General features: G+C 71.1%; 202 protein-coding genes, 4 tRNA genes, 6 rRNA genes, 1 pseudogene and 1 riboswitch (2 of these 214 only partly in view). Of the genes and pseudogenes, 75 read left to right on the top strand and 138 right to left on the bottom strand.

The features are described 5' to 3' along the window. From recN to infC, 28 genes are all read right to left on the bottom strand, one after another. On the bottom strand, positions 1-227 hold the beginning of the coding sequence (gene recN / locus C1N91_RS14040) for a DNA repair protein RecN (RefSeq protein ID WP_137768230.1). 1,468 nt of this gene lie to the left of the window's left edge; only the first 227 of its 1,695 coding nucleotides appear in the window; its start codon is at positions 225-227; its stop codon lies off the left edge, out of view. Then, entirely contained in the window at positions 224-1,147 is a 924-nt protein-coding gene (locus tag C1N91_RS14045) for an NAD kinase (RefSeq protein ID WP_137768231.1), read from the bottom strand. Before C1N91_RS14045 ends, recN begins: the two co-directional genes overlap by 4 nt. Beyond that, positions 1,144-1,983, bottom strand: coding sequence for a TlyA family RNA methyltransferase (locus C1N91_RS14050; protein WP_254678266.1), 840 nt, complete (start codon positions 1,981-1,983; stop codon positions 1,144-1,146). Before C1N91_RS14050 ends, C1N91_RS14045 begins: the two co-directional genes overlap by 4 nt. Further along, positions 1,976-2,194 (bottom strand): hypothetical protein, encoded by a 219-nt coding sequence (locus C1N91_RS16775; protein ID WP_175416038.1) that lies wholly within the window; start codon positions 2,192-2,194, stop codon positions 1,976-1,978. The genes C1N91_RS14050 and C1N91_RS16775 overlap by 8 nt, the downstream gene beginning before the upstream one ends. A gap of 10 nt (positions 2,195-2,204) precedes the next feature. Beyond that, positions 2,205-3,182 carry an HAD-IIA family hydrolase gene (locus tag C1N91_RS14055; RefSeq protein WP_137768233.1) on the bottom strand — a complete coding sequence of 326 codons (978 nt, stop codon included), beginning with the start codon at positions 3,180-3,182 and terminating at the stop codon, positions 2,205-2,207. 25 nt (positions 3,183-3,207) lie between these two features. Further along, complete coding sequence (locus C1N91_RS17040) at positions 3,208-5,106, bottom strand: primosomal protein (RefSeq protein ID WP_254678267.1); 1,899 nt, start codon at positions 5,104-5,106, stop codon at positions 3,208-3,210. A 232-nt stretch (positions 5,107-5,338) separates the two neighbouring features. Next, positions 5,339-5,455, bottom strand: a 5S ribosomal RNA gene (rrf, locus tag C1N91_RS14065). A gap of 138 nt (positions 5,456-5,593) precedes the next feature. Then, a 23S ribosomal RNA gene (locus C1N91_RS14070) occupies positions 5,594-8,724 on the bottom strand. Between the two features lie 425 nt (positions 8,725-9,149). Further along, positions 9,150-10,671, bottom strand: a 16S ribosomal RNA gene (locus tag C1N91_RS14075). A gap of 492 nt (positions 10,672-11,163) precedes the next feature. Then, positions 11,164-12,003 (bottom strand): GNAT family N-acetyltransferase, encoded by an 840-nt coding sequence (locus C1N91_RS16780; protein WP_175416039.1) that lies wholly within the window; start codon positions 12,001-12,003, stop codon positions 11,164-11,166. Positions 12,004-12,221: 218 nt separating this feature from the next. Further along, positions 12,222-12,338, bottom strand: a 5S ribosomal RNA gene (rrf, locus tag C1N91_RS14085). Between the two features lie 142 nt (positions 12,339-12,480). Then, positions 12,481-15,611, bottom strand: a 23S ribosomal RNA gene (locus C1N91_RS14090). Positions 15,612-16,035: 424 nt separating this feature from the next. Continuing rightward, positions 16,036-17,557: ribosomal RNA gene (locus tag C1N91_RS14095) — 16S ribosomal RNA — on the bottom strand. The 16S, 23S and 5S rRNA genes sit together here, the layout of an rRNA operon. A gap of 584 nt (positions 17,558-18,141) precedes the next feature. Beyond that, positions 18,142-19,455, bottom strand: coding sequence for a tyrosine--tRNA ligase (gene tyrS, locus C1N91_RS14100; protein WP_137768234.1), 1,314 nt, complete (start codon positions 19,453-19,455; stop codon positions 18,142-18,144). A 59-nt stretch (positions 19,456-19,514) separates the two neighbouring features. Continuing rightward, positions 19,515-20,210, bottom strand: coding sequence for a DNA-3-methyladenine glycosylase (locus tag C1N91_RS14105; protein WP_137768235.1), 696 nt, complete (start codon positions 20,208-20,210; stop codon positions 19,515-19,517). Beyond that, positions 20,207-21,655, bottom strand: a complete 1,449-nt coding sequence (gene argH, locus C1N91_RS14110) for an argininosuccinate lyase (protein WP_137768236.1) — start codon at positions 21,653-21,655, stop codon at positions 20,207-20,209. The genes C1N91_RS14105 and argH overlap by 4 nt, the downstream gene beginning before the upstream one ends. 108 nt (positions 21,656-21,763) lie before the next feature. Further along, the gene (locus C1N91_RS14115; protein WP_137768237.1) at positions 21,764-22,867 is read right to left on the bottom strand and encodes an argininosuccinate synthase domain-containing protein; all 1,104 of its coding nucleotides are present in this window, start codon (positions 22,865-22,867) and stop codon (positions 21,764-21,766) included. A 20-nt stretch (positions 22,868-22,887) separates the two neighbouring features. Further along, positions 22,888-23,913, bottom strand: a complete 1,026-nt coding sequence (argF, locus tag C1N91_RS14120) for an ornithine carbamoyltransferase (protein ID WP_137768238.1) — start codon at positions 23,911-23,913, stop codon at positions 22,888-22,890. After that, the gene (locus C1N91_RS14125) at positions 23,910-25,133 is read right to left on the bottom strand and encodes an acetylornithine transaminase (protein ID WP_137768239.1); all 1,224 of its coding nucleotides are present in this window, start codon (positions 25,131-25,133) and stop codon (positions 23,910-23,912) included. Before C1N91_RS14125 ends, argF begins: the two co-directional genes overlap by 4 nt. After that, positions 25,130-26,167 (bottom strand): acetylglutamate kinase, encoded by a 1,038-nt coding sequence (gene argB, locus C1N91_RS14130; RefSeq protein WP_175416040.1) that lies wholly within the window; start codon positions 26,165-26,167, stop codon positions 25,130-25,132. Before argB ends, C1N91_RS14125 begins: the two co-directional genes overlap by 4 nt. Then, positions 26,167-27,366: a bifunctional glutamate N-acetyltransferase/amino-acid acetyltransferase ArgJ gene (gene argJ / locus C1N91_RS14135; RefSeq protein WP_175416041.1), complete on the bottom strand. Its 1,200-nt coding sequence runs from the start codon at positions 27,364-27,366 to the stop codon at positions 26,167-26,169. Before argJ ends, argB begins: the two co-directional genes overlap by 1 nt. Then, entirely contained in the window at positions 27,363-28,460 is a 1,098-nt protein-coding gene (locus C1N91_RS14140) for an N-acetyl-gamma-glutamyl-phosphate reductase (protein ID WP_137768240.1), read from the bottom strand. The genes argJ and C1N91_RS14140 overlap by 4 nt, the downstream gene beginning before the upstream one ends. A 71-nt stretch (positions 28,461-28,531) precedes the next feature. Beyond that, entirely contained in the window at positions 28,532-31,024 is a 2,493-nt protein-coding gene (pheT, locus tag C1N91_RS14145; protein ID WP_137768241.1) for a phenylalanine--tRNA ligase subunit beta, read from the bottom strand. Then, positions 31,024-32,064: a phenylalanine--tRNA ligase subunit alpha gene (pheS, locus tag C1N91_RS14150; RefSeq protein ID WP_137768242.1), complete on the bottom strand. Its 1,041-nt coding sequence runs from the start codon at positions 32,062-32,064 to the stop codon at positions 31,024-31,026. Before pheS ends, pheT begins: the two co-directional genes overlap by 1 nt. 71 nt (positions 32,065-32,135) lie before the next feature. Beyond that, positions 32,136-32,999, bottom strand: a complete 864-nt coding sequence (locus C1N91_RS14155) for a TrmH family RNA methyltransferase (RefSeq protein WP_137768243.1) — start codon at positions 32,997-32,999, stop codon at positions 32,136-32,138. Positions 33,000-33,070: 71 nt separating this feature from the next. Then, entirely contained in the window at positions 33,071-33,454 is a 384-nt protein-coding gene (rplT, locus tag C1N91_RS14160) for a 50S ribosomal protein L20 (protein ID WP_058730008.1), read from the bottom strand. A 28-nt stretch (positions 33,455-33,482) separates the two neighbouring features. Further along, positions 33,483-33,677 (bottom strand): 50S ribosomal protein L35, encoded by a 195-nt coding sequence (rpmI, locus tag C1N91_RS14165; RefSeq protein ID WP_022903519.1) that lies wholly within the window; start codon positions 33,675-33,677, stop codon positions 33,483-33,485. 78 nt (positions 33,678-33,755) lie between these two features. Beyond that, the gene (gene infC, locus C1N91_RS14170) at positions 33,756-34,415 is read right to left on the bottom strand and encodes a translation initiation factor IF-3 (protein WP_082687698.1); all 660 of its coding nucleotides are present in this window, start codon (positions 34,413-34,415) and stop codon (positions 33,756-33,758) included. 276 nt (positions 34,416-34,691) lie between these two features. On the opposite strand from infC, the gene C1N91_RS14175 reads away from it, so the two are divergent. Further along, positions 34,692-35,060: a DUF1844 domain-containing protein gene (locus tag C1N91_RS14175; RefSeq protein WP_137768244.1), complete on the top strand. Its 369-nt coding sequence runs from the start codon at positions 34,692-34,694 to the stop codon at positions 35,058-35,060. Positions 35,061-35,152: 92 nt separating this feature from the next. Here the strand turns inward: C1N91_RS14175 and C1N91_RS14180 are convergent, their stop codons facing one another. Beyond that, positions 35,153-36,415, bottom strand: coding sequence for a phosphotransferase (locus C1N91_RS14180; protein WP_137768245.1), 1,263 nt, complete (start codon positions 36,413-36,415; stop codon positions 35,153-35,155). A 103-nt stretch (positions 36,416-36,518) separates the two neighbouring features. Here C1N91_RS14180 and C1N91_RS14185 point away from each other — a divergent pair, with 103 nt between their 5' ends. Continuing rightward, complete coding sequence (locus tag C1N91_RS14185; RefSeq protein WP_137768246.1) at positions 36,519-38,387, top strand: glycoside hydrolase family 2 protein; 1,869 nt, start codon at positions 36,519-36,521, stop codon at positions 38,385-38,387. A 131-nt stretch (positions 38,388-38,518) separates the two neighbouring features. Here the strand turns inward: C1N91_RS14185 and C1N91_RS14190 are convergent, their stop codons facing one another. Next, positions 38,519-39,358 carry an alpha/beta fold hydrolase gene (locus C1N91_RS14190; protein WP_137768247.1) on the bottom strand — a complete coding sequence of 280 codons (840 nt, stop codon included), beginning with the start codon at positions 39,356-39,358 and terminating at the stop codon, positions 38,519-38,521. Between the two features lie 145 nt (positions 39,359-39,503). Here C1N91_RS14190 and C1N91_RS14195 point away from each other — a divergent pair, with 145 nt between their 5' ends. Then, a complete protein-coding gene (locus tag C1N91_RS14195) occupies positions 39,504-40,739 on the top strand; it encodes a hypothetical protein (protein WP_175416042.1) in 1,236 nt (411 codons plus the stop codon). 12 nt (positions 40,740-40,751) lie between these two features. Here the strand turns inward: C1N91_RS14195 and C1N91_RS14200 are convergent, their stop codons facing one another. Continuing rightward, positions 40,752-41,804, bottom strand: coding sequence for an amidase domain-containing protein (locus tag C1N91_RS14200; protein WP_175416043.1), 1,053 nt, complete (start codon positions 41,802-41,804; stop codon positions 40,752-40,754). A 74-nt stretch (positions 41,805-41,878) separates the two neighbouring features. Between C1N91_RS14200 and C1N91_RS14205 the strand changes: the two genes are divergently transcribed. Beyond that, on the top strand, positions 41,879-42,262 hold the full coding sequence (locus C1N91_RS14205; protein ID WP_137768249.1) for a cytochrome c biogenesis protein ResB: 384 nt from the start codon (positions 41,879-41,881) through the stop codon (positions 42,260-42,262). A 59-nt stretch (positions 42,263-42,321) separates the two neighbouring features. On the opposite strand, the gene C1N91_RS14210 is transcribed toward C1N91_RS14205, so the two are convergent. The 4 genes from C1N91_RS14210 to galU all read right to left on the bottom strand — a co-directional run bounded on the left by C1N91_RS14210 (position 42,322) and on the right by galU (position 45,400). Further along, positions 42,322-42,397: transfer RNA gene (locus tag C1N91_RS14210), tRNA-Ala, on the bottom strand. Positions 42,398-42,491: 94 nt separating this feature from the next. Next, positions 42,492-43,631, bottom strand: coding sequence for a DUF3040 domain-containing protein (locus C1N91_RS14215; protein WP_137768250.1), 1,140 nt, complete (start codon positions 43,629-43,631; stop codon positions 42,492-42,494). A gap of 129 nt (positions 43,632-43,760) precedes the next feature. Beyond that, positions 43,761-44,420, bottom strand: a complete 660-nt coding sequence (locus C1N91_RS14220) for a GNAT family N-acetyltransferase (RefSeq protein WP_137768251.1) — start codon at positions 44,418-44,420, stop codon at positions 43,761-43,763. An 89-nt stretch (positions 44,421-44,509) separates the two neighbouring features. Further along, the gene (gene galU, locus C1N91_RS14225; RefSeq protein WP_058729914.1) at positions 44,510-45,400 is read right to left on the bottom strand and encodes a UTP--glucose-1-phosphate uridylyltransferase GalU; all 891 of its coding nucleotides are present in this window, start codon (positions 45,398-45,400) and stop codon (positions 44,510-44,512) included. 113 nt (positions 45,401-45,513) lie between these two features. Between galU and C1N91_RS14230 the strand changes: the two genes are divergently transcribed. From C1N91_RS14230 to mscL, 3 genes are read left to right on the top strand one after another with little or no spacing between them, the layout of a single operon-like run. Continuing rightward, on the top strand, positions 45,514-46,098 hold the full coding sequence (locus C1N91_RS14230; protein ID WP_137768252.1) for a 5-formyltetrahydrofolate cyclo-ligase: 585 nt from the start codon (positions 45,514-45,516) through the stop codon (positions 46,096-46,098). A 1-nt stretch (position 46,099) separates the two neighbouring features. Further along, on the top strand, positions 46,100-46,396 hold the full coding sequence (locus C1N91_RS14235; RefSeq protein ID WP_137768253.1) for an FmdB family zinc ribbon protein: 297 nt from the start codon (positions 46,100-46,102) through the stop codon (positions 46,394-46,396). Between the two features lie 56 nt (positions 46,397-46,452). Beyond that, complete coding sequence (gene mscL, locus C1N91_RS14240; RefSeq protein WP_137768254.1) at positions 46,453-46,953, top strand: large conductance mechanosensitive channel protein MscL; 501 nt, start codon at positions 46,453-46,455, stop codon at positions 46,951-46,953. Between the two features lie 121 nt (positions 46,954-47,074). On the opposite strand, the gene C1N91_RS14245 is transcribed toward mscL, so the two are convergent. After that, the gene (locus C1N91_RS14245; RefSeq protein WP_137768255.1) at positions 47,075-47,659 is read right to left on the bottom strand and encodes a CDP-alcohol phosphatidyltransferase family protein; all 585 of its coding nucleotides are present in this window, start codon (positions 47,657-47,659) and stop codon (positions 47,075-47,077) included. 349 nt (positions 47,660-48,008) lie between these two features. Continuing rightward, positions 48,009-51,821 (bottom strand): ATP-binding protein, encoded by a 3,813-nt coding sequence (locus C1N91_RS14250; RefSeq protein ID WP_137768256.1) that lies wholly within the window; start codon positions 51,819-51,821, stop codon positions 48,009-48,011. 128 nt (positions 51,822-51,949) lie between these two features. On the opposite strand from C1N91_RS14250, the gene C1N91_RS14255 reads away from it, so the two are divergent. The 3 genes from C1N91_RS14255 (at position 51,950) to C1N91_RS14265 (ending at position 54,335) form a co-directional block, all read left to right on the top strand. Next, positions 51,950-52,837 (top strand): HpcH/HpaI aldolase/citrate lyase family protein, encoded by an 888-nt coding sequence (locus C1N91_RS14255; protein WP_175416044.1) that lies wholly within the window; start codon positions 51,950-51,952, stop codon positions 52,835-52,837. Between the two features lie 9 nt (positions 52,838-52,846). Then, positions 52,847-53,335: a DUF6264 family protein gene (locus C1N91_RS14260; RefSeq protein WP_137768257.1), complete on the top strand. Its 489-nt coding sequence runs from the start codon at positions 52,847-52,849 to the stop codon at positions 53,333-53,335. A 124-nt stretch (positions 53,336-53,459) separates the two neighbouring features. Continuing rightward, positions 53,460-54,335: an aldo/keto reductase gene (locus C1N91_RS14265; protein WP_137768258.1), complete on the top strand. Its 876-nt coding sequence runs from the start codon at positions 53,460-53,462 to the stop codon at positions 54,333-54,335. A gap of 61 nt (positions 54,336-54,396) precedes the next feature. Here C1N91_RS14265 and C1N91_RS14270 read toward each other — a convergent pair whose 3' ends face one another. Then, on the bottom strand, positions 54,397-54,891 hold the full coding sequence (locus C1N91_RS14270) for a hypothetical protein (RefSeq protein ID WP_137768259.1): 495 nt from the start codon (positions 54,889-54,891) through the stop codon (positions 54,397-54,399). A gap of 106 nt (positions 54,892-54,997) precedes the next feature. Here C1N91_RS14270 and C1N91_RS14275 point away from each other — a divergent pair, with 106 nt between their 5' ends. Next, complete coding sequence (locus C1N91_RS14275; RefSeq protein WP_137768260.1) at positions 54,998-55,963, top strand: NAD(P)H-quinone oxidoreductase; 966 nt, start codon at positions 54,998-55,000, stop codon at positions 55,961-55,963. A 23-nt stretch (positions 55,964-55,986) separates the two neighbouring features. Here C1N91_RS14275 and C1N91_RS14280 read toward each other — a convergent pair whose 3' ends face one another. The 7 genes from C1N91_RS14280 to C1N91_RS14310 all read right to left on the bottom strand — a co-directional run bounded on the left by C1N91_RS14280 (position 55,987) and on the right by C1N91_RS14310 (position 63,246). After that, positions 55,987-56,727, bottom strand: a complete 741-nt coding sequence (locus tag C1N91_RS14280) for an amino acid ABC transporter ATP-binding protein (RefSeq protein ID WP_137768261.1) — start codon at positions 56,725-56,727, stop codon at positions 55,987-55,989. Then, on the bottom strand, positions 56,724-57,602 hold the full coding sequence (locus C1N91_RS14285) for an amino acid ABC transporter permease (protein WP_137768262.1): 879 nt from the start codon (positions 57,600-57,602) through the stop codon (positions 56,724-56,726). Before C1N91_RS14285 ends, C1N91_RS14280 begins: the two co-directional genes overlap by 4 nt. A 4-nt stretch (positions 57,603-57,606) precedes the next feature. After that, positions 57,607-58,431, bottom strand: coding sequence for an ABC transporter substrate-binding protein (locus C1N91_RS14290; protein ID WP_137768263.1), 825 nt, complete (start codon positions 58,429-58,431; stop codon positions 57,607-57,609). Positions 58,432-58,537: 106 nt separating this feature from the next. Then, positions 58,538-59,032: a cupin domain-containing protein gene (locus C1N91_RS14295; protein WP_254678268.1), complete on the bottom strand. Its 495-nt coding sequence runs from the start codon at positions 59,030-59,032 to the stop codon at positions 58,538-58,540. Then, entirely contained in the window at positions 59,029-60,492 is a 1,464-nt protein-coding gene (locus tag C1N91_RS14300) for an amidohydrolase family protein (protein ID WP_368074202.1), read from the bottom strand. The genes C1N91_RS14295 and C1N91_RS14300 overlap by 4 nt, the downstream gene beginning before the upstream one ends. After that, a complete protein-coding gene (locus C1N91_RS14305) occupies positions 60,489-62,174 on the bottom strand; it encodes an adenosylhomocysteinase (protein WP_137768264.1) in 1,686 nt (561 codons plus the stop codon). Before C1N91_RS14305 ends, C1N91_RS14300 begins: the two co-directional genes overlap by 4 nt. A 121-nt stretch (positions 62,175-62,295) precedes the next feature. After that, a complete protein-coding gene (locus tag C1N91_RS14310; RefSeq protein ID WP_137768265.1) occupies positions 62,296-63,246 on the bottom strand; it encodes a PrsW family intramembrane metalloprotease in 951 nt (316 codons plus the stop codon). 73 nt (positions 63,247-63,319) lie between these two features. Here C1N91_RS14310 and C1N91_RS14315 point away from each other — a divergent pair, with 73 nt between their 5' ends. The 3 genes from C1N91_RS14315 to C1N91_RS14325 all read left to right on the top strand — a co-directional run bounded on the left by C1N91_RS14315 (position 63,320) and on the right by C1N91_RS14325 (position 64,755). Then, on the top strand, positions 63,320-63,583 hold the full coding sequence (locus tag C1N91_RS14315; RefSeq protein WP_058749273.1) for a glutaredoxin family protein: 264 nt from the start codon (positions 63,320-63,322) through the stop codon (positions 63,581-63,583). Between the two features lie 125 nt (positions 63,584-63,708). Beyond that, positions 63,709-63,984 carry a GlsB/YeaQ/YmgE family stress response membrane protein gene (locus C1N91_RS14320; RefSeq protein ID WP_058730098.1) on the top strand — a complete coding sequence of 92 codons (276 nt, stop codon included), beginning with the start codon at positions 63,709-63,711 and terminating at the stop codon, positions 63,982-63,984. Between the two features lie 303 nt (positions 63,985-64,287). Then, complete coding sequence (locus C1N91_RS14325; protein WP_137768266.1) at positions 64,288-64,755, top strand: hypothetical protein; 468 nt, start codon at positions 64,288-64,290, stop codon at positions 64,753-64,755. Between the two features lie 33 nt (positions 64,756-64,788). Here C1N91_RS14325 and C1N91_RS14330 read toward each other — a convergent pair whose 3' ends face one another. From C1N91_RS14330 to C1N91_RS17135, 4 genes are all read right to left on the bottom strand, one after another. Then, complete coding sequence (locus C1N91_RS14330) at positions 64,789-66,237, bottom strand: SPFH domain-containing protein (protein ID WP_137768267.1); 1,449 nt, start codon at positions 66,235-66,237, stop codon at positions 64,789-64,791. Positions 66,238-66,457: 220 nt separating this feature from the next. After that, on the bottom strand, positions 66,458-67,285 hold the full coding sequence (gene nadE, locus C1N91_RS14335) for an ammonia-dependent NAD(+) synthetase (protein WP_137768268.1): 828 nt from the start codon (positions 67,283-67,285) through the stop codon (positions 66,458-66,460). Positions 67,286-67,361: 76 nt separating this feature from the next. Then, complete coding sequence (locus C1N91_RS16785; protein ID WP_175416045.1) at positions 67,362-67,529, bottom strand: hypothetical protein; 168 nt, start codon at positions 67,527-67,529, stop codon at positions 67,362-67,364. 148 nt (positions 67,530-67,677) lie between these two features. Further along, entirely contained in the window at positions 67,678-67,806 is a 129-nt protein-coding gene (locus C1N91_RS17135; RefSeq protein WP_263480165.1) for a hypothetical protein, read from the bottom strand. Positions 67,807-68,193: 387 nt separating this feature from the next. On the opposite strand from C1N91_RS17135, the gene C1N91_RS14340 reads away from it, so the two are divergent. Continuing rightward, positions 68,194-69,330: an AI-2E family transporter gene (locus C1N91_RS14340; protein ID WP_137768269.1), complete on the top strand. Its 1,137-nt coding sequence runs from the start codon at positions 68,194-68,196 to the stop codon at positions 69,328-69,330. Between the two features lie 258 nt (positions 69,331-69,588). Here C1N91_RS14340 and argG read toward each other — a convergent pair whose 3' ends face one another. From argG to C1N91_RS14370, 6 genes are all read right to left on the bottom strand, one after another. Beyond that, positions 69,589-71,031: an argininosuccinate synthase gene (argG, locus tag C1N91_RS14345; RefSeq protein WP_137768270.1), complete on the bottom strand. Its 1,443-nt coding sequence runs from the start codon at positions 71,029-71,031 to the stop codon at positions 69,589-69,591. Positions 71,032-71,214: 183 nt separating this feature from the next. Continuing rightward, positions 71,215-71,289: transfer RNA gene (locus tag C1N91_RS14350), tRNA-Arg, on the bottom strand. A 13-nt stretch (positions 71,290-71,302) separates the two neighbouring features. Further along, positions 71,303-72,406 (bottom strand): epoxide hydrolase family protein, encoded by a 1,104-nt coding sequence (locus tag C1N91_RS14355; RefSeq protein WP_137768271.1) that lies wholly within the window; start codon positions 72,404-72,406, stop codon positions 71,303-71,305. Between the two features lie 276 nt (positions 72,407-72,682). Then, positions 72,683-73,177, bottom strand: a complete 495-nt coding sequence (locus tag C1N91_RS14360) for an HNH endonuclease (protein ID WP_137768272.1) — start codon at positions 73,175-73,177, stop codon at positions 72,683-72,685. 378 nt (positions 73,178-73,555) lie between these two features. Continuing rightward, positions 73,556-74,503 (bottom strand): C40 family peptidase, encoded by a 948-nt coding sequence (locus C1N91_RS14365; protein WP_137768273.1) that lies wholly within the window; start codon positions 74,501-74,503, stop codon positions 73,556-73,558. 291 nt (positions 74,504-74,794) lie between these two features. Next, positions 74,795-75,490 carry a metal-dependent transcriptional regulator gene (locus C1N91_RS14370; RefSeq protein ID WP_137768274.1) on the bottom strand — a complete coding sequence of 232 codons (696 nt, stop codon included), beginning with the start codon at positions 75,488-75,490 and terminating at the stop codon, positions 74,795-74,797. 165 nt (positions 75,491-75,655) lie between these two features. Here C1N91_RS14370 and serC point away from each other — a divergent pair, with 165 nt between their 5' ends. Next, on the top strand, positions 75,656-76,774 hold the full coding sequence (gene serC, locus C1N91_RS14375) for a phosphoserine transaminase (protein ID WP_137768275.1): 1,119 nt from the start codon (positions 75,656-75,658) through the stop codon (positions 76,772-76,774). Between the two features lie 100 nt (positions 76,775-76,874). On the opposite strand, the gene C1N91_RS14380 is transcribed toward serC, so the two are convergent. Both C1N91_RS14380 and C1N91_RS14385 read right to left on the bottom strand, forming a co-directional pair. Continuing rightward, positions 76,875-77,567, bottom strand: coding sequence for a DUF3027 domain-containing protein (locus C1N91_RS14380; protein ID WP_137768276.1), 693 nt, complete (start codon positions 77,565-77,567; stop codon positions 76,875-76,877). Further along, positions 77,567-77,944: a cold-shock protein gene (locus tag C1N91_RS14385; RefSeq protein WP_058729979.1), complete on the bottom strand. Its 378-nt coding sequence runs from the start codon at positions 77,942-77,944 to the stop codon at positions 77,567-77,569. Before C1N91_RS14385 ends, C1N91_RS14380 begins: the two co-directional genes overlap by 1 nt. Before the next feature lie 53 nt (positions 77,945-77,997). Between C1N91_RS14385 and C1N91_RS14390 the strand changes: the two genes are divergently transcribed. The 5 genes from C1N91_RS14390 to C1N91_RS14410 all read left to right on the top strand — a co-directional run bounded on the left by C1N91_RS14390 (position 77,998) and on the right by C1N91_RS14410 (position 84,383). Beyond that, the gene (locus C1N91_RS14390; protein ID WP_137768277.1) at positions 77,998-78,297 is read left to right on the top strand and encodes a hypothetical protein; all 300 of its coding nucleotides are present in this window, start codon (positions 77,998-78,000) and stop codon (positions 78,295-78,297) included. Between the two features lie 19 nt (positions 78,298-78,316). After that, complete coding sequence (locus C1N91_RS17140; RefSeq protein ID WP_137768278.1) at positions 78,317-80,080, top strand: helicase-associated domain-containing protein; 1,764 nt, start codon at positions 78,317-78,319, stop codon at positions 80,078-80,080. Positions 80,081-80,178: 98 nt separating this feature from the next. Further along, positions 80,179-81,873 (top strand): DNA repair helicase XPB, encoded by a 1,695-nt coding sequence (locus C1N91_RS14400; RefSeq protein ID WP_058750589.1) that lies wholly within the window; start codon positions 80,179-80,181, stop codon positions 81,871-81,873. 55 nt (positions 81,874-81,928) lie between these two features. Then, positions 81,929-82,624: a response regulator transcription factor gene (locus C1N91_RS14405; RefSeq protein ID WP_056120555.1), complete on the top strand. Its 696-nt coding sequence runs from the start codon at positions 81,929-81,931 to the stop codon at positions 82,622-82,624. A gap of 61 nt (positions 82,625-82,685) precedes the next feature. Next, positions 82,686-84,383: a sensor histidine kinase gene (locus tag C1N91_RS14410; RefSeq protein ID WP_137768279.1), complete on the top strand. Its 1,698-nt coding sequence runs from the start codon at positions 82,686-82,688 to the stop codon at positions 84,381-84,383. A 190-nt stretch (positions 84,384-84,573) separates the two neighbouring features. On the opposite strand, the gene C1N91_RS14415 is transcribed toward C1N91_RS14410, so the two are convergent. The 7 genes from C1N91_RS14415 to C1N91_RS14450 form a co-directional block, all read right to left on the bottom strand. Continuing rightward, positions 84,574-85,449: a hypothetical protein gene (locus C1N91_RS14415; protein WP_137768280.1), complete on the bottom strand. Its 876-nt coding sequence runs from the start codon at positions 85,447-85,449 to the stop codon at positions 84,574-84,576. 333 nt (positions 85,450-85,782) lie between these two features. Next, entirely contained in the window at positions 85,783-87,402 is a 1,620-nt protein-coding gene (groL, locus tag C1N91_RS14425; RefSeq protein ID WP_058729929.1) for a chaperonin GroEL, read from the bottom strand. 298 nt (positions 87,403-87,700) lie between these two features. Then, entirely contained in the window at positions 87,701-87,904 is a 204-nt protein-coding gene (locus C1N91_RS14430) for a cold-shock protein (protein ID WP_058726184.1), read from the bottom strand. A 182-nt stretch (positions 87,905-88,086) separates the two neighbouring features. Then, the gene (locus C1N91_RS14435) at positions 88,087-88,677 is read right to left on the bottom strand and encodes a LytR C-terminal domain-containing protein (RefSeq protein ID WP_137768282.1); all 591 of its coding nucleotides are present in this window, start codon (positions 88,675-88,677) and stop codon (positions 88,087-88,089) included. Next, a complete protein-coding gene (locus tag C1N91_RS14440; protein ID WP_224441782.1) occupies positions 88,674-88,967 on the bottom strand; it encodes a DUF3263 domain-containing protein in 294 nt (97 codons plus the stop codon). Before C1N91_RS14440 ends, C1N91_RS14435 begins: the two co-directional genes overlap by 4 nt. A gap of 97 nt (positions 88,968-89,064) precedes the next feature. Further along, positions 89,065-90,078, bottom strand: a complete 1,014-nt coding sequence (locus C1N91_RS14445; protein ID WP_137768283.1) for a DUF2332 family protein — start codon at positions 90,076-90,078, stop codon at positions 89,065-89,067. Next, a complete protein-coding gene (locus C1N91_RS14450; RefSeq protein WP_137768284.1) occupies positions 90,075-90,542 on the bottom strand; it encodes a GNAT family N-acetyltransferase in 468 nt (155 codons plus the stop codon). The genes C1N91_RS14445 and C1N91_RS14450 overlap by 4 nt, the downstream gene beginning before the upstream one ends. Before the next feature lie 65 nt (positions 90,543-90,607). Here C1N91_RS14450 and msrB point away from each other — a divergent pair, with 65 nt between their 5' ends. From msrB to C1N91_RS14465, 3 genes are all read left to right on the top strand, one after another. Next, a complete protein-coding gene (gene msrB, locus C1N91_RS14455; protein WP_058750676.1) occupies positions 90,608-91,015 on the top strand; it encodes a peptide-methionine (R)-S-oxide reductase MsrB in 408 nt (135 codons plus the stop codon). A gap of 36 nt (positions 91,016-91,051) precedes the next feature. Beyond that, positions 91,052-91,124 (top strand) — tRNA-Thr (locus C1N91_RS14460). 28 nt (positions 91,125-91,152) lie between these two features. Beyond that, positions 91,153-92,697, top strand: a complete 1,545-nt coding sequence (locus C1N91_RS14465; RefSeq protein WP_137768285.1) for a DUF2142 domain-containing protein — start codon at positions 91,153-91,155, stop codon at positions 92,695-92,697. 221 nt (positions 92,698-92,918) lie between these two features. Here C1N91_RS14465 and C1N91_RS14470 read toward each other — a convergent pair whose 3' ends face one another. Both C1N91_RS14470 and C1N91_RS14475 read right to left on the bottom strand, forming a co-directional pair. Further along, positions 92,919-93,950, bottom strand: a complete 1,032-nt coding sequence (locus C1N91_RS14470; RefSeq protein WP_137768286.1) for an aldo/keto reductase — start codon at positions 93,948-93,950, stop codon at positions 92,919-92,921. Between the two features lie 53 nt (positions 93,951-94,003). Further along, positions 94,004-94,789: an alpha/beta fold hydrolase gene (locus tag C1N91_RS14475; RefSeq protein ID WP_137768287.1), complete on the bottom strand. Its 786-nt coding sequence runs from the start codon at positions 94,787-94,789 to the stop codon at positions 94,004-94,006. Positions 94,790-94,823: 34 nt separating this feature from the next. Between C1N91_RS14475 and C1N91_RS14480 the strand changes: the two genes are divergently transcribed. Next, positions 94,824-95,594, top strand: a complete 771-nt coding sequence (locus C1N91_RS14480) for an NAD(P)H-hydrate epimerase (protein WP_137768288.1) — start codon at positions 94,824-94,826, stop codon at positions 95,592-95,594. Between the two features lie 24 nt (positions 95,595-95,618). Here C1N91_RS14480 and C1N91_RS14485 read toward each other — a convergent pair whose 3' ends face one another. Further along, positions 95,619-96,560, bottom strand: coding sequence for a 2-deoxy-5-keto-D-gluconate 6-phosphate aldolase domain-containing protein (locus C1N91_RS14485; protein WP_137768289.1), 942 nt, complete (start codon positions 96,558-96,560; stop codon positions 95,619-95,621). Positions 96,561-96,638: 78 nt separating this feature from the next. On the opposite strand from C1N91_RS14485, the gene ypfJ reads away from it, so the two are divergent. Next, positions 96,639-97,532, top strand: a complete 894-nt coding sequence (gene ypfJ / locus C1N91_RS14490) for a KPN_02809 family neutral zinc metallopeptidase (RefSeq protein ID WP_137768290.1) — start codon at positions 96,639-96,641, stop codon at positions 97,530-97,532. A 159-nt stretch (positions 97,533-97,691) separates the two neighbouring features. Here the strand turns inward: ypfJ and C1N91_RS14495 are convergent, their stop codons facing one another. Further along, on the bottom strand, positions 97,692-98,606 hold the full coding sequence (locus C1N91_RS14495; protein ID WP_175416046.1) for a DsbA family protein: 915 nt from the start codon (positions 98,604-98,606) through the stop codon (positions 97,692-97,694). 254 nt (positions 98,607-98,860) lie between these two features. Here C1N91_RS14495 and C1N91_RS14500 point away from each other — a divergent pair, with 254 nt between their 5' ends. Beyond that, positions 98,861-99,961: an ABC transporter ATP-binding protein gene (locus C1N91_RS14500; protein ID WP_137768292.1), complete on the top strand. Its 1,101-nt coding sequence runs from the start codon at positions 98,861-98,863 to the stop codon at positions 99,959-99,961. Positions 99,962-100,064: 103 nt separating this feature from the next. After that, a complete protein-coding gene (locus tag C1N91_RS14505; RefSeq protein WP_137768293.1) occupies positions 100,065-101,378 on the top strand; it encodes a DUF4032 domain-containing protein in 1,314 nt (437 codons plus the stop codon). A gap of 284 nt (positions 101,379-101,662) precedes the next feature. Here the strand turns inward: C1N91_RS14505 and rlmB are convergent, their stop codons facing one another. From rlmB to C1N91_RS14525, 4 genes are all read right to left on the bottom strand, one after another. Further along, positions 101,663-102,673, bottom strand: a complete 1,011-nt coding sequence (gene rlmB / locus C1N91_RS14510; RefSeq protein ID WP_137768294.1) for a 23S rRNA (guanosine(2251)-2'-O)-methyltransferase RlmB — start codon at positions 102,671-102,673, stop codon at positions 101,663-101,665. A 28-nt stretch (positions 102,674-102,701) separates the two neighbouring features. Beyond that, the gene (gene cysS, locus C1N91_RS14515; RefSeq protein ID WP_137768295.1) at positions 102,702-104,111 is read right to left on the bottom strand and encodes a cysteine--tRNA ligase; all 1,410 of its coding nucleotides are present in this window, start codon (positions 104,109-104,111) and stop codon (positions 102,702-102,704) included. Between the two features lie 89 nt (positions 104,112-104,200). Beyond that, positions 104,201-105,370 (bottom strand): 2-C-methyl-D-erythritol 4-phosphate cytidylyltransferase, encoded by a 1,170-nt coding sequence (ispD, locus tag C1N91_RS14520; RefSeq protein WP_137768296.1) that lies wholly within the window; start codon positions 105,368-105,370, stop codon positions 104,201-104,203. Positions 105,371-105,421: 51 nt separating this feature from the next. Continuing rightward, the gene (locus C1N91_RS14525) at positions 105,422-105,904 is read right to left on the bottom strand and encodes a CarD family transcriptional regulator (protein WP_137768297.1); all 483 of its coding nucleotides are present in this window, start codon (positions 105,902-105,904) and stop codon (positions 105,422-105,424) included. A 139-nt stretch (positions 105,905-106,043) separates the two neighbouring features. Here C1N91_RS14525 and C1N91_RS14530 point away from each other — a divergent pair, with 139 nt between their 5' ends. Next, positions 106,044-106,715 (top strand): hypothetical protein, encoded by a 672-nt coding sequence (locus C1N91_RS14530; protein WP_175416047.1) that lies wholly within the window; start codon positions 106,044-106,046, stop codon positions 106,713-106,715. 126 nt (positions 106,716-106,841) lie between these two features. Here C1N91_RS14530 and C1N91_RS14535 read toward each other — a convergent pair whose 3' ends face one another. Together C1N91_RS14535 and C1N91_RS14540 are read right to left on the bottom strand one after the other, a co-directional pair. Then, positions 106,842-107,522: a response regulator transcription factor gene (locus tag C1N91_RS14535; RefSeq protein ID WP_137768299.1), complete on the bottom strand. Its 681-nt coding sequence runs from the start codon at positions 107,520-107,522 to the stop codon at positions 106,842-106,844. Next, positions 107,519-108,685, bottom strand: a complete 1,167-nt coding sequence (locus C1N91_RS14540) for a sensor histidine kinase (RefSeq protein ID WP_137768300.1) — start codon at positions 108,683-108,685, stop codon at positions 107,519-107,521. The genes C1N91_RS14535 and C1N91_RS14540 overlap by 4 nt, the downstream gene beginning before the upstream one ends. 158 nt (positions 108,686-108,843) lie before the next feature. Between C1N91_RS14540 and phoU the strand changes: the two genes are divergently transcribed. Together phoU and C1N91_RS14550 are read left to right on the top strand one after the other, a co-directional pair. Beyond that, positions 108,844-109,515, top strand: coding sequence for a phosphate signaling complex protein PhoU (gene phoU, locus C1N91_RS14545; protein ID WP_058729302.1), 672 nt, complete (start codon positions 108,844-108,846; stop codon positions 109,513-109,515). A gap of 22 nt (positions 109,516-109,537) precedes the next feature. Continuing rightward, a complete protein-coding gene (locus C1N91_RS14550) occupies positions 109,538-110,086 on the top strand; it encodes an AAA family ATPase (protein ID WP_137768301.1) in 549 nt (182 codons plus the stop codon). 122 nt (positions 110,087-110,208) lie between these two features. Here the strand turns inward: C1N91_RS14550 and C1N91_RS14555 are convergent, their stop codons facing one another. Next, positions 110,209-110,955 (bottom strand): phosphoglyceromutase, encoded by a 747-nt coding sequence (locus tag C1N91_RS14555; RefSeq protein WP_058729300.1) that lies wholly within the window; start codon positions 110,953-110,955, stop codon positions 110,209-110,211. Positions 110,956-111,000: 45 nt separating this feature from the next. Here C1N91_RS14555 and C1N91_RS14560 point away from each other — a divergent pair, with 45 nt between their 5' ends. After that, the gene (locus C1N91_RS14560) at positions 111,001-111,774 is read left to right on the top strand and encodes a class I SAM-dependent methyltransferase (protein WP_175416048.1); all 774 of its coding nucleotides are present in this window, start codon (positions 111,001-111,003) and stop codon (positions 111,772-111,774) included. Between the two features lie 96 nt (positions 111,775-111,870). Here C1N91_RS14560 and ygfZ read toward each other — a convergent pair whose 3' ends face one another. The 3 genes from ygfZ to C1N91_RS14575 form a co-directional block, all read right to left on the bottom strand. Then, a complete protein-coding gene (gene ygfZ, locus C1N91_RS14565; protein WP_137768302.1) occupies positions 111,871-112,938 on the bottom strand; it encodes a CAF17-like 4Fe-4S cluster assembly/insertion protein YgfZ in 1,068 nt (355 codons plus the stop codon). Continuing rightward, positions 112,938-113,540, bottom strand: a complete 603-nt coding sequence (locus tag C1N91_RS14570) for an FABP family protein (protein WP_137768303.1) — start codon at positions 113,538-113,540, stop codon at positions 112,938-112,940. Before C1N91_RS14570 ends, ygfZ begins: the two co-directional genes overlap by 1 nt. A gap of 167 nt (positions 113,541-113,707) precedes the next feature. After that, positions 113,708-113,989, bottom strand: coding sequence for a hypothetical protein (locus C1N91_RS14575; RefSeq protein WP_137768304.1), 282 nt, complete (start codon positions 113,987-113,989; stop codon positions 113,708-113,710). 122 nt (positions 113,990-114,111) lie between these two features. Here C1N91_RS14575 and C1N91_RS14580 point away from each other — a divergent pair, with 122 nt between their 5' ends. The 3 genes from C1N91_RS14580 to C1N91_RS14590 are packed head-to-tail and all read left to right on the top strand — an operon-like array spanning position 114,112 to position 117,716. Beyond that, complete coding sequence (locus C1N91_RS14580) at positions 114,112-114,795, top strand: winged helix-turn-helix domain-containing protein (protein WP_137768305.1); 684 nt, start codon at positions 114,112-114,114, stop codon at positions 114,793-114,795. Beyond that, a complete protein-coding gene (gene mshD / locus C1N91_RS14585) occupies positions 114,795-115,637 on the top strand; it encodes a mycothiol synthase (protein ID WP_137768306.1) in 843 nt (280 codons plus the stop codon). The genes C1N91_RS14580 and mshD overlap by 1 nt, the downstream gene beginning before the upstream one ends. Positions 115,638-115,685: 48 nt before the next feature. Next, a complete protein-coding gene (locus C1N91_RS14590) occupies positions 115,686-117,716 on the top strand; it encodes a protein kinase domain-containing protein (protein WP_137768307.1) in 2,031 nt (676 codons plus the stop codon). Positions 117,717-117,919: 203 nt separating this feature from the next. Here the strand turns inward: C1N91_RS14590 and C1N91_RS14595 are convergent, their stop codons facing one another. Genes C1N91_RS14595 through C1N91_RS14605 form a run of 3 tightly spaced genes read right to left on the bottom strand, consistent with a single transcriptional unit; the run spans position 117,920 to position 126,571 of the window. Next, positions 117,920-122,251: an FtsK/SpoIIIE domain-containing protein gene (locus C1N91_RS14595; RefSeq protein ID WP_137768308.1), complete on the bottom strand. Its 4,332-nt coding sequence runs from the start codon at positions 122,249-122,251 to the stop codon at positions 117,920-117,922. A 55-nt stretch (positions 122,252-122,306) separates the two neighbouring features. Then, positions 122,307-123,800 carry a hypothetical protein gene (locus C1N91_RS14600; RefSeq protein WP_137768309.1) on the bottom strand — a complete coding sequence of 498 codons (1,494 nt, stop codon included), beginning with the start codon at positions 123,798-123,800 and terminating at the stop codon, positions 122,307-122,309. Next, on the bottom strand, positions 123,797-126,571 hold the full coding sequence (locus C1N91_RS14605; protein ID WP_137768310.1) for a hypothetical protein: 2,775 nt from the start codon (positions 126,569-126,571) through the stop codon (positions 123,797-123,799). Before C1N91_RS14605 ends, C1N91_RS14600 begins: the two co-directional genes overlap by 4 nt. 276 nt (positions 126,572-126,847) lie before the next feature. On the opposite strand from C1N91_RS14605, the gene C1N91_RS14610 reads away from it, so the two are divergent. Then, positions 126,848-127,813, top strand: a complete 966-nt coding sequence (locus tag C1N91_RS14610; RefSeq protein WP_137768311.1) for a hypothetical protein — start codon at positions 126,848-126,850, stop codon at positions 127,811-127,813. Between the two features lie 121 nt (positions 127,814-127,934). Here the strand turns inward: C1N91_RS14610 and C1N91_RS14615 are convergent, their stop codons facing one another. From C1N91_RS14615 to C1N91_RS14660, 10 genes are all read right to left on the bottom strand, one after another. Then, a complete protein-coding gene (locus tag C1N91_RS14615; protein WP_137768312.1) occupies positions 127,935-128,936 on the bottom strand; it encodes a DUF3592 domain-containing protein in 1,002 nt (333 codons plus the stop codon). A 22-nt stretch (positions 128,937-128,958) separates the two neighbouring features. Continuing rightward, positions 128,959-129,576 carry a hypothetical protein gene (locus tag C1N91_RS14620; RefSeq protein ID WP_137768313.1) on the bottom strand — a complete coding sequence of 206 codons (618 nt, stop codon included), beginning with the start codon at positions 129,574-129,576 and terminating at the stop codon, positions 128,959-128,961. Positions 129,577-130,205: 629 nt separating this feature from the next. Further along, positions 130,206-130,667 carry a hypothetical protein gene (locus tag C1N91_RS14625; RefSeq protein WP_137768314.1) on the bottom strand — a complete coding sequence of 154 codons (462 nt, stop codon included), beginning with the start codon at positions 130,665-130,667 and terminating at the stop codon, positions 130,206-130,208. Then, positions 130,664-131,056, bottom strand: coding sequence for a hypothetical protein (locus C1N91_RS14630; RefSeq protein WP_137768315.1), 393 nt, complete (start codon positions 131,054-131,056; stop codon positions 130,664-130,666). Before C1N91_RS14630 ends, C1N91_RS14625 begins: the two co-directional genes overlap by 4 nt. Before the next feature lie 240 nt (positions 131,057-131,296). Then, complete coding sequence (locus C1N91_RS14635) at positions 131,297-131,644, bottom strand: hypothetical protein (RefSeq protein ID WP_137768316.1); 348 nt, start codon at positions 131,642-131,644, stop codon at positions 131,297-131,299. 59 nt (positions 131,645-131,703) lie between these two features. Further along, positions 131,704-132,138 carry a hypothetical protein gene (locus C1N91_RS14640; protein ID WP_137768317.1) on the bottom strand — a complete coding sequence of 145 codons (435 nt, stop codon included), beginning with the start codon at positions 132,136-132,138 and terminating at the stop codon, positions 131,704-131,706. A 16-nt stretch (positions 132,139-132,154) separates the two neighbouring features. Beyond that, positions 132,155-132,484: a hypothetical protein gene (locus C1N91_RS14645; RefSeq protein ID WP_137768318.1), complete on the bottom strand. Its 330-nt coding sequence runs from the start codon at positions 132,482-132,484 to the stop codon at positions 132,155-132,157. 356 nt (positions 132,485-132,840) lie between these two features. Next, entirely contained in the window at positions 132,841-133,632 is a 792-nt protein-coding gene (locus C1N91_RS14650; RefSeq protein WP_137768319.1) for a hypothetical protein, read from the bottom strand. Between the two features lie 30 nt (positions 133,633-133,662). Continuing rightward, on the bottom strand, positions 133,663-139,146 hold the full coding sequence (locus C1N91_RS14655; RefSeq protein ID WP_137768320.1) for a DUF6531 domain-containing protein: 5,484 nt from the start codon (positions 139,144-139,146) through the stop codon (positions 133,663-133,665). 114 nt (positions 139,147-139,260) lie between these two features. After that, on the bottom strand, positions 139,261-139,542 hold the full coding sequence (locus tag C1N91_RS14660; protein WP_058729289.1) for a hypothetical protein: 282 nt from the start codon (positions 139,540-139,542) through the stop codon (positions 139,261-139,263). A 251-nt stretch (positions 139,543-139,793) separates the two neighbouring features. Between C1N91_RS14660 and C1N91_RS14665 the strand changes: the two genes are divergently transcribed. The 6 genes from C1N91_RS14665 to pstB all read left to right on the top strand — a co-directional run bounded on the left by C1N91_RS14665 (position 139,794) and on the right by pstB (position 147,774). Then, complete coding sequence (locus C1N91_RS14665; protein ID WP_137768321.1) at positions 139,794-141,959, top strand: RNA degradosome polyphosphate kinase; 2,166 nt, start codon at positions 139,794-139,796, stop codon at positions 141,957-141,959. Then, positions 141,956-142,909: an NUDIX hydrolase gene (locus tag C1N91_RS14670; RefSeq protein ID WP_137768322.1), complete on the top strand. Its 954-nt coding sequence runs from the start codon at positions 141,956-141,958 to the stop codon at positions 142,907-142,909. Before C1N91_RS14665 ends, C1N91_RS14670 begins: the two co-directional genes overlap by 4 nt. 608 nt (positions 142,910-143,517) lie before the next feature. After that, the gene (locus C1N91_RS14675; RefSeq protein ID WP_058730112.1) at positions 143,518-144,624 is read left to right on the top strand and encodes a phosphate ABC transporter substrate-binding protein PstS; all 1,107 of its coding nucleotides are present in this window, start codon (positions 143,518-143,520) and stop codon (positions 144,622-144,624) included. A 271-nt stretch (positions 144,625-144,895) separates the two neighbouring features. Beyond that, a complete protein-coding gene (gene pstC, locus C1N91_RS14680; protein WP_058729268.1) occupies positions 144,896-145,846 on the top strand; it encodes a phosphate ABC transporter permease subunit PstC in 951 nt (316 codons plus the stop codon). Positions 145,847-145,859: 13 nt separating this feature from the next. Continuing rightward, positions 145,860-146,945, top strand: a complete 1,086-nt coding sequence (gene pstA, locus C1N91_RS14685) for a phosphate ABC transporter permease PstA (protein ID WP_058729267.1) — start codon at positions 145,860-145,862, stop codon at positions 146,943-146,945. Positions 146,946-146,994: 49 nt separating this feature from the next. Continuing rightward, a complete protein-coding gene (gene pstB / locus C1N91_RS14690; RefSeq protein WP_058750201.1) occupies positions 146,995-147,774 on the top strand; it encodes a phosphate ABC transporter ATP-binding protein PstB in 780 nt (259 codons plus the stop codon). Positions 147,775-147,961: 187 nt separating this feature from the next. Here the strand turns inward: pstB and C1N91_RS14695 are convergent, their stop codons facing one another. The 3 genes from C1N91_RS14695 to C1N91_RS14705 all read right to left on the bottom strand — a co-directional run bounded on the left by C1N91_RS14695 (position 147,962) and on the right by C1N91_RS14705 (position 150,723). Further along, positions 147,962-148,879 (bottom strand): anti-sigma factor, encoded by a 918-nt coding sequence (locus C1N91_RS14695; RefSeq protein ID WP_137768323.1) that lies wholly within the window; start codon positions 148,877-148,879, stop codon positions 147,962-147,964. Next, the gene (locus C1N91_RS14700; protein WP_058728600.1) at positions 148,876-149,475 is read right to left on the bottom strand and encodes a sigma-70 family RNA polymerase sigma factor; all 600 of its coding nucleotides are present in this window, start codon (positions 149,473-149,475) and stop codon (positions 148,876-148,878) included. The genes C1N91_RS14695 and C1N91_RS14700 overlap by 4 nt, the downstream gene beginning before the upstream one ends. A gap of 618 nt (positions 149,476-150,093) precedes the next feature. Further along, on the bottom strand, positions 150,094-150,723 hold the full coding sequence (locus C1N91_RS14705; protein WP_137768324.1) for a DNA-directed RNA polymerase subunit beta: 630 nt from the start codon (positions 150,721-150,723) through the stop codon (positions 150,094-150,096). A gap of 126 nt (positions 150,724-150,849) precedes the next feature. On the opposite strand from C1N91_RS14705, the gene C1N91_RS14710 reads away from it, so the two are divergent. From C1N91_RS14710 to C1N91_RS14720, 3 genes are all read left to right on the top strand, one after another. Further along, on the top strand, positions 150,850-151,011 hold the full coding sequence (locus C1N91_RS14710) for a DUF2207 domain-containing protein (protein WP_137768325.1): 162 nt from the start codon (positions 150,850-150,852) through the stop codon (positions 151,009-151,011). A gap of 53 nt (positions 151,012-151,064) precedes the next feature. Further along, positions 151,065-151,137: transfer RNA gene (locus C1N91_RS14715), tRNA-Lys, on the top strand. A 181-nt stretch (positions 151,138-151,318) separates the two neighbouring features. After that, a complete protein-coding gene (locus C1N91_RS14720) occupies positions 151,319-151,639 on the top strand; it encodes a hypothetical protein (RefSeq protein ID WP_137768326.1) in 321 nt (106 codons plus the stop codon). A gap of 285 nt (positions 151,640-151,924) precedes the next feature. Here the strand turns inward: C1N91_RS14720 and C1N91_RS14725 are convergent, their stop codons facing one another. Together C1N91_RS14725 and C1N91_RS14730 are read right to left on the bottom strand one after the other, a co-directional pair. Next, entirely contained in the window at positions 151,925-152,860 is a 936-nt protein-coding gene (locus C1N91_RS14725) for an aldose 1-epimerase family protein (protein ID WP_137768327.1), read from the bottom strand. Then, positions 152,857-153,708 (bottom strand): DeoR/GlpR family DNA-binding transcription regulator, encoded by an 852-nt coding sequence (locus C1N91_RS14730; protein WP_137768328.1) that lies wholly within the window; start codon positions 153,706-153,708, stop codon positions 152,857-152,859. Before C1N91_RS14730 ends, C1N91_RS14725 begins: the two co-directional genes overlap by 4 nt. Positions 153,709-153,772: 64 nt before the next feature. Between C1N91_RS14730 and galT the strand changes: the two genes are divergently transcribed. Both galT and galK read left to right on the top strand, forming a co-directional pair. Further along, positions 153,773-154,870: a galactose-1-phosphate uridylyltransferase gene (gene galT, locus C1N91_RS14735; RefSeq protein WP_058728596.1), complete on the top strand. Its 1,098-nt coding sequence runs from the start codon at positions 153,773-153,775 to the stop codon at positions 154,868-154,870. Then, positions 154,867-156,003: a galactokinase gene (gene galK, locus C1N91_RS14740; RefSeq protein WP_137768329.1), complete on the top strand. Its 1,137-nt coding sequence runs from the start codon at positions 154,867-154,869 to the stop codon at positions 156,001-156,003. Before galT ends, galK begins: the two co-directional genes overlap by 4 nt. 208 nt (positions 156,004-156,211) lie before the next feature. On the opposite strand, the gene C1N91_RS14745 is transcribed toward galK, so the two are convergent. The 3 genes from C1N91_RS14745 to glyA form a co-directional block, all read right to left on the bottom strand. Then, on the bottom strand, positions 156,212-156,661 hold the full coding sequence (locus C1N91_RS14745) for a hypothetical protein (protein ID WP_137768330.1): 450 nt from the start codon (positions 156,659-156,661) through the stop codon (positions 156,212-156,214). A 165-nt stretch (positions 156,662-156,826) separates the two neighbouring features. Then, positions 156,827-157,750: a tetrahydrofolate dehydrogenase/cyclohydrolase catalytic domain-containing protein gene (locus C1N91_RS14750; protein ID WP_137768331.1), complete on the bottom strand. Its 924-nt coding sequence runs from the start codon at positions 157,748-157,750 to the stop codon at positions 156,827-156,829. Then, the gene (glyA, locus tag C1N91_RS14755; protein ID WP_394586838.1) at positions 157,747-159,036 is read right to left on the bottom strand and encodes a serine hydroxymethyltransferase; all 1,290 of its coding nucleotides are present in this window, start codon (positions 159,034-159,036) and stop codon (positions 157,747-157,749) included. The genes C1N91_RS14750 and glyA overlap by 4 nt, the downstream gene beginning before the upstream one ends. A 50-nt stretch (positions 159,037-159,086) precedes the next feature. Continuing rightward, positions 159,087-159,172: riboswitch (ZMP/ZTP riboswitch) on the bottom strand. Between the two features lie 78 nt (positions 159,173-159,250). On the opposite strand from glyA, the gene clpS reads away from it, so the two are divergent. Both clpS and C1N91_RS14765 read left to right on the top strand, forming a co-directional pair. Further along, on the top strand, positions 159,251-159,550 hold the full coding sequence (gene clpS / locus C1N91_RS14760; RefSeq protein ID WP_058728592.1) for an ATP-dependent Clp protease adapter ClpS: 300 nt from the start codon (positions 159,251-159,253) through the stop codon (positions 159,548-159,550). Further along, the gene (locus C1N91_RS14765; RefSeq protein WP_137768332.1) at positions 159,547-160,023 is read left to right on the top strand and encodes a DUF2017 family protein; all 477 of its coding nucleotides are present in this window, start codon (positions 159,547-159,549) and stop codon (positions 160,021-160,023) included. Before clpS ends, C1N91_RS14765 begins: the two co-directional genes overlap by 4 nt. A gap of 36 nt (positions 160,024-160,059) precedes the next feature. Here the strand turns inward: C1N91_RS14765 and C1N91_RS14770 are convergent, their stop codons facing one another. Continuing rightward, on the bottom strand, positions 160,060-160,938 hold the full coding sequence (locus tag C1N91_RS14770; RefSeq protein WP_137768333.1) for an SDR family oxidoreductase: 879 nt from the start codon (positions 160,936-160,938) through the stop codon (positions 160,060-160,062). A 60-nt stretch (positions 160,939-160,998) separates the two neighbouring features. Between C1N91_RS14770 and C1N91_RS14775 the strand changes: the two genes are divergently transcribed. From C1N91_RS14775 to C1N91_RS14805, 7 genes are all read left to right on the top strand, one after another. Beyond that, on the top strand, positions 160,999-161,457 hold the full coding sequence (locus tag C1N91_RS14775) for a MarR family winged helix-turn-helix transcriptional regulator (protein ID WP_137768334.1): 459 nt from the start codon (positions 160,999-161,001) through the stop codon (positions 161,455-161,457). Positions 161,458-161,505: 48 nt separating this feature from the next. Then, positions 161,506-161,925 carry a MarR family winged helix-turn-helix transcriptional regulator gene (locus C1N91_RS14780; protein ID WP_137768335.1) on the top strand — a complete coding sequence of 140 codons (420 nt, stop codon included), beginning with the start codon at positions 161,506-161,508 and terminating at the stop codon, positions 161,923-161,925. Beyond that, the gene (locus C1N91_RS14785; RefSeq protein ID WP_302641003.1) at positions 161,814-163,358 is read left to right on the top strand and encodes an MFS transporter; all 1,545 of its coding nucleotides are present in this window, start codon (positions 161,814-161,816) and stop codon (positions 163,356-163,358) included. Before C1N91_RS14780 ends, C1N91_RS14785 begins: the two co-directional genes overlap by 112 nt. 100 nt (positions 163,359-163,458) lie before the next feature. Beyond that, entirely contained in the window at positions 163,459-164,319 is an 861-nt protein-coding gene (gene purU, locus C1N91_RS14790) for a formyltetrahydrofolate deformylase (RefSeq protein WP_137768336.1), read from the top strand. 7 nt (positions 164,320-164,326) lie between these two features. Then, the gene (locus tag C1N91_RS14795; RefSeq protein WP_137768337.1) at positions 164,327-164,740 is read left to right on the top strand and encodes a YrdB family protein; all 414 of its coding nucleotides are present in this window, start codon (positions 164,327-164,329) and stop codon (positions 164,738-164,740) included. A gap of 107 nt (positions 164,741-164,847) precedes the next feature. Continuing rightward, positions 164,848-166,008 (top strand): N-acetylglucosamine-6-phosphate deacetylase, encoded by a 1,161-nt coding sequence (gene nagA, locus C1N91_RS14800; RefSeq protein WP_175416113.1) that lies wholly within the window; start codon positions 164,848-164,850, stop codon positions 166,006-166,008. Positions 166,009-166,039: 31 nt separating this feature from the next. Next, positions 166,040-166,441: a VOC family protein gene (locus C1N91_RS14805; RefSeq protein ID WP_137768338.1), complete on the top strand. Its 402-nt coding sequence runs from the start codon at positions 166,040-166,042 to the stop codon at positions 166,439-166,441. A 27-nt stretch (positions 166,442-166,468) separates the two neighbouring features. On the opposite strand, the gene C1N91_RS14810 is transcribed toward C1N91_RS14805, so the two are convergent. The 4 genes and pseudogenes from C1N91_RS14810 to C1N91_RS17260 all read right to left on the bottom strand — a co-directional run. Continuing rightward, positions 166,469-168,028: an alpha-L-fucosidase gene (locus tag C1N91_RS14810; protein WP_137768339.1), complete on the bottom strand. Its 1,560-nt coding sequence runs from the start codon at positions 168,026-168,028 to the stop codon at positions 166,469-166,471. A 321-nt stretch (positions 168,029-168,349) separates the two neighbouring features. Continuing rightward, complete coding sequence (locus tag C1N91_RS14815; RefSeq protein WP_137768340.1) at positions 168,350-169,024, bottom strand: HNH endonuclease; 675 nt, start codon at positions 169,022-169,024, stop codon at positions 168,350-168,352. 14 nt (positions 169,025-169,038) lie between these two features. Beyond that, positions 169,039-169,806, bottom strand: a complete 768-nt coding sequence (locus tag C1N91_RS17045; RefSeq protein ID WP_254678270.1) for an AAA family ATPase — start codon at positions 169,804-169,806, stop codon at positions 169,039-169,041. A gap of 396 nt (positions 169,807-170,202) precedes the next feature. Continuing rightward, a pseudogene (locus C1N91_RS17260) lies at positions 170,203-170,523 on the bottom strand (AAA family ATPase); the annotation flags it as partial. On the opposite strand from C1N91_RS17260, the gene C1N91_RS14825 reads away from it, so the two are divergent. Continuing rightward, entirely contained in the window at positions 170,513-171,682 is a 1,170-nt protein-coding gene (locus C1N91_RS14825; protein ID WP_137768342.1) for a MalY/PatB family protein, read from the top strand. The pseudogene C1N91_RS17260 and the gene C1N91_RS14825 overlap by 11 nt on opposite strands. Before the next feature lie 19 nt (positions 171,683-171,701). On the opposite strand, the gene nagB is transcribed toward C1N91_RS14825, so the two are convergent. After that, a complete protein-coding gene (gene nagB, locus C1N91_RS14830) occupies positions 171,702-172,487 on the bottom strand; it encodes a glucosamine-6-phosphate deaminase (RefSeq protein WP_137768343.1) in 786 nt (261 codons plus the stop codon). A gap of 70 nt (positions 172,488-172,557) precedes the next feature. On the opposite strand from nagB, the gene C1N91_RS14835 reads away from it, so the two are divergent. Further along, a complete protein-coding gene (locus C1N91_RS14835; protein ID WP_137768344.1) occupies positions 172,558-173,037 on the top strand; it encodes an NUDIX hydrolase in 480 nt (159 codons plus the stop codon). 174 nt (positions 173,038-173,211) lie between these two features. On the opposite strand, the gene C1N91_RS14840 is transcribed toward C1N91_RS14835, so the two are convergent. Genes C1N91_RS14840 through C1N91_RS14855 form a run of 4 tightly spaced genes read right to left on the bottom strand, consistent with a single transcriptional unit; the run spans position 173,212 to position 177,390 of the window. Next, positions 173,212-174,282, bottom strand: a complete 1,071-nt coding sequence (locus tag C1N91_RS14840; protein ID WP_137768345.1) for an ABC transporter ATP-binding protein — start codon at positions 174,280-174,282, stop codon at positions 173,212-173,214. After that, positions 174,279-175,127, bottom strand: a complete 849-nt coding sequence (locus tag C1N91_RS14845) for an ABC transporter permease (protein ID WP_137768346.1) — start codon at positions 175,125-175,127, stop codon at positions 174,279-174,281. Before C1N91_RS14845 ends, C1N91_RS14840 begins: the two co-directional genes overlap by 4 nt. Positions 175,128-175,150: 23 nt before the next feature. Further along, positions 175,151-176,236, bottom strand: a complete 1,086-nt coding sequence (locus C1N91_RS14850; RefSeq protein WP_368074204.1) for an ABC transporter permease — start codon at positions 176,234-176,236, stop codon at positions 175,151-175,153. Positions 176,237-176,241: 5 nt separating this feature from the next. Continuing rightward, complete coding sequence (locus C1N91_RS14855) at positions 176,242-177,390, bottom strand: ABC transporter substrate-binding protein (RefSeq protein WP_137768347.1); 1,149 nt, start codon at positions 177,388-177,390, stop codon at positions 176,242-176,244. Between the two features lie 184 nt (positions 177,391-177,574). On the opposite strand from C1N91_RS14855, the gene C1N91_RS14860 reads away from it, so the two are divergent. Continuing rightward, a complete protein-coding gene (locus C1N91_RS14860) occupies positions 177,575-178,012 on the top strand; it encodes a YdeI/OmpD-associated family protein (RefSeq protein WP_137768348.1) in 438 nt (145 codons plus the stop codon). A 184-nt stretch (positions 178,013-178,196) separates the two neighbouring features. Here C1N91_RS14860 and C1N91_RS14865 read toward each other — a convergent pair whose 3' ends face one another. From C1N91_RS14865 to C1N91_RS16790, 9 genes are all read right to left on the bottom strand, one after another. After that, positions 178,197-179,078 carry an NAD(P)H-hydrate dehydratase gene (locus tag C1N91_RS14865; RefSeq protein WP_137768349.1) on the bottom strand — a complete coding sequence of 294 codons (882 nt, stop codon included), beginning with the start codon at positions 179,076-179,078 and terminating at the stop codon, positions 178,197-178,199. Further along, positions 179,068-179,808, bottom strand: a complete 741-nt coding sequence (locus C1N91_RS14870) for a histidine phosphatase family protein (protein ID WP_137768350.1) — start codon at positions 179,806-179,808, stop codon at positions 179,068-179,070. Before C1N91_RS14870 ends, C1N91_RS14865 begins: the two co-directional genes overlap by 11 nt. 70 nt (positions 179,809-179,878) lie before the next feature. Next, positions 179,879-180,664 (bottom strand): hypothetical protein, encoded by a 786-nt coding sequence (locus C1N91_RS14875; RefSeq protein WP_137768351.1) that lies wholly within the window; start codon positions 180,662-180,664, stop codon positions 179,879-179,881. A gap of 509 nt (positions 180,665-181,173) precedes the next feature. Then, positions 181,174-184,308 carry an alpha-mannosidase gene (locus C1N91_RS14880; protein ID WP_137768352.1) on the bottom strand — a complete coding sequence of 1,045 codons (3,135 nt, stop codon included), beginning with the start codon at positions 184,306-184,308 and terminating at the stop codon, positions 181,174-181,176. A 79-nt stretch (positions 184,309-184,387) separates the two neighbouring features. Then, complete coding sequence (locus C1N91_RS14885) at positions 184,388-185,287, bottom strand: carbohydrate ABC transporter permease (RefSeq protein WP_082687741.1); 900 nt, start codon at positions 185,285-185,287, stop codon at positions 184,388-184,390. Positions 185,288-185,289: 2 nt separating this feature from the next. Continuing rightward, a complete protein-coding gene (locus C1N91_RS14890) occupies positions 185,290-186,240 on the bottom strand; it encodes a carbohydrate ABC transporter permease (RefSeq protein ID WP_082688404.1) in 951 nt (316 codons plus the stop codon). Between the two features lie 109 nt (positions 186,241-186,349). Next, complete coding sequence (locus C1N91_RS14895; protein WP_058728831.1) at positions 186,350-187,711, bottom strand: extracellular solute-binding protein; 1,362 nt, start codon at positions 187,709-187,711, stop codon at positions 186,350-186,352. 297 nt (positions 187,712-188,008) lie between these two features. Further along, the gene (locus C1N91_RS14900; RefSeq protein WP_137768353.1) at positions 188,009-188,851 is read right to left on the bottom strand and encodes a PhzF family phenazine biosynthesis protein; all 843 of its coding nucleotides are present in this window, start codon (positions 188,849-188,851) and stop codon (positions 188,009-188,011) included. A gap of 186 nt (positions 188,852-189,037) precedes the next feature. Continuing rightward, positions 189,038-191,524: a lamin tail domain-containing protein gene (locus C1N91_RS16790; protein ID WP_175416050.1), complete on the bottom strand. Its 2,487-nt coding sequence runs from the start codon at positions 191,522-191,524 to the stop codon at positions 189,038-189,040. 246 nt (positions 191,525-191,770) lie between these two features. Between C1N91_RS16790 and C1N91_RS14910 the strand changes: the two genes are divergently transcribed. Then, positions 191,771-192,199 carry a hypothetical protein gene (locus C1N91_RS14910; RefSeq protein ID WP_137768354.1) on the top strand — a complete coding sequence of 143 codons (429 nt, stop codon included), beginning with the start codon at positions 191,771-191,773 and terminating at the stop codon, positions 192,197-192,199. A 31-nt stretch (positions 192,200-192,230) separates the two neighbouring features. On the opposite strand, the gene C1N91_RS16795 is transcribed toward C1N91_RS14910, so the two are convergent. Together C1N91_RS16795 and C1N91_RS14920 are read right to left on the bottom strand one after the other, a co-directional pair. Then, positions 192,231-193,316 (bottom strand): hypothetical protein, encoded by a 1,086-nt coding sequence (locus tag C1N91_RS16795; protein WP_175416051.1) that lies wholly within the window; start codon positions 193,314-193,316, stop codon positions 192,231-192,233. A gap of 130 nt (positions 193,317-193,446) precedes the next feature. After that, the gene (locus tag C1N91_RS14920) at positions 193,447-194,697 is read right to left on the bottom strand and encodes an ROK family transcriptional regulator (protein ID WP_137768355.1); all 1,251 of its coding nucleotides are present in this window, start codon (positions 194,695-194,697) and stop codon (positions 193,447-193,449) included. 122 nt (positions 194,698-194,819) lie between these two features. Between C1N91_RS14920 and C1N91_RS14925 the strand changes: the two genes are divergently transcribed. Beyond that, positions 194,820-195,275: a GNAT family N-acetyltransferase gene (locus C1N91_RS14925; protein WP_137768356.1), complete on the top strand. Its 456-nt coding sequence runs from the start codon at positions 194,820-194,822 to the stop codon at positions 195,273-195,275. An 8-nt stretch (positions 195,276-195,283) separates the two neighbouring features. Next, on the top strand, positions 195,284-195,664 hold the full coding sequence (locus tag C1N91_RS14930) for an MGMT family protein (RefSeq protein WP_137768357.1): 381 nt from the start codon (positions 195,284-195,286) through the stop codon (positions 195,662-195,664). 19 nt (positions 195,665-195,683) lie between these two features. Here C1N91_RS14930 and C1N91_RS14935 read toward each other — a convergent pair whose 3' ends face one another. The 8 genes from C1N91_RS14935 to sucC form a co-directional block, all read right to left on the bottom strand. Continuing rightward, a complete protein-coding gene (locus tag C1N91_RS14935) occupies positions 195,684-196,109 on the bottom strand; it encodes a DUF805 domain-containing protein (RefSeq protein WP_137768358.1) in 426 nt (141 codons plus the stop codon). A gap of 32 nt (positions 196,110-196,141) precedes the next feature. After that, positions 196,142-197,950 (bottom strand): ABC transporter ATP-binding protein, encoded by a 1,809-nt coding sequence (locus tag C1N91_RS14940; protein WP_137768860.1) that lies wholly within the window; start codon positions 197,948-197,950, stop codon positions 196,142-196,144. A gap of 110 nt (positions 197,951-198,060) precedes the next feature. Next, entirely contained in the window at positions 198,061-199,884 is a 1,824-nt protein-coding gene (locus tag C1N91_RS14945; RefSeq protein ID WP_137768359.1) for an ABC transporter ATP-binding protein, read from the bottom strand. A 646-nt stretch (positions 199,885-200,530) separates the two neighbouring features. Continuing rightward, positions 200,531-202,189, bottom strand: a complete 1,659-nt coding sequence (gene purH, locus C1N91_RS14950; RefSeq protein WP_137768360.1) for a bifunctional phosphoribosylaminoimidazolecarboxamide formyltransferase/IMP cyclohydrolase — start codon at positions 202,187-202,189, stop codon at positions 200,531-200,533. Continuing rightward, positions 202,186-202,779, bottom strand: a complete 594-nt coding sequence (gene purN / locus C1N91_RS14955) for a phosphoribosylglycinamide formyltransferase (RefSeq protein WP_137768361.1) — start codon at positions 202,777-202,779, stop codon at positions 202,186-202,188. Before purN ends, purH begins: the two co-directional genes overlap by 4 nt. A 31-nt stretch (positions 202,780-202,810) precedes the next feature. Next, on the bottom strand, positions 202,811-204,916 hold the full coding sequence (locus tag C1N91_RS14960; RefSeq protein WP_137768362.1) for a cell division protein PerM: 2,106 nt from the start codon (positions 204,914-204,916) through the stop codon (positions 202,811-202,813). Between the two features lie 140 nt (positions 204,917-205,056). Continuing rightward, entirely contained in the window at positions 205,057-205,950 is an 894-nt protein-coding gene (gene sucD, locus C1N91_RS14965; protein WP_058728843.1) for a succinate--CoA ligase subunit alpha, read from the bottom strand. A gap of 14 nt (positions 205,951-205,964) precedes the next feature. After that, positions 205,965-207,134, bottom strand: coding sequence for an ADP-forming succinate--CoA ligase subunit beta (gene sucC, locus C1N91_RS14970; RefSeq protein WP_058728844.1), 1,170 nt, complete (start codon positions 207,132-207,134; stop codon positions 205,965-205,967). Positions 207,135-207,463: 329 nt separating this feature from the next. Between sucC and C1N91_RS14975 the strand changes: the two genes are divergently transcribed. The 9 genes from C1N91_RS14975 (at position 207,464) to C1N91_RS15015 (ending at position 215,417) form a co-directional block, all read left to right on the top strand. After that, a complete protein-coding gene (locus tag C1N91_RS14975) occupies positions 207,464-209,095 on the top strand; it encodes a RecQ family ATP-dependent DNA helicase (protein ID WP_137768363.1) in 1,632 nt (543 codons plus the stop codon). Between the two features lie 273 nt (positions 209,096-209,368). Beyond that, entirely contained in the window at positions 209,369-209,662 is a 294-nt protein-coding gene (locus C1N91_RS14980; RefSeq protein WP_058728846.1) for a hypothetical protein, read from the top strand. Positions 209,663-209,712: 50 nt separating this feature from the next. Beyond that, positions 209,713-210,075, top strand: a complete 363-nt coding sequence (locus C1N91_RS14985; protein ID WP_058748720.1) for a hypothetical protein — start codon at positions 209,713-209,715, stop codon at positions 210,073-210,075. Further along, entirely contained in the window at positions 210,072-210,998 is a 927-nt protein-coding gene (locus tag C1N91_RS14990; RefSeq protein WP_175416052.1) for an oxygenase MpaB family protein, read from the top strand. The genes C1N91_RS14985 and C1N91_RS14990 overlap by 4 nt, the downstream gene beginning before the upstream one ends. A gap of 49 nt (positions 210,999-211,047) precedes the next feature. Continuing rightward, complete coding sequence (locus C1N91_RS14995) at positions 211,048-211,878, top strand: ribose-phosphate pyrophosphokinase (protein ID WP_137768365.1); 831 nt, start codon at positions 211,048-211,050, stop codon at positions 211,876-211,878. After that, positions 211,875-213,446: a nicotinate phosphoribosyltransferase gene (locus C1N91_RS15000; protein ID WP_137768366.1), complete on the top strand. Its 1,572-nt coding sequence runs from the start codon at positions 211,875-211,877 to the stop codon at positions 213,444-213,446. Before C1N91_RS14995 ends, C1N91_RS15000 begins: the two co-directional genes overlap by 4 nt. Next, a complete protein-coding gene (locus tag C1N91_RS15005) occupies positions 213,443-214,105 on the top strand; it encodes an NUDIX domain-containing protein (protein WP_137768367.1) in 663 nt (220 codons plus the stop codon). The genes C1N91_RS15000 and C1N91_RS15005 overlap by 4 nt, the downstream gene beginning before the upstream one ends. An 18-nt stretch (positions 214,106-214,123) precedes the next feature. Next, on the top strand, positions 214,124-214,759 hold the full coding sequence (locus C1N91_RS15010; protein WP_137768368.1) for a pyridoxal 5'-phosphate synthase: 636 nt from the start codon (positions 214,124-214,126) through the stop codon (positions 214,757-214,759). Positions 214,760-214,913: 154 nt separating this feature from the next. Further along, positions 214,914-215,417: a GNAT family N-acetyltransferase gene (locus C1N91_RS15015; RefSeq protein WP_137768369.1), complete on the top strand. Its 504-nt coding sequence runs from the start codon at positions 214,914-214,916 to the stop codon at positions 215,415-215,417. 21 nt (positions 215,418-215,438) lie between these two features. Here C1N91_RS15015 and C1N91_RS15020 read toward each other — a convergent pair whose 3' ends face one another. Further along, positions 215,439-217,889 carry an ATP-dependent helicase gene (locus C1N91_RS15020; protein ID WP_137768370.1) on the bottom strand — a complete coding sequence of 817 codons (2,451 nt, stop codon included), beginning with the start codon at positions 217,887-217,889 and terminating at the stop codon, positions 215,439-215,441. Positions 217,890-218,008: 119 nt separating this feature from the next. Between C1N91_RS15020 and C1N91_RS15025 the strand changes: the two genes are divergently transcribed. Then, on the top strand, positions 218,009-218,512 hold the full coding sequence (locus C1N91_RS15025) for a hypothetical protein (protein ID WP_137768371.1): 504 nt from the start codon (positions 218,009-218,011) through the stop codon (positions 218,510-218,512). 4 nt (positions 218,513-218,516) lie between these two features. On the opposite strand, the gene C1N91_RS15030 is transcribed toward C1N91_RS15025, so the two are convergent. Then, complete coding sequence (locus C1N91_RS15030; RefSeq protein ID WP_137768372.1) at positions 218,517-219,533, bottom strand: glycerophosphodiester phosphodiesterase family protein; 1,017 nt, start codon at positions 219,531-219,533, stop codon at positions 218,517-218,519. Positions 219,534-219,646: 113 nt separating this feature from the next. Between C1N91_RS15030 and C1N91_RS15035 the strand changes: the two genes are divergently transcribed. Together C1N91_RS15035 and C1N91_RS15040 are read left to right on the top strand one after the other, a co-directional pair. Next, positions 219,647-220,708, top strand: coding sequence for a DUF817 domain-containing protein (locus tag C1N91_RS15035; protein ID WP_217496443.1), 1,062 nt, complete (start codon positions 219,647-219,649; stop codon positions 220,706-220,708). Between the two features lie 36 nt (positions 220,709-220,744). Beyond that, positions 220,745-221,614, top strand: coding sequence for a Bax inhibitor-1/YccA family protein (locus C1N91_RS15040; protein WP_137768373.1), 870 nt, complete (start codon positions 220,745-220,747; stop codon positions 221,612-221,614). 265 nt (positions 221,615-221,879) lie between these two features. On the opposite strand, the gene guaA is transcribed toward C1N91_RS15040, so the two are convergent. From guaA to C1N91_RS15065, 5 genes are read right to left on the bottom strand one after another with little or no spacing between them, the layout of a single operon-like run. Then, positions 221,880-223,475: a glutamine-hydrolyzing GMP synthase gene (gene guaA / locus C1N91_RS15045; RefSeq protein ID WP_137768374.1), complete on the bottom strand. Its 1,596-nt coding sequence runs from the start codon at positions 223,473-223,475 to the stop codon at positions 221,880-221,882. Continuing rightward, positions 223,472-223,918 carry a DUF3817 domain-containing protein gene (locus C1N91_RS15050; RefSeq protein WP_058728931.1) on the bottom strand — a complete coding sequence of 149 codons (447 nt, stop codon included), beginning with the start codon at positions 223,916-223,918 and terminating at the stop codon, positions 223,472-223,474. The genes guaA and C1N91_RS15050 overlap by 4 nt, the downstream gene beginning before the upstream one ends. Before the next feature lie 10 nt (positions 223,919-223,928). Continuing rightward, positions 223,929-224,705 (bottom strand): SURF1 family cytochrome oxidase biogenesis protein, encoded by a 777-nt coding sequence (locus C1N91_RS15055; RefSeq protein WP_137768375.1) that lies wholly within the window; start codon positions 224,703-224,705, stop codon positions 223,929-223,931. A 5-nt stretch (positions 224,706-224,710) separates the two neighbouring features. Further along, positions 224,711-226,210, bottom strand: a complete 1,500-nt coding sequence (locus C1N91_RS15060) for a cation:proton antiporter (RefSeq protein ID WP_137768376.1) — start codon at positions 226,208-226,210, stop codon at positions 224,711-224,713. A gap of 3 nt (positions 226,211-226,213) precedes the next feature. Further along, positions 226,214-226,744 (bottom strand): cation:proton antiporter regulatory subunit, encoded by a 531-nt coding sequence (locus C1N91_RS15065; protein ID WP_058728934.1) that lies wholly within the window; start codon positions 226,742-226,744, stop codon positions 226,214-226,216. A 74-nt stretch (positions 226,745-226,818) separates the two neighbouring features. Between C1N91_RS15065 and C1N91_RS15070 the strand changes: the two genes are divergently transcribed. Next, positions 226,819-227,337, top strand: a complete 519-nt coding sequence (locus tag C1N91_RS15070) for a hypothetical protein (RefSeq protein WP_137768377.1) — start codon at positions 226,819-226,821, stop codon at positions 227,335-227,337. A gap of 112 nt (positions 227,338-227,449) precedes the next feature. On the opposite strand, the gene C1N91_RS15075 is transcribed toward C1N91_RS15070, so the two are convergent. The 3 genes from C1N91_RS15075 to C1N91_RS15085 form a co-directional block, all read right to left on the bottom strand. Next, positions 227,450-229,378 (bottom strand): glycerol-3-phosphate dehydrogenase/oxidase, encoded by a 1,929-nt coding sequence (locus C1N91_RS15075; protein ID WP_137768378.1) that lies wholly within the window; start codon positions 229,376-229,378, stop codon positions 227,450-227,452. A gap of 90 nt (positions 229,379-229,468) precedes the next feature. Then, the gene (locus tag C1N91_RS15080; RefSeq protein WP_137768379.1) at positions 229,469-230,590 is read right to left on the bottom strand and encodes a GuaB3 family IMP dehydrogenase-related protein; all 1,122 of its coding nucleotides are present in this window, start codon (positions 230,588-230,590) and stop codon (positions 229,469-229,471) included. A 91-nt stretch (positions 230,591-230,681) separates the two neighbouring features. Next, on the bottom strand, positions 230,682-230,686 hold the 3' portion of the coding sequence (locus tag C1N91_RS15085; RefSeq protein WP_137768380.1) for a hypothetical protein. It continues 181 nt past the right edge of the window; 5 of the gene's 186 nt are visible here — the last part of the coding sequence; its start codon lies off the right edge, out of view; its stop codon occupies positions 230,682-230,684.

Consider the following 230,686-nt stretch of genomic DNA (forward strand, 5'->3'; position numbering starts at 1 on the left):
ACGGCAGCGTGGTCCGGTACATGCCAGCGCCCCTCGACCACCGCGCTCGACGCACCACGGCGCACCGAGCCGGCGTCCGCCCGGGCACCGAGCAGCAGCCCGAGCGCCGTCACGATCATGGTCTTGCCCGCGCCGGTCTCCCCGGTGACGACGGTGAAGCCGGGCCCGAGCTCGAGCGTGGTCTCACCGATGACGCCGAGGTCGGAGATGACGATCTCCTCGATCATGCGTCGTCCTCGGTCGCCGGGCCGCGCCACCCGGCGACGGGGAGCTGGAACTTGGCGACGAGCCGGTCGGTGAACGGGGCGTCCTTCAACCGTGCGACCCGGACGGGGTCGGCCGAACGACGGACCTCGACCCGGGCGCCCGGCGGGAGGTCGTGCGTGCGGCGGCCGTCGCACCAGAGGACCCCGACGCCGCTCGTCCGGCGCAGGACCTCGATCGCGAGCGTGCAGTCCGGACCCACGACGATCGGTCGGGCGAACAGGGCGTGCGCGCTGAGCGGCACCATGAGCAGGGCGTCGACGTCCGGCCAGACGATCGGGCCGCCGCCCGAGAACGAGTACGCGGTGGAACCGGTCGGGGTGGCCACGACGACACCGTCGCAGCCGAAGGACGACAGCGGACGACCGTCGACCTCGGTCACGACCTCGAGCATGCGCTCGCGGGAGGCCTTCTCGATCGTCGCCTCGTTCAGCGCCCACGACGAGTAGACGACCTCGTGCCCGACGACCACGTCGACCTGGAGCGTCACGCGTTCCTCGACCTTGTAGTCACCGGTCAGGGCGCGCTCCACCGTGGCGCGCAGCCCGTCGCGCTCGCTCTCGGCCAGGAACCCGACGTGCCCCAGGTTCACGCCCACGATCGGGGCACCCGTGCCGCGCACCAGTTCGGCGGCGCGGAGGATCGTGCCGTCGCCACCGAGGACGATGACGATCTCGAGCTGGTCGGCCTGCACGTCGACGCCGAGGATGTCGACCTGGCCGACCGACGCCTCGGCCCGCCGCACGTCGGCGTACTCGTCGAACGGCATCACCGGGGTGAGTCCGGCGGCGTGGAGCAGGTCGCAGACCTCGACGGCGGCGTCGATGGAGTCCTGTCGGCCCGTGTGGGAGACGAGCAGGATGTGCCGGTCGTCGTCGCTCATGCAGCCCCTTCGGTGAGTTCGGTGGCCCGACCGATCCACGCTGTCGGGTTCCCCCATCCTGCCGGATCACCCCCGACACCACGCTGGAAGTGCGCGAGGTACTCGTGGTTGCCGTGCGTCCCGACGATCGGCGAGGCGTCGAGACCGACGGTGCCGAGTCCCGCGTCCCACGCCGACCACAGCACGTTCATCAGCGCGTCGTTCCGCAGTCCGGCGTCGCGCACGATGCCCTCGCGCACACCGCCGCGGCCGACCTCGAACTGCGGCTTCACGAGCAGCACGAACTCGTCGGCGGGCACCGCCTCGGCCAGCACGGGCAGGACGATGCGCAGCGAGATGAAGGACAGGTCGCCCACGACCAGGCTCGTGCGGGACGCCTCGTCGTCGAGGGCCGCGTAGGTGTCGGCGGTGAGGTCACGGGCGTTGCAGCCCTCGACCACGCGCACACGCTCGTCGATCGCGATCACCGGGTCGAGCTGTCCGTGGCCGACGTCCAGCGCGACCACGCGGGCGGCCCCGTGGTGGAGCAGCACCTGTGTGAACCCGCCGGTGCTGGCGCCCACGTCGAGCACCACACGCCCGCCCGGGTCGACGTCGAAGACCTCGAGGGCACGGACGAGCTTCCGCGCCGCGCGTGACACCCACTCGTCCTCGGTGTCCACGACGAGTTCGGCGTCCGGGGCGACCGGAGCCGAGGGCTTCACGACGGCCGACCCGTCCACCGTCACCCGTCCGGCCTGGACCAGCTTCGTCGCGGCGGTCCGAGAGCGCACGAGCCCACGGGCGGCGAGCAGTGCGTCCAGCCGGACCGGGCGGCGCTCGTCGTGCTCAGACACCCGTACCGCCGTCGCCTCGTCCGCTCCCCCACACCTGCGAGGCGCCGGCAGCGCGGCCCGAGCTGTGCCCATGCGGGGCCTGGCCGCTCTCGAGCCGCGTGCGCAGGTCGTCGTGCAGGGCGGAGAAGGCGTCGGCACGCTCGGGCAGGGGCAGGGCCTCGGCGGCGGCGGTCCGGGCCGCGAAGTCGTCGGGCTGCTGCGGGTCGTGCACGTCCGACAACCTACTCGCCGCCGTACAGCTTCGGGTCGACGTCGAGGCCGTAGATGGCCAGCCCGGACTCCCAGATGAGCGCTGATCCGGCGCGGAGCAGGTCGATCGGGGTGCCGGCGTCGAGCACCCGCACGACGTGCCCGTGCATCGCGACGGTGGCGTCGCCGACCGTGACGTACCGGGTGCCGTCCGGGTCCTGCCGCCGCACCGTCACCGGGTAGGGCTCGGACAGCCCGCGGAGGTCCTGCAGCACGTAGGTCGGACGCGAGCGCTGGTCCGCAGCGAGCACCTGCTTCGCCTGGTCGATGCCCGTCAACACGAGCACGCTGGGGATGCCCGCGTCGTTCGCGCCCTTGATGTCCGTGTCGAGACGGTCACCGATGAACAGCGGGTGCTCACCGCCGAACCGGGCGACCGCCGCGTCGAAGATCGGCCGTTCCGGCTTGCCCGCGACGACCGGCATCCGACCGACGGCCTGGTGCACCGCGGACACGAGCGTGCCGTTGCCGGGCGCGATCCCCCGCTCGACCGGGATCGACCAGTCCATGTTCGTCGCAACCCACGGCACGTCCGGATCGGCGAGGGCGAACGAGGCTTCGGCCAGGTGCGTCCACCCCAGGTCCGGGGAGAACCCCTGGATGACCGCTGCCGGCGCGTCGTCGGCGCTCGTGGTCACGGTGAAGCCCGCCTGCTCGACGATGCTCGTCAGCCCGACACCGCCCGTCACCAGCACGGTGGACCCGGCCGGCACGAGCGTCTCGAGCAGCCGGACACCCGCCTGCGACGAGGTCACGACGTCGTCGGCCGAGACCTCGAGCCCGTAGCCCTGCAGGTGCTCGGCCACGTCGGACGGCCGGCGCGAGGCGTTGTTCGTGATGTACCCGACGCGCGCCGTCAGCGACGCCCGGGTGAGCGCTTCGACCGCGTGCGGGATCGCGTTCCGCCCGCGGTACACGACGCCGTCGAGGTCGGTGAGGACGACGTCCACCCCGTCCGTCGGCGGCCTCGGGACGTCAGTCGGCTGCGGACCCGTCGACGTCGCGGGGGTTGTCGTCGTCGATCTCGCCGAGGTCGTCGTCGGGGTCGACGTCGCCGCCGAGTTGGTCGGTGTCGTCGAGCGCTCCGGCTCCGTGCTCGTCCCCGGCGACGGGCTCGTCACCGACGACGGCGTCGTGCTCGTCGTGTCCTTCGACTTCTTCCTCGACCACATCGACAGTCTCCCATGCGTTCTCGTCGGCGATCTCAGCCAGGGCGGCGGCGGCCCGGTCGACCCGCGCCCACCACTCGTCGGCCTCGTCCTGACGGCCGAGCTCCTCGAGCGTGGCCGCGTAAGCACTGTAGAGGGCCGGCGACCAGCTGTAGGCCGTGCTCGGGTCGAGCTGCGGGATCTCGAGCTCGCCGAGAGCAGCCGTCGGGTTGCCCAGGTCGAGCCGGGCGCCCGACATCGCGATCGCCAGTTCGACCTGCACCGCCGTGTCCAGCGCGGCGCGGTCGATCGACCGTCCGAGCTCGAGTGCACGCTCGGGCCGACCGAGGCCCCGCTCGCAGTCCACCATCATCGGCAGCTGGTCGTTCTTCCCGGAGATCCGACGGTAGGTACGGAGCTCACGGAGCGCGGTGGCGAAGTCGCCCGTGCGGTACGCGGTGATCGCCGCCGTCTCACGGACGACGGCGACACGGCCGGCCCGACGAGCGGCGCTCAGGGCGTGGAGGTTCGCCGTCTCGGGGTCCTCGTCGACGAGCAGCGCCGCCATGACGAGGTGCTTCGCGACCCATTCCGCGTTGTCCTTGCTGAGCGTCTTGAGCTCCGCGCGGGCGGCCGGGTCCAGGTCGCGCGCCGAGACGCTCTCGTCGATCTCGGGGTCGTCGTGGCGCGGGCGGACGGAACGGGTGCCGTACGGGTCCCGGTCCTCCCAGTCGTCCCGCGCGGCCTCGCCGAAGCGGGCACCGGCGTGCCGGGAGCCGTCACCGAAGCGAGGGCGGTCGCCGCGGTCGTCGCGGCGGGGGCGGTCGTCGCCACGGCCGAACGATCGGCGGTCGCCGTCCCGCTGCGGACGACGGTCGTCACCGCCGCGGTACGGACGGCGCTCGTCACCGTCGCGCTGCGGACGACGGTCATCGGCCCCGCGGTACGGACGACGCTCGTCACCATCACGCTGCGGACGACGGTCATCGCCCCCGCGGTACGGACGGCGCTCGTCACCGTCGCGCTGCGGACGACGGTCATCGGCCCCGCGGTACGGACGACGCTCACCCCCATCACGCTGCGGACGACGGTCATCGCCCCCGCGGAACGGAGCGCGCTCACCGCGATCGCGGTACGGACGACGCTCGTCACCATCACGCTGCGGACGACGGTCATCGCCCCCGCGGAACGGAGCGCGCTCACCGCGATCGCGGTACGGACCACGCTCGTCACCATCACGCTGCGGACGACGGTCCTCACCACCACGGAACCGACGGCGCTCGTCACCGTCGCGCTGCGGACGACGGTCGTCGCTGCCACGGAACGGCCGACGGTCGTCACCGTCGCGCTGCGGGCGACGCTCGCCGGCGTCGCGGTAGGGCCGACGGTCGCCGCCCTCACGCTGCGGACGACGGTCGTCACCACCACGGAACGGACGATCACTGCCACGAGGACCATCGCCCCGCGGCGGACGACCGGCACCGTCACGATCGCCCTGCCGGGCCGGGCGACGGCCACCGTCGGCGAACGGCCGGTCACCGTCACGGAAGGACCGACGGTCATCACGGCCACCCCGCTCGACGTCGCGGCCGGCACGGCCACCGTCCCGGCGCGCACGATCACCCTCGCGACGCTCGAAGTCACGCGGTCCGGACGCCCAGCGGCCGCCCTCGCGCCGCGCTCCGCGATCCCGGTCGTTGCGCTGCTGCTCGTCGTCGTTCGCCACCGTTGCTCCTCATCGCGTGCCCTCGCCGAAGGGCGCCGGGCTGTCGTCCGCTGTGTCGTTGTGTTGGTGCCGCACGGTCGTCCGTGCTCGCTGCGGGACCAGTCCATCACGAACCGGACCCCGAGTCGAGCGACCGAGGGCGGAAACAGATGTGGCCACCGGCCTCCGCGAGAACGAGGGTCTCCCCTACGAGTTCTCGATGGAGGGCCGATGGCCACATCACTTACGTTGAGTCCGGCGGCGTCCTACTCTCCCACAAGGTCCCCCTTGCAGTACCATCGGCGCTGAGAGGCTTAGCTTCCGGGTTCGGAATGTGACCGGGCGTTTCCCTCTCGCTATGACCACCGGAACACTGTCGACCCAGATCCTGGATCAAACCATTGTTCCTTCAGAGCATTGCTGAAGTATTCAGTTTGATTCCCGATCGTCTGTCGGGAACCACAAAGTGGACGCGAGCCCCACACCCGAAAGTGTGGGTAATAGTTGTGTTGTCAAGTCTTCGGCTTATTAGTACCGGTCAGCTCCACGGGTCGTTGGTCCCCGCTTCCACATCCGGCCTATCAACCCAGTAGTCTGCTGGGAGCCTCTCACACTCAAGGTGCATGGAAATCTCATCTCGAAGACGGCTTCCCGCTTAGATGCTTTCAGCGGTTATCCGGTCCGAACGTAGCTAATCAGCGGTGCCCTTGGCAGAACAACTGACACACCAGAGGTTCGTCCATCCCGGTCCTCTCGTACTAGGGATAGATCTTCTCAAATTTCCAACGCGCGCAGCGGATAGGGACCGAACTGTCTCACGACGTTCTAAACCCAGCTCGCGTACCGCTTTAATGGGCGAACAGCCCAACCCTTGGGACCTACTCCAGCCCCAGGATGCGACGAGCCGACATCGAGGTGCCAAACCATGCCGTCGATATGGACTCTTGGGCAAGATCAGCCTGTTATCCCCGAGGTACCTTTTATCCGTTGAGCGACAGCGCTTCCACAAGCCACTGCCGGATCACTAGTCCCGACTTTCGTCCCTGCTCGACCTGTCAGTCTCACAGTCAAGCTCCCTTGTGCACTTACACTCGCCACCTGATTGCCAACCAGGTTGAGGGAACCTTTGGGCGCCTCCGTTACTCTTTGGGAGGCAACCGCCCCAGTTAAACTACCCATCAGGCACTGTCCATGAACCCGATCAGGGTCCTACGTTAGACATCCAAAGTGACCAGAGTGGTATTTCAACAATGACTCCACGAACACTAGCGTGCCCGCTTCACAGTCTCCCACCTATCCTACACAAGCCACTCCGAACACCAATACCAAACTGTAGTAAAGGTCACGGGGTCTTTCCGTCCTGCTGCGCGTAACGAGCATCTTTACTCGTAGTGCAATTTCGCCGAGTTCGCGGTTGAGACAGCTGGGAAGTCGTTACGCCATTCGTGCAGGTCGGAACTTACCCGACAAGGAATTTCGCTACCTTAGGATGGTTATAGTTACCACCGCCGTTTACTGGGGCTTAAATTCAGAGCTTCGCCGTAAGGGCTAACCCTTCCTCTTAACCTTCCAGCACCGGGCAGGCGTCAGTCCGTATACATCGTCTTGCGACTTCGCACGGACCTGTGTTTTTAGTAAACAGTCGCTTCCCACTGGTCTCTGCGGCCTTCAACGCTCAACAACGAGAAGTCGTATCACGTGTCCGGCCCCCCTTCTCCCGAAGTTACGGGGGCATTTTGCCGAGTTCCTTAACCACGATTCTCTCGATCTCCTTGGTATTCTCTACCTGACCACCTGAGTCGGTTTCGGGTACGGGCGGCTGCAACCTCGCGTCGATGCTTTTCTCGGCAGCATAGGATCACTGATTTCCCCTTGACGGGTACGCGTCGGATCTCAGGCACACAGACGACGGATTTGCCTATCGTCAGCCCTACATCCTTACACCAGGTTCACCTTACGGATACCATCGCCTGGCTCAGCTACCTTCCTGCGTCACACCTGTTCATACGCTAGCCGCACCAGCATGGGGTCGAGCGTTAGACCGGACACCATCACCCCGAAGGGATCCGGATGCACCGGGTTAGGACTCTTAGCACCACTGGATTAGCTTGGGCGGTTGTTCGCCGGTACGGGAATATCAACCCGTTGTCCATCGACTACGCCTGTCGGCCTCGCCTTAGGTCCCGACTTACCCAGGGCGGATTAACCTGGCCCTGGAACCCTTGGTCTTTCGGAGGACGGGTTTCTCACCCGTCTTTCGCTACTCATGCCTGCATTCTCACTCGTGTGGCGTCCACGGCTGGATTCCTCCGCCGCTTCACTCGCCACACGACGCTCTCCTACCACTCCGCACGACTGAACCACGAAGGCTTGTCTGTGTGCGAAATCTACAACTTCGGCGGTGTGCTTGAGCCCCGTTACATTGTCGGCGCGGAATCACTTGACCAGTGAGCTATTACGCACTCTTTCAAGGGTGGCTGCTTCTAAGCCAACCTCCTGGTTGTCTGTGCAACTCCACATCCTTTCCCACTTAGCACACGCTTAGGGGCCTTAGTTGGTAGTCTGGGTTGTTTCCCTCTCGACGATGAAGCTTATCCCCCACCGTCTCACTGCTGCGCTCTCACTCACCGGCATTCGGAGTTTGGCTGACGTCAGTAACCTGTTGAGGCCCATCGGCCATCCAGTAGCTCTACCTCCGGCGAGAAACACGCAACGCTGCACCTAAATGCATTTCGGAGAGAACCAGCTATCACGAAGTTTGATTGGCCTTTCACCCCTATCCACAGCTCATCCCCTCCATTTTCAACTGAAGTGGGTTCGGTCCTCCACGACGTCTTACCGTCGCTTCAACCTGGCCATGGATAGATCACTTCGCTTCGGGTCTAGGACATGCGACTGTATCGCCCTATTCAGACTCGCTTTCGCTACGGCTGCCCCACACGGGTTAACCTCGCCACATATCACTAACTCGCAGGCTCATTCTTCAAAAGGCACGCCGTCACCCCTACAAGGAGGCTCCGACGGTTTGTAAGCAAACGGTTTCAGGTACTATTTCACTCCCCTCCCGGGGTACTTTTCACCTTTCCCTCACGGTACTTGTCCGCTATCGGTCATCTGGGAGTATTTAGGCTTATCAGGTGGTCCTGACAGATTCACACGGGATTTCTCGGGCCCCGTGCTACTTGGGATACACATCCGGCCATGACACCATTTCGTCTACGGGGCTGGCACCCACTACGGCCCGGCTTTCAAACCGGTTCGACTATGATGCGCTGTAACCGCCCCAGTCCGGCAGAACTGAGCGACGTGTCCCACAACCCCGACCATGCAACGCCCGCCGGCTATCACACATGATCGGTTTAGCCTCATCCGCTTTCGCTCGCCACTACTCACGGAATCACATGTTGTTTTCTCTTCCTGTGGGTACTGAGATGTTTCACTTCCCCACGTTCCCTCTACCCGCCCTATATATTCAGGCGGGAGTCACCAGGTCGACAAGTCGCCTGGCGGGGTTTCCCCATTCGGAAATCCTCGGCTCACAGCTCGATTATCAGCTCCCCGAGGCTTATCGCAGATTTCTACGTCCTTCTTCGGCTCCAGATGCCAAGGCATCCACCGTTTGCTCTTAGAAACTTGACCACAAAGATTAAAATTGCGATCGACTCGACACCCGACCACCCCCGAAAAGAGATGATCACCGTCTCGAGCGATCTAAGATGCTCGCGTCCACTGTGTAGTTCTCAACATACGATCGGCACCACACTCCCCGAACCAACCGGTTCGCTTCATGCAGCCCACTCGAAGAACCAAGCAGACTTCCGTCCGCCGGCTCAACCCCCGATCATCACGACCGGGAAGCCTGGTCCCTCAGGACCCAACAACGTGCACCAGCCGACCCGCTCACCCCGACCCCTTCCAACCAGCAAGCTGGCGTACTCAGGCCGGAAGCTACGCTCCCGACTGCACTGTCAATGTTCCACCCATGAGCTACCGGCAACCACACTCGGGTTGCATCGGCGCCTGAACCGATCACCTGCAAGCAGGGCCGGTCAGATGCTCCTTAGAAAGGAGGTGATCCAGCCGCACCTTCCGGTACGGCTACCTTGTTACGACTTAGTCCTAATCACCGATCCCACCTTCGACGGCTCCTTCCACAAGGGTTAGGCCACCGGCTTCGGGTGTTACCGACTTTCATGACTTGACGGGCGGTGTGTACAAGGCCCGGGAACGTATTCACCGCAGCGTTGCTGATCTGCGATTACTAGCGACTCCGACTTCATGAGGTCGAGTTGCAGACCTCAATCCGAACTGAGACCGGCTTTTTGGGATTCGCTCCACCTTACGGTATCGCAGCCCTTTGTACCGGCCATTGTAGCATGCGTGAAGCCCAAGACATAAGGGGCATGATGATTTGACGTCATCCCCACCTTCCTCCGAGTTGACCCCGGCAGTCTCCTATGAGTCCCCGCCATAACGCGCTGGCAACATAGAACGAGGGTTGCGCTCGTTGCGGGACTTAACCCAACATCTCACGACACGAGCTGACGACAACCATGCACCACCTGTACACCGACCACAAGGGGGCAACCATCTCTGGCCGTTTCCGGTGTATGTCAAGCCTTGGTAAGGTTCTTCGCGTTGCATCGAATTAATCCGCATGCTCCGCCGCTTGTGCGGGCCCCCGTCAATTCCTTTGAGTTTTAGCCTTGCGGCCGTACTCCCCAGGCGGGGCGCTTAATGCGTTAGCTACGACACAGAAACCGTGGAAAGGTCCCTACATCTAGCGCCCAACGTTTACGGCGTGGACTACCAGGGTATCTAATCCTGTTCGCTCCCCACGCTTTCGCTCCTCAGCGTCAGTTACGGCCCAGAGATCTGCCTTCGCCATCGGTGTTCCTCCTGATATCTGCGCATTCCACCGCTACACCAGGAATTCCAATCTCCCCTACCGCACTCTAGTCTGCCCGTACCCACTGCAAGCCCGAGGTTGAGCCTCGGGATTTCACAGCAGACGCGACAAACCGCCTACGAGCTCTTTACGCCCAATAATTCCGGACAACGCTTGCACCCTACGTATTACCGCGGCTGCTGGCACGTAGTTAGCCGGTGCTTTTTCTGCAGGTACCGTCACTTTCGCTTCTTCCCTACTAAAAGAGGTTTACAACCCGAAGGCCGTCATCCCTCACGCGGCGTTGCTGCATCAGGCTTTCGCCCATTGTGCAATATTCCCCACTGCTGCCTCCCGTAGGAGTCTGGGCCGTGTCTCAGTCCCAGTGTGGCCGGTCACCCTCTCAGGCCGGCTACCCGTCGTCGCCTTGGTGAGCCATTACCTCACCAACAAGCTGATAGGCCGCGAGTCCATCCCCAACCAAAAAATCTTTCCACCACCAGACCATGCGGCCGGCAGTCGTATCCAGTATTAGACGTCGTTTCCAACGCTTATCCCAGAGTCAGGGGCAGGTTACTCACGTGTTACTCACCCGTTCGCCACTAATCCACCCAGCAAGCTGGGCATCATCGTTCGACTTGCATGTGTTAAGCACGCCGCCAGCGTTCGTCCTGAGCCAGGATCAAACTCTCCGTAAAAAATTACCAACCCACCACCAAAAGCAGCAGGCCGAGTTGATCTTGACTGTAAAGACTGTCCACTGGACAATCAATCCAATCCAAAAGGAATTGTCTCCGACCCGGTCAGCAAGCCGACCAGGCACGGGGTCAAAATAATTGGCATTGACAATGTGCACGCTGTTGAGTTCTCAAGGACCAGACGCACCCCCCACTCGACTCCCAGAAGGAGCTCCGCCAGAGGGGCTTGGAATCTCGACACCACACGCCGAGCCGTTCAGCTCGACATCGTGGTGGTTGGTTGCCGAGCGGGACCCCGTCCGGACTGCATCTCCAGGTCATCGACCCGGTGACCGTCTCGGCCGTTCCGTTCTCCGCCTCAGCGGCAACGAGGTACAACCTTACGCGGAGGTGAACGCGCTGCCAAGTAGGGCCGCATCCCGGGCGTGTCGCAGAGGGCAGGCTCGAAGCCGGCGCTGGTCCGTGCCGAGGGGCGAGCGCAGCGGCATGCGCTCAGGGCTGGTCGGGAAGCTCGAGCGCGGCCGTCATCTCCTCGATCTCCGCGTCCGGGAATCCGGCTGCCGGGCGCCGCCGTCCTGTCGGTCGGAAGCCGTGACGCGCGTAGAACCGTCGTGCAGGAGCGCCGGCCGGTGCTCGGTCGACCCAGAGGTGGATCGACGGGGCGTGGAGCACCGCCCACGCGAGGACCTCCGCCAGGAGTGCATCTGCGACGCCGTGCGTCCTCCCCCGGGCCGCGGCACGGACGAAGACTCCGGTGAGCAGCGCCTGCGGAACGCCATCACCGCACAACTGCGCTGCCATGATCCCGAGCCAAGGACCGTCGTCCGCCACGGCCACCACGTTGGTGGTGTCGCTCCCGGTACCGCGTCGCGCCCGGGTTCGCCAGTCGTCCTCGGTCATCGCGAGCGTCGTCCGCAGATCTGCCCCGTACGACACGGGGTTCTCCTCCGCGTTCTCAAGTCTGATCTCCCGGACCGATAGCCAGTCCTGCTCCGATGTCCTCCGGATCGAGAACAGCGCGCCGGGGAGGGCCGCTCGACACAGCAGCAACGGAATGCCCGTCGTCGACCACCACGTCAGCGAGACGTACCCGGACGACATCCCACCGTGGGCGAACCGCTCGACGTACACACCGACCCCGACGAGGTCCGACACCGCGTGCCCGACCTCCGCGGCGAAGGCCCTCCGCAACAACGCCTCTAGCCCGCCCTGGGTACTCGGGAGCGGCACGTCCGCGAATCGCGTGCGCAACGCGCGCCACAACCAGGGATCGCCACGACCACCCCACTGGTCCGGCTCGTCGCGGAAGAGGTCACCGATGCGTCCAGCCACCCAGTGATCATCCCGGACCCGTCCGGAGGGCGCCACCACAGTCCGGGTGACCGCGCAGGCCGGTCCCCCGTGCCGGGCGGGCGTCACCCCGTACGCAGGAATCCCGGAGTTCTGGAGGCTCTCAGAACGCGGATGCCCACGAAACGCAGCATGCCCCGGAACGCAGGAAACCCCTGACCGTGAACGGTCAGGGGTTTCCTGGTGTTGCTGAACGTTGAGTCCGGCGGCGTCCTACTCTCCCACAAGGTCCCCCTTGCAGTACCATCGGCGCTGAGAGGCTTAGCTTCCGGGTTCGGAATGTGACCGGGCGTTTCCCTCTCGCTATGACCACCGGAACACTGTCGACCCAGATCCTGGATCAAACCATTGTTCCTTCAGAGCATTGCTGAAGTATTCAGTTTGATTCCCGATCGTCTGTCGGGAACCACAAAGTGGACGCGAGCCCCACACCCGAAAAGGGGTGACGGTAATAGTTGTGTTGTCAAGTCTTCGGCTTATTAGTACCGGTCAGCTCCACGGGTCGTCAGTCCCCGCTTCCACATCCGGCCTATCAACCCAGTAGTCTGCTGGGAGCCTCTCACACTCAAGGTGCATGGAAATCTCATCTCGAAGACGGCTTCCCGCTTAGATGCTTTCAGCGGTTATCCGGTCCGAACGTAGCTAATCAGCGGTGCCCTTGGCAGAACAACTGACACACCAGAGGTTCGTCCATCCCGGTCCTCTCGTACTAGGGATAGATCTTCTCAAATTTCCAACGCGCGCAGCGGATAGGGACCGAACTGTCTCACGACGTTCTAAACCCAGCTCGCGTACCGCTTTAATGGGCGAACAGCCCAACCCTTGGGACCTACTCCAGCCCCAGGATGCGACGAGCCGACATCGAGGTGCCAAACCATGCCGTCGATATGGACTCTTGGGCAAGATCAGCCTGTTATCCCCGAGGTACCTTTTATCCGTTGAGCGACAGCGCTTCCACAAGCCACTGCCGGATCACTAGTCCCGACTTTCGTCCCTGCTCGACCTGTCAGTCTCACAGTCAAGCTCCCTTGTGCACTTACACTCGCCACCTGATTGCCAACCAGGTTGAGGGAACCTTTGGGCGCCTCCGTTACTCTTTGGGAGGCAACCGCCCCAGTTAAACTACCCATCAGGCACTGTCCATGAACCCGATCAGGGTCCTACGTTAGACATCCAAAGTGACCAGAGTGGTATTTCAACAATGACTCCACGAACACTAGCGTGCCCGCTTCACAGTCTCCCACCTATCCTACACAAGCCACTCCGAACACCAATACCAAACTGTAGTAAAGGTCACGGGGTCTTTCCGTCCTGCTGCGCGTAACGAGCATCTTTACTCGTAGTGCAATTTCGCCGAGTTCGCGGTTGAGACAGCTGGGAAGTCGTTACGCCATTCGTGCAGGTCGGAACTTACCCGACAAGGAATTTCGCTACCTTAGGATGGTTATAGTTACCACCGCCGTTTACTGGGGCTTAAATTCAGAGCTTCGCCGTAAGGGCTAACCCTTCCTCTTAACCTTCCAGCACCGGGCAGGCGTCAGTCCGTATACATCGTCTTGCGACTTCGCACGGACCTGTGTTTTTAGTAAACAGTCGCTTCCCACTGGTCTCTGCGGCCTTCAACGCTCAACAACGAGAAGTCGTATCACGTGTCCGGCCCCCCTTCTCCCGAAGTTACGGGGGCATTTTGCCGAGTTCCTTAACCACGATTCTCTCGATCTCCTTGGTATTCTCTACCTGACCACCTGAGTCGGTTTCGGGTACGGGCGGCTGCAACCTCGCGTCGATGCTTTTCTCGGCAGCATAGGATCACTGATTTCCCCTTGACGGGTACGCGTCGGATCTCAGGCACACAGACGACGGATTTGCCTATCGTCAGCCCTACATCCTTACACCAGGTTCACCTTACGGATACCATCGCCTGGCTCAGCTACCTTCCTGCGTCACACCTGTTCATACGCTAGCCGCACCAGCATGGGGTCGAGCGTTAGACCGGACACCATCACCCCGAAGGGATCCGGATGCACCGGGTTAGGACTCTTAGCACCACTGGATTAGCTTGGGCGGTTGTTCGCCGGTACGGGAATATCAACCCGTTGTCCATCGACTACGCCTGTCGGCCTCGCCTTAGGTCCCGACTTACCCAGGGCGGATTAACCTGGCCCTGGAACCCTTGGTCTTTCGGAGGACGGGTTTCTCACCCGTCTTTCGCTACTCATGCCTGCATTCTCACTCGTGTGGCGTCCACGGCTGGATTCCTCCGCCGCTTCACTCGCCACACGACGCTCTCCTACCACTCCGCACGACTGAACCACGAAGGCTTGTCTGTGTGCGAAATCTACAACTTCGGCGGTGTGCTTGAGCCCCGTTACATTGTCGGCGCGGAATCACTTGACCAGTGAGCTATTACGCACTCTTTCAAGGGTGGCTGCTTCTAAGCCAACCTCCTGGTTGTCTGTGCAACTCCACATCCTTTCCCACTTAGCACACGCTTAGGGGCCTTAGTTGGTAGTCTGGGTTGTTTCCCTCTCGACGATGAAGCTTATCCCCCACCGTCTCACTGCTGCGCTCTCACTCACCGGCATTCGGAGTTTGGCTGACGTCAGTAACCTGTTGAGGCCCATCGGCCATCCAGTAGCTCTACCTCCGGCGAGAAACACGCAACGCTGCACCTAAATGCATTTCGGAGAGAACCAGCTATCACGAAGTTTGATTGGCCTTTCACCCCTATCCACAGCTCATCCCCTCCATTTTCAACTGAAGTGGGTTCGGTCCTCCACGACGTCTTACCGTCGCTTCAACCTGGCCATGGATAGATCACTTCGCTTCGGGTCTAGGACATGCGACTGTATCGCCCTATTCAGACTCGCTTTCGCTACGGCTGCCCCACACGGGTTAACCTCGCCACATATCACTAACTCGCAGGCTCATTCTTCAAAAGGCACGCCGTCACCCCTACAAGGAGGCTCCGACGGTTTGTAAGCAAACGGTTTCAGGTACTATTTCACTCCCCTCCCGGGGTACTTTTCACCTTTCCCTCACGGTACTTGTCCGCTATCGGTCATCTGGGAGTATTTAGGCTTATCAGGTGGTCCTGACAGATTCACACGGGATTTCTCGGGCCCCGTGCTACTTGGGATACACATCCGGCCATGACACCATTTCGTCTACGGGGCTGGCACCCACTACGGCCCGGCTTTCAAACCGGTTCGACTATGATGCGCTGTAACCGCCCCAGTCCGGCAGAACTGAGCGACGTGTCCCACAACCCCGACCATGCAACGCCCGCCGGCTATCACACATGATCGGTTTAGCCTCATCCGCTTTCGCTCGCCACTACTCACGGAATCACATGTTGTTTTCTCTTCCTGTGGGTACTGAGATGTTTCACTTCCCCACGTTCCCTCTACCCGCCCTATATATTCAGGCGGGAGTCACCAGGTCGACAAGTCGCCTGGCGGGGTTTCCCCATTCGGAAATCCTCGGCTCACAGCTCGATTATCAGCTCCCCGAGGCTTATCGCAGATTTCTACGTCCTTCTTCGGCTCCAGATGCCAAGGCATCCACCGTTTGCTCTTAGAAACTTGACCACAAAGATTAAAATTGCGATCGACTCGACACCCGACCACCCCCGAAAAGAGATGATCACCGTCTCGAGCGATCTAAGATGCTCGCGTCCACTGTGTAGTTCTCAACATACGATCGGCACCACACTCCCCGAACCAACCGGTTCGCTTCATGCAGCCCACTCGAAGAACCAAGCAGACTTCCGTCCGCCGGCTCAACCCCCGATCATCACGACCGGGAAGCCTGGTCCCTCAGGACCCAACAACGTGCACCAGCCGACCCGCTCACCCCGACCCCTTCCAACCAGCAAGCTGGCGTACTCAGGCCGGAAGCTACGCTCCCGACTGCACTGTCAATGTTCCACCCATGAGCTACCGGCAACCACACTCGGGTTGCATCGGCGCCTGAACCGATCACCTGCAAGAGGGCCGGTCAGATGCTCCTTAGAAAGGAGGTGATCCAGCCGCACCTTCCGGTACGGCTACCTTGTTACGACTTAGTCCTAATCACCGATCCCACCTTCGACGGCTCCTTCCACAAGGGTTAGGCCACCGGCTTCGGGTGTTACCGACTTTCATGACTTGACGGGCGGTGTGTACAAGGCCCGGGAACGTATTCACCGCAGCGTTGCTGATCTGCGATTACTAGCGACTCCGACTTCATGAGGTCGAGTTGCAGACCTCAATCCGAACTGAGACCGGCTTTTTGGGATTCGCTCCACCTTACGGTATCGCAGCCCTTTGTACCGGCCATTGTAGCATGCGTGAAGCCCAAGACATAAGGGGCATGATGATTTGACGTCATCCCCACCTTCCTCCGAGTTGACCCCGGCAGTCTCCTATGAGTCCCCGCCATAACGCGCTGGCAACATAGAACGAGGGTTGCGCTCGTTGCGGGACTTAACCCAACATCTCACGACACGAGCTGACGACAACCATGCACCACCTGTACACCGACCACAAGGGGGCAACCATCTCTGGCTGTTTCCGGTGTATGTCAAGCCTTGGTAAGGTTCTTCGCGTTGCATCGAATTAATCCGCATGCTCCGCCGCTTGTGCGGGCCCCCGTCAATTCCTTTGAGTTTTAGCCTTGCGGCCGTACTCCCCAGGCGGGGCGCTTAATGCGTTAGCTACGACACAGAAACCGTGGAAAGGTCCCTACATCTAGCGCCCAACGTTTACGGCGTGGACTACCAGGGTATCTAATCCTGTTCGCTCCCCACGCTTTCGCTCCTCAGCGTCAGTTACGGCCCAGAGATCTGCCTTCGCCATCGGTGTTCCTCCTGATATCTGCGCATTCCACCGCTACACCAGGAATTCCAATCTCCCCTACCGCACTCTAGTCTGCCCGTACCCACTGCAAGCCCGAGGTTGAGCCTCGGGATTTCACAGCAGACGCGACAAACCGCCTACGAGCTCTTTACGCCCAATAATTCCGGACAACGCTTGCACCCTACGTATTACCGCGGCTGCTGGCACGTAGTTAGCCGGTGCTTTTTCTGCAGGTACCGTCACTTTCGCTTCTTCCCTACTAAAAGAGGTTTACAACCCGAAGGCCGTCATCCCTCACGCGGCGTTGCTGCATCAGGCTTTCGCCCATTGTGCAATATTCCCCACTGCTGCCTCCCGTAGGAGTCTGGGCCGTGTCTCAGTCCCAGTGTGGCCGGTCACCCTCTCAGGCCGGCTACCCGTCGTCGCCTTGGTGAGCCATTACCTCACCAACAAGCTGATAGGCCGCGAGTCCATCCCCAACCAAAAAATCTTTCCACCACCAGACCATGCGGCCGGCAGTCGTATCCAGTATTAGACGTCGTTTCCAACGCTTATCCCAGAGTCAGGGGCAGGTTACTCACGTGTTACTCACCCGTTCGCCACTAATCCACCCAGCAAGCTGGGCATCATCGTTCGACTTGCATGTGTTAAGCACGCCGCCAGCGTTCGTCCTGAGCCAGGATCAAACTCTCCGTAAAAAATTACCAACCCACCACCAAAAGCAGCAGGCCGAGTTGATCTTGACTGTAAAGACTGTCCACTGGACAATCAATCCAATCCAAAAGGAATTGTCTCCGACCCGGTCAGCAAGCCGACCAGGCACGGGGTCAAAATAATTGGCATTGACAATGTGCACGCTGTTGAGTTCTCAAGGACCAGACGCACCCCCCACTCGACTCCCAGAAGGAGCTCCGCCAGAGGGGCTTGGTGTTCTTGGTGTCACCGGCAACTCGTCGGACCGAGGTCCTGTGGCTCATCCCGTGGGAGAGGGCCGGTGGAGTAGTCATCCTAAGCGTCGAAGCGATCGAGCACAAGGCTTGATCTGAACTTCGGTGGAGGATGGTCCCGCTTGAGGCCGGCAGGCTCTGGGCTCTCGCTCCAGCCGCTCCGCCGCACCTTTGGGGTGACGAGTAAGAACTCTACGCAGCGACGGCGGGGAGCGCCAACCGGGCTGTCGTCCGGGCGTGTCGCACTCTGCAACTCCAGCCGGTACCTCGCCGGACGCAACGGTGCCCGGCCTCCGTCGGGAGACCGGGCACCGTGTGCACGACGGGTGGACGGGTCAGCCGAGCGTGACGCCGGCCAGGGTCTTCTTGCCGCGGCGGAGGACGACGACTCCCCCGGGCAGCGCGAGGCCCGCGAGCTGCGCGGTCGTGTCGTCGGCGCGGACGTTGTTCACGTACACACCGCCCTGGTCGACCGCACGGCGCGCTTCGCCGAGCGACTTCACGAGGCCGGTGTCGACGAGGGCGCGAGCGACGTCGGCGTCGCCGGGGAGCGAGACCGTCCCGGGGAGCTCGGCGACCGCGGCACGCAGTGTCGCCGCATCGAGCGCGGCCAGGTCGCCGTTGCCGAACAGCGCCGCCGACGCGTCGATCGCCGCACGGGTCGCCGCCGCCCCGTGCACCAGCGAGGTGACTTCGGACGCCAGGGTGCGCTGGGCCTCGCGACGGAAGGGCTCGTCGGCCACCGCCTGCTCGAGCCGCCCGATCTCCGCGCGGTCGAGGAACGTGAACTCCCGCAACCGGGCGATCACGTCTGCGTCCGCCGTGTTGAGCCAGAACTGGTAGAAGGCGTACGGCGAGGTCATCTCGGCGTCGAGCCAGATCGCGTTGCCCTCGCTCTTGCCGAACTTCGTGCCGTCCGAATTCGTGATGAGCGGGGTGCCGAGCGCGTGCACGGCGACACCCTCGGTGCGCCGGATGAGTTCCGTGCCCGAGGTCAGGTTTCCCCACTGGTCGGAACCACCGGTCTGCAGCGTGCAGCCGTACTGCCGGTACAGCTCGCGGTAGTCGAGACCCTGCAGGATCTGGTAGCTGAACTCCGTGTAGCTGATCCCCGCGTCCGAGTTCAGCCGTGCGGCGACGGCGTCCTTCTTCAGCATCGTGTTCACGCGGAAGTACTTGCCGATGTCACGCAGGAAGTCGATGGCGGACAGCGGCGCCGTCCAGTCGAGGTTGTTGACGAGCCGGACGCCGTTCTCGCCGTCGGGGCTGAGGAACCGGGACACCTGCGCCTGCAGCCGGCTCACCCACTCGGCAACGGTCTCCGGGGTGTTCAGGGTGCGCTCCGCGGTCGGTCGCGGGTCGCCGATGAGCCCGGTGGAGCCACCGACGAGCGCGAGCGGCTTGTGCCCGGCGAGCTGCAGCCGTCGCATCGTGAGGAGCTGCAGCAGGTTGCCGCAGTGCAGCGACGGTGCGGTCGGGTCGAACCCGCAGTAGTACGTGACCGTCCCGCCGTCGAGGGCCTCCTGGAGTGCCGTCTCGTCGGTGGAGACGTGCACCAGACCGCGCCAGCGCAGTTCGTCCCACACCGAGGCGAAGGTGGGGTCGTTCTGCTGGCGTGTCAGGACATCGGGATCGGTTGCGCTGGACACCGGACCATCGTAGCGACCGGCGGGCCGGTGGCGACGGCCGGGAGGCGCGGCCCACCCCGTCAGTCGACCACGCGCTGGTGCCGTCGGTACGCCGAGACCGTCGGGTCACCGGTCGACCAGGAGCGCCAGGGGAACGTCGCCCCACCGGCGACACCGGCGACGCCGGTGCGCGGTCCGACGGAGATCCGCCGGACCGGAGCCGCGCCCGCGGGACCGGCCACCGTCTCGCGGAGCAGCTCCGCGACCACGTCGGCCGGGCCGGCGGTGGTGAGCCGCGCCTCCAGGCCGGGTGCGAGCGTGAGCCGGAACGGTCCGGACCCGTCGAGGAGCGAGGTCCCGTCGTCCTCGCCGAGCACGGCGCCGAGGGCCTGCCCGAGGTTGCCGGGGCCCCGGGCCAGGGCGAGGTCCGTGACGGACGGGCCGCGGCGCGCCCGGGCCACCTCGATGCCGTCGACCACCTCGGCGGCGCGCAGCAGCGAGCCGGACGAGGTGCCCGCCGGCCCGCTCACCACGTTGACGCAGGTGTGGATGCCGTACGAGCGGTACGCGTAGAGCGTTCCCGGCGGCCCGAAGAGGTGCCGGTTGCGTGGTGTCGGGCCGCGGTGGCCGTGCGAGCCCGGGTCGGTCGGGCCCCAGTACGCCTCGACCTCGGTGATGCGCAGCGTCACGCCGCGCCCCGCGATCGTCGCACCGAGCAGTGCCGGGGCGCAGACCGGGGCGGGCTCGGCCAGGAGCGCACGCAGCCCGTCGGTCATCGGGTGAAGGGTGCGCCCTCGGCCAGGTCGTGGACGCGGCGGGTCAGGGCGGCGAGCTGCTCCGCGACGCGGTCCGGCGCCGTGCCGCCGACACCGGCACGGGACGCGACGCTGCCCTCGATCGTGAGGACCCCGCGGACCTCGGGGGTGAGGTGCTCGGACACGGCGCGGTACTCGTCGTCGCCTGGCTCGTCGAGCTCGAGGTCGTGTTCCTCGCAGTACCGGACCAGCGCGCCCGAGATCTCGTGGGCGTCGCGGAAGGGCACGCCCTGCCGGACCAGCCACTCGGCGACGTCGGTCGCGAGCGAGAAGCCCTGCGGTGCGAGCTCGGCCATCCGCTCGGTGTCGAAGGTCAGCGTCGCGACCATCCCGGTGAAGGCCGGGAGCAGCACCTCGAGCTGGGCGACCGAGTCGAAGACCGGTTCCTTGTCCTCCTGCAGGTCGCGGTTGTACGCGAGCGGGAGGCCCTTGAGCGTCGTGAGGAGGCCCGTGAGGTTGCCGACGAGTCGACCCGACTTGCCGCGCGCGAGCTCGGCGATGTCCGGGTTCTTCTTCTGCGGCATGATGCTCGACCCGGTCGAGAAGGCGTCGTGGAGCCGGACGAAGCCGAACTCCTTCGTGTTCCAGAGGATGACCTCCTCGGCCAGACGGGAGACGTCGATGCCGATCTGCGCGAGGACGAACGCGAACTCGGCGACGACGTCACGGGCGGCCGTGGCGTCGATCGAGTTGTCCGCGGGCCGCGCGAAGCCGAGCTCGCGGGCGATCGTCGCCGGGTCGAGTCCGAGCGAGCTGCCCGCCAGGGCTCCGGCGCCGTAGGGGCTGACGCTCGCACGGTCGGCCCAGTCGCGGAGCCGCTCGAGGTCGCGGACGAGCGGCCAGGCGTGCGCGAGGAGGTGGTGAGCGAGGAGCACCGGCTGGGCGTGCTGCAGGTGGGTGCGACCGGGCATGATCGCCGCGGGGTGCTCGCTGGCCTGCTGGGAGATCGCGTCGACGAGGTCGATGACGAGCCGCCCGATCCGCCGACCGTGGTCGAGCATGTGCATGCGGCCCAGGGTGGCGATCTGGTCGTTGCGGCTCCGACCGGCCCGGAGCTTCCCGCCGAGTTCCGGTCCGAGGTCGGCGATGAGCAGGCGCTCGAGGGCACCGTGGACGTCCTCGTCGGAGTCGTCCGGCTGCAACGCGCCCGTCGCGTGCGCGTCGGCCAGGCGGTCGAGGCCGGCGGTCATGCGCTCCAGCTCGTCCTCGGTCAGGTAGCCCGCGGCCTGCAGGGCCCGGGCGTGGGCACGCGACCCGGCGATGTCGTACGGGGCGAGCTGCCAGTCGAACTGCGTCGACCGGGACAGCGCGGCGAGTTCGGCGCTGGGGCCGTCGGCGAAGCGGCCACCCCAGAGGGCGCCCGTGTTCGTGGCGTCGGTCTTGCTGGGCTGCGTCGCGTCGGTCATGTCGTCCTGCCTGGGAGGGGGTGCTGGTCGGTGGTGCGGCATCGGCGGGGCGGTGCTCCGTGGTGCCGGTGCGTCGTGGAGCTCGTGCGTCGTGGTGCTGGTGCGGAGTCAGTTCGCGCGGTCTCGGCGCAGGGCCGTCCGCGTCGGTCGTGCCCGGGCGTCCGCGAACGACGGGCTCCCGGAGGTCGGGCCGCTCGCGAGCTCGAAGTCGAGCAGGCTCTGCTCCGACCGGCGCCCGGTGACGGCGGCGACCCCGCCGTGCAGCCGGAGCCGCACGTCGCCCGAGACGTGCCGCTGCGTCTGCTCGACGAAGGCGTCGAGCGCGCGGCGGAGCCCGCTCGCCCACCGACCGCCCTCGACCAGGTCCGCCCACTCGCGGTCCACGCCGTCCTTGACGCGTAGCACCTCGCGTTCGAGGGTGATGCGTTCGAGGTCCCGGTGTGCCGCCACGAGCGCGGTTGCCCCAGGGGTCTCGGCGAGGCGCCTGGCCTTGCGGCCGTCGAGCAGGTCGACGACGAGGTCGTGGCGACCGATGCCGTGGCGGCCGGCGAGGGCGTCGAGCTCGCGCAGGAGGCGCAGGACCGGGAAGCGCTGCCCGTCGAGGGCGACCGGGACACCGTGCTCGAAGGTCACGGTGACCTCGTCGGGTTCGGGGTCCGGCTGCGCGGCCGGGTCCGCGGTCCGCGCCCAGGCCGCCGCGTCGACCGCAGCCCACGGGTCCTCGGGATCGGGTTCGGCGACCAGGCGGCCCCAGACGTCGTGCTCGGTACCGCCGACCGGCACGACCCTGGTCGGCACCGGGAGGACCCGGAGGTCGGGGTCGTACCCGGCGACCGTCGTCGTGAGGGCCACCTCGTCCGGCGCGGACGTCAGGTGCGCGACCGCGACGGCACCGAGCTGCCGCGCCGTCCGGGCCAGGTGGTCGGCGACGACCGGCAGACGCAGCGCCGGCACCAGCGGTCGACCGGGACCGCCGGCGTTCGCCTGCACGGCGCCGACGACGTACCGGTCGGCGTACTCGGTCTTCGCGTCGACCACCAGGGCGTCCACGGCGCCGGCGACCCGCGCGCGGTCGCGCACCGCGTCGACCTCGCGCGAGCGACCGCCGAGGTCGACCACGAGGGCCAGGACCTCGTGGTCGACGGCGAAGTGCTCGACGGCCGCCGCCGGGTCCACACCGGCGGAGCAGGCGACGACGATGCGGTCGGTCACGGGACTCCTGTCGAGCGGGGTCAGGCGGTCGGGCTGGTCGCTGCGGTCGCGGTGGCCGGAGCGCTGGCGGTGGCCGGAGCGCTGGCGGTGGCCGGAGCGCTGGCGGTGGCCGGTCCGCCCGTCGCATTCGTGGCCAGGAGCCAGGCGAGCAGGGCCTTCTGCGCGTGCAGGCGGTTCTCTGCCTCGTCCCAGATGATGCTCCGCGGCCCGTCGATGACCTCGGCGGTCACCTCGAACCCGCGGTCCGCCGGCAGGCAGTGCATGAACACGGCGTCGTCGGCGGCGTGCCCCATCAGCTCGTCGTCGACGCGGTACCCCGCGAAGGTGTCGAGTCGCGCCTGCTTCTCGTCCTCCTTGCCCATCGACACCCACGTGTCCGTGACCACGACGTCAGCCCCGGCGACGGCGGCGACCGGATCGGTGACGACCAGGACGGACCCACCGGTCTCGGCGGCACGACGCTCGGCGTCGGCGACGACCCGGGGCTCGGGACTGAACGCAGCCGGCGCGGCGACCCGGACGTGCATGCCCGCGGTGGCGCCGGCCAGCAGGTACGAGTGCGCCATGTTGCACGCGCCGTCGCCGACGAAGGCGACGGTCTGCCCGGCGAGCGTGCCGCGGTGCTCACGGATGGTGAGCAGGTCCGCCAGGAGCTGGCACGGGTGGAAGTCGTCCGACAGCGCGTTGACGACCGGCACGCGGGTGCCCGCCGCCATCTCCTCGAGCCCGGACTGGGCGTAGGTGCGCCAGACGATCGCGGACACCATGCGCTCGAGTACCCGGGCGGTGTCGGACGGGGTCTCCTTGCCGCCGAGCTGGCTGTTCGCCGTCGTGATCACGAGGGGGCTCCCGCCGAGGTCGGAGATCCCGACGTGGAAGGACACCCGCGTGCGGGTCGACGACTTGTCGAAGATCACCGCGACGGTCTGCGGGCCGGCCAGCGGCTTCTCGCCCCAGCGGTCACCCTTCATCCGAGCGGCCAGGTCGAGGATCGCGGACTGTTCGGCCTGGGTCAGGTCGTCGTCGCGGAGGAAGTGGCGGGTCATGCGGAGGTCTCCTGCTCGGCGGCGACGGCCGCGAGGCTCTGGCCGAGGATCGACACGAACTCGTCGATCTCGGCGTCGGTCACGATGAGCGGCGGTGCGATGCGCAGGCTCGACTCGTTCGGGGCGTTGATGATGAGGCCGCGCTCGAGGGCGGCGGCGTTGACGGCCGGGCCGACCGGGGCGGTCAGGCCGACGCCGACGAGCAGGCCCGTGCCGCGGACCTCGTGCACCAGCGGAGAGCCGAGGGCGGCGATGCCGGCACGGATCCGCTCGCCCTTGGTGACCGCGCCGGCGACCAGGTCGGCGCGTTCGATCTCCTCGAGCACCGCGTTCGCGACGCGGGTGCCGAGCGGGTTGCCGCCGAAGGTCGAGCCGTGCTGGCCGGCCGAGAACAGCTCGGATGCCCAGCCGAAGGTCACGAGGGCACCGATCGGGAACCCACCCGCGATGCCCTTCGCGATCGTCACGGCGTCCGGGGTGAAGCCGTGGCCCTGGAAGGTGAACCAGTTGCCGGTCCGACCGACACCGGTCTGGATCTCGTCGAGGATGAACAGCGCACCGTGCTCCTCGGTCAGGCGCCGCGCGGCGAGCAGGAAGCCCTCGGGCAGGTCGACCACGCCGGCCTCGCCCTTGATCGGTTCGAGGATCAGTGCGGCGACGGTGTCGTCGATCGCCGCCTCGAGCGACTCGACGGTCGAGTCGATGTGCTCGACACCGGGGACCATCGGCAGGAAGTCCTCCTGCAGCGCGGGCTTGCCGGTGAGTGCGAGCGCGCCCATCGTCCGGCCGTGGAAGCCCTGCTTGAGCGCGAGGATGCGGGTCTTCCGACCGTCCGCGCCCTTGTTCAGCCGCGCGAGCTTGAACGCGGCCTCGTTCGCCTCGGCGCCCGAGTTGCCGAAGTACACGCGGCCCGCGTCGCCGGCCCCGGTGATGCGCTTCAGGCGCTCGGCGAGCTCGAGCTGCGGCGGCGTCGCGAAGTAGTTCGACACGTGCACGAGCTTCGCGGCCTGGTCGGCGACGGCCTCGACGAGTGCCGGGTGGGCGTGCCCGAGGGAGTTCACGGCGATGCCCGCGAGGAAGTCGAGGTACTCGTTGCCGTCGACGTCCCACACCCGGCAGCCCTGGCCGTGGTCGAGCATGATCTTCGGCGGGGTCAGGGATCGCATGAGCGACGCCCCGAACCGGTCGTTCCAGGTCTGGGTCTGCGTCTCGGTGCTCACTGCTCGTTCCCCTTCTGCGTCGTGCTCGTGGCGTGGACCGCTTCGTGTCGGCCTGGGTCCGCTGCGGACTCGGGCACCCGTCGGCCGACCTCGGCGTGGGTGTTCTGGTTCTCGGTGCGGCGGCTCGGGTCCGGGATCACCTCGGTGCCAGCGCCCCGCAGGGTGAACACCTCGAGCAGGATCGAGTGCGGGATGCGGCCGTCGATGATGGTCGCGCCGCCCACCCCGCCGACCACGGCGTCGAGGCACGCGGTCATCTTCGGGATCATCCCCGACTCGAGGCTCGGCAGCAGCTCGCGCAGCTCGTCGACCGCGATGAGGTCGATGATCGAGTCGCGGTCGGGCCAGTTGCGGTACAGGCCGGGCACGTCGGTCAGCATCATGAGCTTCGCGGCGCCGAGTGCGATGGCCAGCGCACCGGCCGCGGCATCGGCGTTGACGTTCAGCGCCTGGTCCGGGTGGGCGTCGTCGATCGCGATGCTCGAGACGATCGGGATGCGTCCGGCCTCGATCGCGGCCAGGACACCGGACGGGTCGACGTGCGTGATGTCGCCGACGTGCCCGAGGTCGAAGTGCTCGCCGTCGACGACGACGCCCTTCTTCTCACCGGTGAACAGCGAGCCCCCGTCGCCGAAGACGCCCACGGCCAGGCCGTCGCCGTGCTCGTTGACGAGGTCGACGATCTCGCGGTTGACCTCGCCGGCGAGCACGTCGCGCACGACCGTGATCGCCTCGGTCGTCGTCACGCGGTAGCCGCCGCGGAACTCGGACGCGATGCCCTGTTCCTTCAGCGCTGCCGAGATCTGCGGGCCGCCGCCGTGCACGACGACCGGGTGGAGCCCGGCGTAGCGCAGGTAGACCATGTCCTCGGCGAACGCGCGCTTCAGGTCGTCGTTCACCATCGCGTTGCCGCCGAACTTCACGACGACGGTCTTGCCCGAGAACCGCTTCAGCCACGGCAGGGACTCGATGAGCGTCGCGGCCTTGACGGCGGCCAGCTCGTGCTCTTCTTCCTTGGTCAGGTCGTCACTCATCAGCTGGAGTACGCGCTGTTCTCGTGGACGTAGTCGTGCGTCAGGTCGTTGGTCAGGATCGTCGCCGCGTGCACGCCGACCCCGAGCTCGATCAGGACGTGGGTGTCGCGCGGGGTCAGGTCGACCTCGTCGATCGGCCGGTCCGGGGCGCCGGCGTGGCAGACACGGACGCCGTTCATGCTGACGTCGACCGCGTACGGGTCGAACTCGGCGTCGGTGGTCCCGATCGCCGCGAGCACCCTGCCCCAGTTCGGGTCGTTGCCGAACACGGCGGCCTTGAACAGGTTGTTCCGGGCGACGCTGCGCCCCACCGTGACGGCCTCGTCCTCGGACACCGCGCCGGTGACCTCGATCGTGATGTCGTGGCTCGCGCCCTCGGCGTCCTGCTGGAGCTGGCGGGCGAGGTCGGCGCAGACCGCGGTCAGCGCCTCCTGGAAGTCGCCGACCTCGGGCGTGACCCCGCTGGCACCGGACGACAGCAGCACGACCGTGTCGTTCGTCGACATGCAGCCGTCCGAGTCGACGCGGTCGAACGTCACCCGGGTCGCGGCGCGGAGTGCCTGGTCGAGCTGGTCGGGGGTCTGCACGGCGTCGGTCGTGATCACCACGAGCATCGTCGCGAGCCCCGGTGCCAGCATGCCGGCGCCCTTCGCCATGCCGCCGACCGTCCAGCCGTCCTCGGTCACGACGGACTGCTTCGGCGTCGTGTCCGTCGTCATGATCGCGGTCGCTGCGTCCGGGCCGCCGTCCGCCGACAGCGCAGCGCTCGCGAGGTCGACGCCGCGCAGGACGCCGTCGCGGAACGTCTGGTCACCGCGGCCGATCAGCCCGGTCGAGCAGACGACGACGTCACCGGCACCGATGCTGAGTGCATCGGCGACGGCCTCGGCCGTCATGTGCGTGGTCTGGAAGCCGAACGGTCCGGTGAAGCAGTTCGCGCCGCCGGAGTTGAGCACCACGGCACGGGCGACGCCGTCGCCGACGACCTGGCGCGACCAGATCACCGGGTGCGCCTGCGCGCGGTTGCTCGTGAAGACCGCCGCCACCGCGGCGTCCGGTCCGTCGTTCACCACGAGGGCGACGTCGGGCTTCCCGCTCGCCTTGAGTCCGGCGGTCACCCCGGCTGCGCGGAACCCCGCGGCCGCGGTCACGCCCTGGAGGCCCGCTGCGGCCTGGTCCGTCGAGGTCACGTCGGTCACGGTGCGACTCCGTCCACGCTCAGGCCGAGGGTCTCCGGGAAGCCCAGGGCGATGTTGGCCGACTGCACGGCCGCGCCGGCGGTGCCCTTGGCCAGGTTGTCGAGGGCACTCACGGCCACCACGCGGCCGGCGGCCTCGTCGACGGCGATGCCGACGAGCGCCGTGTTCGCGCCGACGGTGTCCGCGGTGCGCGGGAACTCGCCCTCCGGGAGCAGGTGCACGAAGGGCTCGTCGGCGTAGGCCTGTTCCCAGGCGAGCCGCACGTCGCGGGCGCTGACCCCGGGCGAGAGTCGTGCCGTGGTGGTCGCGAGGATGCCGCGTGCCATCGGGACGAGGACGGGCGTGAACGAGATCCGGACGTCACCGGCCCCCGCAGCGACGAGGTTCTGCTGGATCTCCGGGATGTGCCGGTGCGTGCCCCCGACCGCGTAGGCGCTGGCGGACCCCATGATCTCCGACGCCAGGTAGGTGGTCGCGAGCTTCTTGCCGGCGCCGCTCGGTCCGACGCTCAGCACCGCGACGAGGTCGTCCGTCTCGACGAGTCCGGCCTGGACCCCGGGCTGGATGCCGAGGGTCACGGCGGTCACGTTGCATCCCGGCACAGCGATGCGCTTCGTCGCGGCGAGCTCCGTGCGCTGCCGGCCGAGCCCCGTGATGTCGTCGACGTCACGCCACTCGTCGGCGGTGCCGGGAGTAGGAGCCGCGTGGAGCAGCTCGGGCAGCCCGTACGTCCACGCGCCGTGGTACTCGCCGCCGTAGAACGCGTCCCACGCCGCCGGGTCGGTGAGCCGGTGGTCCGCGCCGCAGTCGACGACCAGGGTGTCGTCGTCGAGCTCGGCCGTGATCGCGCCCGACTGTCCGTGCGGCAGCGCGAGGAACACCACGTCGTGCCCGCGCAGGTTCGCCGCCGTCGTCTCCACCAGCGTCAGGTGCGCCAGCGACCGCAGGTGCGGCTGCGTGGCGATGAGCGGCTGCCCGGCGTTCGAGAAGGCCGTCACCGTCCTGACGTCGAACTCTGGGTGGGCGGCGAGCACGCGCAGGAGCTCACCGCCCGCGTAGCCGGAGGCTCCCGCCACGGCGACGGATACGGACATGGGTTCCACCTTTGGTCGGACTGGTCGTCGAGAGAGTCGGAGGCGGCGGCCCCGGGCGGTGATCCGGTGGATCAGTCGCGCAGGGTCGCCCCGAATCGCTCGCCGGCACGTCGGACGGCGCCGTCACGGGCCTCGGAGGCCTCGGCAGCGGTCAGCGTGCGGTCCGTGGCACGGAAGCGCAGGGCGAACGTCAGGGACTTCTGTCCCTCGTCCACGCCCGTGCCCCGGTAGTCGTCCACGAGCCGAGCATACTCCAGCAGCTCGCCGGCGCCAGCGCGGACGGCGTCGAGCACGTCGCCCGCCGGGACGTCGACCGCGACCACGAGGGACAGGTCCTGCGTCGCCGCCGGGTAGGACACGATCGGGGCGACCGCGACGAGCTCCGGTGCCGCTGCGACCAGCGCGTCGAGGTCGAGCTCGACGACGGCGACCACGCGCGGGAGCACCGCGGCCTCGGTCAGGACGGGGAGCAGCTCCCCGGCGACGCCGACGACGGTGTCGCCCACGAGCAGCGAAGCCGCACGCCCCGGGTGCAGGGACGGGTGGCCCGTCTGGGTGACCCGGAGCTCGACACCGACCGCCCATGCGACCTCGCGGGCGACGTCGAGCGCGTCCGCGATGCCGTACTGCTCCGGCTGCACCCCGGGCTGCTTCACGACCCGGTTGCCGGTCAGCAGCGCCGACACGTGGAACGGCTGGGGCGGGAGCGACGCGTCGAGGGCGGCGAGGGTCTCCTGGTCGGGACGAGCCGCGCCCGCCGGCACGGAGTCGGTCCCGAGCTGCGCGTCCGTCGTCGGCAGGAACACGCGCGACGTCTCGTACAGGGCGACGTCGACGAGCCCGCGCGACACGTTGCGACGCGCGGCGTCGACCAGGGCGGGGATCCCGCTGCGACGGAGCAGCGACTGCTCGCTGTCCAGCGCGTTCGCCAGCACCACGCTGGGGCCGCCGTCGCCGTCGATGCCCGGGTACGCGTCCTGCGTCGACTGCGAGACGAACGGCGCGGTGACGACCTCGACCAGGCCCTGCGCCGCGAGGGCGGCGGACACGCGACGACGGGCCTGCTGGTGCCGGGTCAGCCCGCGCCCGGGCGGGGCGATCGGCAGGACGCTCGGGATGCGGTCGTACCCGACGATGCGGGCGACCTCTTCCACCAGCGTGGTGTCGTCGGTCAGGTCCGGCCGCCAGGACGGCGGCGTGACGACGAGCAGCTCGCCGTCGACGTCGACCGTCGCACCGATCGCGCGGAGGGTGTCGATGACCTCGGCGTCGGTGTACTCGACACCGACGAGCTCGGCGGGTCGGGACGCACGCATCGTGATCGTCGGTCGGGGCTCGGAGTCGACGAGCGTCGACCCGAGGGCGTCGGCCGTCCCGCCCGCGAGCTCGACGAGGAGCTCGACGGCACGGTTCGCGGCGGCCTCGGCCACGAGCGGGTCGACCCCGCGTTCGAAGCGCTTCGATGCCTCGCTCGGCAGCTTGTGCCGACGAGCGGTCCGGGCGATCGAGACCTGGTCGAACCCGGCGGCCTCGATCAGCACGTCGGTCGTCGTGGCGGAGATCTCCGTGCGGGCACCGCCCATCACGCCGGCGAGACCGACCGGGCCGTCGTCGTCGGTGATGACGAGGTCCTCGGGGTCGAGCGTGCGGGTGGCGTCGTCGAGCGTGTTCAGCGTCTCCCCCGCCGCCGCGCGACGCACACCGAGGCCGCCGCGGACCTTCGCGAGGTCGTAGCCGTGCAGCGGCTGGCCGAGCTCGAACATGACGTAGTTCGTGATGTCGACGGGCAGCGAGATCGACCGGACACCCGCCAACGCGAGGCGCGACACCATCCACGCCGGTGTCTTCTGCGTCGGGTCGATGCCGCGGACGACGCGGGTGACGAACGTGTGTGCGCCGACGCGACCGCGGACGGGCGCCCGGTCGTCGATCGTGACGCGGAAGCCCTCGCCCGAGCGGGGCGTCACGCGCTCGACCGGGTCGTGGAAGCTCGCGCCGGTGGCGTGCGCGTACTCGCGGGCGACACCGCGCATGCTCATCACGTAGCCGCGGTCCGGGGTCACGTTGATCTCGACCGCGGCGTCGTCGAGGCCGAGCAGTGCGATGGCGTCCGCCCCGACCTCGGGCTCCATGCCGAGGTCGGCGAAGCGCAGGATGCCGTCGTGCTCGTCGCCGAGCCCGAGCTCGCGTGCCGAGGCGATCATGCCGTCGGACACGTGGCCGTAGGTCTTGCGCGCCGCGATCGGGAACGGGCCGGGCAGCACGGCACCGGGCAGCGTGACGACGACGAGGTCACCGACGTCGAAGTTGTGCGCGCCGCAGACGATGCCGCGGGGCTCGCCCTCGCCGACGTCGACCTGGCACCAGTTGATCGTCTTGCCGTTCTTCTGCGGCTCGGGCTCACGCTCGAGCACGCGGCCGACGACGATCGGTCCGGTCAGGTCGTAGGTGTGGACGTCCTCTTCCTCGAAGCCCACCGACACGAGTGCCGCGTGGACGTGCTCGAGGGAGACGTCGTCGGGCAGGTCGACGGACTCGCCGAGCCAGCGGAGTGGGACGCGCATCAGACCACCGTTCCGAACTGCTGCGAGAAGCGGATGTCGCCCTCGAGGAAGTCACGCATGTCGTTCAGGCCGTTGCGGAACTGCAGGGTCCGCTCGATGCCCATCCCGAACGCGAAGCCCTGGTACTCGTCCGGGTCGATGCCGGCCGCACGCAGGACGTTGGGGTTCACCATGCCGCAGCCGCCCCACTCGACCCACCGCGGGCCGCCCTTGGCGTTCGGCTGCCAGACGTCCATCTCGGCGCTGGGCTCGGTGAACGGGAAGTAGTTGGGGCGGAGGCGGATCTGCGCCTCGGCGCCGAACACCTGGCGCGCGAAGTGCTCGAGCGTGCCGCGCAGGTGCGCCATCGTCAGGCCCTTGTCGATCGCGATGCCCTCGACCTGGGTGAAGACCGGCAGGTGCGTGGCGTCGAGCTCGTCTGCTCGGTACACGCGGCCCGGGGCGATCACGTAGAGCGGCAGCTCGCGGGACAGCAGGGAGCGCACCTGCACCGGGGAGGTGTGCGTGCGCATGACCAGGTGCCGGTCGACCGGCTCGACGAAGATCGTGTCGGCCATCGCCCGCGCGGGGTGGTCCGGGTCGAAGTTCAGCGCGTCGAAGTTGAACCACTCGTGCTCGAGCTCGGGGCCCTCTGCCACCTCCCACCCCATGCCGACGAAGATGTCGGCGACGGTCTCGTTGAGGACCGAGAGCGGGTGACGGGAGCCCGGCGCACGGCGGACCGGCAGCGCGGTGACGTCGACCCGCTCGGCCTCGAGCCGGGCGCGCTCCTCGGCCTCGGCCAGGACGGACTCGTGCTCGGCGATCGCGGCGTTCACCTGACCGCGCGCCTGGCCGACGAGCTTGCCAGCCGCTGCCTTCTGCTCCTTCGGCACGCTGCGCATCGACGCGTTCATCCGCGCGAGCGCCGACTGCTCGCCGGTGTGCTCGGCCCGGGCCTGCTTCAGCTCGGCCACGGTCGTCGTCGCGCGGACCGCGGCGAGGGCCCGGTCGACCGCGTCGGCGACGGCCGCTTCGCTGATCTCGAGGTGTTCTGACACGAGGCCCAAGCCTACCGGCCCCCGGGATACCGCCGTCCTGCACTGCGCGGACGGTGGAGGAGCAGGACGGTTCAGGGCGCTGTGGAGGAGGAAGCCACCCGCTGCGCGAACGCCGACTCGTAGAGGCAGACCGAGGCGGCCGTCGCCAGGTTCATCGACTCCGCCCGGCCGTAGATCGGGACCTTCACGGCGCGGTCGACCAGCTCGAGGTCCTCCGTCGTCAGTCCGCGGGCCTCGTTGCCGAACACCCAGGCGGTCGGGCCGTCGAGCATGCCGTCGGCCCGCACGTCCGGCAGGTCGTCGCCGGAGACGTCGGCGGCGAGGACCGTGTACCCGAGCGCCTCGGCCCGGGCGATCGTGTCGGCGAGCGTCACCCCGACCGAGACCGGCACGTGGAACAGCGACCCCGTGGTCGAGCGCACCACCTTCGGGTTGTACGGGTCGACCGACCGCCCGGTGAGCACGACGGCGTCGGCACCCGCCGCGTCGGCGGCGCGGATGATCGTGCCCGCGTTCCCCGGGTCCCGCACCTGCTCGAGGATCGCGACCAGACCGGGCAGGGCGCCGTCCGTGGCGGACGCACCCCGTGCCTCCAGGCCGGGTCCGGCGTCCGGGAAGACCTCGCGCACCGACGTCGGGAACTGCTGGCACACCGCGACGACCCCCTGCGGGGTGACGGTGTCCGCCATCGTGTCGAGCACCTGCTCGGTGACGAACCACGTGTCGACCGGTGCGTCGTCGAGCCCGTAGCGGGCGGCTGCCGTCGGCGTGACGTACAGCTCCCGCAGGAGCTCGGGACGGTACTCGATCGCCTCGCGCACGGCCTGCGGCCCCTCGAGCAGGAAGAGCCCGGTGTCGGCACGGACGTCCTTCTTCGCCAGGGCCGCGACGGCCTTCACACGTCCGGCACGGGGGTTCTCGAGGAGCTCGCTCACGGGTCCAGTCTCGCAGCATGCGCGAAGCCCCCGCTCCGAGGACGGAGCGGGGGCTTCGGGAGCTGGCGTGACTACGCGGCCTTCGGGGCCGAGGTGTCGGCCGGCAGGGCCTTCTTGGCGGTCTCGACGAGCGCCGCGAACGTGTCGGGGTTGTTCACCGCGAGGTCCGCGAGGATGCGACGGTCGACCTCGACGCCGGCCAGGTTCAGACCCTGGATGAGGCGGTTGTAGGTCAGGCCGTTCGCACGCGACGCAGCGTTGATGCGCTGGATCCAGAGGCGACGGAACTCGCCCTTCTTGGCGTGGCGGTCCCGGTACGCGTAGACGAGGGAGTGGGTGACCTGCTCCTTGGCCTTGCGGTAGAGCCGCGAACGCTGGCCGCGGTAGCCCTCGGCGCGCTCGAGGATGACGCGGCGCTTCTTGGCGGCGTTGACCGCTCTCTTTACTCGTGCCATTGATCTGTTCCTTTACGTTTCCGCCGGCTCAGTGGCCGAGAAGCTTCTTGACGTTCTTCGCGTCGGCCTTGGCGAGGACCTGGTCCTCGTTGAGGCGGGCCTTGCGCTTGGCGCTCTTGACCTCGAGGTTGTGACGCATACCGGCCTGCTGCTTCATGATCTTGCCGCTGCCGGTGACCTTGAAGCGCTTCTTCGACCCGGAGTGGGTCTTCTGCTTGGGCATCGTGGTGCCTTTCCGTGGGGTGGGTGGGTGGGCCGCGCCGTTGCGGTGGGAGCGCTGCGCGCGGTGGTCCGGAGGGACCTACTCGGCGGAGGTCTCCGCCGGCGCGGACTCGGTGGCCTCGTCGGCCTCCTTGCCCTTCGCCGCGTGCTCCGACGCACGACGCTCGGCCTTCTGCGCAGCACGCTTCGCGTTCTGCTCGCCCTTGACGTCGGACTTGTTCTTGAGGGGGGCGATGATCATCGTCATGTTGCGGCCGTCCTGGGTCGGACGCGACTCGACGACGCCGAACTCGGCGATCTCCTCCGCGAACTTCTGGAGGAGACGGACGCCCTGCTCCGGACGCGACTGCTCGCGACCACGGAAGAGGATCATCGCCTTCACCTTGTCGCCGCCGAGGAGGAAGCCCTCGGCGCGCTTGCGCTTGGTCTCGTAGTCGTGCGTGTCGATCTTCAGGCGGAACCGGACCTCCTTGAGGTCCGTGTTCACCTGGTTGCGACGCGCTTCCTTGGCCTTCTGCGCTGCCTCGTACTTGAACTTGCCGTAGTCCATGATCTTGGCCACGGGCGGCTTCGAGTTCGGGGCGACCTCGACCAGATCCAGTTCGGCTTCCTGCGCGAGACGCAGGGCCATGGCGATCGGGACAACGCCGACCTGCTCACCCTGGGGGCCGACGAGTCGGACCTCGGGAACGCGGATTCGGTCGTTGGTGCGGGGATCGGGAATGCGGAGCTCCTTCAATCAGGTGGTGGCCGTCCGGGGCTGTTGCCCTGGACGACGGCACGAGAGAGGAGATCTGACGCACGGATCGGAACCCGTTCGGCAGCCGCCCGACGCCGCCCCGTGCGGGACGACCGACCGGCGCGGACGCCGGTGGAGCGGTTGGGACCCGGTAGCCTGTGGTGCACGGCCGCGGGTGGGAGAGACTCCTCTTCTACGACGCCGTTCGAACACCTGGAACACGTTCCGGGGCACGCGGACAGCATCTGCCGCCGACGAGTCTAGCAGAGGAGCACCGTGCCCGACACCCCCGAGACCGACACCCCGCAGGACGAGCCCACCGGGACCGACGAGGCCCGCGACATCGCCGAAGTCCCCGCGGTCGAGCTCATCAACACCGTCGCGGTGCACCTGCTCAGCGCGGCCGCCGTGAAGGTGGGCCTGGCGGACGACCCGCAGGAGCAGACCGACCTGGACGAGGCGCGGAAGCTCATCACCGCGCTGGCCGGGCTCGTCACGGCGGCCGCGACGGAGATCGGCGACCACCACGCCCGTCCGCTCCGCGACGGCCTGCGCTCGGTGCAGCTCGCCTTCCGCGAGGCGTCGAGCATCCCGGACGCGCCGGGCGGGGGACCGGGCGAGAAGTACACGGGACCCGTCAACTGACGACGTCGGCCGACGTCACCACGTGACGGACGGGAGGCGCGGTGCCCGCCGGCACCGCGCCTCCCGTCCGTCGATGGGTCACGCCGGACGGATCAGGCGGCGTCGGCGGCCAGGCGTGCGACCGCGGCCAGCGGGATGCCGGCCCAGTCCGGACGGTTCCGCGTCTCGTAGACCACCTCGTAGACGGCCTTGTCGAGCTCGAAGGCGTCGAGCAGCGCGCGGTGCTCGACCAGGTCGCCCCCGGTGCCGCGGCGGTAGCCGTCGAGGAACGCCTCGCGGGCTCCCCGGGCCCAGACACCGGCGTCGACGAACTCGGCGTCGTGCGCGAGCGCGCCCGCGACGTAGTCGAAGGACCGGAGCATCCCCGCGACGTCACGGAGCGTCGAGTCGGGCAGCGACCGCTCGGCGAGCGGCCGGAGCGGCTCCCCCTCGAAGTCCAGGAACACCCACCCGCGGGGCTCCGGCGCAGCGAGCACCTGGCCGAGGTGCAGGTCGCCGTGGATGCGCTGCAGGTCCGGCCAGTGCGAGACGGCCGCACGGTCGTACACCGCTCGGATCGCGTCGACGTGCGGTTCGACGGTCGGGGCCTCGCGGACGGCGGCGTCGAGACGGGCCCGCATCGTGGCGATCGCGGCGTCGCGGCGGGACGCGACGGCGGGCTCGGTCGGCAGCGCGGTGGCGAGCGTGCGGTGCACCTCGGCGAGCGCCTCGCCGAGCGCGGCGGCCTGCTCGCCCCACGGGGTGCCGGTCCGGGCGTCGCGGAGGGCGACGCGCCAGGCGTCCTCGAGCCCGGGCAGGAACTCCTGCGCGAACGCGAGGTGTCCGGTGGCCGTGCCGTCGGGGCGGCCGGGGTCGGGCCACGTCGCGCGCTGCGCGCCGTACACCGTCGGGACGCGCGTGCTGCCCGCGGCGGAGAGTGCGAGCTGCGTGGTGACGTCGGGGTTGTCGCCGTGGTGCAGGACTCGGAAGACCTTGACGATGACCTGGTCGCCGGACGCGGTGTCGCAGATGACCGAGGTGTTGGACTGCTCGCCGGCGAGGACCCGGGACGCGGTGACCTCGCCGATCGGTCGGAGGCTCTCGGGGTCGGCGTCGATGCGCGCGGCGAGCTGCTGCACCCAGTCGGTGTCGGTGGTGGCGTCGACGGGATCGGCGCCCGGCGCGCCCCCGGCCGCGACGGGCACCTGGTAGAGCACGACACCGGTCGCGGCGTCGTCGAGCACGAGCCGGGTGCCGTCGGTCTCGGCGATGGTGCGCAGCGCCGGGGTCCCGCCCTTCGCGGCGTACCAGCGCTGGCGTGCGATCCAGCCCTCCAGCGTGCGGTCGTCGACGTGCTCGGGTGCCTCGGCGCTCATGCAGCGAACGGTACGCGCCGGTGCCGGGACGCGTCCCGGGACGGGCGAGCGGCGCTGCGCCGAGGGGCTTTACAACGATGTACAGAACCACGAGCATGGTCGCATGAGCACGCTCGACGGCATGGTCGCCGCCCCACTGTCCCCGCTCCGTCCGCCCTCGGGACTCCCCCGCGCGTCCGACCAGGACGGCACGTACCCGCGCCCGCAGATGCTCCGCGGGGCGTGGGCCGACCTCGACGGGACGTGGTCGTTCCGGAACACGGGCGACGACCCGGCGTGGCGCACCGGGTTCCCCGACGCGCGGGACATCGTGGTGCCGTTCCCGCCCGAGTCGCCGGCGTCGGGCATCGACGAGCCCGGGTTCCACCCCGTGGTCTGGTACGCCCGGACGATCACCCGGGCCGAGCTCGACGCCGCCGGGTACGGCGACGCGGCACCGCGGCTCCTGCTGCACTTCGGCGCCGTCGACCACCGCGCGCGGATCTGGGTGGACGGGCAGTTCATCGGCGAGCACGAGGGTGGACACACCCCCTTCACGCTCGACGTGACCGAGGCCCTCGGCGCCGACCCGGACTCGGCGCACACCCTGGTCGTCCGTGCCGAGGACGACCCGCACGACGTCACCCAGCCGCGCGGCAAGCAGGACTGGCACGAGCACCCGCACGCGATCTGGTACCGCCGGACCACCGGGATCTGGCAGACGGTGTGGCTCGAGGCCGTCCCGACGGCGTCGATCGCGGGCCTGCGCTGGACCAACGTCGACCACGCGACGATGCGCCTCACCGTGCGGCTCTCCGGCGAGCGCCCCGCCGGCGCGCGCGTCCGGGTCGCCGCGCGCTGGCACGAGGGCGACGAGGACCTCGCCACGGTCGAGGCCGTCGTCCCGGTGCACGCGCACGAGGTCGAGGTCGTCGTGCCGGTCGCCCGGCAGCAGAACGGCCAGGCCGAGGACGAACTCGTCTGGTCGCCCGAGACCCCGCGCCTGGTGGACGCCGTCGTCAGCCTGCTCCCCGCCGAGGGACCCGAGCCCATCGACGCCGTCTCGAGCTACTTCGGCGTCCGCACCGTGGGCACCGACGGCGGGGCCTTCCTGCTGAACGGCCGCGCGTACGACGTCCGGAGCGTGCTCAACCAGGGCTACTGGCCGGAGTCGCACCTGGCGGCGCCGTCACGGCAGGCACTCCGCCGGGAGGTCGAGCTCATCAAGGAGCTCGGGTTCACCGCCGCACGGAACCACCAGAAGATCGAGGACCCGCGGTTCCTGTACTGGGCGGACCGGCTCGGGCTGCTCGTCTGGGGCGAGGCACCCGGCGCGTACGCGTTCTCCCCGCTCGCCGTGCAGCGACTGGTGCGGGAGTGGATGGACGCCGTCGAGCGCGACGCCTCGCACCCGTCGATCGTCACCTGGGTGCCGGCGAACGAGAGCTGGGGCGTGCAGCACGTCGCGACCGACCCCGCGCAGCAGGCCTACGCCCGGTCGCTCGCCGACGTCACCCGGGCGCTCGACCCCACCCGTCCGGTGATCTCGAACGACGGGTGGGAGCACACGAACTCGGACATCGTCACCGTGCACGACTACGAGGGCGACGGTGCCCGACTCGCAGCGACCTACGCCGACGACGCAGCACGCACGGCGCTGCTCGGCGGACGCGGTCCGGCCGACCGGCGGATCCTGGTCGGCGGCGCGGTGGACGAGGGCCAGCCGGTCATGCTCACGGAGTTCGGCGGCGTGGACTTCCAGCCCGGCGCGAAGCGCGAGGACGGGTGGGGCTACACCTCGGCGGTCGACGGCGACGACTGGGTGGCGCGCATCACGGCGCTCTACGACGGGGTCCGGGCGAGTGCGTTCCTGGCCGGCTCGTGCTGGACGCAGCTGACGGACACCGTGCAGGAGACGAACGGGCTGCTGCACGCCGATCGCACCCCGAAGGTCCCGATCGAGCGCATCCGCGCGGCGGTCACCGGGCGCTGAGACCCGGGCGCAGTCGCGGGCCCGGTCCCGGTCCCGGTCCCGCGGAACGCAACGTGGGCGACTCCGCGCAGCGCTGTACCGCTGCGAGGAGCCGCCGACGTTGCGTCGTGCGAGAGACGGACGGGAAGAGGTCAGGACGCCAGGAAGCGCAGGACCGCCTCGTTCCACTCGTCCGTGTGCGAGGCCAGCACGCCGTGCGGCCCGCCCTCGATGACGTGGGTCTGCGCGTTCGGGATCGCCGCCGCAGTGCGCTTGCCGGACGCCTCGAAGGGCACGATGCCGTCCGAGTCGCCGTGGATGACGAGCGTCGGGACGTCGACCTTCGTCAGGTCGTCGCGGAAGTCGGTCGTGGCGAACGCCACCGTGCAGTCGAGCGTGCCCTTCGGCGACGCGAGCTCGGCGATCGCCAGGTCGTAGGCGCGCTGGTCGGCCGACACGATCGGCTCGCCGGACTCCCCCGGCGTGTAGAACATGTCGACGAACTGGTGCAGGAACGCCGGACGGTCCCCCGTGATGCCGTTCGAGAACCAGTCGGCGAGGTCCTGGTCGACCGCGCCGTCGGGGTTGTCGTCCGACTTCCACAGGTACGGCGGGACGGCGCTCGCGAACACCAGCTTCTTGAGCTTGGAGGTGCCGTAGGTCGAGACGTAGCGCGCGAGCTCCCCGCCGCCCATCGAGAACCCGATCAGGGTGACGTTCGTCAGGTCGAGCTCGGTGATGAGCTTGTCGAGGTCCGCGGCGAAGGTGTCGTAGTCGTAGCCGCCCCACGGCTGCGAGGACTGGCCGAACCCACGGCGGTCGTACGCGATGACGCGGTGGCCGGCCTCGACGAGCGCGGGGACCTGGCCCTCCCACGAGCGGCCGGAGAGCGGCCAGCCGTGGATCAGGACGACCGGGTCGCCGGAGCCGAGGTCGTCGTAGTGCAGGTCGATGTCGTGGCCGTTCTCGGCGCCGACGGTGATGAAGGGCATATTTCCTCCTGTCGATGGTTTCCAGGGAACGTGCCCGATGCAACGCTTCGCGACCTGACAGTTCCTGACCGGCGCGGCCCCCGTGCGGCGACCGGACAGGAGCGCACGGGCCGGCACCGCGCGGTGGAGGTGGGAGGATCGGTCGGTGACCGACCCGGCGGAGACGACCCGAGCCTCCCGGCCGGGGCTGCCGGCTCGCGTCCGTCACCTGCTCGCGGTCGGCCTGGAGGGACGGCACCGCGGGTGGACGGCTCCCCTGACCGTGTGGCTGGCCTCCCGTGTGGTCAGCACGGTCCTGCTGCTCACGGTCTGGCTGCTCGCCCGGGCGAACGGCTGGCCGTTCGCGTCGTACCGCCGCGAGGGGACCTTCCTGTCGTTCCTCGGGTCGTGGGACGCCTCGTTCTACCGGACCATCGCGGAGCACGGCTACCCGGCGACGCTGCCGACCGACGCCGACGGGCACGTGCTGCCGAACCCGTGGGCGTTCCTGCCGGTGTTCCCGGCGCTGGCCCGGGTGGTGCAACCGCTGGTCGGCGGGTCCTTCTGGGCGGCCGGTGTGCTCGTCGCCACCCTCGCCGGGGCGGGAGCGTGCGTCGTGCTCTGGCGGCTGGTGCGCGCGGTGTCCGACGACCGCCGGGCGACGCGGGCGACCGCGCTGTTCGCGTTCGCGCCGACCGGGTTCCTGCTGCAGGTGGCGTACGCCGAGAGCACCTTCCTGCTCCTGCTGTTCGGCGCCCTGCTCGCCCTGGTGCACCGGCGGTACTGGTGCGTGCTGCCGCTCGGGCTCGTCGCGGCGTTCACGAAGCCGGGGGTGCTCGCGCTCGCGGTGGCGCTCGCGGTGCACCTGGTCGTGCGGCTCGTGCAGGAGCGTCTGGCGCTTCCGGTGCGGGACGCCGTGGCGATCGTCGTCGCGGGCCTCGGGATCGCGGTGGCGGGGCTGGCGTGGCCGGTCGTGGCCTCGGCGGTGACCGGGCGGCCGGACGCGTACCTCGACACCGAGCTGTCGTGGTGGGTCGGGTTCGTCGGTCGGCAGCACTTCGCGCCGCTCACGCCCTGGTTCACGATGGCGTCGACGTGGCTCGGGGCGGGCGGGGTCGTGCTCGTGGTGGTCGTGCTCGCGGGTGCGGTGTGGTTCTGGACCCGTCGGGGCGTCCGCGCACTCGGCTTCGACGTCGTCTCGTTCACGGCCGCGTACGCGCTCTACCTGGTGGCGGTGTTCCTGCCGCAGCAGAGCCTGCCGCGGTTGCTCATGCCGACGGCCCCGTTGCTCGGGGCGGACGTGTTCACGGGGACACGACGGCGGACCGTCGCGTGGCTGGTCGCCGGCGTGGGCCTGCAGGCCGTCGCGGTCGTGCTGCTCTGGTTCCTCGGCTACCCCTGAGCGGCCCGGGCGCTACGCGTCGAACGTGTGGAACCAGGCCGTGCCGCCGGGGTGCTGCACGGTGATCATCTCGTCGAGGTCGCGGTACGGCCCGTCCTGGTTGTGGCTCGCCGACTTGATGCGGACCGTGCCGTCCGGCTCGGTGAAGACCTCGGACACGATGGTCACGTGGTCGGGCGACTGGTTGTCGTTCCAGTCGTAGAACACGATGTCGCCGACCTTGACCTTGCTGCGCTCGTCGAGGGACCGGCGGGTCAACCCGAACGTCGCGGCGTTCTTCGTCATCCACGGGTCCATGGCCGGGCAGTAGGTCCACGTCGCACTGTGCTGCGCGCCGGCGGACCGGCTGTACCAGTCATCGCGCTGCTGCCACCCGCGGGCGATCAGCGTCTGGCTGACGTAGTTCGCGCAGTCCCCGCCGATCGGGTTCATCGTGCCGTACTCGGCGAGGTTGTAGTCCTTCCAGTACCGCATCGCGTACTCGAGCTGCCGGTCGACCGCGGTGAGCGCCGCGTACGCCACCGACGTCGTCGCGACCGCGGAGGAGGCGTCCGGCGTCGGTGCGGCGGTCGGCGTCGGGCTCGCGGTCGCCTGGTCCTGGGTGGCGCCGGCCTGCCCGTCGTTCGCCGCGCTGCCGTTGCCGTCCGACGACTGGTTCGCCGACGGGCTCGGCTCGATCGTCGTCGTGAAGAGCGCGACGTCCGCCGACCCGGCCGTGTACATCGCCTGGTGCGGCGCCGTGAAGGTGACCGTCGTGTCGGAGGCCTGCACGTCACGCGCCGCGATCCCCCCGACCGTGACGCCCCGCACCGCCGCGAGGCCGGATCCCGTGACCGTGACCGTCACACCGCCGGCGAGCGGCACCTGTGCGGGCTCGATCGAGGAAGCCACGGGGCGAGCGTCCGACGACGACCCGTTCGAGGGCGTCCCGCTGGACCCGGCACCGGCGCGACCGGTCGCACTCGGCGATGTGTCGTCGCCGCGGGAGCAGGCCGCGACGGCGACCCCGATGCCGGCGACGCCGGCGAGCGACAGCAGGGAACGGCGCGTGAACGAAGCAGTCATGACCCGACCAGGGTAGGCGACGGTACGGCAGGATCGCTGGCAGCACACCATCCACCGGAAGGATCAGACCGCACATGCCCGAGAGCCACGACTTCTTCGTCGCTGCCGACCCCGAGTCCACCCGAGCGACCGTCCGCGACGCCCTCGTCCGCGAGGGCTACACCGTCGCCGACGGCGACCAGGGAGCCCTGCTCGCCACCCGCGGCAGCCTCGGCCTCACCCTGCTCGTCGGCGGCCTGCTGAACGACCGGACGTTCCACACCCGCCTCGACGTGCAGCTCATGGTCGCGCCCGACGGACGAGCGGTCGCGCGACTGCTCCGCGGGTCGGGCCGGTCGGCGGTGAAGGGCGGTGCACTCGGCGTCGCTCGGGGGAACCGGGCGTTCGAGCAGGCCGCGAACGCGATCCACGCGTCGCTCGCGCAGGCGGGCGTCCTGACGGACAGCATCCCGAGCTGACGCGGTCGTCACCGGGAACGACGAAGGGCCACCCGATCGGGTGGCCCTTCGATGCTGCTTGGTGGAGCTAAGGGGATTCGAACCCCTGACCTTCTCATTGCGAACGAGACGCGCTACCAACTGCGCCATAGCCCCAAGTGCTCGACCACACTAGCACCACCGGGAGCGCGATCCGAAATCGGCTCGCCACGTCCGGGCGCGCCGCGACCCGGGACGCCGGGCGGTGGCGTCAGACCGCGCGGCGACGACGCATGATCGCGTCGAGGTCGGTCTGCTGGTAGACCTCGTCGTCGATGACGCCCATCCCGGCCCAGCGGCTCGGGGCCGCCGGCTGCTCGGGCTCGGGCTCGGGCTGCGCCGCGGACGCACGCTCCGGCGCAGACGCACGCTCCGGCGCATCGGCACTCTCCGAGCGCACCGCGGCGGCGGGCGCACGCAGGCCCAGACGCTCCGCCAGGCGGCCCTGGTCGTGCGCGGACAGCGACGCAGCGGCCTCCTCGACGTCGGAGCGCATCCGCGACACCCGCGCGAGCGTCGGGTCGGTCTCCCCCGCCCGGATCGCGGCCGCCTCGGCCTCGGCTTCGGCCTTCGCCTCGGCCACCCGCTCGCGCAGCCGCGCGGCCAGCTCGGCGGACGACTCCGGCGACGGCGCCGGCGCAGCCGGCCGCTCCACGTACAGCGGCTTCGGCACGCGGGCCGGGGTCCAGCTCCGATCGCGTGCGGGCTGCGTGGACTGCTCGGTGGACAGCGGCGGTGCGGGGTCCGTCCAGGTGGTCGCCGGCCGGGAGGCCCGGGTCGCCTCCGCCGCACCGGCCGCGGCACGCGCCTTCCGCGCCTGCGCCACCTGGTGCAGCTGCGCGAGGACGGCTGCGGAACCACCGGCCGCCACGAGCCCGGCCACGGCGACGAGCCAGGCACCGGGGGCAGCGACGAGCACGACGATCGCGACGACGACGCCGAGCGTGCCGAACAGGGTCGCCCCGAGCCGGGAACGACGCATCCGCATGGCGGTCAACGCGGGCACCGAGGACGCCCGCTCGAGCTTCGGCTGCTGCTCGGCGAGCCGTCGGGTGATCTCCCGCTGCCGGGCGGCCTCGTGCGCGCGGACGATCGCGGCGCGCTTCGCCTCCTCGGACCGGGCGACCCGCTGCGCCTCGGCCAGGGACTTCGCGTTCATCTCGACCCGGACCTCGTCGGGGAGCTCGGCGGTCTGCGCGAGGATGCGCAGGGTCTGCTGGAGCCGGATCGCGTTGCGTTCGGTGGCGAGGTACTGCCGGCGAGCCGCCCACGACGGCATGAGGTAGACGACCCAGAGCACGGCCGCGATGAGCAGGACGATGCCGCCGCCCCAGGAGCCGATACCTGCCATGGGGACACGGTAGGGGTGCGCGTTCCCCGGACCGCCCATTGCCGGACGCGTGTTGCGCGAGTCGCGACGGAATCCGTGGGCGGTGGGTCGCGCCTCCCGGCCGATGGGTGGGCGTGACGGGGCGGACCGTCAGATGCGCGGCCGGGTGTCGAGCGGTGTCGCCGCCTCGTCGCGGGCGGAGGCGGGGACGCTGCCCGCGCCGGGCGGGACCCGCCCGGCGACCCAGCGGTCGAGGACGCCCTCGCGCACCTCCTCCGCCACCAGGGCGAAGCAGAAGTGGTCGCGCCAGTCGCCGTTGATGTGGATGTACCGGCGGCGCAGGCCCTCGAAGCGGAAGCCGAGCTTCTCGACCACGCGCAGGCTCGGCGCGTTCTCCGGACGGATGCAGATCTCGATGCGGTGGATGCCGACGACGCGGAAGCAGTGGTCGACCGCCATCGCGACCGCGATCGGGGTGACGTTGTGGCCGGCGGCACCCTCGACCACCCAGTAGCCGATGGACGCACTCGCCAGCGACCCGTAGCTGATGCCGGACACGTTGAGCTGGCCGACGAAGCGGCCGTCGAGCTCCATGGCGAACGGCAGACCGAGCCCGGCGCGGGCGTTCGCCTGCAGCGCGCGGATGCTGCCCCGCACGTCGGTGGAGACGTGTCCGGAGGGGTTGGTGGCCTCCCACGTGCGCAGCCACGAGCGGTTCGTGGCGAGGGCGACGTCGAGGTCGCGGGTGTCCCGGAGCCGGAGGGGCCGGATGGTGACCCGCCCGTGGGACAGGGTCGGGATCGTCGTCATCGCTGTGGTTCCTCCGGTGCCCGGTGGTCGGCCGGGTGGACGCACGAACGGGCCCGGGGCGGACCCCGGACCCGTTCGTGACGGGGTGGCTACTCTCCCGCGTTGAAGTCCTTCAGCCAGGCCTTGAGGTCCGGGCCGAGGTCGTCGCGGTCCGAGGCGAGCTGCACGATCGCCTTGATGTAGTCCAGCTTGTCACCGGTGTCGTACCGGCGTCCACGGAACACGACGCCGTACACGCCGCCGGTCCACTCCTCGGCACCCGCCATCTTCATGAGCGCGTCGGTGAGCTGGATCTCGCCACCCTTGCCCGGCTCCTGCTTCTCGAGGACGTCGAAGACCTCGGGACGGATGACGTAGCGGCCGATGATGGCGAGGTTCGAGGGGGCTTCGCCCTGCGGGGGCTTCTCGACCAGGCCGGTGATCTTCACGACGTCGTCGGTGTCGGTCTCCTCGACCGTCGCGATGCCGTACATGTGGGTCTGCGAGGCGGGGACCTCGAGCAGCGCGACGACCGTGGCGTTCTTCTCGCCCTGGACCTCGATCATGCGCTTGAGCAGCGGGTCGCGGGCGTCGATGATGTCGTCGCCGAGCAGCACGGCGAACGGCTCACGGCCGACGTGCATCTTCGCGCGGAGCACGGCGTGGCCGAGACCGAGCGGGTCGCCCTGGCGGACGTAGTGCATGTCGGCGAGGTCGGTCGACTGGTTGACCTTCTGGAGCTTCTCGTGGTCGCCCTTCTTGCGGAGGGTCTCCTCGAGCTCGGCCACGTGGTCGAAGTGGTTCTCGAGCGCGTTCTTGTTGCGCCCGGTGATCATCAGCACGTCGGTCAGGCCGGCGTTCACGGCCTCTTCGACCACGTACTGGATCGCCGGCTTGTCGACGACGGGGAGCATCTCCTTCGGCATCGCCTTGGTCGCGGGGAGGAAGCGCGTGCCCAGCCCTGCCGCCGGGATCACCGCCTTCGAGATCTGGAAACCCATGTCAGCGAACGTACCGGAAGGTCACTGGGTCGCGGCATGGGCCTTTCGGAGGACACGGCAACCCGCTCCCCACGGCGGGAAGCCGCAAACCCGCGCTCGGTAGACTCCCGCCCATGACCGCCGACCTCGGGAACGAGAAGCGCGCCCTGCGAGCCGAGCTCCGGCAGCGACGGCGCACCCGGACCACGACGGAGCGCGACACCGACACGACCGCCCTGACGGCGACGCTGCAGCGGTTCGTCGAGGAACGGCAGGTCCGCTCGCTCGCGCTGTACCTGTCGGCGCCCGACGAACCCGACGTCCGCCCCTTCCTCCGGTGGGCGCACGAGCAAGGGGTCCGGGTGCTCCTGCCGATCACCCGCGAGGACGGCCTGCTCGACTGGGCGGTCGGCGACGGAGTGTCCGAGCACGAGGGGCTGCACGGGATGCCCGAGGTCGTCGGCGAGGTGCTCTCACCGCTCGCGCTCGGGGACGTCGACGCGATCCTGACCCCGGCGGCGGCGGTCGGCCACGACGGGTGCCGGATGGGCTGGGGCCGGGGCTACTACGACAAGACGCTCGGGTCGATGGCGAACCGGCCGCCCGTCTATGCTGTGATCTTCGACGCGGAGTACCTCGACGAGGTCCCGCGCGAGGCCCACGACGAACCCGTCGACGGCATCATCACGCCGTCGCGCATCATCACCTTCCGGAGCTAGGGTGCCCACCTACTCGTACCGCTGCACCGAGTGCGACAACGCCTTCGACGTCAAGCAGTCGTTCTCCGACGCCACCCTCACCGAGTGTCCCGTGTGCGGTGGCGCCCTGCGCAAGGTGTTCTCGCCGGTGGGCGTGACCTTCAACGGCGGCGGCTTCTACCGCACCGACTCGCGGTCGACCCCGAAGAGCGAGGGCTCGTCGTCGGCTTCCCCGTCGACGTCGTCCTCTTCGTCGTCCTCGTCCTCGAGCACGCCGGCGCCGTCCGCGTCGAAGCCGGCCGCGCCCAGCGCCTCCTGACGAGGGCTCGTCTCCGTCGGTACGGTGGGGTCTCCTCGACACGGAAGGAGGCTCACGTGAAGGGCTTCAAGGAGTTCCTGCTGCGCGGGAACGTCATCGACCTGGCCGTCGCGGTCGTCATCGGTGCGGCGTTCACCGCGATCGTCACCGCGATCGTGAACTCGCTCATCAACCCGCTCATCGGCGCCGTCTTCAACGCGTCGAGCCTGGACAAGGCGCTGATCGTGTCGATCCCGACCGTCTCCGGCGGATCGGCCGACATCCTGTTCGGCGCGATCATCGGTGCCGTCCTGAACTTCGTCATCGTCGCGGCGGTCGTCTACTTCGCGCTCGTCGTCCCGGTCAACCGCCTCAAGAAGGTCGCCTTCGAGCGGGTGAAGCAGAACGAGGAGCAGACGCCGCAGGACGTCCCGCCGACGGACGTCGAGGTGCTGCTCGAGATCCGCGACCTGCTCCGCACCCAGAACGGCGCCGCGGCGACGTCGGGCGGCGGCGCGCACGTCGCCCCGTCCACCGCTCCCGAGGGACCGGGGATCAGCGGCTCGACGAAGCTCTAGCCGCGGTCGTACCGAACCACGGAACCGACGTCGAACCAGCCTCTGGAGTTGGTTCGATGTCGGTTTCCTGGTTCGACGGGGCAGGAGGCCGCCGGCCGGTCGGGTCGGGCCTGGCGGGGGCTCAGGCGGTGCGGGCGACCGAACGGTGCTTCGCGGCGAGGGCCAGGGCGTACTGCACGCCGGCGACCACGTGGCCGATCGTGCCCGCCCAGACGAACACGAGCGCGAGCACCCGGATCCAGTCGTGCTCGGACGCCCACGAGGTCGACGAGAACAGCAGCAGCGGCAGCCCGACGAAGAGCAGCGCCGAGCGGACCTTGCCGGTCCAGGTGACCTCGAGGTCCGGGTTGCCGCGGAACCACAGACCGGACAGCAGCGCGAGGACCGCGTCCACGAGGACGATGATCGCGACGCTCGGCCACGGCAGCAGTCCGACGAGCACGAGCGACAGCACGATCGCGATGATCGCCAGTCGGTCGGCGATCGGGTCGAGGGCCTTGCCGAGCTTCGAGCCCTGGTCGAACCGACGTGCGATGAAGCCGTCCGCCCAGTCGCTGACGCCGAGGACGACGAGCGTGACGAGCGCCCACCCGGGGTGCCCGGACACGACGAAGCCGATGAACACCGGGATGAGCAGGAAGCGCACCAGCGTGATCAGGTTCGGCCACGTCTGCCAGTCGGGTCGCTGCCGCGTGGTGTCAGTCATCGCCCCCAGGCTACCCGTCACCAGTGCGGGGGCACGTCGCGCAGGAGCTGGGCGTCGTTCTCGCCGTCGCGGTGGCGGGCCGGTTCCGGGGCCGGTGACGGGTCGCTGCCCGGCACCGGCTGGGTGGTGACGCGCCTGCTGCGGCGAGCAGTGCCTCCCGGCCGGACCGCCGATCCGTCCGCCGATCCGTCCGGGCCCGTGTCCGCGTCAGTGGCTGCGTCCGGGGACGAGGCGGGCCGGACGGGAGGCACGACCGGCGCCGCGTCGTCGGCCCGCGTCCACGTGCCCACCAGCTGGTCCGTCTCCGGCGTCACCGGTCCGGCCGCGCGGGATGCGCGCCGGGACCCGCTCACCGGCGCGCTGGGATCGGCGGGATCGAGATCTCCTGGGTCGCACCGCGGTCGACGCCGAGCACCGACGCCACCGTGTCCGCGACCCGGTCCGGGTCGGAGAACAGCTGGAAGGCGTGCACGCGCACGTAGTGCCACCCGAGGCGACGCAGCACCTCGGGGCGGAGCCGCAGCGACTCGCGCAACGAACCACGGACGAGCGACGCGTCGGTCTCGATCGTCACGCAGACGCCGCCGTGCGCCGCGACCAGGCCGAGCTTGCCGCGGTGCCCGAGCGCGACCGGGATGCCGCGCATCTCGAGGCGTCGGGCGAGGTCGACGAGCAGCGGGTCGGAGTCGTCCGGCACGTACTCGGCGGTGGTGCGGGCACGGACCTCGGCGAGGATCTCGGCCAGCGCGACGGTGCCGTGGCCCATCCGCTCGGCCTCGATGTCCGACGGCTGGAAGCACGTGACGATGACCATCGAGCGACGGGCACGGGTCATCGCGACCGCGAGCAGGCGCTCCCCGCCCGGCTTGCCGAGCGGACCGAAGTCGCGCAGCACACGGCCGTGCGGGGTCCGGCCGTAGCCGATGGAGAACACGACGCGGTCGCGGCTCTGCGCCACCGACTGCTCGAGCGTCGCGACGATGAACGGCTCGGCGCGGTCGCCGATGACGAACTCGGTCAGGTCCTTGTGGCCCTGCGCCGCGGTGAGGACGGCCTGCTCGACGCGGACCGCGTGCTTCGCCGAGGCCGTGATGACCATGAGCGACTCGGTCGGGCGGGTGCGGGCGTGCTCGGTGACGAGCCGGACGACGCGGTCCACCTCGGCGTCGACGCTCTCGACCGCTCCCGAGTCGGGGTCCGGCACGGCCTTGCCGTCGCTGACGTAGTCGATCGCGATCGAGCCGTGCCCGAGGAACGAACCGGCCCACGGCAGCGACTCGATGCGGCCGCCGTAGAAGCGACGGTTGACGAGCTCGGCGAGGTCCTCGCCGCCGGCGCGGTACGACCGCGTGAGCGACAGGGTCGGCAGGAGCGTCGAGAGCTTCGCGAGTGCGGAGTCGGCGTGCAGCGCGTCGAGGGTGCCCTCGTCCACCTGCAGCGCCCGGTGGTCGGGGTCGACCGCGGTCCGGAACGGCGACGGCGTCTGCGTCACCGGGTCCCCGAACACGACGGTCTGACGGGCACGACGGACGGCGCCGACGGTCTCGGCGATGGTGACGGCCCCGGCGTCGACGAGGATCACCGTGTCGAACGGCATCGTGTCGGCGATCTCGGGGACCTCGTACGGCGAGGCAAGCCACACCGGCGCGATCGACCGCGACAGGTGCGGGGCGGAGTCCTGCAGCAGACGCGAGGTGATCGCGCCCTCCTTGAGCTGCGTCTTCAGTGCCGTGGCCTCGTCCGGCCAGTCGACGAGCCCGACCTTCCAGTTCTCGGCGAGCTGCCACGCGAGCCCCTGGGACACCCCGGCCGCGTGGGCGTCGTCGACGAGCCGGAAGTCGGCCTCGACCCGGTCGAGCATGTCGGTGTTCCCGCCGAGCAGCGCCCGGTCGGACTCGAGCATCGTCTCGAGCGCGGACTGCCACCAGGCGAGCTCGAGCTCGGCGGGCACCTGGGTGTCCGGCACGTGCCGGTTCGCCAGGTCGGTGATGAGCGGCTCGAGCTGCAGGTCGCGCAGGGTCTGCATGAGCTCGGTGCGCTCCTGCAGGTTGTGCAGGACGTCGGACTCCTCGGCCAGACGGGCGATCGTCGGCACGAGCTCGTCGATCGGCAGGTTCGCCAGCTGCTCGTCGCGTGCGGTCCGGCCGAGCGGCTCGTCGAGGCGTGCGAGGTCCTGCACGACGTTCGAGAAGAGCACCTGCACGTCGCCGATGCCCGTGGGCACCTCGGGGTTCACGCCGGCGGCGACGTAGCGCTGCCAGAGCACGCGCTGCTGCTGCACACGCGTGAGTGCCTCGTGCAGGTCGGAGACGTGCACGCCCGGGCGGACGTACTCGCGCGCGAGCTTCTTCAGCCGACGGCGGTTCGTCGACGACATCGGAGCGCCCTCGCCGCGCGGGGCGGTCGCGGCGACGAGCTCGGACACCGAGCGGTCGAACACGACGGGCAGGAAGCGGTCGAGGGTGTCCCGGATCTCGGTGAGCAGGCGGAGGTAGATGCCGAGCTCGTTGATCGTCGTGAACTGCCGCATGTGCGTCGACGCCACGAGGTCGTGCGCGCGGCGCAGCAGCGTCGGCAGCCCGTCGGCGTCGAGGTCCTTCGCGGTCTTGTGCGCCCGCTGCGCGCCGTCGCTCGAACCGAACTTCGCGCCGTACCACGGCGAGTCGTCGGGGCCGTAGCGGAACTCGCCCAGGTTCGCGGCGCTGACCATCGTCTCGGCGACGCGCGAACGCCCCTCGACCATGCTCGTCACGGACCGCTTCGACAGCCGCGCGGTCGTCGACGGCGGCACGGGGAGCAACGACAGGCGCGAGAGCTCGACCAGGCAGTCGAGCACCGAGACGCCGAAGTCCGGGTCGACGCGGGTCAGCGAGCCGCGGTAGTCGGTGAGGACCTTGCGGAGCCGGACCAGGGCGTCGTCGACCTCGCGCAGGTTCGGACGCGCGGCCTTCTCGTTCCGTGCGATGGCCCGGACGACGTCGCGGCGCAGGGTGCCCGGCGTCACGGCGACACCCGGCAGCTGGACCTCGGCGAAGCGTGCGGCGATGCCCCGCAGGGTCGCCCGGCGCGGGCTCACCACGAGCACGCGCTTGTTCGCGGCGACCAGGCCGCCGAGCGCGTTCACGATCGTCTGCGTGCCACCGGTACCCGGCAGGGTCTTGACCACGATCGAGTTGCCGGCCGTGATCTGCGCGATCACGTTCTCCTGCTCGTCGTCGGCGTCGAGCAGGAGCGTGTCGGTCTCCGGGCTGCGCTCGTCCGACGGCGTCTGCTCAACGGGGTGGTACGACTGCTCGACCTGCCACTTCGCGCTCGGGTTGCCGGCGAGGGCGTCGAGCACCGGGTGGGACAGGTCGCCGGTGTCCTCGACCATGCCGCTGGCGACCTCGGCGAAGGTCGAGACGACCAGGCGCGCGTGCACCGAGAAGCCGGGGATGTGCGCGGTGAGCCCGCGGAGCCGGTCGATGACGGGGTTCGGCGTGAACGAGCCGTCCTGCTGCGCGAGGGCGACGAACGACTGCGCGTCGAGGATGACGCCGTACTGCTCGTGCAGGGCGTCCGCGAGCCCCGGGTTGAGCACGGGCTCGCCGAGCAGGCGGACCTCGAAGTCACGGCCGTGCCGACGGATCGCGAGCGGACGGAGCAGCACCGGACCGCGGAAGCGCTCGTCGCCGTGCTGCCAGTCGGCCATGCCGATGCCGAGCTTCACGGCGTCGATGCCCCGGACCGTCGCGAGCTCGGTGCCCTTCGCCTCGACCTGGGCGGCGGCGACACGCGCGGCGCGCAGTGCGACCTCGTCGCGGATCAGGCTCGACAGCAGGGTCGTCTTGCCGGTGATGAACTGCGCGAGTCCGCCCGGGTGCGTGGTCGACAGCTCGATCCGGGCGCGCGGGTGGTCGCTGAAGTGCGTGAGCGGGCTGGTGCCGCCGACGCCGGTCAGCTGCGTCCGCCAGGCGTCCCACGTGGGCTCGGCGGCGTTGCCGGCCTGGAGGCGCGGGTCACCCAGGCTGATCGCCTGCGGGCTCGTGAGCTGCAGTTCCGGGCGCAGGGTGCGGTCCGGTTCGTCGGTCCGGTCGCCCTCCCGCTGGTCGCGCCCGCCCGTGGGCGCGTCGGCGCCCTGGACGGGGACGTCGTCATCCGCGTCGTCCGCGCCGTCGGTCACCCTGTCTCGCCACACATCCGACACTGTAGGCGGAAGCGGGCAGCCTCCCTGGCAATGACCCGACGTTTCCGGCTTTCCGTGCGGGCCCGGCACCTCGTCCGACCAGCCGGTGTGGTACCAACGTGGACATGGCCATCGACGACCGCACCGCCCCGTCCGCCCCCGCACCATCGTCGGCCCGGCCGGACCGGCGCCGGTCGGTCCCCGCCGAGATCTCCCGGTCGTGGCTCCTGGTCCCCGGCACGGCGGCCGACCGCTTCGAACGGGCCCAGCGGTCGCGCGCCGACCAGATCATCCTCGACGTCGAGGACGCCGTCGACCCCGCCGCGAAGCCGGGAGCCCGCACGACCGTCGCGTCGTGGCTGGCCGGCGGTGGTGAGGCCTGGGTGCGGATCAACGACGTCACGACGGAGTTCTGGGCGGACGACGTCGAGGAGCTCCGCGGGCTCCCGGGTCTGCAGGGCGTGATGCTCGCGAAGACCGAGTCGCCGGCGCAGGTCACCGACACGTGGCACCGGCTCGGCGGCCACACCCCGGTGATCGCCCTGGTCGAGTCGGCGCTCGGCATCGAGGAGGCGACGTCGATCGCGAGGGCCCAGGGCGCGTTCCGCCTGGCGTTCGGCTCGGGTGACTACCGCCGCGACACCGGCACCTCTGCCGACACGCTCGCGATGGCCTACCCGCGCTCGCGACTCGTCGTGGCCTCGCGGGTGGGCGACCTGCCCGGCCCGATCGACGGCCCCACGGTCGGTTCGGCGCACGCCATCCTGCGCGAGCAGTCCCAGGTGGCGGTTTCCCTCGGCCTGACCGGCAAGCTCTGCCTCGACACCGAGCAGTTGCCCGTGATCAACGAGGTCATCTCCCCCACCCCGACCGACGTCGCGTGGGCGCAGGACTTCCTCGACGACTTCGAGGCCCGCGGGCAGGTCATCCGCGACGGCTCCGACCTGCCGCGTCTCGGCCGCGCGCAGAAGATCCAGCGGCTCGCTCAGGCGTTCGGCGTCGAGGCGCGGTAGACCGGTCGCATGACCTGGTCGCACCCGTCTCCTCCGTCCGGCCCGTCGCGGTCCGGACCGTCGCAGTCCGGCCCGGGCAGCACCGAGCGCGCCGAGTGGGCCCGCGGCGGCACGACACTGTTCCCCGCGGGTCGCATCGCCGACCGGGTGTCGACCGTCCTGCTGCTCGCGGCGGGTGCCCTGCTGACGCTCCTCACCCTGGTGGTCGGGATCATCGCGGTCGTCTCGGCCACCGCGGGCTGCGACGCCGCCACCGGGTGCTCACCCGGCCGGTTCCTCGGCGGAGCGGCGATCGCGGTCGGCGGCTCGTTCGTCGTCGGGGTCGCGACGGTCGTGCTCGCGATCGGCGCATGGGTGCGCCGTCGCTCGTCGTGGTGGATCGCCGCGGTCGGCTTCGTCCTGGCGATCGTGGTCGTCACCTGGGGCGGTGTCGTCTTCGCGCAGGCGACCGACACGTCGACCGGTGCCGGCCAGGTCTCCGCACTGCAGCTGCCCTAGCCGGGCGCCGGTCGGACGGGAGGCGCGGGGCGGGCCCGGCCACGCGCCTCCCGTCCGATGCGTCCCACCGCACCGTCGTGCGCACACTGGGCGTCGCGCCGACCCGTCGGCGCATGCTGGGCGCATGAAGCAACGAGTCATCGGAGACGTGTCGGTCAGCGCGATCGGACTGGGCGGCATGCCCATGTCCATCGAGGGGCGGCCCGACGAGCGGCAGTCGATCGCGACGATCCACGCGGCCCTCGAGGCCGGCGTGACGCTCATCGACACCGCGGACGCCTACCACCAGGCCGCGAAGGACGAGGTCGGGCACAACGAGGAACTCATCGCGAAGGCGATCCGCGAGTTCCACGGCGACACCGACGCGGTGCTCGTCGCCACCAAGGGCGGGCACCTGCGGCCGGAGCCCGGGCCGTGGGCGCAGGACGGCCGGCCGGAGTACCTCAAGGAGGCCGCGAAGGCGTCGGCGAAGCGGCTCGGTGTCGACGCCGTCGGCCTGTACCAGTTCCACCGTCCGGACCCGTCCGTGCCGTACGCCGACTCGGTCGGGGCGCTCGCGCAGCTCCTCGACGAGGGCGTCATCCGGATGGCCGGCATCTCGAACGCCGACCCCGACCAGATCCGCGAGGCGAACGAAGTCCTCGGCGGGCGTCTGGCGTCGGTGCAGAACCAGTTCTCGCCGGCGTTCCGGTCGAGCGAGCCGGAGCTCGAGCTCTGCGACGAGCTCGGCATCGCCTTCCTGCCGTGGAGCCCCCTCGGCGGCATCGCGAAGGCGGCCGACCTCGGGACCGCGTACGAGGACTTCGCCGTGATCGCCCGAGAGCGCGACGTGTCCCCGCAGGTCGTGGCGCTGGCGTGGGAGCTCCAGAAGAGCGACGTGGTGATCCCGATCCCGGGGGCGTCGCGGCCGCAGTCGATCCTGGACTCGGTCGTGGCGGCGACGGTGAAGCTGCGCGACGAGGACGTCGCCCGGCTGGATGCGGCGAAGCCGGCGGCCTGATCCGCCCGTCGACCCGTCCGCGGCCGAGTCGGCCGCGGACGGGGCCTCCGGCGCGACCTGATCAGTCCGCGCAGACCGTGTCGATGTCCTTGGCGGCCTGCTGGACCTGCTCCGCCGAGGTGCTGAAGCCGGAGACGTCGACCGACTGCGGGTCCTTCGCCATCCCCTGGATCTTCGCGACCATGTCCCGGTAGGCCGTCTGGAACGCCTCGGCCTTCGGCTTCACGTCAGCGTTCTGCACGGCGTCGATCCCCTCGGCGAGCGACCGGTCGAACTCCTCGAGCCGTGCCACGGCAGCCTGCGGGTCGGACTGCATGTCGGAGAGCGACTGCAGGCCCTTCGCCGAGTCCTCCACCTTCGAGCGGAGCGTCGTGCACGCCTCGGCGCGGGTCTGCGCCGCGGCGGTCGGCGTCGAGGACGGGCTCGTCCCCGTCCCGCCCGACCCGGATCCGGATCCGGACCGATCGGATGCCGGAGCGGCGCCACCCGAGGCACAGCCGGCAAGCAGCGCAGCGGCGAGCGCGGCGGTTGCGAGAGCGATGGTCTTCCTGGGCATGTGTGTCCCCCTGTTCGTGTCCACGCACGACCTCCCGGCGCGGATCGAACCCGAGGCTACCGGGAGGCGTCCAGGGTGGCGCGGCCCCGGGCGTAGCGTCGGGGGCATGCAGGCGATCACGGCACACGACGGCGGACTCCGACTCGACGAGCACCCGGACCCGGTGGCGGGCCCCGGCGAGGTCCTCGTCGAGGTGGCAGCTGCTGGAGTGAACAACGCCGACCTGCAGCAGGTCGCGGGCAACTACCCGCCCCCGCCCGGGGCGTCCGAGGTCCTGGGGCTCGAGGTCTCCGGCACCGTCCGCGCGCTCGGCGACGGCGTGGACGGGTTCGCAGTGGGCGACCGGGTGTGCGCGCTGCTCTCCGGTGGTGGCTACGCGACGCTCGTGGCGGTCCCGGCAGCCCAGGTGCTGCCCGTGCCCGACGGCGTGGACCTGGTCGAGGCCGCCGGGCTCCCCGAGGCAGCGTGCACGGTGTACTCGAACGTGGGGATGATCGCGGGGCTCCGTCCGGGGCAGACCCTGCTCGTGCACGGCGGCACCGGTGGCATGGGCTCGCACGCGGTCGTGTGGGCGAAGGCGCTCGGGGCCCGGGTGATCGCGACGAGCGGCGGTGAGCGGAAGGTGCGGGCGTCCGAGGAGCTCGGCGCGGACCTCGTGGTGGACCACCGCACCGAGGACTTCGTCGAGCGGGCGCTCGACTTCACCGACGGCCGCGGCGTCGACGTCGTGCTGGACGTCGTCGGGGCGGACTACCTGGCGAAGCACCTCGAGGTCCTGGCCCCGAACGGCCACATCGCCGTGATCGCCGCGGGCAGCGGTGCGAAGGGCGAGCTCGACTTCGGCGCGATGATGCGGAAGCGCGCGACCATCAGCGCCACCACGCTCCGTGCCCGTCCGCTCGACGAGAAGGCCGCGATCGTGGCCGCCGTCCGCGAGCACGTCTGGCCGCTCGTCGCCGACGGCAGCGTCCGACCGATCGTCGACTCGGTGGTGCCGCTCGCCGAGGCAGCGGAAGCACACCGCCGGGTCCGCGACGGCGAGGTCATCGGCAAGGTGCTGCTCGCCGTGTAGCTCCCGGGAGGCACGGGCGTCGGTCAGGCGTGGACGCGGGAGAGGAACTCGACGAGCGCCGGGTGCTGCGGCCGGTCGAGCACGTCGGCCGGGGCGCCCTGCTCGGCGACCTCGCCGCGGTGCAGGAACACGATGCGGTCGGCCACGTTCCGCGCGAACGACATCTCGTGCGTCGTCATCAGGATCGTCGCGCCCTGCTCCTTGAGCTCACGGACGAGGTCGAGCACCTCGCCGACGAGCTGCGGGTCGAGGGCACTCGTCACCTCGTCGAGCAGCAGCAGTTCCGGCGACGTCGCGATCGCCCGGACGACGGCGACGCGCTGCTGCTGCCCGCCGGAGAGCCGGTCCGGGTAGGCGTCGGCGAAGTCCGCCAGGCCGATGCGCTCGAGCAGTCGACGGGCGGTGGCCTCGGCCTCGGCCCGCGCGATGCCGTGCACCCGTCGTGAGGCGAGCGTGACGTTGTCGAGCACCCGCATGTGCGGGAACAGGTTGAACTGCTGGAAGACCACGCCGATCCGGGCGCGGGTGGCGTCGACGTCGGTCCGCGGGTCGGCGATGTCCGTCCCCTGGAGCAGGATCTCGCCGTCGTCGATGCCCTCGAGCAGGTTCACCGTCTTGAGCAGCGTCGACTTGCCGGAGCCGGACGCCCCGATGACGCAGATGACCTCGTGGCGGTGCACGGTCAGGTCGATCCCGCGCAGGACCTCGTGCTCGCCGAACGTCTTGCGCAGTCCGCGCAGTTCCAGGACCACCGATTCGCTCACACCGTCCCCCCGATCTGTTCACGGCGCTGCTGCCGTCGTGCGACGGCGTCCGTCACCCGGATGAGCGGGAGGCTGATCACGACGAAGAGCAGTCCGGCGACCAGGTACGGCGTGAAGTTGTAGGTCTCGGCCTGTGCGATCTGGGCGCTCCGCACCGCGTCGACGGCACCGAGGATCGACACCAGACCGACGTCCTTCTGCATCGAGACGAAGTCGTTCATGAGTGCCGGGGTGACCTTGCGGATCGCCTGCGGCAGCACGACCAGCCGCAGCGTCCCGGCGTGCGACAGGCCGAGCGACCGCGCGGCCAGGCGCTGGGACGGGTGCACGGCCTCCATGCCGGCCCGCAGCACCTCGGCGACGTAGGACGAGTAGGTCAGCACGATCGCGATGGTGCCCCAGACCTCCGGGGGCTGCCGCGGGAAGATGCCGAGCCCGGGGATGCCGAAGCCGACCAGGTACAGCACGATGATGAGCGGCAGCCCGCGGAACAGGTCGGTGTACGCGGTGGCGAGCACCCGGAGCGGGAAGAACACCGGGTTCCGCAGGCCGCGCACGACGGCCAGCAGGGTCCCGAGCACCGCGACCCCGATCGCGCTGAAGAACAGGATCCGGATGTTCAGCCAGAGTCCGAGCAGGACGGCCGGGAAGGTGTCGACCGCGGTCTGCGGGTCGAAGAACGACTGCTGCACCGCGGCCCAGCCAGGCGTGTTCACGACGCCGAGCCAGACCACGGCGATCACGACGAGCGTCGAGACGACCGACACGACGACCGAGCGCCGGCCGCGCTGCCGACGGTAGAGCCGTCGCTCCAGCTCGACCTGGCTCGGTGCGGGGGAGGTCACCGGAGCGCCGGCGCCTGCTGGGACGGTCACCGGGCTACTTCAGGACGGGGGTGTTCGTCGCCGAGGACAGCCACTTCGTCTGCAGGTCAGCGAGGGTGCCGTCCTGCTCGAGCTTCGCGAGCGCCTCGTCGACCTTGCTCGTCAGAGCGGAGCCCTTCGGCAGGACGAAGCCGAACTGGTCGCCGGAGCCGTCCTGGGGGAACTGCGCGGACACCGTGCCGTCGTCGAGCTGCGCTGCGGCCATGGTGAAGGCCGTCGGCAGGTCGGTGACGATCGCGTCGATCTGGCCGGACTTCAGCGCGAGGACGGCGTCGTCGTTCGAGTTGAAGACCTGCGGGGTGACGCCGAGCACGTCCTTCACCGAGGTGATGCTCGTCGAGCCGGCGGCGACGCCGATGGTGTCGCCCTTCAGCGCGGCGACCGTGGTGTCCTTCGCGGCCTTCGACCCCGACGTCGTCACGACGGCCTGCGTCGTCGTGTAGTACGGCGTGGACATGTCGACGGCCTTCTTGCGCCTCGCGTCGATCGAGAACTGCTGGACGTTGAGGTCCCAGTCCTTCGCGCCGGGGGCGATCGCGCTGTCGAAGGTGCTGCGCTTCCAGACGACGTCGCCCTTGGCGTAGCCCATCTCCTTCGCGACGGCGTACGCCACCGCGGACTCGAAGCCCTTGCCGGACTGCGGGTCGTCGTCCTCGACCCACGGCGAGTACGCCGGCTGACCGGTCGCGATCGTGAGCTTGCCGTCGGTGACGGTGCCGTCGCTCCCGGTGCTGCTGCCACCGGCGGAGCAGGCGGCGAGCGCGAGGGCGGCGACCGCGGCGGTGGCGACGGCGAGGGAGAGACGGCGGGTACGGGTCACGGGAGGGCCTTCGTCAGCGGGACAGGACGGGTGGAGCGGGCAGGACGCAGTGTACCGGTGGCTGGGATACCAGCGCGATGCGGATGACCGCCCGCGACGCCGGTCGCTACGCCATCGTGAAGTCGTCGAACGAGAAGCCCGGCGAGACCATGCAGCTGAGGAGCACCTCGCCGTCACCGGGCAGGGTGCGCTGCCAGACGCCGCCGCGCACGAAGGCCTGCGCGTCGTGCAGCCGGTGCCGCCCGGCGTCCGGGCCGAGGGTGATCCGGTCCCCGGGCTCCGGACGGTCGCCGGACCCACCGAGTTCGAGCACGACCGTGTCCGGCCCGTGCCACATCCAGATCTCGTCGCTCGTCACGCGGTGCCAGGCCGAGGCCTCGCCCGGGGGCAGCAGGAACTGGATCAGGGTCGCGGCGGGGCGTTCCCCCGCGGGGGTCTCGACGGTCGAGGGCGAGGTCCACGTACGGACGTACCAGCCGCCCTCCGGGTGCGGCTCCATGGCGAGGGCGGCAGCGCGCTGCGGGACGTCGAGCCACTCGATCAGCTCGCCGCCGACGGTGCGGCGGGCGACCATGCCGGGGCGGGGTGCGGTGTCGGTCATCGTTCCTCCTGGGGACGGGCGGGGGCGGGGTCGGGTGCGCGGACGGGCGCGGGGACGGGCTCGGGCGCGTCGACGGGGCCGGCAGCGGGCTCGGGCACCGGCGTGGATGCGGAGCGAGCATCGGGTCCGAACGGGTGCACGGTGCCGTCCGTCGCACGCACGACACCCCGGACGACGGTCGCGACGGCACGGCCGGCCCCGTCCTCGACGAGTTCGGCGAGCGCGTCGGGCACGGTCCGGGCGTCGACGTCGAAGACCGCCAGGTCGGCGCGTGCGCCCACGGCGAGGTGCCCGGTCCGGTCGGGGCCGACCGCGAGCCCCATGGCGTGCGCGCCGCCGAGGGTCGCCGCTGCGAGCAACCGCTCGTGCAGGTCACGGTGGCCGTACCCCTGCGAACGGGCGATCCGGTGCAGTGCGGTGACGTCGGCCATCGGGTCGAGGGAGGGCGACGACGACAGCGAGTCCGTGCCGATCGCGATCGGGCTGCCCTCGCGCAGGTAGTCCGCGACGGGCGGTGGGTCGAGGCCGATGACGGCGTTCGACCGCGGGCAGAGCGCGACCGCGGTGCCACGGGCGCGCAGCAACGCCCGGTCGGACGCCGTCACGTACACGCCGTGGGCGATGTGGCAGTCGGGTCCGAGCACGCCGAGCCGATCGACGAAGGCCGTGGCACTCGCCCCGAACCCGAGGGCGCGCATGGCCCGGAAGGACGGCACGTTCGCCAGGTGCCAGTCCGCGGTGTGCCCGACTCCGTCGACGCCCTCGAGCCCCGGGACCGGCCCGAGCGCGACCCGCTCCCCCTCGAACGCCGCCTCGCCGAGGTGCAGGTGCAGCCGGAGCCCGCGCTGCCGGACGATGTCGGGCAGTTCGAGCAGTGGCGCGACGTCGAGGGAGTACGGCGCGTGCGGCGACAGTCCGGCCCCCGGCGTGGTCGGGATGCGGGCGAGCTCGTCGAGGACCTGGGCGCGCCCGTGGGAGTCCCACGCCGCGTTCTCCCAGTCCATGACCTCCCAGTAGGCGATGCCGCCGAGGCCGTGCCGCTCCAGGACGTCCGCCGCCTCGATGTCGGTCACCACGTCCGCGATGCTCGTGACCCCCGCCGCGAGCGACGCGACCGCGCCCGCGGACGCCTCGGCTCGCCAGTCGTGCGGGAGCGCGTAGTCGTCGTTGAAGGCGGCAGCCCAGTCCTCGAAACCCGCGTACTGCCGCTGGCCGACACCGGACATGCCGGTGTACTGCAGATGCGTGTGCGCGTTGACGAGGCCCGGCAGGAGCGCACCGCGCCAGCGACGCTCCGTCCACGTGCGCCCGACGGCGTCGAGCTGGTCGACGACCCAGGACCGGTCACCGACGTGCAGGATCCGCCCGTCCTGCACCGCGACCGCCCCGTCGGCGATCGGCGGCGCCGTCATCGGCACGACGACGCGCGCCGAGTGCACCACGACGGACGAGGCCGTCACCGGGGCGTCCCGAAGCGGTGGGTCCGGACGTCCGGCTCGCGGTCGGCGGGCTGCTCCGGCAGCTGGACGGGAGGCGCGACCCGGCTCCCCCAGGCGGCGAGCGCCACGCGGGCGGTCGCCTCGTCCACCGCCGGGTCGGCCGGCACGACGGCGCGCGGGAGCTCGTCCCCGCGTTCGAGCAGCATCCGCAGGGCGCCGAGCTGCACCGCGAAGGACAGGTCCATGATCTCGACCGGGTTGCCCTCGGCGGCGCTCGTGTTCACCCCGCTGCCCCCGGCGAGCACGAGCACGTGGTGGCCGTCCGGCCATGTCAGGCGCTCCACGTGCTGCGCCTCGGTCGTCCGGACCGCGCCGACGTCGGTCGCCGCGGTCAGGGCGACCTCGTCGTCGACACCGCCGGCGACGGACACCACCGCTCCGGCGGCGCAGGCCCGCAGCACCCCGTGGTCGATCGTGTCGCGCACGCCGGAGGCGCTCACCACGAGGTCGGCGTCGCGGACCGCGTCGACGAGCGGGGCGACCGCGTGCCCGGCGAAGCGCGCCTGCAGGGCGCGGACCGGGTCGACCTCGGCGACGGTGACCCGGAAGCCGAGCGCGACGAGGACCTGGGCGACCCCCTCGCCGACGGGACCGAACCCGGCGACGACGGCCGCGCCTCCAGACCGGACGCGGTGCGCGCCGGACGGGAGCGCGTCGACCAGGTCGAGGGTGGCGAACACCGTCGACTGGCCGGTGCCGAAGCGGTTGTCGAAGAGCGTCTTCGTGCGGGCGTCGTTCACCGCGATCACGGGGATGCCGAGCGAGCCGCGCTCGGCCATGACGCGCAGGGGCCGGAGGCCGCTCGTCGTCTCCTCCGCCGCGCCGAGCATCGTCGGGAGCAGGTCGGGCCGCTCCTGGTGCGCGAGGCGGATCAGGTGCGAGCCGTCGTCGAGGAGCACGTGCGGTCGGGTGTCGAGCATCGCGAGTGCCAGGCGGTGCTGCTCGGCGAGCGACGCGGTGCTGTCCGCATGGACCGGCAGACCGGCGCGGCGGAGCGCCTCGGCGACCGCGTCGTCGGTCTCGTCGGCGTGGGCGTACACGACGACCTCGGCGCCGGCGTCGCGCAGGAGCAGGCCGAGCACGGCGGTCTTCGGCTCGAGCACCATCGCGACGCCGACCCTGGTGCCGTGGAGCAGGCCGCCGTCGCGGAGCTCCGCGGCGACCGCGCGGGCGACCGGCATGTGCCGCCGGGCCCAGCGGACGCGTGCTCCGGCGGCCGGGTCGGCCTCGGGTTCGCGTCCCGTGGAGACGAGGAAGACGTCGTCCGACAGCGTCGGCACCGCGAGCACCCCGGGCCGGGCCGGGGCGACCGGGCCGAAGGCGTCCTCGTCGACCGCGGGGGCGTACCGGCCGGCGTCCACGACGACGAGGGTGGCGCCGCGCGGGCGGTCAGCCTCGCGTTCGACGGCGGCCGTCGACTCGTCCGGGTCGCCGAGGCACCAGAGCTGGTCGATCGCTCCGACGTCCGCGGCTGCGCGTGCACCGAGCCCGGTGAGCAGCGCGACGAGCGCCGCGGCGTCGCGGGGATCGCCGCCGAGCACGCGGAAGGTGCGGCCGGCGACGAGCAGGTTCGTCGCCGCGGCGAATCGACGGACCGCGGCGGAGGCCCAGGCGGCCCGCTCGGGGTCGGGTCGCTGCGGCATGGGGCCATCGTAGGGGGCGCGGGAGTCCGGCCGGTGTCGCGCAGGTGGCCGGGTGTGCTGGGAGTCGCGCGCGGGCGTCTGGTGCGCGGGCGTCTGCGGTGCGCGGGCGGAGGGCGCTCGGTCAGAGCGCGTGCGGCGGCGGCGTCGTCGTCCACACCGGCACGGCGGCGTCACGGTCCTCGAGACCCCGCGCGCGCTCCGTGCGTCGGTGGTGCAGGAGCACCGCGACGAGCACGGTCACGCCGAGCGCGGTCACGACGGCCAGCCCCACCACGTACAGGGTCGTCGCGATGCCCGCGAGGCCCGGCGGCACCGTCCCCGCGGCCGCGGCGGAGAGCGGCGTGCCGGTGAGGACGAACGCGAGCAGCGTCGAGAGGGTCCCGTTGCTGTCCCACAGCCCGTGCAGCACCGCCGCGACGACGTAGGCTCCCGGGATCCACCACGACCAGCGGAACCGGACGCCGCCGCGGGCCGCGCCGAACAGCACCGCGCCGATGATCGCCGTCCAGAGCACGTGGCCGACCGGGGACAGGACGGCACGGACCACCTCGGTCTGCAGCAGCGAGTACAGGTCGATGCCGCGCTGGGTGATCGCCGCGTTGAAGGCGTAGCCCGCGGACTCGAAGGCCGCGAACCCCGCGCCGACCGTCGCACCGAGCAGGGCCCCCTGCCGCGCGGACTTCGGCCGCACCCGCCACCCGACGACGAGGAGCAGGACGGCCTTGACGAACTCCTCGACGAATCCGACGAGCACGAAGACGAACGCGTCCTGGCGCAGGTCGGCCTCGAGCAGCGAGGCGCCGAGCACACCGAGGATCCCGCCGACGAAGAACGCCGTGACGAGCTGCATCGTGCTCACGGTGCCCGTCACCCGTTCGATGACGAAGAGCACGACGGTGAACGGGACGAGGAAGCTGCCGAGCAGGATGATCGTCGGCACGAGGTTCGTGTTGCTCGTCACGACGGTGACGACGATGGTGGCGGCCCAGAGCAGGAAGCCGGCGAGCAGGGTCTTCCACCACCAGCCGTGGCGGTGGTGCGGGTGGACGGCGCCGTCCGTCATCGCGGTCATGACGTCATCGTGCTCCCCGGCGCGGCAGTCGGTCGCGGGAATGTCCGGCCGCCGTCCGACGTACTGTACGGACATGACTGATGCGACGTTCGACAAGGTGACCATGTTCGGCGCGGACTGGTGCCGCGACTGCCGACGGTCGAAGGCGCTCCTCGACCGGCTCGGCGTCGACTACGACTACGTGGACGTCGAGGCCGACCTGTCCGCCGCCGACCGCGCCGAGGCGATCAGCGGTCGGAAGAACATCCCCGTCGTGGTGCTGCCGAACGGCAAGCACTTCGTGGAGCCCTCGGACGCCGAGCTGCAGGCCGAACTCGAGGCCACCGGCGCGGTCTGACCGTCGCCCGGGCCTGTACCTCCGCGCAGGCTGTGAGCACGCTGGGGGCGACCGGAGTTCAATCGGGGCCGACCACGACCGCGGACACCCCCGGACCGCGGCGGGTCTGACCCAAGGAGGACCCCGTGCTCGGTCTCATCATCAGCCTCATCATCATCGGCCTCATCGCCGGCGCCCTCGCCCGGCTCATCATCCCCGGCAAGCAGCAGATGTCGATCCTCATGACGATCGTGCTCGGCATCATCGGGTCGTTCGTCGGCGGGTTCCTCGGGTTCCTGATCTTCCAGCACGACCCGATGGACGGCTTCTTCCAGCCCGCCGGCATCATCGGCTCGATCATCGGCGCCGTCATCGTGCTCTTCCTCTACACGCGCTTCGCCGGTCGGGGTGCACGCCGCTGATCGGCTGCACACACCGCTGACCGACGTGGGGGCGTCGGACACGCACGACCGAGGACCCCGGACCGTCACAAGGTCCGGGGTCCTCCGTCGTTCCCGGGCACGGCCACGCGCGCGGGCGCGGCGTCGACCACGCGGCGGGCGCGGCGTCGACCAAGCGGCGGGCGCGGCGTCGGCCCCGCGCGCGGGCACGGCGTCGGCCAGGCGGCGAGCGCGGCTGCGCACGGGCGGGGCGGCTGCGCTTGGGTGGGCGGGGGGGACAGCGGGCTGACGGCCGCACATCACCCGGGGCGTAGCGTCCCCGCCATGACCGACGAGAACGAACGCCCCCGTGCCGAGGACGACGCCGCACGGCTCGGACTCGTCGTCGTCGGCGAAGCCGCCGCCCTGCACGCCGGGGACGACGCCTCGCTCGACGCCAGCGAGGAGAACATCCGCGAGACCGTGGACAGCATGGTCGACGAACCGCTGACGCCCCGGCAGGAGGAGGTCGTCGAGCGACTGGCATCGGCCGGCGGCACACTCACGGCCGGACTGAGCGGCGCACTCGCGGCCAAGACCGGCGGCAACGTCGAGGACGTGCTCGAGGGTGCCGCGCGCAGTGTCGTGTGGCAGCAGCGTCTGGCCGAGCGGGACGCGCTGCAGGGTCAGCCGCAGGAGTCGTTCGAGGACGGGCCGACCGACGACCCTCGCGACGACGCCCGCATCGACCCCCGCGAGGACGCCGGCGCCCAGCAGCGACGCCGAGACGACGACGGGCGCGACCGGGGCTGATCCCGACCGCGCCCGCGGGCACGAGGCCGCCTGTCAGTCGACCGGTGCGGCGTCCTGCTCGCGCGCGACCGCCCGGGCAGCGGCCTGACCGGTCGCCGTGCTCCGGACGATGTCGCTCAGCGTGAAGCCGGCGGTGGTCCCGAGCAGCGCGTCGACCTCGCTGAACTGGCTCACCACGTTCTTCGACAGGGCGCCGGCACCGTCCGAGGACACCACGGTGAGCTTGTCGATGTTGCTCATCGGGGCGGCGAGCTCGCGGGCGATGCTCGGCAGGGTCTCGATCGCCTTGACCCGCAGCACCGCCTCGGAGTGCTGCGCGAGGGCGTCGGCCTGCGCCTTGGTGGCGTCGGCCTCGGCCTGACCCTTCGCACGGATGGCGTCAGCGGCCGCCTCGCCCTCGGCACGCGAGGCGTCGGCGGCGAGCTTGCGGGCCTCGGACTCGGCCTGCGCCTCGGCCGCGACCGCCTCGGCCGAGATGCGACGCGCCTCGGCTTGGGCACGAGCCGTCTCCACCTGTGCCGCCGCAGCCGCCTCGGCCTCGACGCGGGTCTTCCGCGCGTTCGCCTCGGCGACCGCGGTGACCTCGGACTCGAGCTCGGCGCGGCGGAGCTCGGCGCGCTTCTGCGCGGTGATCTGCTCCTGCTCGACCACGCCCTGCGACGCCCGCGCCTGGGCGAGCGGACCCGCCGCAGCCGCCTCGGCCGATGCTCGGTCGGCGTCGAGCTGCAGCGCCGCACGACGGATGGCCAGGGTGTTCTCGGCCTCGGCGATCGCCTGGTCCGCGGTCGCCCGGGCCTCGCGCGCCTCACGGTCGGCCTGCGCCTCGGCGTTCTCGGCCTCGAGCCGGACGCGGGCGCGCTCGGCACGACCGAGGTCGCTGATGTAGTCGTTGCGGTCCGAGATGCCCTTGATCTCGAAGGAGTCCACGTCGAGGCCCTGGCTGTGCAGGGCGTCCTTCGCGACGTCGAGCACCGCGACGGTCAGCTGGTCGCGGTTGCGGATGATGGTCGACACGTCCGTCGCACCGATCGAGGCGCGGAGGGACCCGGACAGGACCTCGCGGGCGAAGTCGTCGATCTTCTTCTCCTGGCCGAGGAAGCGCTGCGCCGCGGCACGGATGGAGGCGTCGGCCTCGCCCACCTTGACGAGCGCCACCGCCTCGACGTCGATCGTGACACCACGGGAGTCCTGCGCGTTCACGTTGATGTCGATGGCCCGCGACGACAGCGAGATCTTCGCCACCCGCTCGAAGAAGGGACGGACGAGCACGCCGGCGCCGAGCACGACCTTGATGCCCGACTCGACGGTCTCGGTGCCGTCCGGGTTCCGCACCTTGCGCGAGCGCTTGCCGGTGATGATGAGCGCTTCGTCGGCACCGGCGTTCCGGTAGACGAGCTTGGCGTACACGAGCGCGATCACGGCGAGGACGATGATCCCCACGATGACCAGCGGGACAGCACCGAGCGCGAGCAGGACTTCCATGATTCCCCCCAGCGGACCCGTCACGGTCGGTCGCGACCGGGATTCCGCATCTGTTGTTCCGTTGCGACCATCCTAGGAGCGACGGGGGTCGGACCGGCCGCGCCTCGACCGGGGCTGTGGAGAACGGAGCGACCACACGCTCCTGCCGCAGACGAGACGGGAGGCGCGGTGCAGGTCGGACCTGCACCGCGCCTCCCGGCCGGATCGTGTGCGGACGCGCCTACGCGCCCTGCTGCCACCAGCTGTCGAAGGGGGTGGCGGGCACGCGGCGCTTGTGCTCGGTCGCGCGGTAGCGCGTCTCGATCGCCTCGGCGACCTCGTCCGGCACGTCGTGCCCCTGCAGGTACGCGTCGATCTCGGCGTAGGTCAGCCCGAGGTTCGCCTCGTCGGTCTGTCCGGGCAGGTCGTCGAGCAGGTCGGCGGTCGGGGCCTTCTCGTACAGCCGCGCCGGCGCTCCGAGGTGCTCGAGGAGCTGGCGACCCTGGGTCTTGGTGAGCCCGGTCAGGGGCGTGAGGTCGACACCACCATCGCCGTACTTCGTGAAGAAGCCCGTCACGGCCTCGGCCGCGTGGTCGGTGCCGACCACCAGCAGGCCGCGCTGACCCGCGACGGCGTACTGCGCGACCATCCGGGTGCGCGCCTTGACGTTGCCCTTGACGAAGTCGCTCAGCGGCACGCCCGCCTCGGTCGTGTCCTGCACGACGCCGTCGACACCGTGCTCGATGTTGACGACGATGCCCGGGTCGGCCGCGATGAACCGCAGCGCGAGCTGGGCGTCCTCCTCGTCGGCCTGCACCCGGTACGGCATGCGGACGGTGACGAACTCGGCCTCGCGTCCCTCGGCGCGGAGGGACTCGACGGCGAGCTGGGTGAGTCGACCGGCCAGTGTCGAGTCCTGCCCACCACTGACGGCGAGGACGTAGCCCTTCGCGCCGGTGGTGGTCAGGTAGTCGCGGAGGAACCCGACGCGTCGGGCGACCTCCTGCTCGGGGTCGATGGTCGGCTGGACGTCGAGGTCCGCGGCGATGGTGGCTTGGAGTTCACGCACGGTCTCAGTATCCCGCTGCTCGCGCGCACTCGTCCGGATTCACCGGGAGCACCCGGCTCGCGTTCACCCGCTCGACTCAGCCGATCGTGGGGGCGGTGGGGTGCCGGATGGTGTTGTCGTGGTCGGTGCCGATCGCGCACGTGCAGACCACGCGCAGCGTCTCGTCGGTCCGCGTGAGCCGGAAGCGCTCGATGTGCGGCGGGCCGATGTGGCGGTCGAACGGATGGGTGTCGAGATCGTGCACGTCGGGTCCTCCTGATCCAGGGTCCCGCTGGTGAGACGGGACGGGGCGCGTGGCCCTTGTCGAGGATCATTCACGCACGGCGACGGGGGGCACGAGCCCCCGTCCGGGGGCCACCTCGAACGGGGCCACCTCGAACGGGGGCGCCGCGTCAGAGCTGGTCGCCGAGGAAGTCCGCGTACGAGGGCTCGTCGTGCTCCGGCCCCGCGGGCACGGCGGCGTCCGAGGTGCCGCCGACGCGGTCGGCGATCAGCTCGGCGACCTCCTCCGGCGAGCGCATGCCGTGACGGTGCCAGTCCTCGGTGGGGCGGGGCGTCACGAGAGCACCTGCAGGGTCGTGGCGGCGAAGGTTGAGGCGGCGGTGCGGGTGTGACCCGCCGAGAAGTCGAGGTGCGTGGAGCACGGGTACGTGGCGGCCATGAGGACCAGCCCTTCATCGAGGTGTTGCTCACCTCGGATCCGACCGGGCCGCCCCGCTGTGCCAGACCTCGCAGTCCGCGAGGGCATCGTGACGACGGGACCCTGTGAGTGAACCCGGTGACCCCAGCGTAAGAGCGGGTGTGGAGCGCGTCCAGGGCGATGCGCTTAGCGGCGTCCCCGGACGTCATCGGCCGCGGGTCGGCTGCGTCGGTAGCGTGGAGGCTCCGTACCACCCTCGAGGAGCCCCATGCCCCTGTTCGGCAGCCCGCACACCGACCCCGACCGACAGCCCGGTCCGCTCGCCCGCAAGTGGACCGACGGGTTCGGGAGCCTCGCCACCCGGTGCCTGCAGGTGATCATCGTGCTCGTGATCGCGAGCGGCATCGTCTACGCCGCCGCGACCCTGAGCGTCGTGACGATCCCGGTGCTCCTCGCCCTGATCATCGCCTCCTCCATGCACCCGGTCGTCTCGTGGCTCCGCCGGCACAAGGTGCCCTCGGTGCTCGCGACCCTCGCGGTGCTGCTCGGTGTCCTCGTGGTCCTCGGCCTGGTCGGGTGGCTCATCGTCGTCGCCGTGATCGCCCAGTGGCCCGACCTGCAGAAGTCCGCGATCAGCGGGTTCCAGCAGCTGCAGGACGCCGTCGACCACCTGCCGTTCTCGATCTCCGACCAGCAGGTCGACCAGGTCGTCGACGGGGTGCAGGGCTTCCTGACCAGCTCGCAGTTCGGGTCCGGCGCCCTGGCCGGCGCATCGGCCACGGCGAACTTCCTGACCGGGCTCGTCCTGATGATCGTGGTGCTGTTCTTCTTCCTCAAGGACGGGCCGGCGATCTGGGAGTTCCTCCTCCGTCCCTTCACCGGCGCCCGCTACGACCGCGCCCGTCGTGTCGGCGACCGCGTCGTCCAGACCCTCGGCGGGTACGTGCGCGGTACGGCGAGCGTCGCAGCGGTGGACGCGATCGGCATCGGCGTCGGCCTGGCGATCGTCGGCGTCCCGCTCGCACTCCCCCTCGCCGTCGTCGTGTTCATCACCGCGTTCATCCCGATCGTGGGCGCCACCGCCGCGGGCATCCTCGCCGCGCTCGTCGCCCTCGTCGCGAACGGTCCCGTCGCCGCGCTCATCGTCGTCGGCATCGTGGTGCTCGTGAACCAGCTCGAGGGCAACCTGCTCCAGCCGGTGCTGATGGGCAAGACGCTGAAGCTGCACGGGCTGGTCATCCTGATCGGTCTGACGGCGGGCACGGTGCTCGCTGGCATCACCGGCGCGATCATCTCGGTGCCGCTCCTGGCAGCCGCGTGGGGTGCCGTGCAGGTCTGGGGCGGCCCGGACCAGCCTGCGGAGCCGTGGCGGCAGAAGCGTCCGGAGACCGCCGAGCGGCGGTAGACGCCCGCACGGGACGGACGGGAGGCGCGGCAGCTCCGTCGACACGCCTTCCTCGACGTCCCACGTGTCGATCGACGCGCGCGATGTCGCACCATGCAGACGCATCCGATGCGCACGCACAGGACGACATCACACCTGTCGATCGACGCGCGCATTGTCGGACGGCGCGCCCGACACGGACGTCCGGCGCCCGCCGGTACGACGAACGGGAGCCCCTGCGCATGGCAGGGACTCCCGTTCGTGTCGACGCGGTGCGCGTCAGTCGGTGCCGGAGTCGAACGCGGCGCCCTCCGACGCTGCGTCCGTCGCACGGCCGAGCGCGACGTCGGCCGCGGAGGCTACGACCGCCCCGCCGAGGATCTCCTCGGCCTCACCCGACTGCAGCTGCCCGACGAGCTCGCCCGTCGCGCCACCGATGAGTCCGGCGGCCGCGTACTGCTCGAGCCGCGAGCGCGAGTCGGCGATGTCGAGGTTCCGCATCGTCAGCTGCCCGATGCGGTCGTCCGGGCCGAACGCGGCGTCGCCGACGCGCTCCATCGACAGCTTGTCCGGGTGGTACGACAGCGCCGGTCCGGTGGTGTCGAGGATCGTGTAGTCGTCGCCGCGACGCAGGCGCAGCGTGACCTCGCCGGTGACCGCGGAGGCGACCCAGCGCTGCAGCGACTCACGGAGCATGAGCGACTGCGGGTCGAGCCAGCGGCCCTCGTACATCAGGCGGCCGAGGCGGCGACCCTCGTTGTGGTAGGCCGCAACGGTGTCCTCGTTGTGGATCGCGTTGAGGAGGCGCTCGTACGCGATGTGGAGCAGGGCCATGCCCGGCGCCTCGTAGATCCCGCGGCTCTTCGCCTCGATGATGCGGTTCTCGATCTGGTCGCTCGCGCCGAGTCCGTGACGGCCGCCGATCGCGTTCGCCTCGTAGACGAGCGCGACGGCGTCGGCGTACTCGACACCGTTGATCGCGACCGGACGGCCGGCCTCGAAGCGGACGGAGACCTCTTCGGTGGCGACCTCGACGTCGTCACGCCAGGCGGCGACGCCCATGATCGGCTCGACGATGTCCAAGCCGCTCGAGAGCTCCTCGAGGCTCTTCGCCTCGTGCGTGGCGCCCCAGATGTTCGCGTCGGTCGAGTACGCCTTCTCGGTGGAGTCGCGGTACGGGAAGCCCCGGGCGACGAGCCACTCGCTCATCTCCTTGCGGCCGCCGAGCTCCTCGACGAACTCGGTGTCGAGCCACGGCTTGTAGACGCGGAGCCGCGGGTTGGCCATCAGGCCGTAGCGGTAGAACCGCTCGATGTCGTTGCCCTTGTAGGTCGAGCCGTCGCCCCAGATGTCGACGCCGTCCTCCTTCATGGCGCGGACGAGCATCGTGCCCGTCACCGCACGGCCGAGGGGGGTCGTGTTGAAGTAGGTCTTGCCGCCGGAGCGGATGTGGAAGGCGCCGGTCTGCAGGGCGACGAGCCCCTCCTCCACCAGGGCGCCCTTCGCGTCCACGATGCGCGCGATCTCGGCGCCGTACTCCTTCGCGCGGCCCGGGACGGCGTCGATGTCCGGCTCGTCGTACTGGCCGATGTCGGCCGTGTACGTGCAGGGCACCGCTCCCTTCTCGCGCATCCAGGCGACCGCGCAGGAGGTGTCGAGACCTCCGGAGAACGCGATGCCGACTCGTTCGCCGACGGGGAGACTGCTCAGGACCTTGGACACGGGGTCAATCGTACGGGGCGCTCGGGCCGCACTACCGTCCAGGGCGACGGTTGTGGAGAACCCGGCGACAGATCGCGGGTGAGGAGTGCCCCTGGATCAGCACTGCAGGGACTCGAACCCTCATCACGACTACTGGTGCCCCTGGATCAGCACTGCAGGGACTCGAACCCGCATCAGGACTACTGGTGCCCCTGGAGGGACTCGAACCCCCAACCGTTTCCTTAGGACGGAACTGCTCTTCCATTGAGCTACAGAGGCTGGCCCGTCCACTCTAGCGGCGGTACGGCTCCAGGAACGCGCAGACCTCGTCCACGAACAGCTGCGGCTGCTCGAACGGCGCGAAGTGCCCGCCCCGGTCGAGCTCGTGGTGGTACACGAGGTTCGTCGTCCGCTCGAGCCACTCCCGCGGCGCCCGGACGATGTCACCGGGGAACACCGAGAAGCCCGACGGCACCTCCACCCGCCGGCTCAACTGCTCGGCGGGGATCGCAGCGTTCGCGTGGTACATCCGTATCGAGGACCCGATCGTCGCCGTGGCCCAGTACTCGGTCAGCAGCGCGAGGACCTCGTCCCGCGTGTACACCGACCAGAGGTCCCCGCCGCAGTCGCTCCACGACCGGAGCTTCTCGACGATCCACGCGGCGAGCCCGGCGGGCGAGTCGGTCAGTCCGACGGCCGCGGTCTGCGGCTTGGTGCGGTGCATCATCGCGTAGGCACCCTCGGCGACCCGCCACCGCTCGGTCTCCTGCACGAAGGCCCGTTCGGCCGACGACAGGGACGCGGTGTCGATCCCGGGCCAGGCCAGCCCGCCGTCGATCCGGTGCACGGCGACGACTCCGTCGGGGTGGTCGAGCGCGAGGTACCGGACGACGTGCGTGCCGATGTCCCCGCCGGACGCCGCGAACCGCTCGTACCCGAGTTCGGTCATCAGCGACGCCCACATGCCGGCGACCTCGCGGGCGTCGAGCACCCGCGGCGGCGCTGCCGAGAACCCGTACCCGGGCATGTCCGGCACGACGACGTCGAACCCGGCCTCGACGAGCATCGGCAGGACCTTGCGGTACCGCCACCCCGAGTCCGGCCAGCCGTGCGCGAGCAGCAGCGGGAGCGCATCGGGGCGGCCGGACCGTGCGTGCAGCACGTGCACCCGGATGCCGTCGACGACGTGCCGCTCGGAGGGCAGCGCGGCGAGCTGCTCCTGGTGCGCGTCGAAGTCGAACCCGTCCGCCCAGTACTCGACCAGCGGCCGGAGCTCGTCGACGTCGACGCCGAGTGACCACCCGGTGCCGACGGGCACGTCGGGCCACCGCGTGGCGCGCAGCCGGGCCCGGAGGTCGTCGATCACGGCGTCGTCGATCGCGGGCGTCTCGCTCATGGCTCGCACGCTACGCCTGCCCGTTCCTTCCCAGGACACGCGAGATGGAAAGCGGAATGGAGCGTACCGGGTCGTTCTCGACCGCCAGGTACGCCCGATCCCGCCAGGCACGCCCGATCCGACCAGGTAGCCGGATCCCACCAGGTACGCCCGATCCGACCAGGTACGCCCGATCCGACCAAGCGACCACGCGCGCCCGACGCGACCAGGGGACGGACGGGAGGCGCGGGGCGGGCCCGCCACGCGCCTCCCGTCCGTCGACGGCGACAGCCGCAGCTACGCGGCCACCAGGTACTCGTCCCACTCCGACTGCGGACGCTCGATCCCGCGGACCACCCACGACGCCCCGTGGGGTGCCTTCGGCCGGAACCGCAGCCGCCACCCCATCTCCTGCGGGGTGCGGTCGCCCTTCGTGTTGTTGCACGCCAGGCAGCACGCGACGAGGTTCTCCCACGAGTCCTGCCCACCGCGCGACCGCGGCTGCACGTGGTCGATCGTGGTGGCGTGCCGGTCGCAGTAGGCGCAGCGGTTGGCGTCCCGCCGCAGGACCCCGCGGCGCGAGACGGGCACGAGCCTCGCGTGCGGGATGCGCACGTAGCGGGTGAGGATGATGACGGACGGACGATCGAAGCTCGCGGTCGACCCGATGACCGGGTGGTCGATGTCGGCGGCGATGACGGCGGCCTTCTGGTTCATGACCAGCACGAGGGCCCGTCGGTCCGAGATCACCGCGAGGGGCTCGTAACCGGCGTTGAGGACGAGAGTGCGCATGGGTTCCCTTCCGACGGTGCCTGGACGGCTTCCAGGCGCTGCGGGTGCGTCGGGTCGATCGACGTCGACAGGGGACCGCGACCTGCGACCACGCCCTGAACCACGAAGAGCACCACCCGGATGGGCAGTGCTCTCGTCATGCAGGTGCGTGATGGTGCACGCAGGGGGCGGTCGACCGTATGTCCACGAGCGCGCGCCGACCCGTGGTGCGGGTCGTGCGGAACGCTGACATGAGGTCTCCCGTGTTCGGGCCGGATCGGACCGGTGCAACACCAGGCTACGTCGGAAACCGGCCCGGCACGAGGGTGTGCGGGCCGGTTTCCGGGAGTGTTCACGGGAACGACACACTCGTCGTCACCGCTGCGCGGGCGTGCGGGGTCAGATCCCGAAGCGCACGATGTGGTAGTTGCTCGTCCAGATCGGGCGGATCGAGACGGAACCGCCGGGCTTCGGCGCGTCCATGATCATGCCGTTGCCCATGTAGAAGCCGTCGTGCGACCCGTCGTTGAAGATGACGACGTCGCCCGGCTGCGCCTGGGACTCGGGGATGGTGGTGCCCGCAGCGTCCTGCAGCGGCACCGAGTGCGGCAGGCTGATGCCGTACTGCGCGTAGACGTACATGATGTAGCCCGAGCAGTCGAAGCCGGACGGGTCCGCACCACCGAAGACGTACGGCGTGCCGATGTACTGCTTCGCGGTCGCGACGACGGCCGGCAGCGAGAACGGGGTGTTCGCGGCGGCCGCGGTCGTCGCGATCTCGTTCGCGGACGGGCCGCTGTACGACGAGTACTGCTTCGCGGTCTGCGCACGCGCCGCCTGGGTCGCCGCTGCCTGCGCCTGCGCGGCAGCGGCCTGCTCGGCGGCGGCCTTCTGCGCGGCCTCGGCGTCGAGCGTGGACTGCGAGGTGGCACCGAAGCCGTCACGCGAGGTCCCGGCGAGGGCGACCGCGTCGGAGACCGAGAACTGCTGCGCCTGGGTCGCGCGCACCTGGCGCTGCGCTTCGGCGGCGGAGGTGCCGTTCTGCTGCGTGGCGGCGACGGCCGGGGCGACCGCGACCGTACCGAACATGCCGACGGCGACCGTCAGCACGACGGGGGCCAGGAAGCGGCGCTTGCGGGCCGAGCTGCTCGCCTTGGCGGCCTCGGCGGCGCGGGCGGCCTGGGCGGCACGGCGGCCGCCGGGGAGCGGGGCGTCGCGGACGGGGGTGACGCGACGGGCGGGGGCTTCGTTCTGGCGCGCGGCCCGCCGGGTGAGCGGGGCGTCGTTCGCGGTGTTCGTCGGGTTCGCGGGCGTCTGGTCGTCCGCGGCGGAACCGGTCTGCGTCAAGGGTGCTGTCTCCGGCGTCTCGTCACCGTCTCCGCCTGGGTCAGGGCGGAGGGGCGGACCCCATCCGTTCGTCATCGTTTCCGATCGAGGCAGGAGACGGGTTCGAGACGTCCTGCCACGGGTCCAGGGCCTCGTGGGCGGCCCGGGGACTCGACGAGTGTACGTGGGGGTCGTTACCTTGTCGAGATGAAACGACGGTTCGGTAACGGAACGATCACGAACCCCTGATCAGCAGCGGTCAGCGCTCGTGACCTTGTGCCGATTCTCAGGCTCGGGGCGCGCTCCGGGCCGTCAGTCCCGCTCGATGTAGACGTGTTGCGCGACCTCGGTCGGGAGCTCGATACCGGCGTCCTCACCGTCGATCCGCACGGCGACGTAGGCACCGGCCCGCTGGACCCGCGCGACCCGGCCGGGCATGACCCCGGCGGTGCGCAGCTGGTGCAGCAGCTCCGGCTCGAACTGCACGGGCTCCCCCAGCCGCCGGACGACACCGGACGCGACGGCGTCCGTGCCGTCGGTCGCCGCGACGATGTTCTGCACGCCGTCGAGGAACTGCTCCGCCGCCGGGCCGCCGATCTCCGCCAGGCCCGGGATCGGGTTGCCGTAGGGCGACTCCGTCGGGTTGCCGAGCATCTCGAGCAGGCGCACCTCGACCTGCTCGCTCATCACGTGCTCCCACCGGCAGGCCTCGTCGTGCACGAACGCCCAGTCGAGGCCGATGACGTCGGCGAGGAGTCGCTCGGCCAACCGGTGCTTGCGCATCACGTGCGTGGCACGCGAGCGGCCCTCGCCGGTGAGTTCGAGGTGGCGGTCACCGGAGACGACGACCAGGCCATCGCGCTCCATCCGCGCGATGGTCTGCGAGACGGTGGGACCGGAGTGCCCGAGCCGCTCGGAGATGCGCGCGCGCAGCGGCACGATCCCCTCTTCCTCGAGGTCGAGGATCGTCCGCAGGTACATCTCCGTGGTGTCGACGAGATCGGTCACGGTCCGCCTCTCATGTCTGGGCCCAGCCCGATCCACCCTACTTGAGCGGTGCGACGAAACCGCACCGCGGGGCGCGTTCACCGGCCTGGAGGCGCGGCGCGACTCCGCCCCGTCCGGCCGGTGCAGGGTCGGTGGCGCTGGGATACCGCTGGCTAGGATCGGCACATGGCAGACATCGTCATCCCCGCCGAACTCCTCCCGACCGACGGACGCTTCGGCTGCGGTCCGTCCAAGATCCGCGGCGCGCAGCTCGAGTCGCTCGTGACCCGAGGGGCGACGATCCTCGGCACGTCCCACCGCCAGAAGCCCGTCAAGGACCTGGTCGGCAGCGTCCGCCGCGGCCTCGCCGACCTCTTCCAGCTCCCCGACGGCTACGAGGTCGTCCTCGGCAACGGCGGCTCGACCGCGTTCTGGGACGCCGCGGCCTTCGGGCTCGTCGAGCGTCGGGCCGAGAACCTGTCGTTCGGCGAGTTCGGCTCGAAGTTCGCCAAGGCCACGAACACCCCGTGGCTCGAGGCCCCGCACGTCGTCGAGGCCCCGGGCGGCTCGCTCGCCGCCCTCGAGCCCGTGGAGGGCGTCGACGTCTACGCCTACCCGCACAACGAGACCTCGACGGGCGTCATGGCCCCGGTCGTCCGCGCCACGGGTGACGAGGGCGCGCTGACGGTCGTCGACGCCACGAGCGCCGCCGGCGGTGCCGCGTTCGACGTCTCCGCGACCGACGTCTACTACTTCGCGCCGCAGAAGAACTTCGCCTCGGACGGCGGCCTGTGGCTGGCGCTGTTCTCCCCCGCCGCGATCGAGCGGGTCGAGCGCATCGCCGCGTCGGACCGGTACATCCCGGAGTTCCTCTCCCTCAAGAACGCCGTGGACAACTCGCGGCTCGACCAGACGCTGAACACCCCGGCGCTCGCGACCCTGCTGCTGCTCGACGACCAGGTCAGCTGGATCAACCAGTCGGGCGGTCTCGCCTGGGCGGACACCCGGACGCGCACGTCGTCGTCGACGATCTACGACTGGGCCGAGGCCTCCGAGCACGCCAGCCCGTTCGTCACCGACCCCGCGCACCGGTCGCAGGTCGTCGCGACGATCGACCTCGACGACGCGATCGACGCGAAGGCCGTGGCCGCGACGCTCCGTGCGAACGGCATCGTCGACACCGAGCCGTACCGGAAGCTCGGCCGCAACCAGCTGCGCGTCGCGACGTTCACCGCGATCGACCCGGACGACGTCGCGAAGCTCGTGCGGGCGATCGACTTCGTCGTCGGCGAGCTGCGCGGCTGAGGTCGCCCCGGGTCGGATCCCGCGAAACGCAACGAAGGCGGTTCCTCACAGCGTCGTACCGCTGCGGGGAACCGCCTTCGTTGCGTCTTGCGAGGAGAGGTCAGGCGCCGTGGCGCTCCGGGTCCGTCTCGGACGGGTCGAGCCGGTCGAGCTCGAGGTCGTCGTCGGGGTCGGTCGGCCGGACGCGGGACGCCCGTCGGCGCGAGCCACGGGAGCGCGCCGGAGCGGACACCTCGGCGACCTCGTCATCGTCCTCGTCTGCGCCGTCGTCGTCGGCGGCGGCCGCGTCGACGTCGACCCCGTCCAGCTCGTCGTCGTCGGACTCGGCGAGGTCGTCCTCGTCGTCCTCGAACTCGTCGTCGTCGTCCGCGGCGTCGTCGTCGGCCTCGTCGTCGTCCGGGTCCTCGTAGTCCGCTTCCTCGGCGTCGTCGAGGTCGTCGTCCTCGTCCGACTCGTCGTCGTCGTCCGCCTCGTCGTCCTCGTCCGACTCGTCGTCCTCGTCCGTCTGGCCGGCGCGGTACTCCGCCATCCGGTCCGCCCACGGCACCCAGTCCGGGGCGACCAGCGAGCCGTCGCCCGGCATGAGCTCGACCTCGAGCACGGTGGGCTCGTCGCCCTCGACCTGCGCGACCGAGACCGTCCAGCGCCAGCCCGGGTAGCCCGGCATCCGGTTCGAGAAGAGGACCGAGACGACGCCGTCGCCCTCGTCCACGGTGCCGACCGGCTGACCGATGGTCGACTCCGGCGTGACCTCGAGCAGCGCCTTCCGCGCGAGCTCGGTGTGGTCGGCCATCAGGCGTCCAGCTGGTCTGCGACGTGGCGCAGGATCGCGGCGATGCGCTCGCCGTTCTTCGGGTAGCGACCGTGGCGCAGGTCACCGCTGATCCGGTCGAGCTCCTTCACGAGGTCCTCGACGATCACCGCCATGTCGTCGGCGGAGCGGCGGGACATCTTCGCGAGCGAGGGCGCGGGCTCGAGCAGCCGCACCGACAGCGCCTGCGAGCCCTTCTTGCCCTGGACGACGCCGTACTCCAGGCGGGTCCCGGCCTTGACCGAGGTGACACCGTCCGGCAGCGAGGACGCGTGCAGGAAGACCGGCTCACCGTCGTCGCCGGTGATGAACCCGAACCCCTTCTGGTCGTCGTAGAACTTGACCTTGCCGGTGGGCATGCTGGACTCCTCGTGGTCTGGAACGGCCGTGGTGCGTCGGATATCCTGGGCCGATGGCCAAGCCGACCCGATCCACCGGGCACACGCGCGAACCCGCGGACACCCCGGTGACGTTCAATCGTACCGAACGCGTCCTCGGGTTCATGATCGGCGGCATCTTCATCGCCGCCTTCCTCTGCATCGCCGCGATGATCGTGATGTGGCTGACCGTCCCGAGCGCGCAGGGCTCCATGCCCTGGCCGGTGGTCATGGCGATCCCGCTGGTCGGGCTGCCCATCGGCATGGTGCTCGTCTTCGTGCTGCTCGGCCTCACCTGGACCAAGCGCGCCCGCGAGAACCGGTCGGCACGCTGAGGACCGGGAGCGGCGGACGATGACGACCACCGCCGACCTCGCCGCCCGCCTGCGTGCGATGCCGGACGACGACCTGGAACGGCTCGTCGTCGCCCGTCGCCTGCCCGCGGCGGTCCTCGCCGAGTCCGGCCCGCAGCACGCTGCGGACTTCTTCGACCTCGCCGAGGCCCTCCGGACCGACGAAGCGGTCGACGCAGCACTCGAGCACCTGCCCCGGGCCACGCTGCTCGCGCTCCGCGACGGGTCGACCGCCGCCGACGCGCTCGCTCCCGCGGTCGCGCTGGGCCTGGCCGACGACTCCGGCGCCGTCGACGACGCGGTGGCCGCGCGCATGGCCGCCCACCCGGAGCTCGCCGACCTCCGGCCGGGAGGCACGCCGCCGGCCCGCCCCGCCGCCCACGACGAGCAGGCGGCCGACCCGGACCGCGCCCGTGCGACCGGCGCCGAGCGCGCGTTCACGACGATGACGGTGCTCGCCGAGCTGCTCCGGGCGATCGACGCCGGCGAGGTGCGCGAGCTCGTCAAGGGCGGCATCGGCACGCCGCTCGCCCGGACCCTCGGCGAGCGCGTCGGCGCGGACCCGGACGTCGTGCCCGTCCGGCTCGCACTGCTCGACCGTTGCGGGTTCGCCGACCCCGGCGAGGGTCACTGGGCCGTGACGTCCGGCGGTCGCACGTGGCTCGTGTCCGCCTGGTCGGACCGCTGGGTCGACCTCGCCGGGCGGTGGTGGCGCTCGCTCGACCCCGCCGTGCACGACGTGCTCCGGACGGCCGACGACGACCTGCACGACCTGGTCGCGGTCGGGCGGTGGGCGTTCCCGGCAGGAGCGCGGTGGCTCGACGCCGTGCTGCTCGACGTGGCCGGGACCGCCGAGGTCCTCGGGCTCGCGGTCGACGGCACGGTCACCACGACGGGCCGCGCGGTCCTCGACGGCGATGCCGCCGCCGCTGCGGAGGACCTGCCGCCGACCGTCGACGGCGTCTACCTGCAGCACGACCTGACGGTGATCGCCCCCGGGCCGCTGTCCCCGGCGGACGACGACGCGCTCCGCACCGTGGCCGACCTCGAGGCCCCGGGGCTGGCGGCGCGCTACCGCGTCTCCGAGGACTCGGTGCGCCGTGCCCTCCGGGCGGGGACGACGCGGGACGACCTGCTCGCACTGCTCGAGCGGCTCTCGGCGACCGACGTGCCGCAGCCGCTGCGCTACCTGGTCGACCAGGTGGCGTCGCGCGACGGCGGTCTCGTGGTCGACGGCGCACCGGACGGCCGCGGAGCGGTCGTGCACGGGACGCCGGACCAGCTCGACCTGGTCGGGGTCGACGCCGAGCTGCGGCAGCTCACCTGGGAGCGGGTCGACCTGACGACCCTGACCGCCCCGCACCCACCGCACGTGGTCCACGCGGCGCTCGAGGAGCAGCGGTACCCGGCCGTGCTGACGGCTGCGGCCCGCCCGGTGACGCAGGACGCGCCTCCCGGCCGTCGTCGTGGCTCCGGACGCACGCCGGAGCAGGCCGCGCACGCGCTCGTGGAACGACTGCGCCTGACGACGGAGCGCGGTGACGCGGAGCCGGAGCAGGAGTGGCTCGGACGGCAGATCGACCTGGCGGTGCGCGGGAAGACGCCGATCCGGCTGACGGTCCGCATGCCGGACGGGTCGGAACGCCCGATGTCGATCGTGCCGACGTCGGTCGCCGCCGGGCGGGTGCGCGGTCGGGACACCGCCGTCGACGTGGAGCGGACGCTGCCGCTGTCGCTCGTCGTCGCGGTCGAGAGCGAAGCCTGAGCCGCGCGGTCCTGCACAGCCGCGGCGCCGGGGCCGGTTCTCCACCGATGCGCACCCGGCGGACCCGCTCGCAGCCACGCCGCCTAGGCTGATCCGTCATGAACGGACCGCTGATCGTGCAGAGTGACCGCACCGTGCTCCTCGAGGTCGCGCACCCCCAGGCAGAGGACGCGCGGCACGAGCTCGCGGCCTTCGCCGAGCTCGAACGCGCGCCCGAGCACGTGCACACGTACCGGATCACGCGGCTCGGGCTGTGGAACGCCCGGGCGGCCGGCCACGACGCCGAGTCGATGATCGGCACGCTCGAGCGGTTCGCGAAGTTCCCCGTCCCGCAGAGCGTCACGGTCGACATCCGCGACACCGTCTCGCGGTACGGTCGGCTCGTCATCCGACGCGAGGAGCGCGAGGACGCCCCGGCGATCGCGAACTCCCCGACCGAGGAGCTCGAGCGCCAGCCGGTCCTGCTCCTCACCGCCGAGGACCCGTCGGTGCTGGCCGAGGTGACCCGGTCGAAGCGCATCAAGCCCCTGCTCGGCGACCAGCGCTCCCCCTCGGAGATCGAGCTGCAGCCGTGGGCGCGGGGACAGGTCAAGCAGGAGCTCGTGAAGCTCGGCTGGCCGGCGGAGGACCTGGCGGGCTACACGCCGGGCCAGCCGCACCCGATCGACCTCGACACGGCGTCGTGGCACATGCGGCCGTACCAGGAGCAAGCCGTCGACACCTTCTTCGCGCAGGGCTCCGGGGTGGTCGTGCTGCCCTGTGGTGCCGGCAAGACCCTCGTCGGGGCCGGGGCGATGGCGACCGTCAAGGCGACGACGCTCATCCTCGTGACGAACACCGTCTCCGCACGGCAGTGGCGGGACGAGCTCCTGCGTCGCACGACCCTGTCCCCCGAGGACATCGGCGAGTACTCCGGCACCTCGAAGGAGATCCGGCCGGTCACGATCGCGACGTACCAGATCCTGACCGCGCGCCGGAAGGGCGAGTACACGCACCTGTCGCTGCTCGACGCCCTCGACTGGGGGCTCATCGTCTACGACGAGGTCCACCTGCTCCCGGCTCCGGTGTTCAAGCTCACCGCTGACCTGCAGGCCCGCCGTCGCCTCGGACTGACGGCGACCCTGGTGCGCGAGGACGGCCGCGAGAGCGACGTGTTCTCCCTCATCGGCCCGAAGCGCTACGACGCCCCGTGGAAGGAGATCGAGGCGCAGGGGTACATCTCCCCCGCTGCCTGCTACGAGGTCCGGATCGACCTGCCGCACCAGGACCGCCTCGAGTACGCGGCGTCGGGCGACGACGAGCGCTACCGGATGGCGGCGACCTCGCCCGCGAAGACCCCGGTCGTGCGCGAGCTCATCGAGAAGCACCACGGCGAGCAGATCCTCGTCATCGGGCAGTACATCGACCAGCTCGACGACCTCGCCGCCTCACTCGACGCCGCCGAGATCACCGGCTCGACCCCGGTCGACGAGCGGGAGCGGCTGTTCCAGGCCTTCCGCGAGGGCTCGATCGACGTGCTCGTGGTGTCGAAGGTCGCGAACTTCTCGGTCGACCTGCCCGACGCGACCGTCGCCATCCAGGTGTCCGGCTCGTTCGGGTCGCGGCAGGAAGAGGCGCAGCGCCTGGGCCGCCTGCTCCGTCCGAACAAGGACGGCCTGCCCGCGTCCTTCTACACGCTCGTCACGCGCGACACCGTCGACCAGGACTTCGCGCAGAACCGGCAGCGGTTCCTCGCCGAGCAGGGGTACGCGTACACGATCCTCGACGCCGATCAGGTCCTGGCAGCCGCGTAGCCATCACACGACCCACTCCCAGGCAACCTCGAGGGAACGGTCAGAGGATAGGGGCATGACCGATGGCCCCAAGATCCTGATCGTCGACGACGAGCCGAACATCCGCGACCTCCTCACGACCTCGTTGCGCTTCGCCGGGTTCGCCGTCCGTGCGGTCGGCAACGGGGCCCAGGCGATCTCGGCCGTGCTCGAGGAGGAGCCGGACCTGATCATCCTCGACGTGATGCTGCCCGACATGAACGGCTTCGGCGTGACCAAGCGCCTGCGTTCGTCCGGGTACACCTCGCCGATCCTGTTCCTCACCGCGAAGGACGACACCGAGGACAAGATCACCGGGCTCACCGTCGGCGGCGACGACTACGTGACGAAGCCGTTCTCGCTCGACGAGATCGTCGCGCGCATCAAGGCCATCCTCCGTCGCACCATGAACGACGAAGAGGACGCGATCATCCGTGCCGGGGAGCTCACGATGGACCAGGACACGCACGAGGTCACGATCGGCGACGCGCAGATCGAGCTGTCCCCGACCGAGTTCAAGCTCCTGCGCTACCTCATGCTCAACCCCAACCGGGTGCTGTCGAAGGCGCAGATCCTCGACCACGTGTGGGAGTACGACTTCAACGGCGACGCCGGCATCGTCGAGTCGTACATCTCGTACCTCCGCCGCAAGCTCGACCAGTACTCGACCGAGCCGATCATCCAGACCAAGCGTGGCTTCGGCTACATGCTGAAGGCGTCCAAGGCGTCCTGACGCCGGGCACACGGCGACCGTCCGGTTTCACCGGGCGGTCGCCGCTTATCGTTGGGGCAGCATGCACACGCGAATGAGCCGCTGGTGGGACGGGATCTCCCTCCGCACCAAGATCACCGGGATCACGGTGCTGCTCGTCGCGCTCGGACTGCTCGTCGCCGGCCTCGGCACCATGACGGTGCTGTCGACGTACCTCATGCAGCAGCTCGACAACACGGTCAAGCAGACGACCGAGCAGCTCGAGGGACAGAACATCAGCGACGGCCAGCAGTACTGCACGCTGTCGATCGTCCTGTCGCAGAGCGCGTACGTCGCCGCCTACGACTCCCGCGGTGACAAGATCTGCCAGACCCGCGCGTCCAGCCGGCCGGACATCCGCTCGCTCGACTTCTCCGCCGCGGCGCAGAGCTCGCAGCGGTTCTCGCTGTACGACAGCCAGCACGACCACGAGTGGCGCGCGCAGATCATCCCCGCGTCGCTGCAGAACCAGTCGAGCGGCACGTCCGAGACCGGCTACGTGCTCGTCGCCGTGTCCAGCGCCGACACCGACCAGACCATCGCGCGCTTCACGGTCATCTTCCTCGGCTTCGGCATCTCGGTGATCCTGCTCGGCGCGATGCTCACCCGACTCCTCGTGACCGCGACGTTCGACCCGCTGCGCGATGTCGAGGACACCGCCGCCCGGTTCGCCGCCGGCGACTTCAACCAGCGCCTCGAGTCGGACACCCCGAACACCGAGGTCGGTCGACTGAACCGATCCCTGAACGCGATGCTCGAGCGGATCGACTCCGCGTTCGAGGACCGTGAGCGCACGATCGACCAGATGCGCCGCTTCGTCGGTGACGCATCGCACGAGCTCCGGACCCCACTGGTGTCGCTGCGCGGGTACGCCGAGCTGTACCGGATGGGGGCGCTCCGCAAGGAGGAGGACGTCGCCCAGGCGATGGACCGCATCGAGAAGGAAGCGCAGCGGATGGGCCTGCTCGTGCAGGACCTGCTCCAGCTCGCCCGCATCGACGAGTCGAAGCCGCTCGAACTCGGCCCGGTCGACCTCGTCGCCATCGCCCGGGACTCGGCGCTCGACACCATGGCGTCGAACCCCGACCGCGAGATCCAGGTGCTGGTCGAGGACGCCGTGACCGGTGTCAGCGTGCCGCAGGCGGTGCGTCCCAGCGCCTTCGGGCAGGACACCGGCGAGACCCCGGTCTCGCCGCCGTCGGCGAACACGACCGGCCCGATCGCGTTCTCGCGGCAGACCATCGCGCGGCTCCGCGCCCGCCGGACCCGGGCGATGGGGGTCGACGGCACCGCCCCGACCGACGAGACCACGCCCCTGCCGACCGTCGTGCTGCCGGCCCGTCCCCCGATCGTCCTGGCGGAGGAGAACAAGATCCGCCAGGTCGTGACGAACCTGATGGGCAACGCCATGCGCTTCACGGAGTACGACGACCCGATCGAGATCGGCATCGGCGTGGACGACGACCGCGGCATGGCACACCTCGACGTCATCGACCACGGCGAGGGCATCCCGCCGCAGCTCCGCGACAAGATCTTCCAGCGCTTCTGGCGTGCGGACACCTCCCGCGCTCGGGACACCGGCGGATCGGGGCTCGGCCTCGCGATCGTCTCGGGCATCGTGCAGGCGCACAACGGCTCCGTCGAGGTCTTCGACACCGAGGGCGGCGGGGCGACCTTCCGGGTCTGGCTCCCCCTGCTCCCCCGCGACTACACCCCCACCCCGAAGGCCCCCGCCGCCTGACCCCGGCCCGGTCGCCCTGCCTCGGCGTCCGCCCCGGCCCGGGACGCCCACCCCGGCGGCACTGGTTGTTCTGGTCGCAGGACTTGCCGTTCATCGCCGGCTTCGGCGGCAAGTCATGCGACCTGAGCGCCCGCCGGCGGCAGGTCGTGCGACCGGAGGCTGGCACGGAAGGGACGTGCCGCGGACCGACTCACGCCCGGGAGGCGAAGGCCTGTCGGAGCCGCTCGAACAGGACCGCGGGTCGAGCGGCGTCGGCAGCCGTCGCGTGCACCACGATCCAGCCGTTGACGGCGAACCCGTTCCCGCGGCGCTGGTCGTGCCGGAAGACCTCGCGCTCGCGATGGTGGTCGCCGTCGTACTCGAGTGCGATCCGGAGCTGCGGCCAGCACATGTCCACACGCCCCAGGAAGGTCCCGCGCTCGTCGAACACCTCGCGGTTCAGCTCGGGTTCGGGGAAGCCGGCGTCCACGACGTCGAGACGGATCAGCGTCTCCATCGGTGACTCACTCCCCGGTCGCACTGCCTCCAGGGCTGCTCGCGCGCGGACGACCCCGTGCCCGCGCGGACGGAGTGCTCGTCCGAGGTCCTCGATCGTGGCGAGCCCCGCGCGGCCGACGAGGTGGTCGCCGAGGACGACGAGTGACCGGAGGTCGAGGAGCGTGGCGCACTCTGCCCACGCACGGGCGGGCGCACTGAGTGGCAGGCCGTCGAGCGCTGCGGTGTCGTGGTCGGTCGCCCGGTGCGCTGTGACGCCCGGGCGCCGCATGAGACTCGCCGTGCCGACCGTCGCGACGTGGACCGACGTCGCGTCTCGGAACGCTCGCGGCACCGGCGCTCCCCACAGGCAGGCCGCGGTGGTGTGACTGAAGCGCTGCTCGGGGCGGAGCACCAGGGCGATGCACTCCACCAGCCCGACCTCGCGGTCGCGCAGCACCCGGACGCCGTGGACGGGGCTCCGGAGGTCGGCACGACGCATGCGATTCGGTCCCTCGCCGTACCGCCGTGCTTCTGCGACCGTGAAGGCCCGGTTCGCCAGGCTCTCCGGCAGTGCGCGAGGGGTGGTCATGTCCGCATCCTGGACGCGCGACGAGTCACCGCTGGTCGAGGCGGGCGCACCTGTGGAGACCGACCGAGGCTGAGCCTCCTGTGCGGGACAGGTGCTCGCGACCGGATCGCACGACGTGCCGCGCGCAGACGTTCTCGTCGCACGACGTGCCGTCGGCGACGAAGCTGAGCGGCAAGTCGTGCAACCGGAACCACCGGCGCCGACCGATGGGAGCGCCGCCGCCTTCGCCGCCGCACGCGGAAGGGCCCCGACCGCCGCCACCGCCGCCTTCGCCGCCGCACGCGGAAGGGCCCCGCACGCGCGCAGCGTGCGGGGCCCTTCCGGCTACCGGGACTAGAAGTCCATGCCACCCGTGGGGTCGCCGGCCGGCATGGCCGCGGCCTTCTCGGGCTTGTCGGCGACGACGGCCTCGGTCGTGAGGAACAGACCGGCGATCGACGCGGCGTTCTGCAGCGCCGAGCGCGTGACCTTGGCCGGGTCGATGATGCCCGCGGCGACCAGGTCGACGTACTCGCCGGTCGCGGCGTTGAGGCCGTGACCCGACTCGAGCTCGCGGACCTTGGCGGCGACGACGCCCGGCTCGAGACCGGCGTTCAGCGCGATCTGCTTGAGCGGCGCGTCGATCGCGACGCGGACGATGTTCGCACCGGTCGCCTCGTCACCCTCGAGGGAGAGCGAGTCGAGCGCGACGGACGCCTGGATGAGCGCGACGCCACCACCGGCGACGATGCCCTCCTCGACGGCGGCCTTCGCGTTGCGGACGGCGTCCTCGATGCGGTGCTTGCGCTCCTTGAGCTCGACCTCGGTCGCGGCACCAGCCTTGATGACGGCGACGCCACCGGCGAGCTTGGCGAGGCGCTCCTGGAGCTTCTCGCGGTCGTAGTCGGAGTCGGTCGCCTCGATCTCGGAGCGGATCTGACGGACGCGGCCCGCGATCTGCTCGTCGTCGCCGGCGCCCTCGATGATCGTGGTCTCGTCCTTGGTGATGATCACCTTGCGGGCCTTGCCCAGCAGGTCGAGGGTCGCGTTCTCGAGCTTGAGGCCGACCTCCTCCGAGATGACCTGGCCGCCGGTGAGGATCGCGATGTCCTGCAGCATGGCCTTGCGACGGTCACCGAAGCCCGGGGCCTTGACGGCGACGGACTTGAAGATGCCGCGGATCTTGTTCACGACGAGGGTCGCGAGGGCTTCGCCGTCGACGTCCTCGGCGATGATGAGCAGCTGCTTGCCCGCCTGGATCACCTTGTCGACGACCGGGAGCAGGTCCTTGATGTTGGAGATCTTCGAGTTGACGATGAGGATGTACGGGTCCTCGAAGACGGCCTCCTGGCGCTCCGGGTCCGTGACGAAGTACTGCGACAGGTAGCCCTTGTCGAAGCGCATGCCCTCGGTCAGCTCGAGCTCGGTGCCGAAGGTGTTCGACTCCTCGACGGTGACGACGCCCTCCTTGCCGACCTTGTCGATCGCCTCGGCGATGAGCTCGCCGATGGTGGAGTCGGCGGCCGAGATCGACGCGGTCGCGGCGATCTGGTCCTTGGTCTCGATGTCCTTCGCGTTGGCGAGGAGCTGGTCGGAGACGGCGGCGACGGCCTTCTCGATGCCGCGCTTGAGCGACACCGGGTCGGCACCGGCGGCGACGTTGCGGAGGCCCTCGCGGACGAGCGCCTGGGCGAGCACGGTCGCGGTGGTCGTACCGTCACCGGCGACGTCGTCGGTCTTCTTGGCGACCTCCTTGACGAGCTCCGCACCGATCTTCTCGTACGGGTCGTCGAGCTCGATCTCCTTGGCGATGGAGACACCGTCGTTCGTGATCGTGGGGGCGCCCCACTTCTTCTCGAGGACGACGTTGCGGCCGCGCGGGCCGAGCGTCACCTTCACGGCGTCGGCCAGGGTGTTCAGGCCGCGCTCGAGGCCACGGCGGGCCTCCTCGTCGAAAGCAATGATCTTAGCCATGTGAGTTTCTCGTCCCTCCCGGACGTCGTCATGGGGGTCGTGCTGGCACTCAGCGTGAGCGAGTGCCAACGCCGATTCTGGCACTCGCCGGGTGCGAGTGCAACACAGCCGGGAGGCACGGCTCGACTTCCCAGGAGACGGAGCAGCGGGCGGTGCGGCACCGGGTCCACCGGCCGGTACCGATGGCGCCGGTCCCACCGCAGCGGCACCCCTGCAGCAACACGGCAGCACTGCGTCGGCCCGCACACGACGAACGCGCCGCCCCGAGGGGACGGCGCGTCGACGGGTGGTCCCGGACTCAGGCGGGTCGGACCGCCTCTGCCTGCGGGCCCTTGGCCCCGGTGCCGACGTCGAAGGTGACCGCCTGGCCCTCCTCGAGGACCTTGTACCCCGACATGTCGATTGCCGAGTAGTGCACGAACACGTCCTGGCCCCCTCCATCCACGGTGATGAAGCCGAAGCCCTTCTCGGCGTTGAACCACTTCACGGTTCCGTTGGCCATGATCTCTTGCTCCCTGGTGCTGGTGTTGCGAACGACGCCGTCGCCGTCTGGCGATGACTCTCGTGCAACATCCGCGGCAAGGCAAGGGGTGTGACGTTCTTTCACGCCGATTCCGTCAAGAATCAACGTGCCCGAAACACCCCTGTCACAAACCGCGCGCCGATGCCCCGTGGGACCGTGCGTCAGCCGCCGTAGTCGGCGCCCAGCACGACGCTGACGTCCGCGTTCGGGAAGGCCGACGACTGCTCCACCGTCGCGATGCCGAGGGCCTTCGCCACCCCCTGCGCCACGGCCTGCTGCTCGGGCTGCTGGTAGTACACGACCGAGGTCGTCGTCCCCGTCGTGCCGGCGTCCCCCGTCGACGTGACCTTCCACCCGGCGGCGGTCAGCGCGCGGCTGCCACGGGCGGCCAGTCCGGTCGTCGTCGTGCCGTTGAGCACGACCACGCTCGTCGTGCCCTGCGCCGACGGCTCCGCCGCGCTCGGCTCCTCGGACGCGGGTGCCGACGGGGTCTCGGACGGCGTCTCCGAGGGCGCGGCGGACGCCGAGGAGCTCGTCGAGGGGCTCGGCGTCGAGGTCGACCCCGGGAACGAGTAGCTGCCGTTCAGCAGCGCGAGCACGAGCACACCGACGAGCACGAGCACGCCGGTGGCCAGGGCGCCCCACGCGAACGCGATCCACCCGCGCCCACGACGACGGGCACCGCGGTGCGCTCCCACCCGGGGGCCGTCGGAGACGTCGTCGAACCGGTCTCGCGGGAATCTCTCGGTCATCGTTCCTCTTCACGGGGATCGGGCGCGGGGGCGACGAACGTGCGCGCCGCTCGCGCTCGGGTGCGGGCGTGCCGCAGCCGCTGCAGTCGTCCGACCAGCTGCGGGTCGAACGCGCGTGCGGCGGGCAGGTCGATCACGCGGTCGAGCACCTGGTAGTAGCGCGCCGGCGACATGTCGAACGCGACCCGGATCTCCGCTTCCTTGGTGCGGTCGTGTCGCGCCCGGTCGTGCTCGAACGCGAGCACGCGCTTGTCGAGCTCGCTGAGCTCGTCGGTGGGGAGGGCGGTCACGGCACTTCCGGTCACGGTTCGGTCACGGGTCTCGCACATCGTAGGGGTGCCCGGCGGTCCGACCCTGGCACGCGGCTGGACTGTCGCGAGACCCGGTTCAGGCTCCCGGTCGACGGAACCACCGGACGCGCACGCCGAACGGGTCGCAGACCGCCAGCGCGACCCCGTCGAGCGAGACCGTCGCGAACGCGTCCGGGTCCGTCGCGTCGACGTCGTCCGGCAGCGTCGCGGCCACACCGCGCAGGATCCCGGTGCGCTCGAGGGCGACCCAGTGCACGCCGTGCTCCGCCAGCCGGTCGACAACGCGCTGGCGGTCCGGCCCCGGCACGTAGACGAGCGTCCCGGTGGTGAGCACCACGGGTCGGACGCCGTCCGGCAGCGCGTCCAGGGCAGGGTCGAGGTCGCCGGGCAGCACGCCGCAGATCCGGACGGGAGGCACGGCGAGCGTCGCACGCGCCGCCTCGCGCATCAGGGCGGTGCGGTCCGTCGCCTCGGGCGGCACGGCCTCCACCAGGCGATCGAACGCCCCCGGCTCGGCGAGGTCGATCGGGTTCGGGTCGAGGGCGACCCGTGCACCGATCCGGATCGGGGTGGTCGTCGGCTCGGGGACCGTCCCGCTGGCCTCGACCGTCAGGTGCACGGACGGCTCAGCGACGGCGGTGTGCACCCGGACGAGGCCGTCCCGGGTGCGGTGGTCGAGCGTCACCCGGTCGGGGATCGAGCAGAGCCCCGCGGCGGCACCGGCGTCGACGAGCCCGAGCGGCCGTGGGTCACCGGCCGCCGCCGCGGCGGCGGCGAGCGCCTGCAGGACCGGGACGACGGGACCGAGCCGCCGCGGGTCGTTCGCCTGCACCGTGGCGGAGGCGAGGGCCGTCGTCAGGGCGGGGCGGGCCTCCCGGCCGAGCGCACGCAGTGCCCCGGGGTCCGACGGGTCCGCGCCGAGCAGCCGCGCGACCGCGAAGAACAGCTCGGGCTGCCGCTGCTGCTGCGGTACCGCGTCGAGGAGCGCGACCAGGTCGTCGTCGACCGAGCGCGCCCACGCGGCGTACGAGGGCGAGACCGTGGCGATCCGCTCCGCGTAGGCGGCGTAGCGCTCCCGTGTGCCGCTCACGGGCGGTGCATGCCGACGTGACGGATACCGGCCTCGTCGTAGGGTGCGCCGAACCGGACGAAGCCGTGGCGTTCGTAGAGCCCCGCGACGTACTCCTGGGCGTGCAGGACGAACGGCTCGTGCCCGTGCGCGTCGAGCACGGCGGCGACCAGGCGGCCGGCGATCCCCTGCCCGCGGTGGTCCGGGTGGGTGGCGACCCGTCCGATGACCCAGGCCGGCGCGGCGGACCCGGCGGGGTGGGCCTCGTCCGGAGCGGGGCGGACCAGGCGCAGGTACCCGACCGGATCGCCGTCCGCTCCGAACCACCAGTGCTCGGTGTCGGGCTCGCGGTCACGGCCGTCGAGGTCCTCGGCGGTGACCCGCTGCTCGAGCGCGAAGACGCGGTTCCGCAGCCGCACGATGCCGTACAGTTCGTCCGTCGTCAGGCGGGTCCAGCGGGCATGGCGGACGGAATGCTCGGACATCGTCGCGAGTTTACTGAAGGGGTCGGGCATCACCATCGAGCCCCGACCGGAAGCAGGAGGAAGCAATGGCGTACAACGTCGACAAGTCGGACGCCCAGTGGCGCGAGGAGCTCTCCCCGGACCAGTACGCCGTGCTCCGGCAGGCCGGGACCGAGCGTCCGTGGACCGGTGAGCTGCTCGACGAGGAGCGCGCTGGCATCTACACGTGTGCGGCGTGCGGCGCGGAGCTGTTCAAGAGCGGCACGAAGTTCGACTCGGGCTGCGGCTGGCCGTCGTTCTACGAGTCGGTGCGCCCCGAGGCGGTCCAGCTCATCGAGGACAAGTCGCTCGGCATGGTCCGCACCGAGGTCCGCTGCGCGAACTGCGGCTCGCACCTCGGGCACGTGTTCCCCGACGGCTTCGGCACCCCGACGGGTGACCGCTACTGCATGAACTCGCTGTCGCTGAACTTCTCGGCCGAGCCGACCGAGTGATCCCCCGACGCGTCCGCCGCTAGGATGGGCGCGTCAGCCGGCATGGCGCAATTGGTAGCGCACCGTACTTGTAATACGGGGGTTGCGGGTTCGAGTCCCGCTGCCGGCCCTCCCCGAGCGGTCTGTACTGTTGCCGGGTGAACCGGACCCGTCTCCTGCTCGTTGCCCTGGTCGCCTGGATCGGTGTCTTCCTCCTCACGGCCGCGTGGGTGCTCGCGACGCCGATCGGGAACGGCCCGGACGAGTCCAACCACTTCGCCAAGGCCGCGGCGACCGTGCGCGGTCAGTGGACCGGCGTCCCCACCGGCGCGCAGGGCATCACGACCGTCCACGTGCCGAGGGCCGTGACGGACCCGCAGGGCGCGGTCCCGTGCGCCGCGCGGGACGCCGCGAAGCCGGCCACCTGCATGCCGCCGTTCTCGACCGCGGCCGGCGAGGTCGAGGTGAAGACCGGCGTCGGCGACTACTTCCCGGGCTACTACCTGCTCGTGGGGTGGCCGACCCTGCTGCTCGACGGGGCGCACGGTTACCTCGCGGTCCGGCTCGTGTCGGCCCTCGTGACCTCGGCGCTCGCGGCCGTCGTGGTGCTGGTCGGCGCGGCCCTCCGGTACCGTCACGCCCTGCCCGCGTGGGCGGCGGTCGCGGTGACGCCGATGACGATCTACGTCGGTGCGCTCGTCAATCCGAGCTCGGTCGAGATCGCCGGGTGTGCCGCCCTCGCCGCGGTGACCTGGCTCGTCCTGCACGACGGCGAGGGCCGGCGGCTCCGGTGGTGGCTCACGCTCCTGGTGGTCTGCGGGGTCGTCGCGGGGTCGATGCGCACCGCGTCGCCGCTCATGGTCGTGGTCGTGGTCCTCGGGGTCCTGCTCACCGACGTGCCGCGTGCGGTGCAGCTCCTCCGCCGCCGGTCGGTGCTCGCGGCCCTCGGCGCCGCGGTCGTCCTCCTCGTGCCGGCGGTGCTCTGGTCGGCGTTCGTCGCGGGTCCGGCCGGGTACATCCCGTCGTCCCCGGAGCGCTACGGCTTCGTCGAGGGCACGCTGCGGACGCTGGCCCTCACCCCGAAGTGGGGCGAGCAGATGGTCGGCGTGTTCGGCTGGTTCGACACGACGCTGCCCGCCTGGGTCGTCACGGCATGGGCGATGGGCATCGGGCTCGTGTTCCTCGCCGGCCTCGCGGTGCGACGGCGTGCGCTGCCCGGCACCGTGTTCCTGATCGCCGCCACCGTGCTGGTGCCCGCGGTGCTGCAGGGGATCGGCGCCGCCGAGTACGGGATCATCTGGCAGGGGCGCTACGGCCTGCCCCTGCTCGTCGCGACGCTCCTGGTGGTCGGGCTCGCCGCGGACCGCGACGTGTTCCGCGCGCGGGCCCTGCGGCCGCTCGTGGTCGTCGTCCCGGTGCTCGCCGCCGTGGGCCAGGTCGTCGCCTTCGCGGTGGTGCTCCGCCGGTACGCGGTCGGGGTCTCGGCACCGTTCGCCTCGGTCTTCGGCGCGGAGGCCTGGCACCCGTACGGCGGCACGGTCCTGGCGTTCGTGCTGCTGCTCGTCGGGCTGGCGCTGGCCGGTGCGGCCCTCGCCGTCACCACACCGGCGTCCCCCGGGTCGGTGGCGCTCGGGTCGGTTGCGCTGCGGTCGGTTGCGCTGCGGTCGTCGCTCCCGCGGCGCAGGCCGGGTCGCGCCGACTGACGACGAAGGGCCCGGACGACGGTGCGTCCAGGCCCCTCGGCGCGCGGAACGCGGATCAGGAGGCGTTCCGGGCGCTCGACGCGGTAACCAGCCGGTCGTCCCTCGATGGTGTCACCCCGGCCGGTGACGTGTCCACGCTTCCGGTCCGATCGGCGCGAACCCGCACGGATGTGCAGGATCCGGCCCCGTCGTCTGCGCTCGCGCTGAGTGGCAGCTGACGATCAGCGTCCGCCCGTGATCCGGCGCTCGCGCTGTGCGACACCGGCGGTGCCGTACGGGTAGTCGTCGATCCGCGGTGCGCTCGCGTCGGTCAGGGTCTGCAGCTCGTCGTCGGTGAGCACGAGGTCGGCCGCGCCGAGGTTGTCCTCGAGCTGCGACACCGTCCGTGCGCCGAGGATGACGCTCGTCACCGCGGGGCGGGCGAGCAGCCAGGCGAGGGCGACCTGCGACCGCGAGGCACCGTGCGCATCGGCGACGTCGGACACCGCGTCGAGCACCGTCCACGTGCGCTCGTCGGCGTTCCGGGCCTCCCATGCCTCCATGCCGCGCTGCGGGTCCTCGCCGAGACGGGTCGCTCCCGTCGGCGCCTCGTCGCGCTGGTACTTCCCGGACAGCCAGCCGCCGGCCAGGGGCGACCACGGCAGCAGGCCGATGCCGGCGTCGAGGCAGGCCGGGACGACCTCGTGCTCGATGTCGCGGACGAGCAGGTTGTACTGCGGCTGCAGCGTCACCGGCGGCGCCCAGCCGTGGGCCTTCGCCTCGTACACGGCCTTGGTGACCTGGTATCCGAGGTAGTTCGAGAAGCCGTAGGTGCCGATCTTGCCGGCGGAGACGGCGTCGTCGAGGAAGCGCAGGGTCTCCTCGATCGGGGTCAGCGCGTCCCACGCGTGCATCTGGTACAGGTCGATGTGGTCGACGCCGAGCCGTTCGAGCGAGGCGTCGAGCGCCACGCGCAGGTGACGGCGGGACAGGCCGAGGTCGTTCGGACCGTCGCCCTGGGGGAACCGGCCCTTCGTCGCGATGACGACCTGCTGCGCCTCGGTCGGGTGGGTGGCGAGCCACCGGCCGATGATGCGCTCGGACTCGTTGCCGGAGTACACGTCCGCGGTGTCGACGAGCGTGCCGCCCGCTGCGACGAACGTGTCGAGGATCTGGTGGGAGGTGGGTTCGTCGGCCTCGCTGCCGAACGTCATGGTGCCGAGGGTCAGCGTCGACACCGATGTCCCGCTGTTGCCGAGGAGTCTGTAGTCCATGGCCGGGACGCTACGCCCGGTGCACCGGATCCGAGGGGACCCGCGAGTACCCCTCAGCGTCCTTGGGACAGGAACGCGATCGCCGCCTCCCGGAAGTCACGCGACGTCGGGGCGTTGAAGTGGTTCCTCCGCGGGATCTCGAAGAACGACGCGTCCGGCGCCGCCTCGGCCAACCGCACGGCGCTGTCCCGGATCCCGTCCTCGCTGCCCGCCGCCATCAGGATCGGCTGCGTCGGCGCGTTCTCGGGCGTCGGCTCGACGCTGTTCCGCATGCCCTCGACCATCGCGACGAGCGCCCGCAGGTCGTTCCCCTCGACGTTCGCCGCCATCTGCAGGTAGCCGTTCGTCACCCGGTCCTCGACGGGGGTGCCGTCGGCGATGTACGCCTTCGCCTGGTCGACCGCGACCCGGCGCATCGGGTCCGCGTCCGGGATCCCGCCGAGCACCGCCCGCGAGATCCGGTCCGGGATCCGCTCGGCTGTGTGCCAGCCGACCCGCGCGCCGAGCGAGTAGCCGAGGAAGGCGACGTCGGCGAGCAGGTAGGTGTCGATGACCGTGGTGACGTCGGCGACGAGCAGGTCCATCGAGTACGCGGACGGGTCGTGCGGCTTCGAGGACGCGCCGTGCCCCCGCTGGTCGAGCGCGACGACCCGGTACCCGGCGCGCACGAGGTCGCGGGTCCACCCGGAGGCGTGCCAGTTGAGGACCGCGCCCGATGCGAACCCGTGCACGGCGACGACCACGGGGGCGTCCGGGTCACCGAAGTCGTACGTCGCGAGCTTCAGGCCGTCCGGGGACATCACGGCACGGGGACGGGGCGCTTCGGGGACGAGTGACATGGCGCCACCAGGCTACCGGGGCAGGGTGGTCCCCATGGACGGCTACGGCGGCGATCAGGTCCGGGCGGCGGAGCGGCCGCACCTCGAGGCGGGGGAACCCCTCATGCAGCGCGCGGCGGACGGGCTGGCCCGCATCGTCGGCGAGCTGCTCGACGACCCCGCGGTCCGCCCCCAGGACGGTCCGGGGTCGGTCCTGCTGCTCGTGGGGAGCGGCGACAACGGCGGTGACGCCCTGTTCGCGGGGGCGCGCCTGGCTGCGGACGGGAGGCACGTGGCGGTGCTGCGCGTCGGCTCGCGCGTCCACGAGGCGGGCCTGGCAGCGGCGCTGGACGCCGGGGCGCGCCTCCTGGACGGCCCGGCGGACCCCCGAGCGGCCGGCAGCGGCGCAGGTGCGGCCGACATCCTGCGGGCGGCCGCGACCCCCGACACCGACCGCCTGGCGGCGGTCGCTGCCGAGGCCGCCGCCGAGGCGGACCTCGTGCTCGACGGCATCCTCGGCATCGGGGTGGGCGGCGGGACCCCGCTCCGCTCCCCCGCGCGGCAGGTCGTCGACGCGATCCGGGAGCTCGCGCGCGACCAGCGCGCCCCGTTCGTCGTCGCCGTCGACGTACCGAGCGGCATCGACGTCGACACCGGCGCCGTGGCCGACGACCACGTCCTGCACGCCGACGTCACGGTCACGTTCGGCGGGGTGAAGGCGGGGCTGCTGACCGGTCCGGGCGCGACGCTCGCGGGCCGCATCGAGCTCGTCGACGTCGGCATCGGTGCGGACCTCGCGGCGACGGAGCCGCTGGTCCGCACCTGACGCCGACCGGTCGCGGGGCCGGGCTCAGGCCGCGCCGGCGTCCACCCCGTCGACCACGTCGGGACGCGCCTCGAGCCAGGTGTCGACGAAGTGCCGGTAGTTCGCGGCGATCACCTGCTCGGCGGCCTCGTGGTCCAGGCCCCGCTGCACGACGTCGTCGAGCGCGTCCTCCCAGTTGCTCCGACCGATGGCGAAGCCGACGAAGCCGTCGACGGGCGCCGCGGTGCGCAGCCAGTGGTCGAGCTGGTCCTGCGGGGCGTCGCGGCCGAGCACGATGCACTGCACGTGGTCGCGACCGCCGGCCCGGACGGCGGCGACGACGCGCTCGGCGTCCTCGGTGCGGTCGAGGCCCTCGAGCTTCCACACGTCCGGCTCGACGCCGTGCTCCTGCAGGTACCCGATCGTCTCGACCACCAGCCCGGGCCGGACGTCGCGGTCGTAGTCGTCGGCCTGCTCCTGCTGCTCGTCGGTGGCCGGCACGAGGAGCTCGACCAGGAACGCGCGGTCGGCGTCGTGCAGGACCCGCGAGACCTCGGCGAGCCGCTCGGCCTGGGCCTGCCGGTCGCTGGCGTCGAACGCGGGGTTGTCGCGGACCAGCACCTTCACGAAGTCCGGGTCGAAGGAGTCGACGTGCGCGAGCCAGTCGTCGCCGTACTCGAGCTCGAACCAGTCACGGCCCGACTGCTCGATCGGCATCGCGAGCTGCAGCCCGGCCTCGCGGACGAGCCGGGCGACGTCGGCGCCGTACCGCTCGTCGACGAGGACGCCGGTCCGCGCACGGGAGGCCCCTGCGGCGAGCGCCGTGAGGACGCCACGGTAGACGAGCTGCTTGCCGGCGCGGACGCGCTCGGCGTCGGCCTCGTCAGCGGGCTCGCCGGACTCGTCGCCGTAGGTGTGCTCCAGGAGCGAGGACCGCTGGTCCATCGCGAGGAGGAAGAGTGGGTGCTGTTCATCGAGGTCGGCCATGCCGCCATGCTGCTCGCACCCCCTCCGGCCACGCTCAGTGGGCGCGGTACAGCGCGGGCTCCGGGTACGGTCGGCGGCATGACGTTCAACGAGGACTCGCAGCTGCGCGGCGGGAAGGTGAAGCGTCGCGGGCGGACGGCGGCGATCGGCGGCGGCGGGGTCGGTGTCGCGGCGATCGTGGTGTTCCTCATCGCGCAGTTCACGGGCGTCGACCTCAGCGGCTTCGTCGGCGACGGCAGTGGCACCACGCAGATCCAGCAGCAGGACGAGACGGTGCAGCCGGCAGCGGAGTGCCGCACCGGCCGTGACGCGAACCAGCGGGTGGAGTGCCGGATGGAGGGCGCCGCGGAGTCGCTCGACGCGTACTGGTCCGGCGAGGCCGACACCCTCGGCATCGCGTACACGACGCCGGGCTTCTGGCTCTTCGACGGGTCGACGGACACCGGGTGCGGCCAGGCCTCGGCGGCGACCGGCCCGTTCTACTGCCCGCCGGACCGCTCGATCTACCTCGACACCGCGTTCTACGACGACCTGCGGTCCCGGTACGGCTCGTCCGGCGGGCCGCTCGCGCAGATGTACGTCGTCGCGCACGAGTGGGGGCACCACGTCCAGCAGCTCCAGGGCACCTTCGCCGACACCGACCGCTCGGGCACGGGCGCGTCGTCGGGCAGCGTCCGTGTCGAGCTGCAGGCCGACTGCTACGCCGGCACCTGGGTCGGCTCGGCCGCCACGACCCGTGACCCATCCGGCGAGACCTTCTTCGAACCGGTCACCCGGGCGCAGATCGCCGACGCGCTGTCCGCCGCGAGCGCCGTCGGTGACGACAGCATCCAGGAGCGGGCGACGGGTCAGGTGGACCCCGACTCGTTCACGCACGGGTCGAGTGCGCAGCGGCAGGCGTGGTTCACGCGGGGCTACGAGCGCGGTGCGACCGCGTGCGACACCTTCAGCATCCCCGGTTCACAGCTCTAGACGACGGCAGCGAGCGCTCACCCGTGGCGCGGCGGCGGCGATGCGCCTCGTGACCGGTCCGCGAGAGCGACAGAGCGCCGCCGGATGGACAGCGAACCCTGTCGCTTCCGCGGAGTCCTCCGGTCGGTCCGCCTGCCCGCACGCGGACGCAGCCGGACGTCAGCCGGCGGATGCGCTCGCGGAGGGGGTCGGCGTGGCCGTCGGCGACGGCGTCGCCTCCGTCGCACCCGCCGCCGACACCACGAAGGTCCGGAAGTCGTCGTTGGTGATCGGCGCGGTCAGCTCGTACTGCTTGCCGTTCACGAGCACCAGGGGCGGCCCGGGGAACTCGCTGAGCGACGACCCGGGGATGTCCCCACCGGTCACGTCGGCCGTGCGCTCGTCGACCCACTTGGCGTAGGTCTGGTCACGGATGCAGTCGCGGATCGCCGCGGTGTCCTGCACCCCGTCGACCCCGGTGACGATGCGCTCGAGCTGCGCGTCGGTGAGCCCGGAGGTGCCCTGGTCGGGTTGGCGTGCGAAGAGCGCCTGGTTCACGGCGTAGAACTGGTCGGGCGACCGGTCCGCGACGCAGGCGGCGGCGTTCGCGGCGCGCAGCGAGTACTTCGTGCCCTGCGAGCGGTTCGTCAGCACGGCGACGGGATGGATGTCCACCGTCGCAGCACCGGACTCGGCCAGACCCGCGATGTAGTCCCCGTTCGCCTTCTCGAACTGGGCGCAGGTGTCGCAGAGGTAGTCGACGTACATGGTGATGCGCACCGGGTCGGAGGCGCCGGTCGCGCTCGGCGACGGGGCTGCGGCGGCGTCGACGGCCTTCAGGTCCTGCCCGATGGTGATGCCGCCCTGGGACATCGTCGACGGGCCCGGACCCGCGGGCTTCACCGAGTCGACGAGCACCAGGGTGACGACCGCCACCGCTGCGAGCAGCACGACCCCGAGGCCGATCTGCAGCCCGAGACGGGTCCCGCGCTGCCGGCGCTTCTGCTGCGCCCGTGCTCGCTGGGCCCGTTGCCGTGCGGCCTCTCGTCGTTCGTTGCGCGCGGCGCGTGCGTCACCCTCGGGGCGGTTGGTCATGCGTCGATGGTCCTCACGTTGATCCTGACGTCCGCACGGCCTCGCCTTCCCCCGTACGCCGGACGGACCCGCCGATCGTAGTGGTCCTTCCTGGGACCAGCCAACCAGGTCGGACCGGACACTGGCGCTGGCGGGGGAAGTCGTGTTGTATGAGCAGCGATGGTCGACGGCGACCATCCGGGGCCCCAACGGGCAACCGCTTCACTACGGATCGTCCGGCACGTACCTGCCGGTGAAGGAAGGATCGAACGCTCATGGCGTCCGTCACCTACGACAAGGCAACCCGTCTCTACCCCGGAGGCACCCGCCCCGCGGTCGACTCCCTCGACCTGGACATCGCCGACGGCGAGTTCCTCGTCCTCGTCGGCCCCTCGGGATGCGGCAAGTCCACGTCGCTGCGCATGCTCGCCGGCCTCGAAGAGGTCAACTCCGGAGCGATCCGCATCGGCGAGCGCGACGTCACCGACGTCCCGCCGAAGGACCGCGACATCGCGATGGTGTTCCAGAACTACGCGCTGTACCCGCACATGACCGTCGCCGAGAACATGGGCTTCGCGCTCAAGATCGCCGGCGTCGGCAAGGAGGAGCGCGCCACCCGCGTGCAGGAGGCAGCGAAGCTCCTCGACCTCGAGCAGTACCTCGGTCGCAAGCCGAAGGCCCTCTCCGGTGGTCAGCGTCAGCGCGTCGCGATGGGCCGCGCGATCGTCCGTCAGCCGCAGGTGTTCCTCATGGACGAGCCGCTGTCGAACCTCGACGCCAAGCTCCGCGTCCAGACCCGCACCCAGATCGCCTCGCTGCAGCGTCGTCTGGGCGTCACCACGGTCTACGTCACGCACGACCAGACCGAGGCGCTCACCATGGGCGACCGCATCGCGGTGCTCAAGGACGGCATCCTGCAGCAGGTCGGCACCCCGCGCGACCTGTACGAGAAGCCGAACAACGTCTTCGTCGCCGGCTTCATCGGCTCGCCGGCGATGAACCTGCTGCCCGCCGACGTCATCGAGGGCGGCATCAAGTTCGGCTCGCTGAACCACCCGCTCGACCGCGACACCGTGTCGAACGCCCGCTCCGGTTCGATCACGGTCGGCATCCGCCCCGAGGACGTCATCGTCTCGACCTCGGGCGAGGGCCTGCCGGTCACGGTCGACGTGGTCGAGGAGCTCGGCGCCGACGGCTACCTGTACGGTCACGCCGACGTGAACGGCCAGCGCGCCGACATCGTCGCCCGCGTCGACGGCCGCTCGCACCCGTCGATCGGTGACACGATCGTCATCGCCCCGAAGCAGGGCCACGTGCACGCCTTCGACACCGAGTCGGGCGAGCGCCTGGACGACAAGGCAGTCGTCAGCGCGTAACGCTGGAAGAGCCGGACAGGAGGCGCGGTGCCAGCTGGCACCGCGCCTCCCGTCCGTCAGACCGCCGGACCGACCCCGGTCACCGCACCAACAGGAGCCACCCGTGCCCGACTCCATGTCCATCACCGCCGCCACCGTCGACCCCGGCCTGCTCGACCTGCCGTGGGACCTGCCGCTCGAGGACTGGCCTGACGACGTCATCGTCGCCCTGCCGAAGGGCATCTCACGGCACCTCGTCCGGTTCGTGCACCTGAGCGGGTACGTCGCGGCCGTCAAGGAGACCGGCGAAGAGGTCGCGCGCGCCGAGTACGAGATGCTCCGCACGCTGCAGCGGATGGACGTGCCCTGCGTCGACCCGGTCGCGGTGATCACGAACCGCGTCGACGAGCACGGCGAGCCCCTGCACCCGGTGCTCGTCACCAGGCACCTGCGGTTCTCGCTGCCGTACCGGGCGCTGTACTCGCAGACCCTGCGGCCGGAGACCGCGACGCGTCTCGTCGACGCCCTCGCCCTGCTGCTCGTCCGGCTGCACGTCATCGGCTTCTACTGGGGTGACGTCTCGCTGTCGAACACCCTGTTCCGCCGCGACGCCGGAGCCTTCGCCGCGTACCTGGTCGACGCCGAGACCGGCAAGCTCTACCCGGGCGGGCTGTCGAACGGCCAGCGCGAGAACGACCTCGAGGTGGCGCGGGTGAACATCGCCGGGGAGCTCCTCGACCTCGAGGCCGGCGGCCGCCTCGACGAGAACGCCGACCCCGTCGACGTGTCGAACCGGATCGTCGCGCAGTACCGGACGCTCTGGAAGGAACTGACCGGCACCGAGCAGTTCGACGTCAAGGAACGCTGGCGCATCAATGATCGCGTCGAACGGCTCAACGCACTCGGGTTCGACATCGAGGAGCTCTCGATCCACACGACCGAGGGCGGTTCGCAGGTCCGGATCCAGCCGAAGGTCGTGGACGCCGGACACCACCAGCGTCGACTGCTGCGCCTGACCGGGCTCGACGCTGGCGAGAACCAGGCGCGACGGCTGCTCAACGACCTCGACGCCTACCGGGCGCGGAACGGTCGCGACCAGCTCGACGAGGAGATGGTGGCGCACGAGTGGGTCTCGCGCGTCTTCGAGCCCGTCGTGCGGTCGATCCCCCGGGACCTGCGCGGTCGGCTCGAGCCCGCCGAGGTGTTCCATGAGCTGCTCGAGCACCGCTGGTACATGTCGCAGGAAGAGGAGCGCTCGGTCTCCCTGCCCGAGGCCACGACCGCGTACATCAACGACGTGCTGCGGCACCGCCGGGACGAACGGCTGCTCATCAACCCGCCGACCTCGTCGATGACGCTGCCGATCCCCGTGGTCGACGACGACGCCGCCGCCGACTCCGACGAGGACGACGTCGAGGACTGGCGCGCCACGGTCTGACCCGGCCCGCGGTCCCCACCCGCTCGCGCTCGCGCGAGCGGGCCTCTTCTGTCACGCTCGGGCGCTCCGCCCGACGGATCGCGCCCGCCCGGCGACGCACGCGCGGCATGTCGTGCCCGCTCGCCGACGCGCGGGACGGCTCGACGGGCAGGAGACCGACGGCCTGGAGGCCCGGTGCCGGCCCGACGGACCGGCACCGGGCCTCCAGGTCGGTACGCCGAGGGGCGCGGGCCGGTCCACGTGGACCAGCTCGCGCCCCTCGGTCGCGATCGTGGGGTCGGCCGCTACTCGGCGCGACGGCGCCGGGCGACCTCCCACAGCGTGACGCTCGCGGCGATGCCGGCGTTGAGCGACTCGGTGGCGCTCGAGATCGGGATCGAGACGATCGCGTCGCAGGTCTCGGTGACCAGGCGCGACAGCCCCTTGCCCTCGGAGCCGACGACGATCACGATCGGCCGGTCGGCGAGCTCGAGGGCGTCGAGCTCGACGTCCCCGTCGCCGTCGAGTCCGAGCACGAAGAGCCCCATCGACTTCAGCGACTTGAGGGTCTGCGTGAGGTTCGGTGCCATCGCGACGGGCGTCCGGGCAGCGGCACCGGCACTCGTCTTCCACGCCGACGCGGTCACGCCGACCGAGCGACGCTGCGGCACGATGACGCCGTGACCGCCGAAGGCCGCGGTCGACCGGATGATCGCACCGAGGTTCCGCGGGTCGGTGATGCCGTCGAGCGCCACCATGAGCGGGACCTGGTCACGGGAGAACGCGCGCTCGGCGATGTCCTCGGCGACGGCGTACTCGTAGGCCGGGACCTTGAGCGCGACACCCTGGTGCACGCTGTCGTGCCCGGTGATGCGGTCGAGTTCCGGCCGCATGATCTCCATGATCGGGACGCCGCGGTGGTTCGCGAGCGCCAGGATCTCCTTGACGCGGTCGTCCACCTCGATGCGCGCCGCGACGTACAGCGTGGTCGACGGGGTCTTCGTGCGCAGTGCCTCGAGCACGGAGTTGCGCCCCGTCACGAGTTCGGAGTCGTCGCTCTTGCGCTGCGGCGGGCGACCGGTGCGCTGCTGCGGCGCGCTCGAGGCGCCGTGGCGACCCCGGGCTGCGTCCAGCCGCTCCTTCGCCGCCTTGCGCTTACCGGCGGGGTGGTACGGGCGGTCCTCGGCCTTCGGCGTCGGCTTCCGGCCCTCGAGCGCCTGCGCACCCTGGCCGCCGGAGCCGACCTGCTTGTTGCCCTTGCGGCCGGAGCGGACGGCGCCGGGCCGACCCTTCTTGCTCCCCGAGACGTTCTTCATTGCTCTCTCCTGTCCGGCACGGCCGTTGTCAGGCGATGCTCCAGCGTGTTCCTGCTGCGGTGTCCTCGATGGTGATCCCCGCGGCTGCGAGGTCGTCGCGCACCCGGTCCGCCGTGGCGAAGTCGCGTGTGGCACGGGCGTCCGCGCGCTCCTGCACGAGGCGGTCGACGAGCGCGGCGAGCGGTGCGGCCGAGACGTCCTGCGCACCGCCGGACCAGTGGGCCGCTCGCGGGTCGATGCCGAGGACCTCGACCATCGCGGCCACCTGATGGTACGCGGTCCCGAGCGCATCCGCATCGTCGGCGTCCAGGGCGGCGTTCCCGGCACGAACGGTCTCGTGCAGCACGGCCAGGGCCTGCGGCACCGAGAGGTCGTCGTCCATCGCGGCCGCGAAGGCGTCGGGGACGCTCGGGGCGTCGCGGCGGACGACCCCCTCGAGCCGGGCTCCCGCCCGGGCCAGGAAGCCCTCGATGCGGTCGTACGCCGCCTCGGCCTCGGTCAGGGACCCCTCGTGGTGGTCGATCGACGACCGGTAGTGCGCGGCGCCGAGGAAGTACCGGACCACGGCGGGACGGGCGGCCCCGAGGAACTCCGCGGCGAAGATCGAGTTGCCGAGGGACTTCGACATCTTCTGCCCCTCGACCGTGACGAGCCCGTTGTGCAGCCAGTGGCTCGCGAAGGCGTCACCCGCGGCGGTGGACTGGGCCAGCTCGTTCTCGTGGTGCGGGAAGCGCAGGTCGAGGCCGCCGCCGTGGATGTCGAACGCCGGACCCAGGTACCGCCGCGACATCGCCGAGCACTCGATGTGCCAGCCGGGGCGCCCCGGACCCCACGGGGAGTCCCAGGTGGCCGTCGTCGGCTCCCCCGGCTTGGCGCCCTTCCAGAGCGCGAAGTCCCGCGGGTCGCGCTTGCCGCGCGGGTCGGCGTCGGTCGCCTCGACCATGTCCTCGCGACGCTGGCGCGTCAGGGCGCCGTACGCCTCCCAGCTGCCGGTGTCGAAGTACACGTCGCCCGTGCCGTCCGCCGCGGCGTAGGCGTGCCCGCGCGCGATCAGCCGCTCGATGATCTCGTGCATCTGCGGGACGCTCGCGGTCGCCCGGGGTTCGTACGTCGGCGGCAGGATGCCGAGGGCGTCGTAGGCCGCGGTGAACTCCCGCTCGACGCGGTACGCCCGGGCGAACCACGGCTCGTCGGTGCCCGCGGCGAGGTCGAGCACCTTGTCGTCGATGTCCGTGACGTTCCGCACGAGGGTCACCCGGTACCCGCGGTACGTCAGCCACCGGCGCCAGACGTCGTACACGAGTGCCGAGCGCAGGTGTCCGATGTGCGGGGACGACTGCACGGTCGGCCCGCAGACGTACATGCTCACCTGTCCGTCGACCAGCGGGACGAGGTCGACGACGGCTGCGGCGCGGGAGTCGTACAGGCGAACGGTCACGCCACAAGCCTAGGACGTCGGGCGGTGCGACCACCGGAGCCGTGCGGCACAGCGCGGCAGGCCCCGTGCTCCGAGACGGGCCCCTGCGCTCAGACGGGGCGGACGACCGCGGTCGCGATCGCCGCGAGCCCCTCGCCGCGCCCGGTCAAGCCGAGGCCGTCCGTCGTCGTGCCGGAGACCGCGACCGGAGCACCGACCACCGCAGCGAGGGCGGCCTGCATCTCGTCACGACGGGCACCGATGCGGGGGCGGTTGCCGATCACCTGCACCGTGACCGACGTCGGCACCAGCCCGGTGGCCCGCAGCAGTTCGACGGCGCCGCGGACGAACACGTGGCCGGACGCGCCGGCGTACTGCGGGTCGGATGTGCCGAACCGGCCGCCGATGTCCCCGAGCCCACCCGCCGACAGCAGGGCGTCGCAGACCGCGTGCGCCACCGCGTCGCCGTCGCTGTGCCCGGACAGCCCCGCCTCGCCGGGGAAGTCGAGCAGTCCGACGCGGCAGGGGGACCCCGCGTCGAAGGCGTGCACGTCGACCCCGAGTCCCACCCGGATGGCGGGCACCGAGACTGCGGCACCAGCACGGGAGGCGACGAGCGCCTCGGCCCGTGCCAGGTCCCACCGCGTGGTGATCTTGAACGCGTCGGCGTCGCCCGGCACCGTCCGCACGGTCCCGCCCGCGGCTCGGTAGACCCCGGCGTCGTCGGTCTCGGACCGCTCGGCGGCCGCGTAGGCGTCCCGGAGCCGGGCGAGCGGGAAGACCTGCGGCGTCTGCACCCCGACGAGCGCCGACCGGTCCACCGTCTCGACCACGACGTCTCCGTCCACACGCTTGACGGTGTCCGTGACGGGCAGGGCGGGCACGACGCCGTCACCGGTCTCCCGCGCACGGGTGAACACCGCGTCGAACTGGGTGGCCGGGGTCAGGCAGCGTGCCGCGTCGTGGACGCCGACCCACTCGATGTCGGCCGGCAGGGCGTCGAGGCCCGCCTGCACCGACGCGTGCCGGTCAGCACCACCCGTGACGACGGCGGTGAGGTCGACCGCGGGTCCGGCGACGGCCGCGACCAGGGCACGGCACTCGTCGAGCCGGGCCGCGGGCGCGACGACCACGACGACGGTCGGCTCGGCCAGCGTGAGTACGGTGCGGACCGCACGCGCGAGCATCGGCTCGCCGCCGACGGGCACGAACGCCTTCGCGTCACCGATGCCGAGCCGCGTGCCCGAACCCGCCGCGACGACGACGACCGCCCTGCTCACCCGGTCGGGGAGCAGGACGGTCGTCGTCGTGTGGTCCAGTTGCGGTTCGCGCTAGGAGGCGAGGACCTCGTCGAGGACGGTCGATGCCTTGTCCTCGTCGGTCTTCTCGGCCAGGGCGAGCTCGGAGATCAGGATCTGCCGGGCCTTGGCCAGCATCCGCTTCTCGCCCGCGGAGAGCCCGCGGTCCTGGTCGCGGCGCCAGAGGTCGCGGACGACCTCGGACACCTTGATGACGTCACCCGACGCCAGCTTCTCCAGGTTCGCCTTGTACCGGCGCGACCAGTTGGTGGGCTCCTCGGTGAAGGGTGCCCGCAGGACCTCGAAGACCCTGTCGAGGCCTTCCTTGCCGATGACGTCGCGGACGCCGACCAGGTCGACGTTGTCCGCCGGCACCTCGATCGTCAGGTCACCCTGCGTAACACGCAGCTTCAGGTAGACCTTTTCCTCGCCCTTGATGACGCGCGTCTTGACTTCAGAGATGGTTGCCGCCCCGTGGTGGGGGTAGACGACGGTCTCGCCGACCTCGAATTGCATGTATCAGGCTCCGTTCCCAGGACCCCCAGTTTACCACAAGGGCGTTTCGGGTAAGGGGTCTGGGCGGCCCGCACCCCCGACGATCGGTAGGATGGGCGCGGACCGTCTGGTCCACATCGTGATCTTCCGGAGGAATCTCTTGCGAGCTCGGGTACTCGTGTCCGTCGCCGTTGCGGCATCCATCGCGCTCGGCGCCACCGGCTGCGAGTTCATGTCGCCCGCGCACACCACGGAGATCAAGCAGATCACCGACGGCGTGAACGTCAGCACCGGCTCGATCGACATCCGGAACGCGCTGTTCATCTCCGACCAGGAGGACGACGCCCGCTTCGTCGGCACGATCGTCAACACCGGGTCGGACGAGATCACGCTCTCGATCGAGGTCGGCGGCGACACCCAGACCGTCGTCGTCCCCGGCAACGGCCGCGCGGACCTCGGCTCGAACGACCCGAGCGCCTCCCGCAACTCCGGTGGGGACTCGGCCGACGGCAACACCGGCCAGGGTTCGGAGGTCGCCGACCCGAAGGCCGTCCTGTTCGACGCCTCCGACGTCGTTCCCGGCTCGCTCGTCAAGACGTACTTCTCGTACTCCGGCGCCGAGGGCGTCTCGGCCAGCGTCCCGGTGCTGACCAGCGCGCTCGAGGAGTACCAGACGCTCGCCCCGTCGACCTCGCCGTCGGCCACCCCGTCGATGCGCTCGACCTCGCCGTCGGAGAGCGGCTCCGAGCCGACCGGCGACGCGACCGCACCGGGCACGCAGTCCGGCGACTCGCAGACCGACTCGTCCGAGGGCGACAGCGGCAGCAACTGATCCTCGCGCGCCGGACCGGCGCGGCGAGCGGACGCAACGCACTGGAGGCCCGGTGCCGGTTCCCGGAACCGGCACCGGGCCTCCAGTGCGTCGCCGGTCAGCAGTCGCCGGCGCTGGACGGCGGGATCAGCCCTCGATCCGGTACCCCAGGCCGCGCACCGTCACCAGGATCTCCGGGGTGCTCGGCACGCGCTCGATCTTCGAGCGGATGCGCTTGATGTGCACGTCGAGGGTCTTCGTGTCGCCGAAGTAGTCGGAGCCCCACACCCGGTCGATGAGCTGCCCGCGGGTGAGCACGCGGCCGGCGTTCCGGAGCAGCAGCTCGAGCAGCTCGAACTCCTTGAGCGGCATCGGCGTCTCGGACCCGTCGACCGAGACCGTGTGCCGCTCGACGTCCATCCGGATGCCGCCGACCTGCAGGATGCCGCTGTCACCGAGGTCGTCCTCGGTCCGCCGACGCAGCACGGCCCGCAGGCGCGCCAGCAGCTCGCGCGTGGAGTACGGCTTCGTCACGTAGTCGTCGGCACCGAGCTCGAGCCCGACGACGATGTCCACCTCGGAGTCCTTCGCGGTGAGCATGATGATCGGCACGTTCGACCGCGTGCGGACCTGCCGGCAGACCTCGGTGCCGCTCAGCCCGGGCAGCATGAGGTCGAGCAGGATCAGGTCGGGGTTCTCGGCGTCGAACTTCGACAGCGCGGTCACGCCGTCCGCGGCGACGGAGGTCTCGTACCCCTCGCGCTGCAGGAGGAACTCCAGGGGCTCGCTCAGGGCCGGCTCGTCGTCGACGATGAGGATCTTGGTCACGATGGCTGCTCTTCCAGTTGCTCTTCGAGTGCGGTGGTGAGTTCGGGATCCGCCTCGGGCAGGCGGATCGTGAAGGTCGAGCCCTTGCCGGGCTGCGACCAGACGCGGACGTCGCCGCCGTGGTTGCCGACGACGTGCTTGACGATGGCGAGACCGAGGCCGGTGCCGCCGGTCGCCCGGGACCGCGCGGGGTCGACGCGGTAGAAGCGCTCGAACACACGGTCGAGGTCGGCCTCCGGGATGCCGACGCCCTGGTCGGTGACGGCGATCTCGACGAACCCCTTGGTGGACCGCACGCCGACGCCGACGCGGGTGTGGTCCGGGGAGTACTTGACGGCGTTCGCGATGAGGTTCGACACCGCGACCTGCAGCAGCCCGGGGTCGCCCATGACCCGCAGCTTCGACCGCTTCGCCCGGACGATCTCGATCTCGCGGGCGCGGGCGACGACCTCGTTCGCGTCGACGGCGGCCTGCACGATCTTGTCGACGGAGGTCTCCTCGCTGCTCTCGAGCGTGTCGACGGACTGCAGTCGGGAGAGCTCGATGATGTCCTTCGTCAGGGCCCCGAGGCGCTCCGACTCGGTGATGAGCTGCCCGGCGAACTTCTTCACGTGGTCCGGGTCGTCGGCGGCGACCACCAGCGTCTCGGCGAGGAGGCCGATCGCCCCGATGGGGGTCTTCAGCTCGTGCGAGATGTTCGCCACGAAGTCGCGTCGGACCTCGTCGATGCGGCGGCTCTCGGTCAGGTCGTCCGCGGTGACGAGCACGTAGCGGTTGCCGAGCTGGGCCGCCCGGAAGCTCAGGTAGCCGACCAGTTCCCCGCTGCGGCCGCGCGGGAGCTCCAGGTCCTCCGATGCCATCTCCCCGCTCCTGCGCACCCGGTCCACCAGGTCGACGAGCTCGGCGTGCACGAGCTTCCGGCGCACGACGAGCCCCACCGTCAGTGCCTGCGGTGACGCGGCGACGACCGTGTTCGACGGGTCGACGACCACGGCCGGGTTGTGCATCGTGGCGATGACCGCGGCGACACCGTCGGGCAGCGTCCGTTCCGCGACGTCGGCTGCCCGGGCCGTGCGCTCCGCCGTGATGACCAGCACCACGACCCCTGCGCCGAAGACCCCGCCGAGGAGCATCGACAGTGGCACGAGCCACGCGTTGTCCATGCCGCCAGTGTAGGGATCGTCACGCGGGGTTCCGACGCCGTTCACCCCGCTCCGGCGCAGTTCCGCCCTCGGATCGAGAGGTGTTCAGCCGCAGGTCACCGTTCGTTCACCTGGGCTGACGACACTCGTCCGGTACGCATCAGAGAGGCACATCCCCCATGCGCGAAGTCTTCCAGCAGGAGCTCCAGGACGTCCAGGAGCGTCTGACCGAGATCGCCGGGCTCGTCGAGTCCGCCATCACCCGTGCGACGCAGGCGTTCAGCGAGTCCGACGTCGCCCTCGCCGAGGAGGTGATCGCGGACGACGCCAAGATCGACCAGGCCGCGAACAGCCTCGACGAGATCGCCATCGACATCCTCGCCCGGCAGGCCCCCGTCGCCCGTGACCTCCGCGTCGTCGTGACCGCGCTGCGCGTCAGCTCGTCGCTCGAGCGGATGGGCGACATGGCCGAGCACATCGCCCAGCTCGCCCGCCAGCGCTTCCCCGAGAAGGTCGTGCCGAAGGGCCTGCGCGGCACCTTCAAGCAGATGGGCGCGCACGACGTGCAGATGGCGCAGAAGCTCACGCGCCTGCTCGCCACCGAGGACATCGCCCTGGCCGCGGAGATCCGCGACGAGGACGACGCCGTCGACGAGCTGCACGCGAGCGTCTTCGACTTCGTGCTCGGCGAGACGTGGAAGGGCAACCCGATCGACACGGTCGACGCGACCCTCGCCTCGCGGTACCACGAGCGCTTCGCGGACCACGCGGTCTCGATCGCCAAGAAGGTCGAGTACCTGGCGACGGGCGACTGGACCGGCGCCGCGTCGGTGACGGCCTCCCCCGCCTGACGGGTTCTGCCAGGATCGTGGCATGGCTCAGGTCGCGATCGTCGTCAACGGGATGCCCGGCTCGGGCAAGAGCACGGTGGGCGCCGCCCTGGCCGAGGTGCTCGGCTGCCCCTTCCTGTCGAAGGACCGCATCAAGGAGCCGTTGGCCGACGTGGTCGGACCGATGATCGGCTCGCGCGCGCTCGGCGGCATCGCGATGGACACGATGTGGTCGATGGCGCGGGCCGTCGAGAACGGGGTCGTCCTCGACGCCGTCTGGCTGCCGTCCCGGGATCGCGACCGTCTGGAGGCCGGACTCGCCTCCGCCGGGTCACCGCGCGCCGTCGAGGTGTTCTGCCAGGTCGACCGGGCCACCGCCGCGGACCGGCTGCGCGACCGGTACGAGCCCGGCACGCTGCCCGTCCGGCACGAGGTGCACGGGGACCTGGCGGACGTCCTGGCGTTCTGGGACGAGCACGGCGACGAGGCTGCGCCGATCGGGATGCCCGGGGTGCCGGTCGTGCGGGTCGACACCGGTCGGCCGTACGACGTCGGGGCGCTCGTGCAGCAGATCGCGGACCACTTCGTCTGAGCCGCCGGACGTCCGCCGGGTCGCCGATGATCCCGCGGTCGGCGCACCGACAGCACCGCGAGAGCGACAGTCTGCCGCGGATGTCCGACGGCGGACTGTCGCTCTCGCGGATCAGTCTGGTGCTACTTCTTGGCGCCCTGGGCGGCCACGGCGGCGGCACCGGCAGCGGCGGCCTCGGGGTCCAGGTAGTACGAGGGCTTCGTCGGGCGGAAGTCGTCGTCGAGCTCGTACACGAGCGGGATGCCCGTCGGGATGTTGAGGCCCGCGATGTCGTCGTCGGAGATGCCGTCGAGGTGCTTCACGAGCGCGCGGAGCGAGTTGCCGTGCGCCGTGACGAGGACGGTCTTCCCCTCGCCGAGGTCCTTCGTGATGTCCGACTCCCAGTAGGGCAGCAGACGGTCGATCACGAGCTTGAGGGACTCGGTGCGGGGCAGCTGGTCGCCGAGGTCGGCGTAGCGGCGGTCCCCGGCCTGCGACCACTCGGCGTCGTCGGCGATGGGGGGCGGCGGGACGTCGAACGAACGACGCCACTCCATGAACTGCTGCTCGCCGTACTGCTCGAGCGTCTGGGCCTTGTCCTTGCCCTGCAGGTCGCCGTAGTGGCGCTCGTTGAGGCGCCAGTCGCGCTTCACCGGCAGCCAGGCCAGGTCGGCCTCGAGCAGGGCGATGTCCGCGGTCTGGATCGCGCGGGTCAGGAGCGAGGTGTAGAGGACGTCCGGCACGATGCCCGACTCGGCGATGAGCTCGCCGGCGCGCTTCGCCTCCTTCTCGCCCAGCTCGCTGAGCCGGACGTCGACCCAACCGGTGAACAGGTTCTTCTGGTTCCAGTCACTGTTGCCGTGACGGAGCAGGACGAGCGTGGAGGTCATGCGTCCGAGTCTACCGAGCGGGTGTGCCTCGGTACCCTGGGGTCCATGCCCATCGGGAACGTCACGCGCGGGACCACCGGGTACAACCGGCTGCGCCGTGTCGACCGGTGGATCGCCGCGCTCCCGGCCCTGCGCCGGACGGACGACCCGCTCGTGGCCGACGTCGGGTACGGCGCCCGGCCGACGACGACGCTCGAGCTCCGGGACCGGTTGGCCCGCGTCCGGCCCGACGTCCAGGTCACCGGCGTCGAGATCGAGCCGTCGCGGGTGGCGCTGGCGAACGCCGGCACCCGCGACGGCGTGACGTTCCGGCTCGGCGGCTTCGAGACGCCGACGCCCGGTGGTCGCCGGCCGGCCGTGATCCGGGCGTTCAACGTGCTCCGGCAGTACGACGAGTCCGCCGTCGTCGACTCGTGGCGGATCATGCAGGACCGCCTGCAGCCAGGGGGCGCGCTGGTGGAGGGCACCTGCAACGAGGTCGGCCGGGTGGCGTCGTGGGTCACGCTCGATGACCGGGCGCCGCGCACCTTCACGGTGTCGCTGCGGGTCGCGGGCCTCGAGCTGCCGAGCATCGTCGCCGAGCGGCTGCCGAAGGCGCTGATCCACCGGAACGTCCCCGGGGAACGGGTGCACGCGTTCCTGCTCGACCTCGACCGCTCCTGGGCCGTCGCCGCCCCGCTCGGCACGTACGGCCCCCGCCAGCGGTGGATCGCCACGGTGCACGGCATGCGCGACCGGGGCTGGCCGGTGCTCCACGGGGTGACCCGCTGGCGCCTCGGCGAGCTCAGCGTCCCCTGGTCGGCGGTCGCCCCCGCCTGACCGCTCCGGTGGGAACCAGGTTCCGCCAGCAGCACCACGGAACGGACGCACGGAGCACGGTGCCGTGTCCGGAACCAGGTTCCGACGTGACGCGGATCAGCTGCGGCGGACGGCTCCGAGTCGGGGCAGGCGCGGGACGTTCGCCGTGGCCCCGGCCTCCGGCGGGACGATGGTCTCCTGCGCGGCGGTCACGACCACGTCGTCGACGGTCAGGGTCAGGGTCGCGGCGGGGTCGAGCGAGCGCTTCACGACCGCGAGCCCGATCGGCCCGAGCTCGTGGTGGAGCGCCGAGGCGGTGAGGCGCCCGACGTCCTTGCCGTCCAGCACGACCGGCGTGCCGGGTGCGGGCAGCACGCCGTCCGACCCGTCCAGGTGGAGCATCACGACGCGGCGGGGCGGGTGCCCGAGGTTGTGCACCTTCGCGACGGTCTCCTGCCCGCGGTAGCAGCCCTTCGACAGGTGCACGGCGGAGCGGAGCCAGTCGAGCTCGTGCGGGATCGTCCGCTCGTCGACGTCGGCGAGGACCGGGCGCCACGCGGCGATGCGCAGGGCCTCGAACGCGAGGAGCCCCGCGACCGGCGCACCGGACCCCGCCAGGGCGACCGCGGCGTCCTGGGTGACCACGTCGATGCGGAGGGTCCAGTCCGAGCCGGGGTGGGCCTCCAGGGCGGCGTAGCCCCACCCACCGGGCGTGACCGACGACCACGGGTCGACCCACTCGACGACCACGTCGTCCGGCGCTGCCGAGCCGTCGAACCGGCCGAGCGTGACGAGGTCGGCCGAGCGGTCCGTGACCTCGACGCGGAGCATGAAGCGCATCGAGTCGAGCCAGGTCGCGAGCGGGGCGGCGTCCGCGGGCTCGGTGAGGAGCCACGTGACCTCGCCGTCGTCGACCACCCGTGCGGCGTGCTCGACGCGGCCGGACTGGTCGAGCACGAGCGTCTCGGTGCTCGTGCCGGGTGCGAGCCCGGTGAGCAGCTGCGAGGTGATCGAGTTGAGCCAGGACAGGCGGTCCGGTCCGCTGACCGTCACGACGCCGAGGCCGAGCTCGACGACCGCGCGACCGGCGGCGAGCGCCCGCTGCTCACCGGTCGGGTTGCCGAAGTGGGCGGCGGGACCGGCCTCGCTCGCGACGAAGCCGTCGCGACCGGCGAAGACCGACATCAGTCGACCTTCGCGAGCTGCCCCGAGGCGTGCGAGGTGAGCTGCTGCCCGAGTGCGGCGATGTCCCAGGCCCAGAAGAGCTTGCCCTCGACCAGGCCGTACAGGCGGGTCGCCGCCGAGTAGTCCTTCGCGTTCGGCGAGCGCATCACGGCGTCGGTGGCCAGGTCGATGCGACCCTTCTTCACGCGGCCGACGTAGAGCTCGTTCACGCCCGTCGGGTGGATGATCGCCGCCTCGACGTCGAAGCCGTCGGTCGTGTTGCGGAGCGTCTCGACGCTCTCCACCGTGCTGAACGGGACGGGCCCGTCGCCCATGAGCATCGCGGGGCCGCGGTCGCCCGGCTCGTTCGGCCGGTCGATGCGCCAGTACCCCATCTCAGCGGCGAGGGGCGTGCGCTCGTCGTCGAGCAGCCAGGTCGTCGAGGAGTAGTTGAGGTAGGGCAGGCCGTCGTGGCTGAAGCTCACGCGCTGGCCGAACTCGTACTTGCGGGGCTCGTCCTCGTCGCCCACCGGGTACTCGACCACGCCCGTGCCCTCCCAGACACCGACGAGCCAGGACAGCGGCACGAGCTCGGGCGCCAGGCCCTCCGGCAGTTCGATCAACGCTGACCCTTGAACAGCTTCACGACGACGACGACCGAGATGAACGCGATCGCGAGCGACGCCAGGCCGAGGAGGCCCACGTAGAACAGCTCGAGCGCAAGCAGCGAATCCATGCGGCGAGTCTACGCGGGACGCCTGACGGCGCCAGGGGGCGTGCCGCGCGGGCGTCAGCGGGCCAGGAGCACCACGGCCGTGACGAGCACCACCACGAAGGCCCCGGAGGACGCGATGCTGATCCGCTCGACCAGCCCGTCCTTCGTCGCCGTGATGAGCTGCAGCACGAAGCTCACGAGCACGCAGAGCACGAAGACGAGCAGGAGCCAGGCGAACGAGTCCTTCTGCGTGAGGGTCAGCACGAGCACGGCGCCGACGACCGCGAGCACCCAGACCGGCAGCACGGAGGTCAGGCGCAGGCGGCGCTGGTCGAGGGGCGGGACGGGCTCGGTCACGCGCTCCATCATGACAGGGCCGCGCCTGCGCCGTCGGAGCCCCGACCGACCAGCCGGTCGGCGGGCCGCCGCCGGGGCATCACTAGGATGGCTCCACGACGTTCCCTCGTTCTGGAGGTCCTGTGGCCCAGCTCCTGGTACTCACCTCAGCCGCGCCCGGCGACGTCCTGCCGAGTCTCGGTCTCCTGAGCCACCGGATCCGCCACGTGCCCGCCGAGGCCGCCCAGCTCGTCAACGCCCCGCAGAGCGACCTGATGTTCGTCGACGCCCGTCTCGACCTCGTCAGCGCCAAGGCCCTGTGCAAGATCCTCGCGACGAGCGGCTCGACGACGCCGATCATCCTCGTCGTGACCGAGGGCGGGCTCACCGCGGTGAACAGCGAATGGAACGTCGACGACGTCGTGCTCGAGAGCGCCGGCCCCGCCGAGGTCGACGCCCGCATCCGGCTCACCACGGGCCGCGCCGCGAAGAACCCCTCGGGGTCGAAGATCCAGGCCTCCGGTGTCGTCATCGACGAGGCGAGCTACTCGGCGAAGGTGCGTGGTCGGCCGCTCGACCTGACCTTCAAGGAGTTCGAGCTCCTGCGCTTCTTCGCCTCGCACCCGTCGCGCGTGTTCACCCGCGAGCAGCTCCTCAGCGAGGTCTGGGGTTACGACTACTTCGGCGGCACCCGCACGGTGGACGTGCACGTGCGACGCCTCCGCGCGAAGCTCGGCGACCTCGAGTCGCTCATCGGCACGGTCCGCAACGTCGGCTACCGCTTCAACGTGCACGACGACGAGGCCGAGCGCCTCGCGGGACAGTAGTGCTCGCCGTCGTCGAGATGCTCGCCGCCGCCGCCGTCGCGGCGGGCGAGGCGCCGCCGTTCTCCGACCAGACCCTGGTCGACGTCCGTGCCGGCCGTGCGACCGTGGTCGGCGACGAGCGCGGGGTCGCCGTGGTCCGTGACGGCGAGCTGGAACTCGTCGTCGCCCGGGAGGCCCGTGGCCAGGGCGTCGGGTCGGCGCTCGTCGCGCAGGTGACCGGCCCGGGCGCCGGGGGCGCGACGGACGGTGCGGGTGTCCCGCGCCTCGCCTGGGCGCACGGGGACCACCCCGCCGCACATGCCCTCGCCGACCGGTACGGCTGGACGCCGGTGCGCACGCTGCTGCAGCTCCGGGCACCGATCGCGGACGCACCCGACCCGGTCGAACTGCCGGTCGGGTACGGGCTCGACGCCTTCCGCGCCGGCGACCCCGAGGACGAGGACGCCTGGCTGACGCTCAACGCTGCAGCCTTCGCGCACCACCCCGAACAGGGCCGGATGACCCTGGACGACCTCCGCGCCCGCGAGGCCGAGCCGTGGTTCTCCGGCGACGACCTGCTGCTCCTTCGCGACGAGTCGGGCGCGCTCGCGGGGTCGTGCTGGCTCAAGGTCGAGGACGGCACCGGCGAGTTCTACGCGGTCGCGGTCCGGCCCGACCTGCAGGGGCAGGGCCTCGGCGGCGTCCTCATGCGCGCGGGATCGGCCCGTCTCGCCGGCCGTGGGCTGACCGCCGCGGCGCTCTACGTCGAGGGCGACAACGAGCCGGCACTCGCGCTGTACCGCCGCTCGGGGTTCACCCAGCACGCGATCGACGTGCAGTACGCGCGCGGTCCCGGCCGGTAACATGACGCGAGGTCGACGAGGGGTCGGCCAGGGGCACTCGGGGGCAACGTGACGGAGCAGGGTCGGGCGCAGTACGGCCGCGGCGAGCCGCTCGGGGCGTCGTACCGGCTGGTCGACCTGCTCGGCACCGGCGCGACCGGCGAGGTCTGGCGCGCCGAGCACACCGCGACCGGCGAGCACGTCGCGGCGAAGCTGCTGCGCGCCGAGCTCGCCGCAGACCCCACCGTCGTCGAACGCTTCGTGCGCGAACGCACCGTGCTGCTCGGTCTGCAGCACCCGTCGATCGTCCGGGTCCGTGACCTCGTCGTCGAGGGCGACCGGCTCGCGATCGTCATGGACCTGGTCGGCGGGGGCTCCGCGCGGGACCTGCTCGCCGGTGCGGGGACCCTGCCGCCGCGGGACGCCCTGACGATCACCGCCGAGACGCTCGACGCCCTCGCCGCCGCACACGAGCAGGACGTCACACACCGCGACGTCAAGCCCGACAACGTGCTGCTCGCGACACCGTGGACGCCCGGCACGACGGGTGACGTCCGGGTGTCGGACTTCGGCATCGCGTCGGTGATGGCCGACCGGCAGCGCACCACGACCGGGCTGCTCGGCACGCCGCAGTACATGGCGCCCGAGTCGATCAGCCAGGGACGCTCGGGGCCGGCGGCCGACGTGTACGGCGCCGGGGTGATGCTCTACGAGCTGCTCGCCGGACGCACTCCCTTCGCCGGACCCGGGACCGACTTCGCCGTCGCCTACCGACACGTGACCTCCGATCCGCCGCAGCTCGACGTCCCCACGGCGCTCTGGTCGGCGGTGTCGTCGATGCTCGCGAAGGACCCGGCCGCCCGCCCCGCGGCCGCCGATGCCGCGGCCACCCTGCGCCGGCTCGCCCGGCAGCTCGCCGACGCCCCCGCGCTGCGCCCGACGTCGGACCCGGAGTCCTTCGCCGAGGTCGAGCGGCCGGCCACGGTGGTGCGCGGCGTCCGGCCGACGGACGAGACCCCGACTCCGGCACCGACGGCAGGTGCGGACGACGCGGGCCCCGCTCCCGTGCTCGGGCGGGCGGGCTCGCAGACGGTGTTCCGGCCGCTCGCCCGACCGCCGGTCGTGCCCGCCCGCGAACCGGAGGCCCCCGCACGCAGCCGGTGGCAGCGCCCGGACTGGCTGACGAACAGCATGCTCGGCCTCGGCGCCCTCGGCGTGGTGCTCGTCGCGGCGCTCGTCGTCGGCGGCGTCGTCTGGCTCCCCGGCGCCCTGGGCGGGAAGGGCACACCGAGCGCTGCCCGCACCGCACAGGCGGCCAGCGCCTACCAGCAGGACCGCCCGCTGCCGACCGGGCTCTCGACGACCCGCAAGGCGACCGTCGACCCGCAGGCCGGGACCGTCGCGCTGTCGATCACCTACGCCGCGCAGGCCGCGACGCTCCGCGGACCGCTGCTCGAGGTGGTACCCGGTGTCGGTGAACGCTCCGAGTGTCCCGCGGTGACGTGGGACGGGGACGCGGCGGCGGGCGACGACGTCACCGGCGCCCGGAACCAGCCGTCGGTGACCGGCGTCGACGTCCGGTGCGGGTGGACGCTGTCCGACGTGGTGGTCCCGGCGGGCGAGGACGTCACCGTCGAGGCCACCGTGCGGCTGGCCGACGTCCCCGACCAGGCCGGCCTGCAGGAGTGGCTCGACGCCGCCGGGAGCGCGACCACGACCGCCGTGACGGACCAGTCCGTGACCGGGACGTCGTACCCCGTGCAGCGGTTGCAGGGCGTCGAGGTCCGCACCCCCGACCGCACGGTCAGCCAGACCACGCTGCCGGTGACCCTCGTGCCGGTGTGGCCGAGCGGCGCCGACGAGCTGAACCCGCTCTACCGCAGTCCCTCGACCGGTGCCCCGTCGGAGATGCTCACCGACGTGGCCGGCGGAGAGTCCGGGGTGCGCTTCGCCGACGGGTGCTCGGGCGCGCTGGCGGTGTCGTCGGACGGTCTCGTCGTGACCGCACTGTCCGTCGCGCCCTCGTGCACGGTCCGGGCGACGGTGGGCAACTTCACGGACCTCGAGAGCTCGCCCTTCGGCATCACCACCCGCGACTGAGCGGGGCCGGACGCACGGCCCCGCCGGTGCTGTGTCGTCGACGTCCGACCCGGCTCCTCCTCGGTGGAGCAGGAACCGTCGGGTCGGGGCGCGTGAGGTGACGTCTCCTGCTCCACGACGGCGCGCGAGGGCCGGGGACCCGACGGACGGGAGGCGCGCGGCGGCGGTGCGCCGTGCCTCCCGTCCGGTGGTGGTGCGGTCGGTCAGGCGCCGGGTGCGGCGGTCTGGACGAGGCGGACGGTGCCGCCCGACGCGGCGTAGCCGCGGCCGACGGTCAGTGCGACGGGCGCGCGGCGGGGCAACGGGACCCCGAGCAGTTCGCCGTCGTAGTCGACGTCGGGCTGCAGGAGCACGCCGCAGCGGGACTTCCGGACCGCCCGCGTCCAGTGGCTGTAGAGCGAGCGGAGGTCGGCGGACCGGCCGGCGGCGACCACGCAGAGCCCCGGTCGCTCGGACGACAGCAGCGAGGCGATCGCCTGGTCGGCGTCGTCGAAGCGTTCGGCGTCGTCGACGAGCAGCAGGACCGGGCCGCGCTCCAGGCGGAGGCCGGCCAGCAGGGCGGGGACCTCGTCGGCCCCGACGGCGAGGCGGTCGAAGACACCGTCGGCGAGCGGGGACCGGCGGTCGCAGATCGCCCACACGGCGGGACGGACGCCCTCGGCGGACCGCGCCTGGTCGGCCAGGGCGAGGAGCACCGTGGACTTGCCGGAGCGCGCCGGGCCGGCGACGAGCACGTGCTCGCCGTCGTAGACCTCGAGTGCCGCGGTGCCGAGGTCGTCCTCGGCGATCCCGACCGGCAGGCGCCACGGATCGGTGTCGAAGCGCGCCGGCGCACCGAGGTCCTGCACCCGGACCGCATCGGGCAGCCGGCCGACGGCGCTCGTCTTCGGCGCGGCGTCCGGCCACGCGGCGGCGATCTCGGCGACTGCCTCGGCGAGGGGCACCGCGGGCGTCGCGACGTGGCTCTGCAGCTTCGTCGTCGAGTCGACGTACCGCCCCGGCACCGGCGGTGGGACGTCCTTCTGGCGGACGCCGATGGACGCGTAGTCGTACGGGTCGGCCAGGCGGAACATCCACTTCTGGGTCGTGACCTCGTCCATCGCCGACGGCACGGCCTTCGCGCGGGTCGTGGAGACGGCGAACGAGATGCCGAGTGCCGGCCCCTCGGCGTACACGCGGTACAGGGCGTCGAGCAGCTGCTGCCCCTCGAAGTCCTGGTACTCGTCCCGGAGTGCGGCGAGGCCGTCGACCAGCACGACGGCCCGACGTCCGCCGGGGCTCGCGCGCCGACGCTCGAGGTCCGCGCGCAGGTGCCGGAGGAAGCGTGCCTGCAGCTCGCCGGCCCCCGCACCCGAGCCGACGTAGGCCGTGGTGTGCGGCAGCTGCGCGAGCGGCGCCAGGTCGCCGGGCCCCATGTCGAGCACGAGGAGGTCGAGGTCGTCCGGGCTCGTCGTCCGCGCGAGGCGCAGCGCGAGTGCGGACAGGGCGGTGCTCGTGCCACTGCCCGGGATGCCCATCAGGACGAGGTTGCCCTCGTCGAGGTCCCAGCCGCCCGCGACCTGGCGCTGGTGGTCCGGGTCGTCGGCGAGCGCGACGGGCACGAAGCGGCGACTCCCGTCGCCGCTCGGCTCGGGGACGTCCGCGAGGTCGACACGGTCCCCGAGTGCTTCGGGCCAGATCGGACGGGGAGCGGCGTACCCGGCGGCGTCGTTCGCGGCGCGGACCGCCTCGATGAGGACGTCGAGGTCGGTGTCGTCCGACGCGCTCGGAGCGGGCGCCGGTACTGGGGCGGGGACGCCGAAGACGTCGGTCGGGCGGACCGAGACCGGCTGCTCGACGCGTTCGTCACGCGCGCGCCCGGTGACGAGGGCGGTCTGCACCGGGGTGATGTCGTCCTGCCCGAGCTTCACGTAGGCCCGGCCGGTCTGCTGCCGGCCGATGCCGGCGGCTGCGGGGACGCCGATGACGTTGGTCGAGTCCTCGCGGCTCTGCACGCGGAGTGCGACCCGGAGGTTCGTGTTCGCGAGGATGTCCTCGCTCACGACGCCCGCGGGGCGCTGCGTCGCGAGCACCATGTGCACCCCGAGCGTGCGGCCCACCGCGGCGATCGCGACGAGCGAGGTCAGGACGTCGGGGAACTCCTTCGCGAGCATCGCGAACTCGTCGACCACGAAGAGCAGGCGCGGCATCGGCTCGGTCGGCTGGGTCGCCAGGTAGGCGTCGAGGTTGTCGATGTCGGCGCCGGCGGTTGCGAAGACCCGCTGGCGTCGCTCGAGCTCGGCCTCGAGCGCGCGGATCGCCCGGTCGGCGAGCTGCTCGTCGAGGTTGCTGATCGTGCCGATCGTGTGCGGCAGCCTTTCACAGGCGGCGAAGGCGGCGCCGCCCTTGAAGTCGACGAGCAGGAAGTTGAGCCGGGTCGGGTCGTTCCGGGCCGCGAGGCCCGCGACGAACGAGCGGAGGAACTCGCTCTTGCCGGACCCCGTCGTCCCGCCGACCAGGCCGTGGGGGCCGTCGCGCACCAGGTCGATCTCGAGGACGCCGGACTCCGAGGAACCGACGGGCGTCGAGGTCCCGGTGCTGGTCTGCCACAGCGTGCGGATGCCCTCGGCGGTGGTGGTGTCGACCGGAGCGCCGTGGGCTGCGGCGTTCCGGGCGGTGCTGCCGTGGGCCGCGGCGCTCCGGGCGGTGCTGCCGTGGGCTGCGGCGCTCCGGGCGAGCAGCTCGGGCAGGCGGACGAGCGACGGCAGCGATGCGCCGGGGACCGTGAGCTCCGGGTCGTCGAAGTGCGCGACGGCGCGGGCGGCGCGCTCCGCGGTGTCCGCCGTGAGGCCCGCGAGTACGACGTCCTCGACCCGCGTGCGGTCCTCGGGGCGGTAGACCGTCGCGGCCGCATCCGCCCCGACGGTGACGATGGACGTGCAGGCGGCGGGCAGCTGCTGCTCGTTCGTGGCGATGACGATGCCGCTCACCCGCCGTCGCCGCTCCCCCGGGCGCAGCGAGACCCCGGGGACCGTCCGGCCCTGGCCGAGCAGGCTGCGCGCGGGGGCGTCGCGGCCCTCGGTGAGCACGTCGGAGTCCACGACGACGAGCAGGTTCGGCGTGGGGAGCTCGTCGAGCGACTCCTGCAGCCCGCGCAGGACGGCGGCGCTCTGGTCGCGCTGCGCCGACATCCACCGGGCGCCGGTGCTGCTGCCCGCGACGCGCGTGTGCGGCAGCCAGGAGGCCCAGGACCAGTCGTCCTGCCGGCCCGCGTCGCAGAACACCCCGACCGTCAGGTCCGCCGGCCCGCAGTGCACGGTCGCCTGGGCGAGCAGGCTGCGGGCGAGGGCGAGCGCACCGTCGCGGTCACCGACGATGCCGACGACACCGGCGTCCGACAGGTCGGCGACGACCGGCGCCGCCGTGAGACGGCTGTCCGCGATCGCGGCCTTCGCCTCGTCCTCGAGCTTCGCCGACGCCGCGCGCTGGTCGACCTCGGGTCGCCACGGTGCGTCACCGGTCCCGGCGTGCAGGCTGAGGAAGTCCTCGTCCTCCGACCGGCGCTGCCAGAGGTCGGTCGTGGGCAGGAGCGCCCGGCGGACCACGGTGGCCGGGTCGGGCACGAGGTCCTGCCGGCGTGCCGCCTCGACGGCAGCCGCGGCGGCGATCTCGCCGCGGAAGCCCTCGACCGCCTCGGAGAAGCGCGTCTCCTCCTCCTTGAGGTTCTTCGCCCGGCGGTGCTTCTGCTCGAACCACATGCCGATCGCGGTCACGGGGCTGAGCAGCGCGAACAGGGCGAAGCGGGCGTCGCCGAGCAGGAGCACCATCGCCCCGGCGAGCACGAGCGGAGCTGCGACCGTGATCCAGCTGAACTTCGACGCCGGGGCGACGTCCTTGCGCGTCGGCGGGGACACCGGCTCGGTGTCGGTGATCCGACCCGGCCGGGGCGGGCGGTTGAAGGGGGCGGTGGCCGCCGGGGTGAGGTTCGGGAGCGTCCCCGCAGCCGGGACCGTCGTCTCCGGGAGCTCGGGACGGAGCAGCAGGACCGCGCCCCCGACGATGACGCTCGTGGTGCCGGTGAGCAGGACGCCCTCGCCGTCGATGCGCTCACCCGCGATCACAGTGCCGTTCGTCGACCCGGAGTCGCGCACGCGGACCCCGTCGTCCTCGCGTTCGACGGTGCAGTGCTCCCAGGACGCGCTCTCGGTGGGGAGCACCACGTCGGCCTGCGGAGCACGCCCGACGACGAGCCGACGGCTGCGCGGCACCGGCACGACGAGCCCTGCATCGAGGCCGCCCGCGAGGGTCACGCTCCAGCCGTCGACCGTGCGCGGCGGTTCCTCGGTGGTACGGGCCACCCGGGACCCCTCGAGGAGCACCAGGTCGCGCAACGGGGTGTCCGAGCTCGTGCGGTGCCCGTCGACCGCCAGGGGCGTCCCCGGGTCGAGCGGGGTGCCGATCGATGCCGTGACGAGGTCCCCCAGCGTGGAGGACTCCGCCCACCCGTCGGCCTCGATCGTCTCGCGGCGGTCGTCGAGCTCGATCAGCAGGCGCATGGGCGGTCCTCCCTGGGCGTGGTGCGGCGGTGCGGGTGGTGCGGGTGGGACTCGGTCAGTCGGACGAGTCGGCGAACCAGACGAGCGCGGGCGTGGGCCCGCCGTCCTCGGTCGCGCCGGCATCCTCGGTCGCGCTGGCGGGCCGGAGCCCGAGGTCCTGCGCGGAGGCGGCCAACACACCGGCGCGGTCGCCGAGGGCCTGTCGCGAGCCGAAGTCGAGTGCGGGGCCCGCGAGTCCGTCGCCGGCGTCCAGGTCGAGCGCGGCCAGCGCGTCCGACACCTCGGCAGCGTCAGCGCTCCGGGCCGACCCGACGGCCGCCACCAGCGCCACGACCGCGTCGTGGCTGCGGGCGTCCGCCACCGACGCGACCGAGGCGAAGGACCGGTCGCCGGTCAGGTTCTTCGCGTCCGCGTCGTCGGCCAAGACCCGCACACCGCCGAGGAACGCCGACATGGCGCGGCCCTCGGCGTCCGAGGACAGGGCGCGGGCGTCGTCGGTCTCGACACCGACGGTGCGGAACGTGCCGCTGAGGCTGCCGCCGGCCTGGGCGAGGGCCGCTGCGAAGGCGGGGCTGGTGGCCTCGGGGGTCAGGACGACGGGCGCGGTGACGTTCGCCTCCTGGAGGGCGGCGACGAGGGCACCCTGTCGACCGGCCGGGCCGCTGACGACCACGGCGTCGGAGTCCGGCGCCGCCTGCTCGGAGCTGTCCCGCATGGCGCTCTCCTGCGCGGCGCCGGTCGTGGTTCCGGCCTGGGCGTCGGTCGTCGTGGCGTCGGTCGTCGGGGCGTCGGTTGAGCCCGCGGCCGCGCCGGTGCGCTGCGCGATGGTCGTCGCCAGTGCGCCGAGGTCGGGCGTGCTCGTCGCGTCGAGGACGTGGGCGAACCGCACACCGGACGGCGCGCCGCCGCCCAGGTCGACGAGCAGCGGTGCGGCGGCGTCGCCGAGCGCGTCCTGCAGCGCCGCGGCGACGGACTCCGTCGACGGCGCGGTCGACCAGGCGTCGTCGGCACCGGCCGCGTAGGGTGCGACCACCGGAATACCGGCATCCGCCGCTGCGGCGAAGGCACCGCGGACGTGGTCGCCGGACGACGCCACGACGATGCCCGAGACACCGTCGGCCGCGAGGGCCTCGACGGCCTTCCGGGCGCCGTCGGTCGACCCGCCGTCGTTCTTCGTCACGAGCTGCACGTCGGTACCGCCGAGCTCCAGGCGACGCTGCGCGACCAGTGCGCCCTGTGCGGCGTCGTCCCACTGCGCGCCCTCGCCGTCGCCGAGCGTGACCACGACGCCGATCTTCGTGCCGTCAGGGACGTGGGCGACGCTGATCGGCACCGGAGCCGTCGCGGAGACCGCCTCGGCCGGGGTCGAGGCCGAGACGCGCACCGCGAGCACCGCGGTGACGACGGCGGCGACGACGAGGACGGCGATCGCGACGACGACCGCGGTGCGGCGACGCTTCCGGGTCAGGGCAGCGTCCGTCGTGGTCGGGTCGTCGGTGCCCTGCTCGTCAGCGGTGGACCCGGTCGGCTGGTCCTGCACGTGGCTCATCGCTCGGCTCCGATCCGGAAGGCGTAGAGCGTCGTCGACGTGGCGCTGGACGGCACGTCGAGACGGAAGGCGGGGAGCTTCGCAGCCCGGTCGAGCGAGGCGCGGAACTGCTCCTGCTGCAGGAGGATGCCGGCGACGTCCTCGGCCCGGACGTTGGCGTAGCCGGAGGCGTTCTGCGACGCGAGGGCGAGCTGGTAGTCGGCGGAGTCGGACTTCGCCGCGCTCGTGGCCATCGCGCCGAGGATGCCGGAGCCGTTGACCTTGCGGTCACCGAGGTCGAGCATCACGCGGTTGAGGTCGCCGGTCAGGAGCGTGCTCGCGCCCTCGACGTCGCGGACCGAGGCGCTGGTGCTTGCGTCGATGCGCTGCAAGCTCGCCGCGGTCTGCTCGTCCACCGCCGAGGCGAGGCTGCTGCCCTGCTGCTGGAGCGCACCCTTCTGCTCGTCGATGGTGCCCTTCGAGTCGCTCGTCACCTCGCCCGAGGTGGTGCGGAGGCCGGCGATCGACTTGTCGAACGCGTCGACGACGGCCTTCCGACTGGTGCCGGCGGTGTCGCTGACCTTGCGGACCTGGTCGTCGATGAGGGCCTGGACCTGCTTGCCCGAGTCGTCCGATGCCTGCTGGAAGGCCTCGCGAACCGCGTCCTGCAGCGTCGTCTGCTGGTCGCGCACCTGCTGCAGCTGGCCGGCGACGACCGCGCTGGACTTCGAGGCTTCCCCGAGGATGCCCTGCAGCTGCTGCACCGATCCCTGGACCGAGCCGCCGTCCCGCTGCACCGCGGTGCGCACGTCCTGGACGCCCTGTCGCAGCGCGGCCACGGCGGTGGCGAGCAGGTTCACGGCAGCGCCGACACCGGTCGTCGCCTGCGGGTCGGTCTCGGCGATGAGCGCGTCCCACGCGGTGGCCTGCGCGTCGAGGCGCTGGTCCATCGGGGTGCTGAAGCCGAGTCCGGGGCGGAGGGTCGTCCCCTCCGGCTGGTCGGTCCCGGGGCACGGCGACGCCGTGAGGTACCCGCGGAGCGCGTCCACCTCGTCCTGGTCGAGTTCGGGATCGCTGAGCAGACCCGGCTGCGCGAGCTGGCACAGGCGGTCGGCGAGCGCTCGGTTCTGCGCCTGCATCGAGCCGTCGAAGCGGGAGTCCAGGGCGCCGAGCTGGCCGCGCGCAGCCTGGGCACGGCCCCGGACGTTCGCGACGGCCTCCTGCACCGGGCGCACCGACTGCTCGCTGGTCGTGACCAGGGCGTCCAGCGCGGTCAGTGCCTGCTCGACGGAGCCGTCCTGGTCGCTGCCGAGTGCGTCGAGCTTGCCGGCGATCTCCTGCAGTTGCGCGTTCAGTGCGTCGGACTGCTCGATCGCGGTGTCCGCGAGGTCGGGGTTCAGCCCGTCGGCGAGCTGCTGCCCCTTGCTGACCAGGCCGATCAGCGAGGTGTTGACCGCAGCCGACGACTCCCAGAGCGCGCAGGTCAACGAACCACGGGCCTCCTGGGCGGCGCATGCCTCGGCGGACGGCGAAGCCGGTCCGACGGACGACGCGAGCTGGGCGCTGACCTCTTGCTTGCACGCCTCGCTCACCTCGGCGTAGCCCTCGAGCTGCGCGGACACGCGCAGCAGGTTCCCGTAGACGCTGGAGCCCGCTGCGCCGGTCTGCGGCACGGCCTTGCACCCGTTGTCCTTCAGGACCGGCGCCGGGGCCGTCGCCGAAGTGTCACCGAGCAGCGCGTCGAGGCTGCCAGTCGTCTGCTGCAGCTGCTGCAGCACCGTCGACTGGGTGGCCTGCACGGTCGAGCCGAGGTCGCCGTTGAGCGAACCGAGCTCGCCCGACAGCGACTGCATCGTGCTCGCGAGCGACGCACTGCTCTCCTGCAGCCGCTCCGCCGTCCTCACCCCGAGGGTCTCGGACGTCGACTCGAGGTTCGTGCGGACCTCGGTGATGGTGCCGCCGGCCCGGGCGAGCACCTCGTTCACCTGCGCGATGAGGTCGATCGTCCGGCGCTGGAGGGCGAGCTCGGAGTCCGTGTCGGAGCCGAACGCGCCGTTCATCACGCCGCTGGTCGACAGGTCGGTCGTCAGACCGGGCTGTGCGGCGACGTCGATCGCGGGCGTGGAGAAGTCACGGACGTCTGCGACGAGGTGCAGCGTGCTGCTCGCACCGGAGGTCGGCGGTGCGAGCAGCCGTCCCCACTGGACGACGGCGTCCCCGGAGGCGTTGGTGCTCACGACGCCGTCCGTGGCAGCGCCGCCATCGACCGACTGGGTGACGATGCGGTCCGGCGCGACGCCGTCGAGCACGGTCGATGCGGCGATGCTGAAGGGTGCGCCGACCAGCGCCGGGGTCGAGCGGGACGCCCCGGCGACGTCGTAGGTCAGGTTCTCGGACCGGACCGTGAGGTTCTCGACCGTCACGTCGATCTCGACGCGCCCCGAGTACCCGTCGAGGTCGGCGAGGTCGGTACCGGACCGCTTGTCCGTCGTGTACTGGGTGGTGATCCGGAGCGGCAGGTCCCCGGCCGCGTCCTTGACGTCGTGGTCGACGGTCTTCGAGGACGAGCGCTTCCCGGCGACGGAGATCGTCGTGTCCGAGATCGCGTTCACCGCACCGTTCGTGGTCAGCGTCGTGTCCACGGTCTGCAGCACACGCGACGGATCCGTCACCTGGTCCTGGTCGGCGGTACACCCGGAGAGCACCAGCGCGAGTGCGCCCGTGACGGCCACCACTCCGGCGATGCGGCTCCCCGACCGAGTCCCGGTACCCCCGGCGCGCGTCAACATCACGATCGTCCCCCTCAAGAATCGACTGCGTGCTCGATCCTAACCGCTGAAATACCGTGAGGTTCCGTCCTCCACAGGAGGAGATCACCCCCGTTCGAGCCACAACGAAGCGACATACGAACTTGCGGTCGCTGCTGGAATTGATACTCTGCACAACGCACCCTGGGGGGATCGCCGAACACCATGCGGTGGTCGGGGATGCATGATCGAGTGGTCGACCGTTCCGAACGGGGCGGTCGACCACTCGGTCGACGGGCCGCAGCACGAGGGGGACGACACATGTGGATCACCATCACGTCCGTGGGCATCGCGATGGCCGCGGCGTTCGTCATCACGACATCCGTGACGGCGGCGACCAAGCGCAGCGACCGCCGCCGGCGCGAGCGTGGTGAGCCACTGCCGAACGAGGGCGGTGCGCTCGTCACCGTGCGCCTACGGACGTTCCAGTGGGTCCTCATCCGGGTGGTCGCGATCGTCTTCGTCGTGGTCGGAGCGCTGCTCTCGCTGGGCGCCGCCACGACGGCCTCGACCGGCGCCGATCCAAGCCTGGTGATCGGGGCGGTCGTCGTCCTGCTGGCCGGCATCGGGGGCATCGTGCTGTCCCGCTCGATGCGCCGGACACGGCTGCTCGCGATGGAGGACCACCTGCTGGTCCGTCAGGGCCTCCACCAGGAGCGCCGCGTCGACCTCGGCGAGATCGCGGCGGTGCTGCCGACCGCGAACCAGTACGGCGGCCTGCAGGCACGTGACGTGACCGGCAAGCGACTCTTCTCCGTGATGGGCCTGGCCCGCGGCTACACGGAGCTCGAGGCGTACCTGCAGGAGCGCGTCGTCCGCCCACTCGCGACGGCCCCCGCAGCGCTCGGACCGGACGGTGTCTCGATCCTGCCCTGGCGCGGTGTCGCGTGCAGCGCCGACTGGACCACGGTCCCGCTCGGCCGCGGCGGTCGCGTGCGTCCGGTGATCCGCCTGTTCGTCGGCGGCGACGTCGTCGTGCTGCACCCCGCCGAGGTCCGTGCCCTCATCGACGGCCGGACGGGGGTCGTCGAGTCCAATTCGCAGCCCCTCGCGTTCCTGGCGAGTCCGGCACTCGTCGACCCGTCATCGCTCGGCGGTCGGCAGTTGGCCGGTCTGCCGCCGGAGAGCCTCGCGCTCCTGTACGACGCGCAGGACGCACCAGCAGTCGTGCTCCGCGACGGCGACGCCGTCACGTTCCGCGCGTGGGTGAGCGGTCTCCCGCGCTGACCGTCAGCGGCTGATCCCATGATCCGGCCTGGAGGCGCGGTGCCGGTCCGACGGGCGACTCACCCTGTCGGGTCGGTCGCCTCGCTCTGTCGCGTGCTGCTCCGGTGACGGTCGCGCGCCTTCACCCGGTCGGGGTGCTCGGTGGGGACGATCCAGCGCGGTGCGCTGACGCGACACCGGCGGCCAGACGGCGAGCGCGCCGTCGAGCGGCGAGCACCTGTCGTCTGGCCTTCGCCCACCGCCGGGTGTGCCTGGTTCGGATCTTGCGTGTGACGCTCTCGACCGTCTGCACCGTGAGCAGCGGCGCCCCGGCGGCCAGGAGCGGCAGTGCGGTGAACGCGGCGCCGCGGCCGCGGTCGACCCGTCCGATGAACATCTCACGGAGTTCCGCAGACCGGATGCCCGCCGTCGTCGGGTCGTCCGGGTCCACCATGATCGTCAGGCGCTGCCCGACGCGGTAGTAGTCCGGTTCGTTCGTCACCGTGTAGACGTCGAGCGCCGTCTCGTACTCGACCCCCTCGAACGTTTGCCGCGTGACGGGCGTGTACTCGGTCCGGCCGCGCCCCTTGTAACCGGTGAAGTGCACGCGCTCGACGTGCACGACCTCACCGAAGACGACCGCCCCGGTTCGGCGGAGCGCATCGTCGTAGCGCAGTGCGTCCGCGCCCTCGCCGTGCAGGAGCGCGCCCAGCGCGGCCACGCAGAACGCACCGAAGCAAAGCATGAACGGTCCGGCCTCACGCAGCCACTCCCCGCCCGCTGAGCGCAGCCCGCGGCCCGCTGTCTCCTTGCGCCGCCGCGCCCCGACGTCCGGGAAGACCACCCGCGCGAGGAGCGCGCCCGCGAGCACAGCGGGCAGCCACCCGTACTGCAGCGGCCCCCAGTCCGACGCGTGGTCGACGAGGACGACGAGGACGACGAAACTCCCGAGGAACATCACCGTCGGTACGAGGCAGCCCGCTGCGCCGACGCGCACGAGCGCTGCGCCGTAGCCGAGTCCGAGGACGGTGACGACGGCGAACGCCCAGCCATGGACGCGGAAGTGCCCGAGCTCGATCAGCCCACTGCTGGTCAGTGCAACCGCCGCGAGGAGCGTGTGGAAGACCCGACGTGCAGGAGTCACCCCTCCTCAGCCCCCGCCGCGGTCAGCAGTCGGCGCTGGTGACCGCGAAGTCGATCGTGCGGTCGGTGCCCTCGAAGACGTACGAGTAGCGCATCACGATCGCCTTCGACAGCAGGTCACGCGAATCCTTCTTCTGGCAGACGTTCGAAACGACCGACGACTTGAGGTCCGCCGCGGTCAGGCTCGCCGGATCGACCGAGGAGTCGATCGTGTAGGCGTACTCGAGCTGCGCGCCGTCAGCCGTCACACCGTCCCAGCGGGTCACCTCGTCGAGCTCGAGCGGGAAGGTGTAGTTCTCGTTGACCTGCTTCGCCGCCTCGGTCGCGAGGGCCGACGGGGAGGGCTCCGCGGTGGCGTTGAAGAACGCGCGGACGCCGAGGGACGCGCCGACCGCGGCGAGGACGGACACGACCGGAATGAGGATCCGGAGCGCGACGCTCTTGCCCTTCTTCTCCGGGGTCGGCGGCTGCCAGGCGGGGACACCGGAGCCGGTACCGGCGTAGGGCTGCTGCTGGTACCCGGGCGTCTGCTGGTTCGGCTGCCCGAAGCCGGATGGCTGCTGGTTCGGCTGCTGGGAGCCGGGTGCCTGCTGCGCGTTCGGCTGCCAGTCGCCGGGCTGCCCGTTGTTCGGCGTCGTCATGATGGTCCTTCGCGGTCAGCACTCACGCGCCGGACGTCCCCGAAGTTCCGTGCTCCTGCCGCCCCGCGGCCGGTCGTACACGCCCCCTCGAGCGCCGGCGCCCCCTGTGCGCGGTACTCGATGTCAGGCGCCGGCAGGGCCAGCACCTGCATCCAACGTATCAGGTGGGGATGGCTCCGATCCGGCTCCCGCCCCCGACACGGTCAACCGCGGCAGCATCGCCGCATCGGGTCGCTTCGCGTACGAAGACGGCCTGTCGCACGCGGTGGAGCAGATCCCTCAGCTCGTAGGAACCGCGACCGACCGTGAAGCACCACCTTCCACCAGCGTCGAGACGTCGGGTCGTCTGCTCGATGTTGGCGCCCGTCACGCCCCAGCGGAGCGCGAGCGGCCCGCAGTCCTCCGTCTTGACGGCGACCCCCAGCGCCGAGGCTTCGACGACTCGCGACGAGTGCGAGGAGTCCGTGCTCGACTCCGCCGACGAGGCAGAGCAGACGATCTGCATCTGATGCCCAGCGTCGTAGCTTTCTGCGTGATCGGTCTGACGTAGAGGAAGAGGACCGGCACGACGGCGAAGACCACGAGCAGCAGCGCGGCGAAGACTCGTCCGCGCAGCACTTACCGTTCCGTCATCGCTGATCTTCCTCGGACACCGGTTCAGCCTCCGACACGATCACCGGTGTCCTGAAGAAGTGCAGCACCGAACGCCACCGGTAGGAAGCAGCGCCCACCATGAACCGGTGATCGGCGCCTCGTTCGAAGCTTGCAGCCAGACGCTCCTTGTTGGCCTCGTCGACACCGCGGCGCAGCACGAGTGGTCCGCAGTCCTCCGTAGAGATCTCGACCTGATCGAACGTGGTCCCGATTCCCCGTCCTGACGTTGATCCGCCCGTAGCGGGAGACGCCGATTCGACAACGCAGGTCACCTGGACGGGGTGCGCCCGGTCGTACTGCCGGAACACTTCCCCTGCTACCAGGAGTCCAGCGACTCCGAGGAAGATCACCCCGAGCATCCCGAAGACGAATCGGTTGCCTCGCTTCGCCCCGACAACGCGGCCCACCCGCGCCTTCCTGGCTCGCTCGCGGCTCATCCTCGCTCCCATCCCCGAACTTCTGGCACCGCCCCGAGCACGGACAACGGTGCACGCAGAGCCAGCGAGGCCTCACCCAAGGTGATCCGGTACGTCTTGCCTCGCTCGAAGGTCGATGCGACCGCGTCGCTGTTCTCACTCGTGATGCCGTCCCGGATCACGAGATGCCCACAGTTGGACGTGTGGAGGTCGACCTGATCGGTGTACGAACCCACACCGCGGCCGGAGTGCGTGGACACTGCGGAGGCTTTCGCGTTGGAGATCACGCAATCGAGGGTGACCGGGTGATCCTCGTCGTATGCCGCGATCCATTGCCGTCCGAAGAAGAAGAAGGCGACTACCGCGAGCAGAACCAGAACTGCCATCGTGAAAACGAGCCGCCCCCTCACGACCGAACTCCTGCTCGGCGACAGGTGCCAACGGTTCAGCCTGCTGTGCGACACGCTGCCACCTCGCTCACCATTCAACTCTCCCGGTGAAGGGCGACTTGGCCCTCATTCCGACTCAACGCCACCTTTGATTCTTCTCGCAGTCCTCCACCTCATTGCCCATTCAAATCTCCCGGGTGCATCATTCCGCCGCGGCGACTTCTTGAACATTCCGATGCCAGGTCGAGTGCGATCAGTGAGTCAGCGCGTCCGCGCCGTCCACGCCTGACTCCGTAGGTGCGAACCCACGCTTGCAGCGACGAACGATCCGAACAAGGAGAGCGGCACCGCGAAGGCCCACAGACCGTCAACCCGCTCGAACACGAAGAGCACCACGAGGATCAGCACCACGACCATCGGCATCCCCATTGTGACCGGACGGAAGCGCACACTCAGACCGCCGACAAGGCACCCGAAGAGCGCACCGATCAGCACGTACACGAGCACCTGAGGAGCAGCCCTGCCAACTAAGAGGAGAGGGATCAGAGTGCCGACGACGACGAACTTTCCGCAAGCGATCAACACTCCCCCGTGGCTATCGGACTCCATCGCCGTACGGCATGGCGTCGGCTCCGCTCGTTCGTCATCATACGGTAGCCCCCCTCAGGTCAGCTGCGATCCACTACCTCGAAGCTGTAGGCAGTCGGCGACACGCCGAAGAATGCGAGTTGAGCGCGAAGTCGATAGGCCGCGACGCCAACCTTGAAACGAACGCGATCGACATCCGATGCTTCCCTCGCGACGGCACCCGCGTTCGAGGAATTGATGCGGTCTTGAAGCAGGATCTTCCCACACTGCTCGGTCTCGACAACGACCTGATGCCCCGACGCACCGCCCCCCTTGAACGATCCGCTCGATTCCGTTCCGGTGACCGCGCTAATGATGGTGCACACGATCGACAATCGGTGCGATTCATCGTACGCCGTGATCCCGACGGGAATCACGAAGAAAAGCAGCCCGGGAACGACGAACAGCAGCATCACTATGGCGATCCCGACGAGCGGAAACTTTCTCCTCGCCGCAACAGACGACATCCCAGTCATCGACAGTTGCTCGCCGTCAGCCCGTGAAGGTTCGCAGCCAGTCGCGCCATCGCGACTGCGCGGTCAAGCGATACAAATGGTCAAGAGATTCCTTGTACCTGGTCGTCGCCTCGACATCCGGTCTCCCTGCAGCATCGGTCAACACAACGCCGAGTGGGCCTCCCGTCCCAGCCGAGATGGACTCGTGTACTGCCCGGATCAGCGCCACCCGTTCAACATCCTCGTCGCTCATGAGCGCCGCAGCCTTCTGCTCATACCAGCGAGCGGCCTGTTCATGGTGCGCCCCGCGCAGGTAACCGCTGACCTGTGCGCAAAGACGGGACACTTCCGCGTAGTTCGTCTTCATCGGTCCTCCGATCACGGCACCAGCGACCAGTATCCCTTCACGTCCGTGGCGGCGTAGCCGCCGGGCACGTACGTCTGATTCGTGCCACCCCGCCAGTAGTCGCCATCAGCGCCAGTCTGTGGAGCAGTCAAATCCTTGAAAGCAGGCATCTTCTGCATCAACTCTGCAGCGAAACCAGCGTTCTGAATCGAATCCTGACCGCTACTCGCCCACCTGTACGGGAGCGCCTTGTCTCCGCGCACCTGGCTCACTCTTCGGGGCATGTCCGTATTCCGACTCAGCGCCAATCTTGATTCTTCGCTCGACCCGCCATTTCATCACTTTTCTCGCCGAGTGACCAAGAGCGTCCGATCTGTTCAGGACGGGAGGATTCGCCGATTGATGACTCTCGGACCGGTGATCCACTCAAAACGGTCGTCCCGCTCGCCAGTCAAGCCGAAGTGGTCGAGGTTCCGGCTCGCGGTCTCCAAGTCCACGACGTCGTCCGATGAGAACGTGACATCACTGTTGCCGATTTTGACCTCGACCGGCTCAGCCGAGCCGGATCGGTCGAGGAGTTGACTCCACGTGGTCAACTCGTCTGGCCGGTCGTTGTAGAACACGACCAGGGCACCCCTGGCAGATCCACAAACGTCCATTCGAGCCCCGTACCGCTCGAAACTCAAGAAACTTTGCTTCTCGCCATCCAGTCGCTCGAGCAGCTTCCGCGCCGTGTCCTCAGACACAGCTTGGCGTCGTCGGCCATCGGAGTCGGCGATGAGCACCAGCCCATCCGGTAGCTGCTCGGCTGCACGAGCGATACTACGGGCAGCCCAAGGGAATTCCGCCCGAGCGAGAACACCACCTGCCAGTGCAGACAATATCCAGCCGTATTGATAGAAGCCCAGCTCGCTCCGGAATGCTGATAGCAGGAGGAACACTACGAATATGCCCGCCATCCCAGCTATTGCGACACCTCGTCGCGAGCGCCCGTACCAAACGGTGCAGAAGCCGAATGCGAGCGCCGGTACTGCGGTCAGTACGTACCCTTCCGGGCCTTGACCGAAGCGAACGAGGGTGACCCACGCTCCCAATACGAAGAGCCCGATCGCTAGACATGAGAAGAAGCCAATCAGGAACGGTTTGTCATACCGACCGGAGGTGGTCAAGACGAGCCCTCTTTCTTTTGTTTCTGGAAGTCACCCGATTCCGATCTGATCACCCAACCAACTGGCTGTTTCTCCGATAGCAGCACCGGAGCTCGCAGAGCGCCAGAGAGCCGCCGTGTTCGTGAGTTCCAGGTTGAAGGCACTGTTCCAGGTCCGCGGATGTCCGATGGGAAGCTGAGCAAGAGTGTCGACTCCATGCATCTTGTTGAAGGGCAATGCATCCGTCAACGCGCTCGAGCCCATACCGATGCCGCCCGCCGCGAGCGCCTTACCAACATCGACTCGTTCACCACCAACAACGTCCTGCGTCACTGAGCCGAGCGCAGAAGCCCCTCCGGCGAGTACCAGCGAACTTGTCTTCGCGACTGCCCCGCTGCTGAGAAGGTCCTTCGTCAGAGGCTTCAGCTTCTGCCCGAGCGTGCCACCGGCCGGACCGGCCAGACCGCCAACAACGCCGCTGACGGTACCACCTGCGACTGTAGCGAGAAACTCGCGGCCGTTCTCCACTCGCCCGCCATGAGTCAACAGGTAAGACACCGCACTTCCGCCCGCACCGAACGTGCCGTTCACACCGGCATTCACTGCAAGAGCTTTCGCAGTTTGCGAGGAAAGAGCTCCTGTAGCGGAGCGAGCTGTTTGTGCGAAGGCGACTCTGCCTGTCGCGCCGAGGCCCTTCGCCACAGCGGTTCCTGCACCCCCGAACCCTCCAAGGAGTCCGCCGACGAGGGTGTCCAACCCCGCCTTCTTCCAATCCACCTGCCCCGTAGTTGCTTTCTGCGAAGCAACCGAAACCCCGCCACTCAGTAGCGCGCCCGAGGCCGCCAGGAGGGCGATACCTGCTGGGCCTCCCACTCCGGTCGCCATGAGAGCGATCCCGCCAACAATCGCCGCTCCTGCCGCGAGGTACTCCCAGTTGTCTCCGACCCAGCTCGCCGCTCTGGAAAGGAAGCTCTGGTTCGCATCCCGGTACGCCGCCAGGTCCTCGTCAGTCGCCGGTCGGAGCCCCAGGGGGTCGATCGCGTGCATCGGGTCGTTCCCGGCGTACGAGTACGGGTTCCCCGACCACGCTGCGCCGAGTACGGGCGCCAACGGGTCCGTCGACAGGAAGCCCCGCGCCGCCGGGTCATAGACGCGCGCCCCGAGCCACTCCAGCCCCGCGATCGACAGCCCGCCGTCAGCGGTGAGCGAGACACCAGTGGGCAGCGCCGTTCCCTCGACCGATGCGAGCACCGCCCATGGGTCCGAAGCATCCGTCGAACGGGCGCTCCGCCAGCCGGCGGTGGCCCAGGCGTCCCCCAGCGCGATCGCGCCGCCCGGTAGGTCGAGCACGCTCTCCCCACCGATCGACACCATCGCCGGCAGCGGCGCGGCGGAGTCCCACCACACCTCGGCGCCGCCGACCTCGGCGAGCTCTCCGAGCACATCGGTCCACACCTCGACCCGACCGGTCTCGTCGTACGAGCGGTCGCGCGAGACGACGGCGGTCAAGGACCCGAGGTCGGACCACGCGTACTCCTCGGTCGACCCGTCGGCTCGGGTACGCCGGACCCGTCGGCCGAGTCCGTCGTACAGGTACTCCGTCCGCTCCCCGTCACGGACGGACGCGTTGAGCTGCCCGGCAGCGTCGTACTCGAACGTCGTCTCAACGCCGTCGACGAACTCGCGGAGCAGCCGCCCGCCGTCGCCGTACTCCCACGCGGAGTCCCCGGCACGGACGAGCTGCCCGGCCGCGTCGTACTCGTACTCGACGCGTCCGTCCGGACCGTCGATCGCCGTGATCCGGCCCTGGTCGTCGCGCTCGATGCGCGTGACCGTCGCACCCTCGGGCGTCGTCGTCGCGTGCGCGACCAGGGCGCCGCGCTCGTACGACCACGACTGGACGACGTCGCCGGTCGACGCCTGGACGATCCGCCCTGCTGCGTCGTAGGCGAAGGTCGCCGCGGCGAGCCCCTGCCGCTCGACAGCGACAGCACGACCCGCTGCGTCCCGGCGCCACTCGGTCCGCATGCCCGTCGGGTCGATCCGCGCGGTCCGGTTGCCGTCGGCGTCGTACTCCCACCGCACGGAACGTCCACCACGGCTCCGACGGACGAGGAGCCCGCGGCGGTCGTACTCGAGCTCGTGGTCGACCGTCCGCCCCACACCACGCGTGTGATCGGTGACGACGACGGTGCGGTCGACGGCGTCGCGTCGGGTCTCGCTCACCAGCTGTCCGTCGACCAGCACCTCGTTCGCGCGGCCGGCGGCGTCGAAGGTCCAGCTGGTGGTCCGGCCGTCGGGGTCGGTCCGCTCAACCTGGCGACCGGCTGCGTCGTACCGAGCCGTCGTCTCGCGACCGAGCGGGTCGACGACCGCGACCACGCGGTCAGCTCCGTCGTACCGGCGCCGCGTGACACCGCCGGCCGGGTCCGTGACCTCCGTGAGCCGGCCCCGGTCATCGTAGGCGAAACGGGTGGTGCCACCGAGCCCGTCGACGGCCTCGACCAGCTGCCCCGCAGCGTCGTAGCGGAAGCGTCGCTGACCGAAGCGTGCGTCGTGGACGGAGACGAGCCTCCCGGCCCGGTCGTAGCGGTACCGGCTCGTCCCGGCTCCCGCGGTCGTCTGGGCGACCACGCGGCCGACCGCGTCGTAGGTGGTCTCCTCGACTTCGCCGGTGGGCAGCGTCCGGGCGACGACGCGGGAGTCCGCGTCGTACGTGAGCGTCGTGCGCGCTCCCGTGGCGTCGACGGCTGCGGACGGGCGACCGCACGCGTCGTACTCGTAGGTCGAGCGGGCACCGGACGGGCTGACGATCGCGGTCACCCGGCCCCCGAGGTCGCGCTCGATGCGCGTCAGGCCGCCCTCGCCGTCGACGAGCCCGACGGGCCTGCCGGCTGCGTCGTACGTCACGAGCTCGGAACCGGACTCGTCACTCGTCTGCTCGACCGGCCGCCCGAACGCGTCGAAGCGGACGGTGGTCGCGGAGAACGCATCCCGCAGGGTCGCGACGCCGGTCGCGACGTCGCGTGAGACCTCATGTCGCACACCGGTCGGGTCGACGGTGGCTGCGATGCTGCCGTTGGCGTCGTACTCGTGCCGCCACGTCGCGCCGGTCGGGTCGGTGACGGCCTGGAGGCGCGACAACCCGTCGTGCGCGAACGTCCAGACCGCGTCACCCGGCAGGGCGAGCGCGGCGACGTTCCCCTGGTCGTCGAACGTCCGCGTGACCCGCCGACCCAGCGGGTCGACGGTGGTCGCCAGCTCGCCGCTCGCCGCGTACTCGAACGTGGTGCGGGCACCGAGCGGATCGGTGATCGCCGCGACCCGACCCCCGGCCGTGTGCTCGTACCGCCACACGGCACCGTCGGCGTCCCGGCGCTCGACGAGGAGCCCCGCTGCGTCCCAGCGGTACTCGGTCCTGGCGCCGGACGGGCTGATCGCAGCGACCGGACGACCAGCTGCGTCGCGCTCGATGCGGGCGGTGTCCCCGACCGCGTTCGTGGTCGCGACCAGCTCGCCGAACTCGTCGTGCTCGAGGTCGAGGACGACCCCGGTCGGGTCGACGACATGGGTGCGGGCCCCGTTCGTCCACGTGAGCTCGGTGCGTCCGCCGACCGGATCGACGATGAGGGACGGGTCGCGGTCGTCGTCGCGGTACTCGTAGGACACGACCGCGCCGGCCTCGGTGACGACGGTGGTCACCCGGTCCTGGTCGTCGTACCCGTAGGTGATGTCACCGCCCGAGGGGGTCACCGTGCGGGTCCTCCGACCGCGCTCGTCGTACGCGTGGACCGTGACGGAGCCGTCGCGCTCGGTCGCCGAGACCAGGTTGCCGTGCCGGTCGTAGCTCATCGACTGCCGTCGGTCGTCGGAGTCGATGACGCCGACCAGCCGGCCCTTGGCGTCCGCGATGTAGGAGTTCGCGCGCGACCCGTCGCGGTCGGACACGACCGTGACGCGACCGGGCAGGTACGCGAAGCGCACGGCTCGGCCGTGCGGGCTGACCTGTTCGACCACCCGACGCTGGTCGTCGTAGGTGTTGTCGACCTCGACGACACCGACGGCCGAGGTGACGGTCACGATGAGGTCGTCGTCGTTCCAGCCGTAGCGCCGGGTGCCGACCGGGTCGGTCACACTGACGAGGCGCCCACGGTCGTCGTAGCCGTACTCGACCCGTCGGCCGTCGGAGGCACGGAGGACCGCGACGCGCCCGTCCAGGTGGTCGACCTCGACCCAGCGGCCGCGTTCGTGCTCGAGACGGACGACGAGGTCATCGACACCACGGACCACCCGGATGCCGGTGCCGGTGCCGCCGCGCTGCCCGGTCCAGAGACCGGACGGGGTGAAGTCGATGCGGACCCCGGCGTTGTCGCGTACGACGAGCAGGTCGCCCTCAGCGGCGAGCCAGCGGTTCTCGCCGACGCCGCGGTCCCAGCCCTCACCCGAGCGCGGGAAGCGGATCTGACGACCGTCGGCGCCGACGAACGTCGCACCCTCGTCGTCGAGGAGGAGGCGCGTCTCGAGGATCGAGGACCACCCCGGGCCGAAGAGCCCCACGTGGTCGTCGAGCGAGTTGTACATGCGGGTGACCTCGAGCGAGGCCGAAGCTCCGGTGAACCCGAGGTCGAGCTCCGGTTCGAGGAAGTTGCCGGTCGTGGTGTTGACCGGGTCCATGGAGAACCCCGTCGTGGGCTGGGCGCCGTACGCCGTCGGCGGCTCGAACTGCAGGTCCTGGCGGGTCTCGGAGACGCCGGCGGCTGCGAGGGCCGCGGCGAGCGCGGAGTCCGCGACGGTCGAGACGTTGCCCTCGCCCCCGGCCGCCGTGAAGGCGTCCGCGATGGTGGTCGCCCACTTGGCGTCCTGGTCGTTGGCGTCGAGCCACTGCTCGAAGGCGGTGACGACCCCGGTGGCGTCGATGTGACCCCACGAGCACTTGGCGGCGAAGTCGGTGAGCTTGCCCCGCAACGCGCCGGGTCGTCCTTCGAGGGCGCTGTTCAGCGACACCGAACCGGTCGCGAAGGAGCGGAGGTCGCTCGGACGCGCCGACGACGTCCCGCCGCCTCCGCCCCCACCGGAACCCGGGGTCGGCGTCTCCCGGGGCCGCGCGCGCACGTCCGGTTGCTCGAAGGTCGGCGGCGCGTCGTTCTTGATGTCCGGCATCGGGTCGTAGTGGAAGGTGTCGTTCCAGAAGTCCTGGAACCCGTTCCGCTCGTCCTCACGCGCCTGCCACTCGCGCGCACGCCTGCGGTTCTCCCGCTCCTTCGCCGCGGCTTCCTTCATCTGGCCGACCCACCCGGCGACCTTCTCGAGTGCCTCCGCGATGCGGCCGGCGTCGGAGTCGGCCACGTCGGCGTTCGACGAGAACAACTGGGCGAAGCGGCCGCGGAACTCCTGCGACGCCGTGGAGACGTACGAGCGACGGGAACCGCGCTGGCCGTTGATCGCCCCCGCCGCGGACTTCATCGCGCTCTGCAACGCGTCGGCCGTCGCGTCGTCGAACTCGATCGGATCCATGTTCGCGTGGATCTGGGCCATGGTCGTTCCCCCCGAAGCTGGTGCTGGTCGTACTGATCGTGCTGTGGTGCGGTCGGCCCCCCGACCGCGAACGCCCGGCCCACCGAGACGGTGGACCGGGCGTGGGCTGGGTGCTTACGCGCCGCCACCCGCGGTGAAGATGTCCTGCGAGATCTTGTCGAGCTGCGTGCGGAGCTGCTCGAGCTCGGTCTTCGCCTTGTCGAGGGCCGCCTTGGTCTCGGGCCAGGTCGACCCACGGAAGGTCGAGGCGAGCGGGCCGTCCCACACGTTCGAGTCGGACAGGATGCGCCCCTGGGCGTCGAGCTGCGAGATCTGGTCCGTGAACCCACCGTTCACGATGGACTGGATCTGGCGGATGGCGGTCTTCGCCTGCTCGGTGGAAAGGACACGCGACATGGTCAACCTCATTCTCTTCGTACCTGCACCCCCGCGCAGTGGAATCCCCCCGGAGGCCTGAACGCCGCCCACCATACCCGCGAAGCCCGACCATGTCACCGTCCGTATATCGTGACGTTTCCTCCCCCAGTCCGAGGGGCACGGTCGGGCGCTCGGGTGACACTCCTGCACAGCCCGGTCGTTCACGCGCGCTTTCCCCAGCGGTCACGTGCGCTCCTCCGGGCGGAGGGGGCTGGTGGCAGGATGTCGACATGGACACCGAACCGCAGCTCGACGGCGAATCCGTCGCTCCCGACCTCGACGACTTCGACGAGGTCGTCGAGATCGAGCACGAGTCGCTGCCCTCGGACCGCTACTTCGACCGCGAACTGAGCTGGCTGCGGTTCAACCAGCGCGTGCTCGAACTGGGCGAGGATCGCACGCAACCGCTGCTCGAGCGCGCGAACTTCCTGGCGATCTTCGCGTCCAACCTCGACGAGTTCTTCATGGTGCGCGTCGCGGGACTCAAGCGCCGCATCGACACCGGGATCGCGGTCCCGACCAACGTCGGGCGGGCTCCGAGCGACGTCCTGCGGGACATCGCCGCGAAGGCCCACGAGCTGCAGGACCGGCACGCGGCGGCGTTCATCGAGTCGCTGAAGCCGGACCTCGACGCCGCGGGCATCCACATCGAGCACTGGTCCGACCTCGATGAGGCAGACCGCCTGCGCATGCGGGAGTACTTCAACGAGCAGATCTTCCCGGTCCTCATGCCGCTCGCGGTCGACCCGGCACACCCGTTCCCCTACATCTCCGGCCTGTCGCTGAACCTGGCGGTCCGGGTCCGCAACCCGAAGTCGCAGCGGCAGGAGTTCGCGCGCCTCAAGGTCCCGCAGAACTTCTCGCGCTTCATCGCGCTGCCCGACGACGGCTCAGGGCGGATGCGGTTCATCCCGCTCGAGGACCTCATCGCGAACCACCTCGACGACCTGTTCCCGGGGATGGAGGTCCTCGAGCACCACGTCTTCCGCGTCACCCGCAACGAGGACGTCGAGATCGAGGAGGACGAGGCCGAGAACCTCATCCAGGCACTCGAGCGCGAGCTGCTCCGTCGCCGCTTCGGTCCGCCGATCCGTCTCGAGATCACCGAGGACATGGACCCGGTGACCCTCGACCTGCTCGTGCGCGAACTCGACATCACCGAGCAGGAGGTCTACCGCCTGCCGTCCCCGCTCGACCTCGGCGGCCTCTTCGAGATCGCGAAGATCGCCCGCCCGGACCTCCACTACCCGCGCCACGTCCCGACGACGCCGGTGCAGTTCCAGCCCGGCGAACCGAACACCAAGCCCGACCTGTTCCGCGCCATCGGCTCGCGCGACGTCCTCGTGCACCACCCGTACGAGTCCTTCGCGACGAGCGTGCAGGCGTTCCTCGAGCAGGCCGCCGCCGACCCGAACGTCCTGGCGATCAAGCAGACGCTGTACCGCACGTCCGGCGACAGCCCGATCGTCGAGGCCCTGATCGACGCCGCCGCGGCGGGCAAGCAGGTCCTGGCCCTCGTCGAGATCAAGGCACGCTTCGACGAGCAGAACAACATCACCTGGGCACGGAAGCTCGAGAAGGCCGGCGTGCACGTCGTCTACGGCCTGGTCGGGCTGAAGACGCACTCGAAGCTCGTGCTCGTCATCCGGCAGGAGGGCGGCACGCTCAAGCACTACAGCCACATCGGCACGGGCAACTACAACCCGAAGACCTCCCGCATCTACGAGGACATGGGGCTCTTCACCGCGGACGACACCGTGGGCAAGGACCTCACCCGCCTGTTCAACGAGCTGTCGGGCTACGCGATCGAGAAGAAGTTCAAGCGCCTGCTCGTCGCGCCGCTGCACCTGCGCAAGGGGCTCGTGAAGCGGATCCAGACCGAGGCCGCGAACGCCCGCGCCGGCAAGCCGTCCGGCATCCGGATCAAGGTCAACTCGATGGTGGACGAGCAGGTCATCGACGCGCTCTACCTCGCGAGCCAGGCCGGTGTGCCGATCGACGTCTGGGTGCGCGGCATCTGCTCGCTGAAGCCCGGCATCGAGGGGGTCAGCGAGACGATCCGCGTGCGCAGCGTCGTCGGCCGGTACCTCGAGCACTCGCGCGCCTTCACGTTCCACAACGACGGCGACCCGGTCGTGTTCATCGGCTCGGCGGACATGATGCACCGTAACCTCGACCGTCGCGTCGAGGCGCTGGTCCGGCTCACCGATCCGGCCCACGTGGCCGAGGTCGAGGAGATGTTCGACCTGGCGATGGCGGATTCGACGAGCTCGTGGCACCTCGAGTCGGACGGCGAGTGGACGCGCCACTCCACGGACCCGGACGGCCGTCCGCTCGACGACGTGCAGAATGTGCTCATGCGGAAGATCTCGGCGCGGAAGCGTTCGGCTCGGTGAGCGGCGGCCCCACGGGGCCCGTCGTCGCGGCGGGTGCGGTCGTCTGGCGCGAGCGCGAACGGGACGGCATGCCGCTGGTGCTGCTCGTCCACCGTGACCACCACCAGGACGTCTCCCTGCCGAAGGGCAAGGTCGACCCCGGCGAGAGCATCCCGACGACCGCCGTGCGGGAGATCGACGAGGAGACCGGGTACCGCGTCCACCTCGGGGCGCCGCTCGGCACCGCGGAGTACGTCCTCCCGAGCGGTCGCGACAAGGTCGTGCACTACTGGTCCGCCCGCGTCGGCTCGAAGGAGTACGACCGCGCGGGCAAGTTCCGGCCGAACGACGAGGTCGCCGCGATCGAGTGGGTGACCGTCGACAAGGCCCGGGCGCGGCTCACGTACGAACGCGACGTCGCGATCCTCGACCGGTTCGCCGATCGCGTCGCAGCGGGCGAGCACCGGACGTTCGCGCTGATCGCCCTCCGCCACGCGAAGACCGTGCCCGGCTCGGACTGGGACGGCCCCGACGCCACGCGACCGCTGCTGCCGGTCGGGCGATCCCAGGCCAAGGCCGTCGCGGCACCCGTCGCGGCGTTCGGTCCGAAGAAGATCGTCAGCAGCACGGCGGCACGGTGCCTCGCGACCGTCGAGCCGCTCTCCGCCCGGACGAAGGTCGGGGTCTCGAGCACGACGGACATCAGCCAGGACGCCCACGACCGCGGTGCCGCCGACGTCAAGGGCGTGGTGCAGAAGCGCATCGCGAAGGCGAAGTCCGCCGTGCTGTGCTCCCACGGTCCGGTGCTGCCGGACATCATCGCGCGCATCGCCTCGGCCACGGCTGACGACCGCCGTCGCTTCGACCTCCGTCGGGCCGCGATGCTCTCGGTCGGGGACTTCGCGGTGCTGCACATCGCGGGCGAGAAGCTCGTCGCCGTCGAGACCCACCGCAACACGATCCCGGCCTGAGTCGAGCGCCCGGCGCGACCGGGCCGTACCGCAACCGGAGCGCGCTGCGCCCGGCGCAACCGGCCGAACCGCGTCCGGCGCAACCGGGCCGGATCGCGCACGGCGCGACCGAGCCGGACCGCGCCCGTCACGGCGGGACCGCCGGACCGCGGGCGACGAGGCGGTGGCGAGGCGCGCCTCCAGGCCGGCACCGGATCCCGCGCCGTCCCACCCGTCCCGGCGAGCGCGTGCCCAGCCCGGAGCGCGCACGCCCGCCCGAGCAGCACGCGCCCGTCCGAGCAGCACGCGCCCGTCCGAGCACCGCACGCCCGTCCGAGCAGCGCGCGGACCCGTCGCGGGAGAGCGCGCGGAGACCGCCGACAGGACGCTGCGACACCTTCGTGAACCGATGCGATCGCATCGTCCGCACCAGCGCACAGTGACCCGATCCTGCACCCTCCTCCGGCCGGGCGTCCGGCACCCGAGCCGGGACAACCCCTCGTTCACCTTCCGTTCACCGAGGAGCGCCATCCCCGTCACCTCGCGTCCCTACAGTCGCTCCCGGGTCAGCACCGGCCCGAGGGACCAGCAGCGGTCCCGCCTGCAATGACATTCCCGAAGGGACCCCTGTGAACATCAAGCGAATCGGTTCGATCGCAGCGATCGCGATCGCCGGCGCCGTCGTGCTGTCCTCCTGCGCGGCGAACGAGAGCGGCAGCGGCGACACCGCTGCGCCGACCTCGAGCTCCGGCACCGACTACTCGAAGCTCTCGGGCACGCTGACCGGCTCCGGCTCGTCGGCGCAGCAGACCGCTGAGGCCACCTGGGCTGCGAACTTCCAGAACGTCGCCTCCGGCGTGACGGTCAACTACTCGCCGGACGGCTCCGGCGCCGGCCGCAAGAACTTCATCTCGGGTGCCGCGGACTTCGCCGGCTCCGATGCCGCGCTCAAGGACGAGGAGCTCTCGGGCTCGTTCGACCTGTGCACGGACAAGGCCATCGACATCCCGGTGTACATCTCCCCGATCGCCATCGCCTACAAGGTCGAGGGCGTCTCCGACCTGACGCTCGACGCGAAGACCATCGCGGGCATCTTCTCGGGCAAGATCACCAAGTGGAACGCCTCGGAGATCGCCGACCTGAACAAGGGCGTCGACCTGCCGGACGCGAACATCACCGTGATCCACCGCTCCGACGACTCGGGCACCACGCAGAACTTCTCCGAGTACGTCTCGGCGAACGCGTCGGACGTCTGGACCGAGGCCCCGAGCCAGACCTTCCCGTACCAGGTCGGCGACTCGGCCAAGGGCACCTCGGGCGTCGCCTCGGCGATGGCCAGCGCCTCGAACGCCATCACCTACATCGACGACTCCGGCGCCGGTGACCTCGACAAGGCGAAGCTCATGGTCGGCGACAAGGCCACCGAGATCTCGGCCGAGGGCGCTGCCAAGGTCGTCGCGGACTCCGACACGGTCTCGGGCCGCTCGGAGAACGACCTCGCGATCGACATCAACCGCAAGGACACCGCCGAGGGTGCGTGGCCGCTGGTCCTCGTCTCCTACGCGATCGCCTGCCAGGAGTACAAGGACGCCGACAAGGGTGCGCTCGTGAAGGGCTACCTCGACTACGTCGTCACGCAGGACGCGCAGGAGGCCGCCGCGAAGGAGGCCAAGTCGGCCGCCCTCTCGTCCGACCTGTCGGAGAAGGCCGCGAAGGCCGTCGCCTCCATCAAGTAAGTCCCGCTGAGCACCCGGACGCCGGTCCCACCCATCCTGACCGGCGTCCGGGTTCTCGCCCGTCCAGCCCGGACGCAGCACCAGCAGCACCGGCCCGACCGGACGCAGCACCGGCAGCACCGGCCCGACCGGACGCAGCACCAGCAGCACCGGCCCGATCGGACGCAGCACCAGCAGCACCGGCCCGACCGGACGCAGCACCAGCACCACCCCCGTCGCCTCCCCCGGCCGCTCCCCCACGGAGCCCGGCCTCCCCTCCGACAGGAGTCCCATGACGACCGCACCGGCCCAGCCAGGGGCCACCGTCTCCCCCACCAAGCCGAAGGCCGTCGTCCGCGTCGGCGACCGGGTGTTCTCGACCGCCTCGGTGGTCGCCGGCAGCCTGATCCTCTTCGTGCTCGTGCTCGTCGCCGCCTTCCTGGTCTGGCAGAGCATCCCCGCCTTCACGGCGAAGGTCGGCGAGCTGCCGAACAACGCCACGAGCTTCTGGGACTACGTCGGTCCGCTCGTCTTCGGCACCGTCTACTCGGCCCTGATCGCGCTGGTCATCGCCGTGCCGCTCTCGCTCGGCATCGCGCTCTTCATCTCGCACTACGCACCGCGCCGGATCGCGCCGGTGCTCGGGTACGTCATCGACCTGCTGGCCGCGGTGCCGTCGGTCGTCTACGGCCTCTGGGGCATCGTCGTCCTCGCCCCGCTCCTCAAGCCGTTCTACGGCTTCCTCAACGAGTACCTCGGCTGGTTCCCGCTGTTCTCCGGCCAGGTGTCCGGCACCGGCCGCACGATCCTGACGGCGTCGATCGTCCTCGCGGTGATGGCGATCCCGATCATGACCGCGGTCATGCGCGAGATCTTCCTGCAGGCACCGACCCTCAACGAGGAGGCCGCGCTCGCCCTCGGTGCGACGCGATGGGAGATGATCCGCCTGTCGGTCCTGCCGTTCGCGAAGTCGGGCATCGTGTCGGCGATCATGCTCGGTCTCGGCCGTGCGCTGGGCGAGACGATGGCGATCGCCCTCGTGCTGTCCGTCTCGACGAACGTCACCTTCCAGATGCTGACGTCGCTCAACCCCTCGACGATCGCGGCGAACATCGCGCTGCAGTTCGCCGAGGCCTCGGGCACGGCCCTGAACGCGCTGGTCGCATCGGGTCTGATCCTCTTCGTCATCACCCTGGTCATCAACATGCTGGCGCGCTACATCGTGCGCAAGCGGGTCTCCTGAGAGGTCACGCCCGATGTCCCTCGCCCTCCGTCAGACCGGCACCGCCGGCAACGTCTACGCCAACGGCAAGCTGCACAAGTCCGTGCCGTGGCTCCTCCTCATCGGCTCCTGGGTCGCCCTGATCGCGGTCTTCGCCCTGCTGAACGCGGGCGGCGCGGTGAAGGACTTCAACGTCGTCGCCGCCCTGTTCCTCGGCACCGTCCTGTTCGACGTCCTCATCGTCGTCGTGTCGCGCATCGTCGAGGGCGGACGCAAGGCGGTCGACCGGCTGATCACCTCGCTGGTGGTCACGGCGTTCGTCATCGCGGTGCTGCCGCTGGTGTCGCTGCTCTGGACCGTCCTGGCCGACGGCCTGGCCCGCTTCGACGCCCAGTACTTCAACTCCTCGATGCGCGGCGTCATCTCCGAGGGCGGCGGCGCACTGCACGCCCTCATCGGCACGCTCGAGATCACGCTGTTCGCCGCGCTCATCTCGGTGCCGATCGGCCTGCTCACCTCGATCTACCTGGTCGAGTACGGCAAGGGCGCCCTGGCGAAGGGCATCACGTTCTTCGTGGACGTGATGACGGGCATCCCGTCGATCGTCGCCGGTCTCTTCGCCTACTCGCTGTTCGCGCTGTTCCTCGGCCCGGGCGCCCGCTTCGGTCTCGTCGGCTCGATCGCGCTGAGCGTGCTGATGATCCCCGTGGTCGTCCGCTCCACCGAGGAGGTCCTGAAGATCGTCCCGATGGAGCTCCGCGAGGCCTCGTACGCCCTGGGCGTGCCGAAGTACCTGACGATCCTCAAGGTGGTGCTGCCGACGAGCCTCGCCGGCATCACGACGGGCGTCATGCTGTCGATCGCCCGCGTCATCGGTGAGACCGCGCCGCTGCTCGTCACGGCCGGCTTCACCGCGAGCATGAACTACGACCTGTTCAAGAACCCGATGATGACGCTGCCGGTGTTCGCGTACACGCAGTACTCGCAGCAGGGCGCCAATCCGGTGCCGTTCGTCGACCGGGCCTGGACCGCAGCGCTCGTGCTCATCCTCATCGTGATGCTGCTCAACCTGCTCGCGCGCTTCATCACCCGACTCTTCGCCCCCAAGCTCCCCCGCTAGCGCCGAGCGCCAGCGAAGCGGCAACTCCACCCACCCCGAAGGAAACCACGTGTCCAAGCGCATCGAGGTCGACGGCCTCAACGTCTACTACTCGAAGTTCAAGGCCGTCGAGGGCGTCGACATGACGATCGAGCCCCGCACCGTCACCGCCTTCATCGGCCCGTCGGGCTGCGGCAAGTCCACCTTCCTCCGCACCCTCAACCGCATGCACGAGGTCATCCCCGGCGCGTACGTCGAGGGCTCCGTCAAGATCGACGGCGACGACCTGTACGGCCAGGGCGTCGACCCGGTGCTCGTCCGTCGCCAGGTCGGCATGGTCTTCCAGCGCCCGAACCCGTTCCCGACGATGTCGATCCGCGACAACGTCCTCGCCGGCGTGAAGCTCAACAACAAGCGCGTCTCGAAGTCGGAGAGCGACGACATCGTCGAGCGCTCGCTGCAGGGCGCGAACCTGTGGAACGAGGTCAAGGACCGCCTCGAGAAGCCCGGCATGGGTCTCTCCGGTGGGCAGCAGCAGCGTCTGTGCATCGCCCGCGCGATCGCTGTGCAGCCGGACGTCCTGCTCATGGACGAGCCGTGCTCGGCCCTCGACCCGATCTCGACGCTCGCGATCGAGGACCTCATCGAGGAGCTCAAGAAGGACTTCACGATCGTCATCGTCACGCACAACATGCAGCAGGCGTCGCGCGTCAGCGACAAGACCGCGTTCTTCAACATCGCGGGCACCGGTGCGCCGGGCAAGCTCATCGAGTTCGACGACACCGCGACGATCTTCTCGAACCCGTCCGTGCAGGCGACCGAGGACTACGTCTCGGGTCGCTTCGGGTGATCGGTGTCCGGTCCGTCTCCTGACGGTCGGCCTGGAGGCCCGGTGCACGTCCGCCACGGACGGCACCGGGCCTCTCGTCGTCGGGGGCGCGGGGCGCCGCGCGCGCGACGGATCCGCTGTCGCACGACGACGCCAGACGCAGGACGGCGGGCAGCGGATGATCCGCTGCCCGCCGTCCGGGCGGTTACTACGCCTGGGTCGTGGGGACGGCCATGAGCGGCGTCGAGGTCGGCTGGTCGGAGCCGCCCTCGGGCTCGACGGTCATGCCGATCGCGTCACCGGGGGTCAGGTCGCCCTCGAGCACCGCCGTGTGCACACCGTTCCGAGCCCCGTCGACGAGGCCGGCCGGCACCACCTTCGTGCCCTCGGAACCGATGTACCAGAGCTCGTAGGTCTTGCCCGCCGGAGCCTGTTCGACGCCGTCGAGGATGACCGCGGACTTGCCGACGTCGTGCGACCAGACCACCGTCGCCGAGCCGCCACCGGGGACCTTCGCGGTCGTGCGCTGGAAGTCGGACGCGGCGTAGATCGAGTCGAGGGTGCCCGAGGCCTGGGTGGTCCCGGGGCCGTTCCCCTCGGTCTGACCGAAGTTCGTGCCGACGCCGAGTCCGACACCGAGGAACACCACGGCAACGGCGGCTGCAGCGGACAGGGCGGCCGCCGGACGCTGGAACCAGCGGCGGCGGGCCTTCGACGATGCCGGTCCCTCGACGTCGGCAGCGGCGGGAGCCGCACCGAACGCGAGGACGTTCGCGGAGTCGGCGACCTGCGCGGGAGCGGGAGCCGCACCGACGCCGGGGGCGGACGACGGGGTGGAGGCGAGCGGGGCCTCCAGGCCGGCGACCGGAGCAGCGGCGTCTGTGGGAGCCGCCTGCGGGGTCCGGGCGATCTGCGCCATCAGCGAGGCCTTGAGCGACGCGGGCGGCTCGATCGGCTCGACGGCGTACGCGAGCTGCAGGGCGGTCTCGCGGAGCGAGTCCGTCTCCGACTGCAGCTCCGGCGAGGTCGTCAGGGCGTGCTCGAGGAGCGCGCGCTCGTCGTCCGACAGGGCGTCCAGGGCGTGCGACCCGGTGAGCAGGGCAGGGTCGTCGTGCCGTTCGGTCATGACGTCACCCCCATCTCGTCTCGGAGTCGGATCATCCCGTCACGGAGACGGGTCTTGACGGTGCCGATCGGGACACCGAGCCGTTCGGCCATCTCGCTGTGCGAGTAGCCGCCGTAGTACGCGAGCTGCACCGCCTGCCGCTGGAACTCGGTGAGCTTGCCGAGCGCCCGGCTGACCCGTTCGTGCTCGATCCGGATCTCGACCGACTCGGAGACCTGGTCGAAACCGGACTCCAGGTCGCGGATGCCGATCTTGGTGTCCCGGTCGTGCGACGCCTGCGATGCGCGGACCCGGTCGACTGCGCGGCGGTGGGCCATGGTGAGCACCCAGCTGGCGGCGGTGCCGCGTGCACGGTCGAAGCGGGTGGCCTGCTGCCAGACCTCGAGGAAGACCTCCTGCGCGACCTCCTCGGACTGGGCGCGGTCCTTCAGGAGGCGCGTCACCAGACCGAGCACGCGGCCGGACAGGGCGTCGTAGAGGTCGGAGAAGGCTGCCTGGTCGCCGTCGGCGACACGGGCGAGCAGATCGTCGGGCGACACGGGGGTGGGCTCGGTGGAGCTCCAGGCCTCGGTGTCGTGTTCCACGAGCGCAAGCATTGCAGGTTTCCCCCCTCTCGGTGGCATTGCGTCCGACATGTGCAATCACTTCGCAGGTCGGGTACGGGTCGTTCGGATCCTCGCGGCGGTGGAGTCGGGGCGAGGGCCGCACGGCCCGCAGGGAATTGACCGGCGGGTACCGGACCGGGTCGAGCGGGCCCTCGCTGTGACGTCCGCGAGGAGCGTCACACCCTCTGTTCGGCACCGTCGGCGGAGTGGATTGGGCGAGCTGCGTCGTCCTCGTGTCCGGGGCACGCCCGGCCGCGCATCGTGTCCACCGAGAGTGAACACGGCGGCGCGCACAGCACGTGTCTCGTAGAATCGATGTCGCCGGGCCGCAGCAAGCCCCGGGCTCCAAAATTCGCCGCTTCGAGCGGCCTCGCGCCGAGAGGCGCTTCTGCGGCCCGGTCTTCGCATGTCCGGGGGCGGTCACGCCGTGCGCTCGTGCGTCGTCGTCGCGGTGGTCGTTGCCGTCTGTGCGGCGTCGCGGTCGCGGTAGTCGTGCCCGGTCCGGAGGCGCGGCGTCACGTCGCGGTGTCGTTGCCGTCTGTGCGGCGTCGCGGTCGCGGTGGTCGTGCCCGGTCTGGAGGCGCGGCGGCGGTCCGCCCCGCCGCCCGCTCAGTCCAGGCTGTCGCGACGCCAGAGCGCCGCCGCCTCCGTCAGGTCGGCCGCCAGCTCCGTCAGCCGCAGCGCACGCCGGGTCAGCTCGGTCGCGCGCTCCCCCGCCGTCAGGTCCGCGTCGTCCGCCACCGAGGTCGCACCCGCTGCCGTCAGTCGGCAGAACGCCGCCCCGCGATCGAGCGCCACCGCGAGGTCACCCGTGTACAGCCCGTGCAGGATGCTGTCCGCCAGGGTCAGGATCTCCGCCGGACCCGTCGGCTGCTCGGCACCCGCGACGGCCTCGTCGATCGTGCCGATCTGCGCCGTGCCGCGCTCGAAGAAGTACGAGATCTCCTCCGGGTTCTGCCGGATGACCACCCGCACGAGGTAGATCCGCCACAGCGCGCCGGGGAGCGTGTGCGCGCCGACGCGTGCCCACAGCTCGGCGATCGCGTCGATGCCGTGCACGTCCGTGTAGGTCACGAGCCGCTCGACCACCGCCGGGTCCGGGTCCTGCCGGACGCGGTGCAGCAGCGCGTTCGCGGTCTCGTGCGCGACGCGGTTCACCAGAGCCGGGTCGTCGCCGCCCTGGATCGCGGCGAACTCCTGGTCGGTGAAGTGGACGGGACGGTGGTGATCGCGAGGCACCCGGCGAGTGTAGGCGCGGCCGCCGACGTGCACGTCCCCCGTTCGCCACGAACGCAACCGGGCGCGCGCGGGTACCGTGCTCCGGCAGGGAGGCACTCCTCCCGGACGTTGAGAAGAGGAGACTCCATGAACGCCCTGCTCGTCATCCTGGCCGTGATCGCGGTCGTCCTGCTGTTCGTCGGTGGCTTCACAGCGAGCCTGAAGTTCCTGCTGTGGGTCGGCATCGTGCTGCTCGTCATCGCGGTGATCATGTGGCTCCTGCGGACGCTCACCGGGCGCCGCAGCTGACCGAGGGCACTGGTTCTCGTCTGGAGGCCCTCACCCGCTAGCCTTGCGGGTGAGGGCCTCTAGCTCAGTTGGTAGAGCACCGGACTTTTAATCCGAGGGTCGTGGGTTCGAGCCCCACGGGGCCCACCTTCTTCCCCGCGCGAGGCCCCACCGGGGTACAACCCGGACACAGGATGTTCATGGTGCGTCTTGTGCACAGTCCAGTCCCCGCTCAGCGGTTTGCCTGCACGACGCCGATAGTGTCGTTCCCGGTCCTTTTCCACGGACCGAACAGCACCGCAGCACCAGAGAACGAACGGGGTACACCGTGACCGAGCCCATCGACGCCACGCAGACCAGCACCACCGGTGACGCGCGCCGCATCGTCGAGCTCGCAGCAGCGACGAACACCACCATGAGCAACCAGCTCCTCCTCGACACCCTGCGCCGCAGCGCGCGGGTCACGACGCGGCACATCCGCACCGACTTCGTCGAGGTGGCCACCGCCTCCGCCGTCCTCGGGTACGTGTGCCGACAGGGCAGCGAGTACACCGCCCTGCGCGGCGACGACCCGGCATGGGCGCAGGAGATCGGCCGCTACGGCACCGAGTCCCTCGCGGTCGAGGCACTGCGCATGCGCCGCGCCTGACGCCCAGCGCACACACGACGAAGGCCGCCCCACTCGGGGCGGCCTTCATCGTGTCCGCGGCTGTCGGGCACGCCGACCTGGCGCTCGAGGGCCTCCTGCGCGCCGTTCCGGTCGAACGACCCGCCCGCCCGCGCCGCTCCGGTCGCACGACGTGCCGCCGGCGATCGTTCCGGTCGCACGACGTGCCGCCGGGCAGCGACGTGAGCGGCATGTCTTGCGACCGGACCCCACCCGGACAGACCGCACGTGCGCGCCGGAGGGCCGGCCAGGGCGATCCCGCCGCGCTCAGGACCACACGCGGCGGATGCCCCAGGTACCGGTCCAGGTCTCGTCGGGCTCGAGCCAGCGCAGGCCCTCGCCCGAGTTCAGGGCGTTCGCGGGCGCCGTCATCGGCTCCACCGCCACGGCCAGCCCGGTGCCGTCACCGCGGGGGAACTCCCGGGAGGTGAAGACCTGCACGTACGGGAACGACTCGTCCTGCCACAGCTCCACGCCGTCACCTTCCGGGCCGTGCAGCGTCGTGCGGCGGACACCGTGCTCGTCGGCAGCGATGTCCCGGTAGGCGGTGTCGAGGTCGGCGTCACCGGCACGCTGCCCCGGGCGCAGGTCGTACGGGGTCCCCTCGACCGGCACCGTGCCGTCCGGGATCTTGTGCTCGTCGACGGTGAAGGCCGTGGCGGCGTCGAGGGTCACGACGAGGTCATCGGCCGGGGTGTCGCCTGCGCGCAGGTACGGGTGCGCCCCGACGGCGAAGGGAGCGCGGACGCCGGAGCGGTTCGTGATCGTGTGGGTCACCCGGACGCCGTCGTCGACGAGCTCGTGGTGCACACGGGTCTCGAGGGTGAACGGCCAGCCGTGCTGCGGGTGGACCGTCGCCTGCTGCTCGATCGACGACTCGGTCTGGTCCACGACGCGGTACGGCGAGAACCGCAGCAGTCCGTGCGAGGCGTTGCCGTACTTCGGCTCGGAGACGTCCAGCTGCTGGCGCTTCCCGTCGAGCTCCCATACGGCGCCGGCGACGCGGTTCGGCCAGGGCACGAGCACGATGCCGTCGGCACCCGGCGGCAGCGAGGTCACGGGGAACGGCTCGGTCAGGTCGAACCCGGCGACGCGGAGCTCCCGGATGCCCGCCGCCACCTCGGTGACGACGGCCTCGACGACCCCGTCCGGCCCGGCGTGGCGGAGGTGGTACTGCGCTCCGGTGGGTGCTGCTGCGGTCATGCGTGCGACTTCCTTCCGTCTGGTGCTGCGCCGCCGTCCTCGTCGGCCACGACGACCCGGACCCCGGCCGCCCGGATCGGGGCGACGGCGTCCGCCGTGACCTCGGCGGTGACGACGACGTCGATGTCCTCGAGCGGGCGGACGACACCGAGGTGGGCCCGGCCGAACTTCGAGCCGTCCGCCACCACGACGGTACGCCGGGCGGCGTCGGCCAGCATCCGCTTCGCCTCGGTCTCGGGCAGGTTCACATTCGTCAGGCCGTGCTCGACGTCGAGCCCGGTGCCGCCGAGGAACACCACGTCCGCGGCGATCATCGGCAGGACCGCGCCGAGGAAGGGTGCGACGAGCGAGTGCTGCAGCGGGCGGAGGGTCCCACCGGTGACGACCACGGTGAACCGCGGGACCGCCGGTTCGAGTGCGAGCGCCGTCGTCAGCGAGTTGGTGACGACGGTCAGGTCGGTCAGGTCCTCCCGCGCGACGAGCGCCGAGGCCACGGCTGCAGGCGTGGTGCCGACGTCGAGCACGACGCACTCGCCGGACCGGACCATCGCGGCCGCGGCGCGGCCGATGGCGGCCTTGGCCACCTGGTGCTCGACGGCGGTCTCCTCGAAGGGGCGCTCGGGGGAACCGGCCCCGCGGCGGACCGCACCGCCGCGGACCCGCCGGATGCGGGCCTCCTGGTCGAGCAGGGCGAGGTCCTGGCGGACGGTGACCTCGCTGGTCCCCAGCGCCGCTGCGAGGGAGGCGGTCCGGACCAGGCCCGGGGCGCCCTCGACGATGGAGACGATGCGGTCCTGCCGTAACGGCGCGGGCAGCGACCCGTCGAGGAAGGAGAGGTCGTCGCGCACCGGACGAGTTTCGCGCACTTACGGATGCTTTCGCAACGCTTCGCGAGGCGAGTAGGCTGTCCCGGTGATCACCAAGCGCGTGACGACGCTCGCCGACGGCCGCGAGCTCATCTACTTCGACGACGCCGACACCCAGCTGCCCGCGGAGCGCAGCATCGACCAGCGCGTCCTCGACCCCCGGCCCGAGACGGCCCGGATGCGACAGGACGTCCTGACCGGCGAGTGGGTGTCCATCGCCTCGAGCCGGCAGAACCGCGTGTTCCTGCCGCCCGCCGACCAGGACCCGCTCGCGCCGCAGACCGCCGCGAACCCGTCCGAGATCCCCAGCCGGTACGACGTCGCCGTGTTCGAGAACCGCTCCCCGTCGTTCGGTCCCCTGCTCGAGGCGGACGACGCACCGGAGTCGCTCGAGTCGCTGTCCGACGTCGGACTGAACCGTCAGCTCCGGAGCGTCGGCCGCTGCGAGGTCGTGTGCTTCTCCCCCGAGACGAGCGGCTCGTTCGCCTCGATCAGCGAGTCGCGCGCCCGCACCGTGGTCGAGGCCTGGGCGGATCGCACCGCCGCGCTGTCCGCGATGCCCGGCATCCAGCAGGTCTTCCCGTTCGAGAACCGCGGCGAGGCGATCGGCGTCACCCTGCACCACCCGCACGGGCAGATCTACTCGTACCCGTACGTCACCCCGCGCACGCAGCGGCTGCTCGCGTCGATCGAGCGCTTCGGTCCGGACCTGTTCGAGCAGCACCTCGCGAACGAGCGAGCCTCGGAGCGCGTCGTGCTGCAGGGCGAGCACTTCACCGCGTTCGTGCCGTTCGCCGCGCGCTGGCCGATCGAGATCCACATGCTGCCGCACCGGCACGTCCCCGACTTCGCCGCGCTCACCGACGCCGAGAAGGACGAGCTCGCGCACATGCACCTACGACTCACCCGCGGGCTCGACGCGCTCTACGACACCCCGACGCCGTACATCGCCGCCTGGCACCAGGCACCGGTGCACACCGCGCGGGACACCGTGCGGCTCATGCTGCAGATCACGTCGCCGCGCCGTGCGGCCGACAAGCTCAAGTTCCTGGCCGGCAGTGAGGCCGCCATGGGCGCCTGGATCGGGGACCTCGTGCCCGAGAAGGCGGCCGAGTTCATCCGAGGAGGGATCGAACGCGCATGACGTTCCAGCAGGTCTACGGGTACGAGCCGGCGGTGCAGTACTCCGCCCCCGGTCGCGTCAACCTGATCGGTGAGCACACCGACTACAACGACGGGTACGTGCTGCCCTTCGCGATCGATCGCCGCACGGTGGCCTCGATCGGGCAGCGGGACGACCGGTTGCTCCGGGTTGCCTCGGCCTTCGAGCCGGACGCGGTGCACGAGCTCTCGCTCGACGACCTGGCGCCGGAGAACATGGACGGCTGGTCGGCCTACGTGTTCGGCATCGCCTGGGCGCTGCGCGAGCAGGCGGGCGCGGACCTGTCCGGCAAGACCGGGTTCGACGTCTTCATCGACTCGGACGTGCCGGTGGGCGCGGGCCTGTCGTCGAGCGCCGCGATCGAGTGCGGTGTCGCGCTGGCCTTCACCGACCTGTGGGACCTCGGCCTGTCGCGCAAGCAGTTGGCGCGTGTCGGGCAGTACTCCGAGAACCACGCCGTCGGCGCACCGACCGGCATCATGGACCAGTCCGCCTCGCTGCTCGGGGAGCAGGACGCGGTCGTGTTCCTCGACTGCCGGACGCTCGACACCGCCGTGGTCGACCTGGCACTCGAGGCGAACGGCCTCGAGGTCCTGGTCATCGACACCCGCGTCGAGCACGCGCACGCCACCGGCGGCTACAAGGCGCGTCGCGAGTCCTGCGAGCGCGGTGCTGCGGCGATGGGTGTCCCGGCGCTCCGTGACGTCGCGGTCGAGGACCTGTCCCGCGCCGAGGAGCTGCTCGACGACGAGACCTTCCGGCGCGTGCGGCACATCGTCACCGAGGACCAGCGCGTCCTCGACACGGTCCGCACGCTCCGCGAGCAGGGTCCGCGGGCGATCGGCGAGCTGCTCGTCGCCTCGCACGCGTCGATGCGCGACGACTTCGAGATCTCGGTGCCGGAGCTCGACCTGGCCGTCGAGACGGCGATGGCGCACGGCGCCGTCGGCGCACGCATGACGGGTGGCGGGTTCGGCGGTGCAGCCATCGCGCTGGTCGACCGGGAGGCCCGTGGCGCGATCACGGACGCCGTCACCTCCGCCTTCGCCGCGGCCGGGTACCGCGAGCCCACCGTGTTCACGGTGCACGCAGCGCAGGGCGCCCGCCGCGACTGACGCGCTCCGCGCGCCCGGCGCCGCGCACGCCGGGCGTCGTGCGTCGTGCGTCGTGCGTCGTGCAGCTCGAACGGAGCGCGTCGAACCACGTTCCCGACAACGAACCAGCACACGCGGCTGGTTCGATGTCGGTTTCGTGGTTCGACGACCGCGGGCCGGGCGACGCGGCAGCGCGGCAGCCCGGCCGTGCGGGCGGCCGAGCGCTCGGTCAGCCGAGGTAGTCGGCGTACCGCGTCGTCTCGACGACGTTCCCGAGCACGAACGGGTGCGGCCGACCGTGCTCGACGGCCCACTGCACCCACGCGATCTGCACGGGCATCAGCAGCCAGACAGCCACGGTCAGACCGAGCACGCCGGCGAGCGTGAGTCCCATCACGGTGTGCTCGTCGAACCGGCTCGCGCCCCGGCGGGCGACCGCGACGAGGAACCCGCCGACGGCGACCGCCACGGTCAGGAGCGTCGTCCCGGGCGCCGGTGACGAGCGGAAGTCGTACTCCTGGCCAGCGTGGAAGAACGTCGTGCCCCAGGTCGATCCGGGCTGCTGGAAGAGGATGCAGAGCGCCACGATGACGATCAGCCAGCGGGCGTCCTTCGTGAACTGGGACGGCTCGGGCCGCGGGCGCAGCACCGGTTCGGTCAGTTCTCGTTCGTCCCCCATGCGGCGACCGTAGCACCGCGGGAGGCACGTGGCGGCGGTGATCCGCGCCTCCAGGCCGGGGCTTGGTGGCGAGCACCTCACGCGCTCAGCGACACCTCACGGCCAGGGAGTCGCGTGAGGTGTCGCTGAGCGCGTGAGAACGCGCGGCCGCCCCAGCGCGACGCGCTACCGCAGGTGGCGCTCGGCGGCCTCGACGACGTTCTTCATGAGCATCGCGCGGGTCATCGGCCCGACGCCGCCCGGGGTCGGCGACAGGAACCCGGCGACCGACGCCACCGCGGGGTCGACGTCACCGCGCAGCTTCGCCTTCCCGGTGGCCTCGTCGACGATCCGACTGATGCCCACGTCGATGACCGCTGCGCCCGGCTTCACCCAGTCCGGCTGCACGAGCCCGGCGACACCGGCGGCCGCGACGATGATGTCGGCGCGACGGCACTCGGCGGCGACGTCCTCGGTCAGCGAGTGCGTCAGCGTCGCGGTGGCCTCGAGCCGGGTCAGGAGCAGCCCGAGCGGACGACCGACCGTCAGGCCCTGCCCGATGATCGTGACGTGCTGCCCGCGGATCGGGACGTCGTAGGCCTCGAGCATCGCGACGATGCCGCGCGGGGTGCACGGCAGCGGTGCGTCGATCGTGCCGGCGCCGCCGGGGACGGCCAGCACGAGCTCACCGAGGTTCGTCGGGTGCAGGCCGTCGGCGTCCTTCGCCGGGTTCATCAGCTCGAGCATGGGGATCGGGTCGATGCCCTGCGGCAGCGGGAGCTGCACGATGAACGCGGTCACCCGGGGGTCGTCGTTCATCTGCAGGATCGCCGCACGGATGTCGGCCGCCGAAGCGGTCTCCGGCAGGTCGATGCGGACCGAGTCGAGCCCGATCTGTGCCGAGTCCTTGTGCTTGCCGGCGACGTACGACACCGAGCCCGGGTTCTGGCCGACCATGATCGTGCCGAGCCCGGGTCGGAACCCGTGGTCGTGCAATCGGTCGATGCGGACCTTCAGGTCGTCGAGCGTGCGGGCGGCGAGGGCGGTGCCGTCGATGCGGACGGCACTGCCCTCACCTGCCCAATGCTCGCGAGGGAGCGCGGCGCTCACGCGTAGAGCGGGAACGCGTCGGTCAGGGCCTTCACCCGGGCCGAGAGCGCTGCGATGTCCGGGTTCGGCATGAGGGTCAGCGCGATGATGTCCGCCACCTCGGTGAACTCGGCGTCGCCGAAGCCGCGGGTCGCCAGCGCCGGGGTGCCGATGCGGACACCGGAGGTCACCATCGGCGGGCGCGGGTCGAACGGCACGGAGTTGCGGTTCACGGTGATGCCGACCTCGTGCAGCAGGTCCTCTGCCTGCTTGCCGTCGACCTCGGACTCGCGCAGGTCGACGAGCACCAGGTGCACGTCGGTGCCGCCGGTGAGGACGTCGATGCCCGCTGCCCGCGCGTCGGCCTGGGTGAGCCGGTCCGCCAGCAGACGAGCACCGCGGAGCGTGCGCTCCTGGCGGTCCCTGAACTCCGGCTGGCCCGCGAGTAGGAACGCGGTGGCCTTGGCGGCGATCACGTGCATGAGCGGACCGCCCTGCTGGCCCGGGAACACCGCGGAGTTCAGCTTCTTGAAGAGCGACTCCTCGTTGGACAGGATGATGCCCGAGCGGGGGCCGGCGAGCGTCTTGTGCACGGTCGAGGACACGACGTGCGCGTGCGGCAGCGGCGACGGGTGCAGACCCGCGGCGACGAGACCGGCGAAGTGCGCCATGTCCACCCAGAGCGTCGCGCCGACCTCGTCCGCGATCTCGCGGAACTTCGCGAAGTCGAGCTGGCGCGGGTACGCCGACCAGCCGGCGATGAGGACCTTCGGCTGGTGCTCGATCGCCTTCGCGCGGATGTCGTCGTAGTCGACCTCGAACGTCTCCGGGTCGACGCCGTACGACACGGCGTTGTAGATGCGGCCGGAGAAGTTGAGCTTCATGCCGTGGGTCAGGTGACCGCCGTGGGCGAGCTCGAGGCCGAGGATGGTGTCCCCGGCGGAGGCGATGGCGTGCAGGACCGCGGCGTTCGCGCTGGCGCCGGAGTGCGGCTGCACGTTCGCGTAGGCGGCGCCGAACAGGGCCTTCGCCCGGTCGATGGCGAGCTGCTCGGCGACGTCGACGTACTCGCAGCCGCCGTAGTAGCGCTTGCCCGGGTAGCCCTCGGCGTACTTGTTCGTCAGGACGGAGCCCTGCGACTCGAGGACGGCGCGCGGGACGAAGTTCTCGGATGCGATCATCTCGAGGGTGTCGCGCTGGCGGCCGAGCTCGTCCTGCAGCACGGCGGCGATCTCGGGGTCGACCTCGGCGAGCGGGGCGTTGAACGTGGACTGCGCGGTGGCAGGCGTCAGATCGGTGATGGACACGGGACTCCTCGTTGTCTGATCGCCGCGCGGACGCGACGAGGTGGACGGGTGGGCGCGGCCCAGGCGTACGGCCGCGCTCCGTGTCAGGTGTCGCTCCCCGATGGTGACCCATCCAACGCCAGTCGCGACCCCTCGATCGTACCGAGCGGGCACGTTCGTGTCACCCTTGGGGACATGCACCCGAGCATCCCCGTCGACGCATGACCGACGACGCATGACCCTGACCAGCCCCGACGTCGAGGAGCGCACCGACCTCGCCGCCCGGTTCGACGTCCCGTGGGTCACCGTGGTCTGGGACGACCCGGTGAACCTCATGTCGTACGTCACGTACGTCTTCCAGAGCTACTTCGGCTTCTCGCACGCCCGCGCCGAGCGGCTCATGCGCCAGGTGCACGACGACGGCCGGGCGATCGTCGCGACGGGCGCCCGCGAGGCGATGGAGCGTCACGTCGAGGCGATGCACGGCTACGGCCTGCAGGCCACGGTCGACCGCGCCGCGGGGCCGGACGCGTGATCCCCTTCACGCGGCAGCGGGACGGGGTGCACCTCGCGATGTCCGAGGGCGAGCGCGCGGTGCTCGCCTCGCTCACGGAGCAGCTGCAGCAGGTGCTCGCCGGCGACCTGGCCGCCGACCCCGTCGCTGCGCGGATGTTCCCGGACGCCTACCCGTCGGACTCCGAGGCGAGCGACGAGTTCCGCCGCTGGACGCAGGCGGACCTGCTGACGCAGAAAACCGCGAACGCCGACGTCGTGCACGACTGGCTGACCGGCACACGGGACGGCGCGTTGACCGCGCAGGACGAGCAGGCCTGGCTGCGGTGCCTCACCGACCTGCGGCTGACGATCGCGGAGCGGCTCGGCATCACCGACGCCGCATCCGAGGAGGCCTCGTACGCCGGCGACGCCGGCCTCGGCCTCCGCGACGTCTACGACTGGATCGGGTACGTGCAGGAACACCTGGTCACGACCCTCACCTCCGCGGGCTGACGGGACGGCCGGGAGGCACGGCGCACGTCCGCCGCGTCAGCCCCGGCCCGTCAGCTGCTCCCGGTGCTCGCGTGCCCAGTCCGCCAGGGACCGCGGCGGCCGCCCGGTGATCCGGGTCACGTCGTCGCTCATGACGTCGACACCGTCGAGTCCACGGCGGAGCACCCGCCCGAACTGCTGCCGGAGCCCCTCCGCCTGCCAGGCCGGGACACCGCCGGCGCGGACGACTGCCCGGTACACCCGGCTCGGCAGGTGCAGGGGGCGCACGCGGCGCCCGAGTCCCGACGAGAGCCCGGCCGCGATCCCGTGGGCGTCGAGGGCTGCGGGTCCGGTGAGCACGGGCTCCGTGCCGTCGTGCCCGTCCTCCGTCAGCACCGCCGCGGCGGTCCGGGCGATGTCGGCCGTGTCGATCCAGCCCGCTCGGCCACGGCCGGTCGTGTGCGGGTACCAGCCACGTCGGATCGCGGGTGCGGAGGGCAGCAGGTTCGTCATGAACGCCGACGGGTGCAGGATCGTCCAGGCCAGGCCGCTGTCCCGCAGGAGCCGGTCGGTCCGCCACGCCGCCGCGGCCCAGGGCATCGGCGAGTGCTGCGCCGCGTCCCCGCCGGACAGGTGCACCACCCGGGGTACCCCCGCACGCTCCGCCGCGCGGACACCGGTCTCGCCCTGCTGCGCCTGGCGCTCGCTGACCGGCGTGACGAGGAAGAAGCGGTCGACACCCTCGAGCGCGTGGGTCATCGCGTCGAGGTCGTCGAGGTCCGCGAGCCGTGCATCGATGCCCCGTGCGCGGAGCCGCTCGGCCTGCTCGGGACGACGGACGACGGCGCGGACCGGCGCACCGGAGCCGTGCAGCAGCTCGAGCGTCTTCCCACCGACGTCCCCGGTGACGCCCGTGATCGCGATCGTGTCGGTCATGCGACCCCTCCCTCGGTATCAGTTTCCTGTTACTCAACGCTACGCCGGTAGGCTCGGGTCGTGTCCAGCGAACTCTCGGTGCACCACGACGACGTCGACGCCGTCGCCGCGTGGACGGTGATCCGTGCCGCGCGGGAACTCGCCCGTCGACTCGCCGAGGAACTCGAACCCCTCGGCCTGAGCCCGGTCGAGTTCGGCGCACTCGTGCAGCTCGCCGCCGGCGGCGAGCACAACCAGGCCGAGCTCGCCCGCGCCGTGGGCGTGCGCCCGCAGAGCATGGCCGCACTGGTGGGTGGGCTCGAGACGCGGGGACTCGTCGAGCGGGGTGCCGTGCCGGGTCGGGGACGGGCCTCCCGGCTGCACCTGACCCGGGACGGACGCGAGCTACTGGCGGACGCCTGGCCCCGCGTGCAGGCGAGCAACGCCTGGTTCGGCGACGACGTCGACGGCCTGGTGGTCGCGCTGCGTCCGTTCACGACGGACGGCACCATCGGCTCCGCCGCGGACGGCCTCGTCTGATCAGAAGGAAGCCTTGCAAGTTGCCCTGCTGAGTCGTATCGTTCCGGTGTGGAACCGATCGAGACACTCGCGGACGACCTGCTGACCCTGCACGGTCGCATCCGCCGCACGGTCCTCGCCGGGAAGGCCGACGAGGTCACCGCGTCCCAGACCGCCGCGCTCGGTCGACTCCTGCGCCACGGGGAGAGCACCGTCGCCGACCTCGCGCGCGCCGAGGGGGTCCGCCCGCAGTCGATGGGCGCGACCGTGCAGGCGCTCGTCGACCTCGGGCTCGTCGAACGCCGTCCGGACCCGGCGGACGGGCGCCGCACCCTCGTCCGGGCCACCGAGTCGGGCTCCCGTGCTCGCGCCGACGCGTGGACCAACCGGTCCCGCGTACTCACGGACCGCCTGGCGGCCCTGCCCGAGGACGAGCGCGCCACGGTCGCCCGCGCCCTCGCGATCCTCCTGCCGCTCACCGACGACTGACCCGGAAGAAGCCCACCACGTCCACCTCGACCTCCCCCGTCCCGACCACCGCCGACACCGCCACCACCGGCGGGAGCGGCTTCGGCCCGAAGCTCCTCGTCCCCGTCCTGGTCGGGCCGCTGCTCAACCCGATCAACACGACGATGGTCTCCGTCGCCCTCGCCCCGATCTCCCGCGACCTCGGCATCGGGGCGTCGCAGGCGATCTGGCTCGTCGCGGCGCTCTACCTGGCGAGCGCGGTCGCACAGCCGACGATGGGCAAGCTCGCCGACCGGTTCGGCCCGAAGAAGGTGTTCCTCACCGGGCTCGTGATCGTCGGCGTCGCGGGCGTCGTGCCCGAGGTGCTGACCGGCTTCGGCGGAGCGGTCACCGCGCGGGTGCTCATCGGGATCGGGACGTCGTCGGCGTACCCGGCAGCCCTGACCACGCTGCGGCAGCACTCCGCCCGGATCGGCAGGCCGACCCCGCCGCTCGTGCTCGGGGCCCTGTCGATCACCTCGCTCGTGTCCGCCGCCGCCGGACCACCCCTCGGCGGGGCGCTCATCGCGGCGTTCGGGTGGCACGCGATCTTCCTGGTGAACGTCCCGCTCGCCGTGTTCGGCATCGTCGTCGCCGCGATGTGGCTGCCGTCCGACCGGTTCCGGCCCCGTGACGCCGAGCAGCTGCCGGTCCGCACCGCGCTCGACCCGCTCGGCATGGTGCTCATGACCGGTACGGTGTCGGCGCTGCTGGTGTTCCTGCTCGACCTCGGTGCCGGGCTCTGGTGGCTGCTCGCGGTGGCGGTCGCGCTGCTCGTGGCACTCGTGCTGTGGGAGCTGCGCGCGACGAAGCCCTTCGTCGACGTGCGGCTGCTCGTCCGGAACGGCGCCCTGTCCCGCACCTACGCCCGGCTGTTCCTGACCTACCTGCTCGCGTACACGATGACGTACGGGTTCTCGCAGTGGGTGCAGGACGTGGCGGGCTACCCGAGCGACGTCGCCGGGTACCTGCAGCTGCCCGCTGCCGTCGTGGCCGGGGTGGTGTCGTTCGTCGTCGCACGGCGGACCACCGTCCGTCGACCGCTCGTGGTCGCTGCGCTCGTCCCCCTGCTCGGGGCCGGGCTCCTGCTCCTGCTGCACGCCGGATCGCCACTCGTGCTCCTGCTCGTCGTGCCGGCGCTGTTCGGCGTCCCGCAGGCCCTGGCGTCCGTGTCGAACCAGGCGGCGCTCTACAAGGTGGTGCCCTCGGAGTACATCGGCGCCGCGGCCGGGCTCTCGCGCACGAGCATCTACATCGGCGCGATCGCGGCGTCCTCGCTCATCGGCGGGGTGTTCGGGCAGGCCCCGACCACACCGGACCTGCACGTGCTCGCGTGGGTGATGCTCGGCGTCGGCGTGCTGCTCGCCGTGCTGACGCTGGCGGACCGGGCGCTGGCGCGGGCGGACGCGCGCTGACGCGAGCCGACGAGCCCTCACCGACCAGCCTGCCCGCGTGGGGCGCACGCCGGGCGCACCACGGGCCTCCAGGCCGGAGCGCCCCGGTACCCTGATCTCCGTGACCGACCCGAACCCCACGCACTGGACCCTCACGCTCGTCTGCGACGACCAGCCCGGGATCGTGCACGCCGTGTCCGGAGCCGTCGTGGCGGCCAACGGCAACATCACCGAGTCGCAGCAGTTCTCGAGCGCCGACACGAACTCGTTCTTCATGCGCCTGCAGGTCATGGCGCCGGTCGACCGCGAGACCTTCGAACAGGCCCTCGCCCCGGTCGTCGAGCGCTACGACATGCGTGTCCAGCTCGACGTGGTCGGACGTCCGATGCGCACCCTGGTGCTCGTGTCGAAGGCCGGGCACTGCCTCAACGACCTGCTCTACCGGCAGCGCGGCGGGCAGCTGCCGATCGAGGTCCCGCTCGTCCTGTCGAACCACGCCGACCTGTCCGGGCTGGCGTCCTTCTACTCCGTGCCGTTCGAGCACCGGCCGGTCACCGACGCGGACTCCAAGCAGGCGATGGAGCAGCGGATCCTGGAGGCGGTCGAGGAGCACGACGTCGAGCTCGTCGTCCTCGCGCGCTACATGCAGATCCTGTCGCCGGAGCTCTGCGCCGCGCTCGAGGGTCGCGCCGTCAACATCCACCACTCGTTCCTGCCGGGCTTCAAGGGCGCCAACCCGTACCGGCAGGCGCACGCTCGCGGCGTGAAGCTCATCGGCGCCACGGCGCACTTCGTGACGAGCGACCTCGACGAGGGGCCGATCATCGAGCAGAACGTCGTCCGCGTGGACCACACGAAGGAACCCTCCGAGCTGGTCTCGATCGGTCAGGACGAGGAGTCCCGCACCCTGACGCAGGCGGTGCGCTGGATCGCGGAGGACCGCGTCCTGCTCGACGGCGCCCGCACCATCATCTTCCGGTAGGCACCGCATGACGAACGCACCGCAGAGTCCCGTCGACTGGGGCGACGTCCCGCCGCCCACGGATCCGGCTCCCGCTCGCCGGCGGGTCTCCTTCTCCGGCTGGGTGGTGCTGCGCGTGCTCGTGTGCGCGTTCGGGCTGCTGTCGCTGGCGTACTGGGGCTACCTCGCGTGGCCGTTCCCGTTCCCGGGCGTGCTGTTCATGGTCGGGGCGCCGCTGTTCGCCGCGGTCGTCTGGTTCCTCTTCCGGTCCCCGCGGTCACCGATCGACACGGACGTGGTGGGCAAGGTGATCGTCGAGACCGCGCTCGTCATCGCCGCCGGCGGCGCGTGGCTGTCGCTCGGGCACCCGGTGGTCGGGTTGGTCTTCGTGCTGGTCGCGGCGCTCTCCGGGGTGGTCGCGTTCCGGCGGGAGACGGCGTGAGCGGGCCTTCGCGGTCCGCCGGGTCCGTCGGATCGGCCGGGTCCGTCGGGTCGGCCGGGTCGGCCGGGTCGGCCGGGTCGGCCGGGTCGGCCGGGTCCGGCTCCGGTCTGGAGGCGCGGCGCACCCTGGTCCGCGCTGCCCGCGTCGTCGACGCGGCTGGCTCGGTCGAGGACGGCTGGGTCCTGCTCTCGGGTGGCGAGATCGAGGCGGTCGGCTCGGGTGTCGGCCTGCCGGACGCCGCTCCGGGTGCCGAGGTCGTCGACCTCGGTGACGCCGTCCTGACCCCCGGCTTCGTCGACCTGCACGGGCACGGCGGGGGCGGAGCCGCGTACGAGGACGACACCTTCGACGCCGCGCTCGCCGTGCACCGGGCGCACGGGACGACCCGCTCGGTCCTGTCGCTCGTCGCGGAACCGCTGCCGTCGCTCGCCGCGTCGCTCGACCGCATCCGCACCGTCGCCGCGGCCGACCCGCTCGTGCTCGGCGCGCACCTCGAGGGCCCGTTCCTCTCCCCCGACAACAGGGGCGCACACAACGCCTCGTACCTGGTGGACCCGGCACCGGCAGCGGTGGACGCCCTGCTCGCCGCGGGCGCCGGGCTCCTGCGCCAGGTCACCGTCGCACCCGAGCTGCCGGGAGCGCTCGACGCCGTCCGCCGCTTCGTCGACGCCGGGGTCAGGGTCGCCGTCGGCCACACCGTCTGCTCGTACGACCAGGCCCGTGCCGCGTTCGACGCCGGCGCCACCCTGCTCACCCACGCGTGCAACGCGATGCCGGGGCTGCACCACCGGGCACCCGGACCGATCGCCGCCGCGCTCGAGGACGACCGGGTGACCCTCGAGCTCATCCTCGACGGTGTGCACGTGCACCCCGCCGTCGCCCGGGTGCTGCTGCGCGGTGCCCCCGGCCGGGTCGCGCTGATCACCGACGCGATGGCCGCAGCCGGCTCGCCCGACGGCTCCTACGCGCTCGGGTCGCTCGCGGTCGACGTGGTGGACGGCGTCGCGCGGGTCGCCGGCACGGACACGATCGCCGGTTCGACGCTCACGCAGGACGCGGCGCTGCGGCTCGCCGTCTCCGCAGCCGGGGCCACGCTGCCCGAGGCGGTCGCCGCCCTGACGAGCACGCCGGCCACGGCGCTGGGACTCGGCGACCGCCTGGGTCGGATCGCGCCCGGGTACGCCGCGGACCTCGTCGCGCTCTCCCCCGCGCTCGAGGTGCGGCGGGTGTGGGGCGCGGGCACGGAGCTGACGTCCGCCGAGTCTTGACCCGGACGGGGCACGGCGGGACCATCGTCCCGTGACCCTCTTCATCGCCTGCCCGGTCGCGAGCGTCGAGCGCGCCACCGCGTTCTACACGGCCCTCGGGTGGACCCTCGACCCGCGGATGTCGCGGGAGGACGTCTCGTGCATCGTGTTCGGCCCCGACCAGTACCTGATGCTCAGCAGCCGCGAGGCCTACGCGAGCGTCGGCGGCACCGAGGACCTGATCGGCGGCCCGGACACCCCGTCGAAGGTCACGCTGTCGTTCGACCTCGACAGTCGGGAGGCCGTCGACGACCTCGTCGAACGCGCTCGTGCTGCGGGTGGTCGGATCGGGGACACCGACGAGTACCCGTTCATGTACCAGCGGCAGTTCGACGACCCGGACGGGTACCACTGGTCGCCGTTCTGGATGCGTCCCGACACCGCCGGCGCCTGACCCCGGCGGTCCGCTCCCGCCGGGCGGTCACTGGTGGAGGAAGTCCTGGCGGGGCTGATCCGGCTCGGGTGCGAAGCGGATCCGCAGCACGGGGCCGCTGTGCTCGGTCGTGGAACCGTCGACCGCCACCTCGAGGGCGTCCGGTGTCCGGTCCCACCGGGTGACGGTGCCGGATCCGAGCACCGCGACGTCGCTGATCGTGCGGGTGAGGAGCGCGGAGGTCGACGCGAGGGCGCGCAGCCGTGCGACGCCGTCGTCGGGCTGCGCGAGCAGGACCGCGTAGAGGGCGTCACCCGTGACGTCGTGCCGCATCGTGTAGCGGACGTCCTCCGCCGTGTACGCGGGGGCGGCACCGTCGACGAAGGACCCCGACGCGACCACGGTCGGCCCCTCGGACGGCACCGTCCAGGGGCGGGTGCCGTAGATCGCCTCACCGTGCAGACCGAGCCAGTGCCCGATGCCCTCGAGCAGGCGCTGCTCCTCGTCCGGGATCGTGCCGTCCGGCTTCGGACCGACGTTGAGCAGCAGCACCCCGCGCTTCGCGACGACGTCGACGAGCTCGGCGACGAGTTCGCGGACGCTCTTGTACTCGTGTCCCTCCACCCAGCACCAGGACGTCCGGGACACCGACGTGTCGTTCTGCCACACCGTGGGCTCGACCCCCGCGACGGCTCCGCGTTCGATGTCGTACACGGCGGTGCCGGGCGCGAAGGCCCCCCACTTGTAGTTGATGACGACCTCGCGCCCCCACTCGGCCGCACGGTTGTAGTAGTAGGCGGCGAGCGTCCGCAGCACCGGGGCGAACGCCGGCTGCTCGATCCACCAGTCGAACCAGAGCACCTGCGGCCGGTACCGGTCGATCACCTCGACGGTGCGCAGGAGCCAGTCCTCGAGGAACCGCTCGTTCGGGGCCGTCTCCTCCCGCTGTGCCGGGCCGTAGAAGTCCGACCACCGCGGGTCGAGCACGTCGGAGTCGAACCGGGCACCGCCGTTCATGAAGAACCAGTGCTCGGCACGGTGCGACGAGGCACCGCGGACCATCCAGGCCTCGTCGACCGCGCGGGAGAGCTCCCCGAAGACGTCATGCTGTGGCCCCATCCGGGCCGCACTCCACCGGGACCGGTCCGTGTCGTACATCGCGAAGCCGTCGTGGTGCTCGGCCACGGGCACGACGAACTGCGCGCCGGCCCGACGGAACAGCGCGGCCCACCCGGCCGGGTCGAAGTGCTCCATCGTGAAGGACGGGATGAAGTCCTTGTACCCGAAGTCCCGGTGCTCGCCGTAGGTCGCGCGGTGGTGCTCGTGGGCGTCGGTGCCCTGCCGGTACATCTCGCGGGAGTACCACTCGTTGCCGAACGCCGGGACGGAGTACACGCCCCAGTGCAGGAAGACGCCGAACTTCGCGTCCTCGTACCAGCGCGGCGGCTCGTAGGCGGCGAGGGACTCCCACGTCGCGTCGAACGGTCCGGCGGCGACGACCTCGTGCACGGCCCGCAGCGCTGCACTGTTGTCGCTCACGTCGACCGGTTCCGGGAGCGACCCGGGGTCGAGCGGGGTGGGACGGCCCGACACGGCGCGTTCTGTCATGCGGCACTCCTTCGTGCGTCGACTGCGGTCCACCACTCCTATCGGTCGGACCCGTGTGTCCGGTGGATCGCGTGCGGCCTGTGGCGGGCGGTCAGGGCAGCCGGACGACGACCAGGGCCGTCGACGGACCCCGCACTACTCGCTCATCCGGCAGATACCAGCGTCAACCAGCGACTTTGATCCCAAGCATCCACTCTGGTGGGATGGCTCGGAAATACTCCGGCCGAGACTGTCATCGACTGCTGAAGCCGACTCCCCGTTTGCAGCACGATGAAGCACTCCAGCAGGTTCACTAAGCCATCGGGGGCGACGCACAACACTCTAGAGTTCGGGATAATCATCCAAGGCGCTAGCCACCTCGGCATCAACAAATGTTGACCCGATTTTAGCCAATTCCTTGATGTAGTGGCGCACTTCAGCGAAAGGACCCGATTGCAACGTTTCCAAAACCAAAGACGCTTGCTTCGGCCGGGCATCGACCAGCCGCACGTAATCCACAACTAGGCTACTGAACGTGACAGCGGCGTCACGACGACCTCGCGTTAGTCTGTCCCGATTCAGGTCGAATATCTCGATATTTACCAGGCCTCGCCGCGTCCGCGCTGTGATCTCACCGAGTACGAGGTCAACACTCAAATCAGTGCGTGGGTCCTCGACCGTAGGGTCGATCAAGTCGGGGGTCCCAGCGGTTACAGGGAACCGATTTCTTTTGCGGTTCGAGTTGCAAAACGAACACGCGAGGAGCCAGTTGACCCAAGTGAACGTTTGCTCGTGATAGGTCGAACGGGGGTAGAAGTGTTCGATATCCGTTGCCTCATTATCGCCGCAGTACATGCAGTATTGTCGACCATTAGCCATTTCTTCGAGAGTGCGTCGGATGCTCGCGACCCGAACGCGGTCCCGGGCACGCCACGCCCCTTCGGCCGCCTCTTTTGACTGCCTCGCTTTCTCCGCCTCGGCATTCAGATAGTTCTCATCCTCCAGCTGGAGGGACAACCTCTCGAGCCTAATCAAATCTCCGCCGCCAGTCGCTGGTTCAACCTGGCCAGTGCCATGGCCACCTCATCGGAAGGGGTGACGCCCATATCGATCTTGGCTTCGTCGGTAAGTGGAGCGGAATCACCCCGCTCTACAGCCTCTCGCCACGCATCGCGGCGACGATTGGTCTCGAGGCCGTAAGTAGTTTCGAGGCCGAACAACTCGCTCATCACAACCTGGTCAGCATCGCCATTGACAATTCGCCTAAACTCATCCTGTTCTATCACTCGCGGCACTCGGTCTGCTTCGTCTGGCGCAGCCAGGCGAATCAATCCACGTGAACTTGCCGCTTGCACTATGAAAGGACTATGTGTAGATACAATGAATTGGATGGCTGGGAAATGCTCGCGCATCCAGAAACCGATACGCTGCTGCCAACTTACATGTAAATGAACATCGACCTCGTCGATAAGTACAACACCCGGTTGTGAGCAAAATACCGAGCCGTCGTCGCGACTTTGCAGCTCGAAGCGGCCATATGAGGCGACTAGTCTCCTGATGACGTCTAGCACGAGTGCAGAAACGACTCGATATCCGTCACTCATTTCTTCTAGAAGAAAACTATTGCCGTTCTGCTCAATCCAGAGCCCGTCCGAATTATACTGGGACACCCGAGAGTGTTCCGGCAAAAGCCCATCATCAAGCATCCGGATGACATCATCCTGCAACCCTTTAGCGGCCGCATCTCCTTCCAATACCTTCGGGTAGAGCTCCTGCAACCACCAGGTGGATTCCGCCAAGGAAGCGGACTCATCGAACAGTGTGACTAGCGCAGAGGTTCTTTTATTTCCCAACATCAGCCTTTGAGCTTCCGCAGCCGCTCCTGTCAAGCGCCGGAAGGGACCGTACCCAGCCATAAACCATCCAACGGGATTGTCCGACCACGGCCCTCGTCGAGCAGTCAGCTTCGGCGCGCTTGGTGGAAGAGACTCCGTCATTTCAGGCACTGGGCCGGCCGTCGTGCGCTCCCAACGCAGACCCGCCCATGGTTGCCGCTTCGGCGGGGCGCCGCCGGGGCTAAGGGCGTCTCCTTCGCCAACGCTAAAGGCTGCCTGTATCAGCCCACTTTCCGCCCCGTCGCTCACCCAGTGCGAGAAACTTGGAACGAGCGTTCTCGCCACGTTCGGTCCCGCAAGCGCGAGGGATATCGCCCGGAGGAAAGTAGTTTTCCCGCTTCCATTTCGGCCGGCGAGCACAGTCCACCCCGCGTAGCCACCGTCGTCTCTCTTGAAATTGAGACGGGCTGGACCGTCAGGCGTTCGGAATCCGCGGATATTCTCAAAAACTAGGCTCTCGAGATACACCATGCTCCTAGGTCGATGTTCCCGTGAGTCTACGCCAGCCGAATCGTGCCGACACAGCAGGGCACGCCCAATAGCCTGGAAGGTAGAAGCTTCCAGTGCACCAACGAAGGCGGCTGCCACTGTCGACTGCCAGGCTGGGCGCATGAGCGTCATGGTCTCGGTCTTCGATGCACAACGGACCCGCACGAGCGAGAAGTACACGGCCTACCCGCCCGAGGTCCTGCCGATGTTCGTCGCCGAGATGGACTCGGTCCCCGCCGAGCCGGTGCGCGAGGCCCTCGCGCGAGCGATCCGGAACGGGGACACCGGGTACGTCGGGCACGCCCGGGTGCTCCCCGAGGTGTTCGCCGACTTCGCCGAGCGCCGTTGGGGGTGGGACGTCGACCCAGACCTCGTCCGGACCACCACGGACGTGTCGGTCGCGGCGGTCGAGGTGCTCCGACGGATCATCGACCCCGGCGACCAGGTCGTCCTCATGCCGCCGGTCTACCCGCCGTTCTGGGAGTACGTCCGCGAGGCCAGCGGATCCGCCACCGAGGTCCCGCTGCTCGCCCCGGAGGGCGCCCCCGACCCGTTCGACACGACGGCCGGGTGGCGGATGGACCTGGCCGGGATCGAGCGCGCCCTCGCCGACGGCGCCCGGACGGTGCTGCTCTGCAACCCGCACAACCCCCTCGGCCTCGTGCACGCGCGCGAGGACCTCGTGGCACTCGCCCGGCTCGCCGCCGAGTGGGACGCGGTCGTGGTGTCAGACGAGATCCACGCGCCGCTCGTGCACGCCGACGCGGTGTTCACCCCGTTCCTCACCTGCGGACCCGAGGCCGTGGGGCACGGCGTCGCCCTGACGAGCGCGAGCAAGGCGTGGAACCTGGCGGGGACGAAGTGCGCCCTGATGGTCGGCGCGTCCGAGCGGGCCCGCGGCTGGTTCGACGGGCTGCCCGTCGAGGTGGTCGAGCGCACCGGGATCCTCGGGTACACCGCGAGCGTCGCCGCCTTCCGCGACGGGGAGCCCTGGCTCGCGTCGCTGCTCGCCGAGCTGGCCGCGAACCGACGCATCCTGGCCGAGGAGCTCGGCACCGCCCTGCCCGGCGCGGGGTACCGGCAGCCGCAGGCGTCCTACCTGGCCTGGCTCGACCTGCGAGCACTGCCCTGGGGCGACGACCCCGCCGTGCACCTGGTCGACGCAGCGAAGGTCGCGCTGACGAACGGTCGTGACTTCGGGCGACCGGGCATCGGCCACGCACGGCTCAACTTCGGGTGCTCCGAGGAGACCCTGCGCGAGGGCCTGGCCCGCCTGGCGTCGGCCCGCTGACCTCGCGCCCACCCGCGGATCACTCGAAGCGCTGCCACTCCGGCTTGTTCGCGTAGGTGTAGCGGTAGTAGTCGGCCAGGCGCAGGCCCGCGGCCGCCTCCTCGTCGACCACGACGGTCGCGTGCTCGTGCAGCTGCAGCGCCGAGCCCGGCACGAAGGACGACAGCGGCCCCTCGACCGCAGCGGCCACGGCGTCGGCCTTCGCGGAGCCCTGCGCGACGAGGACGAGCTCCCGCGCCTCGAGGATCGTGCCGAGCCCCTGCGTCATGCAGTGCGTCGGCACGTCGTCGAGCGAGTCGAAGAAGCGCGCGTTCGCCTCGCGCGTGGACGGCGCGAGGGTCTTGATGCGCGTGCGGGACGCGAAGGACGACGTCGGCTCGTTGAAGCCGATGTGCCCGTTCGCGCCGATGCCGAGGATCTGCACGTCGACCCCGCCGGCCGCCCGGATCGCGGCATCGTACTCCTTGGCCGCGAACGCCAGGTCGGCGGCCCGACCGTCGGGCACGCGGACGCGCGACGGGTCGAACCCGAGCGGCTCGACCACGTCGCGGGCGATGACCGAGGCGTAGGACTCCGGGTGCTCGAGCGGGATCCCGACGTACTCGTCGAGGGCGAACCCGCGGGCTGCGGCGAAGGACACCTCGCCCGCCTCGACCCGGCGGTGCAGGTCGGCGTAGATGCCCTGCGGGCTCGACCCGGTGGCGAGCCCCACGACGGCGGACGGCTTCTCGGCGACGACCGAGGCGATCTTGGCGGCGGCGACGCGTCCGACCTCGGCGGGCGTCGGCAGGATGATGATCTCCACGCTGTCACCCTACTGGTCATGACCAGTCCGCGACAGAGGAAGGGCGGCACGGCATCGGTAGCGTGGGGGCATGCCCACCCCTGACTTCGTCCTGTCCCTGCGCGAGAAGGTCGGGAACGACCCGCTCTGGATGACGGGCATCACCGCCGTCGTCACGCGCGGCGAGGGCCCGGATCGCGAGCTGCTCGTCGTCCGTCGGACCGACAACGGCGCGCTGACCCCGGTGACGGGGATCGTCGACCCCGGCGAGGAGCCCGCGGTCGCCGCCGAGCGCGAGGTCCTCGAGGAGGCCGACGTCGTCGCGGTCGCCGAACGGCTCACGTGGGTGCACGTGCTGCCCGAGATGACCTACCCGAACGGCGACCGCGCGCAGTACCTCGACCTGGTCTTCGCATGCCGGTACGTGTCCGGCACGCCGGCACCCGCTGACGGCGAGAACACCGAGGCCTTCTGGGCCCGGCTCGACGCGCTCCCGGCGATGTCCGCCGACATGCTGGCACGGGTCGAAGCGGGCCTGACCGACGAGCCCGCCGCACGCTTCGAGCGCTGACCTCCACCGGTCTGGAGGCGCGAGGCGGGCCCGCCCCGCGCCTCCCGTCCGGAACCGGGTCGCCTTCACCCCCGCGGAAGCGACAGTCCGCCGACGGTCCGCGGCAGGGTGTCGCCTTCGCGGAACGCTCCGCGACGGTGGGAACGCTCGGGGCGGCTCGGCGGGCGCGGGGCGCTACGCGAGCGGGGCGACCGCGACCGGGGCGCCGAGCAGCCGCAGTGCCACGGCGTCACCGGCCGCCCGACGGTCGCCGACCTCGTGCTGCACGGTCACGACCGTGTCGTCGTCGAGCCGGACCGTGGTGCGACGGATCGACCCGAGGAAGCTCGACGCGACCACCGTGCCGGTGACGCCCTCGGCGGCGAACGCGACGTCCTCGGGCCGGACGTAGGCGAGCACCGGACCGTCCGCGGTGTCCGCGGCGAGCGCCGGGACACGGAAGCCGTAGACGAAGACGTCGCCGCCGCGCAGGTCACCGCGCAGACGGTTCGACTGCCCGACGAAGTCCGCCGTGAACGCCGAGACGGGGTGGCGGTAGAGCTCCTCGGGTGTGCCGACCTGCTCGATGCCGCCGGCGTGCATCACCGCGATGCGGTCGGAGACGGCGAGGGCTTCCTCCTGGTCGTGGGTGACGAACACGGTCGTGATGCCGAGGTCGCTCTGGATGCGGCGGATCTCGTCGCGCAGGGACACCCGCACCTTGGCGTCGAGCGCCGAGAGCGGCTCGTCGAGCAGGAGCACGCGCGGGCGGGTGACCAGGGCACGGGCGAGGGCGACGCGCTGCTGCTGTCCACCGGAGAGCTGGTGCGGGTACCGGTCGGCGAAGTCGGCGAGGTGCACCATGTCGAGTGCCTCGATGACCCGCTCCCGGCGTGCTGCGGCGGCGACCCGGCGCATCTCGAGCCCGAACGACACGTTCTGCCGCACCGTCATGTGCGGGAAGAGCGAGTACTGCTGGAACACCATGCCGATGTCGCGCCGTTCGACCGGCACGGCGGCGACGTCGACGCCGTCGATCCGGATCGCGCCGGCGTCAATCGCCTCGAGCCCGGCGAGCGCACGGAGCGCGGTGGTCTTGCCGCAGCCGGACGGTCCGAGCAGCGAGACGAACTCGCCGGGCTCGATGCGGAGCGACAACCGGGCGAGCGCACGGTGAGAGCCGTAGTGCTTCTCGACGGCCTCGAGTTCGACGGTCGCGCCCTCGGTGGACAGCGACGCCGGGGCGGCGGGAGCGGTGACGGTCATGCGGACTCCTTCGAGGTGCGCCGGCGGCCCGCGCCGACCCGGCCGATGACGACGAGCAGCACGAAGCCGAACAGCAGTGCGGCGAGCGAGAAGACCGCGGCGACGTACGGGTCGGTCTGCTGCACGAGCACGAGCGCGGTCTGGAACGTGGTGCGGGACAGGAACGAGGCGAGGGTGTACTCGCCGAGGACGACCGTGATGGTCAGGAAGCACGCGGCGGTGATGCCGCGACGGAGGTTCGGTAGCAGGATCCGCCACGTGACCGTCCACCACGAGGCGCCGAGCGACCGCGCTGCCTCGGAGAGCACGGTGACGTCGACCGCGGTGAGCGCGGTGGCGATGGGACGGAACGCGAAGGGCAGCGACACGATGCCGATCGCGAACGCGAGGGTCCAGGCGCCCGAGCCGAACACCTGGGCGACGACCTGGTACACGGGGATGAAGCCGACGACGAGCACCACGACGGGCACGGTGATCGGCACCAGGCAGACGAACTCGAGCACGCGGCGGAGGCGCGGGTAGCGGAGTGCGGTGACGATCTGGGCGGGCAGCAGCACGAACAGCACGATCGCGACGGTGATCACGGCGATGAGCAGGGACGCCACGAGGCCGTCGAAGACCGGCTGGTACGTGGCGGTGTTCGCGGGGTCGACGATCGCCGCGTAGTGGTCGAGGGTGAGCCCGCCGTCGGTGCCCTGCCGGAAGGTGAACTGCGCCAGGGCGACCAGCGGCACGGCGAAGACGAGTCCGACCAGGGCGAGCACGACGACGGCGGTGACCCGCGACGGGGCGACGCCGAAGCGGCCGACGCGGGTGGGGCCTCCAGGCCGGGGTGCGGTCGCCACGGGGCGGACCGACGAGACGGCGGTCACCGCTGCCACCGCGCAGCGCGACGCTGGAGCAGCGAGTAGGCGCCCATCACGACCGCCATGACCACGACCATGCCGAGGGCGAGCACGCCCGCGACGTTCTGCAGGCCGATGATCGTCTCGCTGGTGAGCTGCGTGCGGATCGTCAGCGGGACGATCCCGCCCTGCGAGATGAGCGCCGCGGCGGTGGCGAACGACGAGAACGCGTTCGCGAAGAGCAGGAGTAGCGAACCCCAGAACGCCGGCGCGAGCACGGGCAGGGCGATGCGCCGCCAGTAGGTCGCGCGCGATGCGCCGAGGGTCGCGGCGGCCTCGCCCCACTGGGAGCGGACCCCCTCGAGCGCGGGCATGAAGGTGAGGACCATGAGCGGCACCTGGAAGTAGACGTAGGGGATGACGAGGCCGGGCACCGTGTAGAGGAAGGCGCCGTCGGCGTTGAGGTCGAGCCCGAAGGCCGACACCAGCCAGGTCGTGACGAGGCCCTGCGCGCCGATCGTGGCGATGAACGCGAACGCGAGCATCACGCCACCGAACTGGGCGAGCACGCTGGCTGCCGAGTCGATCATCGAGCGGACGAGTCCGTCGGGACGGAGCGCGGAGAGCGCCCAGCAGACCAGGGCGCCGATCACCGCGCCGATCACGGCCGAGACGGCGGACAGGCCGAACGAGCCGCCGAAGGCGCGGAGGACGGACGGGTCGCGGAACGCCGCGAGGTTCGCCAGGGTGAACGCTCCGTCGCCGGTGGTGAACCCGCTGCCGACCGCGATCACGGCGGGGACGGCGAGGAACAGCAGGACGTAGGCGGCGAACGGGGTGAGGCCGAGCCAGGCGATGCCGGGGCGGCGGCGGGACGGTGCCCGCCGCCGCTGCGGCGCCGGTGTCGGCGTGGGTGCGGGAGTGGCATCGGCCACCGAGCCGACGGCAGCGCTCCCCGCTGGAGCGACGCCGGTGGCGCTGCTCCCTACGGGAGCGATGCCGGTGGCGGCCGGGACGGGAGGGTGTCCCGCCTGTCCCGGCTGCCCTGCCGGTCCCGGCTGTCCCGGCACGAAGGCGTTGCCGCCGCTCGGGGCCGATGCGGTGGTCATGCTGCTCAGGAGCCCATCGTTGCGGACCACTTCGCGGCGAGGACCTTCGCCGCGTCGGTGACCTGCGCGTCGGTGAGCTCGACGTAGTCCTTCGGCATGCCGCCGGCGGCCTCGAGCGCGTCCTTGTCGACCTTGCCCGACTGCTCCATCGCCGCGAGGGTCGACGGGAAGGCGCCGGCCTGCAGGTACAGGTTCTGGGCATCCGGGCTGGCGATGTACTCCTGCCACAGGCGTGCCGCCGCGGGGTGCGGTGCGTCCTTGTTGATCGCCTGCGAGTAGTAGGAGCCGAGCGCCTGGCCCTCGGGGACGACCGTCTTCCAGTTCTCGTTGCCGCTCGAACCGGCTGCCGGGCCCCACGCGAGGTTGTTGTACGACCACTGGATGACGACCGGGGTCTCACCCGAGGCGACCGTCGCCTGCGTGGGCAGCACGTTCTGGAAGTTGCCGGCCTGCTTCAGCTTGCCGAAGTAGTCGACGCCCTTCGAGATGTCGTCGGCGGAGCCGCCGTTCTCGAGCGCGGCGAGGTACACCGCCGACGCGGCCTGGTTCGCCTGGGTCGGGTCGCCCGCGATCGAGACCTTGCCCTTGTACTCGCTGTCGAGCAGGTCGTTCAGGTCCTTCGGCGCGTCCTTGATCTTCGAGGAGTCGTACCCGATCGACATGAGGCCCGTGTAGTCACGCGTCCACTTGCCGTCCGCGTCCTTGAGCGTGTCCGGGATGTCCGACCAGTTCGCCACCTTGTAGTCGGTGAGCAGGTCGAGGTTCTGCTGCATCACGGCGTTGCCGAGGTCGAGCACGTCGGGGGCGGTCGACTGGCCCTTCTGCGACTTCACGGCGGCGACCTCGTCGGCGCTCGAGCCGTTCGGGTTCGCCGAGTTGATCTTGATGTCGTACTTCTTCTCGAAGCCGTCGATGATCTTGCCGTAGTTCGCCCAGGTCGGCGGGAGGGCGATGACGTTGAGCTGACCCTCGGCCTTCGCGGCCTTCACGAGGGCGTCCATGCCGCCGGCCGACTCGGCGCTCGTGGCGGTCTTCCAGTCGGTGTCGCCGGAGCCGGAGCTCGTGCTCGCCGAGCTCGTGGCCGAGCAACCGGCCAGGGTGACGACTGCTGCTGCGGCCAGGGCGATGCCGGCCAGGGTGCGGGTGTGCTGCACGGGGTGTGCCTTCCGGGTGCTGTGGGGGTTCGGGTGTCCGGGGGTCCGGGTTCGGCACGATCGTGGACGGGTCCGGTTTCGGGGTCGTGCTGCGGCGGTGAACGGTGGCGGAACAGCGGGTGCGGCTGTACGGTTTCGCTGCCGGGGACGGTCCCCGGCGGGTCTCGACGGCCGGGAGGCACGGATGCGGTTCACGACGACGGTCCTGCAGGCGAGGAAGACGGCCACCGGCCTACCCGTCCCCGAGGAGGTCATCGACGGCCTCGGTTCCGGGAAGCGTCCCGCCGTGGTCGTCACGATCGACGGCGGCTACACCTACCGGTCGACGGTCGGGGTGATGGGTGGGCAGTCCCTGGTCCCGTTGTCCGAGGCGCACCGCATCGCCGCGGGCATCGCCGCCGGGGACACGATCGAGGTCACGCTCGAGGTCGACACCCTGCCGCGGACGGTCGAGCTGCCTGCCGACCTGGCGGCGGCGTTCGAGGAGGCCGGGGTGCGTGCGGCCTACGAGACCCTGTCGGCGTCCCGGCAGCGGGCGCTCGTGGACCCGGTGCTCGCGGCGAAGGCCCCGGAGACGCGGCAGCGCCGGGTCGACAAGGCCGTGGAGGCGCTGCGCGGGTAGGCGCGGTGCAGGCGGGCGGGGCTCGTCCGGCGCTGACGCTGGCTGGCGCTGACTGGGGCTGACTGGGGCCAGGTGGGATCGGGCGTACCTGGTCGTTCCGGGCGTACCTGGTCCTTCTGTTCGACCAGGCATGCCCGGTTCGATCAGGTATCGCAGCTGTTCTGGGAAGGAACGGGCGACACGGTCAGGCGCCGAGCTCGACCAGGACGCGCGGGATCTCGGTGAGGAGCTCGCTGGCCAGGTACCCGAGCGGTCCGACCTGTACCGCGAGCCGGTCCCCCGCAGCCGCGTGCACGTAGGACGCCCAGGCGACGGCCTGTGCTGGTTCGGCTCCACGAGCGAGCAGTCCGACGACCACGCCGGACAGCACGTCGCCGCTGCCGCTCGTCCCGAGTCCGCCGGACCCGGTGCCCTTCACCCAGGTCCGGCCGTCCGGGGCCGCGATGACGTCGGACAGCGCGACCACGGCGCCGTACCGCTCGGCGATCTCCCGGGCGTCGGCGACGTCGTCGTCCCCGCAGTCCCGACCGAGCAGCCGTTGCGCCTCACCGCTGTTCGGCGTGAGCACGAGCCGCCCTCGCAGGGGTCGGAGCCGGTCCTCGACGTCGGCGGCCACACCGAGCGCGAAGGCGTCGAGCACGACGAGGGTGTCCGGGCCGACGGCATCCGCGATGCCCGCGACCAGGTCGCGCGCGCCGTCCGGCTCGTCCAGGCCGGGACCGACCAGCACCGCGTCGGCTGCGTCGGCCGTGTCGCGGACCGCTTCGATCGCACCGACGGCGACGTGTCCGGCGTCGTCCTCGTCGAGCGGGACGACGCCCGACTCGGGGACGGCGACCGCGACCTGGTTCGCCACGCTCGACCCGACCGCCAGCGACAGTCGTCCGGCCCCGACGCGCAGTGCGGCGAGCGCCGACAGCATCGCGGCACCGGGGGTGTGCGCCGCGCCGCCGACGACGAGGACCTGCCCGCGGCCGTACTTGCCGTCGCCGGGGTCGGGCAGCGCCCACTCGCGGAGGACGTTGGGGGTGATGTGCTGCGGTGCCGCCGGTTCCTCAGCCGACACGGGCGTCGTCCTTCCGGCCGCTGTGCTCGGTGACCTCGTCGTCGTCGAGGTGTCCCACGGCGGAGAACTCCACGAGGGTCCACGGGGCACCCGGCCCGTTGCGGTGCAGTCGTGTGAGCGAGGCGTTCGCGACCGTGTGGTCCTCGGCGAAGGCCATGAGTGCGTGCTCGTCGAGGTCGAGGCAGACCGCGACGGTGAGCATCACGACGGCGTCGTGCGCGGCGATGAGCAGCCGTTGGGTGCCCTCGAGCCGGTCGACGTCCGTCACCACGGTGCGGAGGCGGAGCATCACGTCAGCCCAGGACTCTCCGCCGGCGGGGCGGTGGTAGTACTTGCCGAGCCACTGTCGTCGGCGTTCCTCGTCCGGGTACCGGTTCCGTACGCCGTCGCGGGTGAGCAGGTCGAGGACGCCGAGCTCGCGGTCGCGCAGCCGTTCATCGACGCGCTTCGGCGGCTCGGACAACCCGCCCGCGTCGAGCGCGATGCCGATCGTCTGCTGTGCTCGGCGGTACGGCGACACCCACAGCGCCACCGGGACGTCGTCGACGCCGCGGTGGGCGAGCTCCTGCCCGAGGGCTCGGGACTGTTCCTCGCCCAGCGGACTCAGCGGGACGTCTGCGTCGCGGTGGTCGACCTCGATGACGTCGGCGCCCGCGGCCTCGGCTCTGGCAGCGGCGACGTTCGCGGTCGACTCCCCGTGGCGGACGAGCCAGATCTCGGTGACAGCCATGGGCGCGACGGTAACCGCCTCCCCCTGGGCCGGCTCCCGGTCAGGGACCGCCGCACCAGCGCCCGCCGGATCAGGCTGCCCCTGGTCGTGCGCTCCTCACCGGTCGATCCGGGCAGGGCAGTCCCGCTGCCCGGAAGCGTCGGACCAGCGCCTCGGGGTCGAACAGGTCGCGCCACTCGAGCCGGATGATCGTCCGCACGCCGGGCACGGTCAACAGCTTCTCGTGCCGCCGCTTCTCGTCGAGGAACACCTCGGTGGGGCTCCGACCTGCGAGGTACCGCTCCTGGGTGTACTTCGCTCGCCCGTCGATCTCGATGACGACGCCCTGCTCCGGGAACCAGAAGTCGACCGCGAACCGGCGCCCACCGACCACGAACTCCTGCTGCAGGACCGGTCTCGGCAGCCCGAGTTCGAGGAACACCACGCGAGCGAAGGACTCTGCGGTCGATCCGGCTCGGCCGTCCGCGAGGCCGAGCACGTGCTCCGCTCGGCAGCGCCCGCGTGCTCGGGGATCGACCGCCGCAGCGAGCTGCGCTGCTCCGACGCCGACTCGGAGCGCCCCGTCCGCGACGACCACCGCGGTGCGCAGGTCGTCCCGCATCGCGATGTCGACGACGGTGCGCGCCACGGTCGTCACCCCGATCCCCTGAGCCGTCAGTCGCTCGTCGGCTCGAACGGGACGCGTGTGCAGGACGAGGTCGCGCGTCCGTCCGCGGTACATCGTCTCGGGCACGGTCGCGTGCACCGGGACCTCCCACCCACCGAGCGCCGGGAGCCCGAGCACCGCTGCCGCTGACGCGTGCGACGCGACCGCCGCGGTGCCGATCCGTCCGAGTCGGGCGTACACACGCGTCACGTAGCGCTGCCTCGGGCCCGCCGAATCCCAGCGGCTCCCCTCGACGAAGGCGTTCGGGCCGCCCCGGACCAGCCGGTCAGCGCCGCTCGATCGCGTTCGGCGGCGCAAGGTCGTCGGGTCGCACGGGACCTCACGAGCCGGGCCCGCACGGAGGATGGGGAGTGGACGTTCCATGCCGCCGATCGTGCCCGGTCTCCACGCGTCGACGGGAGCCGATGGCGACGTCTGTGGACGAGCCTCCAGGCCGGGTGCCCTGTGCAGGACGCTCGTTTCTTCCCAAAGCGGGTGCGATGCCAAGTGCTTCCGGGCATACCGGGTCGGAAGGAATGACCAGGTATGCCCGAATCGACCTGGCACGCCCGATTCCGCTGGGCACACCGCAGCGCCCGCGCCCCGCACCGCAGCACCCCGCGCGCGACGCGCGCGACGCGGCGCCGGGGGAACGCACCCGTGCTCCCCCGGCGCCGCAGCCGCACCGCCGGCCCCGCTGCCTCGGGACCGACGCAGCCTCAGGCCCGCCGCACCCGCAGCGTGACGATCTCGAACGGACGGAGCGTGAGCACGACGGGCTCCCCAGCGAGCCACGAACCCGAGCCGGAGTCCGACCCGAGCGGCCGCTCGAGCAGGTCGACTGCCTCGACCGTGTCCACGTCGAACCCGAACGACACCCCGACGTCCGAGGCCCGACCGCCCGATGCCTCGTAGAGCCGCACGACGACGTCACCCGATCGGTCCTCGGCGAGCTTCACGGCCTCGACGAGCACCTGCGGCGAGGACACCACGACCAGCGGCGCGACCTCGGCGGACCCCGGCACCGAGCGCACCGGCAGGTTGAGCCGGTACCCGGAGTCCGCCGCGTCGAGCACCGAGGCTCCCGTCCGCAGGACCGTGCGGAACACGTGGTGCCCCTGGTCGGCGTGCGGGTCCGGGAACGTCGGCGCGCGCAGCAGCGACTCCCGCACCAGGGTCGTCGTCCCCCCGTCCGCCCGGGTCGAGCGGGTGATGTCGTGTCCGTAGGTCGAGTCGTTCGCGACCGCGACGCCGAACCCGGGCTCCGCGACGTGCACCCAGCGGTGCGCGGAGGTCTCGAAGCGGGCCATGTCCCACGAGGTGTTCTGGTGCGTGGGCCGGTCGATGTGCCCGAACTGGATCTCGCTCGACGCGACGGACGCCCGGACGTCGAGCGGGAACGCGAGCTTGAGGAGCTTCTGCTTCTCGTGCCACTCGACCTCGGTCTCGACGTGCAGCTCGGGCTGCCCCGCGACGGCCGTGTACCGGGTGGTCACCGACGACGAGCCGAACGGCCGCGTCACGACGAGGGCATCGCCGTCCACGTCGACCGACGCCGCCGACAGCACGGTGCCGCTCCGCTGGTACGCGCGGTCGATGTCCCACGCCTCCCACTGGTTCGGGGTGTCCCGGAACACCGTGTACTGCGCCGCAGCAGCACCGGGTGCGATCGCGTCGCGTCCGGTCGCGTGGTCGACGAACGACACGAGGTTGCCCTCGGCGTCGACGGTCGCGGTCACGACACCGGTGTCGAAGACGAAGCGGTCACCGCTCCGGACGGGAGGCACGGCCTCCGCCACCGACACCGCGGAACCACCCAGGGCGGTCACCCCGCCCGCCGTCACGGGCGAGGCGTTGAAGCGCACGACGGTCCCGACCGCGGCGCTGCCGCCGGTCCCGACCGAGCCCGGGTCCCGGGGCGCGTCGAGCGCGGATCCACCGTCGCCGGCGAAGGCGGTCGCGGACGCCCCGACCCCGGCGAGCGCCGGCGCCCCACCGCTCGCGAGCGCGGTCGTCGAGGCACCGATCAGGCCCTCGAGCACCCGGGCGACGCGGGCGTACTCGGCCTCGGCGTTCTCGTAGACCCACGCGATCGAGGACCCCGGCAGGATGTCGTGGAACTGCTGCAGGAGCACGGTGTGCCAGACGGACTCGAGCTCGTCGTACGGGTACTCGGCGCCGAGTCGCACGGCCGCGGTGGCCGCCCAGAGCTCGGCCTCGCGGAGCAGGTGCTCGGAGCGCCGGTTGCCCTGCTTCGTGCGGATCTGCGACGTGTACGTGCCGCGGTGGAACTCGAGGTACATCTCCCCCGACCAGACCGCGGGTTCCGGCAGGACGCGCTCGAGCTCCTCGAAGACGTCGGCCGGGGTGCCGAGGTTGACCCGGGGCGAGCCGTCGAGGTCGTGCTGGCGTCGAGCGGCTGCGACCATCTCGCGGGTGGGTCCGCCACCGCCGTCACCGAAGCCGTACAGGAGCATCGAGGTGTTCGCGACGCCGCGCTCCTTGTTGCCCCGCTCGCCGCGGTGCAGGTCGGCCGCCGAGACGTCCGAGTTGTACGTGTCGGCCGGGGGCAGGTGCGTCAGGACGCGGGAGCCGTCGATGCCCTCCCAGTGGAAGGACGTGTGCGGGATGACGTTCGTCTCGTTCCACGAGGGCTTCTGCGTGACGAACCACTTCGACCCGGCGGCGCGGACGATCTGCGGCAGGGCCCCGGTGTACCCGAACGAGTCGGGCAGCCAGGCCTCGGGGGTGTCGACGCCGAACTCCTCGAGGAAGAGCCGCTTGCCGGCGACGAACTGCCGGGCGAGCGCCTCACCCCCGGGCAGGTTCGTGTCGGACTCGACCCACATGCCGCCCACCGGGATCCACCGGCCCTCGGCGACGCGCTGCTTGATCCGGGCCCAGATCGACGGGTAGCCGTCCCGGATCCACGCGTACTGCTGTGCCGACGAGCACGCGAACGTGAAGTCGGGGTCCTGGTCCATCAGGTCGAGCACGTTCGAGAAGGTGCGGGCGCACTTGCGGATCGTCTCGCGGACCGGCCAGAGCCAGGCGGAGTCGATGTGGGCGTGGCCGACCGCGACGGCGCGGTGCGCGGCCGCGCTGGCGGGGACGGCGAGCGCCGGGGCGAGCACGGCCCGGGCATCGGCGGCGGTGCCGGCGACGTCGTCCGGGTCGAGGGCGTCGGCGGCCCGCTCGAGCACGCGGAGCAGGTCGGCGCCGCGCGTGCCGTCGGTGGGCAGCTCGGCCATGAGCCCGCGGAGCACCCAGACGTCCTGCTGTAGCTCCCACACGGTGTCGTCCCGCTCGACGAGCTCAAGCGCACGCAGGCGATAGATCGGTTCCGTCCCGGCGGTCGTCTTCGACCCGAGCGGGGTCGCGCCCTGGAAGTCGTCGCCGCCGATGTCCGGGTTGGACGCGGCCTCGACGTACAGCTCGAACGAGCCGCCGGGGCCGACCTCGACGGGCACGGTGTCGTTCCGCGGCTCGATGCCCTTGATCGTGGAGCCGTCGGTGCGCCATGCGAGTCCCTCGGCCTGGAACCCGGGCTGCCGCTTCGAGAAGCCGAGGTCGACGCGGAGCTCGACGGTGGTGCCCGGGTCGACGCCGAAGTCCTCCGGCACGGTGCCGCGCACGCGGAACCAGGTGGTCCCCCAGGGCCGACCACCCCACGCGTCGCCGACGGTGAACGGCGTGTACTCGGCGGCGACGGCCTCGGCGAACGGCACCGGTTCGTCCGGCACCTGCCAGGCGTCGACGGTGACCGGGGCCGAGCGACGGTGCACGGCGGGGTCGATGCGGTCCCGGACGAGACGGGCGATCCGGGCTTCGACGAGGGGTTCGTCGTGGTGCATGGAGTGGTTCCTTTCCAGCAGGGACGGTCGGTCAGCGCGACGGCCGTCGGCAGGGACGGTCCGTCAGCGGGACGGTGGGTCAGCCCTTGATGCCGCCGGCGAGGGCGTTGCCCCCACCGAGGCCGCGGGACACGAGCACGTACAGGGCGATGACCGGCACGGAGTACACGATCGAGAACGCGGCGAGCTGCCCGTAGGCGACGGCCCCGTTCTGCCCGAAGAAGTTGAAGATGCTCACCGCGGCGGGCACCTTGTCGGGCGAGAGCAGCAGGACGAAGGGGACGAAGAAGTTCCCCCACGCCTGGATGAACACGAAGATGAAGACGACGGCGATCCCCGGGCGCATGAGCGGCACGACGATGCGCGTCAGCGTGGTGAACATCGAGGCGCCGTCGGTCCAGGCCGCCTCCTCGAGCGAGATCGGCACCGAGTCCATGAAGTTCTTCGCCATCCAGATCGCCATCGGCAGCGACGTGGCGGCGAGGAAGAAGATGCAGCCCCACACGTTGTCGATGAGGTTCAGCGACACGAACAGCGCGTAGACCGGCACCATCATCGCGGTGATGGGCAGGCCGGTGCCGAACAGGATGCTGTACAGGAACGGCTTGTTCACGCGCATCTTGTACCGGGACAGCGGGTAGGCGGCGAGCAGTGCGAACACCACGGTGACGATCGCGGTGCCGCCGGAGAGCAGCAGGCTGTTCGCGAGCGGGATGAACGACAGCTCCGGGGTGAGCACCTGCGTGAAGTTGTCGAGCGTGAACTGCGTCGGGATCTTCACGGACAGCGACGCCTGCGTGTCCACCGAGGCGAGCACGAGCCAGAGCAGCGGCACCGCGAAGCACACGGCGATGACGAGCAGCACGACGTTCGACACCCAGCGCATGGTGCGGCCGCGCGGCGAGGTCATGTGCAGCGCACCCGGGGCGGTCACGGAGCGGGTCGCGTTCGACACGGGACGGTCAGCGGTGAGGGCCATGGTCAGTCCACCTCCGGCTTGAGCGCCCGGATGTAGATGATCGAGAACACCGCGCCGACGACCAGCAGGATCGTCGCGATCGCGGTCCCGAAGCCGAGCTGCGAGAACTTGAACGCCTCCTGGTACGCCAGGATCGGCAGGGTCGACGAGTTGGTGCCGGGGCCGCCGCCCGTCATCACGAAGATGAGGGTGAAGACCGACAGCGTCTGCAGCGTCGTGAGCATGAGGTTCGTCGAGATCGACCGTCGGATGACCGGCAGCGTGATGTAGATCAGCCGCTGCCACCCGGTGGCGCCGTCGACCTCGGCGGACTCGGTGATCTCCTCGGGCACCTCGGACACGGCGGCCGAGTACACGAGCATCGAGAACGCGGTGCCGCGCCAGATGTTCGCCAGGATCACCGCGAGCATCGGGTACGTGTAGAGCCAGTTCGCCCCGGTGATGCCGATGGACGCCAGGAACGTGTTGAGGGTGCCGGTGTCGTTGAAGAACGCGTAGGCGGCGAACGAGGCGACGATCTCCGGCAGGACCCAGGCCGCGACGACGAAGGTGCCGACGACGGCGCGGACGACCTTGTTGGCGCTGCGCATGAGGAACGCGAGCCCGAGACCGAGCACGTTCTGCCCGACGACGGCGGAGGCCAGCAGGAACACGATCGTGAGCACCACGGACTTCGGGAAGTCCGGGTCCTGGAAGAGCTCGACGTAGTTCGCGAAGCCGACGAACTGCTGGTTCGCCGCGCTCGCACCGGTCAGTGCCGAGTTGGTGAACGACCCGTAGAACGACGAGATGACGGGGCCGAGCAGGAAGACGACGAGGAGGACCACCGCGGGCAGGAGCGGGACGACACGCGTCGCGTTCCGCAGCGGTCGCCGCTTGCGCGGCACGGGAGGATCGGTGCGCTTCGGCGCACCGGGCGCCGACAGCGTCGGCGCGAGGGGGGTGCTGGACACGGGTGGTTGCCTTCCGGGTGCGGAGAGGGTTCCGAAGGTGGGATGGGACGGACTGGAGGCGCGGTGCACGACGTGAGCCGCGCCTCCAGACCGTCAGGTGGTCGCGCCGCTACCCGGCGTCGACGGTGTTGTCCTTGCCGACGACCTGTTCGACGGACTGGTCGTAGACCTTCGCGGCCTCGGCGGGTGTCTGCTGCCCGGTCATGACCGACTCCATCGCGACCTGGATGGCGTTCGAGACCTGCGAGTAGTCACTCGTGGCGGGGCGGAAGTTGGTGTGCTGCACCAGGCCGGAGAAGAACTCGAACGTCGGGTTGGCACCGGTGTACGCCGGGTCCTCGGCGACGTCCTTGCGGACCGCGATCTGGCTGTTCTCGGTGTCGTACTTCAGCGAGCCGTCCTTGCTCAGGAACGTCGTGATGAAGTCGAACGCGGCCTGCGGGTTCTTCGACTTGGAGCCGACCGCGAGCGTCCACCCGCCGGACATCGAGTTGTAGCCCGGTGCCTGACCGTTCTGGGTCGGGAAGGCCGCCTGGCCCATGACGTCGTTCCACTCCTTCCACGGAGCGGTGCCGGACTCGAGCCACGTGCCGGACTGCCACGAGCCGTCGAGGTCGATGGCGAGCTTGCCCTCGGGGAGCCACGTCTGCGCGATCGTCGTGCCGACGTTGGTGTCGAGCGCCTGCTGCGGGGTCGGGCCGAGGCCGCCCTGGTAGACCTCCTTGATGAACTTCAGGGAGTCCTCGAACTGCTTCGAGCCGACGACCCACTTCTTGTCCTTGTAGAGCGTGTTGCCGTCGCCGTCCGCGCCGTACAGGAGCATCTCGAAGCCCTGCATGGTCGAGGCCTCGCCCTGTGCCTTGCCGGAGTAGATGTTGAACGGGATGACGTTCGGGTCCTTCTCCTTGAGCGTCTTGGCCGCGGCGAGCACGTCGTCCCAGGTCTTCGGCTTCCACGGGACCGGGAGACCGGCCTTCTCGAAGAGGTCCTTGTTGTACCAGAGGGCGCGCGTGTCGGTGCCCATCGAGACGCCGTAGATCTTGCCGTCGTCGCCCTGGCCGGCCTGCTTCGCGTTGTCGTAGAACTGGTCCCACTCGTCCCACTTGTCGACGTACTGGTCGAGGGGGAGCAGGTAGCCGGCCTCCGCGTCGGACTTGATGAGGAAGGTGTCCTCGTACATGACGTCCGGGGCCGTCGCGGGCGCCTTGTTCATGAGCGCGAGCTTCGTGTAGTAGTCGTTGCCCTGCGCCTGGATCGGGACGAGGGTGACGGTCTTGCCCGGGTTCGCCTTCTCGTACTCGGTCTTCACTTCCTTCATCTGGGCGTCGAGCTGCTGGAAGGCGCCGAACTTCTGGTACGCGATCTTGATCGTGTCGCTCGAGGCAGAGGACGAGCTGGAACAACCCGCCAGCCCGACCGCGGCGACTGCCACGGCTGCGAGACCGGCGATGATTCGGGTGCGGCGTTTCATCGGTGCTCCTTTGCACGGGATGTCCGCGGGCTCCGTCACCCGCGCGCAGGATTAGTACAACGGATGGACTTATTCGTGTCAAGCACTTTTCGTCACGGCTCGGCAATGGTCCCGCTGCGGGGTGCGCGGGCTCGGTGCTGGCGCGCGCGCCGGGTCGGAACGGGCGTAGGGGGTCGGAACGGGCGTACCTGGTCTGGCGGAACGACCCGGTACGCCCGGAAGCGCCAGGCATCGCGGGCGTGATGGGAAGGAACGGGCGCTCAGACATCACGGGCGCGGGCGGGCGGTGCCGCAGGGTCAGGCGATGGGGGTGGCGCCGCCCGTGACCGTGATGCCGCCGGACGCGGGCACGTCGACGAGCAGCACGCTCGGACGCCCGACGTGTCGACCCTGCCGGATCACGACGCGGCTCCCGGGCGACACCGCACCGACCGCACGCAGGTACGCGCCGGTCGACGCCGCTGCCGAGCCCGTCGCCGGGTCCTCGGTGATGCGCCCGGCGGGGAACAGGTTGCGCGCCTCGAACGCGAGCGGCCCGGTGCGGTGCAGGACCGTGACGGTGCCCTCCCACCCGTACTCCCGCTTCAGTGCGGCGAGCGCGGCGGGGTCGAACCGGAACTGGTGGAACAGCTCGGGGTCGGCGAGCACGACCACGGGGTGCCAGTTGCCCGCGAAGGACTCGAGCACGGGGAAGCCCTCCGCGATGTCGTCGTCGAGGAGCCCGAGCAGGGCGGCGAGCCGCTCCCACCGCACGGGGTCGATCGGACGGGTGGCGGGCTCGACGCTCGTCATCGCGACCTGCACGCTCCCGTCGGGTGCGGTCGTGGCGTCGACGGCGATGTCCCCGGCGGCCGTGGCGAAGACCCGGGCACCCGTGCCCTCACGCTCGGCGAGCACGACGGCGGTGGCGACGGTGGCGTGGCCGCAGAACGGGACCTCGGCGGCCGGCGAGAAGTAGCGCACCCTGGCACCGTCCGGGGTCCGGCCGACGACGAAGGCGGTCTCGGGGTACGCCACCTGCTGCGCGATCGTGAGCATGTCCTCGTCGCTCATCCCCTCGGCGTCGAGCACGATCCCCGCGGGGTTGCCGCCCCCGGGCTCGGCGGCGAAGGCGGTGTAGCGGAGGACCTCGGAACGCACCCCCCGACGCTACCGCGCGACGCCGACGCACCCGTGACGCGAGGCCCACGCGACGCCGGCGCCCGCGGGGTACCGCCAGGCGATGCCGACACCGGGGCGCGATGCCACGCGTTGCAGACACCTCGCGCGACGCGGACGCCCCGCCGTCCGGTGGACGACGGGGCGTCGGCGCAGAGAACCCGCGGGTCAGGCCGACGAGCCGACCGTCCGACGACGACGTACCACGAGGACACCGGCGCCGGCCGCGAGCAGCAGGAGCGCCGCCGTGATCCCGCCACCCAGCTCGGCACCGGTGAAGGCGAGCGAGCCGGTGGCGGCGTCGATCGTCACCCCGGTCCACCCGAGCACGGTGCCGTCGAACGCAGCGACCACGAGGCGGTGCTGGCCGGCCGGCACGTCGGCGGGCACGACGACCGTCACGGTGCCGTCCGCGGCGACGACCGGCGTGCCGAGCAGCCGCGGCGCGGAGAACAGCCAGACCGCGACGCGCTGCCCGGCGTGCTGCGTCCCGACGGTGATCGTCACCGAGGAGCCCGCGCGGACGCTCGACGGCGCGGACACCGAACCGCGGTTCCCGTCGGTGAGCGCCGAGGCGTCCGGCGCGACCGGTGCGGTCGGGGCCACCGGGGTGGTCGGAGCGGGAGCGGTCGGGGCAGGCGTGCCGCCGCCCGCGCCGCCGCCCGTGCCCGGGGTCGGACTGGGGGTCGGGGTGCTCCCACCGTCGCCCGGCGCAGGCGTCCCGCCGTCCCCGTCGCCCGGTCCGGGCGTCCCGCCGTCACCGTCGCCCGGCTCCGTCGTCGCGTCGCACGGGTACGTCCCGGTCCGCAGCGAGGACCCGTTCGTGTCGTTGTCGTCCGCGTAGTAGGTCGCCCGAGCACCGTCCACGCAGCGCCCCGAGATCGCGAAGCCCTCGTTGGCGAGCGCCCGGTCTGCGTTCGCCGGCGCCTCGTACAGCGTCGCGAGCGCGAACGCCCCGTCCTGCACGTCGAACAGCGCAGTGCGCCCGGAGCAGGCCTCGTCGCAGACGACCCAGAGCGCGTCGAGCGTCGGGTCGAACTGCACCTCGGCGACGAGCGAGAACGGCGTCGCGATCGTGGCGACGCGCTGGGAGGAGCCGTCGTCCATGAGCGCGTAGGCGTACACGCTCGCGGTGCCCTCGACCCCGACCAGGAAGAGCCCGTCGCCGTGGCCCGCGTACGAGGCAGGCTCGTAGGCCGCCCCGGTGTGCTGGTCGACGAACCCGTGCGACGTCAGCCACGCGTCCGGCACCCAGGTCACGCCCTCGAGCCCGGCGTTCGCGCCGAGACCCGGGAAGTCCGCGGCGAGGTTCCACTCGTCCGTCGCGTGCAGGACCGACTCGGACCCGTCCGTGGTGGCGAAGCGCAGCACCGACGGACGGCTGACCTTGGACACGTCGTTGTCGCGCTCGGTCGACACGTAGACCGCGCCGGGGTCGTCCGCCGTGACGGTGACGCCCTCGGCGTCGGGCGTCCCGGTGCCGTCGGCGTACCGCAGGTCGACGCCCGCCGCGTTCGTCGGGGCCCACCCGCCCCGGCCGTCCGACGCCAGGTGGTAGAGCAGGCCGTCGCCGTTCTGCACGGCCCAGAGCTGCCCGTCCGCCGACGAGGCGGAGGTCGTCCAGTCGAGGCCGCTCAGGTCACCGGTGAAGGTGCCCTCGGCGTCCAGGACGGTCTCGTCCGGTCCACCCGGCCATGCCTCGGCCGTGATCACACCGGCGAACCGGTTGGTTGCGCCCTTGGTCGGCTCGGCCGTTTCGGCGAAGTCGCCGGTGCCGTCGGGGTTCCGGCCGAAGGTGGTCGCGGCGTGCGCGGTCCACGAGTACTGGTCGACGAGGAGTCCTCGGGCGTCGTACAGCCGCACGCTGTCGGCCTTCCCGAGCCCGAAGCCGAAGCCCGTACCCGTACCCGTACCCGTACCCGTACCGGCCTGCGCCTCGTCCAGCACGGTGAATCCGCCCGGCGCGACGGTCGTGCCCGCCGGGATCGTCCACGCGTGGTCGTCCTCGCTGTCCCTGAGCACGTACCCGCCGAGGTCGACCGTGGTCGTCCCGACGTTCGTCAGCTCGACCCAGTCGCCGGGGGTGCCGTCCTGCGACTCGACTTCGTTGATGCGGACCGGCGAGGAGCAGTCGTTCGGCTTCCCCTTGGTCGACGCGGTGGTGTCGACGAGCGTGCCGGAGCCGTCCGGGCAGCTGCCGTACGTGACGGCCGCGTGCGTGGTCCACGCGTACCGCAGCGCGAGCGTGCCCGATGCGTCGTAGAGCCGCACGGCGTCGGCACCCCCGAGCCCGAAGTCGAAGCCCGGGCGGGTGGAGGTCTCCTGGTCGACGACGAGGTACCCACCGGCGGCGATCGTCGACCCCTGCGGCAGCGTCCACGCGGTGTGCGAGGAGTCCGAGTCGAGGAAGCGCCACCCGCTGAGGTCGATCGCGGCGGACGAGGTGTTGACCAGCTCGACCCAGTCGGTGTCGTCGGCGTTCGACTCCACCTCGTTGATCGCGAGGCCGGCGGCGGGGCCGGTGGTGACGCGGGCGCCGACGGTCGGGTCGTCGTCACCGACCGCGGCGACGGCTGGGGTGGCGGTCAGCACGCCGGCGGCGAGGGCGATGCCCGTCGCGAGGCCGGCACCGAGCCGCAGGGCAGGGGTGCGCATGCAGGGTCCTTGTCGGGGAGGCCAGTGGGACCTGCACGACTGTTCAGCATCTCGGCGTCCGGCCGGTGGCGGGCAGGTGAACGACGGGTGTCGCGAGCAGGCGACGGACGGGAGGCGCGGTGCGGGCCGGCACCGCGCCTCCCGTCCGCCGTCGGTGCCGGCCCACGGCCCGACTCGCGACTCCTCACAGGGGGCGCCGACAGGATGGTACGGACCACGCGAGCGCGTTCGGTCGGAGAGGGAACCGTGACGGACGACACCAGCAACACAGCACTGCAGTCGATGATCGAGCGCGCCGGGCGGATCACCGCGGACGAGGCAGAGGCCCTCGACGTCGCCTGGAAGGCCGACGAGCAGATCGTCGTGCCGGTGTCGAGCGCGTCGCTCGCGGTCCAGGGCGGCGCGGACGGCCGGATGGTGACGAACGCCGACCTGCTGGCCGCCTGGCAGCACGCGCTCGACGCCGCCGGTGCCGCGGGCCGCGTCGACGAGATCGAGGCCGCGCAGGAGGCCGGGCGCGCGGTCAAGCACAGCGAGGCGCACCTCCGCGACCGCGCGGGGGCCGAGGAGGCCGTCCGGTCGGCGGTGCTGGCGACCGGCGTGCGCGACCTGCTGGCGGACGACGAGTACGACACCCTGACGGCGGTGTGGCGGAAGGTCCTCGGGGCGGTCTGACCGACGGCCCCGGGACGGCTGGTGCCGCGCGTCAGGAGCGGGCGACGCCGCTGAAGTCCGGAGATCCGTCCGCGGCTGCCGGCAGCGGTGTGCCGTCGACGTAGCGCGGCCAGGCGAGCGCCCGGGCGCCGTCCGGTCGGCGCTCGTAGAGCAGACCGTCGGTGCCCGCGACCGTCGTGGGCTCGGTGACCCCGGTGGGCTCAGTGCTCACCGCTCGGCGCGCTGCGGCTGCGGCTGCGGTCGTGGCCGTGGCCGTGGCGGCTGCCGGGTCCGGCGTGGCCGACCAGCCGCCCGTGAACGGCGCGGCGGGGACACCGGGCGCACCCGGTCCCGACGGCCCTGCCAGCGGTGCCGGTCCTGCCGCCGGTGAGGTCCCCACTGCCGCCGGCGGCGCCGGCCACGACGCCGCGACGGTGCCCGTGGCGACCCCGACCCCCGACGCGGGGCGTCTCGGACGGAACAACGCGTTGCTGAGCGGCACGACGACGGTGCCGAGCAGGTCGAGGATCACCACGACCCACACGAGCCGCCAGTAGCCGCTGGCCAGGTCGAGGTCCGGCGCCAGGAGCGGCACCGAGAGCAGCAGGGCGAGTACCGCGATCACACCGACGGTGGTCTTCGCGACGAGCTGCAGCAGCGGGGTCGGGTAGCGCCGGTGGATGACGAGCAGCAGGTGGACGTGGAGCAGCGCGAACCGCGCGACGAAGACGATCCCGAGCCAGTGCCAGAAGTGCTCGCCGACGAGCCAGATGCCGTCGCCGCCGAAGGGGTCGGCCGGCACGACCCAGACCTTGAACAGCCCGGTGACGAGCAGGTACATCGACACGACGATGCTCGCGAACGCGAACGTCCCGGACCGCCGCGAGGACACGTCGGCGTCGTACCAGGAGAGCAGCGCGAAGACGACGACCACGACCACCGTCAGCAGGAGCTGCACCGCGACGCGGCCGAAGTCCCCGAGGAGCACCGCGACGATGCCGACCAGCCCGGCAGCGACGACGGCGCCGATGATCGTCCGGAAGACCAGCGGTCGGACCCGCGCCCAGCGTGGATCGATGGTCCCCACCTGCTCGTCCGCGCTCGTCGTGTCCGTGCTCGTCACGACCGTGCTCGTCATGCGACTCTCCCTCGCCTCGGTACCCACGCCCGTGCCAGGTCGGTGTCGGCCCCGGTGTCCCCGAACCCTAGCCGGGCGTCGACGAGCCGGACAGCACCGCGAACGGGGGCGGACCCGCTGCCGTCGGTGCTCAGCGCCGGATGAGCAACGCGCTCGCACGCGGTGACAGCGCCGCGTCGAGCACCAGGCAGGCGGCGCCGACCGCGGCCACGTCAGCACCCCGTCCGCTGTCCACGACCGCGACGGGGTGCTTGGGCACGAGCAGCGGCGAGCCCGTGATCGCCGCGCGCGCGGCCGGCAGCGCGACCGGTGCGATCCGCGACCAGAACGGCCCACCGAAGACCACGCGGTCGATGTCGAGCAGGTTGACGATGACCACCACGGCCCGGCCCATCGCGGTACCGGCGTCGGCGGCGAGCCCGGATGCGACCTCGTCACCCGACACGATCGCGTCGCCGAGGGCGTCCCAGGCCTGCTGCACGGCGGTGACGTCGTCCGTCGGTGCACCGCCGGACAAGCGGAGCCCGCGGTCCCGCGCCACCTCGACCAGCCGCGCCGGGGCGACGGCGGCGCCGACCTCGCCCCGTGTGCCGGACCCGTCCGGGGTGCCGGCGAGCGCCCCCTGGTCGACCATGATGTGCCCGGCGTCGCCCGCGTTCGAGCCGACGCCGCGCACGGGCTCGTGGTCGACGACGAGTCCGACGCCGAAGCCCGTGCCGAAGTACACGAAGGCGAAGTTCCGCGCCGAGGACTCCCCCGCCAGGAACATCTCGCCGACCACCGCCGCGGTGACGTCCTTCTCGAGCAGGACCGGGTACCCCGTCGCCTCGGCGAGCGCGTCCCGCAGCGGCACGTCCCGCCACCGCGGCAGGAACGGCGGGTCGAGCACGACACCGGCGTCGACGTCGATCGGTCCGGGGCTCGCGATGCCGACGCCGAGCACGCTCTCCCCCGCGACCCCGGCCTCCGCGACGAGGCCGTCGACGGCGGTCGCGATGGTCCGGACGACCTCGGCGGGGTCGTCCGCGGACGGCGTCGACGTGGTGGTCTCGGCGACGACACTGCCGGCGAGGTCGAGGAGCACGTACGTCACGACCGCGGGGTCGACGTGCACGCCGACCGCGTACCGGCTCGTGGCCTCGAGACGCAGGATCGTCCGGGGCTTCCCGCGACCGGCGACCACGGTTCCGGACTCGGCGATCATGCCGGCCTCGATGAGGAACCGGGTGACGTTCGACACGGTCTGTGCGCTGAGGCCCGTGCGCGCGGCGAGCTCCACGCGGCTCAGCCCGTCGGGTGAGCGGCGGACGGCGTCGAGCACGACGGTGCGGTTGAAGCCGCCGATCGACGGCAGGTTCGCCCCACGCCGATGCTCCGCCATGCCGCGACCCTACCGCCGCCCGGACACCCGGACGGCGCGCTGGCCACGGCGCTGCAACGGTGCTGCAACGGTCCGGGCGAGCTCCTGGCACCCGGACGGGGTGCACCGCTACCCTGAGCGGCATGACGGACCTCCGCCTCGAAGCCCTCTCCGCGTCGACCGCCGCCGCGGCCAACTCGCTGACGCTCAAGCCCGGGCAGGAGCAGTTCGTGCAGCCGACGACGTACGGCGTCGCCGAGTCGGACGTGAAGCCGAGCTCGGCGTGGACCCGCGTGGTGCTCGACGGTGACCGAGTGGTCGGGATGATCATCGGCACCTTCGACGAGGACAACGCCGAAGAAGAACTGCGCAGCGCGATCTGGCGCGTCAACGTCGCCGCCGACGCACAGGGCCGCGGCGTCGGACGCTTCGCGGTGCACGGCCTGGCGGACGAGGCGCGGAGCCGCGGCTTCGAGCGCCTGACCGTCGTCTACGAGCCCGGCGGGAACGGCGGGCCCGAGGCCTTCTTCCGTGCGCTGGGCTTCGAGACCCTGCGCGAGACGCAGTACGGCGACCACTTCGCCGCCCTCGCGCTGTAGCCCGCCGGGTGGAGGAGCCTGACAGCGGCGCGACCCTGCCGGAGCCGGACTTCGGCGCGGCCGTCGCCGAGGTGGTGCGGCTGATCCCGGCCGGGCACGTCATGACGTACGGCGACGTCGCGGCCGCACTCGGGTCGCGGGCGTCCCGGGCGGTCGGCAAGGTGATGGCGCACGAGGGCGCCGACCTGCCGTGGTGGCGCGTGGTGCGCGCCGGCGGGCTGCCGCCCGTCCGGCACGAGGCCCGGGCGCTCGAGCACTACCGTGTCGAGGGCACGCCGCTCGTGGAGCGGTCGACCGATTCGTCGGGGCCGTCGGGCGTCTCGGCCTGGAGGATCGACATGCGTCGCGCGCGCTGGTCACCCGCCACGGACGCGGACGACCCCTTCTGACACGCGTGGACGTGTGGGCTCACGCGTCGAAGCGCGCGCCCTTCGGGTTCGGCGGCAGCAGGAACATCACCAGCAGCACGATCCCACCGAGCACGGGCAGCACGTGCAGGAACTGCCAGAAGCCGGAACGGTCCGCGTCGTGCAGGCGGCGGGCGCCGAGGGCGAGCGATCCGATCAGCGTCACGAGTCCCCAGAGCACGAACAGGTAGGAGCCGACCGGGTTCTCGAGCACCGGGCTCCCCGGCGTGAACAGCTGCGGCACGAGCAGCAGCACGAGCCCGACCACGAACGACGTCAGCCACCACCACCAGTACTCCGCGCGCGACGCCCGGCCGGTGAACACGGTGTACTTCCGCCAGAACCGTCGGACGGCCTCGGCGAAGGGGGCCCCGTAGAACGGGTCGCGCAGGGCGACGCCGCCGGGCTGCACGCTTTCGTTGCTCATGGGAGCAAGCCAACCACGTGCAGCCCGGTCCGTCAGACGAGCGAATCCCGCCAGGCCGCGTGCAGCTGGGCGAACCGGCCGGTGCCGGCGATCAGGTCGTCCGGCGTGCCGTCCTCGACGATCCGGCCGTACTCCATCACGAGCACCCGGTGGGCGATCGCGACGGTCGACAGCCGGTGCGCGATGATCACCGCCGTGCGGTCCGCGAGGAGCGTCTCGAGCCCCTCCTGCACGAGCCGCTCGGACGGGATGTCGAGCGACGCCGTGGCCTCGTCGAGGATGAGCACCTTCGGGTCGGCGATGAACGCCCGGGCGAAGGACAGCAGCTGGCGCTGCCCGGCCGACACCCGGCCGCCGCGCTTGTTCACGTCGGTGTCGTAGCCGTCGGGCAGGGCCTCGATGAACGCGTGCGCGCCCACGGCCTTCGCCGCCCGGACGATCTCGTCGCGCGTCGCCCCTGGCTTGCCGAGCGCGATGTTGTCCGCGACCGAGCCGGAGAACAGGTACGCCTCCTGCGTGACCATGACGATCGCGCGGCGCATGTCCTTCGGGTCGATCTCCCGCAGGTCCACCCCGTCGAGTCGCACGGACCCCTTCGACGGGTCGTAGAACCGCGCCATGAGCTTCGCGAGCGTCGACTTGCCGGCGCCGGTCGACCCGACGAGCGCGATCGTCTGCCCCGCCGGGATGTGCAGGTCGAACTCGGGGAGCACGACCTTGTCGGCGTTGTACGCGAACTCGACGTCGTCGAAGTCCATCGCACCGGTGGCCTCGGGCAGCCGCACGGGCTTCGCGGGGTCCGGCACCGACGGACGTTCCTCGAGGACGCCGGAGATCTTCTCCATGGCCGCAGAGGCCGACTGGTACCCGTTGTAGAACATCGCGAGCTCCTGCGCCGGGTCGAAGAACCGCTTGGCGTAGAGCGCGACCGCGAGCAGCGCGCCGACCTCGAGCGAGCCGCCGACGATCCGGAAGCCGCCCACGATGACGACCGCCGCGAGCGTGGCGTTGCCGATGAGCACGAGCACCGGGTCGAAGGTCCCGAACAGGTTGAACACCTTCGTGTTCGCCACCCGGTAGTCCTCGACGTACCGGCCGTACTCGTCGCGGTTGCGGGACTCCTTCCGGAACGCCTGCACCGCCCGGATGCCGGTCATGGTCTCGACGAAGTGCACGATGACCCGGGCCGAGGTGACGCGGGTGGCCCGGAACAGCGTCTGCGAGTTCGTCTGGAACCAGCGGATGAGGAACCACAGCGGCACGAGCGACACCGCGAGCACGAGCCCGGACGTCGGGTCGAGCGCGACGAGCGCGATGCCCGTGAACACCATGTAGAGCACGCCCTGGATGAGCTGGTTCAGCCCGGAGTCGAGCAGCTCGCGGATGGAGTCGAGGTCGCTCGTCTGGCGGGAGATGATCCGGCCCGAGGTGTACGTCTCGTGGAACTCGAGCGACAGCCGCTGCGTGTGCAGGAACACCCGCTTGCGGAGGTCGAACAGGATCGCCTGGCTGATCCGCGCCGCGAGCACGGTGTACCAGGCGGTGAGCACCGCGCCGAGCACCGCGACGACGATGTACGTCGCCACGACGGCGAACGCCGGCACCCAGTCGTTCGCGTCGAGCACCCGGGGCAGCGCGTTGTCGATGCCCCACGCGATGAGCGCCGGGCCGGCGACGGTGCCCGCGGTGGAGACCACCACGACGACGCCGAGCAGCACGAGCCGTGCCTTCAGCGGCGCCGCGAGCGACCCGAGCAGGGCGAGGGAGCGACGCCGCAGGCGCTTGCTCTCCGCCTTGCTGAAGTCCTCGCGCTCCTCGCCGCGCACGCCGAGCGTGGTGATCGCGGCGGTGTCGGGGCCGGCCGCCCCGGTGGCCGCGGTCTCGTCGAGGACGGGATCCGTGCCTCCCGGCCCGGCTGCCGTGTCGACGGGCGGTACCTGGTCCTGCTGGGTCATGCCATCGCCTCCTCTCGGGCGGGTGCGTCGTCCTCGTCGAGCGAGGAGATGACGTAGCGGTAGTGCTCGTTGGTGGCCATCAGCTCCGAGTGGGTGCCGACGGCGGTGATGCGGCCGCCCTCCATGAGCGCCACACGGTCGGCGAGCGTCACGGTCGACGGACGGTGGGCGACGATGAGCGACGTCGTGTCCGCCAGGACGCGGCGGAGGCCCGCCTCGACCCGCGCCTCGGTGTCGACGTCGAGCGCCGACAGCGGGTCGTCGAGCACCAGCACCGACGGCCGGGCTGCGATCGCACGAGCCAGCGCCAGCCGCTGCCGCTGTCCGCCGGAGAGCGACAGGCCCTCCTCGCCGACGCGGGTGTCGACGCCCTCGGGCAGGTCGTCGACGAACGACGCCTGCGCGATGTCGAGCGCCTCGCGCATGATGCGCTCGGCCTCGTCGCCGGACAGGTCGGGGCGACCGAGCAGCACGTTGTCGCGGACGCTCGTCGAGAACAGCGTGGCGTCCTCGAACGCGACCCCGACGTGCCGGCGGAGTTCCGCGCGGGTAAGGTCGCGGACGTCGACGCCGTCGATCGTGATCGAGCCGCCGGTGACGTCGTACAGCCGGGGCACCAGCGACAGCAGCGTCGTCTTGCCGCTGCCGGTCAGGCCGACGAGTGCCATGGTCTCGCCGGGGTGCAGCTGCAGCTCGACGCCGTCCACCAGGTCCGGCACGTGCTCCGGCGAGTCCTGGTACCGGAAGTGCACGGCGGTGAAGGACAGCGCACCGTGCGGCTCGGCGATGGTCTTCGGCGCGGTCGGGTCCTGGATGGTGTTCTCGGAGTCCATGACCTCGAAGAACCGGTCGACCGCGGTACGGGTGTCGAACGTCATCGACAGGAAGAAGCCGATCGACTCGATCGGGAACCGCAGCACGGTCGCCGTCGCGAAGAACGCGAACAGCTGGCCGACCGTCAGCTCGCCCTGCGAGGCCAGCCAGATGCCGGCGAGCAGGCAGAGCGCGAACGCGACGTCCGGCACGAGCAGCAGCCACAGCCAGATGCTCGCGATGGCCTTCGCCTTCTCGATCTCGGTGCCGCGCAGCGCCTCGGCCTGCTCGCTGAACTCGTCGAGCTTGAAGCGGCCGCGGCCGAACGCCTTGAGCACGCGGATGCCGTGCACCGACTGCTCGACGCTCGTCGCGAGGTCACCGACCTGGTCCTGGCTGCGGCGCGCGACGACGGAGTACTTCCGCTCGAACAGCAGGCCGTTGATCCACAGCGGGATCGACGCCACCAAGAAGATCAGGCCGAGCAGCCACCCGAAGGTGAACAGCACGACGAAGCCGACGGCGATCGTGACGATGTTCACGACGAGCAGCACCACGCCGAAGGCCAGCCAGCGGCGGATCAGCGACAGGTCGGAGACCGAACGGGAGAGCAGCTGCCCGGACTCCCAGCGGTCGTGGAAGGCCACCGGCAGGTCCTGCAGCTTGGCGTAGAGCGCGTTGCGCATGCTCGTCTCGATGCGCGTGGACGGTCGCATCACCAGCCGACGGCGGGACGCGATGAAGAGGGCCTCGAGGGCGCCGAGTGCGAGCACGCCGAGTCCGGCGGGCCGGATGAGCGCGGCGTCGCGCGAGGACAGCGGCCCGTCGACGAGCCACTGGAGCACGTACGGGATCACCAGGGCGACGAGCGATGCACCCATCGCCGCGGCCATGCCGCCGAGGAGTCGCCAGCGGTACGGCTTGACGTAGGGCCAGATGCGGCCGATGGCGCGCAGGGTCGAGGGGCGGTCGGTGGAGGGGGTCGCCTGGTCGGGCGTTGTGGACATGCGGTTGCGTCCTCGTGCGTCGAGCCGCGTCCACCCGTCGGGTCGCGGTCCCGCCGACGGGTCGCGTCGGTGGGGGCGGTCCGGCCGGGAGGCGCGGTGTGGCAGTGCGGTGGTCGTCGGCCGGGCGCGTGGTCGCGCGCCGTCGCCGTCACTCGCGTGACGTCGACCGGGCCGGAGGGCACCGGGGACACGGGTCCCCGGGTTCTCAGCAGGTGGTCCGCGCTCGCCGACGGTGTCGTCGGGCGCGAGGCCGTGGGAGGGGCCTGGCTAGACGGCGGCCGTGCCCGGGGTGCGGATCGGCATCGCCGTCCGGGTCCGGGGTCGCGGATCGGGAGTGGTCCCCACGAGGGACACGAGACCCGTCCGGGCAGCCGTCGCCACTGTTCCGGTCGTCGCGTCCATCGTCACTCCAGTCGTCGTCTTCGTCACCGTTGTGTCCGCGGGCACGGCCGACCCGGTTGCGATCGTCCGTGCGGTGCGGAGCCTTACAGACTATTCACAGTCGCTCGTGTTGCACAAGGGGTCGGCCGTTGTTGGACGCCGTCGATCTGATGGCGCAGCGGGGCCCTCAGGCTCTGCGGGGTCCGCCCGTCCTGCGCGGTCCGCCGGCTCCGCGGGGTTCGCCCGTCCTGCGTGGCCCGCCGGCTCAGTGGAAGAAGTGCCGCTCGCCCGTGAAGTACATCGTCACGCCGGCGGCCTGCGCTGCCGCGACGACCTCGTCGTCACGGACGCTGCCACCGGGCTGGGCGACGGCTCGGACACCGGCGTCGAGCAGGACCTGCAGGCCGTCGGCGAAGGGGAAGAACGCGTCCGACGCCGCGACGCTCCCGCGGGCACGGTCGCCGGCGCGGTCCACCGCGAGGTGGCACGAGTCCACCCGGTTGACCTGCCCCATGCCGACCCCGACGCTCGCGCCCTGGTCGGCGAGCAGGATGGCGTTCGACTTCACCGCGCGGCTGGCCTTCCACGCGAAGGCGAGGTCCGCCAGGGTCGCGTCGTCGGCCGGTTCGCCGGACACGAGGGTCCAGGTCGACTGGTCGAAGGCGGTGAAGCGGTCGGCGTCCTGCACGAGGAACCCGCCCGAGACCTGCTTGAGCTCACGGGTCGCGAGCGCGAAGTCCGACGGCAGCGTGAGGAGTCGGATGTTCTTCTTCTGCGACAGGATGTCGAGCGCCTCGGGGTCGAACGCCGGGGCGACGACGACCTCGGTGAAGATGTCGCGGACGGTCTCGGCCATCTGCTTCGTGACCGGGCGGTTGGCGGCGATGACCCCACCGAAGGCCGACAGCGGGTCGCACGCGTGCGCGGCCGCGTGTGCCGAGGCGATCGGGTCGGCAGCGTCGGCCGGGGCGGTCGCGATGCCGCACGGGTTGGCGTGCTTGATGATCGCGACGGCGGGGGTGTCGAAGTCGTACGCGGCCCGGACGGCGGCGTCGGCGTCGACGTAGTTGTTGTACGACATCTCCTTGCCGTGCAGCTGCGTCGCCTGCGCGATGCCCGCCCCGCCGGCGGTCGTGTAGAGGGCGGCGGCCTGGTGCGCGTTCTCGCCGTAGCGGAGCGTCGCGGTCAGGTCGGCCTCGATGCGGAGCGTCTCGTCGAACGAGCCCGGCGTCTCGAGGTCGCCGTCGACCGTGGGTGCAGCAGCGTGGTCCGCCACGGCAGCGGCGTCCGACGCGACCACGTCGGTCGCGAAGTACGACGCGACCGCTGCGTCGTACGACGCCGTGTGGGCGAAGGCCTGCGCCGCGAGGCGCTTGCGGAGCTCGAGCGTGGTGCCGCCGGCGCGGACGGCTTCGACGACCTCGGCGTAGGACGACGGCGCGACGACGATCGCCACGTTGGGGTGGTTCTTCGCCGAGGCGCGGACCATCGCCGGTCCGCCGATGTCGACGTTCTCGACCACGGTGGCGCTGTCGGCGCCCGAGGCGACCGTCTCGACGAACGGGTAGAGGTTCACGACGACGAGCTCGAAGGGGGCGATGCCGAGGTCGGCGAGCTGCTGCTCGTGCGACTCCAGCCGCAGGTCGGCGAGCAGCCCCGCGTGCACGGCGGGGTGCAGGGTCTTCACGCGGCCGTCGAGCGACTCCGGGAAGCCCGTCACGCTCGACACGTCGGTGACGGCGTACCCGGCGTCGCGGATCGTCTGCGCCGTGCTGCCCGTCGACACGAGCTCCACGCCCGCGTCGGCCAGGGCACCGGCGAGCTCGAGCAGGCCGGACTTGTCGCTCACCGAGATGAGGGCGCGCCGCACGGGGACGACGTCGCGGTGGCGGTAGAGGCTGGGGTCGGCGGCGTGCACGCTCATGCGCTCGGGGTGCCCTTCAGGTCGGTGGTGCCGTTGGCGATGTCGAGGATGGTCTGGATGAGCAGGCGGCGCTCGACCGGCTTGATGCGGTCGTGCAGCGTCGACTCGGTGTCGCCCGGCAGCACGGGGACGCGCTCCTGGGCCAGGATCGGGCCGGTGTCCACGCCGTCGTCGACCTGGATCACGCTGGCGCCCGTCTGCTCGACCCCGGCGGCGAGGGCGTCACGGACGCCGTGCGCACCGGGGAACTCGGGCAGGTACGCGGGGTGCGTGTTGATGATCGCAGGGGCGAACTCGGACACGACGGCGTGCGGGAGCAGGCGCATCAGTCCGGAGAGCACGAGGAGGTCGGGCGACCACGGGCGGATCTGCGCGGCGAGCTCGGCGCCCCACTCGTCGCGCGAGGCAAAGCGGGAGAACGGCACCGTGAAGGTCGGGATGCCGAACTCCTCGCCGAGGCCGAGGCCCTCGGCGTCGCGGTCGGCCCCGATCGCGACCACGCGGGCGGGGTACTCGGCGTCGGTCGTCGCCTCGAGCAGGGCTCGGAGGTTCGAGCCGGTACCGGAGATCAGGACGACCAGTTCGAGCACGGGGACCAGCCTAGCGGCGGTGGGGCGGACGCTACGCGTCGTGCTTCGGCCGGCGCCACCAGGGCAGCTCGTCCTCGGCGATCTGGTCGGTCTGGTCCCACCGGGTCCCGGAGCCGGTCGGCGTCGACGCGGTGCGGTCGTCGCGGGCGGTGTCGACGTCACGGGGGGCGTCGGCTTCACGGGGGTCGTCGGCGTCGTCGCGGCCGGCGACGAACTCCTCGGTGCTCCACGGGAAGGCCGGCTGCGGTTCGGTGCCGGGAGCGTGCGGCAGCGTCTCGTCACGCTCCGAGCGGTCGTTCGCCGGACGGGGCGCGTGGTCGCCGCCGACGCGGTCGCGCAGCTCGCCGGCTCGGGCGCGGACGTCGCCGGCGGCTCCGCGCAGTCGCTCGCGCAGGCCGCTGATGCCGCCCCGTGACGGCTGCGCGGCCGGGGCCGGGGCGACGCGCTCCGCGGCGACGGCGTCCGTGCGGGCCCAGTCGGGCAGGGGCACGTCCTCCGGCTCGGCCACGGGAACGCGGTCGTGCTCGGGTTCGTGCTCGGGCACCGTCGACGCAGCGGGCCGTCGCGCGGCCTCGACGGTCGCAGGTGCACGGTCGGTCCGGGGCGCGGGCGCGGGCGCCGCAGCGGGTGCGACGGCGGGCTCGTCGTCCGTGATCGTCTCGGTCGGCTGGTCGTCCCCGTGGTGCGACCCGGCCGCCGACGACGGGTTCGCGTGGGTCACGGCTTCGTGCGCCTCGTGCACCGTGAACCGGTGCGGCGCACCCGACCGGCCCGCCCCGGCCTCGTCCAGGGCGGCGACGAGCGAGCCGGCACGGTCGTCGTCCGCCGCCGCCTCGGCAGCAGCGCGGGCAGCGGGGTCGTCCGGAGCAGCATCGTCACCGGCCTCGACCCAGCGCTCGCGACCCCACGACCGCTCGGGCAGGCGCACCAGGTCGCTGCCGACGGCGAGCGCCACCGCGGCGGGCAGCCCGACCTCGAGCGCCGCGAACAGTCCGACGAGCAGCCCGTCCGGTCCGGCCTCGGCCAACCGCCCCGGACCGAGCGAGCCCGAGGTGAGTCCGGTGGCGACCCCGGTCAGGACGCCCGCCACGACACCGGTCGCGACACCGGCGAGCGCGCGGTGGAGCGGGGTGTCGTCGGCGCCGAGGGCACGGACGAGCGCGGGACGCATGAGTCCGCCGACCACGAACCCGGCGACGACCGGGACGAGCACCCCGAGCAGCCCGAAGGTGTGCCCCGACGCCGGCAGCGCGCCGAACACCGGGACACCGGGGATCGGCCCGAGCGACGTGCCGATGGGTGAGACGCTCGACCCGGTGCCGATGGCGAAGCCCGGTCCGACCAGCCAGGCGACCGCCCACCCCACGAAGTCGGGCAGGAAGGCGAGCTGCCCCACGGTGAGCGCGATGCCCCCGACGATGCCGGCGTGGGAGCGCTCGTACAGCGCGATGACCTCGGCGAACGAGGTGACGAGCAGGAACGCGACGACGACCCCGGCGGCGGCGACCACGACGGCGGTGACCGCGGTGCCGGCGCGCAGCGCGAAGCCGGCGACGGTGCGCCAGAGCACGGGGATGCGGTCGACCTGGTCGAGCAGACGACGCGTCAGCGGGTCGGCCGGCAGCCCCCGGCGGACCCGGCACACCTCGCTCGTCACCAGGGCGGGCACCGCGAACCAGAGCGCGGGCAGCACGACGGCCTGCCACACCACGGGGTCGGACGCGGCCGAGGTGGACGACAGCGCGACCGCGAGCCCGAGCAGCGCGACGGCGACGGTGCCGACCAGCAGCCCGGTCGTCCGGTGCTCGGTCTCGGCGAACCGGCGTCCGGCGCGCCCGCCCAGCCAGGCGGTCACGACCGCGAAGCCGAGGGCCGCGAGCGTCACGTGGATGGGGTCCGCCGCGCCCTGGACCCCGGACGCACCGGCGACGTCGCTGCCGAGCCGGAAGGTCACGTCGACGCCGTGGCCGACGAGCCAGACGCTGCCCGCGGCCTTCCAGAAGACGTCCCAGTCGATCTGCAGCCCGTACTCAAAGCCCCAGAGCAGGGTCAGCGGCACGAGGGCGATCCCGACGCCCACGCCGACCGTCACGATCGCCTCGACGGCGGCCAGCAGTGCGGTTCCCAGGCGGTTCATCGTGGTCAGGGTACGTGCCGTCCCGCGGTCGCCGAGCGAGCCGCGCGGCACCTGTGGAGACTGACCGACCGTCCACAGCAGGACGGGAGGTGCGGTGCCCACCGGCACCGCGCCTCCCGTCCGTCGGGTCGTCCGGACCGCTACGCGGTCGCGGCGGCGACCACCTCGCGCAGCAGCGCTGCCGTCTCGGACGGCGTCTTGCCGACCTTGACGCCCGCGGCCTCGAGCGCCTGCTTCTTGGCCTCGGCGGTGCCGGCGGAACCGGACACGATCGCGCCGGCGTGGCCCATCGTCTTGCCCTCGGGTGCGGTGAAGCCCGCGACGTAGCCGACGACCGGCTTCGTGACGTGCGCCTTGATGTAGTCGGCTGCGCGCTCCTCGGCGTCGCCGCCGATCTCGCCGATCATGACGATCGCGGTCGTCTCGGGGTCGGCCTCGAACGCGGCGAGCGCGTCGATGTGCGTCGTGCCGATGACCGGGTCGCCGCCGATGCCGATGGCGGTGGAGAAGCCCAGGTCACGCAGCTCGTACATCATCTGGTAGGTCAGGGTGCCGGACTTCGACACGAGGCCGATCGGGCCCTTGCCGGTGATCGTGGCCGGGGTGATGCCGACGAGCGCCTCGCCGGGGGTGATGATGCCGGGGCAGTTCGGACCGATGATCCGGGTCTTCCCGCCGAGGGCCTTGGCGTGCGCCCAGAACTCCGCGGAGTCCTGCACGGGGATGCCCTCGGTGATGACGACGACGAGGGGGACCTCGGCGTCGATGGCCTCCATGACCGCGTCCTTCGCGAACGCCGGCGGGACGAAGACGATCGAGACGTCGGCGCCCGTGGTGTCCACGGCCTCGCGGACCGAGCCGAACACGGGGAGTTCGACGTCGCCGTGCGTGACGGTGGTGCCGGCCTTGCGGGCGTTCACGCCGCCGACCACCTGCGTGCCGGCCTTGAGCATGAGTGCGGTGTGCTTCGTGCCCTCGCCGCCGGTGATGCCCTGGACGATGACCTTCGAGTCCTTGTTGAGGAAGATCGACATTGCTCTGGTGCTCCTTACGCCGCGGCCGCGGCGAGCTCGGCGGCCTGCTCGGCCGCATCGTCCATGGTCTCGGCGATCGTCACGAGCGGGTGCGCCGCTTCGCTCAGGATCCGACGACCCTCGTCGACGTTGTTGCCGTCCAGGCGCACGACGAGCGGCTTGGTCGCCGAGTCGCCGAGGATGCCGAGCGCGGCGACGATGCCGTTCGCGACCGCGTCGCAGGCGGTGATGCCGCCGAAGACGTTCACGAAGACGCTCTTCACCTGCGGGTCGCCGAGGATGACGTCGAGGCCGTTCGCCATGACCTCGGCCGAGGCGCCGCCGCCGATGTCGAGGAAGTTCGCCGGCTTCACGCCGCCGTGGCGCTCACCGGCGTAGGCGACGACGTCGAGCGTCGACATGACGAGCCCTGCGCCGTTGCCGATCACGCCGACCTCGCCGTCGAGCTTCACGTAGTTCAGGCCGTGCTGCTTCGCCTTGGCCTCGAGCGGGTCCTCGCTCGCGGTGTCCTCGAGCTGCTTGTGCTGCTCGTGGCGGAAGTCGGCGTTGTCGTCGAGCGACACCTTGCCGTCGAGGGCGAGGATCTGCCCGTCGCCGGTGCGGACCAGCGGGTTGACCTCGACGAGCGTGGCGTCCTCGCCCGCGAACACGTCGTAGAGCTGCACGAAGACGTCCGCGACCTGGTCCTGGAGCTCGGAGGGGAAGTTCGCCTGGCGCGCGATGTCGAGCGCCGCTTCCTTGTTGATGCCCGTCAGCGGGTTCACCTCGACGCGCGCGAGCGCCTCGGGCTTCTCGACCGCGAGCTGCTCGATCTCCATGCCGCCCTCGACGCTGACGAGCGACAGGTACGAGCGGTTCGCCCGGTCGAGCAGCACCGAGAAGTAGAACTCCTCGGCGATGTCGGCACCCTGCGCGACCATCACGCGCTGGACGGTGTGGCCCTTGATGTCGAGGCCGAGGATGGCCTTCGCGTGCTCGTACGCCTCGTCCGGGGTCTTCGCGACCTTGACGCCGCCGGCCTTGCCGCGCCCGCCGACCTTCACCTGCGCCTTGACGACGACCACGCCGCCGATCTGCTCGGCGGCCGCCCTCGCCTCTTCCGGGGTGTCGGCGGTGATGCCCTGCAGCACAGGGACGCCGTAGGACTCGAAGAGGTCCCTGGCCTGGTACTCGAAAAGATCCACGCTGTTCTTCTTCCCGCACGGTTCGTGCGATCGGCATCGGTCATCGGGTCGCGCACTCAACGTCGAGGGTCGCTCGATGTCGAGACAACGGCCGCGACCACCCTACTGCCGCCACATGGACGCGGGACACGTCCGTTCGGCCGTGGGTCGCGTCCGTTCGGCCGTGGGTCGCGTCCGCACGTCAGCACGCCGGCCTGGAGGCACGCCCCGCCCCCGCCCCGCCGCATCCGTCGTCCGTCCGGCCGGCTGACCGGCTGACCGGCCTGCAGCCTGGCCGGGGGACGCAACCCGGTGCGGGTCACCAGGCACCACGGGGCAGCGTGGTGCCGATGGACACCGCACTCCGCACCCGCGCCGCCGAGGTCTTCGGCTGGGACCTCCGAGACGCCCAGGTCACCGTCATCGACGCCGTCCTGTCCGGCCGTGACGCCCTCGCGCTGATGCCGACCGGCTCCGGCAAGTCCGCGATCTACCAGGTCGCGGGGCTCGCGCTCGACGGGTTGGTCGTGGTGGTCTCCCCGCTGGTGGCCCTGCAGGAGGACCAGGTCGTCGGACTCCAGCGCCACGAGGACGCCCCGCGGGCCGTGGCGATCAACGCCACCAAGCGCGTCGCCGAGGTGGACGAGGCCTGGGACGCCGTCGCCGCCGGTGACGTCCGCTACGTCTTCCTCGCGCCGGAGCAGCTCGCCAAGGACGACGTCGTCGAGCGCCTCGCCGACGCCGGCGTCTCGCTGCTCGCCGTCGACGAGGCCCACTGCGTCTCGTCGTGGGGGCACGACTTCCGTCCGGCCTACCTCGCCCTCGGTGAGGCCGCCGAACGCCTGGGCCGCCCGCCGATCGTCGCGCTGACCGCGACCGGGTCGGCGCCGGTCCGCGAGGACGTCGTCGAACGCCTCGGCATGCGGGACCCGCTCGTGCTGTCCGCGGGGTTCGACCGTCCGGGCATCCGGATCGAGGTCGAGCGCTACGGCGACGCCGACCAGAAGCGCGACGCGGTGATCGAGCAGGCCGCGGCGGCGACCGGTACCGGCATCGTCTACGTCGCGACCCGCAAGGAGACCGAGGAGTACGCCGACGCGCTCCGAGCTCGCGGGAAGGACGCCCGGCCGTACCACGCCGGCATGCGCGTGCAGGACCGGGAGTCGGTGCTGCACGCCTTCCACGACGGCGACGTCGACGTGGTCGTCGCGACGAGTGCGTTCGGGATGGGCATCGACAAGCCCGACGTCCGGTTCGTGCTGCACGCCGACATCGCCGAGTCGGTGGACGCGCACTACCAGGAGATCGGTCGTGCCGGGCGTGACGGCGCCCCGGCCACCGCGACCCTGCACTACCGGTCCGAGGACCTCGGGCTCCGCCGCTTCTTCGCCACCGGCACGCCGAAGCCCGCATCGCTCCGGGCCGTCTTCGACGCGGTCCCCGCCGAGGGCACGATCGCCCGGTCGGCCCTGCCCGACGCCTCCGGACTGTCCTCGCGCACGGCCGGGCGCGCGGTGAACACGCTGATCGAGGCCGGCGTCCTCGAGGACGGCTCCGAGGGCGTCGCCCGCGTGGCGGGCGGCCCGACGACGGCTGCGGCCGCGGCGAAGGCCGCGACCGAGCGGGCGGAGCAGCGCGAGGAGGTCGAGCAGTCGCGGATCGCGATGATGCGCCGCTTCGCCGAGACGCTCGGCTGCCGCCGGCAGTTCCTGCTCGCGTACTTCGGGGACGAGCTCGCCGAGCCCTGCGGCAACTGCGACACCTGCACCTCGGGCACCGCCTACGACGAGGCTGCGCACGGCGCCGACGGTGCGAACGACGACGCCTGGCCGCCGGAGTCCGCCGTGCAGCACGCGCAGTGGGGTCACGGCATCGTGATGAGCACCGAGGACGACCGCGTGACGGTGTTCTTCGAGTCCGCCGGGTACAAGACCCTCGCGCTCGCCGACGTCGAGGAACGGCACCTGCTCGAGCGCGTCTGACTGCCGCTCGGCGCGACGCGCAGCTGCTCGGACGGGGGGAAGGCGCGGTCGCTCGACCACCCGTCGGCGACCGCGCTCCACTCCCCCGAGCACGGCGAGTGTGACCCGCGAGCGTGGACCGCAGGTGACGCCGAGGTGAACGGGACGCGAAACCGGGCGCGGGGTGCGCACACCGGATGACCGATCAGGCGCACGGCGTACACAGGGAGGTCCGACGGCTCCGGTGACCGACACCGGCGACGGAGCCCGACCCTCCCACGGAAGGACTGCACCATGAGCGACCCCGGCATCAGCCCCGTCGACGACTTCGACGCCCAGGAGCGCCGCACCGACGACCTGGACCGCGAGCACGTGGGCCCGTACGAGGTCGACGAGTCCGAGGAGTCCCTCGAGACCGTCACGAACGACGCCGTCGCAGGCGAGACCGTCGAGCCCCAGCCGGGCGACGGGTCGGACGACGGCCCCACCGGTGGCGCCCCGCGCGAGGGCTCGCCCGACCTGTGGGAGCACGACGACGACACCGAGCGTCCGGACCTCGGCGGCGACCTCGGCACGAAGCCGCTCTGAGCGCCTCCCCCACACGACCCCCACGGAGCACGGCCCAGTACGATCGGGCCGTGCTCCGTGGCGTCCGCGACCGTGTCCGTGCGACGCCCGCGCTGGCACGGCTCCTCTCGCTGGCGTCCCTGCTGCTCGTCGCCGCGGCCGCCCACTCGGGCGCCCGGACCGGCGGCCTCGCGTGGCTCCCGCTCCTCGTCGCCGGCGTCGTGCTGGCCCTGGTCACCGGTGCGACGACGCACCGTTGGCCCCTGCCGGCGATCTGGCTGGTCGTGACGCTGCTGGCGGCCGCGAGCGGCAGGCTCGTGAGCACCGGATGGCTGGTAGGCGCGCTCGTCGGTGGCGCGGCCGCCCTGGTCGCCGCTCTGCTCGTGGACACCGCCCCGCTGCGGCGGGCACGACGGCCCGGGTCGCGTCCGTGACCGGGCCCGCGGGTCGGCTCGGCGCGGCGGGCCGGGAGGACCCAGCGGACCGGCCGGGATGCACCGCCCACCACCGCCCCGCCGGCCACGGTGACCGGACGGCGGACGGGACCCGTGCGGCACGCGCGCCACGGGCCTCCCGTCCGGCACGTGATCGCGTCGCGGACCGCGACCTGCGTCGGTGGCTGGCGGACAGCACCCCCGTCGCGGCCGGCGGTCGCGCCATCCTGCTGCAGATCGCGGACCCGGTGGTCGCGGCCGGGGTCCGCCGGCACTCCGACTTCGCCCGCCGACCACAGCAGCGGCTGGCCCACACCCTCATGTTCGTCTACGCCGTCGTGATCGGGACCGAGGCCGACGCCGCCGTCGCGACCGCGTTCGTGGACCGGGCGCACCGACCCGTCGCCGGCGCTGACGAGATCGACCGGCAGCGCTGGGTGGCCGCGACGCTGTTCGACTCCGCCCGGCAGGCGCACGAACTGTTCGGCGACCCGCTCACGAAGCGGGACGCCGAGCGGGTGTTGGCGGCGTACGCACCGATCGCGACCTCGCTGCGCGTGCCGGCCGACGGCTGGTTCGAGTCGGTGGCCGCGTTCGACGCGTACTGGGACGCGACCCTGCCCACCCTGCACGTCACCGACGACGCGCGGAGCATCGTGCGGGACCTCCTGCACCCGCGGTTCGCACCCCTGTGGGTCCGCGCCGCGATGCCGCTCGTCCGGGTCGTCACCGTCGGCATGCTGCCGGACGCCCTGCGGACCGCGTACGGCTTCCCCTGGGGGCCGCTCGAGCAGCGGCGCTTCCGGCGCACCGTCGCGTTCGTCCACCGGGTCCGCGGACTCGTGCCGGGGTGGGCGCTCCGACTCCCGGGACCGCTGCTGCTGCGGGCCATGCACCGGACCGCCGCGCGGTACACCCACTGATCCCGACAAGTTCTTGTCGTTACGACAAGAACAGTGGTACGGTCGGACCATGGCAGTCGAACTCAGCACCTGGGACGCCCAGGGCACACCGACGACACCGACGTTCTCCACGATGCGGTTCCCCGCGGGCGAGGCACACGTCAAGGTCCGGGACGACGCCGACGCGGGGGCGACCACCGAGATCGCAACCCTGCGCGGCACCGGCGGCGACGACCTGGTGATGCTCGGCATGTGGGCGGACGCGGTCCGGCAGCGCGGCGCACGGTCCGTCGCCCTCGTCCCGTACCTGCCCGGCGCGCGCCAGGACCGCGGACTCCCGTTCGGGGCGAAGGTCTACGCGGACGTCCTGAACGGCTTCCAGATCGACCAGGTGATCGCCTTCGACCCGCACTCGCCCGTCATCGTCGACCTGGTCGAACGCCTCACCGTGGTGCCGAGCGAGCAGGTCGTGCACGACGCGGTCCTCGTCGGCTCCGACTACAGCGGCATCATCGCCCCCGACGCGGGCGCGGTCGGCCGGGCGTCCCTGGTGGCAGAGGCCGCCGGCCTCCCCCTGTTCCGTGCGGAGAAGCACCGCAACCCCGACACCGGCAGGCTCGACGGGTTCTCGTGCGAGCCCCTCCCCGAGACCGGGCGGCTGCTCGTCGTCGACGACATCTGCGACGGCGGCGGCACGTTCGCCGGTCTCGCCGGCTCGACCGGCCTGCCGGCAGAGCGCCTCGGCCTCTGGGTCTCGCACGGCGTCTTCTCCGGTCGGGCCCCGCAGCTCTCCGAGCACTTCGGCGAGATCGTCACGACCGACAGCTACCCCGCGCAGCAGGACGTCCCGGGCCTGCGCACCGTCCCGCTCAGCCCGTACCTCACGAAGGAGATCCGATGACGAACACCGCCAGCACCGCGTCGACGACGGGCCTCGAGCCCCGCACCACCGCCGCGAGCCCGATCGCGCCGCTGCTCGCGGTCGACGGCTACAAGCACTCGCACCGGCAGGTCTACCCGCGGGGCACGACGCGGATCCTCATCAACTGGACGAACCGCTCGAACGCGCACATGCCCGAGTCGACGCACGCGGTGGTCTTCGGACTGCAGGCCTTCGTGCAGCGGTACCTGGTCGAGGCGTGGGCGCCGTTCTTCGCCGCCGACGAGGACGAGGTCGCCCGACTGTTCGAGCAGGCGCTGCAGGGCTACTTCGGCCCGAACCACATCGGCGTCGACCACGTCCGCGCCCTGCACCGCCTCGGGTACCTGCCGCTGGAGATCCGGGCACTCCCCGAGGGCACCCTCGCCCCGATCGGCGTCGCGACCCTGACGGTCGAGAACACCCTCGACGACTTCTTCTGGCTGCCGAACTACATCGAGACCGCCCTGTCGGCGTCGATCTGGCACCCGTCCACCGTCGCGACGAAGGCGCTCGAGTACCGCGACCTCATGGAGGAGTGGGCCGAGCGCACCGGCGCCGACCCGGCGAGCATCGACTTCGCCGCCCACGACTTCTCGTTCCGCGGACAGACGAGCATCGAGTCCGCCGCGGCCGGCGGAGCGGGCCACCTGCTCTCGTTCCTCGGCACCGACTCGATGCCGTCGCTCGACTTCATCGACCGCTACTACCCCGGCGACAACGGCTGGGTGGCGGCGAGCGTCCCCGCGACCGAGCACAGCGTGATGTGCGTCCGCGGCGCCGACGGCGAGCTCGAGACCTTCGCGCAGATCCTCGACGTCTACCCGACGGGCATCGTCTCGGCGGTCAGCGACGGCTTCGACCTCTTCAAGGTGATCACCGAGACGCTGCCGCAGCTCGAGGACCGCATCACGGCCCGCGACGGCAAGCTCGTCATCCGCCCGGACTCCGGCGACCCGGTCGACATCGTCACCGGCACCGTGCACGGCGTGCCCGAGGACGAGCTGCTGCGACCCGACCGCAGCCACGAGGAGAAGGGCGTCGTCGAGCTCCTCGACGAGCTGTTCGGTCACACGGTCAACGAGCGGGGCTACAAGGTCCTCGACCAGCACATCGGCGTGATCTACGGCGACAGCATCACCCTCGACCGCGCCCGCCGCATCTACGAGCGCCTCGCCGCGAAGGGCTACGCGAGCGACAACGTCGTGCTCGGCATCGGCTCGTACACGTACCAGTACATGACCCGCGACAACCTCGGCAGCGCCGTCAAGGCGACCTGGGCGCTCGTCGACGGCGAGCCGGTCGACATCCAGAAGGACCCGAAGACCGGCAGCGGCAAGAAGAGCGCGAAGGGCCGGATCGCCCTGCACCGCGACGAGACCGGCGAGATCCGGCAGACCGACCAGGCGACGCCCGACGACGAGGCGACCAGCCTGCTCCAGCCCGTCTGGATCGACGGCCGCTTCCAGGTGCACCAGTCGTTCGCCGACGTCCGCGAGGTGCTCCGTGCCGAGCGCGCGGCCCGTGCCGCCCGTCGGGCGTCGGCGTGACCGACGCCGCCTCGGCGGCCCGCGACCAGCCGCTCATCGCGATCGACGTCGTCCCGGTGTCGTTCACGGTGGCGGAGGGCGTGCGGGTCGCCACCGCGCGTCGGGCGTACGACCCGTACGCCGGCCGGGAGGCACTGCCCGGCGTCCTCCTGGACGCTGCGGAACGCCTCGCCGACGGTGCACGGCGCGCCCTGCGCACCAAGGCCGGCATCGGTCCCGGGGCGGTGCGGCACCTCGCGCAGGTCGGCGCGTTCGACGGGCCGTCGCGCGACCCGCGCGAGACCGCGATCAGCATCGCGTTCGCGGCCGTCGTCGGTGCAGCCGACCCGGGGGTGGACGGTGGGTCCGCGGTGTGGCGGCCGCTCGGCGGGGGCGACCTGGGCCTCCCGTTCGACCACGACACGATCGTACGTGCCGCCCTCGACCAGGTGCGCACCCGGCTGTGGCGGGACGTCCCGATGACGCGCGCGCTGCTCGGCGACGTGTTCCCGACGAGTGCGGCCGCGGCACTGCACGCGGCGCTCCACGGGGCCGCCCCGGACGCCGGCAACCTGAACCGGGCACTCCGGACGAACCCCGCGCTCGTGCGGACCGACGCCGCGCCGACGACGACCGGGCGCAGCGGGCGTCCCCCGGCGACCTGGACGTGGACCGACTGAGCGCGGTTGGGTGGGGGCATGTCCAGTTCGCTCTCCGGTGACGACTCCCTGCACCTGCCCGAGTTCGACGCGCCGCCCGCGTCGCCGTTCGACGTCGCCCGGGCCTGGCTCGACGGCGCCGCCGACCGCGAGGTCTCCGAGCCGATGTCGATGACCCTCGCGACCGCCGGCGCCGACGGCCGGGTGTCCGCCCGCACCGTCGACGTGAAGCGGCTCGACGACCGTGGACTCGTGTTCGGCACCTCGACGCTCAGCCCGAAGGGTCGGCAGCTCGCCGAGAACCCGCACGCCGCGCTGCAGGTGTACTGGCGCGAGAGCATGCAGCAACTGCGCTTCGAGGGCCTCGCCGTGCAGCTGTCCGACGAGGAGTCCGACGCGCTGTTCGCCGACCGGTCGCCGAAGTCCCGCGCCGCGACCGCGATCGCCGACCAGTCGGACGTGCTCGAACCGCGCACGCTGCAGGACCTCATCGACGACGCGAACGTGCTGCTCGACGAGAGCGACGACGACGTGCCGCGCCCCGAGGGCTGGGTGGCGTGGCGGCTCGAGCCCGACGTGGTGGAGTTCTGGCAGGGCAGTCGCGACCGGATGCACCGGCGGCTGCAGTACGTCCGCGCGGGCGACGGCTGGGACGTGGCGCGGCTGCAGCCGTAGGCGCGGCGCTGCGCTGGGTGCGCGGCGCGACGTGCTCGGCGCTGTGCCCACGCACGTCGAACCACGGATGCGACGACGAACCAGGCGATCGCGCTGGTTCGACGTCGGGAACGTGGTTCGACGCCCACCGCCGGACGGACGGTAGCGTCGTCGGATGGGGACCACGCACGCGCTCACCGTCCGACCGGCCGATGTCCGGGACGCCGACGCGATCGCCGCCGTGCACGTGCAGGCGTGGCGGGAGGCGTACGCACACCTGCTGCCGGCCGACTTCCTCGCCGCCCTCGACGTCGACGCCCGCGCAGCACGGTGGCGTGGGATCATCGCCGAGCCAGACGTCGACGTGCTCGTCGCCACGGTCGCTGACGCGGACGGTGACGCGGTCATCGGCTGGGCCTCGGCCGGCCCCGGACGCGGGGAACGCCCGCGCGACCGCGAGCTCGAGGGCATCTACGTCCTCGCCGAGCACCACGGGTCGGGCGCCGGACAGGCGTTGCTCGACGCCGCCGTCGGCACCGGACCCGCGTTCCTCTGGGTCGCCGACCGGAATCCTCGGGCCGAGGCCTTCTACCGACGCAACGGCTTCGAGCGCGACGGCACGGTCAAGCACGAACCGATCGGACCGCACGGGCTCGACGCGGTCCGGATGGTGCGCTGACGACCGCCTCGCTCGCTGCGGTCAGAGCTTCTCGATCGGCGCGATCTTGATGAGCAACTTCTTGCGTCCAGCGGCGTCGAACGCGATCTCGGCGATGCGCTTCGCACCCTGACCGGTGACCGCGGACACCGTGCCCTCACCGAAGTCGACGTGCTTGATGCGGTCGCCGGCGACGAGTTCCATGTCGCCGTTGTCGCGGACCTGCCCGGACACCCGGTTCGCCCACTCGGTCTTCGGACGGGTCTTCGCCGCCGCGGCCGCCCGGTCGTAGGAGCCGCCCGAGAACCCGCCGCCGCCGCGGTACCCACCGCCGCCGCCCGCGCCGCCGAAGCCACCGCGACGAGCGTTCAGCGCGCGGGGCTCGGTGCCGCCGCGGCTGTTCGCCATGCCCGGCGACTGCTTCCACTCGATCAGGCCCTCGGGGATCTCCTGCAGGAACCGGGACGGCATCGCCACGTTGACGTCGCCGAACTGCGCGCGGGTCATCGCCAACGACAGGAACAGCGACTTCTTCGCGCGGGTGATGCCGACGTAGAAGAGCCGGCGTTCCTCGGCGGGGCCGCCCGGCTCGTTCGCGGACATCCGGTGCGGCAGCAGGTCCTCTTCGACACCCGTGAGGAAGACCGCGTCGTACTCCAGGCCCTTGGCCGTGTGCAGCGTCATGAGCGACACCGTTCCGGACGAGTCGTCGAGCTCGTCGGCCGCCGCGACGAGGGAGACCTCGGTCAGGAAGTCCGACAGGGTCCCCTCGGGATTGTTCTTCTGGAACTCCCGCGTCACCGCGACGAGCTCGTCGATGTTGTCGGCGCGGGCGGCGTCCTGCGCGTCGGGCGACTTCCGCAGGTTCTCGAGCAGCCCGGAGCCGTCGAGCAGCTGCGTCAGGGTGTCGACGACCGGCTGGGTCGCCGCGCGCGATGCGACGTCGTCGAGCAGCTCCGCGAACGAGGTGATCGCGTTCCGCACCTTCGGGCCGAAGCCGAGCTCGTCGGCGTGCCGCAGGGCCTCGCGCATCGAGGTCTCGTGCTCGTCGGCGTAGCGCTGCAGCGCGGTCTCCGTGACCGCACCGATGCCGCGCTTCGGCACGTTGAGGATGCGCCGGAGCGACAGCGGGTCGGCCGGGTTCGCGACGGTGATCAGGTACGCCATGGCGTCCTTGATCTCGGCACGCTCGTAGAACTTCGTGCCGCCGAGCACCCGGTACGGGATCGCCGACCGGATGAAGATCTCCTCGAGCGCACGGGTCTGCGAGTTCGTCCGGTAGAAGACCGCCATGTCCCGGTAGGACGTGCCCTCGTCGTGCAGGCGCTGGATCTCATCGGCGACGAACTGCGCCTCGTCGTGGCCGGTGTACCCGGTGAAGCCGACGATCTTGTCGCCGGCGCCGACGTCGGTGAACAGGTTCTTCGCCTGCCGGTCGAAGTTGTTCGCGATGACGGCGTTCGCGGCGTCGAGGATCGTCTGCGTCGATCGGTAGTTCTGCTCGAGCAGGATCACCTTCGAGTTCGGGAAGTCACGCTCGAACTCGACGATGTTCCGGATGTCGGCACCGCGGAAGGCGTAGATCGACTGGTCGGAGTCACCGACCACCGTGAGCGATGCCGGGGCGATGGACCCGTCGGCCTCGCGCATCCGGGCGACGTGCTGCCCGGCGTCCTCGAGCTTGTCGACCTGTTCGACGGGCACCGGGCGGGTGAGCTCGCGGATCAGGGCGTACTGCGCGTGGTTGGTGTCCTGGTACTCGTCGACCAGGACGAACCGGAAGCGCCGCTGGTAGAGCGCGGCGACCTCGGGGAAGGCCCGGAACAGGAAGACCGTCTGCCCGATCAGGTCGTCGAAGTCGAAGGCGTTGGCCCGGCGGAGCTCGTTCGTGTAGCGCCGGAACACCTCGGTGAACATGACCTCCTGCGGGTCGTTCGCGTTGATGTTCCGTGCGTAGGTGTCGACGTCCTGCAGCTCGTTCTTGAGCTTCGAGATCTTCGAGGACGCGGCGCCGACGGTCAGCCCGAGGGAGTCCGCCTCGAGCTCCTTGATGATCCGCTTGAGGAGCGCTCGCGAGTCCGCCGAGTCGTAGATCGTGAACGACTGCGGGAAGCCGAAGCGCTCGGCCTCGCGCCGGAGGATCCGCACGCACGCCGAGTGGAACGTGGAGATCCACATGCCCTCGGCAGCCTGGCCGACCAGGGCCTGCACGCGCTCGCGCATCTCGGCCGCGGCCTTGTTCGTGAACGTGATCGCGAGGATCTGCGACGGCCAGGCCTCGCGGTTCGCGAGCAGCAGGGCGATGCGGCGGGTGAGCACGCTCGTCTTGCCCGACCCGGCACCGGCCACGATGAGCAGGGACTCGCCGCGGTACTCGACGGCTTCCTTCTGCTGGGGGTTGAGACCCGCGGTGAAGGGGTCGTCGTACCCGCCGGCGCGGTTGCCCGTGCCCGGCTCGGGGGACTGGTCGAAGGGGTCGAGCACGATCGTCATGACCGGGTCAGTCTAGGCGCGCCCTCCGACAGGCGCAGCGGCTGCGAACCGTGGGCCGCGGGACACACTCCGACCCACCGGGACCGGGGTCGGGTCGGACGGCGGACATGCTGTCGGACATGAGGACGTGGACCGCGTGTGACGCCGTCGAGCTCGTCGAGCGGAGCTGGGTCTGGATGGCGTTCGTCACGACGCCCGTGACCATCACGCTCGGGGTCGGCTGGTCCTTCCTCGCCGACGGGGGCATCGGGAGACCCGAGGGCCTGGCCGCGCTCGCCCTCACCGCCTTCCTCCTCGCCGTCGTCGCGGGGCTCGTGACCGTCGGCGGGGGTGTCGTGGCGCTCCCGTGCACGTACGCACTCGGATGGGCACTCGCCCGGATCTCCGCTCGACGCGGCGTGCACGTCGTCGCGCACGCACTGCTCGCCGGCGGCCTCGCGGCGCTCTGCGTCTGGGTCCTCGAGACGTACTGGTCCCACGCATGGGCGCCCATCCCGTCCCTCCGCCTGCTGATCGCGGTCTCGGCGGCTGCCGCTGCTGCGATCGCCACGTGGCGGACCGACCGAGGGGACCGCGGCGGTGCAGCGACCATGCCCCGGTCGCGGGCGGACGCGCGGAGCTGACGGATCAGACCGTGGCGCCGCCTCCGACGAGTGACCGCGCCCGCACCGCCAGGTCCGGGTGGTCCGCGAACACCCCGTCCACCCCGGTCCGCAGCACCGAGGTGAACCACCGCTCCCAGTCGCCGTGCGCCGCCACGTCGCCCCCGCGTCGCAGCGGTGCCGGCAGGAACCGGTTCTCCGGCCGGAGCGTCCACGTGTAGACGGCGAGACCTGCGGCGTGCGCCCGCTCGACGATGACGCTGCGGACCGGCCGCGGGTCGTCGACGGCGACGCTGTCCGCCCCGGCCATCAGGGTCTTCAGGTCGACGCTGATCCCGTGGAACTCGGCGGCGAACCCGGCCAACGCGGCGTCCGTGCGCTCGGACGCCCACGAGGGGGCCGCCGACCCGTGGGCGGCGACCTCGTCCGCGGCGCTGCCACGGGCCTCCTGGAGGTACACGAGCCGACCGCCCGTGCCGAGCGAGCCGAGCTGGCGGAGCACCGTCTTCTCGAACGACTCGATCGTCAGCCGGTCGTCGCCGCGCCACCCGGCGTCGCCGAGCGCGTCGTCGAGCAGCTGCGCCATCGGGAACCCTGCCTGCTCGAAGAAGTGGGCGTGCTTGACCTCGGCGACGAGCCCGACCGGGCGCGGGGCCGCGTCGAGGATGCCGAGCAGGTCCTCGAGGCGCAGCACCCCGTCCTCGCCGTCGTGCGCCGCCGAGGCCGGACGGAGCTGCGGCAGCCGCTCGCGCACCCGGAGCGTCCGGAGCTCCTCCCACGTGAAGTCCTCGGTGAACCAGCCCGTCACGGTCTGCCCGTCGACGGTCTTCGTCGTCCGCAGGTGCGCGAACTCGGGGTGGTCGGCGACGTCGGTCGTGCCGGACACCTCGTTCTCGTGGCGGAGCACGAGCACGCCGTCCTTCGTCGGCACGAGGTCGGGCTCGATCGCATCGGCACCGAGCTCCACGGCCAGTTCGTAGGCGCTCCGGGAGTGTTCCGGTCGGTGGCCGGAGGCTCCTCGGTGGGCGATCACACGGGTCATGCGCCGAACGGTAGCGGCTCCGCCCCACCGGCGGGTGTCCTGCGGGTGTGCCTGTGGACACATCCGTTCAGCCCGGGCCCGCTGTTCACAGCCGGCGCACGGAGGGTCGCACCGTGACCGTCCGACACCTGTCCACCGCCGTCGAGGCGCGCATCGACCGCGCCGCCCGCCGACTCCTCGACGCCGGGCACCAACCGCACCGCCCGGTCCGCCTCGCCGTGACCGAGTTCCTGGTGTTCGGTGCGAAGCAGGCATGGGCGTGCACGTTCGGCGCGCTGCTGCTCGCGACCATGGTCGTGGTGCACCTGACCGTGCCGCCTGCTGCCCGGAACGACGTGCTCACGGTGTCCGCCGCAGCGGTCCAGGTCGGCATGCTCGTGTTCGGGCTCGAGACCGTGCGGGAACTCCGCGTGGTGCTGGTCTTCCACGTGGTCGGCACCGTGATGGAGGTCTTCAAGACCCACGTCGGCTCGTGGCAGTACGGCGACGACGGATGGCTCGTGCTGGCCGGCGTCCCGCTCTTCTCGGGGTTCATGTACGGTGCCGTCGGCTCGTACATGGTCCGGGTCGTGCGGCTCTTCGACCTGCGCTTCGACCGCTGGCCGCGGCAGTGGCTCCTGGTCGTCGTCGCCACCGGCATCTACGCCAACTTCTTCGGCCACCACTTCGTCCGGGACGCCCGGTACGTGCTGCTCGCGCTGGTCGTGGCGCTCTTCGCGCGGACGACCATGCACGTCCGGGTGCACCGCGCGACGGTGCGGATGCCGGTCCTGGTCGCGATGGTCCTGGTCGCGCTGTTCATCTGGGCGGCGGAGGACATCGCGACCTGGGCCGGAGCCTGGACCTACCCGGACCAGACGAACGGCTGGCAACCGGTGACCCCGACCAAGGTCGTCGCCTGGCTGCTGCTGATGGTGATCTCGGTCGCGCTGGTCGCATGGCTGTACCCACAGGTCCGGTCCGCCCCCGGGGTCGCGGTCCGCGGACGCACGGCACCGTCCGGCCTGGAGGCGCGCCCCACCATCGCCCCGTCCGCACCCGTCCGGCGGTCGGCTGGCTCACGACGACCTCGGGGCAGCCACGCAGACCGCGACCGTAGGCTCCCGGTGTCGGGTCCACCGGACCCGCTTCCGCTCGCCGCGAATCCTCAGCCTTCCGCGACGGAGCGCCCCTAGGCTGAGAGGACGTAAATCTCCGAGGAAGAGGACACCATGGCCTTCAAGCCCGGTTTCGACCAGTCCCCCGCCTTCAACGACCAGGGCCGGAACGCCTGGGGCGCCGGCGCTGGTCAGCAGCAGGCGGGCTGGGGACGCACCCCACAGCAGGGGCAGTACCCGCAGCAGGGCGGCATGACGCCCGAGCAGCTGCAGTACATGTACGACCGCCCGACGGCGAGCCCGGTCGACACCGACCGCATGTCGTACGAGGACACCATCGTCAAGACGCTCCTCGCGTTCGGCGTGCTCCTCGTCGGTGCCGTCGCCGGCTGGAACCTGCCGCCGATCGTCTGGATCGTCGGCGCGATCGTCGGCTTCGTGCTGGCGCTCGTCAACACCTTCAAGAAGAAGCCATCGCCGGGGCTCGTCCTGGCGTACGCGTTCTTCGAGGGCCTGTTCGTCGGCGGTATCTCGGGGCTGTACAACGGGATGTGGGACGGCATCGTCACCCAGGCGGTGTTCGGCACGCTCGGCGTCTTCGCCGTGACGCTGCTGCTGTTCTCGTCGGGCAAGGTCCGCGCGACGCCGAAGGCGACCCGGTTCTTCCTCATCGCGATGGTCGGGTACCTGGTCTTCTCGCTCGTGAACCTCGTCCTGATGTGGACCGGCGTGACGAACACGGCGTTCGGCCTGCGAGGCGTCGAGATCTTCGGGATCCCCCTGGGCGTCCTGATCGGCATCTTCGTCGTGCTCATGGCGGCGTACTCGCTCGTGCTCGACTTCGACCAGATCAAGACCGGCGTCCAGCGCGGTGCTCCTCGCATCTACGCCTGGACCGCGGCGTTCGGTCTCATCGTCACCCTCGTGTGGCTGTACATCGAGATCCTGCGCATCCTCGCGATCCTGGCGAGCAACCGCGAGTAGCTTCCACCCGATCGACCGAAGGGCCCCGGCACATGCCGGGGCCCTTCGTCGTCCCCGGGGCCGGTGCTCGGCGTCCGTCGCTCGGCACGACGCCTGGTACCGCGCCGCTCTCGTCGCACGACTTGCCGCTCGACTTCGGCGCCGACGGCATGTCGTGCGACCGGAACGATCGGCGGCGGCATGTCGTGCGATGGGAGCACGACGCCCGGACGCGACGAGGGCCCGGCACGCAGTGCGTACCGGGCCCTCGGGCATCAGGGAGTGACTACTCCCACTCGATCGTCCCCGGCGGCTTCGACGTGACGTCGAGCACGACGCGGTTCACGTCGCGGACCTCGTTCGTGATGCGGTTCGAGATCTTCGCCAGGGTGTCGTACGGCAGACGCGTCCAGTCGGCGGTCATGGCGTCCTCCGACGAGACCGGACGGAGCACGATCGGGTGCCCGTAGGTCCGGCCGTCTCCCTGGACGCCCACGGAGCGGACGTCGGCGAGCAGGACGACCGGGCACTGCCAGATCTCCTCGTCGAGGCCGGCTGCGGTGAGTTCCTCGCGCGCGATCTTGTCAGCGGCACGGAGCAGCTCGAGGCGGTCCTTCGTGACCTCGCCGACGATGCGGATGCCGAGCCCGGGGCCGGGGAACGGCTGCCGACCGACGATGACCTCGGGCAGCCCGAGCTCGCGACCGACCGCACGGACCTCGTCCTTGAACAGGGTCCGCAGCGGCTCGACGAGCTCGAACGTCATGTCCTCGGGCAGACCGCCCACGTTGTGGTGCGACTTGATGTTCGCCGTACCGGAACCGCCGCCGGACTCGACCACGTCGGGGTAGAGCGTGCCCTGGACGAGGAACTTGACCTCACCGCTGTCGGAGTCCGACGCCGCCGCGTCCGCACGGGCCTCGAGCACGAGGGCCTCGGCAGCCGCCTCGAACGTGCGGATGAACTCGCGCCCGATGATCTTGCGCTTCTGCTCCGGGTCGCTGACCCCGGCGAGGGCGTCGAGGAACTGCTGCTCGGCGTCGACCGTCACCAGGCGGACGCCGGTGGAGGCGACGTAGTCCTCTTCCACCTGCTTGCGCTCGTCGGCACGCAGGAGCCCGTGGTCGACGAAGACGCACGTGAGCTGGTCGCCGACGGCCTCGTGCACCAGGGCAGCGGCGACGGCGGAGTCGACCCCGCCGGAGAGCCCGGCGATGACCCGTGCCGAGCCGACCTGCTCCTTGATGCGGGCGACCTGCTCCTCGATGACGTTCGCGGAGTTCCAGTCACCGGGGAGACCAGCGGCGCGGTGCAGGAAGTTCTCGAGCACGGCCTGACCGTACGCGGAGTGCTTGACCTCGGGGTGCCACTGCACGCCGTAGAGCTTGCGCTCGTCGGAGGCGAACGCGGCGACCGGGGTCGACGCGCTGGACGCCAGGACCTCGAAGCCCTCCGGGGCCTTCGCCACCGAGTCGCCGTGCGACATCCAGGTGACCTGGGACGCCGGCTGGTCGCCGAGCAGCACGCTGTCGGTGCCCGAGACGGTCACGTCCGTGGCGCCGTACTCGCGGAGCCCGGTGTGCGCGACCTCGCCGCCGAGCGACTTCGCCATGGCCTGGAAGCCGTAGCAGATGCCGAGCACGGGGACCCCGAGGTCGAGGATCTCGCCGTCGAGCGACGGAGCGCCGTCCTCGTACACGGACGAGGGGCCGCCGGAGAGCACGATGGCCGCCGGGTCCTTCTCGCGGACCTCGTCCGCCGTGATCGAGTGCGGGACGATCTCGCTGTAGACGTTCGCCTCACGCACGCGCCGTGCGATCAGCTGGGCGTACTGGGCGCCGAAGTCGACGACCAGGACGGGGCGCTGTTCGGTCTCGCTCACCGAGCGGCCTCCTTCTCACGCTGCTGGGCAGCGGTCAGCTCGTGGTAGGTGTCCATGGCCTTCTGCTGCATGCGGTGCTCGACCACGAAGGACATGAACGGGATGATGCCGCCGAGGGCGATGAGCAGGAAGCGCGACGGCCTCCAGCGCATGATGCTCCACAGGCGGAAGTCCGTGAACAGGTACAGCACGTACAGCCAGCCGTGCGCGATGAGGATCGCGATCGACAGGTTGAACGTGCCAGGCGCTTCACCCGCGGTGCCGTTCGGCACGAAGAACGGGCCGTTGCCGAGCTGCATCTCGAGCTGCAGCGGCGTGTACTTGATGACGACCTCGATGACGAGGGCGAGCAGCAGCACGCCGGTGATGTACGCGGAGATGCGGTACCACCTCACCGCGCCCGGGATCTTCGGGATGTCACGCGTGCGGACGGTCAGGGCCATGCAGTCGATCCTACCGTCGCACCGGGGTGGGCTCGGCTGCCTGAGCGGCCTCGCGGGCGTCCTCCTGCTCGCGCTCCCAGGCGTCCTTCACGAACCGGTACCAGAGGAACACGGCGAACCCGGCGAACACGACCCACTCGATCGCGTAGAAGAGGTTGAGCCAGTCGAAGCGGACCTCGCGCGTCGGGGCGCGGTCGGCGATGGTGCCGAGGTCGGCGGCCTTCGCGGTGGTGCCGTCGGCGACGACGTACCCGATGTACATCCGGTCGTCGAAGGCCTTCCAGGTGTTCACGAACCGGGCCGGCGCCACGGCGGAGTACTCGCCCTTGCTGTAGGCGTCCTGGTCTGGGGACTCCGCCGGGTAGTAGCGGCCCTGCACCGTGAGCTCCTGGCCGTCGGTCAGCCGCTCGCCCCCGGCCTCGGCCTGACGCCGCTCGTCCGACCAGCCGATCACCACCGGCAGGCTGGCGCCGGTCTCGGTGTCGACGAGGTGTCCGATCGCCTGGTAGGTGCCGCCGCCGGAGCGCCCGGTCAGGATCGTCGTGTCACCGGCGACGAACGTGCCGGTGACGGTCACGCGCTGCCCCGCGATGTTCTCCGACGCCGCGCGCCCGGGCTCGGTGACGTCGTCGAGCGACCTCCGCGTCTCGGTCGTCGCCGGCAGCGGCTTGCCGTTCGCGATGCTCCGTTCGAGCTGCCACTTGCCGAGGCCGGCGAAGACCCCCGCGAGCACCAGCGCCAGCAGGAGCAGTGCGATCCACCTCGGTCGTCGGGCTACGGCCCACATCTGTATCAGTACTCCGCATCGCGCTGGCGGACCGGGCGCTTCGGGCGCTCGGCAGGGATGTCGACCGGCGACGTCACGGGTTCGCTCGTCGCCGGCTCCGGAGACCCATTCTCGCGCTCTTCCCTGCCCGCAGCCTCCACGAGGGCGAACTCCTCGGCGAACTGCCGGTCGCGCTCGGCACGACGGGCGGCGGCCGCGGCGTCCTGGTCGGCCACGGCGGCCTCGGCGGCGGTGTCGACCGCCTCGTCGAGGGCCGGCCCCGCCGGGACGCCGCCACCCGCAGCCGCGGCCCCGCCGCGACCGAGCCGCGCACGCAGGCGCTGGCGCAGCCGCGCCACCCGGGCCGGACGCACCACGAGGCGGCCGATCCGGTCCGAGTTCACGGCGAGCAGCGGACCCAGGACGGCCATCACGAGCACGTAGAGGCCCGCGAAGGCGGTGATCCGCGCCTCCAGGCCGGCGGCAGCCGACAGCGTCGCGAGGATGAGCGCGAACTCGCCACGGTTCACCAGGATGACCGCGGTGTTGATGCCCTGCTGGACGTCGAAGCCGTTCATCCGGGCGACGATCTGCCCGGCGACGGCGTTCAGCACGACCGTCATGCCGATCGCGCCGAGGACGGGCCAGAGCACCTCGCCGAAGGTCGACAGGTCGAGCCCGAGGCCGAAGTTCACGAAGAAGAACGCGGCGAAGACGTCGCGCATCGGCAGGGCGAGCTGCTCGATGCGGTCCCGGTAGCGGGTCGCACCGCAGAGCAGGCCGATCACGAACGCCCCGATGGCGTCGGTCACGCCGAGCAGGTCGCCGATGCCACCGAACATCACCGCGAGGCCGAAGAACAGCACGGTGAACAGCTCGTCGTCACGGGTCGCGAAGATCTTCGACACCCACTTGCCGGCGAACCGGGCGAGGGTGAACATCACGACGAGGAACCCGAAGGCGAGGGCGAGCTTGCCGACCACGGCCCACAGGTTCGTGTCGCCGGACAGCACGACCGAGACGATCGCCAGGTAGATGGCGATGAAGACGTCCTCGATCACGGTGACGCCGAGGATCATCGGGGTCTCGTCGTTCGCCAGGCGTCGCAGCTCGATGAGCAGCTTCGTCACGATCGCGCTCGACGACGTCGCCGTCATGCCCGCGATGATCAGGGCCTCGCGGGTCCCCCAGCCGAGCGAGAACCCGAACGCGAAGCCGATCCCCATGTTGATCGCGACGTAGGTACCACCGGAGACCAGGAGCTTCCCGGCGTTGCCGTAGAACTCCTCCTGGTCGAACTCCAACCCGAGGTTGAAGAGCAGCAGGATGAGACCGAAGGTCGCGATCAACTCGATCGTGTGCGACTCGACGTTCAGGCCGATCCACGGGGTGTGCGGGCTCGCGATGAGCCCGACCACCATGTAGATGGGGATGGCGGGCAGGCCGATGGTCTTGCCCAGGCGTCCGAGGACGTAGGCGATGATGAACAGGCCGCCGATGGTCAGCAGCTCACCACCCAGGTGCATCCGCTAGCTCCCGGGCGGCGCCTCGGCGGCCGCGGCCGCGAGCTGACCGCTGCGGTAGAAGGAGAACGCCTTGGCGACCTTCTCGGGTGCGCCGGCAACGACGATGGTGTCACCGGGGAACACGACGAAGTCGGGCGAGGGCGCGGGGTTCGCGCTGTCGCCGCGGACGACCGCGACGACGGTCAGGCCGATGAAGCCCGAGTCGTGCAGGTCGCCGAGGGGCTTGCCGGCGATGGCGTCCTCGTAGTCGACGCTGAACCAGTCGATCGACAGGCCGGGGATCTCGTCGAGCTTGTCGAGGCCCTCGGTGATCCGGGTCCCGCCGAGCAGTTCGGCGAGGGTGTGCGCCTCGTCCTCGCTCAGGCGGAGCGAGACCTTCTCGGACTTGTCCGCGCCGTCGGAGACGTCGGCGAACGAGATGAGGTCGGAGTGCCCCGACCGGTGCGTGATGACACCGCACTTGCCACCGTCGTCGGTGTAGAAGCTGTGCAGCACGCCGACTCCGGGGAGTTTGACGCGATGGACGTCGACCATGATGGCTCCCTTGGTGAGTACCCCGATGATAACCACCGGGTCGCTCCGGCCATTCCGCACGCTACGGTCGTGCCATGGGGAACACACGGGGGGCCGTCCGCATCGTCGTCGCCGTCGTCGGGGTGGTGGTCGTCGCGGCGTACGCGGCACTGCTGGCCGTCAACGCGCTCGTGCTCGATCCGCTCGCGGCGGTGCCCGGGGCGACCCTGCCCGAGGTCCACGCCCGCGTCGGCGCTGCCGGGTTCTCCGTCGCCGGTGACGTCCGGGGCGTCGTGGTCGTCGCGTCGATCGGGGTGGTCCTGGCCCTCGCCGCGGCGGTCGTCGGGCTCGCGGCACGGCTGCCCGCGACGGTGGTCGCCGTGCTGCACCTCGGCGTCCTGGCCGCGGGTGCGCTCGCGACCTTCCAGTCGGGGTTCTGGCTCGGCATGGACGTCGCCGACACGTTCGGCACGAGCGGCGGCGCGCACACGATCTGGGCGGGCGTGCTGTACCTGACCAGCCTCGCCGCGTTCGTCGCGATCCCGGTCGTCCTGTTCGCGACGATGGTCCGCACCCTCAGGACGCAACGTCGGCGGCAGCTCGCAGCGGGGTAGTGCTGCGAGGGACCGCCGACGTTGCGTTCCGCGGGTCGGGACCAGGCGGGGCGCGGCCCGGTGACGGACGGGAGGCGCGGGGCGGGGCCGCCACGCGCCTGGCGTCCGTCGCCTACCGCGGTTCGCTCGTCTTCTCGCCCTCGACCTGCTCGTCGGTCGCCTTCGCGCCCTCGGCGCCGCTCGAGCGGCCGCCGCCGACGACGACGTCGTCCTCGTCGAAGCCGAACGCGATGTCCGGCGCCTCGAGCCGCACCCGGTCGGCCGACTCGTCGTCGGGCTGCAGCTGCGACTCGCGCTCGGCCGCGACGCGCTTCAGGTAGTTCGACACCTCGTGCTCGGTCGTCTCCTGGTCCCACCCGAGGACACCCGCCATGAGCTTGGCGGCGACCGGGGCAGCCTCCTCGCCGCGGTCCCACGCCTCGATCGATATCCGGGTGCGGCGGGCGAGGACGTCCTCCAGGTGCAGGGCCCCCTCGTGCGAGGCCGCGTACACGACCTCGGCGCCGATGTAGTCGTCCGCCTGCGGCAGCGGCTCGGCGAGCGACGGGTCCTGCTCGACGAGCTGCAGCACCTCGGTCGCCTGCGTGCCGTACCGGTTCAGCAGGTGCTCGATCCGGACCTTGTGCACGCCGAACTGCCGTGCGGTCCGCCCGCGACGGTTCCACGCGGCCGGGTACCCCTCGGCGCCGACCAGCGGGATGTCCTCGGTCGTCGACTCCGGGATCTTGCCGTCCATCGCGGCGACCGCCTCGTCGATGGCATCCTTGCCCATCACGCGGTACGTCGTCCACTTGCCGCCCGCGACCACCACCAGGCCCGGCGCGGTGTGTGCGACGACGTGCTCGCGGCTGAGCTGCGACGTCTGGTCCGACTCCCCCGCGAGCAGCGGCCGGAGGCCGGCGTAGACGCCCTCGACGTCCTCACGGGTGAGCGGTACCGCGAGCACCTTGTTCACGTGCTCGAGGATGTAGTCGATGTCCGCCGCGGTCGCCGCCGGGTGCGCCTTGTCGAGGTTCCAGTCGGTGTCCGTCGTGCCGACCAGCCAGTGGCGGCCCCACGGGATCACGAACAGCACGCTCTTCTCGGTGCGCAGGATCATGCCGGTGTTCGACTGGAAGCGGTCGCGCGGGATGACCAGGTGCACGCCCTTCGACGCCCGCACCTTGAACTGCCCGCGGGTGCCGACCATCGCCTGGGTGTCGTCCGTCCAGACACCGGTCGCGTTCACGACCTGCTTCGCCCGGATGTCGAACCGCTCGCCGGTCTGGATGTCGTGCGCGTGCGCCCCGACGACCCGCTCCCCGACCTTGATGAAGCCCTCGATCCGGACCCGGCTCGCGGCGTGGGCGCCGTACGACGCGGCGGTGCGCACGAGCGACGCGACGTAGCGGGCGTCGTCGACCTGGGCGTCGTAGTAGGTCATGCCGCCGATGAAGGCGTCCTTCTTCAGGCCCGGCATGTTCTTCAGCACCTGCTTGCGGCTGAGGTGCCGGTGGTGCGGGACCCCGGGCGGACGTCCACCCGACCAGCTGAAGACGTCGTACATCGCCATGCCGATGCCGATGTAGAAGCGCTCCCACACGCGGTGGTTGAGCGGGTAGAGGAAGCGCACGGGCTTCACCAGGTGCGGGGCGATGCGCTGCAGCAGCAGGCCGCGTTCGATGAGGGCCTCTCGGACGAGCGCGAAGTTCAGCTGCTCGAGGTACCGGATGCCGCCGTGCACGAGCTTCGAGGAGCGACTCGACGTGCCCGAACCCCAGTCGCGGGCCTCGACGATGCCGACGCTCAGGCCGCGGGTGACCGCGTCGAGCGCACTGCCGCCCCCGACGATGCCGCCGCCGACGACCAGGACGTCGAGCTCCTTCGTCCTCAGCGCCTCGATCGCAGCGGCACGCTCGTCCGGCCCGAGCTTCGCGGACGGGTCGAAGCCGACGCTCGCGCTCGGTGCCGCGGCGCTGCGGGCGCCCTCGACGGTGCTCTCGGCACCTGCTGTCGTCGCGTCCGTGCTGGTCTGCGTGGTGCTGCTGGCTGGCTTGGCCATCGTCGCCTCCGTGCGGGTTGCGCGCACGGAGCCGGCCTCCGCGCACGGGAGCGCCGAGGCGTCACCCGCGCGGGAGCACGGGTGCCACCGTCACTGCCGGTGGTACGGCGCCACGACCACTTCTACTCGCTGGAACTCCTTGACGTCGGAGTATCCGGTGGTGGCCATCGAGCGACGCAGTGCGCCGACCAGGTTCGCGCGACCGTCCCACGACGGGGTCGGGCCGTTCAGGACGTTCTCGAGCGGGGCGATCTGCCCGACCTCGACCCGGCGACCGCGGGGCAGCTCGGAGTGGTGCGCCTCGGCACCCCAGTGGAAGCCACCGCCGGGGGCCTCGGTCGCGCGGGCCAGCGCGGTGCCGAGCATGACCGCGTCGGCACCGACGGCGATCGCCTTGACGATGTCACCGGCGGTGTCGAGCCCGCCGTCCGCGATGACGTGCACGTAGCGGCCGCCGGACTCGTCCATGTAGTCGCGTCGGGCACCGGCGACGTCGGCGACCGCGGTGGCCATCGGCGCGTGGATGCCCAGCGCGGCGCGGGTCGTCGAGGCAGCGCCACCGCCGAAGCCGACGAGCACGCCGGCGGCTCCGGTGCGCATGAGGTGCAGCGCCGAGGTGTACGTCGAGGCGCCGCCCACGATGACCGGCACGTCGAGCTCGTAGATGAACTTCTTGAGGTTGAGCGGCTCCTGGTTCTGGGAGACGTGCTCCGCCGAGACCGTCGTGCCGCGGATGACGAACAGGTCGACACCGGCGTCGACGACCGTCTGCGAGAACTCCTGCGTGCGCTGCGGGCTGAGCGACCCGGCGACCGGCACCCCGGCGGCGCGGATCTCGGCCAGGCGCGCGGTGATCAGCTCGGCCTTGACCGGCTCGGAGTAGATCTCCTGCATGCGCTTCGTGACGTTGCCGTCGGTGAGGGTCTTGATCTCGTCGTAGTACGGCGTCGGGTCCTCGTACCGGGTCCAGAGGCCCTCGAGGTCGAGCACGCCGAGGATCCCGAGCTTGCCCATCTGGATGACCGTCGCCGGCGAGGACACCGAGTCCATCGGCGCCGAGAGGATCGGCGACGCGAACGTGAACGCGTCGATCGACCACTGCACGCTCACGTCGTGCGGGTCGCGGGTGCGCCGCGAGGGGACCACCGCGATGTCGTCGAACGCGTAGGCCCGACGGCCGCGCTTGCCTGCACCGATCTCGACTTCAGTCACCGGGCAAGCCTAGCGGGCGGGGTCCGGGAGTGGGACGGGTGGACGGTGCAGCGGGACCCGCCGGACGGGGGCGTCGTCACCGCCGGGGTCGTCACC

Source organism: Curtobacterium sp. SGAir0471 (genome assembly GCF_005490985.1).
In the GTDB taxonomy this organism is placed as follows: Bacteria; Actinomycetota; Actinomycetes; order Actinomycetales; family Microbacteriaceae; genus Curtobacterium.

Coding starts and splice junctions, on each gene's coding strand:
- C1N91_RS14315 (WP_058749273.1), top strand. CDS start 63,320: ATGACTGATGCGACGTTCGACAAGGTGACCATGTTCGGCGCGGACTGG.
- C1N91_RS14925 (WP_137768356.1), top strand. CDS start 194,820: ATGACGGACCTCCGCCTCGAAGCCCTCTCCGCGTCGACCGCCGCCGCG.
- C1N91_RS14310 (WP_137768265.1), bottom strand. CDS start 63,246: ATGACCGCGATGACGGACGGCGCCGTCCACCCGCACCACCGCCACGGC.
- C1N91_RS14270 (WP_137768259.1), bottom strand. CDS start 54,891: ATGCCCAGGAAGACCATCGCTCTCGCAACCGCCGCGCTCGCCGCTGCG.
- C1N91_RS14550 (WP_137768301.1), top strand. CDS start 109,538: ATGGCTCAGGTCGCGATCGTCGTCAACGGGATGCCCGGCTCGGGCAAG.
- pstA (WP_058729267.1), top strand. CDS start 145,860: ATGTCCCTCGCCCTCCGTCAGACCGGCACCGCCGGCAACGTCTACGCC.
- C1N91_RS14860 (WP_137768348.1), top strand. CDS start 177,575: ATGCGGTTCACGACGACGGTCCTGCAGGCGAGGAAGACGGCCACCGGC.
- C1N91_RS14540 (WP_137768300.1), bottom strand. CDS start 108,685: ATGGACAACGCGTGGCTCGTGCCACTGTCGATGCTCCTCGGCGGGGTC.
- C1N91_RS14295 (WP_254678268.1), bottom strand. CDS start 59,032: ATGACCGACACCGCACCCCGCCCCGGCATGGTCGCCCGCCGCACCGTC.
- ypfJ (WP_137768290.1), top strand. CDS start 96,639: ATGACGTTCAACGAGGACTCGCAGCTGCGCGGCGGGAAGGTGAAGCGT.
- C1N91_RS14400 (WP_058750589.1), top strand. CDS start 80,179: ATGAACGGACCGCTGATCGTGCAGAGTGACCGCACCGTGCTCCTCGAG.
- C1N91_RS15070 (WP_137768377.1), top strand. CDS start 226,819: ATGGGGAACACACGGGGGGCCGTCCGCATCGTCGTCGCCGTCGTCGGG.
- C1N91_RS14850 (WP_368074204.1), bottom strand. CDS start 176,236: ATGACCACCGCATCGGCCCCGAGCGGCGGCAACGCCTTCGTGCCGGGA.
- C1N91_RS14555 (WP_058729300.1), bottom strand. CDS start 110,955: ATGACCTCCACGCTCGTCCTGCTCCGTCACGGCAACAGTGACTGGAAC.
- C1N91_RS14360 (WP_137768272.1), bottom strand. CDS start 73,177: ATGCGCACTCTCGTCCTCAACGCCGGTTACGAGCCCCTCGCGGTGATC.
- C1N91_RS14140 (WP_137768240.1), bottom strand. CDS start 28,460: ATGTCCGTATCCGTCGCCGTGGCGGGAGCCTCCGGCTACGCGGGCGGT.
- C1N91_RS14045 (WP_137768231.1), bottom strand. CDS start 1,147: ATGAGCGACGACGACCGGCACATCCTGCTCGTCTCCCACACGGGCCGA.
- C1N91_RS14390 (WP_137768277.1), top strand. CDS start 77,998: ATGGCCAAGCCGACCCGATCCACCGGGCACACGCGCGAACCCGCGGAC.
- C1N91_RS14255 (WP_175416044.1), top strand. CDS start 51,950: ATGGCCATCGACGACCGCACCGCCCCGTCCGCCCCCGCACCATCGTCG.
- C1N91_RS14435 (WP_137768282.1), bottom strand. CDS start 88,677: ATGACCGAGAGATTCCCGCGAGACCGGTTCGACGACGTCTCCGACGGC.
- C1N91_RS14835 (WP_137768344.1), top strand. CDS start 172,558: ATGCCCACCCCTGACTTCGTCCTGTCCCTGCGCGAGAAGGTCGGGAAC.
- C1N91_RS14745 (WP_137768330.1), bottom strand. CDS start 156,661: ATGGGGGACGAACGAGAACTGACCGAACCGGTGCTGCGCCCGCGGCCC.
- C1N91_RS14620 (WP_137768313.1), bottom strand. CDS start 129,576: ATGACGACGCCGAACAACGGGCAGCCCGGCGACTGGCAGCCGAACGCG.
- C1N91_RS14275 (WP_137768260.1), top strand. CDS start 54,998: ATGCAGGCGATCACGGCACACGACGGCGGACTCCGACTCGACGAGCAC.
- C1N91_RS14700 (WP_058728600.1), bottom strand. CDS start 149,475: ATGCTTGCGCTCGTGGAACACGACACCGAGGCCTGGAGCTCCACCGAG.
- C1N91_RS14185 (WP_137768246.1), top strand. CDS start 36,519: ATGAGCACGCTCGACGGCATGGTCGCCGCCCCACTGTCCCCGCTCCGT.
- groL (WP_058729929.1), bottom strand. CDS start 87,402: ATGGCTAAGATCATTGCTTTCGACGAGGAGGCCCGCCGTGGCCTCGAG.
- pstC (WP_058729268.1), top strand. CDS start 144,896: ATGACGACCGCACCGGCCCAGCCAGGGGCCACCGTCTCCCCCACCAAG.
- C1N91_RS14180 (WP_137768245.1), bottom strand. CDS start 36,415: ATGAGCGCCGAGGCACCCGAGCACGTCGACGACCGCACGCTGGAGGGC.
- purH (WP_137768360.1), bottom strand. CDS start 202,189: ATGAGCGTGCACGCCGCCGACCCCAGCCTCTACCGCCACCGCGACGTC.
- galU (WP_058729914.1), bottom strand. CDS start 45,400: ATGGGTTTCCAGATCTCGAAGGCGGTGATCCCGGCGGCAGGGCTGGGC.
- C1N91_RS14340 (WP_137768269.1), top strand. CDS start 68,194: ATGCCCCTGTTCGGCAGCCCGCACACCGACCCCGACCGACAGCCCGGT.
- C1N91_RS17140 (WP_137768278.1), top strand. CDS start 78,317: ATGACGACCACCGCCGACCTCGCCGCCCGCCTGCGTGCGATGCCGGAC.
- C1N91_RS14920 (WP_137768355.1), bottom strand. CDS start 194,697: ATGGCGGAGCATCGGCGTGGGGCGAACCTGCCGTCGATCGGCGGCTTC.
- serC (WP_137768275.1), top strand. CDS start 75,656: ATGGCAGACATCGTCATCCCCGCCGAACTCCTCCCGACCGACGGACGC.
- msrB (WP_058750676.1), top strand. CDS start 90,608: ATGGCGTACAACGTCGACAAGTCGGACGCCCAGTGGCGCGAGGAGCTC.
- C1N91_RS14500 (WP_137768292.1), top strand. CDS start 98,861: ATGGCGTCCGTCACCTACGACAAGGCAACCCGTCTCTACCCCGGAGGC.
- C1N91_RS14305 (WP_137768264.1), bottom strand. CDS start 62,174: ATGCCGCAGCGACCCGACCCCGAGCGGGCCGCCTGGGCCTCCGCCGCG.
- C1N91_RS14885 (WP_082687741.1), bottom strand. CDS start 185,287: ATGGCCCTCACCGCTGACCGTCCCGTGTCGAACGCGACCCGCTCCGTG.
- rpmI (WP_022903519.1), bottom strand. CDS start 33,677: ATGCCCAAGCAGAAGACCCACTCCGGGTCGAAGAAGCGCTTCAAGGTC.
- C1N91_RS14380 (WP_137768276.1), bottom strand. CDS start 77,567: ATGGCCGACCACACCGAGCTCGCGCGGAAGGCGCTGCTCGAGGTCACG.
- C1N91_RS15000 (WP_137768366.1), top strand. CDS start 211,875: ATGACGAACACCGCCAGCACCGCGTCGACGACGGGCCTCGAGCCCCGC.
- C1N91_RS15040 (WP_137768373.1), top strand. CDS start 220,745: ATGGCCTTCAAGCCCGGTTTCGACCAGTCCCCCGCCTTCAACGACCAG.
- C1N91_RS14430 (WP_058726184.1), bottom strand. CDS start 87,904: ATGGCCAACGGAACCGTGAAGTGGTTCAACGCCGAGAAGGGCTTCGGC.
- C1N91_RS14840 (WP_137768345.1), bottom strand. CDS start 174,282: ATGACCGTCACCGCTCCCGCCGCCCCGGCGTCGCTGTCCACCGAGGGC.
- C1N91_RS14450 (WP_137768284.1), bottom strand. CDS start 90,542: ATGTCCGAGCATTCCGTCCGCCATGCCCGCTGGACCCGCCTGACGACG.
- C1N91_RS15055 (WP_137768375.1), bottom strand. CDS start 224,705: ATGTGGGCCGTAGCCCGACGACCGAGGTGGATCGCACTGCTCCTGCTG.
- C1N91_RS14640 (WP_137768317.1), bottom strand. CDS start 132,138: ATGACTGGGATGTCGTCTGTTGCGGCGAGGAGAAAGTTTCCGCTCGTC.
- C1N91_RS14415 (WP_137768280.1), bottom strand. CDS start 85,449: ATGACCACCCCTCGCGCACTGCCGGAGAGCCTGGCGAACCGGGCCTTC.
- C1N91_RS14645 (WP_137768318.1), bottom strand. CDS start 132,484: ATGAAGACGAACTACGCGGAAGTGTCCCGTCTTTGCGCACAGGTCAGC.
- C1N91_RS16790 (WP_175416050.1), bottom strand. CDS start 191,524: ATGCGCACCCCTGCCCTGCGGCTCGGTGCCGGCCTCGCGACGGGCATC.
- argF (WP_137768238.1), bottom strand. CDS start 23,913: ATGACCCGCCACTTCCTCCGCGACGACGACCTGACCCAGGCCGAACAG.
- C1N91_RS14220 (WP_137768251.1), bottom strand. CDS start 44,420: ATGACGACGATCCCGACCCTGTCCCACGGGCGGGTCACCATCCGGCCC.
- C1N91_RS14625 (WP_137768314.1), bottom strand. CDS start 130,667: ATGAGCCGCGAGCGAGCCAGGAAGGCGCGGGTGGGCCGCGTTGTCGGG.
- C1N91_RS14795 (WP_137768337.1), top strand. CDS start 164,327: ATGACGAACGCACCGCAGAGTCCCGTCGACTGGGGCGACGTCCCGCCG.
- C1N91_RS15020 (WP_137768370.1), bottom strand. CDS start 217,889: ATGACGATCGTGCTCGACCCCTTCGACCAGTCCCCCGAGCCGGGCACG.
- C1N91_RS14600 (WP_137768309.1), bottom strand. CDS start 123,800: ATGAGCCACGTGCAGGACCAGCCGACCGGGTCCACCGCTGACGAGCAG.
- rplT (WP_058730008.1), bottom strand. CDS start 33,454: ATGGCACGAGTAAAGAGAGCGGTCAACGCCGCCAAGAAGCGCCGCGTC.
- C1N91_RS16795 (WP_175416051.1), bottom strand. CDS start 193,316: ATGACGAGCACGGTCGTGACGAGCACGGACACGACGAGCGCGGACGAG.
- C1N91_RS14995 (WP_137768365.1), top strand. CDS start 211,048: ATGGCAGTCGAACTCAGCACCTGGGACGCCCAGGGCACACCGACGACA.
- C1N91_RS14260 (WP_137768257.1), top strand. CDS start 52,847: ATGACCTGGTCGCACCCGTCTCCTCCGTCCGGCCCGTCGCGGTCCGGA.
- C1N91_RS15050 (WP_058728931.1), bottom strand. CDS start 223,918: ATGGCCCTGACCGTCCGCACGCGTGACATCCCGAAGATCCCGGGCGCG.
- C1N91_RS14880 (WP_137768352.1), bottom strand. CDS start 184,308: ATGCACCACGACGAACCCCTCGTCGAAGCCCGGATCGCCCGTCTCGTC.
- ygfZ (WP_137768302.1), bottom strand. CDS start 112,938: ATGTCGGTCTTCGCCGGTCGCGACGGCTTCGTCGCGAGCGAGGCCGGT.
- C1N91_RS14265 (WP_137768258.1), top strand. CDS start 53,460: ATGAAGCAACGAGTCATCGGAGACGTGTCGGTCAGCGCGATCGGACTG.
- C1N91_RS15025 (WP_137768371.1), top strand. CDS start 218,009: ATGAGGACGTGGACCGCGTGTGACGCCGTCGAGCTCGTCGAGCGGAGC.
- C1N91_RS14470 (WP_137768286.1), bottom strand. CDS start 93,950: ATGGACTACAGACTCCTCGGCAACAGCGGGACATCGGTGTCGACGCTG.
- phoU (WP_058729302.1), top strand. CDS start 108,844: ATGCGCGAAGTCTTCCAGCAGGAGCTCCAGGACGTCCAGGAGCGTCTG.
- C1N91_RS14665 (WP_137768321.1), top strand. CDS start 139,794: ATGGACACCGAACCGCAGCTCGACGGCGAATCCGTCGCTCCCGACCTC.
- argH (WP_137768236.1), bottom strand. CDS start 21,655: ATGACCGACGCGACGCAGCCCAGCAAGACCGACGCCACGAACACGGGC.
- C1N91_RS14475 (WP_137768287.1), bottom strand. CDS start 94,789: ATGTCACTCGTCCCCGAAGCGCCCCGTCCCCGTGCCGTGATGTCCCCG.
- C1N91_RS14405 (WP_056120555.1), top strand. CDS start 81,929: ATGACCGATGGCCCCAAGATCCTGATCGTCGACGACGAGCCGAACATC.
- C1N91_RS14330 (WP_137768267.1), bottom strand. CDS start 66,237: ATGGAAGTCCTGCTCGCGCTCGGTGCTGTCCCGCTGGTCATCGTGGGG.
- C1N91_RS15015 (WP_137768369.1), top strand. CDS start 214,914: ATGGGGACCACGCACGCGCTCACCGTCCGACCGGCCGATGTCCGGGAC.
- C1N91_RS14205 (WP_137768249.1), top strand. CDS start 41,879: ATGCCCGAGAGCCACGACTTCTTCGTCGCTGCCGACCCCGAGTCCACC.
- C1N91_RS14975 (WP_137768363.1), top strand. CDS start 207,464: ATGGACACCGCACTCCGCACCCGCGCCGCCGAGGTCTTCGGCTGGGAC.
- C1N91_RS15030 (WP_137768372.1), bottom strand. CDS start 219,533: ATGACCCGTGTGATCGCCCACCGAGGAGCCTCCGGCCACCGACCGGAA.
- C1N91_RS14480 (WP_137768288.1), top strand. CDS start 94,824: ATGGACGGCTACGGCGGCGATCAGGTCCGGGCGGCGGAGCGGCCGCAC.
- C1N91_RS14770 (WP_137768333.1), bottom strand. CDS start 160,938: ATGACCGACACGATCGCGATCACGGGCGTCACCGGGGACGTCGGTGGG.
- C1N91_RS14810 (WP_137768339.1), bottom strand. CDS start 168,028: ATGACAGAACGCGCCGTGTCGGGCCGTCCCACCCCGCTCGACCCCGGG.
- C1N91_RS14710 (WP_137768325.1), top strand. CDS start 150,850: ATGAACGCCCTGCTCGTCATCCTGGCCGTGATCGCGGTCGTCCTGCTG.
- C1N91_RS14245 (WP_137768255.1), bottom strand. CDS start 47,659: ATGACTGACACCACGCGGCAGCGACCCGACTGGCAGACGTGGCCGAAC.
- C1N91_RS14200 (WP_175416043.1), bottom strand. CDS start 41,804: ATGACTGCTTCGTTCACGCGCCGTTCCCTGCTGTCGCTCGCCGGCGTC.
- C1N91_RS14935 (WP_137768358.1), bottom strand. CDS start 196,109: ATGAGCAACGAAAGCGTGCAGCCCGGCGGCGTCGCCCTGCGCGACCCG.
- sucD (WP_058728843.1), bottom strand. CDS start 205,950: ATGTCGATCTTCCTCAACAAGGACTCGAAGGTCATCGTCCAGGGCATC.
- C1N91_RS15075 (WP_137768378.1), bottom strand. CDS start 229,378: ATGGCCAAGCCAGCCAGCAGCACCACGCAGACCAGCACGGACGCGACG.
- argB (WP_175416040.1), bottom strand. CDS start 26,167: ATGAGTGACGACCTGACCAAGGAAGAAGAGCACGAGCTGGCCGCCGTC.
- C1N91_RS14495 (WP_175416046.1), bottom strand. CDS start 98,606: ATGACCAACCGCCCCGAGGGTGACGCACGCGCCGCGCGCAACGAACGA.
- C1N91_RS14980 (WP_058728846.1), top strand. CDS start 209,369: ATGAGCGACCCCGGCATCAGCCCCGTCGACGACTTCGACGCCCAGGAG.
- C1N91_RS14725 (WP_137768327.1), bottom strand. CDS start 152,860: ATGACCGCAGCAGCACCCACCGGAGCGCAGTACCACCTCCGCCACGCC.
- C1N91_RS14635 (WP_137768316.1), bottom strand. CDS start 131,644: ATGGAGTCCGATAGCCACGGGGGAGTGTTGATCGCTTGCGGAAAGTTC.
- C1N91_RS14525 (WP_137768297.1), bottom strand. CDS start 105,904: ATGCAATTCGAGGTCGGCGAGACCGTCGTCTACCCCCACCACGGGGCG.
- C1N91_RS14215 (WP_137768250.1), bottom strand. CDS start 43,631: ATGGCAGGTATCGGCTCCTGGGGCGGCGGCATCGTCCTGCTCATCGCG.
- galK (WP_137768329.1), top strand. CDS start 154,867: ATGACGTTCCAGCAGGTCTACGGGTACGAGCCGGCGGTGCAGTACTCC.
- C1N91_RS14895 (WP_058728831.1), bottom strand. CDS start 187,711: ATGAAACGCCGCACCCGAATCATCGCCGGTCTCGCAGCCGTGGCAGTC.
- C1N91_RS14105 (WP_137768235.1), bottom strand. CDS start 20,210: ATGACCGACGGGCTGCGTGCGCTCCTGGCCGAGCCCGCCCCGGTCTGC.
- C1N91_RS14870 (WP_137768350.1), bottom strand. CDS start 179,808: ATGGCTGTCACCGAGATCTGGCTCGTCCGCCACGGGGAGTCGACCGCG.
- C1N91_RS14230 (WP_137768252.1), top strand. CDS start 45,514: ATGACCGCCGACCTCGGGAACGAGAAGCGCGCCCTGCGAGCCGAGCTC.
- C1N91_RS14660 (WP_058729289.1), bottom strand. CDS start 139,542: ATGTCGCGTGTCCTTTCCACCGAGCAGGCGAAGACCGCCATCCGCCAG.
- C1N91_RS14960 (WP_137768362.1), bottom strand. CDS start 204,916: ATGAACCGCCTGGGAACCGCACTGCTGGCCGCCGTCGAGGCGATCGTG.
- rlmB (WP_137768294.1), bottom strand. CDS start 102,673: ATGAAGAACGTCTCGGGGAGCAAGAAGGGTCGGCCCGGCGCCGTCCGC.
- C1N91_RS15060 (WP_137768376.1), bottom strand. CDS start 226,210: ATGCACCTGGGTGGTGAGCTGCTGACCATCGGCGGCCTGTTCATCATC.
- C1N91_RS14655 (WP_137768320.1), bottom strand. CDS start 139,146: ATGGCCCAGATCCACGCGAACATGGATCCGATCGAGTTCGACGACGCG.
- C1N91_RS15065 (WP_058728934.1), bottom strand. CDS start 226,744: ATGGTCGACGTCCATCGCGTCAAACTCCCCGGAGTCGGCGTGCTGCAC.
- C1N91_RS14945 (WP_137768359.1), bottom strand. CDS start 199,884: ATGTCCACAACGCCCGACCAGGCGACCCCCTCCACCGACCGCCCCTCG.
- C1N91_RS14695 (WP_137768323.1), bottom strand. CDS start 148,879: ATGACCGAACGGCACGACGACCCTGCCCTGCTCACCGGGTCGCACGCC.
- C1N91_RS14410 (WP_137768279.1), top strand. CDS start 82,686: ATGCACACGCGAATGAGCCGCTGGTGGGACGGGATCTCCCTCCGCACC.
- clpS (WP_058728592.1), top strand. CDS start 159,251: ATGACCCTGACCAGCCCCGACGTCGAGGAGCGCACCGACCTCGCCGCC.
- C1N91_RS17135 (WP_263480165.1), bottom strand. CDS start 67,806: ATGCGCTCGCCGGAGGAGGTCGCCGAGCTGATCGCCGACCGCGTCGGC.
- C1N91_RS14610 (WP_137768311.1), top strand. CDS start 126,848: ATGTGGATCACCATCACGTCCGTGGGCATCGCGATGGCCGCGGCGTTC.
- C1N91_RS14385 (WP_058729979.1), bottom strand. CDS start 77,944: ATGCCCACCGGCAAGGTCAAGTTCTACGACGACCAGAAGGGGTTCGGG.
- C1N91_RS14485 (WP_137768289.1), bottom strand. CDS start 96,560: ATGGCCGACCTCGATGAACAGCACCCACTCTTCCTCCTCGCGATGGAC.
- C1N91_RS14595 (WP_137768308.1), bottom strand. CDS start 122,251: ATGCGCCTGCTGATCGAGCTCGACGACCGCCGCGAGACGATCGAGGCC.
- pheT (WP_137768241.1), bottom strand. CDS start 31,024: ATGCGCGTCCCACTCCGCTGGCTCGGCGAGTCCGTCGACCTGCCCGAC.
- C1N91_RS14355 (WP_137768271.1), bottom strand. CDS start 72,406: ATGAGCGAGACGCCCGCGATCGACGACGCCGTGATCGACGACCTCCGG.
- C1N91_RS14325 (WP_137768266.1), top strand. CDS start 64,288: ATGACCGACGAGAACGAACGCCCCCGTGCCGAGGACGACGCCGCACGG.
- C1N91_RS14190 (WP_137768247.1), bottom strand. CDS start 39,358: ATGCCCTTCATCACCGTCGGCGCCGAGAACGGCCACGACATCGACCTG.
- C1N91_RS15010 (WP_137768368.1), top strand. CDS start 214,124: ATGTCCAGTTCGCTCTCCGGTGACGACTCCCTGCACCTGCCCGAGTTC.
- C1N91_RS14825 (WP_137768342.1), top strand. CDS start 170,513: ATGAGCGTCATGGTCTCGGTCTTCGATGCACAACGGACCCGCACGAGC.
- C1N91_RS14560 (WP_175416048.1), top strand. CDS start 111,001: ATGCCCATCGGGAACGTCACGCGCGGGACCACCGGGTACAACCGGCTG.